Genomic DNA, 230,686 nt, shown 5'->3' with positions numbered 1-230,686 from the left:
TAAGGTAAAAGGAGAAGAACGGTCGTTGACCTTATTTGGAATCATCGACCGCGTTGATCAGCGCAATGGTGTAACCAGGATTGTCGACTATAAAACCGGAAGGGATGAAATCGGCTTCTCCTCCATTGAAGAGCTCTTTGACAGCGAAAGCAACAAACAGAACAAAGCTCTCGTGCAAACCTTGTTTTATACTTACGTTTATGAGCAGGCAAAGGGAATTACCGGAGTGGAGCCCAACCTCTATATCATTCGTAAAATGCGCGAAGAAGGGACCCTGTTCTATTTGAAGGAAAACAGGAAAAGAGTACTTTTACAGGCGGAGCAGCTGGACGAAATGAAGGGAAGCTTTAAAACCCTGCTACAGCAAAAGCTGGAAGAATTGTTCAATCCTGATGTTCCCTTTACCCACACAACAGTGGCCGATAACTGCATGTATTGCCCTTATCTGACCCTTTGCGGAAAATAAAAAAAACTGATGCCTATGTTAGTCTCTGCAGTCCCTATTCTTGCCTCGTTAAATTCAGCGGAAACCATCGCTTTTTACACCGAAAAGCTGGACTTTACTTTTCATTCCGAATGGGATGGATACCTGATTTTTAGTAAAGATGACATCGCTTTACACTTCTGGCCAACAACAGATCCGGATATTCCAAAGCATACCGGTTGTTATATCAATGTAAATAAAGTTGAGCAATTGTATCAACAATATGAGCCTCTGGGCGTGATTCACCCCAATGGAAAGTTAGCAGAAATGCCCTGGGAGATGCGTCAGTTCTCGATTTTAGACAACAATGGAAACATCATTCATTTCGGGGAATCCATAGAAAACAAAGTGTAATTAAAACACTACTTTATAATTAAGTTACAATAGTTATATTTGCCCACAGTTAATATTTGAATATACAATGAGAGAAATTCAATTTAGAGAAGCGTTACGTGAAGCCCTAAGTGAAGAAATGCGTAAAAATGAGAACGTATTCCTGATGGGTGAAGAAGTAGCGCAATACAATGGTGCTTATAAGGTAAGTCAGGGTATGTTAGACGAGTTTGGTGACAAACGCGTAATTGATACTCCAATTGCCGAATTGGGCTTTACCGGTATTGGTATTGGCGCAGCAATGAATGGATTGATTCCGGTCATAGAATTTATGACTTTCAATTTCTCGTTGGTTGCTATTGATCAGATTATTAACGGCGCAGCCAAAATGTTATCAATGAGTGGCGGACAGTTCCCTATTCCGATCGTATTTCGTGGCCCAACCGGAAATGCAGGTCAGCTAGGTGCACAACACTCTCAGAACTTTGAGAACTGGTATGCAAACTGCCCGGGTTTAAAAGTAGTGGTTCCATCTACTCCTTATGAAGCTAAAGGTCTGTTAAAACAAGCTATCCTTGATCCGGATCCGGTAATTTTCATGGAATCTGAAGTAATGTATGGCGATAAAGGAGAAGTTCCTGAAGAAGAATATTACCTGCCAATTGGTAAAGCTAATGTGGTTAAAGAAGGTACTGATGTAACTATCGTTACTTTCGGTAAAATGTTAACCCGTGTAGTAAACCCGGCTGTAGAAGAGTTGACTAAAGAAGGAATCAGTGTTGAAGTAATCGATTTACGTACCGTACGTCCTATCGATTATCCAACCATCATTGAGTCTGTGAAGAAAACAAACCGTTTAGTAATCGTTGAAGAGGCATGGCCATTGGCTTCTATCTCTTCTGAGATTGCATTTAATGTTCAAAAGAATGCTTTTGATTATTTAGATGCTCCGGTATTGCGCATCACTTGTGCTGATGTTCCACTTCCGTATGCACCAACACTGATTGCAGCTAGCTTACCTAATGCTGAAAAAGTGATTAAAGCAGTTAAAGAAGTTATGTACGTAGCAAAATAAGCTATTTAATATAAGCTATTATATGATCCCGTTGGCAAAAAACCAGCGGGATTTTTTTTATTTATCCTAACCGGGGCGCAACAATTCATTAACATTTTATTTATTTGAGGATGTCGATTGTTAGAATTAATTTTGGCCCCAATTGTACGTTAGAATACCAAAAGATCTTTAAATGAGTCACCATTCTAAAATAATTGCTGCCGAGCTTGCGGTAGCTGAAAAGCAGGTTATTGCGACTATCGAATTGTTGGATGAAGGAGCAACAGTTCCTTTTATCTCGCGTTACCGTAAAGAAATGACGGGTAGCCTGGATGAAGTACAGGTGGCGGCAGTCCGCGACAGGTTTCAGCAGCTTCGTGAACTGGATAAACGCAGGGAGGCAATCCTGAAAGCCTTAGCGGCACTGGACAAGCTGACGCCTGAACTGGAGGCTCAGATTAATGAGGCTACAAACATCGCGACAATCGAAGATATTTACCTGCCTTATAAGCCTAAACGTAAAACGAGAGCTTCTGAAGCCAGAAAGAAAGGCCTGGAGCCTTTGGCATTGCTGATCCTGGAACAAGGAAAAGTTGATCCTGATTCAGCAGCCGAAGCTTTCCTAAATGCAGAGTTGGGTGTAAATTCTACCGAAGAAGCTTTATCCGGTGCGAGAGACATCATTGCAGAGATTGTAAATGAGAGTGTAGAAGTAAGAACTTCGATGAGGAAGTATTTCCAGCAGAAAGCATCTTTCAAATCTTCTGTGCTGAAAGGTAAAGAGGAAGAAGGAATCAAGTATAAAGATTACTTTGAGTGGGAAGAACCACTGAAAGCAGCACCCTCACACCGTGTACTCGCAATGAGAAGGGGAGAGAACGAATCTATCCTGAAATTGGAGACCATGCCGGAAGAAGAAGGCGCGATTACAATTTTGGAAGAGCAGTTTGTGAAAGGAAATTCAGCAGGTAGTAAACAGGTGAAGCTGGCGATACAGGACTGTTATAAAAGATTGTTAGGTCCGGCAATGGAAACCGAAATCCGCTCTTTCTCTAAAGACAAAGCAGATGAAGAGGCCATTCGTGTATTTGCTGAAAATGCCAGACAACTCTTGCTTGCCGCACCAATGGGACAAAAAAATGTCCTTGCCATTGATCCCGGATTCCGTACCGGATGTAAGGTGGTGTGTTTGGACAGGCAAGGAAAATTATTAGAGAATACAGCGATCTATCCACATACCGGACAGGGAAATGTGAAGAACGCCGCAGATAAAATTATTGAGCTTTGTAAAAAGCACGAAGTAGAAGCCATTGCCATTGGTAACGGTACCGCAGGTAGAGAGACAGAAGTGTTTATCCGCGGACTTCAATTGCCGGAAATCACAGTGGTGATGGTGAATGAAAACGGAGCCTCTATCTATTCAGCCTCAGATGTGGCAAGAGAAGAGTTCCCAACTCAGGACATTACCGTTCGTGGAGCAGTTTCCATCGGCAGAAGGCTAATGGACCCATTGGCAGAACTGGTAAAGATCGACCCAAAATCTATTGGTGTCGGACAATACCAGCACGATGTAGACCAGAGTAAATTACAGCAATCTCTGGACGATACGGTCATGAGTTGTGTAAATGCGGTAGGAGTGGAGTTAAATACCGCTTCGAAACAAGTATTGGCTTACGTTTCCGGTCTTGGCCCTCAATTGGCGCAAAACATCGTAACCTATAGAAACGAAAATGGGGCATTTAAAAACAGGGAAAGCCTGAAAAAAGTTCCCCGTTTGGGCGATAAAGCATTTGAGCAAGCTGCGGGATTCCTTAGGATCAGAAATGCAGAGCATGTGCTGGATGCAAGTGGTGTTCACCCGGAGCGGTATGCTTTGGTGAATAAAATGGCCAGAGATTTAAATTGTACGGTTGCCCAGTTGGTGAAAGATACAGAGTTGAGAAAGCAGATCAAATTGCAGCAATATGTGAGTGAAGAGATCGGTTTGCCTACACTGAATGACATCATGAGCGAATTGGCAAAACCAGGAAGAGATCCCCGTGAGCAATTCGAAGCATTTAGCTTCACTGATGGTGTAAATGAGGTTTCAGATCTGAAGATCGGCATGAAACTTCCTGGAATTGTAACGAACATTACCAATTTCGGCGCTTTTGTAGATATAGGTGTTCATCAGGATGGATTGGTGCATACGAGTCAGATGTCTGACCGTTTTATCGCCAACCCTAACGATGTGGTTAAAGTGCACCAAAAGGTGGAAGTAACGGTGATGGAAGTCGATGTGGCACGTAAACGCATTTCCTTATCCATGAAGACGGGAGAAGCGAGACCTAAAGCCAAAAATAACGGGAAACCGGCAGAAAAGGCAAAAACGTTCAGTAAACCATCAACGGCTAAACCGAAACCGGCACATAAACCGGAGCGAAAAGAAAAAGCGCAACCGGAAGGCGATCTGCAGCTGAAACTGGAAGCATTGAAAAATAAGTTTAAATAACAGACGATAAACAAAAAAGGTTCGAAACTCACATTTCGAACCTTTTTTGTTTAATCCTCCCGGCTTCCATCATCGGCCATACGGACGATTTTCGGACTGAACCTGGCCACCACATCCACGAGCTCTTTTTGAGCGTCCATGACAAGGTTGATGTCTTTATAGGCCATTGGCGCTTCATCTAATCCCGCACCGATCAAGGTAACTTTATGTTCCTTCAAAATTGCCCTCATTTGATCTCTGGAGATGTTTTTAATGGCTTTTGTTCGGCTCATTAATCGCCCTGCTCCATGAGAGGCAGAGTTAATGGCGGCAGTTTCTCCTTTTCCGCGGACCAGGAAACCCGGAGCGGTCATAGAGCCCGGAATAATTCCCATCACACCTTTACCGGCCGGTGTAGCTCCCTTACGGTGCACAATCACTTCTTCTCCGTTCCAGACCTCTTTCCAGGCAAAGTTATGGTGATTTTCTACCGTAGCCAGCACTTCTGCACCAATGGCCTTAGTCAGCTTTTTATGGATCACCTCATGACAGGCAGAGGCATAATCCCCGGCAAGGTTCATCGCCAGCCAGTATTCTTGTCCGGCTTCAGAATTCATATCCAGATAAGCGAGGTTTGCCGCTTCCTGTGGAAGTTTACACAACTCCTTAGCCAGTTTGGTATAATATCCGGCTACCGTTGCACCAAATCCGCGTGAACCTGAATGCGTCAGCAAGGCGAGGTATTTTCCCTTTGGGATCGTTAAGATCTCGTCGTCTTTCTCAAACTCGATGATTCCCCATTCCACAAAATGATTTCCACCACCGGAGCTTCCCAATTGAGAATAGGCTTTGTCGTGCAGGTTTTTGATCATTGGCGTAAGGTTAAACGTTTCGCGATCCAGGACCTCATGGTCTGCTTTATATCGTCCATGAAAACCATGTCCTGCCCCAAATTTGGTATGGGCAATCAGTTCTCTTTTAAACTGTGCTTCATGTGCATGGAAATGGCTTTCTGAAATATCGAATACAGACAAGGCCATTCTACAACCGATGTCAACACCCACTCCATAAGGTATAATTGCATTACGCGTCGCTAAAACACCCCCTATCGGCAAACCATATCCCTGATGTGCATCCGGCATTAATGCTCCGGCAACACTCACCGGTAGCCTCATCGCAATATTCATTTGTTTTCTTGCGCCTTCTTCTATTTGATCACTACCATAAACCGTATAAGCTGCCGCTTCCTCTGACAATGCAATCGTATCATCTTCCGGTACAGCATCTGCTTCAATAATGGCTGTAGCCAGTTCTCCAAGAATTTTATGATCCAGGAAGTCTTCTGCTTTCGTCTTTACTTCAACCAACAGGCTGATCAGCGCTTCTTTGCTTAGTTCTTCAAATTTATTTTCTGTCAGACTTAATGCAAGTCCGAGTATTTTTCCGGGAGTATAACCTCTTTTAATCAGGTCATCTCCATTTAATATGTTGTTCATTGTTTAATTTCTAATGGTATAACTCCGTTCTCATGGCGATGAGCACTTTTTCCAGTGCCTCAGCGTCCGGAGCTTCCGGTAAATCACTTTTTTTGCAGGCGAGATCTATCTGTACAATCAGGTCCTCTGCCATCTTTTGCAGTTCATCATAGGAATGATGACCAGACTTTATCGAGAGCAATTCCGCTCTGTTGGGCCGCTTTATCCTGAGTTCAGCTGTACGCAGGATCTCCTCCGCTACCTGCAGCAAACGGATGGTATGCATCATGTTTTTTGCATCATAATCCTTGCCATGCTCCAGGTTGTTGAGGTAGCGCTCCTCATTCCTTTTAGCTACCCAATCCCAGTATTCCCGGTATTCCTTGCAGTAACTGGAGTAGCTATCCTGGTTAAATTGGAGGTAGGCTACTTCTTTTTCTTCTTTAGGAACGGAGGATAAGGAAAGCTCATTTGCCAGCACATTTGTTGCGATTCCTTTATAGCCCAGGTTTCCTTCCTGATCATAAAACAAAGCAAATAAGCCTCTGGAATGCGGGATGTTGATCAACCCGCATTGTTCCTGACTGTATCCTTGCGTTTTTAACCAGTCCCGGAGGCTTAGGGCATTATAGCCTTCTAATATAAAACAGAAGTCTAACACCGTTGACCTTTCTTTAGGAAGCGGATTGACGATTTTCTTCTTCAATCCCTTCGCTTTCCGGATTTGAGTGATCGCATAACCGGCAAAAGTATCCTTGCATAATTTAGATAAAAACATGGCCGTATTCAACTTGTCCATGACCGGATGTTTGTACAGGATCATTTCTTCCGTAGAGGCCAGCATCTCCAGCATATTAGGATTGTTTTTGATCAGTAATTCTACATATCTGCCCAATTCATAATACACTTCATCGTTGCTTTCATTGCTGATCTGCGGGGTATAAGTCAACCCATAAAATTCGGATTTTGGCAGGTAATAAACGCCTTTAAGATCCCTGTCAGACGTTGCGGTGGCTAATCCATAGGACCGGCTTCCGCTAACGCATTCAAAAAGCAACAGGCCTTTATCCTTTAGGTCTTGTATCGTCATATTCGTTTATTATTTTTATAAAGAAGTGATTCAGTCCTTCCAGGTCAAATTGATTTTTAGAAAGTTCTTTAGCCGCTTCGCTACAATTTATAAATTCCTCATCTATATAACTCTTTAACGGGGCAGGTATTTTTATCATAGTTGCCTCTTTTCCGGTAGCCTTAAATGCGATCAAACCGTTTACCAATGTCTGTAAATCTTTTGGAAGCAGGCCCATTAAAGGTCCTATTTCCATTGGGGCGATTTGATTCTTTTCTAAACACCATTTTGCAGAAAGCAGCGGACGAAGTACATAAAACAGTTTCTTTATTTTTATCTCATCCTCATTCACGACAGTATCCATTGCACCTTTGGCGATGCCCAGATAATGGTGTGCATTTATCCGCTGACTGAAATAACCCTGGCATAAATCCCATAACAGGGCTTTGAAATTCCCTTCTTCGCTGTAAACAACCGGAGATTGAAGCCATTCAAAAGGAGTGGTATTGGATTTTCTTAACAGCTGCAAAACTTTTCGAAGGTCCCATCCATAGATGTCCAGCTCATCGTTTATAGGGAAGCTCAGGTGATCTGCTCTTTCCGCTATCGACAGGTAGTAATGAACAGGTTTTACATAGATAAACCGCACATCAAAATCACTGTCCATCGACGGAAATTGCCATCCCCGACTGCCTGATTCGCAAGAGAAAAGTATTTTTATATCATGCGCTTTCTCTATTGCACTAAGTTTATTTACTATTGTTGTTTTCATTGGTATAAATTTTTTAGTAGTTATGGAGCCATTACAAGCATCGTTATTTAACGAAGATTTGTTTCAATTGATCGATCATTTGTCCGCTTCCGGATAAGCTGATCGTATTGATCTTTTCGGCAATCTTCTCTACATATTCCATTTCTTTCAGTTTATATAACATGGCGTTGTCTTCCATCAGTTTTGCTGTATTTAACAAGCTTCTGGTAGAGGCCGTTTCTTCTCTTCTCGTGATCAGGTTGGCCTGTGCTCTTTTTTCAGCAATCAGCACCTGGTTCATGATTTCTTTGATATCACCTGGTAATACAATGTCCTTCAAGCCACAGTTGATCAGTTCAACACCCAGAAGCGCTGCGTTCGCTGCGGAACTGGTTAATACATGCTGAGCGATCTTTTCCTTGCTTTCCATCAATTCATCAAAGGTTAGCCTTCCGATGAATTCTCTCAGGGCCAGCTGGATCAATACGTAAAGTTGTTTCTCAAATTCTTTGTTTTCCAACAAAGCTTTGATGGCATCTGATACCTTGTATTGAACACTGAAGTTGATTCTCAACTGTGCTTTATCCCTGGTTAAAATCTCCTGTCCGGCGATTTCCATGTTGAGTTGTCTCAGGTCAGTTTTTAATACCTGGATCAGCGTGCTGTTGTTCCACCAGATGTAGTTACCTACGTCCAATACGCGTTCAAACTTTCCGTCAACCATCATTAAAGCCGCTTCGTAACTCTCAATTCTGAATGATCTGACATAAGGCTGCATCAACGACTTTAATAAAGTGCTTTTATCAATGTCCTCCGTGATCTCATATTTATTCAGGTCTGCATTCAGGAACGTATACTTGTTTAATCCGATCCAAAATGCATATCTTCCTGCGGTCAGCACCTGCTTGAAGTTTCCGTTTTGGTATACTAAAACCAAAGTATTGTCTTTAACTTCCACCAGGTGTACCAGGTTGGCAAAATCTTTATTTTGTAACAGGACATCCAGCTCGGTAGAAGCGATAAAAGTTTTAGACTGATCGTAAACTTCTATGGTTTCTCCAAATCCTAACCAGTAGTTTCCTGCGATTAATATTCTTTTAAATTCTCTGTTTTTGTAAACCAACCCCACAGAGTTGGTGTTAATGGTTACTCTTTTCATCTATTTTAAATTTTGGTTGGTTTAATATTTATTTATTTATTTATTCCTGACATGAGGAAGAATGGTGCGCTCTTTGACCATTCTTCCGGCAGCTTTTTCTCTTCTTTTTTAACAGGCATTTTTGAAAAACATTCATCCAAAGGGTACGGAAGTTCCGTTTGGCAGGAATATTTTGATCTTTAACTATGCGCTACACGATTCGAACCGTCTTTTTCAGATGCGGTTCGCAAGGTCTGGCATATTTGACAATCAACATTCTTCTTTACCGCTGCGGACTTTCAAAGTCTCTTTTAGATTGCTTTATTTCTGATCTCCTGATGATCAGGTTTTAAGCGGAATGTTTTTCTCCAATGCTTAATGAGGAGGATTTGTGAAGTTCCTCTTCTTCTAACTGGATTCTAAGTCCATTGCATTACCGTTTTGCTATTCCAATTTTGGTCGGAAGCAGGATTCGAACCTGCAATTTGTATTACTCTACCCCTGAGCTATCCCGGAAAACCGGGAGTGGGATTCGAACCCACGACACATACACAGATATTGACAACCTAACCCTCTTTGATCGCCAGGATATGAAAGCTAATTGCTCCATACTTTGGGGCTATACAGAAACCCGCAACTGCGGACGTCATTGAGGTAGTATCGCCATTCCCTTCCGGGAATATTTTTAAGCACTTACGTACTGATATGATTCAAAGAACTTGTCGTTGTAATCGACATTACAAAGATGCATGGGGTAGAACGCAGCACAATTGCGCAGTTATTTTTATTTCAATGCTTTGTTTTATCTTGTTGAAATTCAGTATTATAATTTTGTCTTACACTCAAAATGAAGCTGCGGTACGTTAAAATGCGCAGCTCTATTGCGTAGTCGATTGCTTTTCTTACTTTTATAAAAACGAAATTTCAGATGTCAATCAATAAACTTGCCCTCATACGTTACAAAACCATTGATGAATGTTTAAAAAACAGGTTTAGAAAATGGAGCCTGGACGACCTGATAGAAAAGGTGGCTGCAGTACTATTCGAATACGAAGGAATCAGTTCGGGAGTAAGCAAGCGTACCGTTCAGTCTGATATCCAAACTATGAGGAGCGATAAGCTGGGTTATAAAGCACCTATCGTTGTTACAGACCGGAAGTATTATGCTTACAGCGATCCTAACTACAGCATTACAAAGGCACCGATCAATAACAACGACATTGAAAAGATGAAGGAGATCGTTGGAGTGCTGAAGCAATTTAACGGTTTTAGTTATTTTGATGAGATGAGCGATATGATCGCTAAGCTGGAAAATAACCTGTATAAATCTACCAATCAAAGCAGGAATTGTATCCAGTTCGAAAGCAACAAACAGTTGCGTGGCCTGAAGTTCATCACTCCTTTGTATAGTGCCATTCTGAATAAGGTACCCTTACTGATCGAATACAAATCCTTTAAGGCGTTAAAGGCGCAGCAGATGATTTATTTTCCTTATCTGTTAAAAGAATACCGGAACCGATGGTTCCTGATTGTAAAACCAAAGAAGGGCAGGATCCTGATTACACTGGCGCTTGACCGGATCCTGGAATTTCAGGAATTGACAAAAGAGCCTTTTATAGAATATACAGGCGTTGATTTTGACCGTTATTTCGAGGATTTGCTGGGAGTGACCAAATCAGAAAAAGACAGGCCACATAAAGTAATTCTAAAGATAAATAAAAAGAATGCACCTTATGTGCTGACTAAGCCGCTGCATCATAGTCAGGTCTTGCTCAAAGAAGATCATGAGGGGATTGTCATCAGGATCGATGTGGTGTTGAACTTCGAGCTGGAGCGGGAGATATTGGGTTTTGGGGAATGTATGAAAGTCCTGGGACCAAGGAATCTGGCTTCCAGAATCAGCAAGAGACTGGAAGATTCTGCAAAGCAGTATAACACAGCGATATAGCTATTTTAATTCTGTTCATTATGGTTTAGGTTATTTTTATTAGTTAATAAATATTTTTTATGTCTTATTAATTATTTCTTGGTAAAATTTATACCATTTGTAAAATATAGGGTATATTCCGTTTAGGATAATTGTTGAACGATAACGCCTGATCTTCAACATAAATAACTAAGCCAAATATTAACCTTCTTGCCTAATGGAAAACAAACTGATTACAGAGATCAATATTGAGGATAAACAGATTTCTCATTTTGCCTCTTTTACTTTGGAACAGCAATTCAATACGCACCACTACTTCGAGTTAAAGTTCAATCACGACGAGAATGGTGCGCCGGGAATGGTGACCCTGGAAAAAAGCCGAGACTTTATCGGTAAAAGCCTTTCTGCCTCTTTCGGTTATGCTATCGATAAACTACAAACTTTTACGGGGATCGTAACTAAGGTTGAACTTGCTCAGACCCACGGTTATCACGGGATTTTAGTGGTTAGTGGATATAGTCCGGGAATCCTGATAGACCGGGGACCTGATTTAGGATCTTACCTTGGAAAAAACCTAAACGCGATAGTGACCCTCGCAACGAAAGATACGCCTGCAAATGATTTGAAGATTGTTGTCAATGCCGCCCGAAAATCTCCAATTGATTATGTGATCCAATACAGAGAGAGTGATTTTGAATTTCTGAACCGCCTGTCTGCCGAATATCACGAATGGTTTTTTTATGATGGAGAAAATCTCAATTTTGGAAAACCTGATGAGCAGGAAGAAATATCGCTCTTTTATGGACGCAACCTTCATACTTTACAGTATGCAATGGAAGTCGCTCCCATAAAGAACAACAGGTTTGCCTATAACCCCCGCAAAAATGAGATGTTGCAGAGTGAAAGTAAAGGCGCTGCAGATCAGGGCTCTGATGATTTAATTCATGCAGTGAATGCTTCTAATGCAGTCTATAGCAAGACCTTTAACCAACCTAGTTTAATCCGGGTAGACAGCAATTCAGAGTTAAAAGATCATGTGGAAAACGAAGAAAAGGCTAGTATCAGCAATTTATTACGCATTTCAGCAGCTGGAGATAATCCGGAAGTTGGGATTGGTAAAATTGCCGAAATTACCATGAGTATACGTGAAGTGCTGGATTTCGTTACGGATAGTCTTGGCAAGTTCTTAATCACACGTGTTGTCCATACTATTGACGGCACAGGACGCTATAAAAACAATTTTGAAGGAGTGGTTTCCACTACCGAACGCCTGCCTGTAAAACATTATGTGAAACCAAGTCCCGATATGCAGCTGGCAGATGTTCAGGATAATGCAGATCCACAGGGACAGGGAAGAGTGAAGGTGAAGTTCAAATGGAAATGCCTGACTAACGATACGACAGAATGGTTGCGTGTGGTCACACCTGATGCAGGAAGTAGTGATGCGGTAAGTAAAAACCGGGGTTTTGTATTTATTCCGGAAAAAGGAGATCAGGTATTGGTGGCTTTTGAAGAAGGAAATGTGGCCAGGCCGATTGTCATAGGAAGCGTATACCATCAGAATAATGCCGATAGTAATCCACAGGTTGATAACCACCTAAAAAGTATTTTCACAAAATCAGGTCACCATATTGAATTTAACGACCAGGATGGAGGAACAAGCCTTACCGTTAAGGATCCTTCAGGGAATACAATTTTACTGGATACCAAAGAAAGCAGTATTCTGATCACCGCTCCGGAAACGATAACGCTAAGGAGTAAAAATATAGTCATGGAGGCCTCTGAAACCATTACGGCTACTGCCGGTACGAATATTACTTATCATGCTAAGGAGGGATTTTTCAAGCAGACCGCTAAAACAGATATTGAGCTTAGGGCTGAAAACATTAGAGAAGTGGCTACCAATGCGTATGAGTCTTATGCGAAGAATGTATCCGTTTCTGCTGATGTAGAATTTAGTGCAACAGCTGGATCAACTGCTGTAGTTAAAAGCCCGCTGACAGAAATAGAAGGAAGTCAGAATAAATTGCAATTGCCTTAATGGTCAGGAATGAATTTCAATCGCTTATAAATAGGAGAACGAGGCAGGGATGCTGGCTTGGCATAAAAATGATCTTTTGCATGGTTTTGTTCTTTTGTTTTATGGCCTGTAGCGGGCAGAGCGGCAAAAGAAAGACAAACAAAATCAGGGACCAGAAAGAACTGCAAAAGCTTTGGACACAAGAAAAACATCGCCTGGAGATTGATTATTGCAAGTTGTACTACAATGGAAAACAGATTATGTTACATGATTCGATTTCTAATTTAAAACGAATAATAGGGGCTAATTATAAAGACAATGATATGGGAGGGTTGTTCTATCAGGATGTACCGGTGTTTGTAATGCTTAGGAAAAGATTTAAAGGAGGGGTTAGCACTGCAGAGGCGGAAGCTACAAACGCGAGCTATACTACTGTTCCTGTTAGCATACAGATTATGATGGGAGGGGGTAAAAAAGAAGCCTCTGAAAAAACAACTACAGGTTCAAATTCATATGCTGGATCAATTCCAAAAGCAAAATACATCAAAATAAATGGAGCTATTATCAGTAGTGATATGATGCCTGATAAAATAAATGAGCTAATGGAAAGCAATCGCAAACCCGTATTTGGTGCCAGAAGAACCTGGGCGTACGCGAAGGTGTATTCTTCTACTGGTAACCCTCGGATGGAGCAATGTCAACCTGATCCACGTTTAAAACAGGAGGATTGGACAGATATTGAAATTAGATACCAAACGAAGCCGGATGATGAAAGTGAGCCTTCTTACATGACGAGCATTACCTATCAATATTCTAATCGTTACGCAGAAATTAAACCTTGAATTTTGATGAAGAGCTATGTCTTATTAGAAGATATGCAGTGTAGAACTAAATAAATGTTGTTTTTCTGGCTTAAGCTTTGAGCATAGGTTACGAAATAAATTAGAAGTAAATAAACGTGTTTGATCGGGATCTTTGATCTTATATAGAATGATGAAATGAAACTAAACCTTAGGAAATAAAAAATGAATCTGCTAAAAATGAAAAATGTCAAGATATTCTCTTTTTGCTTACTCTTCTTTTGCTTTACGGCCTGCAGTGGGCAAAGTAAAAAGGAGGAAAAAGGTAAAAAGGAAGGGATCACTAAAAGACCAGATCAGGCTGAACTTCAAAAGCTTTGGGCAAAAGGGAAACACCGCCTGGAAATTGATTATTGCAAATTGTATTATAATGGGAAGCAGATTCTTTTACATGATTCGATTTCTAATTTAAAACGAATATTAGGATCAAATTATAAGGAACGTAAGGGACGGTTATATTATCAGGATGTGCCAGTTTTCGTATTGGCTGTCAGAAGATATAAAGGAGGAGTCAGTATCGCAGAAGCAGAAGCTACAAATGCGAGCTATACAACTGTTCCTACCACTATACAGATTATGATGGGAGATGTGACGAAAGAAGAGCATGAACAAAAAAAAGACAATCCAGATTCTTATGGATTTTCAATACCTGGTGCGAAGTATGTTCGGATAAATGGAGTCATTATAAGTGATGATATGATGCCAGATGAAATTAATAAATTAATGAGAGAGAACCACAAGCCTGTGTTTAATGCAAGAAGAAGTTGGGCATATGCAAAAGTATATTCTACTGTCGGTAATCCCCGAATGGAAGCTTGCCAGCCAGATCCACGATTGAAGCAGGAAAACTTAACGAATATTGAGATCAAATACCAAAGAGAGCCCGATGGTGAAAGAAAGCCATCATTTATGACAAGTATTGTGTATGAATATACGGATGATCATGCGGAAATAAAACCCTAAATTATGTCTAAAATAGTCGCGATTTTAACAGACCCAACTACGGATGGTTTGATTGTAAAAGTCCCATGTAATTTAGCCACCCTGAATGGTAAGCCAATAGCTACAATGGGTTCTCAAATACTTAAAAATCAAGGGGGCATGGATGCCCCTGCTGAATTTGTACCGGGCATTCGACTGAACAACAAACCACTTACTTTTGTGCAGGCAAAAACAGCTGGGGGCGCAGTCATTCAAAGCACAGGATGTGTTACTGCATGTATTTTGGAACCTAGTGGCGGAAGTAAAAAGAGGCCGGAAGAAGTCGTTGAGGCCGAGGATATAAGCATTGAGAGTGATTATGCTTATAAACAGGTGGAAAGGTTAGCGGAAGAGGTCGCTCAATCAACTTTTAGCATGTTATTAGAAGTCTTTTTTGACAAGGACATTCCTTTGAAAGCATATGAGCAGCTTTATAAGGATTTTAGCGAGAAGAAGAAAGATAAGCTTAATCCTAAATTAAGACTCGTAAATGCCAATGGATTTATTGCTGCATATGTTTGGAAAGATCGGGTCATAGAGATTAATAAGTCGACGGTAATTAAGGCAAAAAAAGGAGATAAAGTAGCAAATTCATATTTATTGCAGGGGCTTCTTGAAGAATATGGTCATTTTTTGGATGATATTCTTCGCAATGAATATTCCAGTCAAAAGGGGGATGCGGTTCATGATGAAGGCCAGGTTTTTGCCTACTACTTTACCAATTTTAATGTTCTTGAAGACAAAGATATTGAATATGCTATAGCCAAGGTGAATGGTGATAGCGGAGCCTTGAAGCTTGATCTCTCTGATTTGAATGAAGAGATTAGTAAGGTAATGGGACGTTTTGAAAAAGACTATAAAAGCAATGAAAGAGAATATTTCAAGGCTGGAAAAGTAAACGCGAAAATGAAGGAGTATGGCCATTTTGATCTGGAAAAACAAGTTTTTTCTCCTGAAGATAAAAGACAAGAAGCTATCCTGAATGAAAAACAGCTTAGTTTCCTGTATCTCGGAAACTATATGCGCGACATGAGTCAATGTATCACGCCTTCAACTGCCATGTACCCTCCCGATATTCTGAGCAAAATAGAAAACTTTAGAGGCCTTAAATTTTTAGATCCTGTAAAACCAAATAGAGAAAGCTGGACATTGATCATTGAGGTGCTGGCTGCCCATCATACAATTCAGGAATTAATTGGCGATATGCCAGAGCCAATGGGAGGACCGGGTCAAGGTTTAACTGATCCCGCTAAGCCTGCAAAAAATCCCATTACCGAAAAACTGGAAAAAATAGCAGTTAGTATGGGGCTGAAGGCGGCCCAATTGGCAGCGGATTATGTTTTATTTGTTAAGAACTTTGGTGGTTTTACCAAAGAAGAATTGGGGGTGTATGCACCTGAGCAGCATATTGATAATCCATTGTATGCCCGGGCCTTTGATGAAATTAATAACGATATTTTTTGCTGCCCCAGCCCAGGACAAAAGCCTGAGGATGTTGATGTTCCTTTGGGAGAGAAGATGGGATTGCAGGGAATTATAAGAAATACTGAAGGAGATCAGGAAACGGATTTTTGCCCGATATCCAATTCTCTGGGAACCGGTAAATATGCTAAGAAAGGAGTCGGTGTTCCCACTGCCCTATCCTATATAGAAAAAGAGCTAAATAAGGGCGTTGCCAAGTATAAATCCGGAACTAGCGAATATGAAAAAAACAGAGGCTTAATTAATATCGGTAATGCTTTCCATGTACTCGAAGATTATTTTGCGCATACAAACTTTGCTGAAATCAGCCTGATTAAGTTAGGGATATCGGTATATCCATGGGTGGAGCCTACAAATTTCAAGCAGAAAGGATATAAGGTCGAAAAAGTTGAAAAACGTCAGGATCTGGGTAATTTTATCAGTGACTTTCCAGCTAAAAAATCTACAGAGGCTGATATTTGGCCTGATGTAGCAGATTTTTTTGAAGGAAAAGGGGAGTTGGTGAGATTAGAACACCTGAGGGTTAGCTATCGGGGGATGTTTGTGTTTAAAAGCACGAGCACTGATCCTGAGTTTAATAAAAAGTATCCGACTCAAAAACGAATCTACAATGCTTATTTCCGTAATACTACGACAATTGGGATTAGAGTCGCTACAGACCTCGGGCTTACGCTGAATGGAGAGGCTTATATTAGTGCTTTGCCAGTCGTTTCAGGTTTCTTTTCCAGTGCGGATACGGTCCATAGTCTGGCTGATGCGGCAAAAAAACTCTTTGAGCAAAAGGAGATCAGTCTTAAGAATTTAATGATGGAGAGCGGGCTTAACGATTATGCCAAGGCGGCATTGACATTAGTGGATATGCTAATCATTGCATGGCTGACAGATATTAAGCTTAATCAGAAAGAAATGGATAAGCAAGGCGCGGAAACAGGTAAAGCAAAAACGGAAATCCTGGAGTACTATAAGACTTTTATAGAAGTTCGAAGCATTGCAATTACGATACTGATTGAGATCAAGAAGAAGAGCCCTTTATTAGGCCTGGTTATTCTGTTTGTCCAAAAAATCATAGATAGTCTTTATAATGCATTGATGAATGTGATAAAGAAAGTAATTGTAAGTTGTTTGGAGGTAATGGAGAAGGGAATAGTCGTTGGTCAAAATATTCAGAGTTATAAGGTTCTGAGTTCAAACCCTTCCCACTCTCAATTGGCTAAAGATGATCCTGGGCACCCCCTTCATAGTTTAGCCGCTGCGCTGGCTATTGAGGCGCTGAGTATGCAAAAGGATAATATGGAGAACTTGATATCTGGAACGGTCACTGCTAATGATTTTATTGCTAAAATGAAAGAAGCCATGGTTCATCCCGGTTTAGGTACCTGGATGGATGCAACAGTCCTTCAATGGGTAAACAGCAACGTCCATAAAATTGAAGACCTCAACAAAGAAGCGGGTTTTAAAAAGCGCACAGAAGATACTGTGGATGCAATTAACCGGGCTATTGACGAGTTTGAAAAAAGAAAGGAACAGGTGATAGAGAGCTATATGGAGTTGAAAGCCGATATCCGGAGATATATTGAAAAATTAAGAAAGTCCATCGAAGATTTGAAAGCAGCGATCGCACGTTTTGAAAAAATGTCAACCAGAAAGCTTAAAAAGCTTCAGGGAGAGATGGAGCAGGCCGTAAGGGACTTTTCAAATCAAATGAACGAATCTGTGGAAGAGCTTGGCAGGCGTTACGACCGTTTTCAGGGTTTTATGAAGGAGAAGACGGAAGAAGTGGATAAAGCAATGGAGGAAGCCTGGGAAGAGTTTCAGAAGCTGTTCTCGGTCAACTCCGATGATCGTTTTCGACAATATATGGCAGGCATACATCAGGAGCACAAATTATCTGAACCTGAAACTAATGAATACGAGCACCGCTTATACGCTTATCTGACAGAAACTAAGGACCCGGTGTATAAACAGGACGGAGAAGCGATTAATGAATATCTGGCACTGATGGATGGATTGGATAAATACAACGAAAAATACATGTTCGAAGATTCAAAAACCATGCTTGCAAGAATTAAAAACAGCGAAAATCAGAATAGTTTTAGCACACTGGCTTAAAAAAAAGACCGTATACAATTTCATGTATACGGTCCAAAGTATTAATCTCTGTTCATCCGGACGATCTTAGGAAAGAACTTTCCATGTACTTCGACCAGGTCCTTCTGGGCGTGCATCACTCTTTCGATGTCTTTATAGGCCGATGGATTCTCCTCAACGCTTCCCCCAATTAAAGTCACACCCGCGGTTGCCAGCATTTTCTTCAAAGCGGACGCAGTCGTGTTGTTCTTCGCTTTTTGCCTGCTCATGGCCCTTCCGGCACCATGTGCGGCAGAATGTAAAGCATTTTCAACCCCTTTGCCCATCACGAGATAAGCTGCGGTAGCCATGCTGCCGGGAATAATCCCCAGTTCTCCCTGGTGGGCAGGAGTGGCACCTTTGCGGTGTACTATGACCTCCTTTCCATCAGCTAACTTGTCTTTCCAGGCGAAGTTGTGGTGGTTTTCCACCTTTGCCAAAGCCTGTAAGCCTAAGGATTTTAAGAGACTGGAATGAATCACATCATGACAAGCCCTTGCGTAATCACCTGCAAGGTTCATACTTAACCAGTATTCCTGACCCGCCTCTGTATTCATATCCAGCCAGGCCAGACTTTTCGCCTCTTTAGGTAACCTGCAGGTATCCATGGCAATTTTGGTATAATGCATCGCTACATTTGCACCTAAACCACGACTTCCTGAATGCGTCAGCAAAGCCATGTACTTCTTTGCCGGTAAGCCTAATGTATTGTTGTCATACAGCTCTATTTCGCCAAATTCTACAAAGTGATTGCCGCTTCCAGAGCTGCCCAGTTGCCTGAAAGCTTTGCCATGAAGTTTCTTGAGTAGTTCTGTTTCTTTAAAAACAGGACTGTCCAGGATGTCGTGTTCTGGCTGGATGTCTAATGAGCCCTCCATTCCAAAATGAGTGAGTTCTTTTAGTGCCACTTTCATCTGGTGACTATAACGTTTAAAAAAACTATCACCTTCATCTATAATGCTCAGTGCCATTCTGCAGCCAATATCTACACCAACAGCATAAGGAATAACCGCATTATCCGTAGCCAGGACCCCTCCAATGGGTAATCCATAACCGCTATGTGCATCCGGCATTAAAGCACCCTGAGTAACAACAGGAAGGGACATCGCCAGCTCCATTTGTTTCTTTGCGCCATGTTCAATCTCCTTGCTGCCATAGGTCTTTAGCATTCCGCTTTCCTGTAACAGCTGATAAGATTGGAAATGAACTTCCTTTATCTTATCCATAAATGTTTCGGCAATTTTGCCCAAATGTTCGTCTTCTACATAATTTTCAGGAGTGTTTTTAATATTTAATAATAATTCTATGATCTGGTTTTTTGAATGATGCTTGAAGTTTTTAGAGATCGTATTGATCACTAAACTTCTTGCTTTATCATTTGTATAACCTATTTTACTTAGTTCTTTTGTTTTTAAAATGCTCATCGCGTTTAATATTGTTCATCATTGGCACATTCCTCCAAAAGGGCGGGTAATGTGCGGTTTTGCATTTGAAATCGATAGCGGGGTTTTACTTCCTCTCCCCAGCCGTAGGGGCAGTATCCGCGGCCGGTTAACTTGTTCATTCTGCGCTTCAAATAATGGTTTGTAATATAATTATCCAGCAGTTGGATTTCCTGTTCCAGGAGCCCGTCTACCATTTTCACTTCAGTGATGATATGCGGCTTTACTTGCAACACATAGCGCCAGGGCTCATTAAACCGGTAAACAAGACATTTTGATTTTCCATCTTTGCTGGTCTTTTCGTATAAATGAAAATGCGCTTTCTCCAGTTCCGTCAGCTTTAGGCTGTGGTGGTTCCAGTGCCATTCCGAAAACTCCTGCAAAAACTGTCTTCTAACCTCAGGTCCCTTGCTTCTTTTGCGGGAGCCTCTTCTTCTCTTCTTTATCTTGAAAGATTTGTCCGGATGGTATTGCACCGTATTGATCTTTTCTAAAAGTGTACTGAAAAAGCCGGCCGAAGGAGATCTTTTGATGTCATCCCTTACCACGAAATAACGTTTCCATCCTTTCTGATATGGATTTTCAAGCGGGACCATGGGTAAATCACGTCTTTCTTGCCAAAGAATCCTTTCCTTTTTAATGATTTGAATTAATTGCTTATCGAAATCTTTTTTTTGTAATCGTTTCTTCCTCCTCGCAGATTTTAATCTGTACTGCAAGACATCGAACGATTGTTCATAATTGTCCATTGGACTGTACTCAAAAAAATATAATAGTAGTTGAATTGAATCAATTCATCCTCAGATGGAGGATATACCCTTATTGAGTTCGCAACGGGACCTTGAAAATATGGCAGACGAAATAGCAATCCCGGCCTAAATAGCCAGACAGCTGATTACACGATACTAAGAAGTAAATGTGATGACGTCCGCCTGGATCAGGCAGCGTTCGAAAGGGGCGATATGTTGAAACGTTCAGTCATGATTCCTTGGTTTTAAAACAATGAATAGTAAGGAATTACTGCAAAGGTATCATTTAATTTAAATAGAAAGCAAATCTTTATAGAAAAACAGATTGAATTACAATTCAATCTGTCTTCTGATGCTTTCTTCCAATGAAATCAGGGTTTCTGTACGCTGAATCCCTTCAACAGCCTGGATTTCCTCATTCAGGACATGTCTTAAATGATTGGTGTCTCTACAGATGATTTTGGCAAACATACTATAGGCACCGGTGGTATAATGGAGTTCTACTACTTCTTTAATTTTACTCAGCTGTGCTACCGCATCTTTGTACTGAATTCCTTTTTCCAGGTAGATCCCTAAGAAGGCGCAGATGTCATAACCTGCTTTTTGCGCATCAATGATCAAATGAGAACCCTTAATAATGCCCATTTCCTGAAGTTTTTTCATCCTTACGTGGATCGTTCCACCCGAAACGATCAGATCTTTAGCGATTTCAGTATAGGGTTTCGTAGCATCCTGCATCAACTGTTTTAAAATGTCAATATCCAGGTTATCAATTTCTAAATTTTGGCTTTCTTTTTTAAGCATGATTTTGATATTTGTTAACGATATTCAAATATAATTATAAATATGGTAAAAATAAAATAATATGATTAAAATATTTGCAACGTATTTGGGTTGTTATTACATTTGTATCAAGCAAGTAACAAAAAAAACGTTCTTTTAACATTTGCTTATACTCTGTAGGGTGGTGAAACTGGCAGACGCACCTCCTTGTCTCGGTGGTGGAGAATATGGAAAACCCGTAAGGGCTAACTACTCCTTGAAGGTTCGACTCCTTCCCCTACAGCAATGAGTTTTTGAGTGATAAGTTATTCAGCTCTAAGTTAAGGTGCATTTAGAAATAAACGACTTAACGCTTAAAACTCAGACGTAGTACTTTCACATAATGTTGGGTGGTGAAATTGGCAGACACACCTCCTTGTCTCGGTGGCGGGGATAAATGGATAAACGTAGTTTATGGGTTGACCACAAATTGATTTTTTGAACTATAGCTAACTACCCCTTGAAGGTTCGACTCCTTCCCCAACAGCCAGTTTTTTTATGAATAATAAGTTAGTTAAAAAAGAGTGACCTTGGATGAGGTCACTCTCTTTTTAACGCCTTTTGCAAAAAAAAACAGAATTTTTTAACCTTTCTGCAACCTAAAACAAAAGCCGCTAATCAATTGATTAGCGGCTTTTAAATGATGTAACGGATAGTAGTTTCCTGGGGCCTGATGAATTAGAATCCGTAACGAAGCCCGATTTGTCCCTGGTAAGGATTGCCACTGGCAACAACAGCCCCCGTTTTAAGATTTGGCGTATAGAGATATTGGTTCTTCACTACATCAAACTTCGGAGATCCCGAATTGTATAAACTTTGAACGCCCATACTCTCATTTACACCCCATTTTTTATTCAGCAAGTTGGCCACATTGAATAAATCTCCTGATAACTCAATATTGTGATTTTTGTAAATCCTGAATTTTTTAGTGATCCTCAAATCAAAAATACCGTAGAACTTGTTGATTCCACCATTTCTTTCAGCCATTTTTCCTTCATACTTCAAGATGTAATCTTTAGTGCTCTGACTGGTTGCAGGATTATCAAGGATGGCCTGCAGGCCTGTACGAACATTTTGAGGAACATCAGGATTATTCCTGTCAAATACAAAAGCCAGGTCATTCGTCGGAACAAAATCACCATTTGTATTAATGCCGGATAACATGCTGTAGCGGGTACCGCCGATTCCTGAATAACGAACACCTACACTAATTCCGTAAAAGGTTGGCAGGGAGCCGTAAAACACGATCTTATGACGGAACTGGTTGTCTGAATAAGACATTCTGCTCAAGTCTCTTGGATCGTCTATAACGGGTAAAGATAAAGTGGCACTGTTGGCCACGTTGCCGTTATAAGAAGTATTGTCGCGCGCATCATTAAGGGTATAGCTAAATGAGATTTCCCCGTCTTTTAAATAACGGTAAGAAGCATCAATCACCATCGCAAACTGGTTTACCTTTCCTTTACTGTTTAACTCCAGTACACGTCCTAATTTATCGCTGATTCTTCCGTTTAGCCAGTTTGGAGTCGCATCTGATGTCATTGGTGGAACATAAACACCACGGTTCCCCTCATTAGCCAATCGGAAATAAGGATCTTTTACCATGTTCCTGTCTGTGTACATATAATTGTGACGCCCTAAAGTCATATATCCGGAGATACCTACTTTTAATCGTTCTGTGATAAAGTGGTTATAGGAGATGTTTGCTTTATAAACGACCGGTACGCGGGCATCAGGAGCGTTGGTGTTGATGGTGATCAATCTGTTCGCCGGATTGGCCAAAAGGTCCATTCCAGGAGCACTGGATGGATTTGCACGATAAGCAGGGAAATTCGGCGTAGGTACATTTGCTCCTGTTACATCGATTGAAGCCAGGTGCTTTCCATCAAATACGGCGTTATTAATCGTCATGTAATTGTTGATGTCTGAACCAAAAATACCTGCTCCCAAACGAATGAAATCTTTGTGATTTTCGTTTACATCCCAGTTAAACTGTACTCTTGGCTGGATTTGAAAAGTAGACAGAGAATGATCCGTACGCATGCCGAGCTCATCAAATACCAGCTGATTGAAAGCAACGGTAGGATAAGAGGTATAGTCACCCCGGATACCCGCAATCATATCCAGTCCGGGAGCAAGTTTTGCCTGTGCCTGTGCATACAATGCCGCACTGAAAATGCCCTGGGTAACACTTGGATCTGCAACGAGTGGAACCTCTCTGGTATAACGGTAGGGTTTTTGATTCTCAAAATTCTGAAGCGCTGTAATGCCTACATTTTTTGTAAACCAAAAACGTCCGTTTAGCTCACTGCCATAAGTTGAGTGGGCACGGGTATACATCAGGTCTGCTCCGAAGGTATATTTTACCTTTTCAGTATTGTAATAGATGTTGTCTACCAACTGAAAGACATTGTTTTCAAATCCTTCCTGAGCAAATCGATGGCCACCAATCTGAACTGTGGTATTTAAATCACCATCTATCACGTTTTCCACTACAGCTCTGGGAATATTAGCAGAAGGAAGCTGATTTCCCGGACTGCTCAACTGGTAAGTATAAAGGTGCTGCGCCTTTAACTCGTTGGTTAAACGCGGACTTATAGAAGTCCTTAAAGTAGCCAGTAAGCTATTGTCTACATTTTTATCATTCCCATAAGACTCATATAGAGGAACCTTGATGTTATCCATTAAACCAAGAGGGTTTCTGTCATTGGTGTAATTGTCTCTGATGGTCAATAAATTCTTTTCATTAATCTGCCAGTCTAAACGTGCAAAACCTGCGTCAGTGCCCCGTTTTTTATTGAAGGAACCGGATTGAGGAGTATTGGCAACACCATAAACACGACGGGCGATTTCCGTAAATTTGTCCAGTGTTGGTTGATTAATCCCCCATCTCGTAATATCTGACTCTGATTGAATATTAACGATATTAAGTGGGCGTGAGTCTTTTTGGTGATCCCATGTCACAAAGAAATGCAGCTTATCTTTAATAATTGGGCCGCCTAAAGAGAATCCGTATTGGTAAGTGGAGAAGTCTGAAGTCCGTTTTTTGCCATCAATTTCATTGGGACTAACCAGCCAGTCTGCACGGCCGTAAGTGAATGCGCTTCCACTTAAGGTATTCGTGCCTGATTTAGTAACTGCACTGATCGTTCCGCCGCCACTGCGGCCTTGCGTAACATCGTATTGATTGGTAACTACTTTAAACTCACGTACAGCCTCTATAGAGATCGAATAAGGCGCGCCGCTGCGGCTTGTAGTTGCTCCTGCCGAAGTAGGGTTCTTTGCAGTCATCCCATCAATAGTGAAATTGGTGGAAGAGCCCAGTTGTCCGGAGATATTTCCTCCTCTTCCGGCTAAAGGAGAAAGGTCTGAAAGGTTGCTGAAATTACGTCCGTTAACGGGAAGCCTGGTGATGTCTCTTGCCGATATGGTCGTGGCTGCCCCTAATGTCTCGGTCTTATTTTTTAATCCGGAACCCACAATCTCGACTACAGAAAGGCTTTCTACCGCATCTGTCATCGCGATATTCAGTTTAACGGCATCTCCCTGATTTAGAGAATACCCGGTTCTTTGCTGTTGTCCAAATCCTACATAACTCGCGGTGATGGTATAGGGTGATCCTAATGGAAGCTCCTTAAAGGTATAACTTCCCTGGGTATTGGTTGTGGTATTGGTCGTGAAACCGGTAGACTCATTCCTTACCTTAACAGATACGCCGGGAATGGGTTTGTTTTGGTTGTCCGTAATGACCCCGGAGATGGAGGCTAGTGTTGTTTGGGCTGCTAATTCGTTTTTAAACAAAGAACAGCAGAAAAATAACAGGACGGTGCACAGTAGATGTCTCATCATTAAATAAGTTTTTAGGTAAATTTTTCGAGACGAAAGTAAAGCTGGGATGTTAGGTGATAACTATGCCTGTATTAAGAAATGATACGAAAATGCCTGTGCATGAGTACTTTTTCAGCGCATTTGGATTCCATTGAAAAGGACACTTGATTTGAATATACAATTGATTAATTAATAATTTCTTAATACTGTAATCAATTTATTTAAAATAGCTAGCTGTAGATTGCAGTATAATTAAGTAATGAATTGTATATTTTTTATTGATTTTAATTAATACGGTTAATTACATGTATTTGCGCACTTGTTAATTTAATTGATGTGTCGAAGTTTTTTTTGCTGGTTGCAGGCTGCATTTTATGTTTTTTTTCCTGCAAAAAGAGTGGTTTAAAGGACCCTAAGGAATTGCCTTTGGCAGAAAAAGAACATCGGGAAGTATTGGATTCCATCTTTTTATATGCGAGGCAGATTTATTTATGGAATGACCAGCTCCCTTCCGAAAAGATTTTTAATGCAGGGAAATATGGAATGGGAGGAATGGATGTCTATAGAAAAGAGATTGCAGACATTGCTCAGTTTGCCTTGAACCCACAAACAGGCAGATCTTTTGAATACAATTTGCTTAATCCCTCTTCCGCGAAATTTTCAACGATCATAAAAAAGAGCGGATCGGAATCCGGAAAAATTTCCACTCAAATTAATCTTAATGATATTGGATATGATTACGGAATTACTTTTCTGGCCCTCAATCAGGACGAAATTTATATCGAATATATCATCCCGAATTCTCCGGCAGGCTTGGCAGGTTTAAAAAGAGGGATGAAGCTCGAAAAATTAAATGGAAGAAGGGCGGAAACATCTACAGGCTTTTATGATGAGATGCAAAAAGCATTTAAAAATGCAGCTTTGGAGCTGAGCTTGAGTAATCCGGGCCTGGCTGATCCTTCTCAGAATTATGCGCTTAGAAAAACGGCCTATCAGGCAGAACCCCTGAATAAGGCGGTTGTTCTGAATGTCAAAAAACGCAAAATTGGTTACATCTCCTATCTCAAATTTACCAGCCCTAAGGGGCTAAATCAAAGTCTCGATCAGGTATTCAGGGATTTTAAAGAAGAGGGGGTGGAGGAGCTGATCGTCGACCTGAGGTATAATGGTGGCGGAGACATCAGCTCATGTGAACATTTTGCAAATCTTGTTGCCCCCTTTGCTGCCAATGGAAAGGTCATGAGAAAGGAGAAATATAACTCCTTAATGCAGGCCGGAAAGGCTTCTATTTTGTCCGCACAGCTTTTATTGAACGATGATGGCATCCCCGCCTTTTACATCAATGGAAGACCCGCCACCCTTGCAGATGGAGATTATAGTCTCGAAGGAAATACGGAGCTCTTTCAGAAAACAGCAGGACTACCGCAGCTGCAGCGTGTTTATTTTATCGTGAGCAATCAAACGGCCTCTGCGAGCGAACTGCTGATCAATTGTCTGCGGCCATATATGAATGTTAAACTGGTTGGTGTCAGAACCAATGAAAATGCCGCTGAACCAGTAAAGACTTTTGGTAAACCCATTGGCTTTTTCAGCATAAGATTGAAATCCTATCTTTTGTATTTGTCATTGTTTCAGAACCTTAATGCATTGGGAGAGGGGGATTATTTCAATGGCATTTCTGTGGATATGACGGTGACTGATGATGTCAGTGTAGATTTTGGGGACATTAAAGACCCTGGGATACAGACTGCTTTAACCGATATGGGCTATGTGTCTGTCGGAAATGCACAGCGCTTAAGTAACACTCCCCCAAACCTGAAAAGGATGGACCACTCCTTCCTGCGCAGAGAAATCAATCCCCTTACCGGACCTCATGACCTCATTAAATCCAGGATCAAAATGAAAAGGCCATAACGCAGCTATTCAAAATCTAAAACCCTTTAATTATTTAACATAAAAATCCCTAAAAACAATGAAAAACAATTCAAAAGGCCTGCTAATCACAGCGCTGATGCTCTCCGCCCTGGTTGCATGTAAGAAAAATGATGTCGAAAAAGGCATCCCATCTGACGAAAAAATCGTCAATTCCTACGGTAGTCTGAAGAAATTTTCTGACACCATTTTCACCATTGACGGGAAGCCCGGTTCCCTGAAAAACCTGATCAATAATGATAAGAAGAGTTATACTGAACTGATTAAAGACAGTATCTGGGCTAACAATGCAGGACATAGCCTGATCATAGAATCGGATGAACAGGTGGCTTTATCAAATTATGCCAGGTATATTTATCCGGGATCTTTATTGCAGGGAAATTCCATCAGTGATTTGACCTATAAACCACTTTCCCAGTATCAAAGCAAGATCAAGCCAATTACAGTATCTGTTTCTGCACATGCAGCCAATGTTTCCGGTACGATCAATAAACCGAGTCTTTCTGCAACGCGTAATTTTCTGGAGTCTATTTACTCTGATGCTTTCTCAGGTAAAGAAATTGCCAGTTTCAGTTTCGATATGAATCAGTTTACTTATTACGATGAATTTAAACTTGCTTTTGGTGCGAACATCAAAGTTGGAGGAATTTTTAACGCAAGTGGTTCTGTGGATAAAACCAAAATCAGTAAGAAAACCGGCTTGTTAGCTAAATTCGTACAACGCAACTTTACACTGGATATGGACTTGCCTGATAATGGCAGACTATTAGACGATACCGTAGACCCGGCTACATTGGGCCCATACTCTCCGGTATATGTCAGCTCCATTACTTACGGAAGAATGGGCATCATGAAAATCGAATCTGATTTCAGTTATTCTTCCCTGACCAGAGCTTTTAAAGCTGCATTTAGTGCAGGTATCGTTAGCGGAGGCGCATCTATTGCAGATTCTTTAAAACACATTATTGACAATTCAAGCATCGAGGTTTATGATGTTGGTGGTGAAGGACAGGCGATTGCAACAGCGATCAACAGTTATGATGATTTTAGAAAATACATCATCTCAGGAGGTAATTACACGCCGCAAACCCCTGGCTTTCCTTTGTATTATACCCTGAGTTACCTGAGCGATAATTCGATCTATAAAACCAGGTTTAACGTCAACTTCCCTAAAAATTAATTGGTCTTCCCCGTTCCCGGCATCTTAAATGCCGGGAATCATTTTTACCTTCTCATCCCTGTTGTATGAAAAAATTATGCGCTCTTTTAAGTGTATTGGTTGTATTGGCTGCTTGTCGCAAAAGCGAAATTAAACCGGCTGACCTTCCGGTTGGTAACGGCAAGTTTAGCAATCCTGTTATTAATATAAACGTTCATGATCTTAGTCCAAGATCTCCGGCTTCATTAAAAGAGGCCATCAATTCAGGTAAGCAAAGCTCTTCAGAAATCTATAGGGACAGTGCCTGGGCATCCGGCTTTGGAAAGACCTTATTTATTGAAACAGATGAAATTGCCTTAATGAAAAACTCTTCTTATGAAAAATTTATTTATGGAGGTTCCCTGTTAAAGGGCAATACAATTGCCGATATGAATTTTAAGCCGATCTCTGAATTTCAATCCTCAGTTAAGCCGATTACCGTCTCTGTGTCCTTTCAGGCAAAAAGAGTAAGCGGAGTCATCAATAATGTCTCACTATCCGGAACAAGAAATTTTATCAATGATTTACTGATTCAGAATGACATTAGTGACCAGATTGCCGGTTTTAGCTATAATCTGGAGCAATTTTCTGCGTATGACGAACTTAAACTCGCCTTCGGATCGAATGTTAAAACCAGCTCTTTGTTTTCCAGCAGTTCAGGTTCTACCAGCGAGACCTCTGTTAAAATCTCCAAAAGAACAGGGATTTATGCCAAGTTCGTACAGAAGAATTTTACAATGGATCTGGATATCCCTGCCGGTGGCCGCTTAATGAACGAATCTGTGGACATGAATGTGATCAATCAGCAGTTTCCAACTTATGTCAGCTCGGTAACCTACGGGAGAATGGGGGTAATGGCTATTGAGTCAGATTACAATTATGAGGAGACGAATAATGCCTACAATACGGCATTTAAAGCGCTTTTTGTTAAAGGAAGCAGGTCGACTACCGAATATGAGAAAAAGGTTATCGGAGAATCCACTATGAAAATCTACATCATCGGTGCGGATGGAAATGGTGCTGTTCAAACTGTAAACGGTTATGATGCATTTGTTCAGTTTGTAGCGAGTAGCGGTAAATTTTCTGCCACTGAACCAGGTACGCCGATTTATTTTAGTTTAAGTCACCTGGCCGATCATTCTGTCGTAAAAACAAGGTTTCGTGTAAACCTGGAGACCGATCCCATTTATGCAAGGGTGGAATATGAAAACCTGCGACAAGAAAATCCAAAGTACGACGTGGGATATGACATCAATACCAGGGCCGATGTTTACCTGAGGTTCTATTCCGATATGACAGGAACTCATCCAACGATTCCTCCTCCATTTGTTAAATTCCAGCATCAAAAGCTCGCTTCTTATTCCAATTATGACGATGACGGATCTGGCGGTGCAAATTCCTATAATCATGAAACCCGCGACAGTGCTGTGGTGGTCAATTCTTTTAAGGATACAAAAATACTTATCGGAAAAGATGTGTACCTGAAAACCTATTCCTACAGGCAGTATTCTTATACAGAATCCGGGGGAATCGTCCACTATAGCACGAGTACCCAGGATGCCGCAATTGATTACAGCTTAAAAAACGGGAATTATTATAAAGTTCTGGCCACTAAAACCAGGTAACCCCACCCGGAGATGCAATCAGCAAAAAAGGCTTCCCTAAACAGGAAGCCTTTTTTGTTCTCGGTTAAGAAACAACAACGTTATTGCTTCTGTGCATTGTATTTGTCACTGAATTTCTTGTCCAGTTGCTTGTGTAAATTGTCCAGATTGATGTCTCTTCCCTGGATAAATGCTTTTTCAACATGATTTGACCTCATGTCTAAAGCATCTCCGGAGGAGATAAAGAAGGTCGCATCTTTACCCATTTCCAAACTGCCTGTAGTCTTGTCAATACCCAGCACTTTAGCGGTATTTAACGTAATCGTTTGTAGCGCTTTTTCAGGATCAAGGCCCCATGCCGCAACTGTTCCCGCCATAAAAGGAAGGTTTCTTTGCTGCCAGTAACCATCAATACTGATCACCACATTCAATCCTGCATTCACCAGTACTGCGGCATTTTTGTAAGGCATATTCACATCGTCGTCTGTGGCATTGGGAAGTGCATGAGGCTGCTTAACCACCACAGAAACATTGTTTTGTTTTAGAAAATCAATCGTCAGATAGGCTTCATCTCCGCCTACGATTACCGGAGTAATCTGGTATTTCTTAGCGAAATTGACCGCCGCAATAATGTCCTTCTGGCCATCCACACTAATAAACAACTTCTGACTGCCATTAAACAGATTCTTCATCGCTGCAAGACGCGCATTGGTAACTGCTGGTTTGGCGGTTTCCGCATAGGCTTTAGCTTCAGAAAATAGCTGGTCCAGCTCATTAATTGAATTTTGAGTTCTTTCTTTTAGCAATTCAGGAGAAACTGCAGGAGTACGGTTTCCAAAACCAGGTCTTATCTTTGGCGTTACCGGCCAGCTCATGTGCATGGCGTCATCTTTTTTGATCGCCGCATCTTCCCAGTTCCAGGCATCGAGCTGTACTACTGATGAGCTTCCCGAAACTGTACCGCCTTGTGGGGTAATCTGGGCCATCAGGATCCCATTACTCCTCAACGTGGCCGGAACCTTGGAGTCTGTATTGTAAGCGATGATAGAGCGGATATGAGGGTTCAGGTTGCCGATCTCAGAAAAATCGAGCGATGCTTTTACCGATTCAAACTCTGCCAGGCCTAAATTCGTTACCGGCGCAATAATACCAGGATAAACATGTTTGCCATTGGCCTGGATCAATTCGCCTTTTGACATATCCAGGCGGACCACCGTCGCATCTCCAATCCCTGTGATCTTACCTTTATCAAAGATCAGATATCCGTTTTCAATAACGGTACCATTGCCCAGGTGGAGCTTGGCACCCAATACATAGGTCAGCTTACTTTGTGCCGGGGCGGGAGAGATGTTGGCCTGTGCAAAACCAGAAACGGCTGTTGCAGCGGCAAGGAACAAGGTTAAAAAATATTTATTCATGAGTATGTGTCCTTTCTGATTCGTTTAGTTGCATAGAATAGTCTTCTACGGTTTCGCAATGGTACATGCGTGGGCTTTCTGCAACGGGACGTTGTGTTTTGCCACCTTTACTTTTGCTGTCCTGCATTTTTTTGATGAGCCTTTCGCGTTCTGTATTTTGTGCTTTCCTTACCTGTTCATCACGGTTGATGTCCCAGTAAGAAATGCCATCTACAAATGTTTGCTCTGCTTTGGCATAAATAGACAAAGGATGTGCCGACCAGATTACCACATCTGCATCTTTACCTGCTTTGATACTGCCCACTTTATTGTCGATGTGCAGCATCTTGGCCGGGTTTAAGGTCACGAATTTCAGGGCATCTTCTTCAGGGACACCGCCATATAATACCGCTTTTCCTGCTTCCTGGTTTAGCCTGCGGGCCATTTCCGCATCATCTGAATTGAAAGCGGTAGTGATCCCAACGTTGTGCATGATCTTCCCATTGTAAGGAATGGCCTCTGCAACCTCCATTTTATAAGCCCACCAGTCGGAGAAGGTAGAAGCATTGATGCCGCGTGCTTTCATTTTATCCGCCACTTTATAGCCCTCCAGAATATGGGTAAAAGTGTTGATTTTAAAACCAAGGCTATCGGCCACATTCATCAGCATATTGATTTCCGACTGCACATAAGAGTGACAGGTGATGAAACGTTTGTTGTCCAGGATCTCTACAATCGCATCCAGTTCCAGATCGCGGCGTACCGTACTTCCTTTGACAGCCATTGCCGCTTTATATTCTTTTGCACGGGTAAACTGATCTACAAAGGATTGTTCCACGCCCATTCTCGTTACCGGAAAGCGTGCCCCGGAACCAAAATTACTTTGCTTCACGTTTTCACCAAGCGCGAATTTGATAAAGCCATCAGAACCGGCAAATTTTAGTTCCTCAGGAAGCTTGCCCCAGCGGAGTTTGATGAGTTGTGCTTGCCCGCCTACAGGGTTCGCAGAGCCGTGAAGGATCTGTGAAGTGGTTACCCCACCTGCCAGCTGACGGTAAATATTAACGTCTTCAGAATTGATGATGTCTGCAATCCGCACTTCTGCAGAGGAAGATTGGGAACCTTCATTGATCCCGCCCGTTCCGGCGATATGGGAATGCTCGTCGATCAGGCCCGGAGTGATGTGCTTTCCGGTCGCATCAATTACTTTTGCATTACCGGCGCTTAGGTTTTTACCTACCGATTTGATCTTGCCGTTTTCGAGTAAAACATCTGCGTTCTGCAAAATGCCTTCTTTTTCATTGGTCCAAACGGTCGCATTTTTCAGTAACACCGTTTCCTGTTTTAAAGGACTGGCATTGCCGAAGGCCGTGAATGGATAAATCAGCGTGCCCGTAGCCAGTTTCTGTACCGGCTCTTCCTTTTTAGGAGCAGCTTTTGATGCTGTATCTTTTTCGTCTTTTTGATAAGTAATGAAGCGTTTTCCCTGAACCCAGTTTTCCAGAACAAGGTTGCTCTTTTTGAATAAACTGTCGGAGGTAATGATGAAGTTGGCGAGTTTGCCTTTTTCAATCGTACCCACCTTGTCGGAAATCCCAATCATTGCTGCAGGAACCTCCGTAACGGAGAGTAAAGCTTGTTTCTGACTTAATCCATTGTCTATTGCCGAACGGATATTGGTCCAGAAATCAGCTGGTTTATCCAGGCCATGGGCCGTTAGTGAAAACCTGATCCCTGCTCTTTCCAGCACCCCGGGATTGGAAGGTGCCATTTCCCAGCCTTTCATTTGGGCAAGCGTCACTTCTCTTGCATCTGCAGGATCTGCTACATCGTAAGCTTTTATAAAGTTGATGGGGATGATCAGACTGGCTCCGGTGCCTTTTACCGCATCAATTCTCTGATATTCATCTCCATTTGATTTGATGATGTATTGTTTGCCGAACTCCTTTGCAATTTTGTCGGCGCGCAGGATATTTTGCCAGCCATCGGCCTCAAAGATCTGTGGCAGGTCTTGTTGTTTGTTAAACTCTTCCAGAGAAATGTTGTATTCTTCTTTCTGTTTGCCATACCACTGGGCATCGTAATAGGTCTGACGCAAAAGTGCGATAGCACCCATCAGCGAGGTCGGGTAATCGTTTTGAGAAGTTCCTTTATTGAAGGAATAATTTGCCGAAGCTTCCGGTTTGAGGATGATGCTGTTTTCCCTTTCGTCACTTAAAGTCAATGCCGAAGAGGTTCCGCGGGAGATCCCATCTCTGTTGATCGCATTCACACTACCAAAACCCGCCTTACGCAGCTCGTCTGCTTTTTTAGTGTCTATGGCAAATATCGTGTTGACATGTGTTTCCGGACGAATAGCTTCATTCCATCCGTAAGCCCCTTTTTTGGTAGAAATAAAAATCGATTGGCGTGGGCCTCCTGTTCCCTGACGGCTCCCTTCCGCTACCCCATAAGCGCTAAATGCATCCACTAATGAGGGATATATGTATTTGCCTTTCAGGTCAATCACGACATAACCTTTCGGTATGGCTGTTCCTGTGCCGACAGACTGGATGGTCTGTCCTTTAATTAATAAGGTTCCGTTAGAGATGGTCTGGTTGGCGTTAACCACAATATTTGCATTGGTGAAAGCATACATGCCCTGTCTGATGTCGTAAGAACCATTTACAGGATAGGTTTGCTGTGCAAATAAAAAAGTACCAGAAAAGACCAACGCAAGCGAGAGTAGAATTTTCTTCATAAAAATTTAGATTAGTTCCCTAAATCTATCATAAAAAAACAATTACGGGGCTTTATAACATGTTTTTTACTGAAAACAAGGCGCTTGTGCCATTTAGAATGGTTTTAAATAAACATTACTATTTTCTCTTTTTTATAATCAAGTAATTTATTAGTTAAGTTTGAAAGAAAAACACAGTTATGAATTTCTATCAGATTTTGAGAAGTGCGCATTCAGGATGGCGTTACTTGGTTTTAATTTTATTGGTATTGGCAATCGTTCAGGCCTTGGCAGGATGGTTGGGTAAAAAACCATATACAGAAGGAAACAGGAAATTGAATGTTTTTACATTGATCTTTACCCATGTCCAAATTTTATTTGGCTTGATATTATACTTCATGAGCCCTTTAGTAGAAGCGGGAATTAGATATTGGAAAATGGAGCACATCTCGATGATGATTTTTGCAGCCATTTTAATCACGGTTGGAAACGCAAGATCGAAGCGAATAGTGGAGCCAGCAGGCAAACACCGCACTATTGCCCTTTATTTTGGTCTTGGATTAATCATGATTGTTGCTGCAATTATTGCAATGATCAAGGCTGATCCGGCAAGGACCTTCTGGGGAGTATCATAAAATTTCACAATTTAATTTGGTGTTGTAAGATTTATTTATATTTTTGTTGCTCATGATTAACAATATACATACTTGGCAATGGCGCAGTAATTCTGAAAAGAGTTTCGTCGTAGCTTCGTGTACCTTATAGTTTATCAACCTAAACCAAACCACACTTTAACCCGACGTAACCACACGTCGGGTTTTTTGTTGTATAATTTTTTTTGAAGAGGAAATGAAAATACCCTGAGCGCAGGGTTTACAAAACTTGATAAACAGGCTTATGATCGTTTCATAGCCCTTAAAGAACAAATAGATACAGATGAAAAATCAAAAGCATCTCTGGCCTGGCGCCTGAAAATGAAACAAAAAAGCTTGCTGAAAAAAGCAAGCCTAACAATGACCGAAGAAATGAATATATATTGAGCGCTCCCGGAAAAAGGGAAGCAATGCAAATGAAAACCAAGAATTAAGATGAAGAACTATATAATTAATACCACTTACAAGAAGCGCCTTGCCGATACCACAACTCCGGTGAGCATCTATCTGAGGTTAAGAGATGTCTTCCCGAATACCATTTTACTGGAAAGTTCCGACTACCACAGCCGGGAGAACTCTGTCAGCTATGTCTGCGCAGAACCTGTTGCAGGAATTACCCTGAACAAAGGCATCTTATCTTCCTACTTTCCTGATGGAAAGAAAAGTGAAAAAGAGAATTTTGTGCTGACCGATGAAATTGATGCGTTCAAACAACAGTTTCAACCCGGAGTAGTGGAAGATACCCGCTATATCTCCAACGGTCTGTTCGGATATTTTACCTGGAATGCCATCCCTAATTTTGAAGACATTACTTTCAAATCGGAATGCCCGAAGGAGGAAGAAATTCCGGTGATGCAATACCATATTTACCGTTACATCATCGCCATTGACCACTTTAAAAACGAAGTAACCCTCTTCAAAAATACCTTTAACGGAGATGAAGATGAAGACCTGACCAAAATGGAATACCTGGTTCAGAATAAAAATTTTCCGGAATACAGCTTTAAAACTACAGGTGAAGAACATTCAAACCTCACAGATCAGGGTTTTATGGATATTGTCGACAAAATGAAGACGCATATCCTGAGAGGGGATGTCTTTCAAATTGTACCATCCAGAGCATTTAAACAAGGTTTCTTAGGGGATGAGTTTAATGTATACCGCTGCCTGCGTTCCATCAACCCTTCTCCATACCTGTTCTATTTCGATTACGGAAGCTTTAAGCTCTTCGGCTCTTCGCCGGAAGCACAGATCACCATAAAAAATAATGTAGCCAATATTTTCCCGATTGCCGGAACTTTCAAAAGAACCGGAAACGACGAAGAGGATGCAGAACTGGCCAGAAAACTGGAGCAGGACCCTAAGGAAAGTGCAGAACATGTGATGCTGGTAGACCTGGCAAGAAATGACCTGAGCAGACATTGCAGCGGAGTGGAAGTAAAGTCCTTCAAAGAAGTACAATACTATTCACATCTGATCCACCTGGTTTCCAAAGTAAGCGGAAACCTTCAGGAAAACACTTCTGCCTTTAAGGTCGTGGCAGATACCTATCCTGCAGGAACATTGAGCGGTGCACCTAAATACCGGGCAATGCAGCTCATCGATGAGTACGAAGGACTGGGACGTAACTTCTATGCCGGAGCCATTGGCTATATGGGCTTTGACGACAAGTTCAACCATGCCATCATGATCCGGACTTTCATGAGTAAAAATAACGAGCTACATTACAGGGCAGGTGCGGGTATCGTGGCAGATTCCATCCCTGAAAATGAGATGAATGAAGTAAATAATAAAATTGCAGCCCTTCGCAGGGCAATAGAAATGGCTACAGGAATATAACATGACAAATCAAACGAACATGCAGAAGAAAGTACTGGTAATCGACAATTACGATTCATTCACCTATAATTTAGTGCATTTGATCAATGAACTGGGCAGAGATGTGGAAGTGTGGCGTAACGATAAGTTCGACCTGGCAGATGTAGATCAATACGATCAGATTATCCTTTCTCCGGGCCCCGGAATTCCGGAAGAAGCAGGATTGCTATTGGACGTGATCAAAAAATATGCGGCCACTAAAAGTATTTTTGGGGTTTGCTTAGGTCAACAGGCAATTGCAGAAGCTTTTGGCGGAACTTTACTAAATTTAGGTCGCCCGATGCATGGAATTGCAACACCCATCAGCGTTCTGGATAAAGAAGAAGTGATGTTTATAGATTGCCCGGAAACAATTAACGTAGGACGTTACCATTCCTGGGTAGTGAGCAATAAAGAATTGCCGGAATGCCTTACCGTAACTGCTACGGATAAAGACAACGAAATCATGGCACTGAGACATAAGGAGTTCAACGTCAGAGGTGTTCAGTTCCACCCGGAAAGCGTTCTTACGGAACATGGTAAACAAATGATGAAAAACTGGTTAGCCCATTAATTATGAATATTTTAGATAAAATCGTACTGCGCAAAAGAGAAGAAGTGGAACTCGCCAAAGCGAATGTTTCTATCAAACAACTGGAAGCAGCCTTGCATTTCAACCGCGTTCCTTATTCTTTTGAAGACTTTTTACTGGACGATCAGCGCAGTGGCATCATCGCGGAATTTAAACGCCGTTCTCCTTCAAAAGGCATCATTAATGACAAAGTGACTGTTGAAGAGGTAACTACGGCATATGCAGCTGCCGGTGCCTCCGCTTTATCTGTACTGACGGATGTAGATTTTTTTGGTGGACATACCAATGACCTCCTGGCCGCAAGGGCAGTCAATCAGATTCCCATCTTAAGAAAAGATTTCATGATTGATGAGTACCAGATCCTGGAAGCCAAAGCTCTGGGTGCAGACATCATCCTGCTCATTGCAGCAATCCTGACTCCGGATGAGATTGAAGACCTGGCCGTATTCGCTAAAAGTCTAGGTTTAAACGTGTTATTGGAGGTGCATAACCTGGAAGAACTGCAAAGAAGTGTCATTCCGGAACTGGATGCCATTGGGGTGAACAACCGTAACCTTGCCGATTTCTCGGTGAACATTCAAACCTCTTTTGACCTGGTAGATGAGATTCCTGACGACTTCCTGAAGATCTCTGAAAGTGCCATCAGCAATCCACAAACGATTAATGAATTGCGCGCTGCGGGATTCGATGGTTTCCTGATCGGAGAGAACTTTATGAAAACCGAAAACCCGGGGGCATCCATGACCGACTTTGTCAGTCAGCTGATCTCGGTATAACTTTTGTATCTTTGTACTTTACATGGGAAAACAGAAATATTATGATACCGCGCTTAAACCTGAACGTGCTGTTCTGGTTGGCGTAATTAGACCAGGAGAAACCCAGGAAGAAACCAAAGAGTTTTTGGATGAACTGGCATTCCTGGTAGATACTGCTGGTGGTGTGGTAGACCGTTCGTTTACGCAGAAAATGCTGAAACCAGACCGTGCTACCTTCGTAGGTACAGGGAAATTAGAAGAAATAGCGGCTTATGTAAAGTCGGAAGAGATAGATATGGTTGTTTTTGATGATGAATTGTCACCATCACAACTTAGAAACGTAGAGCGCGAACTTCAGGTAAAAGTCCTGGACAGGAGTAACCTGATCCTTGATATTTTTGCCGGAAGGGCACAAACTGCACAGGCAAAAACACAGGTGGAGCTGGCTCAGCTGCAATACCTGCTGCCACGGTTAACCCGTTTATGGACTCACCTTGAGCGCCAAAAAGGGGGGATCGGGATGAGAGGCCCCGGAGAAACTCAGATTGAGAGTGACAGAAGGATGATCCTCGAAAAAATCTCTCTACTGAAGAGCCGCCTGAAACTGATCGATAAGCAGAACGAAACACAGCGTAAAAATCGTGCAGAACTGATCCGCGTGGCATTGGTGGGATATACCAACGTAGGTAAGTCGACGATCATGAACATGCTGTCGAAATCTGAAGTGTTTGCAGAGAACAAACTTTTTGCAACCCTGGATACCACAGTGCGTAAAGTCGTGATCGAAAACCTGCCTTTTCTTTTGTCAGATACCGTAGGGTTTATCAGAAAGCTGCCTCACCATCTGGTGGAATGCTTTAAATCTACCCTGGATGAAGTGCGTGAAGCAGACATCCTGCTCCATGTAGTGGACGTTTCACATGCCAATTTCGAAGATCAGATCAACGTAGTGAACGAAACCCTGAAAGATCTTGGTGCCAGAGATAAGCCTACGATTATGGTGTTCAATAAGATTGATGCTTATGTGAGCCCGGAAGTAGATACTGAAAATGAGGAGAAAACTACACTGACACTCGAAGAGTTTGAGCGCAGCTGGATGGCCAACGACAATGCGCCGGCCTTATTCATCTCGGCAATACACAAAGAGAATTTAGAAGAATTTAAGCAATTATTGTACGATAAAGTTGTCGCTTTACATACCGAGCGCTATCCTTATGATAAGCTGTTATATTAATATTTAAGATTGGAATAATTATGGAAAGTAAACGTCAGCAGAAATTTGCCGGAGTCCTGCAAGAGGAATTAGCAGCTATATTTCAACGTGAAGGAGCAGCATATTTACCAAATACCCTTGTCACCATTACCAAAGTCCGTGTTTCTCCGGATTTGGCGGTAGCAAAGGTTTATTTAAGCTTTTTAAACACCAACAATACCACTTTATCTGTGGCAGAAGTAAATTCTCATGCCAGTGAGATCAGGTATAAACTGGGTGCAAGAATCCGCCATCAGGCGAGGGTGGTACCTACCTTAACCTTCTTCGTGGATGATACCAATGAATATGTAGAACACATGGATAAGCTGTTCGACAAAATTTCAAAGGAACGTAAAGAGACAGACGAAGAAGCAGAATAACCTTTTATACGATGCAGGTAGCAGGACAAACGGAAACACAGTTAAATCTGGAAGGCATCGCAATTGGAAAAGTGGTAGACTTTGATCCTCAGTCGGATCAGCTCTATACCTTTGACCTGACTGCGAATAATACGGCCATCACACCGGAAATCCTGGAAGATACCGCTACATTTAGTGCCTGGGTAACAGATGAGCTTAGTGCTCATCATGCCCGCTATGGAATAGGTGGCTATGATGAACACCGGACAATCTATGCCCGGAGTCATCATTTTGATACTGCCGAAGAGCCCCGTCGCTTACACCTCGGGATCGACATCTGGGGGCCTGCGGGAACCCCGGTGTACAATTTCCACGAGGCGGTAGTCCATAGCTTTAAGTTCAATGACCAGTATGGGGATTATGGCGCAACCATTATCCTGAAATATAACCTCAACGGGCAGGTTTTTCATGCGCTATACGGGCACCTGAGCCTGGATTCCCTGACCGGACTGCAGGAGGGACAAACCATTCCTATGGGCAAGGCTTTTGCCCGTTTTGGCATCCCGGAAGAGAATGGCTTCTGGCCGCCACACCTTCATTTTCAACTGATTTTTAACATGTATGCCTTCAAAGGCGATTATCCGGGAGTCTGTCAATATTCAAAAAAAGCAGCCTTTCTGGGCAATTCCCCGGATCCTGCCCCAATATTAAAACACACTTTTAAATCTGCATTGATTTAAAAATGCGTAAATTAGTGCATGGGCAGAATTCTTTTAGCACTATTTCTTCTGGTTGGATTTACCGTTCAGGCGCAGCCTCAGTTAAAAGGCGGGCTGGAGGCATTTGTTACGGCGAATAAGGTCTATCCTCCGTATTCCCTGCAAAATTGCATTGAAGGGCTCGTAAACATCGGATTTAAGCTCAATAAAAAAGGAGAGGTCTACTATTCTGTAATCCGTAAAGGAATCGGGACTGACCTCGACGATGAAGCTTTGCGGTTAATTCGGCTGAGCAGCGGTAAATGGGAAGTTCCTGCAGGGCACGATTCGACCCTGGTCCTGATTGCACCGATGGTTTTTAACTTGTCTGGTTATGGATGTGACCTCAAGACCAGGGAAGACATTCAGCGCGCCATTGCCAATTATAAATCCAGTGAAGGGATGACCAATGCCGTCCTGAATTTCTATAAAAACAAAGATTCCGTGAAATATAAACCGGAAGAAGAGGCGAGGATCCTGCGCCTGAAAGCTGAACTCGGTTATGATGAGGCGTATCTAAAGGAGCGGATCAATGATGGTCAGCGCAAATTGAAACAAAAAGACCAGCAAGGTGCCTGCGAAGACTTCCTGTTTGTAAAGCACATGGGCTCAAATCTCGCAGATGAGCTGATCGCACAATATTGCCGCTAAACAATTACCGTAATTGCGGCTGGAAGAATACTGGCCTCTACACGGTTCACCTTTCCCATATATTCTCCGTCTACCTGAAAATGAACCTTACGCTTTGTTTTGATCTTTAAATCCCTGGTAGAAAAGGTTTCAATTTTCTCCGGATTAAAAGGAAGATCGGTAAACCTGATTTTTAAAATTTCCATCACCGAATATTCTTTCACCAGGATCACCTCAAAAAGGTCATCTGTCAGGTTTCCATCAGGGTTGATTTTGACTCCCGTGCCATACATCGTAGCATTGGCAATTACAACCATTGCCGCCTGGGTCCGGATGGTTTTATCTTTTATTTTGATCTCTACCTCCATCTTACTGTGGTTCCAAAGGGCTTTCCAGGCCGCTTTGGTATAACCCCACATGCCCCGTTGAGGGAGGTCATCGAACTTCTTTACAATATATGCGTTAAAACCTATGTCGGCGAGGTGGATGCAAAGCTCCCCGTTTACTTTTACAGCGTGGATCTTTTTGGGATGGCCATTTACAACCAGCTCCAGGGCAGCATCAACTTCCAATGGGATGCCGAGCTCTTTGGCCATCCCGTTGGCAGATCCTGCAGGGATAATGCCAATAGCGGTATCTGTCCCTTCCAGGCATTCTGCTACCAGCTTTAAGGTCCCGTCTCCGCCAACGGCCACCACACGGTCGGCCTTTGCTTGTGTAATCACAGACCTTAATTTATCTATGCTGCAGCCTTTTACCAGCTCATAGATCTCAAAGTCTGTTTTTTTTGATTCAAAATAGGTGCGTATTGCTTCGGCAAAATCTATTTCGTTATTTCCAGAGCCCGGGTTTACAATAAATAATAGTTTCGGGCTTGAACTGCGCTTTCCCATGTATAATCTTTAATATCACAAACAACTTTCCCCTTACTCTGTTTTAAAGAACAATGAATAATTCCACCAGTGTTAAGGTATATCATGGTTATGGGCATACGCACAATCTGGTGCTCTACGGCCATGTGTTTGACTTCAAAGCAAAGACAACACAGGTGTACAGCGATAATCTGTTTGTCAACATCGTTCATCTGTTAAAGTTGTTCCGGGTCAGGCCGGCGGCCCATGTGAAAGTCCGCCTGAACTTTAAGGGACAGGTTGTTCATCAAAAAACAGCTTATGATGGCTTCTTTAAATTTGAATGGAAAGCGCTTGAAAATGTGGCTGCAGGATGGCATGGGGTAAGGGTGGAAGCTTTAGGAGAAGATGATGCAGTGCTGGCTGTGGCAGAAGGAAAGGTCTATGTACCTCATATTACCCAATATGCCTTCATCTCAGACATCGACGATACCGTGATGATCTCTTATTCTGCAAAAATCGGAAGAAGGCTCAGAGAGCTCTTTATTAAGAACCCAAGAACAAGGAAAACTTTTATCGATACGAGGAAACATTATGGACTACTCGCCTTATCACATACCGATGCGGAGCAGCCAAACCCTTTCTTCTATGTTTCGAGCAGTGAGTGGAACCTGTACGACTACCTGGTAGAAACCTTTAGGTTTAATGGGCTGCCGGAAGGGGCATTCCTGCTCAACCAGATAAAGAGCTGGACCGGCCTGCTGAAGACGGGTAAAACCGGACATGAAGGAAAACTGCTGCGTGTGAGAAGGATCCTGGATGTCTTTCCCAATCAGAAATTTGTCTTTTTCGGAGATAATTCTCAGAAAGATCCCGGTATCTATGCTACAATTGCGGAAAAATACCCTCAGAATATCGAAGCGGTGTACATCCGTAATATCCGTAAATCAAGGACAGCCTCTACCCTGGAGATCCTGGCTAAAATTGAAGCAAAGGGAATTAAGACTTGTCTGTTTAGCCATAGCAAAGAAGCGATTGCACATTCAAAAAAGATCGGATTGATTGGCTTTTAACTAATGGATTTCCCAAAAGGCGTAAAAGCGAGGTTCATCAGTTTAAAATGCTGCCTGCCAAAAGGGATGCCGATAATGGTAATACAGAAAAGCAGGCCGAGGAAAAAGTGTGTCAATGCAATCCAGAATCCGCCGAAGACAATCCAGATGATGTTCATGATCGTAGAAAGGCATCCGGTATTGGAAGAAGTATCCGTAATTTTTACTCCAAAAGGGGCGAGGCCAACAATTGCAAATTTAAAACACTGCAGCCCAAAAGGAATGCCTATGATCGTTAAGCATAAAATCAGACCTCCGATAATATATTCGAAAAAGATGAATATACCCCCAAAAACGATCCAGATGATGTTGCCTATTAAATTCATATTGTAATTTTAATTAAGATGACCTAAAGAAGGATTAGTTACATTAAAGGTATTGTTTTATTATTGCATATGGTTTTTAGACTAGATGAAAAGGAGATCAGTTTTCCTGATCCGGCATTGGCGGATGAGGATGGATTACTGGCTGTAGGAGGTGATTTGAGCATCAACAGATTACTTTTGGCCTATCATCATGGCATCTTTCCCTGGTTTAGTGAAGACGATCCCATTTGCTGGTATTCTCCTCATGAGCGTTGTGTCATCTATCCTGATCAGGTAAAGATCAGCAAGAGTATGACAAAGGTGTTGAAAGACCAGGTTTTCAAAGTCACCTGGAACCAGGCTTTTCCGGAGGTGATCCGAAATTGTGCGATGGTGGGCAGGAAAGATCAGCCCGGAACCTGGATTACTGCTGAAATGCAGGAAGCCTATATTGCTTTACACGAATATGGTTATGCGCAGAGTGTGGAAGTCTGGAAGGATGGCGAATTGTGCGGCGGACTATATGGCGTTCAGGTTGGCGAAGTCTTTTGCGGGGAAAGCATGTTCAGTCTGGTCAGCAATGCTTCGAAAACAGCATTGATCTGGCTTTGCCAGACCAATGAATTTAAGTTGATCGACTGTCAGCTGCCCAATGATCATTTGATGAGCCTGGGTGCCGTAATGATCAGTCGTGATGAATATTATACCTTACTGACTTCCTAGTTCAGGATTTCCCGGATATCTTCTTTGCTGAGCGATTTAAAGAAGCTTTCTTCTGTTGTAATCAACGAACTGGCCAGTCTTTTCTTGCGGTTCTGTAAAGCAAGGATTTTCTCTTCCACCGTATCTTTTGCGATGAATTTATAAATGAAAACTTTCTTTTCCTGTCCGATTCTATGGGTCCGGTCAATGGCTTGTTGTTCTACCGCAGGGTTCCACCATGGGTCAAGGATAAATACATAGTCGGCCTGGGTCAGGTTCAAACCAACACCACCCGCCTTGATGGAAATCAGGAAGACTTTCAGTTCGGTATTTTCCTGAAACTCTGCCACAATCTCCCCACGGTTTTTTGTCGCCCCGTCTAAGTAAGAAAAAGGAATGGACTCCTGGTCAAAATACTGTTTAAAGATGTTCAGGTGTTTCACAAACTGAGAGAATATGAGCACCTTATGGCCACCTTTTAACACATTGTCCAGGGTGTGGATCACGTTTTCAAACTTTCCGGAATCAGAAGTATAGTCCTCATCAATCATGACCGGATGGTTGGCCAGCTGCCGTAATGCGGTTAATCCCTGTAAAAGCTGGACTTGCTTTTTTGCATAAGTACCGTCATCCATACTGCTCAGCAGGTCATTCCGGTAAGCGGACTTTGTTTTTTCATAATAAGCCGCCTGGTCTTCACTCATGTCACAATAGAAGATTTGTTCTGTTTTTGCAGGAAGTTCCGAAGCCACCTGCTCCTTGGTTCTCCGCAATACAAAAGGCTTTATGATGGCTTGCAGCTTTCGCGCCTTCTCTTCATCTTTCCGTTTCTCTATGGCTTGTACATATTCTTCATTGAAGAAGGCTTGTGTACCCAGCAGGCCCGGATTTAAAAAGGTGAGCTGTGTCCACAGGTCACTTACCGAGTTTTCTACCGGCGTACCGCTCAGTACGAGTTTATGTCTGGACTTAAGGGCCCTTACTGCCTTAAATGATTTGGACGAAGGGTTCTTAATGTTCTGACTTTCATCCAGAATGATGTAATTGAAATAGTATTCTTTAAGCAGGTCAATATCTACCCTGGTAATGCCATAAGTAGTAATGATGATGTCGTATTTCGCAAACTGACTGATGTCCTTATTCCTGGAGCTTCCGGTATGTGCGTGAATCTTCAGTTTCGGGGTGAATTTCTTTGCCTCATTTAGCCAGTTATAGATTAAGGAGGTCGGCATTACGATCAGGGAAGTGCTTTTTGTGGAATTCTGCTCATCTTCTTCCTTGATTTTCTGAAGCATGGCCAGGGTCTGAATGGTTTTACCCAAACCCATGTCGTCTGCCAGGCATCCGCCAAAGTTGTACTCTCTGAGGAAACTGAACCAATTGTAACCCGCTTTCTGATAACTGCGGAGGTCTCCTTTAAAATGTACCGGCATTTGGGTGTCGGCAATGTTTTCAAAATCATTGAGCCTTTCGAGCTTACGACTTAAAGTGACATTGGCAATGCCATCTTCTGCCAGCTCATTGATCAGTCCGATATGGTGTTTCTTAAGCTTTAAAGCTTTACCACCGTCGGAGAGGCTGAATAAACTGCCGTATTGGGTAAACCATTTTTCCGGAATGATGGCAATAGCTCCATCCGGCAAAGTGAATTCCCTTTTTTTGTGGAGGATATGTTGTTTTAAAGCGATAAAAGGAATGGGGTATGTCCCAAAATAAACAATGGCATTGATGTCAAACCAGTCGTTATCTTCTTTGATCTCAAAATCTATCTTATTGCTGGCGAAAAGGAATTTCTTAGTACCCTGATGCTGCTCAATCTCAAACCCATTTTCTTTTAACTGCTCAATATGCTCATTCACCCAATTGATGATGGCATAAGATTGATCTTCATCCCGGTTTGGCGGAACTTCCAGGTTATGGAATATCGGACTAACTTTCTTTAAGCCAAGGCTCGTTAATACGTTAAACTTTTGTTTCTCCCATGCCGCATCTCTTTTGATTCTGGTGAAGATGTAATTGTCATCTTCCTTTTCTAAATGAACGGTTATTTTCTTCTCATTCCCCATGGCAAAGGCATGGGTATCGTATTTGAAATACAACTGAAGTTGTGAAACACCTGAATCCACATAAATCACCTTAATTACCGGGCTGGGTTCATGTTTTTCTGTCTTAATCTCAAAACCTTCTGCGTAGACATGGTATTTTTCGATTAGGGGGGCTACAAATTTTTCGAAATAAGCCCCTTCAGTTGCTTTTGGAATGGTGATGTATCGCTTATTGAGGAAAGGCATTAACTTTTTGCCTTCGATGTCCTGTTCAAAGAAATAGAGCATGTCATTTAGCAGGAGCCATGCCGGTTGGTTGCTCACCACCTGTGCTTCCTTAAACATGAAGTCTATTCTCATTCCCTGGTATTTTATCGTTGGAAAGTACCGGGTTTCGATGGCATTTCGCCTGAAATGAAATAAAACAGTCGCGGCTTCTGCGGCAATTTCAATTTTGCGCTCCGCAGGCCAGCCGTCGCTGTCCATGAGGTACAGTTCACCATCAACTTTGATTAGCTCTAATACTTCGGAAAGTTTCTTCTCAATTTTCGGACGTACACTTTCGTAAAACTTCTCATTGAAAAATTTACTAAAGAACTCTACAGGGCGGATTGGTTTTTTATGGTATTTCTTAATGATGAAGTCCTGTTCGGTTTCATCGAGGATCTTAATAAGCTTCAGGTCTTTCTCGGTCAGATGTCTGGCGAATTCAGTTGCAGTATGCGAAAATATCCGCTGGTAGGTCAGTGAAAAATCACCCTGTGGGTTCAATTGAACGATATGGGGTTCTATCAAATAGCCGAAAAACTCATGCTTACATAAAGAGTATACAATTTTGCAGGGTTTAGAACTATCTACTCGTAACATTAGCTAAAGGTTAAAACAAAGGGAGGGTAAGCATTTAAAAATCTTTAAACATACAGCAAATTGATCTTCTTTCAAATAAAATCGCAGAATTAACCGATTTTTTTTCTGCCTGTTCGTCGAAAAAAAACACCGTTTGGTCGGGTATTCAAACATTATGGTCTAAAACGCTGAAAATGAGTGAAACGTTTCTGAAATGGATACGTCTTATCTACAAAACCTTAAGAAATCATTTAAAAACAAAATATTATGAAAACCTCCTTCAAATCACTACTCGCACTAACATTAACAGCCTTGGTTTTATCTACTTCTGCATTTACCAGCCTTGCGGTTGCAGCAGAGAAAAACCCTTCAGGAATCCTGGCCCCGCTGACTGCATTTAACAAAATTGTAGTTACAGGAAATGTAAAACTGACCCTGGTTCAGAAATCAAAACAAGACATTGCTGTAGACAGCGAATTTGATCAAAGCAAGACTTCCTTTAAACAAAAAGGGTATACCTTGTTTATCAACTCTACCGCTTCAGAAACATTATATGTAACCGTTGCTGTAACTGACTTGCAAAGAATCGATGCTTCTCAGGGAGCCAGAGTATCAACAGTAGGAAATTTTAACCTGGAAGTATTGCAGGTGTTCTTACAGGACAATGCAACAGCAAGTGTAAAAGGGACCATCAACAGCTTGTATACCGTAACCAAAGACAATTCAGATTTGAAACTGGCCGGTACTGCAAATCAACATATCATTGTTAAAAATAGAAACTCAATCCTGGACACAGAGAAATTTGCTGCTCTGAAAACAGAAATGACCTCTTTGGAGGGCGGAATTGCTGCAAACACGAAAATGGCATTGGTGAAATAGAAAAGAAGAATTGCAGTTCTGTAAAAAGCGGCGGGGTTAATCCTGCCGCTTTTTTTTGGATGGTATTATTCTAAAAGCTTAGTGATCGTTTTCTCAAACTCCTGCTTATATTCCGTGTGGTATGTTCCTGTTCCGGGTCCATAAAAGGAGGTGTTGATCTTGCTGACCCGGCCCTTTTTATCTAAGAAAATGGTGGTAGGAAAAACTTTAATCTGTGTCAGCTGGGGCAATGTCTTTTCTGTTCGCTGCGGATCGCCCACGGTTACTCCGGTAATCAGCATCGGATATTCTACTTTAAATTGCTCCTGGAACTTCTTCAGGCTTTTTCTCGAGCGGGCCTCATCTGTACTCAGTTCGTAAGCCAGTGCGATGATCTCGATGCCCCTGTTTTTATTTTTACGGTAGTAGGCACTTAGAAAGGCCATTTCGTCCATACAGTTGGGGCACCATGAGCCCATCAGCTGCAGAATAACGACCTTATCTTTAAACCTTGCGTCTTTCAGGGATACCGTATTTCCTTCCAGATCTTTAAAACTGAAATCCAACAGTCCGCTGGCACCCTCTTTCAGGGTCGTAACCGGAGGATCTAAGGTCACATTTGCATCTTTCACTGCTACAAAAGGTTCAGGCAAGGATGCGCTGCTGTAATAATTGCCTTTAAGCGCTCCGGGAGTAATTTTGGCAGCGAAGAAAAGCGCATGCACACCATCAAATGTAGAAAGGAACATTGAATCCGCTGCAAGGGTTCCGACAAGGTAGCGGTAATCTCCGGCAGGAGTCAGCACAGAACCTTTGATCAGTTGGCCTTGCTGCCTGAACTCTCCGATGGCGGGTCTTTTTGTCTGGTCGGCCCTAGTAAATTCCATTTTCCATTTCCCCGCGATCTGCTGCAGGTTTCCGGGAGCTTTTTTAGGGAAACGGCTCTTTCCGCTTACTGCATAAAAAGGCATCACGAGATCTTTGGCTGATCCGCCTTTAATCCAGACCCCATTTATACTGTCTTTGCTGATTATTTTTACCCTGAAATAAGATTCAAACACCGGCATTTTAATCAAAATAGAATCTTTAGACATGACAATGTCTTCGGTTTTCATGCGCTCGGTGTCATTGATGATATAGAAAACAGGTTTCCTGCCTTGTTTTTCGATTTCCAGTTCAAAGGGAATGTGATGTCCATCCTGCCGTTGTAAAGTTCCCTTCCATTTCCCGGGCTGCAGGTTAAGCTGAGCATTGCAGAAGAGAGAAAAGGCCATAAATAAACCAAAAAATCCGTATTTCTTTACCATGTCTGTTTTTATTGATCAAGGTAAAGTTAACAGAATCAGCGCTTTTCTTTGAACTACAAATGTCATTTTTGAGGCCTGAAATCCAGGAATCCGCTGACAACCTCTTTCGGAGTAGTAACCCGAAGATCTAAGGTAAGCCCTTATGATGGGGCAGCTTTCGCTAGGGCAAGCTTCCAACTGCTGCTATTTTGCTTCTTTTTTGAAGGTAGGTTGCCAGGGCCCTGTAGGGTCTCGAGCCCCGTCAAGCCCGATTATTGTCTGTTGAAATTAAAGATCAGTCCAGAAGTAATTGGAACTAAGATCTACGCTTGATATTGACTTTAATAAAACTTATTGCTTATATTGGTGTTGTTGATATTTGAAATATTAACTTTTGTTATTTATCGATTAATCTATTCAATATAGCAAAAGCACCAAATGGTCCTTTAGGGGCCTTAAACGGAAAATTACACAACCTGGTTTTTTATATGCTGAACGGACAGCCTGTTGTTCGTACCATCGGCGATCCGGGGAAACCCAGCTGATCATTCCTCAAAATATAACTCCTTATTGTCATATTTGATTTTTGCCGGTTGAATTTCAACTCAGCAGCAGGATGCTCGTGTCAGGAAAATCTTCATTGGTTGAGTCTGGCGCGCCCATGCCTTAAAGCAGCGGCTGCCGGTAACAATAAATTGTGAATTTGTTAATAAAAATTGTACACTGATAAATCTAATTTTTGCGTAAATTGGTATAGGTAAAAATTTAAATCCCATTTGATAAAAAAGTCCTGTGAGCGGGCGATCCGTGTAGGGCAGGCACACCATAAGTTTGCTTATAAACAAAAAGTCCTGGCTTAGCCAGGACTTTTTGTTTTGACTATATTTTGTCGTTTACAGATCAAACTTAATTCCCTGCGCTAAAGGTAGGGTGTTTGCGTAATTAATGGTATTGGTTTGTCTGCGCATATAACCTTTCCAGGCATCAGAACCACTTTCTCTGCCACCACCGGTTTCTTTCTCGCCACCAAAGGCACCACCAATTTCGGCACCTGAAGTTCCGATATTAACATTGGCAATTCCGCAATCAGATCCTGCTGCTGATAAGAACTGTTCTGCTTCTCTCAGGTTCAGTGTCATGATGGCTGAGGAGAGCCCCTGAGGAACGCCGTTTTGCAAAGCAATCGCTTCGTCAAGCGTTTTATACTTGATCAGGTATAAAATCGGAGCGAAGGTTTCCTCCTGTACAATGTCAAAGTGATTTTCTACTTCGGCAACACAAGGTTTCACATAACAGCCTGAACTGTATTGATCGCCGCTAAGTACGCCACCTTCTACCACAAACCGGGCACCTTCTTTTTTACCTTTTTCGATGGCATCAGTATACATATCTGCTGCATAAACGTCAATTAGCGGGCCTACATGATTGTGCTGATCCAAAGGATCACCGATCCTTAACTGGCCATATGCTTTTACCAGTTTATTTTTAAAATCTTCGTAAATATCTTCATGGATGATCAGACGACGGGTAGAAGTACAACGTTGTCCGGCTGTTCCTACTGCGCCAAATACCGCTCCGATAATAGACATGTCTAAATCTGCATCTTTGGAGATAATGATGGCGTTGTTTCCACCCAGTTCCAGAATGCTTCTTCCGAACCTGCCGGCAACTGCTGTAGATACCATACGGCCAATTCTGGTGGATCCGGTGAAGGAAACCAAAGGAATCCGTTTGTCGTTATTCATCATATCGCCAACCGCATTTCCAATCAATAAACTGCTGATTCCTTCAGGCAGGTCATTGGCCTTTAATACTTTTGCAATGATATGCTGACAGGCAACTGCACAGAGCGGTGTTTTTGAAGATGGTTTCCAAACACACACGTTTCCGCATACCCATGCCAAAGCTGTATTCCATGCCCAAACAGCCACAGGGAAGTTGAATGCAGAGATGATGCCCACAATACCCATTGGGTGCCATTGCTCATACATGCGGTGGTTTGGTCTTTCAGAATGCATCGTTAAACCGTAAAGCTGACGGGAAAGTCCTACTGCGAAATCGCAGATGTCGATCATTTCCTGTACTTCACCGAAGCCTTCCTGTAAACTTTTACCCATTTCATAAGATACCAGGGTCCCCAGGTCTTCCTTGCTTTCTCTTAAAGCATCGCCAAACTGACGCACAATATCGCCACGCTTTGGTGCCGGTAAGCCGCGCCAGAAAACAAATGCCTCTTCCGCTTTTTTCATTACGGTTTCATAGTCATCTGCAGTAGCGACCTGTACACTGGCGATCTTTTTTCCGTCAACCGGAGAATAGCTGTCTATAGTTTTTGCATTTGATGAAGCAGCCCAGTGATTACCTGTGCTGTACGCAGGATTTAATTCCTGAATCCCTAAGTTTTTTAGAACGGAACTGATGTTTGTTTTCATTAATATTTGGTTTTTTAATGATAATAAAGCCAGCAAGAGCTGTCATGTAATATTACAAATCAACAAAAAAATAATGGAAGGAATGTCACCTTAAGCTCCGCAATTTTCTTTTCTGCGGGTATCTATAATGTAAATCACTTTCCAGCCAGTTGGGCCCTTGAAAAGCTGGAAGGAATTTACGCCGCAGTGGCTAAACTGATCATCTATATAAAACTTATAGTCCGTCCATACGCTGGCAAGAGGGCCATCAATCAGGATTTTGGTAAATACAATGCGCTCATCAAAGCGTTCTTTATGTGGACTTCCGATAAATTTAAGGAAATCATTAAGACTGCTGGTCTTTACCCTCGGGGCTTCATTTTTAGGCGTTGCAATGGTTTGCATGATACATTGATCGGAAAACGAAGCATGTGTAAGGCTGCTGTCTCCCTTTTTCATTCCTTCAAAGAGTTGATTTATGCTTTGTTTAATAAGTGCTTCTTCAACCTTGTTTTCCTGCGCAGCGGCACTGAAAAAGGCGATCAATAGGAAGAAAGTCAGATGGCTATATTTTTTCATGACTTGAATTTTACCGGTTTTCAATTAAAGTTATGTTATTTTGCATTATAATTCAGATCATTATCTCTATGCAAAAAAATAAGTCAGCTAATTTCTCCCGACGCTTTTGCTAAAATTAATACTATCAGTCATTTAGGGGCGCGGGTGTGTGTATGTTGAAAATTATTTCGTTTATGCTATTCATAAATGTTGTAAACTTATATTGTGTTTTAAAAATATGGGATCTGTTCTTTAATTATTCGCGACATGGAAGAGGAGTTTTTATTTGATTTTAGTGATGATGCGCAACGTTCGGTAGAACGTTACGAGGAGATGATACGTAACGAGGATCAGTACTTTTTTGATGCCCAGGCTTTTGAAAATATTATTGATTATTACATTGAGAAGAGTGATCCTGTCAAGGCGCTTCAGGTAATTGAGTACGCCCTAAACCAACACCCTTATGCGGCAGTCTTTCTGGTAAAACAGGCACAGTTGTTCTTTGTGACCGACCAGACAGAAAGGGCATTTCTTGCTTTGCAAAAGGCCGAAATGCTGGAAGCCTCAGAAGCAGAGATCTATATTTTACGCGGAAATATTTATAACAGCCTGGAACGTTATTCGGAAGCCCTGGATAATTTTCAGATTGCTTTGGGTTTCGCGGAAACGACAGATGAGATTCTGTTACAGATTGCCTATGTATACCAGAATATGCTGGATTATGAACAGGCCATTGTTTACATCAAGCAAAGTCTGGAACAGAATATGGAAAACAAAGACGGCTTATATGAGCTGGCATTTTGTTATGATATCTTAGACAAACAGGAGGAAAGTATTCAGTTTTATCAGGAATACATTGACAACGACCCTTATTCTTATGCCGCATGGTATAACCTGGCTAATTCTTACCATAAGCTCGATCTCTTTGAAAAAGCGATTGATGCCTACGATTATGCCATTCTGATTAAGGACAACTTTGCTTCCGCTTATTACAATAAAGGAAATGCATTGGTTCAGCTGGACCGTTATGCGGAAGCCATCGAGGTCTATAAACAGACTTTTGAGTATGAACCACCTAATGCCGATACCTATTGCGCAATAGGGGAGTGCTATGAAAAGCTGGAACATATGGACGAAGCCCGTGCTTATTATAAGAAGTCGGTGAAGATGGACCATAAGATGGCAGATGCCTGGTTTGGGATCGGTGTGACCCTGAATTTTGAAGAACGCTATTTTGAATCGCTTCATTTCTACCGTAAAGCTTTAGAACTGGACGGGGAAAATCCCGATTTCTGGTTCGCTATGGCGGATGCTTATTATAAACTCGGACAGATAGAACAATCTATTGAAGCTTATTATAAAGTGCTGGAATTTAATCCGGTAGATATAGAAGCCTGGCTGGATTTTTCTACCGTATTGTATGAACAGGGAAGGTTACTGGAAGCTTCAGAGACCATTTTAGATGGAATCAAGAACAATCCGGATGCAGCAGAGCTGTATTACCGGATGGTTGCTTACCTGTTTGCTTTGGGAGAAAAAAACGATGCGCTTGCCTATCTGGAGACCGCTTTGGTGACCGATCCGGATAAGCATTACATTTTATTTGAATATTTGCCACAATTGCAGGACAACGGCTCAATAATAGAAGTAATTAACCGTTATGTTAAATAATTGTACCATTTTTTATTAGAAATACCTGATAAAAACTGTCCGTTTTTTTTCCACCTTTGTGAGCAATATGAACTACCCATTAAATAATATACCCGAAAGATCAGTAAAGCCAAGAAGTAAAGGCATTACAATGGTCATGGATAAAGGACTAAGCTTAAGGCAAACCGAAGATTTTATAGAGGTTGCCGGAGTACATACTGATATCGTAAAACTTGGCTGGGCAACCTCATTTGTTACCCCTAATCTAAAAGAAAAGCTGGCGATTTACAGAGAAGCAGGAATTCCTACCTATTTTGGAGGGACATTATTCGAAGCATTTGCCATCCGTAATCAGTTTGATGATTACCGGAGGGTGCTGGATCAGTTCAATATGGAGTATGCCGAAGTTTCTGATGGCTCTATTACCATTGAACACGACCTGAAATGTGAATTCATCAGGAAATTATCCACGCAGGTGACGGTAATTTCGGAAGTTGGATCTAAAGATGCAGCCAAGATTTTCGCTCCTTACAAATGGATCAAATTGATGAATGCGGAAATTGAAGCCGGTTCATGGAAAGTAATTGCCGAAGCCCGTGAAGGCGGAAATGTAGGTATTTACAGGGGTTCAGGAGAAGTGAGAGAGGGATTGGTAGACGAGATTTTAACACAAATTCCTGAAGAAACCATCATCTGGGAAGCACCTCAAAAGGAACAACAGGTTTGGTTCATCAAGCTTTTAGGCGCAAATGTAAACCTTGGAAATATCGCTCCTGCGGAAACAATTCCTTTGGAAACCATCCGTCTGGGTTTAAGAGGTGATACTTTTGATCATTTTTTAAATTTGGATAAATTGTAATCGTACATTTATACAAATGAAGAAATACGGCTTAATTGGTTACCCTTTATCACATTCCTTTTCAAAGAAACACTTTACAGAGAAATTCGTACAGGAGCATATTGACAATTGTGAATATGAGCTGTATCCGATAGACCATATTGAACTTTTTCCTGAGCTGATCTCTTCTGATGAGGAGATCTGCGGGATAAACGTCACTATTCCCTATAAAGTAAGTGTGTTGGCTTATGTAAAAGACCTCGATGATGCTGCGGCAAAAATCGGAGCAGTCAATTGCATTGACATCCGCAGAGAAAACGGAAAAGCAATATTCAAAGGATACAATACCGATGCTTATGGATTCGAAGAATCTTTGAAGCCTTTCCTGAAAGAACACCATACCAAAGCCCTGATATTCGGGGACGGAGGTGCTGCGAAAGCCATCAAATATGTGTTGAATAAGCTGGGGATTTCTTTTTTGATCGTGACGAGGAAGCCTTCAGACAGCAGTATTTTGTATGAAGAGGTAACCGAAGAAATCCTGAAGGAACATACCCTGTTGGTGAATACAACCCCATTGGGCATGTCGCCAAATTCAGATACTTATCCGGAAATTCCTTATGAGTTTGTGTCGGAACGGCACCTTGCCTATGATCTGGTATACAATCCTGAAGTGACAAAATTTCTGGCCCTGGCCAGTGCCCGTGGTGCAGCCATTAAAAATGGATTAGAAATGTTATATCTTCAGGCAGAACGTTCCTGGTATATTTGGAATTCTTAAATATGAAAAAATACCTTCCAGTCTGCCTTTTTGCCGTATTACTGGCCTTCTCTGCTTGTAATAACAATAACTATGCACCAAAGCCAAGAGGGTATTTTCACATTGACTTTCCAAAAAAAGCCTATCAGCATTACGATGGGGGATGTGCATTTTCTTTCGATTATCCGGTCTATGCGAATTTAAATCCAGACAGCAGCAAAGACACTCAGCCTTGCTGGAATAACCTTTCCTTCCCTCAGTTTAACGCGCGGCTGCACCTGACCTATTACGATGTCTCCTCAAAAAAGGAGTATGAAGGGCTGGTGGAAGATGCGAGAACCTTTGCCTTTAAACATACGGTGAAGGCCAATGCGATTGATCAGAAACTGATCAATTACCCGGAGAAGAAAGTATATGGGATCTATTATGCCATAGAAGGGAATACAGCTTCCTCGGTACAGTTTTTTTTGACAGATAGTGTGAAGCATTATTTTCGTGGTGCTTTGTATTTTAATGAACGGCCGCAATACGATTCGATTCAGCCGGTGGTCACTTTTATAAAGAAGGACATTGACCGAATGATCAATACCTTCAAATGGAAAAATTAATACCTTTTAATATTTAAATTTTATGATCAGTATTCAGCAGTTTGCCTTTAATCCATACCGTGAAAATACCTATGTGTTATTCGATGAAACATTGGAATGTGTGATTATAGACCCTGGAATGTACGATGCTGAGGAGCAAAATGAATTGGTTCGCTTCATCAAAGAAAACAAGCTGAAGCCGGTGTTGCTTTTAAATACCCATTGTCATATTGACCATGTGCTGGGCAATAAGTTTGTTTTTGACAACTGGAGCCTGAAACCTCAGTTTCATCCCGGCGAGCTGCAAATTCTGCAAGCTGTTCCCGGATATGCACCTCAGATGGGTTTCCATTATGAGCTTTCTCCGGAGCCGGAAGTCTTCCTGGGAGAGAGTGGGACGGTTAAATTCGGTCATAGTCAGCTGGAACTGATCTTTGCACCTGGTCATTCCCCCGCCCATTTGTGTTTCTATGCTGCGGCAGATAATTTTCTGATCGGTGGAGATGTGCTTTTCTATACCAGTATCGGGCGTACAGACCTTCCTGGCGGAAATCATTCACAATTGATCAATAGCATAAGGAATAACTTGTTTATATTGCCTGATGATTGCACAGTTTATCCGGGACATGGTCAGTCTACGACCATCGGTTTCGAAAAACAACACAATCCTTTTTTACAGTCTTAATTACCTGAATAGATTTGAATACAGCCTTTTACATAGCCCGCAGGTATCTTTTTGCAAAGAAATCTACCAATGCGATTAACATCATCTCCGCAATTTCTGTGGTAGGGGTGTTTGTGGGAAGTGCTGCATTGATCATTATATTATCTGCATTTAACGGCCTGGAAGACCTGGTTTTGAAAATGTTCAATACCATGACCCCACAACTGGTGATTACGCCGGTAAAGGGAAAAACCTTTGAGCCCAATACGGTTTATTTTAACCAGTTGAAAAAGACGGAGGGCATTTATTCTTATGTAGAGGTCCTTTCTGAAAATGCATTGCTCCGGTACAACGATAAGCAGTCTGTAGGCTTGATCAAAGGGGTAAGCCCTGATTATTTAAAAAATAAAAGCCTGGACAGCACCATTATTGACGGTCATTTTGTATTGGATAAATCCGGCAACCATTTTGCGGTAATCGGTTCTGCCATTCAGAATTTTCTGATGGTCAATACCACAGATCCTTTTCTTCCTTTGCAGGTCTATTCTCCAAAAAAGGGGAGGTCAACCAGCTCCTTAAATCCGGGCGATGATTTTACCGTGCTCTCCATTCCTGTTTCAGGCGTTTTTGAAGTACAGCAGGATTTTGATAACGTGGCGATTGTACCCCTGGCATTTGCAAGGAAGTTATTGGAAGAGCCACAGAAAGTATCCTCCATAGAAATCCTTTTAAATAAGGATGTTGATGCGGATAAATTTAAATCCCGCATAGAAAAAGAAATCGGGGAGGGCTTCCGGGTGAAAGACCGGATTGAGCAAAATACCGCATTACACAACATCCTGGGGTCCGAAAAATGGGCCGTTTATATCATCCTGACTTTTGTTTTAATTATTGCTATCTTTAATATCATCGGTTCATTGACGATGCTGGTGATTGATAAATTGAAAGATATTGCCGTTCTGAGTAGTCTTGGGGCAGGTAAAAGCCTGATCAAAAGGATCTTTTTGCTGGAAGGGATGATGATCACCATGACAGGCTGTGTGTTGGGCCTGATCGTTGGACTGGTTTTCTGTCTGCTTCAACAGGAATTCGGCTTTGTCAAAATGGCACAAGACAATCCGATTCTAACCAATGGCTATCCAATTGGCTTAAAATGGATGGATTTTTTATTAGTATTTTTAACAGTAACGGTATTTTCTTTTATGGCATCAGCTTTGTCGTCTAATCTGAGCGTGAAGAAAATAGACCATTTAAATCAAGATCTCTAACATCATGAATATATCTATAAAACCATTGCCCCTGTTGATTTTACTGGCTGTTGTCATCGTAGCCTGTAATACCAAACCTGTATCTGTTGAAAAACGTACAAGCCGGGTAATTAAGGGGCTATATACCTATGGTCCTGAGATGAAATCTTTTACCGATTGCGAAGAGGGGAACGAATACTGGGTGGCCGATAGTGCCAAGACCCTGGAACTCGCTTACAGCAATTTCAATTTTGAAAAACCTTACGAGCCGGTATATATCGAAGTAGAATGCCATGTGATCAAGTCCGACAGCCTGATGGTGTCTGCCGATTTTGATTCTACCCTGGTGGTGACGAAATTATTGAAGATCACTAAAGAAATTCCTGACGGGCCTTGTAATTAAGGCCTTTAAGGGATCAGATAGAGGTCTTTTTGGATCGGCTGGATCAGTCCTTTCTCCTGCGCCATTGTAAACAACACATCGATTGCTTTCCTGCCTTCCGGGCCCAGGTCAATGGAATATTTGTTGACATAGAGCTCAATGTGCTTATACATGACCTCTTCGCTCATTTCCTGGGAATGTTGTTTGATGAACTCAATTCCTGATTTCGGATTGGCAAAAGCATATTCCACCGACTTACGCAAGATCCTGTTCACTTTTTCTTTCGTTTCCTGGTCCAGGTTCCTGTTGATCACAATCCCGCCCAGAGGGATGGCACATCCGGTAAGTTGTTCCCAATAATTGCCAAGGTCCATCACCTTGTGCAGTCCTTTGTCCATATAGGTAAAGCGGTTTTCATGGATGATCAGGCCAAGGTCAATCCGGTTGTCTAATACCGCCTGTTCAATCTCTGAGAAAACCATTTCCTGCTTTTCTGTTAAATGGGGGAAGGCAATCCCCAGCAGAAAGTTCGCAGTCGTATATTTTCCCGGGATCCCAACCCTTAAATCTTTATTCAGGTTGTCCGGGTGATTGGCCAGGTATTCGTTTTTGGAAATTAATAAAGGTCCGACACCGAAGCCTAATGCACTCCCGGCATCCAGCAATGCATATTGTTCATATACGTAAGCAAAAGCATGGAAGCTTAATTTGGTAATGTCGAGTTCTCCTTTGATGGCCTTTTGATTGAGGGTTTCCACATCGTCAAATGATACATTGAAATCTAATCCTTCGGTATCGATTTTATGATGAATAAGGGCATCAAAGATAAAGGTATCATTCGGGCAGGGGGAAAATCCAAGGCTTAAGGTCATTTTTCTCTATTTTGTCGGTTTCAAATGTACGGACTATCCAAAATGACTTGGTTAGCTGTTTGTCAAAAATCCAATGGCCCATTCATTTAGATTTTTAATGGCCAGGCCAATTTTCCAGCTGTCTTTATTCCGCGGTTCTACATAGTTCGAGATGCTGCGGATCTGCAGACATGGAATTCCTTCTTTTTCACAGCTGTAAAGTACGGCCGCGCCTTCCATGCTTTCGGTAATGGGGTTAAGTCTTTTTTTGATCTCGTTAATGCTTTGCAAGGTTCCGTGAACGGTATTTACAGTGATGCCTTTTACTTTCCTCAATTCGGACAAAGCGGAGTGCAGCAGGTTGTTGTGCGCCTGATGGCTGCTCTTTCCAAAACCCAGCTCTTCGATGGTCAGAAATGCACCTTTATTTTCAGCACCAAGTTCAGAAAGCTCGTCTGTGGTCACGTTCAGGACCGTGCCAAGGGGAATACCGGGGTCAAAGCTACCTGCAATCCCCAGGTTCAGGACAAGATTGTAGCGGTCGGACAGGTGTTTGCCCAGGGCAAAGGCCGTTGCGGTCATTCCTACCCCGGTAACGAGGATGTCGAACTTTTCTGTTTGCATGAATTCGGCTTCCGCCAATTGAAAATGTTCCGTTAATATGGATATTTCTGCACTTGTTGCCGCTACTAAAAGTATCTTCATAAAGTCTAAGTTAGATATTAAACCTTTCTACTTTAAGCTTTCTGCGTATATTTGTCAACAATATAACAGAGAATGATATACATAACCAGAAAAGCATCATTTAACGCTGCGCATAAATTGTCAAGACCTGATTGGTCTGAAGATAAAAACACAGAAGTTTACGGAAAATGTGCCAATCCAAATTGGCATGGACACAACTATCAGTTGTATGTGACTGTAAAAGGGGAAATCAACCCTGAAACAGGATTTCTTGTAGACCTGAAGTGGTTGAAAGACGTGACCAATACTTATGTAGTAGATAAAATTGACCACAGAAACCTGAATCTTGATGTTGACTTCATGAAAGGTAAACTGGCCTCAACAGAAAATTTAGCGATTGCCATATGGGATGAATTGCTGCCCTTTATCGAAGAGTCGGGTGCAAAACTTCATTGCATAAAAATTTACGAAACTGAAAACAACTTTGTTGAGTACTTCGGTTAATAACCTTTAGACATGAATAATAATCATACAGATCATCTAGATGAAACAGAGAACGGCTACATCAAAATAGACCGTTATAACGAAGGTAAGATTGCTTCCGTAGCCAATCATTATTCTGATATCTTAACTCAGCTGGGTGAAGATCCTTCCCGTGAGGGTTTGATCAAAACGCCTGAGCGCGTGGCTAAGGCATTACAATACCTTACCCATGGTTACGATCTTGATCCGGCAGCGATCCTTAAAGGAGCGATGTTTAAAGAAGATTACAGCCAAATGGTTGTGGTGAAGGATATCGAGGTTTTCTCGATGTGCGAGCACCATATGCTGCCATTTTTTGGCAAGGCACATGTGGCCTATATTCCAAACGGTCATATCGTTGGACTGAGCAAAATCCCGAGAATTGTAGATGCCTTCGCCCGTCGTTTGCAGGTACAGGAACGTTTAACAAATGAAATCAGAGATTGTATCCAGGAAACTTTAAACCCTGCAGGAGTAGCCGTTGTGATTGAGTGTAAGCACTTATGCATGGCCATGCGCGGAATTCAGAAGCAAAATTCGGTAACGACGACCTCTGCTTTTACGGGAGAATTTGCGAAAGATAAAACTAGGGCAGAGTTTTTGAGGTTAATCACTGCCAACTTACACTAACCAATTACACTAAGCATAAAAATGAAAGCATATATATTTCCAGGACAAGGCGCTCAGTTTTCGGGCATGGGTAAAGAATTGTACGAAAATGAAGTCGCTAAAGAACTGTTTGAAAAAGCAAATGAGATCATTGGTTTCCGCATCAGTGACATCATGTTCTCCGGAACTGATGAGGAGCTGAAAGAAACCAAGGTAACTCAACCGGCTATTTTTCTTCATTCAGTGATCCTGGCCAAAACATTAGGTGATAACTTTAAGCCGGATATGGTGGCAGGTCACTCTTTGGGAGAATTCTCTGCATTGGTAGCAACATCGGCTTTATCTTTCGAGGATGGTTTAAGACTGGTGATTGCCAGAGCGAATGCCATGCAGAAAGCCTGCGAATTGCAGCCCTCTACAATGGCGGCCATTTTAGGCCTGGCGGATGAGGTGGTAGAACAAATTTGTGCAGAGATTGACGAAGTTGTTGTGGCGGCTAACTATAACTGTCCGGGACAAATTGTGATCTCCGGAAGCATTGAAGGAGTAGACATCGCTTGTCAGAAATTAACAGAGGCCGGAGCAAAACGCGCCTTGAAGCTAAATGTAGGTGGCGCTTTCCATTCTCCGTTAATGGAGCCTGCAAGAGTAGAACTACAGGAAGCGATTGAAAATGTAACGGTTCTTTCTCCGGTATGCCCGATCTATCAGAATGTAGATCCGACTCCGAATACAGAGCCGGCCAAAATAAAAGCCAACCTGATTACACAGTTAACAGGAGCGGTGAAATGGACACAAACGATAGAACGCATGATTGCTGATGGTGCTGCTGAGTTTGTTGAAGTTGGTCCCGGAAATGTCTTACAAGGCCTTGTAAAAAAGGTGAACAGGGCAATTCCAACCAGTTCTGCAACTACTTCCGCAACTACTCCAGCTTAATATTAACGTGAGCATCGCGGGTAAAATCAGATTTTTATTATTGATACTGGGGGCCTGCTGTATTGGTACGGCCCTATCTTTAAAAAACACGATCAGTAAGAAAGACTTACTTACCCACGAAGCCGCTGAACTTCAGGAGAACCTGCACCAAAAGGAAGACATCGTTTATGATTTTCTTTCAGATCCACAGCGGATTGAGCAGGCCAAACAGTTCCACCTGAACGAAAAATACGGACTTGATTTTATCAATTTCTACCGGAACATCGGGATTAACCTGCTGACCTATGAGAACTCCGAACTAAAGTTCTGGAGTTCTTTTACGGCATTCCCCACCGGCCTGGATGGGATTAAAGAAGGTTCTTCTTTTTTGCAACTCCCCAATGGCTGGTATGAGGTGATCCGGAAAACAAAGGGGAATTATGCACTGGTATTTCTGATAGAGGTCAAAAGCCAATACGGGATTCAGAACCAGTTTCTCAGCAATGACATTTCTCCATACCTGTTGCCTTCCAACTCTTTATCCCTTGCTTCTTTTACCGATACAGAGGTCTATGGCATTAATAAGTTTGACGGAAGCTTATTGTTTGAGGTAAAGCTGAAACAGGGTTACTCTAAAAGTATTTATGCCGCGATTGAGGTTTGGCTTTGGGCGATAGGGATCTTTAGTTTTTGTTTATTCTTCAATTCTTTCTGCGTATGGCTGGCGAAAAGGGGGAGCCTGATTCCGGCGACCTTCCTTCTGGCGCTGTTTTTTGTCACCATCAGGGTAACCGATCTGGAGTACGGCTGGTTTAACCATCAGTTTAACCTGTTGATTTTCAGTCCGACCATTTACGGGGAGAGTTTTCTTTTACCCTCCCTGGGCGATTTCCTGCTCAATGTGATTGCGCTGACCTGGCTGATTTATTTTGTCTATAAACATAGGGATCAGTACGAGTTGCCTTCCTGGCTGATCAGGAGTAAACCGGCGGGATTGCTGCTTTATCTTGTTTTGCTGGTCATCTTTGGCTTAATGGCTTTTGTGAGCGATCAGATCTTTCTGGGGCTCATTATCAACTCTAAGATCAATTTTGACATTACCAATATCATCAATCTGGGCTGGATCAGCTGGATCAGTATTGTGATCCTGTGCCTGGTCTGGTTTAACATCTACCTGATCATCATTATCTTTCTGGAGCAAACCAGGCCATTGAATGTGACCAATAAAGAGCGTTTGATCCTGTTTTTAATGGTTTTTGCTGGTTACCTGATCTACAGGCTGGCCACGACATTCAACGTTTTTTTTATCGTATATGCCTTCTTTATTTTTATCGTCGGATGGAATGTATACGTAAAGAACAACCGGTTTTCCATCGGGGTATTTACGGCGATCTTCTTTTGTCTGGCTTTTATGTCTTCCCTGAAATACCTGAAATTTATCGATTCGAAGGAGAAAATTAAGCGGTATACCATTGCTCAGAAGCTGGAATCTACAGATGATCCGAAAATCATCAGTTCTATTGAAAGCCTTGAAGTTGGCATTTATACGGATAGTTTTGTGGCCGATTATTTCAAGCAACCCGCATTGAGGAGGTCTGATATTTTACAAAGGCACATCAATAAACAGTTTCTTGGAGGCTATCTCTCTAAGTTTGAATACAATCTTTACGAATACAATAACCTGGACTCTTCGATCAATGGGCAGGGGGTGCCTTTGAGCTATTATAAAAAACTCGTGCAGTCTGGCTCGGTAAAAGCTTCGGAATCTAATTTCTTTTACCGCCTGAACGATACCTTCGGGTATCAGAATTATTTTGGCATTATCCCTATTTTTCAGGACAACCACATTTTGGGCACACTGGTGATTGAGCTTAAATCCCAGCAATACAATTACAACAGTCAGCTTCCGGATATCCTTATCGACCGTAAGAATAAAAGTGAAGAGGATTACAGCAATTATTCCTTTGCTTTTTACAATTATGGCAGACTGGCCAATCAATCCGGGAAATATACCTACAAGCTTTCCGGATCAGAGTTCCGCGCAGAGCCTAAAAAGCCTCAGATCATCACAGACAGCCTCGGATATACGCATCTGGTGTATATGCCACTCGCTTCTAAAATGATCGTGGTGAGCAAGGAAAAGGTCTCTTACGTGGTCCGTTTAGCGACCCTGTCTTTCTTCTTTCTGGTTTTTATCATTTTTTCTGTCACCTTATACTCCCTGATCTGGGTGTTGAGGAATATTGATGAGAGTTGGGGAGGCTGGTTTAACATCAACCGTTCCCTGATGATCAATGCGAACAAGATTCTGTACAAAACCAGGATTCAGTTTTCCATTGTCCTTTCCGTAGTCGCAACACTATTGATTGTGGGCTGGACTACCTATTTCTACATCAGGGATGAATACCGCCGGCAGCAGGAGGACTTTATTCAGGAGAAAATAAGAAAAGTGCAGCTTTCCTATGAGAAAAGTATTTTTAATTCGGGTGTGCCAAAGATGAGTGATGAGTCTATCCGTGATTTCAATCAGTTTGCAGATATCAATGCCGCCTATTTAAACCTCTTTGACGTGCAGGGAAATCTGCTGTATACTTCTTTACCCAGGATCTATGATTTTGGGATTATAGGGCGTAAAATGGGGGCCGACGCTTACATTTACCTGAGCCAGATGCAGCGGTCGGAGTATATTGACCCTAATGAGCGCATCGGTGATTTTACGTATTCCTCTGCCTATGCACCGATCCGGAATTCAATGAATGAGACGGTTGCTTATATAGGATTGCCTTATTATGCAAATGAAGCCGATTATCAACGTAAAATAGGGCTATATATCAATACCCTGATCAACATTTATGCCCTGGTGTTTGTGGCGATCGGAATTCTGGCGGTATTCCTGGCCAATCAGATTACGAGCCCGCTTACTTTCATTCAGGACAGCATCAGAAAGACGAAACTGGGACAGAAAAACCAGCCAATTCAATGGTCAAGACATGATGAGATCGGTTCTTTGATCAAGGAGTACAATAAGATGATTGCCGCGCTGGAAGAAAGCGCGAGTAAGCTTGCCCGTTCGGAGCGGGAGATTGCCTGGCGGGAAATGGCGAAACAGGTGGCACATGAGATCAAAAATCCTTTAACCCCGTTAAAGCTTGGGGTGCAATTGCTCGAGAAGTCCTGGAAAGAACAGGACCCTAATTTTGAGAAGAAATTTGAACGTTTTAATAAGTCATTTATTGAGCAGATCGATAGCCTTGCATCCATTGCTTCTGAGTTCTCCAATTTTGCAAAGATGCCGGATACGAAACTGGAAAAGCTCATCCTGCTTCCAATTATTCAACAGGCGAGGGATGTTTTTACCAATACCCAAAATGTAGAGATTTATATCTTTAACCATACCATGCTGGAAGTGACGGTGCTTGGGGATAAAGACCAGCTGCTGCGGACCTTTAATAATCTGCTTAAGAATGCCATTGAGGCCGCGGATCCGGAATCCAGGTGCGTGATTAAGATCAACCTGATGAACGATGAGGAAAACGTATTTGTGGAGGTAGAGGATAATGGTAAGGGGATTGATCCTGATCAGCAGGATAAAATATTTGTTCCTAATTTTACCACTAAATCGTCGGGAACAGGCCTGGGGCTTGCGTTTGTGAAACAGGCTGTGGAAAATGCCGGGGGTACGGTATCCTTTAAATCTTTTGCGGAGATAGGAACTACTTTTTACCTGAGCTTCCCTTTATCTTAAGGAAATCGTGGCTCTTCCCATAGTGAAGCCATCAGCGTATAAAATAATGGAGTAAATGCCTTTAATAAAAGGGTTTGGATTTACCCAGTCCATGGTATAGGAGGTATTGTCGTCATTATAAGAGATGGAAGTAGAAGAGCTGTATTGCATCTGCTCCCCATCTGCTTCAAACATGTTCTCTCCATCGGCGATCAGGTTGCCTGCAGGATCAAACACGCGTAAATAAACCTTATGGTAATCTTTTTGTGCAAGCTGATTTGAAACGATCGTGAAGGATACGCTCAGCTTCTTAGCGGTACCGGCACGGGTCACCTCGACATTCTTGCCGCTGTTTTTAACTTTATAAGCGATCACCTGTACATTTCCGGCCTTCAGCGCAGCACCGGTTTTAACTTTTTCTTTTAATGCGGTGTTTTTTTTCTCCAGGTCCTGGGCTTTCTGATTGGCAGTGTAGGCAAATTCCTTTAAGCTGTCTCTTTCGGTCCTGAGTGAAGTGTTTTCCTTCTCCAGGCGGATGATTTCGTCACTATAGTTCTTTACAAATTCACGGAGTTCTTTGACTTCTTTTTGTGCCACCAGAAGGTCGCCCTGCGTAAGTTTTCCATTTTGAAGGGCAAGCTTCAATTCCGCAATTTTCGCTCTTGCGAGTTTTTGCTCTTCCTGAAGCTTTTCAGTTAAGGTGAGGTTTACCGCATTTACTTTATCAAGTTCTGCTTCAATTTTTTCTACTTCAAGTTTTAACCTGTCCTTTTCGGTATTCACCGTCACAAAGCGTTGACTTTGATGTCTGTCTTTAAAGTACAGGTAAGCATTTGTGCCAAGGAGTGCAAGAATAACCACAATCAGGAAATAAATCTTATTGCGGTCTCCCTTATTCACCATCTCATTCTGGTCTGACATTTCTTAAATTCTTCTCTAAATGTGTTTAAAACGCGAACATAGTATAAAAATATAGGAAATAGCAAAAAAAAAGCCCTATTTGTATGAGACCTTAAAAAAAATCGTTTACTTGCTAGGGTCTCAGCTATTAGTGTATACTGATGACCACAAATGAAACTTATTTAAATAAAGCACAAACTACATAAGATGTTTAAAACCACTATCTATGCGCTATTATCCCTAATCCTAATAACTCCTACGATCCTTTACGCTCAGAGTACATCAAAAATTGCTCCAAAAAGAGAGTTTCGCGGGGTCTGGGTAGCGACTGTAGCGAATATTGACTGGCCGTCCAAACCCGGGCTGAGTGCGGACCAGCAAAAACAGGAACTGATCGGTATTCTTGAACTGCATAAAGCAAATGGAATGAACGCCATTTTGTTACAGGTAAGGCCTGCAGCAGATGCTATTTATGCGAAATCAAGGGAGCCCTGGAGCCAATGGCTGATGGGGAGACAGGGAATATCCCCGGGACCGGGTTATGATCCTTTAGCATTTGCAATTAAAGAAGCCCATCAGCGGGGAATGGAATTACATGCCTGGTTTAACCCTTATCGTGCAACGATGAGTGTGAATACTGTGGTAAGTCCTGACCATATGACGAGAAAACGCCCCGATTGGTTTTTCACTTACGGAGGCAAGAAACAGTTTGATCCGGGAATTCCTGAAGTAAGGGAGTATATCGTTCAGGTGATTCTGGATGTAGTAAAAGGATATGATGTGGATGGAATTCATTTTGACGATTACTTCTACCCTTATAAGATCGCAGGCCAGCGGATCAATGACGATGCTACGTTCAGCAAATATTCAAATGGTTTTACCGACATCAACGACTGGAGAAGGAATAACGTCGATTTATTGATCAAACAACTGGACGATAGCATTCATCACCATAAGAAATATGTGAAATTTGGAATCAGTCCTTTTGGGATCTGGAAAAACGACAATGAGGATAGCCAGGGTTCTGCAACCAGAGGACTTTCCAATTACCATGAGCTTTTTGCAGATTCCAGAAAATGGGTAAAAGAAGGATGGGTAGATTATATCAACCCACAGATTTATTTCAGCTTTACGCGTAAGGTTGCTCCTTTTGGCACGCTGGTAGACTGGTGGGGGAACAATGCCTACGGAAGGCATCTTTACATCGGACAGGGTGCTTATCTGATGAATCAGCGGGGAGAAGCTGCATGGCGGTTGCCAAATCAGATCCCTTCACAGATCAGGTATATCCGGGAAAATAACCGGGTTCAGGGAAGTGTGTTTTTTAGTTCAAAATCATTTTCCACGGTGGCCCGCGCTGCCGGAGACTCATTGAGACACGATTTATACCGGTATCCGGCCCTTCCGCCTCAAATGCCATGGCTGGATGATGTGGTGCCCAATAAGCCACAGCAGCTCAGTGCAGAATCTAAAAATGATGGTGTTCACCTGAAATGGGAAAAGCCTTTTGTAGCCAGCGACGGGGAGACTGCATCCGGCTATGTGGTTTACCGTTTTAATGAAGGGGAAAAAATTGATATTCTGGATGCAAAGAATATTCTAAAGATCAGTTTTGAAGATTTCACTTTCTTTTTAGATACAACAACGGAGAAAGGAAAAAGATATAACTACCTCGTAACGGCATTGGACCGTTTGAAAAACGAGAGTGATCCCAGTGGCCCTGTCGGGATTCAGACGAAGGAGCTGGCAAGCCAGGAATAATACGTTGGCATCTAAATAAAAAACGGCCTGATGAGCTTACTCATCAGGCCGTTTTTGTATTAAGGAGGTCCTTTTTTATTTTTGCGGAACCAATACAAAACGAATGTAATTCTCTTCGTTCAGGTATTTTTCTGCTGTTGCTTTAGTGCTTTCTACAGTTACCTTTTCAATCATTTGTTTTTCCTGTAAAAATAAGCCCAGGTCTTCGCCGTTTTTCAGGCGGCTGCTGATGTAGTTTAACCAGTAGTCGTTGTTTCTAAGGCTCAGTTCCATCTGACGTTGTTCTTCAGATTTAAACTTTTTAATGTCATCGGCTGTTGCTCCGCTGCCTTTAATTTTCTCTACTTCATCTAAGGCTGCTGCAATCAGTTTTTCTACGTTTGCTGTTGCACAGCTGAAGGAGATGGTGAAATAATAATGTGCTTTAGGGAGTTTGTTTATACTCAGGCCAACATTTGGGCTGTAGACACCACTTTCTTTCTCACGCAGGCGTTCCAGGATTTTGATTTCCAGGGCTGCTTTAAGGGCATCCAGCTGTACATTGTTTTCCGGAGTATAATCATAATCGCCATGCAGGTATAATTCTACTGCGGCTTTATCTTCCAGTCCTTTGTATACTGTTTTGCTGATTTTTCCTACCGGAGGATTAACTCCGTTGTCTACAAAATTCTGTTTTTTATTGGCCGTAGGCAGGCTGGCGATATAGGTTTCGATGAGTGGCTTTAGCTTGTCGACTTCAAAATTACCAACGAAGACAAAGGTTTGTTCACCAAGATCAGCGAAGCGGTCTTTATAGAAAGTGAAGGCTTTGTCCAGGGAGATCTTGTCCAGATCAGCCAGGGTAGTTGGCATTCCGCGTTTATTGTAGGATGCGAGTACCGCTTGTACGGTATCGGCAAATACGCTGGAAGGGTTTGCATTTTTGTTGGCCAGGACGACTTTGTAATCGCTGATGTTTTTGTTAAAGATGTCTGCATCTTTTCTTGGGTTGGTTGCATAAGCATAAACCAATTGGAAGGCTGTTTCCAGATCTTTTGGAGCAGCACTGCCACTGAAACCCTGATACAGTTCACTTACATAAGAACCCGCACTTCCGGTATTTCCGGCAAGCAGCTTGTTGAGTTGTGAAGGATTAAATTCTCCAACGCCACTCTGGCTGATCAAACTCACCATTTCTGCAGACTGATAATCATCATTTCCGGCCAAAGAAGTACCTCCTTTAGAGAAAGAGCTGAAAATAATTTGATCATTTTTGAAATCAGTAGGCTTTAATATTACTTTTATTCCGTTGCTCAGCGTCAATTCGGTGGCGCCTATGACCTCAACTTTCTTTTCAGCAAGGATTTTACCAGCGGTAGGTTTTTTCTCTAAGAGCGGCTTATTTACAGAATTGTCTACATAAGCGGTTACGCCATTACCTGCATTTTGTAAAGCAGCGAGTAATTGCGCGTCTGTAGGAAGTGTTGCTTTGTCTTTTTCCGGAGCCTGAACCACGATGATGCGGTTTTCTTTCGTGATCAGTGTTTTTGCAAGGGCATTTACTTCCGCCAGTGTAATTTGCGATAAGGTTTTGTTCGTCAATTCATAAGCATACTCGGTAGATGCGATGCTGCTTCCCTCGAGGAAGTTGTTCAGGTATTTCTGTACGAAGCTGGAAGATGGTGTTTTATCTTTTTCTTTCAGACGTTGCTCATTACCGGCAGCGATATTTTTCTTTACGACATCCAGTTCCGATTGCAGGAATCCGAATTTACTCATGCGTTCGTTCTCCGCAAGTCCTGCGGTCAGTGCTTTTTCCAATGTCGCACCAGTGCTTGAAACCACCGTGGTCTGGAAGGCATTGATGTTAGAGACTAAACCGCCCTGATAAGGACCAAAACTAGTTTGGGCAAAGAGGAAAGGGGCATTTCCCTTTTGAAGAATTTCCTGGAACCTTGCGCTCAACATGCTGTTGATCATGGAATATGCCAGGCTTTTTCTGAAATCCGCTGTTGTTTTAGTAACCCCGCCACGTTGTTTGTAGATCACCATAGCCACATTGTAAGGTTGCTCAGGGTCAGTAATGACTTTTACCAATGGCTCCTTATTGTCGGGAAGGTCATAGGCCAGACGTGGTCTTGGATTTGCCGGATTTGTGAGTTCAGAGAAATTCTTTTTAATCAATTGTTCTACTTCATTGACATCAAAATCACCCACAGCAATGACTGCCTGAAGGTTTGGTCTGTACCAGTCTTTGTAGAAGTCCCTGATTTTGTCGTGCTTAAATGTTTTAAGCAGGTCTATTTTACCAATTGGTATGCGGTTTTCGTAGCGGGAACCTTTCAATAACAGGGGTAGCAATTGCTTGCTCATCCTTTCCTGTGCATTTTTTCCACGCTGACGGTCTTCTTCGATGATGACGCCACGTTCTTTGTCAATTTCTTCACCTTCCATGATGATTTTTCCTGCCCAGTTGGCCAGGATTTTGAATCCGGATTTGAATACCTCTGTGCTGTCCGTAGGGATAGGCAATTGGTAAACCGTCTGGTTGAAACCGGTATAGGCATTCAGGTCTGCCCCGAAACGAACCCCCGCTCTTTGCAGGTAATTGATCATTTCGTTCTTTGGAAAATCTTTGGAACCATTAAAGGCCATGTGTTCTGTGAAATGCGCCAGTCCCTGCTGGTCGTCATTCTCCATTAAGGAACCGATGCGGGTAGCCAGGTAAAGTTCCGCTCTTTTTTTAGGCTCGGTGTTTTTTCTGATGTAATAAGTCAGGCCGTTGGGAAGCTTTCCGATTTTTACGTTAGGGTCATTCGGAATGACATTGCCGTCATTTTTTTGAACGGTTGTTGTTTTTTTTGCGGCAACAGGCTTTTTTTGCGCATAACCCGGACTGTAAACAGCCAGTTGAGCAACAAGTCCTATGGCCAGAATGTGAAGATTCTTTTTCATTGGTAATTGTTTGTTTTTTTATGTTTAAGAAGCGATGGCGATTCCCTCTAATGTGGTGCACGAGCCACATCAGCAGATTGCCGCTAGGATAGGTAGCTAATAAGTTTTGCTAAATTAAGAAACTATTTACATTTTGTTTAATAATTAACGAGGACAAATATGCAAAGAATCAGCAGTTATGATCCTTAATGAAATGTTAATAAATGTTAATGAACCTTAATAATTAAGGAGTTACACTTTTATAATGATTTTCTTGATATACATCACCCAGAGAATCAAAAGCCAGAACAGGATAAAAGTAACCGCCCATGCCAGAGAGGCATTGATGGGGGAGAAGCTGGCTGTAAAACCGGAATATAACCAGGCCTGAAGATCAATCTGGCTTCCGTCAGGCTGATTTAATTTGATCATGTGCAGGATGCGCGGGATTAAGCCGGAAAGGAAAAATACGGTAATGGCATTGACGCCATAAACGACAAAGGGTTTGGTAAAGCGGTTGTATTTCTGGATGTCGATGATCCAGTAGCACAGCGCAAGAATGACAGTTGCCAGGCCACCGGTATACAATACAAATGAGCTTGTCCAGAGTTGTTTATTGATGGGGAACTGTAAGTCCCAGATGAGTCCAAGGGCAATGGCAAGGCATCCCACAGAAAATAACCAGGCTATTTTGGTCGGGGCATCGAGGTCTTTACGTTTCAGGTAAACGCCAGCAAGGACTCCAAATAAGCCCGTCGCAATTGCCGGAATGGTGCTCAGTAATCCTTCCGGGTCCCATGTTTTTGAAGATTTCCAGAGGTGTGCTTCTGTGAGCAGGCCACGGTCTATCCATGCGCCTAAATTTGTTTCTTTTTCCAGGTTTGCATAGCCCACACCAGGGACAGGGATAAAGGTCATGATGGCCCAGTACCCGGCCAGGAGAATGATCATGATCCTAAAGATGTTTTTTTCGGAGTTCTTCAGAAAGATAATGGAAGAGATCAGGAAAACAATCGCTATGCGTTGTAAGACACCCGGGATGCGAACATGCTGAAAGGCAGCTATGGGGTCGGTAAATACTTTTGGGAATAAGGAAAGGAACAGGCCTAATGCAAACAAGGTCACTGCTCTTTTTATGGCTTTAAAAATTGTCTTTTGATGTGTTGCCGGATCTGTTTTTTTGCTGCCCATGGCATAAGCGATGGAAACCCCCACGATAAAAAGGAAAAAGGGGAAGATCAGGTCGGTTGGTGTACAGCCATTCCAGTTGGCGTGTTCCAGAGGTGCATAAATATTTCCCCAGTCTCCGGGATTGTTCACCAGGATCATGGCTGCAACGGTGGCGCCTCTGAAAAAATCCAGAGACAGTAATCTGGCAGGGGCATCCTGCAGGTTTGGAGAAGAGGTCATATGAGGGGTTTTAAAACAAAAAAGCCGCTACTTTTTGAACAGTAGCGGCTATAAATATAATTTAAAACTTGTAACGAACAAAGGCTTCCATCGCCTCGTATTCAGCTAATCCCAGGTTGTCATAAGCCTGGGCAGTTTCTCTGTTTCTGTCTTCAGCCCTTTCCCAGAATTCCCTTGCATCATCACCAGGGAATACGGCGCGGTCTTTTTGCGACTGGTGTTTGAAGATCGCGAATTTCTTGCGTTCTACTTCCTGCGGACTCAATGGAACTGCCATTTCGATCTCATAGGTCTCAAACTCCAACCATGCACCACGGTATAACCACAACCAGCAATCTTTAACCCAGCTTTCTGTTTTTGCCAGTCTTTGCAAAGCAGCTAAGATGATGTTAAAACATACGATGTGTGTGCCATGCGGATCTTCAAAATCTCCTGCAGCAAATACCTGCTCCGGTTTGATTTTTTGTAAAAGCTCCATGGTCAGCTCGATATCTTTCTCCGTTACTGGATTTTTCTGATTTTTACCGCTTTCATAGAAAGGAAGTGCCATGAAGTGGATATGGTCATCTTCTAATCCGCAATACCTTGCACCTGCAATTGCTTCTCCTTTTCTGATCAGTCCTTTTACAGATTGGATCTCCGGAGTATCTACCTGGTTAGGTTGTTTCTTTTCGATGAACTTACGCATGTCCTGGTACAGGTCTTTCATTCCCTGCTGACCCATTCCCATTTTTTCAGAGAAGTCGATGTTGAATTCTACGAAACGAAGTGCATCATCATCCCAAACTGCGGTATTTCCGGAAGTTTGGTAAGCCACATGTACATCATGTTTCTGATCTACCAGGCGGATAAAAGTACCACCCATAGAAATCACATCGTCATCAGGGTGTGGAGAGAAGAGTACCACGCGTTTTTTAGCAGGTTCCGCACGCTCAGGTCTTTGAGAATCATCTGCGTTTGGTTTACCTCCCGGCCATCCGGTGATGGTATGTTGTAATTTATTGAAAATATGAATGTTGATGTTGTATACCGGTCCTTTTTCAACAGCCAGCTGAGCCATGCCATTGTTATTGAAGTCGTCTTCAGTAAGTTTAAGGATTGGTTTGCTTAGCGTGTTTGCCAGCCAGATTACTGCTTTTCTGGTCAGGACATCATCCCATATACAGTCTTTTACCAACCATGGTGTATCAAAACGGGTCAGTTGAGAAGCTGCATCCTGATCCAGAATAAATTCTACATGATCAGATAGCTGTAAGTAAGTAGCCGGAACTTCACTTGAGATTTCTCCTTCTACTGCTTTTTTAATGATGGAGGCTTTCTTCTTGTTCCATGCCATCAGGATGATTTCACGGGCTTTGAAGATGGTACCGATACCCATGGTAATTGCTTTTGTCGGAACAAAAGATTTACCACCGAAATCTCTGGCCGCATCTCTTCTGGTCAGGTCGTCCAGGGTTACTAAACGGGTTCCTGAATTTGGTGCTGATCCCGGCTCATTGAAACCAATGTGACCGGTACGACCGATACCCAGAATCTGAATGTCTAATCCGCCTACTTCAGTAATTTTCTTTTCGTAGTTCAGACAGAAAGCAGGAATATCTTCCAGTTTTAATGTTCCATCAGGGATGTTCACATTGTTTTTGTCAATATCGATATGATCAAATAAATGATCATTCATGAAAGATACATAGCTCTGTGCAGCATCTGGCTGCATAGGGTAGTACTCGTCGAGATTGAACGTGATTACGTTTTTAAAGCTCAAACCTTCTTCCTTATGCATTCTAACTAATTCCGCGTACACCGCTATTGGTGTAGCTCCGGTAGCTAGGCCTAAGACAGCCTTGGAATTGTTCTTTTGTTTTTCTTTAATAAGGTCCCCGATGCGGTGAGCAACACTTAAAGATGCTGCTTTAGGATTTTCAAAGACAGAAACGGGCAGTTTTTCAAAGCGCGTTTCTTCCAGAAGATTTAATCTTGCCATTTAATTGTTCTTAAATTTTGTACGGAGCAGTAAATATAGTGACTCTATTGACTTAATCAAAGTTTTTTAACCCGAAGCGGTTTTTTGTTTAAAATCGATAATTTGAAGAGGTATTTTTTGTGAATTTGGTAGTTTTTGTGCCGGTTTCATTTAATTTTTTACGAAATCGCTCTGCTTTCCTGTTTTTTGTTGCGGATGACCATTGATTTTCGCTATTTGCAAATAAACTTGTTTTCGGTCAGGGCCCTGGAAATCTCCTGTCAGGATTGTTTACTTTTGTGTATAGTGTTAAGCCCATCAATTGCGGATATGAATTCAAACTGGAAGAAAATATTTCAAATACTGGAAAAGCAGGAACGCCTGATCATTGGATTAATGTCGGGAACCTCATTAGACGGACTGGACATTGCGCTTTGCGCCATCCGGGGCAGCGGAGCGGAAACGAAGGTAAGGGTATTGGAATTTAGTACCATTCCGTACGAAAATGCTTTAAAAGCGGAAGTGAAATCTATTTTTTCCAGGAGGGATGCTGATTTGCAAATGGTCTGTCTAATGAATGAAAAGATTGGATTGCTTCATGCAGCGCTGATTTTGGAAGCACTGAAATCCTGGGGGAGAAAGGCTGAAGAGGTGGATGTCATTGCGAGTCATGGGCAAACGATTTTCCATGCTCCGGCCTCATTACATGGTTTTCCGGTTTATCCGAACGCAACGCTTCAAATCGGGGATGGAGATCATATTGCGGTTAAGACCGGAATCATCACCATTAGTGACTTCAGGCAAAAACACATCGCTGCGGGTGGAGAGGGAGCCCCTTTGGCCGTTTATGGTGATTATTTGTTGTTCTCCAAAAAAGGGGAAGACCGCATTATGCTAAATGTCGGGGGGATTGCCAATTTCACCTATTTGCCGGCAGATAACGATGCTTCTAAGGTCTTCTCTACCGATGTGGGGCCAGGCAATACCTTGATGGACCAGTTTATTCAAAAAAATTACGAAGGCCTGTATTTCGACGAAAATGCAGCAATAGCGAGTGCAGGGAAAGTCAATGGAGATTTGCTGGCCGCGCTGATGCAGGCTGAGTTTCTAAGGGCTGATTTTCCAAAAACAACAGGCCCTGAGCTTTTCAATCTCCCTTATCTGGAGGAAGCTCAGGAAAGATCCGGAACGAAAGCACTGCAGAATGAAGACATTCTGGCAACCTTATGCCGTTTTTCTGCAACAGTGATTGTGGCTGCGGTAGAGAAATGTTTTGGTAAAGATGAAACACCTTCGATATTCATGAGTGGTGGCGGAATGCACAATCCTTTATTGGTAGCGGCATTGAAGAAGGGCTTACCAAATGCTTCATTTTATACCACAGATGACCTCGACATAAATCCGGATGCAAAAGAGGCTGTGTTGTTCGCCGTTCTGGCAAATGAAACACTTGTGGGTGAGAAGACTAACTTCGGAAACAGGGAGGGGGTGCCTTCCATTACGATGGGGAAAATCTGTCTGCCGGAATAGTTTTTTGAGGTAACATATTTGGGTACTTGTTTAAATAAGAGGCGTAAAAGCTATATTTATATAAACTAAACCAAATTTTATGAAAAAACTTTACGTTTTTGGTTTCTCCAGAAAACTGTTGGCTTTCTGGTTACCCATTTTTCTAATCCTGTTTAGCCAGGTTGCCAATGCGCAGAACAAGCGATACATTTTAACCGGCAAAGTTACAGAAGGGCCTTCGGGTCAGGGGATTCCCGGAGTTGTGGTCAAGATCCAGAATACAAAATTCGCGGCTGCAACAAATGGAGATGGGAAATTTAGCCTGTCTGCAGATCTTCCCGCAGGAACCTATCAGGTTGGATTTTCTTCCATAGGTTACCGTTCACAACAAAAAAGCATCACCTTCGGGGAAAAAACGGAGCTTGTGGTCAATGGAGAGCTGGCTACAGACAACATTGGGCTCGACGAGGTGATTGTAACCGGAACTTCACAGGGAACGACGAGGAAGCAGATGGGAAGTTATGTCAGTACGGTGAAAGGTGATGATCTGAACAAAGCGCCCAGTGGAAATGTACTTTCTTCTTTGCAGGGGAAGACCGCAGGAGCACAGATTAGTCAGAATTCCGGAGATCCTGCAGGGGGAATGTCGGTGAGGTTGCGTGGGGTAAGTTCCATCAACTCTTCTTCAGAGCCATTGTACATCATTGATGGTGTGATTGTGAACAATTCGACGACCCGTGTGACGAATACTTCTGCAAATTACGATGGTGGTAACAATTCCGGAAGTGCTGTAGGACAAAACGGAAATTTTGTGGGCAGTATCGGTCAGAACAGGATGGTTGATATCAATCCCAATGATATTGAGCGGATTGAGGTTTTAAATGGGGCAGCGGCAGCGGCCATTTACGGCTCCAGAGCAAATTCCGGAGTGGTGCAGATTTTTACCAAGCGGGGTAAGAGTGGTACTCCGGTATTGAGTTTTTCTTCCAGCATCACCTCCAGTAAATTACGTAAACAGATAGAAGTTAATCAGTCGCCAACTAAGTTTGGTGGTTCTGTGGACGCTGCTACTCAGGATGTGATCCAATTGGTGGGTGATCCTCCGGCTTTGGCAACAGACAAAACGAATGTCACAAGGTATAACTATCAGGATTATATTTTTCAGTCTGCATTGGGTACCGATAATACGGTTTCCTTATCAGGAGGAAATGACAACACTAAGTTTTACACTTCCGCAGGCTATTTCTCTAACCAGGGGATCATAAAGAATACCAATTTTAAGCGGTATAATTTCCGGGCAAATGTAGATCAGAAGATTTCTGACTGGGCGAAATTAACGGTAGGGTTTAACTATGTGCACAGTGATGCAGACGAGAAGCCGGATGGGAATTCCTTTTTCTCTCCAATGAACTCGGTTACGATTATCGGGAACTTTCATGATCTTTTTACCAGAGATGTTTTTGGAAATCTTAAAGCTGTTGGTGAGCGGGGCAGGGTAAATCCTGTGTCTGTGATTGAAGACATCAAACAACGACAATTCACCAACCGCATTATGGCGAATACAGGATTGAAGCTGACTCCGGTAAAAAATCTGACCATTGATTATACGATGGGTGTTGACAATACCATTCAGAACGGAACGACGCTCATTCCACCTTTTGCCTATAATGTGAGTACAGGGTTTTATGGCGGAGGAGCAGCGCAGACGCCGGCATTGAATGGTTATGCCAGTGCCGCAAACGCGACCACCACGATGTTTAACAACGAATTGAACTTTACTTATGATTCCAGGATTACTGAAGGTCTATTATCTACGACGCAGCTTGGAGGATCCTTTCAATACCAAAAAGACCTGTATTCTTTACTGAATGGCCGCGGTTTGGCTCCTTTTATTGAAACAGTGAATGCAGCGAGTACTGTTCTTCCCAATGCCGACCGCAGGTCGGAATTTACCATTATGGGGGCTTATTTACAGCAAAATTTTAAATATAGAGACCATTTGTTCGTAACCGGGGCGTTGAGAGTAGATCAGTCTTCTGTATTTGGGGTAAAACATAGAACACAGGAATATCTGAAAGCGAATGTAAGTTATGTGCTTTCCTCGGCAGATTACTGGAAAGACCTTGGTGTATCAAAATGGTGGACTGCCTTTAAGGTAAGGGCTGCCTATGGAGAGTCAGGTAATCTAACCGGAATTGGTGCATATGATCGTTTTAACGAATATGCTTCCAATCCATTATTGCAGCAAGGTGCTTTTGTATCCAGCGCGACTCTGGCTAATGAAAATGTAAAACCTGAGCGCCAGCGGGAATTGGAAATTGGAACAGATATGGCTTTTTTCAATAATCGTTTAGGGTTGACCTTCAACTGGTACAACAAGAAAGTGAAAGACCTGCTGATCCCGGTGGTGATTTCGCCTACCATTGGTTATTCCAGCTTATTGGATAACAATGGGGCCTTAGAGAACAAAGGGGTAGAGCTGATGCTGACCGGTATGCCTGTTTCCGGAGAAGATTTTAAATGGAATACCACTTTTATCTTCAACAGGAATAGAAATAAGGCAGTGGGCACAGGTGGGTTGAGGCTGATTTCTACCAATCCCGGAGCGCCTGTTGCCATTATTGACGGACAACCCATCGGTGTTTTTTATGGTACTTTCTTCGCGAGGAATGCAGATGGAAGTCTGTTGACAAATGCTGCGGGGATTCCTCAGCTGGAGGCTGGAATTCAGAATTCAGCGACCAGTTATACCCCTCAGCGGGATGCCAATGGAATGCCTACAGGAACTACTTTGCGCAAAGTGATCGGTAATCCGAATCCGGATTATACATTATCGTTCGTGAATGATTTTACCTATAAAAAGCTAAGCCTTCATGTTCAGCTGGATGCTGTTCGCGGTTCCGATGTCTGGAATGCGGATTGGCGGACCCGTCAGGGAGTTGGAAGCGGTAAGGTTGCTGAGCAGGAGCAAATGGGATTATTGCCAAGGGGCTATGTTGCCGGTGTATATGCAACTGAAGAATGGCGGATAGACAATGGTTCTTTTGTTAAGTTAAGGGAAGTTGCCCTGAGTTATAATGTGGGTAAGCTGAAGTTCATTAACGACTTGACCATTAATCTGAGCGGAAGAAACCTTGTTTCCTGGGATAAATATAAAGGGTATGATCCGGAGTTAAATTCCGGAGGACAGTCGACGATCCTTCGTAACATTGACTTTGGTTCGGTACCGATCCCACGCAGTTTTACCTTAGGTGTACAGGTTAAGTTTTAATTTTAAAAAGATCAGACATGAAAAATTATATAGAAAAATTTTATTCGCTGAAAATAGCGCTCGTCCTGATGCTGTTCATGACGGTTACTTCTTGTAAGCAAGATTTTAAGGATCCGAATGGGGCATTGGCGACCGATGTGTTGAAATCGGCAAAAGGACTGACTGGAGTGGCTGTAGGTTTACAAAGGGTTTATTCCGTAGGGCGTCCGGGTGTATTTTTTAGTTCCATTACGGCAAATGGTTTTGTAACCAATGAGCTTTTTCTTTCCAATGCAGGGAATATCCCTGAATTGCAATTGTTTACCGGTGGGGCTAAAGTAGATGGAACCAATTCGATTCTGACCAATTTATGGGCGAATTCGAGTAAGATTATTTTTGATGCAGACAATGTGATCAATAATGCAGCAAACCTGGCCGACAAATCCTATGCCTCCGGCTTGATTGCTTATTCCAGTATCTTTAAAGCTTTAGCTATTGGTAACTTATCCCAATATTGGCAGCAGGTTCCCAATGGTGTGGGACAGCAGGTTACTTTTATCAGCAGGAAAGATGGTTTTATAAAAGCCATTGCGGTGATTGACAATGCATTGTCGGTGATTACAGCAAATCAGATCAGCAGCGCATTTTTAGCCAATATTCCTAAAGGGATTGACATCAAAAATACGCTTTATGCATTAAAAGCACGTTATGCGCTCTTTTCAGAAAACTATCCGCTTGCCCTGAGCGCGGCGGGCAGTGTGGACCTGAACGTGAAATCTTATTTTGGTTTTGACGGGAATGCGCCAAACCCAATTTACGACATTGCGACTTCTACGAATAATGTATTCCAACCCCTAAATGCGACTTTGGGATTGAAGGGAGCTGATGTACCTGATGCCAATGACAAGCGTGTTCCCTTTCACATTCTGTTTGGGACCAAGGCACCTTTGATCAGTTTAAATGGTTTTGGTAATGCTACAGCTGCAATTATTCCGGTATACCTGCCGGGAGAGATGATGCTGATTAAAGCAGAGGCACTCGCACGCCAGCCAGATCCGGTGAATGCTTTGATTGAATTGAATAAAGTGGTGACGAAGACTGCAGCGCTTGATGTTTTTGGACTGGGAGCCGCTTTGCCTGAATTAACCGGACCTTATTCTCAGGACGAGTTATTGGCCTTAATTTATAAACACCGCTGCATCGAGCTTTATCTTTCCGGTTTAAAAATCGAAGATATGCGGAGGTTTGCCAAACCACTCACAGATCGGAAAAGAAACTTTTTTCCTTACCCTTTTGTGGAACGAGATGGTGGAAACCTAAATGTTCCTGCTGATCCGGCATTTTAGGCCATTCATAAGGATTATTGAAGCCGCCTTCCTGTATTCAATACGGGAAGGCGGCTTTGTTTTTAGGTGTTTTTTATAAAATATGAAGGCTTTTGATCTGGTAATCATCCAGCTGAGCATCGTCTGCCGGCAATTCTGTAATGAGGTATTGGATATTCGTTATGGGCGCTACTTTGAGCCTTAATGAGATGTTTAATTTTTCAGAGATGCACAGTACGGCTGTCTTTTTTGAACAGTTGAGCATCGTTTTCTTTAATTGATTGATTTCCCAGTCCGTATCGGTAAGGCCATCCCCGGCATGAAGGGCGCTTGTTCCCAGCAGGCAGAGATCAGGGCTGATTTCCGATAACTGGTTGATCACGTGTCCGCCATAAGTAACCTGGGAGTTCTTGGAAAACAAGCCTCCGATGAGGATGACTTCCACTCTTGGGTAATTGGCCAACTCGATTGCTACAAAAGGGCTGATGGTAAAAAAGGTGGCATGCAGGTTCTCAGGGAGTTGTTTGACCATTTCAATAATGGTCGTACCTCCTCCGGTTAGAATGACCATACCGTCCTTGATCAGGGTAATGGCCTTCTTTGCGATGATAATTTTGGCTTCTTTGGCGTATACGGTGCTATCGTCAAAGGAGGATTGGTAGGATTTGGAAAGTGCGCCTCCATGGACCTTATAAAGCTGGTCGCCTTCTGCAAGTTCCTGCAGGTCGCGGCGGATGGTATCTTCTGAAACACTTAACAATTGCACTAAATCAGAGGTCAGTACACGATTGTGCAGATTGATCTGTCGCATGATGGAGTCGTGCCTTTCTTTTTTTAACATCTGGTTTTTTTTGGACTAAAGTAGTAAAAAAAAGGAAAACCATTAGTGCGGGTTTATGCGTGTTTATGCGGCATTTGTGGTAACAAAATTGTGACTAAACGCAATTAATTCTGCAAAAAATGAAAAACATTTGTGATATTTACTAATGTGCTGACTTATTTTGCGTTTAATTGCGTGTTTAATTCAGGGGGACAAACAATCAAAATTATAATTCTAACCAAATAAGCTTTTATGAAAAGAAAACTACTATTACTTTTTATGGGCCTTTCTGTCTTTGTTACGCAAACGTTTGCGCAGCAAATTACGGTTACAGGAACAGTGAAGTCTGCCGACGGGTTACCCGTTCCGGGAGTTTCTGTAAAGTCCAAAGCAACCACCGCTGTGACCCAAACCTCTGCAAACGGGGTTTTCAGCATTAAGGTCAACAGCGGAGATGTGCTTGCTTTTTCTTACATCGGCATGATCACGCAGAGCAAGATCGTTACCGGTGCAGTGATGAACATTGTTTTATTGGACGATGCAAAGTCGCTCAATGAGATTGTGGTTACGGCATTGGGGCAAAAGGCCTCGAAGCGGTCTATCGGTACTGCTCAGCAACAGGTGAGTGGTGCTGCGATTGCAGAAACACAAAGAGAGAATTTTATTAATGCGCTTCAGGGGCGCGTTGCCGGGGTAGAGGTGACAAGTTCTTCCGGTGTACCCGGGGCTTCTTCTTCGATTACCATTCGGGGGATCAGCTCTATTAGTGGAAGTAATCAGCCTTTATTTGTTGTCGACGGGTTGCCGATCGATAATAAAACCTTAAATACTTCTGCGTTTTATTCGGAAAACAGTGCGACGACTTCTTTTGCGAACAGAGGTGTAGATTTTACCAACAGAGCTGCGGACATCAATCCGGAAGATATTGAGACCCTGGTGGTGTTGAAAGGTCCTGAGGCTGCTGCTTTATATGGTATTGATGCGGCAAACGGAGCAATTGTGATCACGACAAAGAGAGGGAAGGCCGGGCTTGGTGCGATCAATTACAACAACAGTTTCCGCACAGAAAAGACTACTACCGTGCCTGAGTTGCAGAAGGAATTTGACCTGGGTTCTTTTGGGACCCCTTTCAGCGACAGGCTAAGGTATTTTGGGCCGAAATACGCAGAGGGTACCAAGTTCTATGACAATGTGGATGGATTTTTTCAGACTGCATTTACGCAAAAGCATAATTTGTCTGTTGACGGAGGTTCTGAGGCTGTTAACTACCGTGTATCTACCTCTTATACTGCTCAGCAGGGTGTTGTTCCTGGTTCAGATTATGATCGTTTTACTTTAATGGGATCAACAGGAGGAAAAGTAAATAAGTGGTTAAACGTGGATTTATCGATGAATTATTCCTATGCAACCAATAACCAGGCATTTAAAGGGGATGGAGGTCCGCTGATCGGCTTATTGGTTTGGCCACAAGACGACGATGCCAAGAATTACCTGACCGCATCCGGAACCAGAAGAAGACTGCTTAGTGGGGGCGATCAAACGCTGGAAATTGAAAACCCTTATTTCAATGTGAATAAAAATAAGTCGACCACAAAAAACAACCGGATCATTTCTAATTTGGGTTTTACCATCACTCCGGTGAATTGGTTGAACATCAAAACAAATGTTGGGATAGATGCGTATAACAATAACGCATTGGTTTTAAGTCACCCGGAAAGTAAAAGAGGTTTTCTTAAAGGAGGAATCATGGATGTTGCCAACGACAATACCCGTAATATCAACTCTCAAACGCTAATTAACTTAACCAAGCAGAACATCACCAAAGACATTACAATTGATGCTACATTTGGTAATGCAATAAAGGCATTGAGTTCTAAAATTGAAAGTCAGTATGGAGAAAACTTCCTTGACCCCAATTTTATCTCCATCAACAATACGACGACTACTTTAAGAAACGCAAAGTCGTCTGAGGCCAGGCAAAGGGTTTTTAGTTTGTTTGCGCGGACCACATTAGGCTATAAGGATTACCTATACCTTACTTTAACAGGAAGAAATGACTGGACATCTACCATTCCGGTGGGGGCGAATTCTTTCTTTTACCCATCAGTGTCCGGAAGTTTTGTATTTACAGAAGTTCCTGCGTTTAAAAACAGTTTGAGTAAAATATTTACCTCTGGTAAGTTGAGGGCTGCTTTTGCCAATGTAGGTAAAGATGCAAGACCTTATGCCTATACTCCTGCATTGGAGAGTAAAACCACAGTAGGTGGCGGATATGGATATGGTTTTACAGGACCTAATCCGGGACTTGTTCCTGAATTTGCCAGTTCTTATGAGCTGGGAACGGAGCTCGCCTTTTTCAAAGACAGATTGGGTCTTGATGTGACGGTATATCGTAAACAAACCACAGATCAGATTGTGAATGATGTAAGGGGAAGTTATGCGACCGGTTTTATTTTGTTCAACCTTAATGGTGCCAAAACCAGAAATCAGGGATTGGAAATCAGCCTGAGGGGAACACCTGTTAAGGGTAAAAATTTCACATGGGACATCATGACTAATTTTGATATGACCAGAGGAAAGGTTCTGGCATTACCGAATTCTCTTCCTGAATCTTATGTGTCGGATAGCTGGTTGTATGGGAACGTGAGGAATGGCGTAACTAAAGGGTTCTCTACGCGGACACTGACCGGGCTTTATTACCTGCGCAATAATCAGGGTGAAATCCTGATTAATCCTGCGAGTGGCTTACCGGTAAGGTCTACGACCTTTATTGAGGGAGGTTATGACCGTCAGCCTGATTTTTCTTTAGGCATCACGAATACTTTCAGGTATAAGGATTTCTCCTTATCATTCTTATTGGACATTAGAAAAGGTGGAGACATCCTGAATGCAACTCAAAGCTTGCTGACCCAATTGGGGTTGTCGCCAATGACATTGGATCGTTTGCAACCAAGAATTGTTCAGGGGGTAATGAGAGATGGCCTGGAAAACAGCGCAAATCCGACGCGTAATAACATCAGTGTTACTCCATTCTATCAGAATCTGTATTATACCGAGATGAGTGAGGAATTGTTTATTGAAAAGGACATCAACTGGATCAGACTAAAAGACGTTACGCTTCAATACAGGTTGCCTGCATCTTTCCTGAAGAAACAGGGTTTTATAAAGAATGCAAGCGTCTTTTTTACGGGAACAGATCTGTTTCTGATTACGAATTATACCGGGCTTGATCCTGTTGTGAATGGTAATACCGCCGCAGTAGGGGGCTCAGGCTCACAGGGAATTGATTATGGAAATTTCCCAATTCCGAAAGGATTTAATTTTGGTATTAAGGTTGGCTTTTAAAGGTAATTAAAGATGAAAAAAATATATATACTACTGATCATGACCGGAATGGTAACCTTTGGGGGTTGCAAAAAGTTTCTGGACGTAAATGATAATCCAAATGCACCTCAGGTGGTGGAAGCAAATTTATACCTCGCTCCAATGCTTCACTGGATGGTCACTTCACCAACTTATGATGCCCGTTTTATCGGACGTTATACTCAAAACTGGACGATCACTACAACAGCAACGACCTGGGACAGGCAGGGTTATGATCCTGCTTCGGATAATGCGGCTCAGTTGTTCCGGGATGTCTATTGGAGTCTTGGGCAAAATCTTGTAAATATGAATTCGATCGCGGAAAAAGAACAGCGCTGGGATTTGCTTGGGGTAGGACAGATTTTGAAAGCCTGGGGCTGGTTGGCACTAACCGACATCCATGGCGAAATTCCCATTAAGCAGGCATTTGAGGGAAGAACAGCGTTTGATTATGATACACAGGAATTTGCCTATCAGGAATCCTTCCGTTTACTTGACCTTGCCATCGCGAACCTGAAAAGGACGGATGGGGCGGTTGATAACAATTACCTGGCGAAAACAGACATTATTTATAAAGGGAAGACGAATATGTGGATCAAATTTGCCAATGGCTTAAAAGCAATGGCATTGAACCATTTCTCCAATAAAGCGGGTTTGTACAAACCTGATGATGTGATTGCAGCGGTAGATGCTTCAATAGGTGCAAGTGATGCGGAGCAACCCTTACTTGCATATACCGGAACGGCTAATGATGACATTAATTTTTATGCAGGGGTTAGAGATAACCTGACCAATTACCGCCAGACTAAATTTATTCTTGGTTTAGTGAATGGGACACAATATCCGGGATTGGTAGATCCGAGAATGAGCAGGATGCTTTCTCCATCACCGGATGGCCAGTACAGAGGGCTGGATATTGCCCTTGGTTTTGGTGCCTTAACAACTGCTCAGCTGCCAAATAATTTTTGGGGATATCCAACGCTTGCGCTTTCTGTAAGAACACCGGCAAGGTATATCTTTTCTACCAAGTCCAAATTGCCACTGTTTACCTATTCACAACTCCAGTTTGTAAAGGCTGAGGCTGCTTTTAAAAAGGGAGATAAGGCAACGGCTTTGGATGCCTATACCAAAGGAATTTCTGCGCATTTCGATTTTGTAAATGCAAGAAATTCAGATGACGGACAGGTGCCTACCCAGATTTCAGCTACTGAAAAAGCAACCTATATGGCTTCTCCGCTGGTGATCCCGGTTTCGTCAAATGATCTGACGCTGACCAATATTATGCTTCAGAAATATATCGCGCAGTGGGGCTACGGCCACCTCGAGCAGTGGATGGATTTGAGGAGGTATCATTACAAAGATCTTGATGCGGCAACCGGAGCTCAGGTTTTTGCAGGATTTACCCCTCCAACGAATTTATATCCAGACAATGCCGGTAAACTGGTTTACCGCATTCGTCCGCGTTACAATTCCGAATACATCTGGAACAGAGAGGCACTGGATAAAATCGGCGGACTGACAACAGACTATCATACCAAAGAAATGTGGATTACTTTACCTTAATCATATGAAAAGCAAACTTTTAATATCAGCAGTACTTCTGCTGTCGACCATCATATACTCCTGCGACAAGACCGATATCCAGACGATTGACGGGCCTGCCAATGGCGCCTCGGTGAAGTTCTTTAATTTCGCGGTAAACGGTCCTGTGGTTAATTATTACGCCAACGACATTAAGGTGACTTCGGCAGTATCTACAACAGGAGCAGAGAGTGGAACAACCGGACTGGCTTATGCTGCGGTTTATCCGGCTACCAATGCTTATGCGATATTGCCTGGGGGGACTTATGACCTGAAGGCTACTCGTCCATCCAATGCAGCGGCGGACCCTAAGCTCGTGATCAATAAGTTCAGTACAACCCTGGCGGAGGGCAAGAACTATTCCTTATACCTTTGTGGTTTCTATAATACGGTGGCAAAGACCAGTGACGCCTTTATGCTGGAGGATATACTTCCTGCGATAGATTCATCGGCGGCCTATGTCAGACTTGTGCATACTTCTCCGAATGCAAATCCTGTAAACCTGATCATTCAGGACCGGACCAGCAAAGCGGAGCTGACTATCGCCACTAATCTGCCTTATAAATCGGGCGGAACTTTTGTGAAAATACCTCAGGGAGTTTACGATCTGCTATTGCGTTACCCCAACAGCAATACCAATATATACACCAGGACAGAAGTTTCTTTTACCAAATCGAATACATATACTTTGACATTGCGTGGTGACATCACTGTTGGAGGAACTACGGCTGCGAACAGAACATTCATAGACAATACGGCAAACCGATAGTTGTTCTTTTAAAAATGAAAACGCCTCCGGACTCCGGGGGCGTTTTTATTTGGCGTCTTTATTTTAAAGCGCAAATCCTATTAGTTATTTTCCTATTTTTGCGTCAAAGTATATATTATGGCAAGTTTTACACTTACTCCTGAGACCTGGAAAAAGGTTAAAATCAAGTTTCTTAGAAAATACCGTGATTTGGCAAGCGTGGAAATTTCTTTTGTTCCCGGACAAGAGGACCAGTTGGTAGAGCAATTGATGGGTTTAGTAAAAAGAGACCGTAAGTATATTGAATTTACCATCGAGAAGGCTTTGGCTGATCCTGATGGCAACAGGCTATAAATCTTCAATAGCCTATTGAGTTACAAGGCTTTTTTGTAAATTTACCTTTCAACAGATGGGTAAAATGAAAAAATACAAACTTGCCGCAGCCTTCTCCCTTATTGCTTTTGCTTCTTTAAGCTGGTCTTTTAAGGAGGATTTGTTTCAGGTTTCCAAGAACCTGGATATCTTCGCTTCCCTGTACAAGGAGGTGAATATCAATTATGTCGAGGAAACGAATCCATCGGATCTGATGCGCACTAGCATTAATGCCATGTTGGATAACCTTGACCCTTACACAGAATATATTCCGGAGTCTGAGATTGAAGACTATAAATTAAAATATGTCAGTACTCAATATGGGGGTATAGGCGCAACCACCCTTTTTATTGAGGGCAAATTGTTCGTAAATGAGGTTTCTGAAGGTTACCCTGCAGATAAGCAGGACCTGAAGCCAGGCGATCAGGTTGTTAAAATCAACAATGTGGAGGTGAAAGGAAAAGAGCGTGCACAGGTGAGCCAGCTGTTGAGAGGACCAAAAGGTTCTACAGCTGAGTTGTTGTTGATCAGAAATGGTTCGGTGATTACCAAAAGCATCATCAGGGATGAAATTAAACAGCCTAATGTGCCTTATTCCGGAATGACTGACGATCAGATCGGTTATATCCGTCTGGATAAATTTTTGGAAAATGCAGCCCAGGAAGTAAAAGAGGCTGCGTTGAATTTAAATAAACAACAACCAAAAGGATTGATCATTGATTTAAGGTATAACGGCGGAGGGATCTTGCAGGAGGCGGTAAAGATTGTGAACCTCTTTGTGAATAAAGATGTGCTGGTCGTGACCCAGAAAGGAAGGAACCCACAGAAGACCATTACCTATAAAACTCAGGCCGAGCCTATTCTTCCCCAGATTCCATTGGTGATCCTGGTTGGTAATTCTTCGGCTTCTGCCTCGGAAATTGTTGCCGGTGCTCTACAGGACCTCGACAGGGCGATCATTGTAGGTCAGCGCAGTTATGGAAAAGGCCTCGTACAACAGACCTTTAATCTGCCTTATAACAGCCTGGTTAAAGTAACCGTGGCCAAATACTTTACTCCTTCCGGAAGATGTATCCAGGCGCTTGATTATGCCCATAAAGATGCGAATGGAAAGACGCCTAAGGTGGCGGATTCGCTAATGACGAGGTTCAGTACCAGGACGGGCAGAAATGTGTATGATGGAAATGGCGTGTTTCCTGATGTTGTTGTGGAAGCATCGAAGCTTAGTCCGATTACCATCTCTCTATTGACTAAGAGCTTATTTTTTGACTATGCGAACAGCTATAAAAAGAACAATAAAACCATTGCACCGGCTGCCAGTTTCCAACTGACGGATCAGGATTATGCTGCTTTTGTAAGTTCACTGGAGGGGAAAGACTATTCTTATACTTCCCGTACGGAACGTTTGCTGTCAGACCTGCGTACCGAAGCAGAAAAGGAAAATAAACTTCCTGCGGTAAAAGCTGATCTGGAGGACCTGAAAGCGAAGATGCTGGGTGCGAAGAAAACGGACCTGATTACGTTTAAATCAGAGATCAAAAAAGTACTGGAAACACAGATTGTGAGCCGTTATTATTATGAGAAAGGGAAAGTGATCCAGGCATTTCAATACGATAAGGAATTGACTGCGGCTAAGGCTGTTTTAAACAGCAATACCAAGATGCTGGCGATCTTGAAAGGGGAGGGCGAATATAAAACTATAGGCAGCCCAATCAAGACAATTGCGGCTGCTCCTATAGAAAATTAGTTTTTAATTGCTGCCATGAAGTTTAACCACAAGGCCATCCATTTCGTGGTTAAGCTGTAGCTGGCAGGCCAGTCTGGAATTTGGAAGCAAATCCGGAAGGGTATCGAGCATGGCATATTCGTCATCGCTCATTTCTTTTAGTTTGTCTTCACCTTCCAGGACATCTACACAGCAGGTTGCGCAAAGCGCCATTCCGCCACAAGTGGCAAGGATATCATATTCACATGCCTTTAGGTATTCCATTAAGCTGAGGCCCATATCTACAGGGGCCTCAAGTGTCGTTCTGCTACCGTCCGGATTTTCTACGTGCAGGGTAATGTTGTTTTCTTCCATGCTTAAAATTCTGATACGCCGTTAACGGTAGTATATTTCATGGTATATTTAATTCCCGGGTTCATGTACTGGTAGGCGCTATGGCTCATCAGGGCTGCTTCATGGAAACCGCAAAGGATTAGTTTTAATTTATTTGTGTAGGTATTGATGTCGCCAATAGCGTAGATACCTGGGATATTTGTAGAATAATCATCGGTATTTACTTCAATTGCACTTTTGTTGATGTTTAGGTTCCATTGTTCGATCGGGCCTAATTTAGGGCTTAAACCAAATAGGGGAATTAAATGATCTGCAGCAATATTGCTTTTTTCAAGGCTGCGGTTGTGTACCAGTTCTACATTTTCCAGTTTCCCGTTTCCGGTTACGGAGCTCAGGTTGCTGTTTAATACCAGATTGATTTTTCCGCTTTCTGCCAAAGCCATTACTTTATTTACAGAGTCCGGGGCACCACGGAAGCTTTCGCTGCGGTGAACCAGTGTTAATTCGTCAACAATATCAGCCAGGAAGATGGTCCAGTCTAAGGCAGAGTCACCACCACCTGCGATCACCATTTTCTGTCCGCGGTATTGTTCAGGGTCAAGGATCATATAGTTGACCCCTCTTCCGTTTTCAAATTGTTCTAATCCTGCTACTGCTGGTTTACGAGGTTCGAAACATCCCAGTCCGCCGGCAATAACGACCACTTTTGATTCTATGATGGTACCCATATTGGTAGTCAATACAAAATCGCCCTCTCCACGTTTCTCTAAACCTTCGATTCTTTCTCCTAAAGTGAAGCCTGGGTGGAAAGGTTTTCCCTGTTCCATCAGGTTGTCTATGAGTTCCTGAGCCAACACTGTTGGATATCCGGGAATGTCATAAATAGGTTTCTTAGGATATATTTCAGACAATTGACCACCTACCTGAGGTAAGTAATCGATCAGATGACAACGCATTTTAAGGAGTCCAGCTTCAAAAATTGCAAATAAACCAACGGGTCCGGCGCCAATAATGGCTATATCAGTAGAAATCATGTGTTTAAATTTTTGGCGAATTTACGAACTTTTGTTTTAATAACAGCGGTAGTTTAGATATATTCTAGATAATTGGTAGAACTTCTGACAAAACTTGGATAATTTTTTTACTTATCTTTGTTCATACTGATGACAAAAAACATATATTTTGCTTCTGATTTCCACCTCGGCTCTCCGAGTCATTCCGAAAGCAGGAAGCGCGAAGATCGGATCATTCGCTGGTTAAATGCTATTGAAGGTAATTGCAGCGAGCTTTTTTTGATGGGTGATATTTTTGATTTCTGGTTTGAATACCGCGAGGTTGTTCCTAAAGGCTTTGTCCGTTTGCAGGGGAAGCTGGGGATGATGAGTGATGCGGGAATAAAAATTTATTTTTTCAAGGGCAACCATGATATGTGGGTGAATGACTACTTCACAAAAGAGATGGGCATTGAGATCATCAGTGATGAATTGGTGATGGAAAGAGCAGGTAAGCGTTTTTATTTGCACCATGGAGATGGACTTGGTCCCGGAGATCAGAAATATAAGTTGCTGCGGAAGATTTTCAGGAATCCGGTATGCCAGTGGTTGTTTGCGATCGTTCCTCCGAGAATTGGATTGGGAATTGCGAACTGGTGGTCGGGCAGCAGCAGGCTGGCGAACAGTACAGAAGAGGTTTTTAATGGTGTAGAAAATGAATGGCTGGCTGTTTATGCGAAGGAACAACTGCAAAAAGCGCATTTTGACTATTTTATTTTTGGGCATCGGCACCTGCCTCTGGATATTCAGCTGAGCGACAAAAGCAGGTATATCAACATCGGGGAATGGATTAATTTTAATTCTTATGCGGTATTTGACGGCAAAGATTTAACACTGAACTATTTCGAAAAGTAATGAACGGGCGAAAAGAATCCGGCAACGAATAAATTTTTAGTATCATTAACTGAAAAAGCCGTATTTTTGCTGCCCAAATAAATCAATTGCCAGGATAGATCTCCGCAGGACGGATTTTAATTGAAAAGGCAACAAGTTTTAATTTTCTGAAAAAAGAATATGTTAGAGAAATTAGAAGCAATTAAGCTGCGCTGGGAAGATGTAGAAGAGCAGTTGAGTAATCCTGATACGATGCAGGATATGAAGCGTTTTGCGGCTTTAAATAAAGAGTATAAAGATTTAGGCAAGATTGTAGATGAATATAAGATCTACAAGAATGTGATGAGCAATATCGATGCAAACAAGGAGATTCTGTCTACAGAGAAGGATGCGGAGATGCGCGAGATGGCCAAAGAAGAACTTGACTTGCTATTGAAGCAGCAGGAAGAGCTGGAAGAAAAGGTACGTTTGATGCTGATTCCGGTAGATCCTGAGGATGCTAAAAATGCAGTGTTTGAGATCAGAGGTGGTACCGGTGGTGATGAGGCGGCTTTATTTGCCGGCGATTTATACCGTATGTACAGCCGTTTCTTTGAGCAAAAAGGCTGGAAGGTAGAAACTGTTGATGTGACTGAAGGTACTGCCGGTGGTTACAAAGAGGTGATCCTGAAAGTAAGTGGAGAAGATGTTTACGGACAATTGAAATATGAATCAGGCGTTCACCGCGTACAACGTGTACCGGATACGGAAACCCAGGGGCGTGTACATACCTCTGCAGCTTCAGTAGCCGTATTACCGGAGGCGGAAGAGATTGACCTTTATATCAACCCTGCAGATATTGACTTGCAGACTTCCCGTTCGGGTGGTGCTGGTGGTCAGAATGTGAACAAGGTGGAGACGAAAGTACAGTTGACACACAGACCTTCGGGAATTGTGGTGGTATGTCAGCAGGAGCGCTCTCAGCTGGGCAACAGGGTGATTGCGATGGAGATGCTACGTAGTAAATTATATGATATCGAATTGCAGAAGAAAAATGGAGACATTGCTGCAAGACGTAAGACTATGGTTTCTACCGGTGACCGTTCGGCAAAGATCAGAACTTACAATTATCCACAGGGTAGGGTAACGGATCACCGTATCGGATTGACACTTTATAACCTGAGTGGCGTGATGGACGGTGGTGTTCAGGAGCTGATTGATGCATTACAGTTTGCTGAAAACGCAGAGAAAATGAAAGAAGGTTCTGTAGCATAAGGACTTACGATTATTTTAAAAAATAGTTTGTGAATATAAATAAAGGCTCTATATTTGCAATCCCGAAAGGGAACAACGGACCGGTAGTTCAGCTGGTTAGAATGCCGCCCTGTCACGGCGGAGGTCGCGGGTTCGAGTCCCGTCCGGTCCGCAAAAGCACTCAGAAGAGTGCTTTTATTTTTAATAAGTAGAGGCCCTACTATAAAAGCCACCCGAGAGGGAAACACGGACCGGTAGTTCAGCTGGTTAGAATGCCGCCCTGTCACGGCGGAGGTCGCGGGTTCGAGTCCCGTCCGGTCCGCAAGATTCGACAAAATATTAAAAAACCTGTTATCGTCATGATAACAGGCTTTTTTGTTTTCCGGGCAGTCCGGAAATATTCAATTTAAAGAAGTTAAAATCGTTATGCAGACCATCCGTGACGTAAAGTTAGCCGTATGGGGGCAGGTAACGTTTGATAATACTATAATCCCGTCTAATGATGTTCCAATCGAAAGTGTAAGTAAGGTGTTAATTTATACTGATCATTTGTAAATAACTTAAGCAAGTTATGTACGCTGCCAGCAACTGAATTAAAAACATAAGAAGTGCAGCTGGTAGCAGGCCTTGACAGTAATAGACATTGGTTAGATAAAGTTATAATCATGTTATAAACGGATCACATTTATCTTGAAAAGATCTGAATAATTGATGGAAGGAATATTAATCATTTAAAAACTCGCGCTTCAAAAATGGAATAGCAAGATATTGCAAAGACAATCAGCAAAAGCCCCTCAAATCGAGGGGCTTTTTTTGTTTCAACCCTTTTTTGAAGAGTTCAAAAGATCAGTCATTTCTATAATCATCAAAATTTTCAAAGGAATTTCAGCTAAAGTCAAAAGGAATTTTCGGAATTGCAGAAGCATTATCGGATTTCCGGAGGTATGATCGGCATTATCGGAACTGCCTGATGTTTAGTTGTTTATGTTGCTGTATGTTTGTCTCGGAAATCAGTTCAGGTCTCGGTTAGCTATCGGGGCATGTATAAAGCCGATTTCCAAATGAGATGAAAGCGCGGTAGATGGTAGCCGACCTGGGAAGCAGTTATTAGCCTCCCGCAATTGATTCTCACACTTCCCAAAAATTTCAGAAGGCCTTCTGATTAACAATCGTAGCAGTCCTCGCGATAGGGTTCGCGGGGGACTACATGGTTTATCATTTCTAAATTTTTGAATTATGTTCGAATTTATATTCGCCATTTTATTGGGACTGGCATGCCCAACAAATACTACCAACAGCACTACGTCCAGCAACGATCAAACAGAGATCGATCATACAGGTGGAGATAACGGACAGTTACCACCACCAAGATAATATCCAGACTATCCAATCAAGTAAGGCGGCAAAACCGCCTTACTTTTTATATTTTGAGAGCGATCTCCCTCCGGAAAGCACTTCAGCAAGCCTGCTCCATCTATGGAACTCTTCTAACAAATGCAGGCATCATATTATCGATTCTATCTGTTACGTCTGCTTTGTTCCGCAATCGTTAAAGCCCAATGGGAAAGAAATGGTATCATTTATTTTTCATAATTTAGGCTCAAAACTTAACGACTTTGAAAGCTCTCAATTTCCTCTCTATCTTCCTTGTCTTTTTGATCTCTTGTTCCGAAAAAGAAGAAGTGACTGAAAAAAAGTCAGAAAATTTATGGTATGGTAAAGCATTCGATTTTCTGGATCGGAGAAAGCCGGATTCCGCATTTGTCTATTTTGATAAAGCAAAAGACATGTTTCAACTCGGAAAGGATAGTCTGGGAATAGGAAAATGTCTCATCAATATGGGGCTAATTTCAACTGATAGGGGTGATTATTTCAGTGGACAGGAATTTTCTCTGAATGCATTTTCTTATTTTGACAAGAATAAGAAGGCGAATTTTGCCTTTCTGGTATCTAATTGTAATAATCTGGGACTTGCCTCCTCTAACCTAAAAAACTATGCTCAGGCAATTGATTTTTATAAGCAATCTTTAGCTTATGCTCAGGATAGTGCGAGTGTATTGGTGATTAGAAATAATATTGCCAAAGCTTACCGGGATCAAAAGGAATATAAGAAGGCCCTGGTGATTTATGAAAACATTTTAAATAAAAAAATTGACAATAAGAGAGATTATGCACGGGCACTCACTAATCTTTCAATGACCAAATGGCTACAAAATCCGGGTTATAATGCTGCACCTGAACTACTGAAAGCATTGGATATTCGTGAAAAAGAAAATGACCTCTGGGGTCAAAATTCGAGTTACTCCCATCTTACCAGTTATTACCAGCATACACATCCGGATTCGGCCATATTTTTCGCCCGGAAAAGATATCATGCTGCAAAAAAGCTGAATAATGCTGACGATCAGCTGGACGGCCTTGGAAAATTGATTAAACTCAGCCCACCGCAGGAGGTAAAGCGTTATTTCGAAATCTACCAAAGTCTGGAGGATAGCGTGCAAACTGCACGTAATGCAGCCAAGAACCAGTCGGCGCTGATTCGTTATGAGAGTGAAAAGAATAAAGCGGATAATTTAGAGCTTCAAAAAGAAAATACGGAGAAAAAGTTCCAGATTGCTAAACAGCGGGTTTTAATTTTTTCTGTGTTGTTGTTACTTGTTGCTGGTTCTGCCATTGCTGTCATTTGGTTCAGGAAAAGAAAACAACGAATGGAGCTGGAGTCCCGGAATGCCATTCGTGAGCATCAGTTGAAAACGTCAAAAAAAGTACATGATGTGGTCGCAAACGGGTTGTACCGGGTGATGACTGAGATCGAAAACCGGGATGATATTGATAAGGTCCAGGTATTGGACAGGATAGAAGATCTCTATGAAAAATCACGTGATATATCTTATGAAAAACAAGAGCCTGATGCTCAGGATTTCCATCAAAAGATCTCAGCGCTCTTAATGTCATTCGCGACAGCAAATGCCAAAGTTATTATTGCCGGTAATACTTCTGCCTTATGGAAACAGGTAAGCCCGGAGGTACAGTATGAGATTGAGCATATCCTTCAGGAGCTCATGGTAAACATGAAAAAGCATAGTGGGGCCAGTAACGTAGCCGTTAGGTTTGAGGACACTGGTAGTCATATAAAGATCTATTACACTGACAATGGCATTGGCATGTCAGACGAGACGTCCTTTAAAAATGGATTGCGGAATACGGGAAACCGTATAGATGCTATTCGTGGAGAAATTACCTTTGATATCAAGGTGGAAAAAGGATTGAAGATCCAGATTTGTTTTCCACTTTCTAATTAGAGAAATGATGTTCAAAAGAGTATTAATTGCCGAAGACCACGAAAGTGCCAGTATTTCCGTACGAAAAACATTGGAAGATCTAGGGATCCCGCCTGCTGAGTATACCTTTTATTGTGATGATGCATTAATGCACATCAAGAAGAACGTTCATGCCGATCAGCCTTATGATTTGCTGATTACTGATCTTTCTTTTGAAGAAGACCACCGTCCACAAAAACTGAGCAGCGGGATGGAGCTCATCAGTGCTGTGAAGCTCATACAACCCAGTTTAAAAATATTGGTGTTTTCAGCAGAAAATAAGGCTGCTGTTGTGGATACCCTTTTTAAGGAACTGGGCATTAATGGTTATGTGCGCAAAGCGCGCCATGATGCCAAAGACCTTAAACTCGCCCTTGAGGCGATTTACAAACATAAGATCTACCTCTCAGAAGATCTGAAGCAGACGGTAAAGCAAAAGAATGCTTACGAGTTCACAGACTTCGACATCACCATCATCTCGCTGCTTTCCCGGGGGATGCTTCAGAAGGAGATTCCAGTCTATCTGCAGGAAAACAACATCAGGCCGTCTGGCCTGAGTAGTATCGAAAAAAGGCTCAACCTCATGAAAGAGGTATTGGGTTTTTCCAAAAATGAGCAGCTGGTGGCCTATTGTAAGGATTTTGGGATCATTTGAGGGGCAGTTGGCTATTTAGTTAAAGACTGTATCCATACCCACTGGCGATTGTTTTAAACCATTCATACAGGGCAATCATTGCAACTATGAATACGGCAACAAACAGATATAGCCATTTTTTATCCCTTGGGGACATTACATTTAAATCATCGGGACGGATCACAGCATAGTATAAACCAAAGATCAGCAGCATGGGACCAAGTATCATTGCTTTCTTTGAGTAAGAAATGGATGCTGAATGTTCTGCCATTTGCTGTAGTTTCTGGTAGATAAAAAAATAGCTGCAGACCAGGCCAGCTGCGATGAATATCAGGCCCAGTGCGACAGGGGATATTTTTTTCTTTGGTGTCCTTGAGGCGTGATTTACGAACTCATAATCTTCATTCTGATTTTTTTCCGGGATCTGCATGTATTGCGTTTTTAGTTAATTTTTTACCAGGGTCTGGCCAGCTCTGTCAACCCCTTTAAAGAAAATGTGGATTGTCTCTTCGCCCATAATCAGAAAGTCCTGATTTTTTTTAAAAACAGAATGGCTTAGAGGTATTTTTTTTCCGTCAAAGGCATTGGGTTCGGTGGTATTGAGCTGGTCCCAGCTACCATATGTGGGGAGGCCAGTTTTGAGCTTCTCTACAAACAGTGTGTCGCCGGAGATGTTCATATAGCGGAAATAGGTATAGTTGTAGGAAGGAGTTGGTTCGGTTACCAATACTGCGACCCGGTATAGGTCGCCTGCCTTGGGGGCAGCTATATATTCAGAGAGCAGTACTTTGTTTTCAATCTGGTTTCGTTTGTTCCCCTGCGCAAGTATATAAACTGTGCCTGCGATAACACCTATAAAAGCGGCTAATAAGAGGGGGTTGATGAAGAGCCCACGCCATAGGTTTAGTGGTGTTTTTGTTTGTTTCTTTAGTTGATAGTAGCGTTCTTCCAGCTCGTCCGTCCATTTAACATTGGGAATTTTCTGCTGGCAGCTGCCACAGTAGGCTACTCCAAATTTGCCTTCGGGCCACATGGGCATCAGAAACCAGGCATATTTTTGAAGTATGGCCAGCTCCAGTCCAGCCTTTGATCCGCACAAAGGGCAGCTGAGGTCATTGCAGGGCGTTACTTTATGCGTTAGGGTTCTGATCTGATAAATGAAAAACATTTGCTTGCTGAGGGTTAAAAGAGGAATATTCAGGCATAAATAAAGATTCTGATGTCAATAATTATTCCAATTTCATCAGAAAATTGACTATTAAGATATAAACCAGCCCGATGAAGTTTTTTCGGGAAATTAGCGGAATGATTTTAATATAAGCAGCTCCTTTTTAAAGGACGGAGGTTACTAATCCTTTTTTGCCTATTGGGGGGATTAACCTACCAGATTATTGGAGCGCATCCCGGACTAAAAACTAACATGTCAGATCAACATGGGCATATTCTTAAGCCAGGATCTGTTGTTGATATCTGCAACAAGATGTTGAGAACCTTTGAGTTTGCATTAAAAAAGAGAAAACAGACTCGTTTGTTTGATGATTATCCTCTAAAAAGTAAATTTTTAGTGTCTGTTTGTGTTTTTTCGGATTTATATGATTTCAATGAAGATCATTAAAGTAAAATGCAAAAGTCCGTAATGTCTATGTAATTGGTGGATAAAAATGCATTTGTCGAAGATATAAGGGGTTTTTGCTTTTGATAATTTCATCAAAAAAGTATTCAAAGATTGTATATTACTAAATATGCAAACGTTTGTGTTGATATAACGTCATAATTTAATATAGCAATTTAACAGGAAAATAACCTAAGTATCAGGCATGTCTCCATTGGTGAAAATTAGGTGATTGTCTGGACTGAATAATAGGTTTTTGTTTTGTTAATTGGCTGTTTGTCAGTCTTTTGTTTTGCGTTTTTTTGATTTGTTTTTACACATGAGAGTTGCTGATCCAATCTCGCCGTAGTGGGGCCGATGGGTTATAACGATGCCTTCATCTCCTTCTAAATTGCTGGCAGTTCCCGGTTTAAACGGGTATTTAGCTCAAGGTGTATGATATTGCTTTTGTTGAGAAAATAAATGTATTTTTTGGTATATAAAATAACATTTAGAATAATTTCAGGGATATCAAACGTTTGCGCTATGAATTGAAATAAAGACATGGCTGAAATGCCCTAAATTAGATTTCAGTAAGTAGAACCAATCTTGCTTGTTGACCGACCATCAGAGTAATTTATTCTGCAACAGTGAGATAACCGACCAAATAAAAACCAGGGGAGCAATCCCTTTTTAGACCATAACCGACCCAACAACCTAAACCACCAGACCATGACCAAAATCTCTACTTTTTTCCAACATCCAGATCTCAATCGTTTTATATAGCATTAGCATCAATTCTAATCTATAGAACCATTAGGTTATTCAATTAATCATTTTAGATACTACGTCTATAACTGCATTCTCTGTGGTTTAGTATTTATCTGCGCGTTTTTTAATTAAATAATCCAATCGCAACTACAGGTAGTTGTCGTCATGGGATAATTATGCCCCATCCTCAAGAGGACAGCTCCTTTCTAATTTATTGAGTAATAGAAAATTAATAAGCTAACCGTCTAATAATTAATTAATACGAATGAAAATGGTCCGAATTATTGCGAGTATGATTTCTGCCGTCTTGCTTTCTGTGCTTTGTTTGTCAAAGACGGAGGCAAAAGCGCGTTATACCGCTCCACTGAATTACAACAGTATTCTTTTCAGACAAGATACTGACGACACTTCCAAAAAAAAGCTGGATACAATTATTCTGGCTGATCGGCGGAGCCAGGTAAAGGGAATAATGGATTCTCTGAACGCAAGACTCTCCGCATTAAATCCACATGTTTCTGTTCAGCAAATGTTGAAAGGCAAGATCGCCGGGCTGTATGTGCAGGAAACCAGCGGCGAACCTGGTTCAGAGCAGAGCATGATTATCCGGGGACTTTCAGCACCTGTATTTAGTAAAAATGACATTTACAGGCTTCAGCCGATGGTTTACCTGAATGGAATTCCAATGATTCAGGAGAATGCCTATGTTTTTGATATTCAAAAATATGATTACAATAGAATCGGCCCTGCAACCAACTTACTAAGTTCAATTGATATCAGTAACATTAACTCGATAGAAGTGATTAAGGATCCGGCAGCTTTGGCTAAGCTTGGGCCTAATGCTGCTAACGGAGCCATTTGGATTACTACCAAGGCAGCAAAATCCGGTTACAGGGATTTAAGTGTGAACACCTATTTTGGTATGGTACAGGCAAGTAATATTCAGACTGTAAATGCCCAGTACGAGAACATCTTTCGGAAGCCGTTTTATCAAAAATATGCTTCACAGTCCGATTATCTAAATTATGTAGGTTATTTAAGGGATTCTACAAATCTCGATTACTATGGTCCGGCAAAATGGAGTGATTTGTATGCTAAAAACCATGCAATATATTCGGCTGATTTGGGATTAACCGGTGGCTCGGAAAAGGCTAATTTCAGGTTTTTTGGCTCAGCCACTCAGAATGCAGGAAATTCTGATGATACAAAGTTAAACCGGTATGCGGCCTCCTTCCAAATCAATATGGCTCCGTTTAGCTGGGTAACGGTATCCAGCATGGTAAATGCAAGCAGGCTGGATCGCGACAGAAACCGTAACCTGAGAGATCGTTTTGCAGAAACCAGGTATATTCCTGATTTATACAACCCGATTTCGCCCTCGAAAACTGCCTATCAATCTTTGCTCAATGAATATGACAAAGCTATTGATGACAACCGGACTACAATGGTTCAGGGCTACCTGTCATTGAAATTTGACCTTAAGCCGGTAAACTTTATCTCAACATTTAATTTTGATTACAATGAGGGGGTGAGGGATGTTTTCTATCCAACAACTTTAATGGCAGGGAACAATTACGTATCCAATTATTTCGGATACAACCAGCGGTTCATGATCAACAATGCCGTAAATTATACCAAACATTTTAATAGAGATCATCAGATTTATTTTGAAGCTGGTCAGTCTATCCAGGATGATTTGCACAAGTATGGGTATGCGAATGCTTATAATGGACCAAACGACTTTATTAAGATTAACGTTGTTGAAGGAGATAAGAAAAAGGATAAATACCTGATACCTGTTGGTTATCTGGTATATAGATATAACGACAAAATTCACAACAGGTTATTTTCAGTATACGGTTCTGCAAAATATTCCTATAAAGATTTATTTACGTTTTCTGCGTTGGTTCGTGATGATGGATCTTCCTCTTCACAGCCAGGAAGCCGGTGGTTTATCGCACCAGCTTTCAGTGCCAGCTGGAGTTTAAAAAATCAATTCTTAAAAGCAAACAATTGGGTTGATAAACTGAATATGGATGCTTCATGGTCCAGAATCGGAAAGCTTTTTAGCGATGACAGATTCGCCGCTGGCCCGCAATACCGCAGTAATTCCGGTTGGGCACTGGAGCCAACCATTCCGGGATACAATGGCATCGCAACAATATCCAGACCTTATTCTTCGGGTTGGGTTGGGTACGACATAAAATCGCCGTATACGGATCAGCTTAATGTGGGTTTTGACGGTTCATTCTTTAAAAACCGTTTGGGAGCATCTGTCACTTATTACATTAAGGATGATAAGAGAATGTTGTTAAACAGCCCTATTTCAGCAGAAACAGGATTCGCCAGTCAATTTAGCACTGGGCTTGCAGTTAGAAATACCGGAATAGATTTGGGTATTCAGGGGCATATTCTTACTGGAAGGGATTTTGGCTGGACCTCAGGGCTTGGCTTTAACTTCAATAAAAATACGTTAAAATCTCTTCCGAACGGACTTAATGAACTGATCATCGGAGATCGGAAATTAAAAGTTGGTGAAGCAATTGACCGCTTCTGGATTTATGAGAACCAGGGAATTTATAATGCTGATGCAGAAGTACCAATTAATCCGGCTACTAACCAGCGCCTGACTTTCGAGGGTACGACACTTAAAGCTGGTGATCCCAGATGGAAGGATATCAACGGAGATTTTACCATCAACAGCGATGATAAGGTATTAAAGGGAAATTCTATGCCTAAACTAACCGGCAGCTGGTCAAATGAATTCCGTTATGGCAATTTCAAATTGAACGTTGATATTATATATGCCGTTGGGCAGAAAGCCTTAAATCAGTCTGCTGCTTTACAGTATGATTTCATTAACAGGGAAGCTGCGAATGACATTAATTCCGTTAGGGAGGTTTTCTCCTGGCAAGTCAATGCGGATGTATCGAAATATCCGACATACAATCCCTGGAGCAGTGTTGTGCCTTACCGTTTAGAGCAGGATCTGTTCTTAGAGAATGCATCATATGCGAAATTGAGAACAGTCTCTCTGGGGTATGATTTATCCAAAACAGCTTTGTTTAAAAATAAAACGGCTATAAAAAGGGCTTACCTATATGTTACGGGAAACAACCTGTTGACAGTTACTTCATTTTCCGGCAGCGATCCCGAGCTGATAGAATATAACGGGCTATACACCGGATACGGACTGTCTATCCCAAAAACGTATACACTGGGAATTAAAGTTGATTTATAAAGGCATAAGGTTATAAAATTATTAGCATATGAGATCTATTTTTAAAATAAATATCCGGTTTAATAAAGGCTTACTGATCTTGCTGGTTGCAATTTCGGGCCTTCATTTCTCCTGTAAAAAGATGCTTGATATCGAATCAAGCCGTCTTTCTAATGAAGACACCCACTGGAGTTCGCTTCAGGATACCAGATCAGGATTGATGGCCAGTTATTCACTGATGAGGAGTGCGATGGCCGAGAACAATGCGCACTGGTTATGGGGCGAATTGAGAAATGGAGATTTTACGGCCTCCAGCAGGTCTGATCTTAAAGTAATCATCAATCAAAACCTGAAAGCGTCTTTCCCCCTGGTGCAAAAACTCACCTCATGGAGGGCATTTTATGCGGTGATCAATAGCGCAAGTCTGTTCATCGAAAGGGCTGCTGAAGTACGGGCAACAGATATTCGTTATACCGAACCCAATTTCAGGGCTGACCTGGCACAGGCAAGGGCTTTGAGGGCATTTGCCTATTTCTATATGGTACGCATCTGGGGCGATGTTCCTTTAATTACGGCTTCACATGACGGAACCTTTGAGGATAAGCCTAAAACTGATCAGTCAAAAGTTTTAGCCTATGCAGAAACCGAATTGATTACTGCGGCTAAAGATCTGCCTTACGTCTATGGGGCAGAGGGAGATGAGATCCTGCCGGGGTCCTATTACGGTTATGGAGTAGACCGATGGAGAGGCGCTTTGTTTACCAAAATATCTGCTTATGCTGTTCTGGCACATATTGCTGCCTGGCAATCACATTATATAGATGTTTCTGTTTATACAGACTTCATCATGACCAACTACGCAAAGGCAAACATTGCTTATTCCACAACTTCGCAATTGACTGCTTCCGATGGTATTTTTAATGGACAGTCTTATAGCCAGGTGATTTCCTTTGGTTTCAACGATGTTTACGGGGAGTCTACTGCAAATGGGCATATCGAACAATTGGTACTCGCATCTCCGCTCATTTCAAAGCAGACGCCTGATCTTTACGTATCGAAAGATTCTATCGCATCTGTATTTACTGACCTTAACGATCAGCGTTTTGGATTAGATACCATTTCAGGTCTTCCAAGAACGAACTACTTTGTGAATTTCACCGGCGAGATCCCGGTCTTCAGTAAAATTAAAGTTTTAAGAGGCGGTTCAACAAATGGAAATTTTGCCATTTACAGTTCAAACATTCTTTTTACCCGCTTAGAGGAATTGGTTTTACTTAGGGCAGAGGCCCTGGCCGTACTTGGCCAGCGGCAGGACGCCATCACCTTGCTAAACACCATTAAGAAAAACCGAGGTGTGAAAACGATCAATGACGGAACCGGCAAGGACCTGATCAGCGAAATCTTTGCGGAGCGCAGACGCGAGTTAATGGGAGAGGGCTGGCGCTGGTACGATCTGATCAGATACCATAAAATACAAAACAACAATCCGGCATTTATGAACCTGATTCAGCAAAAAGGAATATACTGGCCAATTGCAAAAGAGGTGCTTAATGCAAACAGTAAGTTGGAACAAAATAACTATTGGAGATGAAAATAACTAAAGAAGAATTAGCACCAAATACAAATCCGATGATATCAATGAGAAATAAAAAAACACCTGGTTTTTCTATACTGATGGCTATGTTGCTCTGTGTCATGTTGTTTTCCTGTAAGAAAAATGAATCCGAATATTATAATTATGAAAATGACCTGAAGGAATTTGATGGAAATGCATTTGAATACTTAAAGGCACAGCAATCGGGGGTATATGATTCCCTCTTGCTTGTTCTTAACCGGTTACCCTCATTGCAGGATTCTCTGAAAAATCAAAAGGTTACTTTTTTTGCGGTGACCAACAGGAGCTTTCAGACCTCTGTAGAGAGTTTAAATGCCGTTCGTAAAAGAATCAATAAAGCGCCCTTGTACCTCGCCAATATGGATGTAAAACAATTGGATACCATGGTGAGCAAGTACATTATCCGTGGAGAGTTCAATACCTCTTATTTCCAGGATTATGCAGATGGGCTGATTGTAAAAAGCATTGCTCATAATTACAACATGCATGTTCTTTACAAAAAGGCAGATGCATCGGGTTTTAAGGGAGGTGGCCCTGCGGTGATCACATTTACCGATCCTAAGAATTCCATTTTCGTGAGGTATTGGGAGAGCACGCCTACCAATTCAGTAAACATTAAGACAAAGAATGCCATCATAAATGTATTGTCTCCAGGACATGATTTTGGCTTTGGCGAGTTTGTAACCCGTGTTAATAATTAAGATGATGAGCATAATGAATACAAAAGATCCTTTAACATCATCAGTCGCTTTCTTCATGGTGCTGATGCTATTTATACTAAGCTCAGGCTGCAAAAAAGGCTTGCCTGAGGACCGGGAGTCTATAGGCTTAGACACCCGTTTTACACAAACCGTCTACAGCCCGGTATTGGGTCGGAATACCCTTTTTTCTGACAATCTTTTTATCGGGGCTTCTTCACAGCCACTTAACTTCAAGATCATCAATATGAGGACCAGGGATGGGTCGCCTGCTCCGGAACTGACAAAGAATACTCCGGTTCAGGTATGGAGCCAGCCTTATCTGGGTACCGAAAAATCTATTGATGAAATAGAAGCAAAGCGGAAGATGGAAAACCGTCCTCTCTTTGAGATCAGAGAGCATTCCGGCCAGTTTTTGATGTGGTCTGCAGCAACGTCAACACTTCTCAAAACGCAACCGGATTCAGGATATGTTTTCGATGTGGAAATGTCTAACACCGGCGGGCGCAGGTATTTCAGGGACCTTAAGCTCATGCCGTTAAAAGAACATCCTTTTGAGCCATCCGTCTTGGATCCTATTACAGGTCTCTCCAGGTATATTGGCGTAATCCCTAGTAGCATCAGTAATATGCGTGGCGCCAGAACAAATCAACGACTTTTTTACGATGACATTACCGTCTTGTTTAATAAGGTAAGCGGGGGAAGCAATTCTTTAAAGTTCAGATTTGTAGATTCCCTTTTTAAGCCCATAGATCCAAATGGCTTCAACCTCACTAAATGGGATCAGCTTGTCCATGGCTTCAACATGGTGAAAACCAACGAATCTGTAACGTATAATGTGGCTTATCCAATCCCTCTTGTCGCCTTTCAAACTCCATATACGAATGTGGCAGGTAACAGAGCGCATACGCTTTTCAAGTATGAAAGACAGGGTTTTGGCAACATTCGCGAGGAGGCTTCTTTAAGTCTTGATTTTTCAATCTATGAAAAGGGCAACTGGGAGATCATCATTTGGTTTACCGGAGAACGTCCAAAATTTACTAATGATTAATAATATGGAGTTTCCAATTTATATAAGACTTAATATGAGATATACAGTCGTAATATTTTCTTTGTTCGTGTTGTTTGGCTTTAACGGCCGGTTAACAGCACAGCAAACGAATATTGTAGTTAAAGGAACTGTAATTGATAGGGCAGATAAAAAACCTATCCCAGGAGTAGTCATCACTTCAGGCAAATCCCAAACCCCTCTTGGTCAAACTGATGGTAATGGGAGATACAGCCTAAGCGTAAGCCCTGGTACTGAGCTTACCTTCCGGTATCTGAGCTATAAAACAGTGTTCAGAAAAGTGTCGGGAAGTGCAACGATAGACATCAGCATGGAGGAATCTGTAAATGCGCTTAAAGAACAGGTGATCATCGGCTATGCTAAAAAGACGAAAGAGATTTCAACAGGTTCAAGTGTGATTATTACCGCTAAAGATATCCAGGATGTTCCTGTTGCCAACGTAATGGAGTTGCTTCAGGGTAAAGTTGCAGGTTTAAATATTCAGAACAATAATGGCGCGCCAGGGATGAGGGGATCAATGACTATCAGAGGGATTTCCAATCTGAATGTTTCCGGGTCAGGAGATAATGCTTTTCTAACGCCAACCTCTCCGTTATTTGTAGTAGATGGTATTCCTATTGATGACAATACCGATTATTCGTATGGGTTTGAGTCTGCGGGTCCCGGAATTAGTCCGATCTCCTTAATCCCAGTAGAGGATATTGAACGGATAGAGGTCTTAAAAGATGCACAGGCAACTTCGCTTTATGGTTCCAGAGGTGCTTATGGTGTTGTTTTGATCACTACAAAAAGAGGGAATTCAAAGGTTCCTATTGTTCAATTCACTTCAAATTTTACGGTTGATACCCCACCTGAACTAAAATCGGTAATCGGAGGAAGGGGAGAGCGTATGATGCGGATTGATCAGATATTAAAAAATGATACTAATTTTTATCATGGCTTGAATTCCATCAATAAAAATCCTTTTCTGGCAGATAGCTTAAATGCTTTTTATAACAATTCTACTAACTGGCAAAAGCTGTTTTATCGGACTACGTTTAATCAAACGCATAACTTGTCTATCTCAGGAGGAGATCAGCAGTTTAACTATAAAGTGAACGGGGGCTATTTCGATAAAAAAGGTATCGTTGAAAACACCGCTTTTACACGCTACAACCTCAATATGAATGCCCAATACCAGCCAAATGAGAAATTCAAGTTATTGGCCTCTTTAAATAACGTGATGGCCAACAGCAGTTCGGGAGGAGGAAACAGTTTAAGTCAGACTGGTTTGTCGGAATCTGGTTCATCGTCTTCTTTACTGCCGGCGCCTTCATTATTTACTGCTTCAAGTGGGTTATTAAATACATTGAATACCGACGACGACAATAAGACCATCAATGTATCCACCAATATTGACGTGGAATATGAAGTTGTAAAAGGATTACGGGCATCAAGTTCATTTAGTTTCAACTACATCACACAGGCGAAAGACCGATTTACACCGGGTGGTCAGAGTGCCGGCGTCGATTCAGTTTATAATTATTTCGATCGTAAAAACACGTTGTATAACAGAACCAGGCTTTCTTATGTAAAGCAGGTTGCGGAAAAACATAACTTTAATGCTGCAGTATTTTCAGAACTGAATTCTACAAACTTCAGGGCTGATGTTTCTCAGCAGGTAAGTACACCTAATGATCAGGTAAAAGGACCTTTGGGTTCAGATTGGTTCAATTCCAAAGGTGGTACACTGAATAACCTCAGCAATTTTAGATCTGCCTCTCTTGCCGGCTCATTCTCGTATAATTACGATCAGAAATATGTGCTGGACTTAACTTACAGGGTCGATGGTTCTTCTACAAATGGTCCTGATGCCGGGTATTCAAAAAGCCCTTCAGTTGCAGCAAGATGGAATTTTTATAAGGAGAATTGGCTTCGCTCTGCGGAAAGCTGGTTAGATTATGGATCAATTCGTGCCAGTTATGGAAAGAACATCGTTCCTACAGGGAATATTTATGATGTTTACGGAAAATATGTGGCCGGAGGTAATTACAATCAGCTGCCTACGGTAAATCTCGATCTGGGTGTGGTTCCTAATACGACATTAACGCCTACCACTACCACGCAATACAATGCTGGTTTTGAAGCAGGATTCCTGAACAATAAATTCGGATTTGTTTTTGAAACTTACTACAAGCAGGTAGACAACATGCTGCGGGAAAAAAATATCTCCAATATTAATGCATTCGGTAAGGTAAAAACCAACGAGATGAGTATGGTAAATTATGGTTACGAGCTCACTTTGAATGCCCGGCCTCTCTCTGCAAATAGCAAATTAAAATGGAACGTAAGTTTAAATGCATCGCTTAACAGAGATGTAGTGGTGCATCTGCCTGACAATGCAAGTCAGCTTTTAATAAAAGATGCTGAGACAGGCCAGAACATTCTTTACCGTGTTGGAAAAAACAGTCTAACTAACGTATTATTAAATACAAGAGGTGTTTATGCTACAGATTTGAGTGTTCCGGTTGACCCCTTAACTGGCTTAAGGTATCGTGCAGGGTCAGTAATTGACCGCCGTACCTATTTCAGAGGAGGGGATCCGATGTGGACTGACCTTAATGGTGACTATATTCTTGACGACAACGATTTGGTTGGAGCAGGAAATTCACAGCCACTAATCACGGGAGGTTTTACATCTTACATGCAATACGGCGGTTTTTCATTAAGTGTTACCGGATCTTTTACTTTAATAAGAGATGTCTTAAACAATGCCCTTTCTTCACGTTTTCAAAGTTTCGAAAATCCACTTGCTTTAAATTCTTTAGTACCATTGGAACAGTATGAGTATTGGAAAAATTCAGGAGATAAGGCAACTTATCCAAATCCTTATGATTATACCCGTTATTCAGTATACAGGCCATTCCGGTTTGACCAGACCTTGTTTCAGGAGGACGGTTCTTATGTAAAACTGCAACAGGCTACGCTTGCTTATAATTTTGACAAGAAATACGCCAGGAAGTTCGGAGCCACGTCTATTCGTGTTTACGGAACGGCATATAACATCTATACTTTTTCTAACTATTCAGGTCCGAGTCCTGAAACCGTTACTGATCTGGGTAGAGATTCCTCAAAAGGATATCCGAATCCCCGTACCTATACTTTTGGTCTTAATGTTCAATTCTAATATTAAAATGGGTTTTATGAAACGTATCTTATTTACAGCCATTATTTTAACAGCCGGATCCATCACCTTTTCCGGGTGTAAAAAATACTTAAATGTAACCCCTATAGATAACTTATCTGGGAACAATTACTGGCAAAATCAGAAAGATGTAGAGGCCTTTACTACCGGGATCTATAATCAGTTTAGAGAGAATACCCTGTCTTCTCCTTATTTTGCCACAACCGGCGACCTGCGTTGTAGTCCTGCTATTGAGACTCCTGGGCTGGGCCGCAGCTATATTACAGCGATTACCACCAATTCTCTTTCCTTCCTGATAAATAGTACCGGTTATTATCAGGATATTTTTAACTACAAAAGTTTAACGCAATGGAGTAATTGGTACAAGATGGTTCAGGCAGCCAATATTTTATATGTGCAAGCAGATAAGGTAGAAGTGCTTAGTGTAGAACAGCGGAAGAAATACCGTGCTGAAGCTGTATTTCTGCGGAACCTGGCTTACTTCTTTATGGTTCGTCAATTCGGAGATATCCCTTATTATACCAAAGCTTATAACCAGGCTGCTTTACCTAGAATGAAAATGGTGGAGGTGCTCAATAATTGTATTGCCGATATGAAAGCAGTTAAGGACGATTTACCCTGGACCTATGAAGATCCGTCAATTGTTGGGATCAGGGCCATGCGTGGAAGTGCCATCGCCTTAATGATGCACATGAATATGTGGGCTGCCGGGTTTACTGAAGGCGATAAAGCAGGTTATTATACCGCCGTTGATGAATTGGGCAAAGAAATCATGAGCACAAACAGCTACGAGTTGCTTCCTATTACCAGAACTAAAGAGATCTTTAAAGGGCGTACTAAAGAAAGCCTTTTCGAAGTGTTGCGGAGTCTGAACTATGGTGAATATTCAACAGGAAATTACCTCTACAATACTTTTACAGATATGGTATTGCACTATCCTCATAAGCCGGTAAAGTCAATTACTAAAAGTTACATCTATTATAACTCCAAGTTCATGGCGAAACTATATCCGTCAGGCACACCAGATAAACGCGGCGAGTACTGGTTTGATCCGGCAACTATTTACGCAACAGACGGTAGGTGGGAGTTGCTGAAGTTTGTGAACATATTTGCTGCTGAAGGAGAAGATGTGCTTCCTGATGATGATTTGATTGTATTCCGGTTACCAGACGCCATTTTGCTGAGAGCAGAAGCACAGGCTGAGCTGGGGAATGAGGATGGTGCTAAAGCGTCGTTGAATTTAATCCGTGCCAGAGCCGTGGCTACGCCGGTTACCGAGAGTGGTAAGGAACTGAAAGATGCCATATTTTATGAACGTTGTCGCGAACTGATGGGTGAAGGACATTACTATTATGACCTGGTACGTACCAAAAAGGTATTGGACAAGGAATATTGTTTTAACCCAATATCTGTAGAAGCTTTTAAAGCAGGCGCCTGGGCATGGCCTATAGATAAAAGTGCATTGATTGACAATCCTTATATGGTCCTGAACAGCTATTGGAAATAATATTAGAATGAAACCTGTATCAGCTTATACAGGTTCCATAACCGTTAAAAACAAATATATTTTGATGAAAAACGATATGTTAAAGATAATTAAAACAAGTGCGGCTATACTAAGTGTAATGTGCTGTATACTCCTATCCTGTTCGAAGGATAGTTATTTTGTGGATACTGGTGTTCATAACGCCAAATACAATGGTACCATCCTGCAATACCTTAAATCTAAGCCTGTACTCTTTGATAGTCTGGTAATGGCCATTGATGCAGCCGGAATGAATGAGGTGTTTGAAAAAGAGAACATCACTTTTTTTGCTCCCGCCAATTCCTGCATACACAAAGCTGTGAAATGGTTAAATGAGGATTTAAGAAGTGATGGCAGGGATACTGTATCTAAATTAACACAGATTAAACCCGAAGTATGGAAGGAAGTTTTTTCGAAGTACATCTTCAAAGGATCGTATGTCTTAAAAGATATCCCTCAGATCGATACCCTGGATTTAGCTGCTTTTAAAGGACAGGGCTATGCTTCCTATGGCGGGCGTTCAATGAATATCGGGGTGTTATATAATAATGCAAATGGAATAAAGTATGTGGGCTACCGTCAGCTGATATTGTCTTTTATTCCGGATTTTTCTAATCCCAAAATCGGGTTAATTCATACCCCGGTTGCTACTTCAGATATTCAGCCGACAAATGGAGTAATACATGTACTTCGTTATCAGGGGCATTCTCTTGATTTCGAGAGGAAACGGTTTATCACCTCAGCCAAGTCAGCCGGTATTTCGAAAGCAAATGAATAGGGTTGTTCATATCAGTTAAACAAGATTATTTTAATAAGACTTATGATTTTAATCAATATAAAATATACAAGACTCAGCCTCGTAAAACTCGCTTTATTGCTTTTTGTGGGCATTGGCAGTTCCTGTTCAAAACAGGAGGTTTTCCGGGATGACCCCTACAAAGGGGGAAAAGAAGCACTTGGTGTAAAGTTTTCTGAAGCAGATGCCGACCCGAGTGCCGGCTCACCGGGCGATGAAGTTACTTTTAAGGTTCGGGGGGTAATGAAGTTTAAAGAGAAACTGGAATTCCTTGTTAATGAAACTAAGGCCGATATTATTAATGTAACGGATACCTCCATTACCGTGAAAATCCCACAAAACGCAAGTACTGGTGGTACCACACTTTTGTTGGAAGGCCAATCTTTCTTTGGACCTAAATTTACCGTACAGGGTAAGGTGACGATAGATCCGGGCTTCAAAGCCGTGAACGGAACAAACGCAGTGATTAATGATATTGTTGCGACTTCTGCCGGGGGCTACATTTTGGTAGGCGGGTTTACGAATTTTGAAAACCAGGCTCCTTCTACGCCTATCAACAGAATCGTTGAAATCGCTAATGATGGGGCCTATAAAAGTTCCCTTTTCAGAGGAGGATCAGATGGACCTATTCAAAACATTAGCCGTCTGTCTTCCGGAAAATACATGATCTCGGGCTCATTCAGTTCATTCAATAAAACACCAGGAACTAACGGGGTAGCCAGATTAAATGCCGATGGTTCACTTGATTCTATGTCTGTTGAGCTCATCAACCCAAGACCTAATAAGCCTGATTTGAGTTTAGACACAGTTCCTGCTTTTAATGGAGGGGTGATCAGTAGCATTAATGCCGGAAATTTCTTTGGAGGTATTGCAAAGAGTTTTGTCAGGGGTGACAAGACGATCCTGCTTGGAAGTTTTGATTTTTATGTAAAATATTTCTATCCGCGTTCGACTAAAGATGCCAAGGTAATAGATATCACCAGAATGGCTCAGATTGCTCAGTTAAAAGAAAACGGAGATCTGGATTCAGCCTATAATTTCGATCCTGTTAAGAAACAAAGTTATGCAGGAACAAACGGACCAATTTACGGTGCTTATATGCAAAGCGATGGTAAAATTGTGGCAGTTGGAAGTTTTTCAACTTTCAACGGGACTGCGGCAAAAAATATTGTAAGGATTAACGTCGATGGAAGTATCGACCCGACCTTTTCTTCAGGCACGGGTGCGGATGGTGCCATATTTACCATCAATTACAATGAAACAACCAATAGAATTATACTATCCGGGAGTTTCAGGAGCTACAATGGAAAAGCCAGCAACGGCGTGGTGATGTTAAACTCAAATGGATCTGTAGACGAGAGCTTTAAGTTTGGTCAGCTGGTTGGAGGTGCTCCAAACTTTGCTGCTCAGTTGAATAATGGTAAAGTGATTGTTTCCGGTGATTTTAGCGGCTATAGCGGCGTGGTGAGACAAGGGTTTATGATCCTTGGTCAGGATGGAACTTTAGCTCCAGGCTGTAACAATACCGGAGCTTTCCAGGGGCGGATTTCAAGAATGATCCAAACCACTTCTACATTAGGTTATCCTGCCGTATTACTGGTCGGGGATTTCACAAAATTCGATAATAAACGAGTAGGAAATATAGTACGGGTAGAGATCAAACCATAAACAGAACAGACATGAACAAGATAACTACAAATATTAATCGATTTACAGCAATTGCAGCTACTGTATTGTTCATTGCCGCGATATCGGCATGTAATAAAGATTTTCCAAGCCGTTTAAAAGATGCCTCCGGTAATGATACAGTGGGTATTAGCGCTAAAACAAGAAAAGTATTGTATATCATAGTAGATGGTGCAAGAGGAAGGGCAATAAAGAGTATTAACCCTCCTAATATTGCAAGAATTACTAAAAATTCCATTTATGCATTGGATGCTTTAAATGATTACAATAAAAATACCATGACAAATGCCGGTGCCTGGGCAAGTATGATTACAGGTGTTGGTAGTGATAAACATGGGGTCATTTCTGAAGATTTTGCGGGTAATAAGCTTACAGCGTATCCAAGTGTATTTACCCGCTTAAAGCAAGCTAACGCTAAATTAAGAACGATTTCTATAGCAGCTTCAGGCGCATTTAATGCTAATTTTTCAGCAGATGCAACCGTTCGTCAGAATTTCGAAAATAATGATGTATCTGTTAAGAACGCCGTTAAGGAGGAGTTAATGAATGGGGACGCTGCTCTTGTTGTTGGTCAATTCCATAGTGCAGAATTAGCAGCAAAGGCTTCAAACTACGAAACCTATACACCGGAATATGCAAATGCCATTCTTCAGATCGACAATTACATAGGAGAGATCATGGCGGCATTAAGCAGCAGAAAGACTTTCTCAAACGAGAACTGGCTGGTGGTAATTGCTTCAAATAAGGGGGGGGTAATTACAGCAGATCCAGCCAGTACAGACCTTACTCAGTACGGAGACCAAACCAGGAACAATTTTGTGATATTCTATAACCCTCGTTTTAGTACTTTATTTATTCCTAAGCCTAACTCTGACCAGATTCCTTATGTGGGGGCAAGCGTACAATTTAATTATACGGAACGGCCTACGGCAATTGTTACAGATGTAAATGCCTATAACTTTGGTGTGAATGGAAATTATACGATAGAACTGCTAATTAAAAGTAAAGAAGGGTCATACATCTACCCTACATTTTTATCTAAACGCGCCGCCAGTTTTACTGGTGCCGGGTGGAATATGTTTTTGGAGTTCGATAAGTGGACCCTTAATTCTTCCGTTGCCAATCAGGCACAGGGAGGCGTAGTTTCCGATGGCAAATGGCATAAGCTTACCGCAGTTTTTGATGGTACCAATAAGAAGGTGCGTGTGTATACGGACGGAGTATTAAATACGGAAAGAGACATGAGTACCAATAACATGAACAATACGGCTCCATTCAAGATTGGTTATAATGCAGGAGATGGAAATACAAGTGCGAACGTGCTTGTTAATAGTTTACAGGTTTACAATGTTGCCTTAACTTCACAGGAGATCAGCAATTACAGTTGTAAGACCATTGTTGCCCCGACAAATCCACATTATGGGAATCTTATTGGATACTGGCCATTGAACGAAGGTACTGGTACCACAATAAAAGATATCAGTGGAAAAGGAAAGGATTTATTGATGGGTGGTAGTCCGGTATGGGAGAATTTTAGTGATGCAGGATCGTTATTGTGTCCGGAAATTAACGATTCTTATTTCAGATTGGTTCCCAACAATGTCGATATACCATTCGAGCTGTACCAGTGGCTGGGAATTTCTATCCCACTTTCCTGGAATCTTGATGGTAAAGCCTGGAACCCTATTTATTCAGATATTAAACCTTAACCAGATATGAAAAGTACTATTTTTTCTAATACAATACTGGCATTTGTAGGTGTACTTACTTTGGCCTCGTGCAAAAAATACCGTTACAGTTTTGATGATGGTGTTAATAAACCAAGTACTGCAGAAAGTCAGCAGACTGTAGATACCGCAATGGCCGTTGTAGACCGGTCACTTTATTCCAGAGCACGTATTTTTCCAGGTATGGTTGAAGCAACTGAACCAAGAGTAAAAGATGTCAGATTTACGCTGGACCTAAATTTTTCAGCATCCAATTCCTACCTGCTGCGGATACAGTCTGCACCATTTCCTCAGTTCAGCACAGGATTTTACGCCCCTGCCGGAGAGTTGATCAAAATTGTTGTTCCAGCAGGTGTTAACGGTTTAAGTGTACAGGTAGGGGGGCATACGGATAACCTTACCGGTCAGTTAAATTTAAAGCGGGACCCGATCATTGTGATGCACAAACAGCTGTATCCCGGAGACAATTATGTTAGAAACTTGTATGGAGGAACCATTTATATCAACGCTGCTTTCGGTATCCCGCAACCGATTGAGTTTTCCATTACAGGAGCTGTAAAATCTCCTGATTTTGTGCTGGGACAAAGCATCAATGATGCTTGGATTAAAGAAGTGAAAGCATCTACCGTTCCATGGCTGGAAATGCGTAGTAAACGTATTGTTTTTCTCATTCCAAGGGATTTTCTGATCAGAAATTTTGCTTCAGCTAAACCTTTAACCGATCCGACAGCTTTGATGACCGCATGGAACGATGTTTTTGAGCTTGATTACAATAAATGGATGGGCCTTTCTGATAATCCGGCCGATGACAGAGACAGGAGTCCTCAGGGAGCCTGGAGAGAGGTGCTGGATATTCAACCTTCGGTAGGATATGGACATAACGGCTGGCCGGTAGTTGCGACTATGGACGACGAATGGTTCAATAGCGTTGTTAGCATAGATCAGTTGTTACATGGTGCAAACTGGGGTACTTACCACGAATTTGGACACAATTGTCAGCAGATTTCTATGTGGAGCTGGAGCACGCTGGGTGAAACCACCAATAATCTTTTCAATTTCAAGGTAGCCAACAGAAATGGCGTGAATTTCGGGCTTCTGCATGGAGTGGACTGGCTGAAACCTGCTCTTGCTTTTGCTGCAACTGCCGGGACCAAGGATTTTGACGGTTCGGTAGCCGCGATAAATGATCCATTTGCCAGGATGGTCCCTTTCCTTCAGATTTTTGGAATTTATGGTTACGATGCGATGCCTTATTTGTATACGGCAGCCAGGCATGCACAGCGTTTTTCAAACACAGATCTTGACAAGCACGACTTTGTTTATGAGCGTTTTTCTGAATACTCAAAGATAGATTTAAGACCTTTCTTTGAATCCTGGGGCATCGCGCTAAGTTCACAATCTACAATCCGGATAGGAAAGATGTTCCCCTTGCTGGATAAAAAAATATGGACTTATAATCCGGTAACGAAAACCGGCGGAACGGAAAAATATGATCCAATTAAGATTACAACCAGTTCAGAGGAATTAACTGGAGAAGGTGCGACAAATGGCCGGGCTTCTGCAATGATCGATGGTAGTAATGTTACTTTCTGGCATTCCCGTTGGTCTTCAGCACCTTTTGGTACGATGCCATATACCTTGCTTTTAGACTTAGGTTCTTCTAAATCAGCTAAGGGCATGTATTTTGTCGCAAGATCAAGTAGCGGTCAGGTTCCAAAAGATATTGAAGTGTTTAAAAGTGAAAACAATACTGATTGGGTGAGCATTGGAACTTTCCAGATTGGAAGTGCAGCAGGAGCAAGGAGCAACTACAACTTCCCGGCAACGATAGCGAACAGATATTATAAAATTGTAATTAAGAACAACTGGGCAAATAATAGCAATGCAGCTCTTGCCGAGCTTAATATTATTCAACCTTAATGCATTCTAAACCATGACGAAACTAAAAAATACATTGCTATTTACGGGAGCCCTAATCATCAGTGCAACTGTTTTTAATGCCTGTAAAAGATATGAAAACCCACCCCAGGTGTTTGAAGAGTACGGGGATAATGGAACTGGGCTGGCCACAAGGAAGGTCCTGGTTATAAACATTGATGGGGCAGCAGGTGCAGATATTAAAACAATCAATCCTCCAAGTATAGCCGCGCTGATTAAAACAGGAAAATATAGCTTTACGGCGTTGAGAGATGCTGTTCCTACTGATGGTGGATCTATTGCAAGTATGCTTACCGGTGTGTCTTCGGCAAAACATAAAATCGCTGATGATACCTATATTCCGCATAATGGTGGTGATGACGACCATTCGGTGATTACCAACTATCCTTCAGTTTTCTCCAGAATGCTTGATGTAAGGCCGGAGTTTAAAACGGTTACCATCACAACAGACGCGGCGTTAAATAAATATGTGATCCACTCAGATCATCGTATTTTAAACGCTACCGATGCTTTGGTTAAAGATTCTGCGATCAACATCCTGCAGAATAACAATGCAAGAATGGTCTTTGTTGATTTTAGGGATGTAAAAGCCGCTGGCAAAGCAGGTGGATTTGCAGCGGATGCGCCCGCTTATAAAGCTGCCATTGAAAAAATAGATGGCTATGTTGGCGAGATGGTCGCTGCGCTGAAAAAGCGTAAAGATTACACTAAAGAAGATTGGCTGATTATTGTGACCACTAACCGGGGCGGTGATGAAAGTAATCCTAAGGCTGGGTTTTTGATCTGCTCGAATCCAAGCTTCAAAGAAAAAGGGGTTTCAAAAGAAGGGTTTAATACGATGCACTTCAAAGGGACCTCGACTTTTGCCACTGTAAATAATGACAACGGGTTGTATAATGCCGGAACAGACAAGGACTTTACGCTGCAGTTGCAGGTTAAATCGAATGTTGGTAATTCTTATCCTGGCTTTTTCTCAAAAAGTACCGGCGTTTCTGGTGGAACTACTACCGGCTGGACAATGATGCAGGACGGAACAAAATATTCGGTAATTTTTGGTGGCTCTGCAAATGGTGGAACCGGTAAAAATCAGATCAATGGAAATGCCGTTTTTGATGGAAAATGGCACACCATTACTGTGACCGTAAAACTTAGCGGTGGTGTGAGAACAGCTACACTTTACACGGATGGCTTACAGGTGGCTACCGGAAATATTACAGCAGCAAAAGATTTAAGCACTACTGGTCCATTAACTATCGGGCATAAAAATATCGATGGCAGCAGTAATCTGGATTTTTATGCGGCAGATATTGAATACTTCAACGTTGCCTTGGACGCGGCTACGGTTAAAGATAACATCGCACTAAAGGATGTAACTAAACATCCGAAATATGCAAATCTGATTGGCTATTGGCCTCTTGACGACGGGGGAGGTGCAGTGATCAGTAATACGGCACCGATAGGTTATAACTTTCTGATGAAGGGAAGCGGTACCTGGGATGCTTTAGGAAATGATATTCCTGTTAGCAGGAGCCCTCAGAATATTACCGATGGGACTTTGTCTGTTATCGCAACTGGAGCTGACGTGACTGCCCTTACTTTTTATTGGTTAAAAGTGCCTGTTATATCTGGCTGGGGACTGGATGGAGTTTCATGGATTTCAAATTTTGAAGTCGAGTTTATCAAATAACTGCCCATTTACAAATTTAAATGAAGATGAAAATGATTAAGATAAAAGGAGTTTATACGGGTATATTACTGATTGCCCTTTTTACCGCTTGTAAAAAGAACCCGGTAGTCCCCGCGGTTGAGGCTCCCGAGGTTTCCGTAGGGGTTCCTGAGGACCCTAATTACCAAACGGTAGCTGCCAGTATTGAGATTTTTCCGGTATTGGAAGGCGCAAAGTTTGTATGGGTAAATGCCTCGAAAAAAGCAGTTACCTTAAAATTTAAGTACACAATTGATGGCATTAACAAGGAAACACTGGTTGACAATAATGTGGCCGCAAATGGTACAGTTACGATTCCCATTTTTGAGCTGACCAACTTCTCCGTTGCCATTTCAAATACTGGAAGTAAGCTGTTGACAACAAGGTTGATGGGGGTGTTGCCAGTTCAAAAGCCAGAAGCTAAGCTAGCCAAAACGGGATGGACTGCTACAGCATCTAGTGAAATTAACAACCCCGATGAAGAGCTAAATGGGGCTATGAATATTGTGGATGCAGTTGATATAAAAAGTATCACTAACCCTTCAGCTCCTTCTTTTTGGCAGTCAGATTATAATCTTGATCCAATTTATCCTTACCCTCATTGGTTAATTGTTGACCTGAAACAGGCCATTAAGATTACTAAGGTGGGTTTAAATGCGCATAATGACGGAAATCAGGGCTTTACCCAATTTAAGATTGAAGGAAGCGTAGATGGAATTGGTTTTACCAATATAGGGGGGGGAACAGATAAGACATTTAATCCAAAAATAACCACCGAACAGGTTTTTGCTGTTAGTCCTGCAACTGCCATCCGGTATGTTAAGATTACGTTGTTATTGGGCTCTCCATATCCTTGTCTTGGCAATTTTGAAGCCTACGCAAGACAATAAACTATTGTCCATCCGCTTTATATGATTAAAAAATAAAATATATGCAGCTTTACGAATGGGTAATCTTAGTGTTAGCCATCATTGATGGTATGATCGTTCTAGGCATAAGTGCCATGAAAGACAAGGCTTAAAAACGCAAAAGGCCAATCATTGATTGGCCTTTTGCGTTTTATAATTCTACTATGTAAATAGTTCCTGAAGGTCTCTGTCTGCAGTAGGGATTTTCTTTAAAAAGTCATCGAACCCAGCTCCTTCTTGTGAACTGTACATGCCATAGGCATCTAAAATATATCCGATTTGCCCGTCTTTATCCTCTAATAAATAAAGAACAGAATTATCACCTGGATCTGAAGCTCCTTCAAAACGGTATGTTTTTATAATAGACAAATCTTCCGGATTGTAAATCTTATTGACGCCAACACCTTGCATTTTACCATGATCTGTCATCTTGATTTCGTTATCCAGGCCTTTTTGCCTTAATTTTTCTAAAATCTGGCTAAGTGTATTCATTTCTATCGGCTGTTCCATAATGATTGATGTTTTATACTTAATTAAACAACGGGATAAGAAAAAGGTTTTTTGTTTATGCAATCGGGAGCTATTTGTCATCATGATTAAAACTTAGCGCAATGGCAACCTTAAACGTTCCTCAAAATGGCCAGGCCATGAAAGGAAAAAACAGAACCCGAAAAGCAGTACCTTCAGTAGACCTGACTGCAATGGTAGATTTAGCTTTTCTCTTAATCACCTTTTTTATGCTCACTACGTCCTTGTCTAAGTCTCAGGCAATGGAGATTGCCAAGCCGGTAATTAATGTGCCCAGTCAGCCTTATCCGGCCTCACGTACAGTTACGTTACTTTTGGGAAAGGGAAATCATATCGTTTGGTATAGGGGCGAAGCAGGAAAGTCGGAACCTCAAAAAGCGACCTTTACTACGATCCATGAGGTCTTGAGCAGGAACAAGTCGGCTATTGCGAAGACACATGGTAATGACCCGTCGAAGTTTATGGTGGTGATCATTAAGCCCACTGAAAAGTCTACCTATAAAAATTTTGTAGATGCATTGGATGAAATGAAGATCAGCGACGTTAAATCTTACCTGATCGATGATGGTCATTTATTGAATGAAGACGCTGCATTACTGGCCAGATTTGGCTTGTAAATGCTGAAGTTTGCGGATAATGTTATAGCAGTGGCCGATTCTTCTTCGGGGCTGGGTTAAAAAGAAAAAGGGCTGAATAAATTTGTTTATTCAGCCCTTTTTAAATGTGATTTTAATGCTTATAGTGCAAATGCAGCTTTTACTTTATCTACGAAGTCAAGTTTTTCCCAGGTAAATAATTCTACAGTTACTGTTTTTTCTTCTCCGTTTGGCGTTCTGAAAGTTTTAGTAACGGTCTCAGATTTACGACCCATATGACCATAAGCCGCAGTTTCGCTATAGATAGGATTTCTTAATTTTAAGCGTTGCTCAATAAAGTAAGGACGCATATCAAATAAACCTTCTACAATCTTAGCGATTTCGCCATCTGTTTTGTTTACTTTTCCTGTTCCATAAGTGTTGATGTAGATTCCCATTGGTTTAGCTACACCAATGGCATAACTCACCTGTACAAGAATTTCTTCTGCAACACCTGCAGCTACCAGGTTTTTAGCGATATGACGTGTAGCATAGGCTGCACTTCTATCCACTTTACTCGGATCCTTTCCTGAGAACGCACCACCACCATGTGCACCTTTACCACCGTAAGTATCTACGATGATTTTACGGCCTGTAAGTCCGGTATCACCATGTGGTCCACCGATCACAAATTTACCGGTTGGATTAATATGGTATTCAATCGCATCATTAAATAAATGTGCGTATTGAGGATATTTAGCAATGATTCTTGGGATTAGAATAGCCACAAGATCTGTTTTGATTTTTGCCAGCATGCTTGATTCTTCATCAAAATCATCATGTTGTGTAGAAATTACAATGGCATCAATGCGGACAGGCTTGTTGTTATCATCATATTCTAAGGTTACCTGTGATTTGGCATCAGGGCGTAAATAAGTGATTTCGTTATTTTCGCGTCTTAAGGCAGCAAGTTCCTGTAGCAGTTTATGAGAAAGGTCAAGTGCTAAAGGCATATAGTCTTCAGTTTCGTTGGTTGCATAACCAAACATCATTCCCTGATCACCTGCACCTTGTTCTTCTTTACTACTTCTGTCTACACCCTGGTTGATGTCCTGAGATTGTTCATGTATTGCAGAAAGAATTCCGCAAGAGTTCGCTTCGAACATGTACTCACTTTTCGTATAACCAATTTTTCTGATTACATCACGTGCAATCTGCTGCACATCAAGATAAGTTTTGGATTTTACTTCACCAGCTAAAATAACCTGACCAGTTGTAACAAGTGTTTCACATGCAACCTTTGACTCTGCGTCAAAAGCTAGGAAATTATCAATTAATGCGTCGGAGATTTGATCTGCGATCTTATCTGGGTGACCTTCGGAAACAGATTCTGATGTAAATAAATATGACATCTTAAATAATTAATTTTGTGATAAACAATTATATAAAATGGCCTCTGATCCTGCAAAACAGGTCGTAAAATGAAGTGAATAATAGGTTAGCACTTTTTTTTACGTGGTTGCAATCCCGCTATTTTTGATGATAGCATCGCAAATCAGTCCACTTTAATGTTGCAAAATTACTATATATATTCAAATAGTCAAAAAATATCAATTATTTTGTACCGTATTTAAACCAGTATTTTGTCGAAATCGAATATTTTATTTATTATCAACCCCATCTCAGGAGGAAAGGATAAGCTGAAGATCCCGGGGCTAATCGATGCAAATTTGGATCGTTCCAAATTTAACGCGAACTATAGCTTTACGGAGTATATTGGTCATGCTTCTGAAATTGCAGAAGAAGCGGCGAGTAAAAATTTCGACATCATCGTTGCTGTTGGGGGAGATGGAACAATTAATGAAATCGGAACCAAGGTGATGCAACAAAATAAGATTCTTGGGATTCTTCCATTTGGTTCCGGGAACGGTTTATCAAGATTCCTGAAAATTCCCATGAATACCACCCAGGCCATTAAAGTGATCAATGATTGTAAAGTAAGGGTAATTGATACTGCAAGGTTTAATGACAAGTGTTTTTTTAATATGGCGGGGATGGGCTTTGATGCGCATATCAGTTCTGTTTTTGCCGGGAATAAATCAAGAGGGCTTTCAGGATACCTGAAACTTGGGTTTAAAGAAATGATCGACTATAAACCACAGACCTACCATATATATATAGATGGTAAGGAATATATCCGAAAAGCATTTGTGGTGAGCGTTGCCAATTCTTCTCAATATGGAAATAATGCACATATTGCACCTAATGCGTCGATTACTGATGGTTTATTGGATGTTTGCATCATTAAAGAGTTTCCAATATATAAAATCCCGGTATTGGCTTACCATATGCTGAATGCTTCCACTGATCAGTCCAAAATGGTCGAGATCATTCAGGGAAGGGAAATCCGCATCCAGAGAATGTCTAACGATGCCATTCATATTGATGGGGAACCTTTTTTTATGGGGAAGGAAATCAATGTTTCCATTGCACCATTGTCATTAAACATCATTACACCTGATTATGAAAGCTAAAAAGAAAATATTGAATGATTTTGGCGGGATTATGTTTTCTACAGATCCTTCCTTTATATATGAATCAGAAACCGAAGATGTAAATGAGCCGCTTCCTAACCAACAACAAGACCTAAGGGTGATGCTGGACAGAAAAAACCGGGGCGGAAAGGGAGTAACACTGGTTACTGGTTTTATCGGGACTACAGACGCATTGGAGACATTGGCTAAAATGTTAAAATCCAAATGTGGGGTAGGGGGGGCTGCAAAAGACGGCGAGATCCTGATTCAGGGCGATTTTAGGGACAAAGTTTTACTTCTTCTTCAAAAAGAAGGATATAAAGTCAAAAAATCAGGAGGCTGATAAATCGTCATTATTATTTTGTAAATAACTGATTGTCAGTAGTTTTTATGTTAGTGTACGCGGCACAATAAGTAAAATTTTTCCTGCAAAAGCACTGCTTTTCCCTTTTTATCTGTATAACTTTGCCTCACTAACTTATTTATTTATGAGCAAAGCACTTACGCTTAAGCCGGATTTGAGCTATTTGAATTTAAATTCAGATCAATCCTTATACCAGCTTGATGTAGCACAATTGGTTGAAGAGGCCTTAAAAAATGGAGAAGGAACCCTTGCCGATACCGGAGCATTGGCAATTGATACAGGTAAATTTACCGGTCGTTCTCCAAAAGACAGATTTATTGTTTGCGATGAACTAACAGAAGACTCGGTTTGGTGGGGAGATATAAATATTAAATTTAGCCCTGAAAATTTTGATGCCCTGCTTGAGAAGGTAACTACGCATCTTAATCAGCAGAAATATTATGTAAGGGATGCCTACGCCTGTGCAGATGAGAGTTATAAAACTACGATCAGGGTAGTTACAGAGACTGCTTATCAGAATTTGTTTGCAAATAACCTGTTTTTAAGATTTCAGCAGGAAGAAGTTGTGGAAACACCGGAATGGACCATCATTGCTGCGCCAACTTTTTTTGCAGACCCTGCGGTTGACGGGACACGCCAGGGAAATTTCTCTTTATTGAATTTCTCTAAGAAAATGATCCTTATCGGAGGATCAGGTTATACCGGTGAAATAAAAAAAGGAATTTTTTCAGTGCTTAATTTTATTCTTCCTGAACAAAGGAATACGTTGTCTATGCATTGTTCTGCGAATGTAGGCGAGGCGGGTGACACGGCCATCTTCTTTGGATTGTCGGGAACGGGAAAAACAACGCTTTCTGCAGATCCTGAAAGAGGACTTATCGGAGACGATGAGCATGGCTGGGGTAAAGAAACCATTTTCAACTTTGAGGGTGGTTGTTATGCCAAGTGTGTGGACCTTACCGAAGAGAAAGAACCGCAGATTTTTAAAGCAATTAAGTTTGGATCATTATTGGAAAATACCAATTATTTTCCCGGAACGCGTAACGTGGATTTCAGTAATATTGATAAAACCGAAAATACAAGGGTCGCTTATCCGATCCATTATATAGAAAGCGCAGTTGCCCCTTCTATTGCGGGAGTACCTAAAAACATATTTTTCCTTACTGCTGATGCATTTGGTGTATTGCCACCAATTTCGAAATTGAGCCCTGGACAGGCAATGTTCCACTTTATTTCAGGCTATACGGCTAAGGTTGCAGGTACCGAAGCGGGGGTTACAGAACCACAAGTGACGTTTTCCGCTTGTTTTGGTAAGGCTTTTTTACCTTTACATCCAACAAAGTATGCCTCATTGCTTGGTGAAAAGATGCGTGCACACAACGTAAATGTCTGGTTGGTGAATACCGGATGGAGCGGTGGTGCTTATGGTGTTGGAAAAAGGATGAAACTGGCTTATACCAGGGCGATGATAACGGCTGCTTTAAAAGGCGAGCTGGAGAAAGAAAGCTTTAACGCAGATCCGGTCTTTGGTTTACAAATTCCAGATGCATGTCCAGGCGTTCCATCAGAAATATTACATCCTAAAAATACCTGGGAAGACGGAAAAAAATATGACCAGAAAGCAAATGAACTTGCGTTGGCATTTGTCAACAATTTTAAGCAGTTTGAAGCTTTTGCAAGTGACGAAATGCTTGCTTCATTCCCTAAAGTTGTCGAAAACGCACCTTAAAGCATTTTTTTTGCTCAAAAATTTGCATTTCAATTTTTTTTTAGTTTTAATTGTGAAAGATTGTCTCCACACCGAGACAATCTTTTTTAATATACGCCGATACGGACAGGGGGGAGATGTCTCAAAGGGAAGGAACTAACGATTATTTAATTTGGAATTAAAATCAAAGTTATAAATTTGTTCTTACAACAATTGTTTGTAATGATCGTTGTGTGTATTACAGAATATTAATCTAAATTTAAAAAAAACACAAGTACTAAAAACTAAAAAACTAAAAAAAAATGGCAAACGCACCAAAACCAACAACAGTTAAAAAAGAAAGCTCATCTGCTTCAAATTTATTCGCTACATTAACAATTCCTATTTGTATCATTATCGGGATATGTGTCTTCAAATTCATCTTGGGTGATAGAAATAACTTCATTGATGGCGCAGATCCGGATTTGCACGAAACACTTCCAAAAGTAGGTAACTATGCAGGTATGGCTTACAAAGGTGGTGTAATCGTACCGGTACTAATGGGTATGTTTTTAATGGTTATTGTATTCTCTATTGAGCGTATGATTGTTATTGGAAAAGCAACAGGTAAAGGTAGCTTAGATGCTTTCGTTAAAAAAGTACAAGCGCTTTTAAACTCAAATAACATCGAAGGTGCTATGGCTGAGTGTGATAGACAACAAGGTTCAGTGGCTAACGTAATCAAATCTGGTTTGAAAAAATACAGAGAAATGGAAGTTGAGCCAAACATGGATACAGATCAGAAATGTTTAGCTATCCAGAAAGATATCGAAGAAGCAACTACATTAGAAATGCCAATGTTAGAGCAAAATTTAACTGTAATTGCAACATTAGTATCAGTAGGTACATTAACAGGTCTATTGGGAACAGTAACAGGTATGATCAAGGCCTTCGGTGGTTTGGCTAACTCTGGTGCTCCGGATCAGGCTGCATTAGCAACTGGTATCTCTGAGGCTTTGATTAACACAGCAACTGGTATTGGTACTTCTACTTTCGCAATTATCATGTACAACATCTTGACTTCAAAAATTGATAAATTGACTTACGCAATTGATGAAGCAGGTTTCAGCATCATCCAAACTTACGCTTCTACGCATAAATAAAAAATAATGTATTTTTTTTTACCGGCTTTTATGGAAAACCGGAAGAATTAACATCATTAGATAAATACATCAATAATTTTTAAAATTATGCCAAGAGCAAAGGTTCAAAGAAAGAGTACTGCGATAGATATGACCGCCATGTGCGACGTATCCTTCCTGTTACTTACTTTCTTTATTTTAACAGCAACAGCACGCCAGCCTGATCCTTTGGATGTTACAATCCCTTCATCGACTTATAAACTTAAAGTTCCTGATTTGGACATGGGTATATTATCGATAGGTAAAGGCAAAGTGTTTTATGAGATCGTAGGGAAAGACATTAAGATGTCGACCCTTGATAAAATGGGTGAGAAATACAGCATTAAATTCACTCCGGAAGAGAGAGAGCGTTTTGGTGTTATTGGTGCTTTCGGTGTACCTGTTCAGAATTTAAAGCAATTTATAATGATGAGCGGTGATGAGAGAACTAAATCCGGTATCGCTACTGGTATCCCTGCTGATTCAACAAACAATCAATTGGCGGAATGGATTTTACAATCCCGTACGTCCGTTGCAGAATTACATGCTACTTCAATGCGCGTGAGTATCAAAGGTGATGCTCAGGAAGAATATCCTGCAGTGAAGAAAATCGTAGATATTCTGCAGAAACAAAAAATCAACAAGTTTAGTTTAATCACATCTGCCGAAGGCGATGCTAAATAGATAAATATTATGGCAGAATTAGATACCTCCTCCGGCGGGGGGAAAAAAGGCAAAAAAGTAAGGAGTAAGAAAGCGAATACCAAAGTCGATTTAACGGCGATGGTGGATTTGGCCTTCTTGCTGATCACCTTCTTTATGTTGACCACTTCCCTGTCGAAACCAATTGCAATGGATATTGCAAAGCCTGATAAAGATGATAAGTCAACCGAAAAGAACGAATTACGTGCTTCTGAAACGATGACCATCCTATTGGGAAAAAATAATAAAGTAGCTTGGTACATGGGTGAGGCTGGGAAGTCTACTCCTAATGTGGAAAGTTTCAGCGATATTAGAAAATCAATATTAGATAATAAAAAGAAAGTTGCAGAAAAAACTGGCGGAAGACAGATCATCATGGTGATCAAGCCTACTTCAGGAGCTACTTATAAGAACTTCGTTGACATTATGGACGAATTAGCGATCACTAAGATCACTACTGCGCCTGCAATTGATGATGAGAACATTACTGATGCTGAAAAAGATTTCATGAAGGGTGCTGGAATTTTATAATAAGAGAATTAATAATATTAAATAGTAAGCTATGTTAGGTTCTAAAATAGATTTATTGAAACGGGAATGGCTTGATGTAGTATTTGCAAACAAGAACAAAAGTTACGGAGCTTATGAGCTTCGTAGTTCTAGTGCCGCAAATACCTCAAAGGCTTTACTGATTGCATCTTCAATTTTTATAGTTGCGTTTGTATCCCCTAAAATTTTTAGCTTGATCAAAGGTAGTCTTCCCGAAGACAAAGAGGTTAAGCAAGTAGAGGTAGTGGTTGCACCACCGCCGCCGGTGAATCCGGATACCCCTCCACCGCCGCCGGTAGAGCCTCCGCCACCGAAACAGGATCAGATTAAATTCCCTCCTCCGATTGTTAAACCGGATAATGAGGTAATCGATAAAGAACCTGTTCAGATCGAAGATTTGAAAAAAGCAGATCCTGGTCAGAAAACGATCGAAGGTGATCCTACAGCTGATATTGTTATTGCCGGTCCGGTTGGAGATGGTCCTAAACAAGCAGCAGTGGTAGAGGATACTAAGGTTTATGACTTTGTGAGTATTGAAACGCAGCCAGGTTTCCCTGGAGGTATGGAGAAATTTTATGCTTATTTGAAAAAAGCAGTAAGATATCCGGCAATGGCTCAGGAAAACAACATCCAGGGTAAAGTGTTCTTATCTTTCGTAGTAGAGAAAAATGGAGACTTAACCGACATCAAAGTTGAAAGAAAACTTGGTGGTGGTACAGATGAGGAAGCGATCAGAGTATTGAAAGCTAGTCCACGCTGGACTCCGGGTATTCAGAACGGAAAACCAGTACGTGTGAAGTACAATATTCCAATCAGCTTTACCTTATCACAATAGAATAAAAGAATGTTTAACTTGAAAACATTTAAACAGAAATCGCCTCAACAGCGATTTCTGTTCATTTTAGGCCTAGTGATGTTTACGTTTTATCTGATTTTGGGATTGTTACTGATCTTCTGGAAAGATATTCCGTTTGAGATCGAAAAAACCTATCGTATCTTATTTGGGCTTTTGTTAATTGCCTATGCTGCAATAAGATTTACCCGATTGATCAATCCAAAAGAGGATTAATTTCTACAATTTGGGCATCATCATTAAAATATAGCTGAAATCAAATGAAACACCTGAGTCTGATATTATTGTTATTTGTATTTGTAGCCTGCAAGCGCAAAGCAAAAAAGGAAAATGCCGTTGAAGAAACACGTACCTCCGGGAGTGTGAAAATTCTGGTTGACGAATCATTTTCGGGAGTCTTGGGAGATCAGATTGCTGTTTTTAATACAGATTACCCTAATGCGACTTTTAACATTGTTAAAGGGAATGAAAACAAAATTATTCCTACCTTTCTGAACGATAGCACAAGAGTGATTATATTGTCACGCATGCTCAGGCCAGAGGAGGACAAGATATACAGGAACAGAAGCATCGTACCTAAAACTTCCAGATTTGCGATTGATGGGATTGCCTTGATCACAAATGCAGCTAATGTTGATACCAATATTACTGTTAAAGAGGTAATAGAAATTTTAAAAGGAACTGCAACAAGTGGAAAACAATTGGTTTTTGATAATGCTTATTCCAGTACTTTGCGATATTTTAAAGACCTGGCGGGTATCAGGGAACTTCCTAAAAACGGAGTTTATACTTTGCAGAACAACAATGACGTGATAAAGTACGTTGCTGATAAAAAAGATTTTATTGGAGTGGTTGGTGTTAACTGGCTGATTTCTAATAGTAAGGAAATGTCAGAGTCGATTGCGAAAATAAAAGTAATGGGCCTGAAAAATTTACCCGGCAAAAAAGGTGACAGTACTTTTTATAAGCCTGATCAGAAAAACCTGATCAGCGGGATTTATCCCTTTTTAAGGAACATTTATATCATCAATGCGGAAGGCCGTGAAGGTTTAGGCACAGGTTTTGCAAACTGGTTAGTAAGCCAGAGAGGGCAACTGATTGTACTCAAATCAGGGCTTGGCCCACATAAGATGATGCCTAGAGAATTTAATTTTAAGAATACAAACTAAATTTTATATTTGAACCATGAAAATGACAAAGAAAGCAATAACCTTAGGTTTAGGTTTAGTAGTGATGGGTTCTGCCTCTTTTGCTCAAAGCTTAAATGATGCAAAAAAGGCAATAGATGCCGAACAGTACCAGAAAGCGACTACCATGCTTAAAGCATTGGTGAAATCACAAGCTAGTAAAGGAGAAAATTACTTTAATTTAGGTGATGTTTATCTAAGAATGGATTATGTAGATTCTGCAAGAGCAGTATTTACTCAAGGCGTAGCCGCTGATCCAAAAAACTCTTTAAACTATATTGGTTTAGGAGAGGCTGATTTATTTTCTAATAACCCAACTTCAGCAAATACCAATTTTGCTAAAGCTGTAGAAGTATCTTCTAAAAAAGATTATATCCCTCAGTTGTATATCGGTAAAGCATATATTGCTACTGATAAACCTGATTTCACTTCAGCACTGCCTTACCTTCAAAAAGCAGATGAATTGGATAAAGACGATAAAGATGCAGAGACTTTCGTAGCATTAGGCGATTATTATGCCTTGCAAAAGAAAAATTCTGAGGCTTTACAGAACTACATGAGAGCGTTGAACATAAACGGAGCACTATTAAGAGCTAAAGTTCAAATCGGAAGAATGTACACTGAATCAAGGGCATTTCCTGAGGCTGAAGCTGAATTACAATCAGCGATTGCAGCAGATGCTAATTATGGTCCTGCTTACAGAGAAATCGCTGAGCTTTACATGCAATGGGCAAACCAGGTTGCTACTGAGCAAGCGACTAAATCTCCTTTGGCATTGACAAACTATAAAAAATACCTTGATCTGACTGATCAGTCTTATGAATCAAAATTGCGTTATGCGCAGTTCTTGTTCTATGCGAAGGATTTCCAGACTTTAGAGCAGGAAACAGGCCAATTGGCTACCATGAATCCTAACGATGCAAAAAGCCTTGTGGTATCAAGATTACGTGGCTATTCGGCTTATGAAAATAAGAACTATCCAAAGAGTTTAGAATACATGAATGATTTCTTTGCGAAAGTAAAAGATACTTCACGTATTGTAGCTTCCGATTATCTATATCTTGGAAGGGCTTTGATGCAAAATGGTAACGACAGTCTTGCACTGAAAAACATCGTAAAAGCAGTAGAGAAAGATTCAACAAATGCAGAAGCTTTAGAAGAAGTAGCAATGTCTCTTTTCAAAGCGAAAAACTATGCTAAAGCTGGTGATGTATTTGCAATTGCTGTTAAATCAAACCCTAATGGCAAAAACACATTGACCAACTCTTATTACCTGGGCGTAGCTAAATATTATGACTATGCACTTAAAGACAGAGATGGTAAGCATCCTGATAGAAAGATTTTAGTTGATGCAGATTCTGCTTTCTCTTCTATAATCAAGTTTAAGAGTGATTTTGCATTGGCTTACGCTTACAGAGCTCGTATTGCAAAGTATGCAGATGATGCAAACAATCCAAAATGGTTAGCTGTTCCTTACTACGATCAATTGATCCAATTGGTTACGGTAACCAAGCCGGAACTTGCTGCTTCAGTTCCTAAAGAGCTGGTAGAGGCTTATGTTTACACAGGTTCATACTATGCGCAGACTGATAAGGAAAAAGCTAAAGATTACCTGACAAAAGCCCTTGCTATTGATCCTCAGAATGCAGGAGCACAGGAACGTTTAAAACAATTAACTGCACCAGCGCCTAAGAGCCCGGTAAAGAAAAAGTAATATTTTCGAATAAAAGAAAAAGGCAGGGTTGTTATCCTGCCTTTTTCTTTTAATTTTGTCCCAAATTTAATGTCATGGAAACTCAAAGTGTACCTGTAGATTTTTTACCTATTGTATTTCAAGTTATTGTTGCTTTAGGATTTGTTGTTGTTACGTTGATAGCAACTCATTTTTTAGGGCCTAAAAGAAAGACTGCAGATAAATTGTCGACTTTTGAGGCCGGGATTAAAGTTGTTGGAAATGCACGCCAGCCATTTTCCATCAAGTACTTCTTAGTTGCCATTCTATTCGTTCTGTTTGACGTGGAGGTGATTTTCATGTATCCATGGGCAGTTAACTTCAGAGAGCTTGGAATGACGGGTATGATCGAAATGTTCATCTTCATGGGCACCTTGTTACTTGGTTTTATCTACGTTTTGAAAAAGAAAGCTTTAGACTGGAATTAACCTATTTAGATTGTTTCTAAATGATCATAGTTTAGGCTATTTGCTTCCAAAATATTGTAAATTTGTGGTTCATTCTCTGTAAGAATGAACCTTTTTTCGTTTTGTATCATGAGTGACATCAATATAGTAGACGCGCCCCCAGGCATAGAAGGATCTGGTTTTTTTGCCACCTCTTTTGACAAAGTAATTGGTTTGGCACGTTCCCATTCATTATGGCCCCTGCCATTCGCTACATCTTGTTGCGGTATCGAATTTATGGCTACAATGGGTTCTCACTATGACTTCGGTCGTTTTGGTTCTGAGCGTTTAAGCTTTTCTCCCCGTCAGGCAGATTTATTAATGGTGATGGGAACCATCGCTAAAAAAATGAGTCCTGTATTAAAGCAAGTGTATTTACAAATGGCTGAGCCCCGTTGGGTGATTGCTGTAGGTGCCTGTGCATCAAGCGGGGGAATCTTTGATACCTATTCTGTACTTCAGGGAATTGACGAAATCATTCCGGTAGATGTTTACGTGCCAGGTTGTCCACCGAGACCAGAAGCGATCTTAGATGGCTTTGGTAAGATTCAGGAACTGGTGAGGAATGAATCCTCCAGAAGAAGGGATTCAGATCAATACAAGGAAATGTTGGCTTCATACGGAATACTATAATGGCAGAAGTTACAAATAATGAAATCGTTCAGGCGCTAACAGAAAAGTTCGGCGGACAAATCATTGGCGTGAATGAGCCTTATGGCTTACTTACTTTCGAAACTACTAAAGATGTGATCATCGAAGTGCTGAGGTTTCTGAAAGAAGACGCTAATACTAATTTTAATTTCCTGACTGATATCACTGCGGTACATTATCCGGAGAAAAAACATGGTATTGCAGTGGTTTATCACTTGCACAGCATGGTAAAGAAAATCAGGGTTAGGGTAAAAGTATTCATTGATGAACATCATCCAACCATTCCTACTGCTACAGTCCTTTGGAATTCAGCGAACTGGATGGAAAGAGAAACATATGACTTCTTCGGAGTAAGATTTGAAGGTCACCCGGACTTAAGAAGGATCTTGAACATGGACGAACTGGGTGTTCATCCGATGTTGAAGCAGTATCCTTTGGAAGATCCAAACAGAGTAGATAAAAAAGACGAATACTTTGGTAGATAAGAACATGAATCACAATCAACCGGTATATACAGATAACGATCCTCAGAATGAGTTGGTAACCCTGAATCTGGGACCTACTCACCCTGCAACCCATGGTGTTTTTCAGAACGTAATTCAATTAGATGGTGAGCGTATTGTAAGTGGTGTTTCCACCATTGGCTATATTCACCGCGCTTTTGAGAAAATTGCAGAACACCGTCCATTCTATCAGATCACCCCATTAACCGACAGGTTAAACTATTGCTCTTCGCCGATCAATAATATGGGATGGCACATGACGGTAGAGAAATTGCTAAATATCCAAATGCCTAAAAGGGTAGATTACCTAAGGGTAATCGTTATGGAGCTTTCACGTATTGCTGATCATATCATCTGTAATACGATCATTGCCCAGGATACAGGGGCGACCACTACTTTCCTATACCTTTTCCAGTTCAGAGAACACATCTATGAGATTTTTGAAGAAATCTGCGGTGCGCGTTTGACGACTAACATTGGCCGGATTGGTGGTTTTGAAAGGGATTTCAATGACATCGCTTTTGCGAAAATCAATAAGTTTTTAAAAGAGTTTCCGGTTGCTTTAAAAGAGTTTGAAAGTCTTTTAAACCGCAACAGGATCTTTATAGACCGTACTTCAGGTGTAGCTTGCGTAACTGCAGAGCAAGGATTGGATTACGGGTGGACAGGACCTTTATTGCGTTCTACAGGTGTAGATTATGACGTTCGCGTAAGCGAGCCTTATTCTTCTTATCAAGACTTCGATTTTGAAGTGCCTGTAGGTACCAGCGGTGATATTTACGACCGTTACCTGGTGCGTAATGAGGAAATGTGGCAAAGCCTTCGCCTGATTGAACAGGGGATGGAGAAATTAAAAAGCGAACAGGCAGGCATTTTCCATGCGGATGTTCCTGAATTTTATTTGCCTGGCAAAGAAGAAGTTTACAATAATATGGAAGCATTGATCTATCACTTTAAAATTGTGATGGGCGAAATTGATGCTCCTAAAGCGGAAGTTTACCATGCTGTTGAAGGTGGTAACGGGGAGCTGGGTTTCTATTTGATCAATGACGGAGGAAGAACACCTTACCGTCTGCATTTCAGAAGACCAAGTTTTATTAATTATCAAATGTTTGCGCCCATGAGTAAAGGTATGCTGTTGTCAGATGCCATTATTAACATGAGTAGTATGAATATTATTGCAGGAGAATTAGATGCTTAAAGTAGAAGAACAACAACCTGTGCAGTTCTCAGCAGCTTTAATTGAAAAGTCTGAAGAGATCGTTAAGAGATATCCGGAAGGAAAGCAAAAATCTGCTTTACTGCCAATTTTGCATGAAGTACAGGCAGAGCTGGGCTGGTTAAGTCCGAATGCTATGGATAAAATTGCGGAGTTTCTAAGTATCGAACCCATTGAAGTATATGAAGTAGCCTCGTTTTACAGCATGTACTTTTTGAAACCTCAGGGTAAATATGTTCTGGAAGTTTGCAGAACAGGACCTTGTTGTCTGGTGGGCGCAGAAAAACTGATGGATCACCTGGAGAAAAGCCTTGGTGTGAAAGAAAACGAAGTTACCCCGGACGGCCTATTCAGCTGGAGAGGGGTAGAGTGTTTAGCAGCATGTGGCTATGGCCCGGTTTTACAGATAGGTCCTGAATACACCTTCTATGAGAACCTTAACGAACAAAAGGTAGACGATTTGATACAAGACTTACGCAAAAAATAATGGCCCGTAAACTATTATTAGAACATATAAACGTACCGGACATTCATACATTTGATGTCTATCGCCAGAAAGGCGGGTACCGCGCTGTGGAAAAGGCTTTGAAAACTTTAACCCCTGATGAAGTGGTGGAAGAGGTAAAAAAGTCCGGATTACGCGGTCGTGGGGGTGCAGGATTTCCTACGGGAATGAAGTGGAGCTTTTTGGCTAAACCGGAAGGGGTAGCACGTTACCTGGTATGTAATGCCGATGAATCGGAGCCGGGAACGTTTAAAGACCGTTATCTGATGACCCATATCCCTCATGCACTGATCGAAGGAATGATTGTATCCAGCTTTGCGTTGGGCGCACATACTTCTTACATCTATGTACGTGGAGAAATGATGCCTCAGATCCGCATTCTGGAAAAAGCAATTGCTGAAGCTAAAAATGCCGGATTTTTGGGTAAAAATATTTTAGGAACAGGTTATGATCTGGAACTATACGTTCAGCCGGGTGGTGGTGCTTATATCTGTGGTGAAGAAACTGCATTATTAGAGTCACTGGAAGGTAAACGTGGTAATCCGAGGATCAAACCTCCATTTCCTGCTATTGCAGGATTGTATGGCTGCCCAACGGTAGTGAACAACGTGGAATCTATTGCTGCTACTGTTCCTATCATCAATGATGGTGGAGATGAGTATGCAAAAATCGGAATTGGCCGCAGTACAGGAACTAAACTGATCTCCGCTTCGGGGAACCTGGTAAGACCGGGAGTTTATGAGATTGAGCTGGGCTTACCTGTGGAAGAATTTATCTATTCTGATGAGTGGTGTGGTGGTATTGCCAATGGCAAAAGATTAAAGGCAACAGTTGCCGGTGGATCTTCTGTTCCGATACTTCCTGCAAACCTTAGTTTAAAGCTCGCCAATGGGGATCCCCGTTTGATGAGCTATGAATCTTTATCTGAAGGTGGTTTTGCTACCGGATCGATGATGGGTTCAGGAGGGTTCATCGCTTTTGATGAAGATCAGTGTATCGTTAGAAATACCTGGAACTTCTCCCGTTTTTATCACCACGAAAGTTGTGGCCAGTGTTCACCTTGTCGTGAGGGAACAGGATGGATGGAGAAAGTACTTCATCGCCTTGAATTTGGCCATGGTAAAATGAGTGATATTGATTTGTTGGTTGACGTTTCAAAGAAAATTGAAGGAAATACCATTTGTCCTTTGGGTGATGCGGCAGCATGGCCGGTAGCGAGTGCCATCAGACATTTCAGAGATGAGTTTGAATGGCATGTGAATGAACCGGTGAAAAGCCTGGATACAAATTATGGATTGGCAAATTATGCTGAGCCGATAGCTAAAGCAGTGAGTACAGAAAATTAACGATCAGACTGAAGTTTAAGCGGTTGTAAGACCAGGAAAGCAGAAGAATGATAAAAGAATATCTTTAACAATGAGTGATAAAGTTAAGGTAACCATAGACGGAATAACAGTAGAAGTAGCACCGGGAACCACCATCCTGAATGCTGCCAGACAAATCGGCGGCGATATTGTTCCTCCGGCGATGTGTTATTATTCCAAATTAGAAGGTAGTGGTGGTAAGTGTCGGACCTGCATCGTTAAGGTGAGCAAAGGTTCTGAAAAGGATCCCCGTCCGATGCCGAAACTGGTAGCTTCATGCCGGACCACCGTAATGGATGGAATGGAAGTGCAGAACATTACTTCTCCGGAAGTGATTGAAGCCAGAAGCGGTGTAGTCGAGATGTTGTTGATCAACCATCCGCTGGATTGCCCTGTTTGTGATCAGGCAGGTGAATGTGACCTTCAGAATCTGGGTTATGAGCATGGTTTGCAGAAAACAAGGTATGAGTTTGAAAGAAGAACTTTCGAACGCATAGATATTGGCGATAAGATCCAGTTGCATATGAACAGGTGCATTCTTTGTTATCGTTGTGTATTTACTGCAGATCAGATTACGAATAAACGTGTTCACGGAATCTTAAACCGTGGCGATCATTCAGAGATCTCTACTTATATTCAAACGGCTGTCGACAATGATTTCTCCGGAAATGTGATTGATGTTTGTCCGGTTGGAGCCTTAACAGATAAAACTTTCAGGTTTAAAAACAGGGTTTGGTTTACAAAGCCTATCGATGCGCATAGAGATTGTCCTACCTGTAGCGGAAAAGTAACGTTATGGTATAAAGGGGAAGATGTGTTGCGTGTAACGGCCCGTAAGGACATCTATGGTGAGGTAGAAGAGTTCATCTGCAATACTTGTCGCTTTGACAAAAAGAAGACTGCAGACTGGACGATTGAACATCCTACACAGATTAGCGATACTTCTGTAATTGCCTCTAATCATTATGATACTTTAAGACCTTTGCCGGTAATTCAGGATAATGCCAGATTACAGGAAGCAAACAGGATAGAACTAGAAAAAACCACTAAATTCTAATGGATATAGCTTTTGTAATAGAGAAATTTGTACTGGTAGCGATTATATTCGGTATAAGTTTAGTGATAGCCATGTATTCCACTTATGCAGAAAGGAAAGTGGCTGCGTTTTTACAGGACAGGTTAGGACCGGACAGAGCAGGTCCCTTTGGGATTCTTCAGCCTTTGGCCGATGGTTTGAAAATGTTCATGAAAGAAGAGATCATCCCTACAAATGCCAGTAAATGGTTATTTATGGTTGGTCCCGGTTTAGCAATGTTAACGGCTTGTATCGGTACCGCTGTGATTCCATGGGGTACGCCAATGACAATAGGCGATCGCGTAATTCCTTTGCAGGTAACTGACATCAACGTGGGTATCCTGTATATCTTCGGTGTGGTCTCTTTAGGAGTTTACGGTGTAATGATCGGCGGATGGGCTTCTAACAATAAATATTCGTTGTTAAGTGCGATTCGCGCAGCTTCGCAAAATATCAGCTACGAGATTGCAATGGGTTTATCCATTATTGCGCTGTTGTTGGTCACCAATTCTATGAGTATTGGCGAAATCGTAGCCAATCAGCATGGCTGGAGATGGAATGTGTTGTATCAGCCTGTAGGCTTTTTACTGTTTATGGTTTGTGCTTTTGCAGAAACGAACAGGGCACCATTCGATTTACCTGAATGTGAGACTGAGCTGATCGGCGGTTACCATACGGAATATTCATCCATGAAACTTGGTTTCTATCTGTTCGCGGAATACATCAATATGTTTGTTTCTGCAGCAGTAATGGCAAGTTTATATTTTGGAGGTTATAACTATCCGGGAATGGATTGGGTACTGGCACATACAGGTCAGGTAATCGGTCCGTTGATTGGAACGGGCGTCTTCTTTTTGAAGATCTTTGCTTTTATCTTTTTCTTCATGTGGGTACGCTGGACAATTCCCCGTTTCCGTTATGATCAACTGATGCATTTAGGCTGGAAAGTTTTAATTCCTTTAGCCATTGCGAATATCATTGTCACAAGTATTGTGATTGCTGTAATTGAAAAATTTTAACTGTCCGCATTTAGCGGTATAATAAGGAGGTTTAATGGAACCATTAACCAGTAAAAAGAAAGTATTAGAGAAAATACCCCTAACGTTTGCAGAACGCATGTATTTGCCTGCAATCACGAAAGGATTATCTATTACCATCAGCCACTTCTTTAAGAAAGAGGCAACAATCAGATATCCTGAGGTACAAAGAGAATTTTCTACCAATTTCAGAGGGATGCACTCCTTAAAAAGGGATGAAGAAGGTAAGGAGCGTTGTACCGCATGTGGTCTTTGCGCCCTGTCTTGTCCTGCTGAAGCCATCACGATGATTGCTTCGGAGCGTAAACCAGAGGAGAAAGATCTTTACCGTGAGGAGAAATATGCTTCTGTATATGAGATCAACATGTTGCGTTGTATCTTTTGTGGGCTGTGTGAAGAAGCATGTCCAAAAGAAGCGATCTATTTAGACGGACCAATTGTTCCTTCAGATTACCTGCGTAAAGATTTTATCTATGGCAAGGATAAACTGGTAGAGCAACCATTGAATAAGAAATAATTAGCATACATAACCTCAGGGTTATTAATATAAACAGTTTAAACATAAATAAATGGGTACATCGGTATTCTATTTTGTAGCAACATTAAGCGTCATCTTTTCACTGATGGTTATCTTTTCCAAGAACCCGGTGCATAGTGTGCTTTACTTAATTGTTACTTTCTTTACATTAACCGTTCATTACATCCTGCTGAATGCGCAATTCCTGGCAGTCGTGAACTTCATCGTTTACATGGGGGCCATTATGGTACTGTTCCTATTTGTACTGATGCTCCTCAACCTCAATAAAGACAATGAGCCGTTGAAATCGGGGCTGGTCAAAATCGTTGGGGTAATTGCCGGATGTTGCTTAGTGGTTACCATTATCGGTTCCCTGAAAGCTACTGCAATCTCTGATCCTGTTTTATTGAAAAATCCAAATCTGGGATTGGTAAAGAATTTAGGTAAGGAACTGTTTGGTCCTTATATGTTACCTTTTGAACTGTCTTCTATCTTGTTGTTAACCGCAATGGTAGGTGCAGTATTATTAACTAAAAAAGAAAAAGCATAGTGAATAATTTAACTCAAGGATTACAGGGTGTACCACTTAACCATTATATCTGGCTAAGTGCTATTATTTTCACCATCGGTGTGATTGGTGTATTGACCCGCAGAAATGCCATCGTCATCTTTATGTCGGTGGAATTGATGCTGAATGCAGTGAATCTATTGCTTACCGCTTTTTCGGTACATAGCAATGATCCCTCAGGACAAGTATTTGTGTTTTTTATCATGGTACTCGCCGCCGCTGAAGTTGCAGTCGGACTAAGTATTATTGTAATGGTGTACAGAAATACACAATCTATAGATATAAATGTATTGAATCGCCTTAAGTGGTAATTAATAAGAATAAAGTAATAACATGATAAATTTAGTTTGGCTGGTTCCCTTAATTCCTCTTTTAGGCTTTGTTATCAATGGCCTGGGAAGAAATACGCTTTCTAAAAACCTGATCGGTTTTATCGGAAGCAGCGTGATATTCATTTCCTTTGCCATTAGTGTAGGTATCTTCTTCGAATTGGGAGCAGATGCAAATAAGTCTCATGAGATCTTCTTGTTTGACTGGATCAGTGCTGGTAAGCTTAGTATTCCACTTTCATTCCTGGTAGATCCATTGAGCTCGATCATGCTGCTGATCATTACAGGTGTAGGTTTCCTGATCCACATTTACTCGATCGGTTACATGCACAGTGATGAGGCTTTTGGTAAGTTTTTCAGTTACCTGAACCTGTTTATCTTTTTCATGTTACTGTTGGTATTGGGTTCCAACTATATCGTCATGTTTATCGGATGGGAAGGGGTAGGTCTTTGTTCTTACCTGCTGATCGGATTCTGGTATACGAACAGCAGCTATGCTTCTGCTGCAAAGAAAGCCTTTATCATGAACCGTATCGGTGACCTTGGCTTCTTATTAGGCGTGTTCTTCATCTTTACTACCTTTGGTAGTGTAGAGTTTTCTAAAATATTCCCTCAGGCAGCAAATATGCTTCCCGGAAACGGCACCATCGCTTTAATTGCTTTGTTGTTGTTTATCGGTGCCTGCGGTAAATCGGCGCAACTGCCTTTGTTTACCTGGTTACCTGATGCGATGGCGGGGCCAACTCCTGTGTCTGCATTGATTCACGCGGCAACGATGGTAACGGCTGGTATTTATATGATTGCAAGATCAAACGTCCTGTTTGACCTGGCACCAATGATCCAGCACATTATCGCCATCATCGGTTTGGCAACTGCAATTGTTGCAGCCATCATCGCGTTGACACAAACAGACATAAAAAAAGTATTGGCTTATTCCACCGTTTCACAATTGGGTTATATGTTCCTGGGTTTAGGAGTTGGCGCTTATAATGGTGCTTTCTTCCACGTGATTACACATGCTTTCTTTAAAGCTTTATTGTTCTTATGTGCAGGTTCTGTAATTCATGCTTTACACCATGAGCAGGACATGAGACATATGGGTGGTTTGCGTAAGAAATTGCCGGTAACCTTCCTTACTATGCTTATCGGTACCATTGCCATTGCTGGTTTACCTCCATTCTCCGGTTTCTTTTCAAAAGATGAGATCCTGGCGCATGTATATATGCACGATAAAGTAATGTGGGCTATTGCGGTCTTCGGCGCTTTCTTAACTGCCTTTTATATGTTCAGAATGTTGTTCCTTACTTTTTACGGAAAGTATCGCGGAACACACCATGCTGAAGAGAAAATTCATGAATCACCGAAATCAATGACGATTCCTTTGATCGTTCTTGCGGTTCTTTCTGCCATTGGTGGAGCGATTGGCATTCCTGAGACTCTGGGTGGAAATCATTGGTTGTCGCATTGGTTGGCCCCGGTGATCAAGCATACTGCTGAAGCTCCGGATCATGCTACTGAATATGCTTTAATGGCTGTTTCTGTAGTGGGTGTACTGGTTTCAATTGCTTTTGCTTATGTGAAGTATATCAAGCAAAACCATGTTCCGGTTCCTGATGAAGGAAAAAGATCGGCACTGGCGAATTTATCATACAACAAATTCTATTTTGATGAGATCTATGATTTGCTGATCAGAAAACCTTTGGATGCACTTTCTACTTTCTTCTACAAAATTATTGACAATAAAATTGTAGATGGTATAGTTAACGGTTTAGGATGGAGTACTTCTGAAGCAAGCAAAGGCTTAAGGTTGGTTCAGTCCGGAAACGTTGGTTTTTATATCTTTATGATGGTGGTAGGAATCATCTCATTGTTATTGTATACTTATTTATCTCTATAAAAGATCGTTCAACAAAAGATAATGGAACAACTTTTACTACTTCTTATATTTCTACCATTGGTTGGCGCCGTGGTTACTGCCTTCACAGGAAGCGCAGCAAAACATGTTGCTCTGGTTTCAGCAATCCTTTCTTTGGCATTGACTTTAATCACGGTATGTAATTTCACTCCGGATGCCAGTACGCAGTTTGCAGTGAACTATCCATGGATCCAGGATTTGGGAATCAATTTCCATGCAGGAATTGATGGCATCAGTATGATCACGGTCTTATTGACCAATGTATTGGTTCCGATCATTATCCTTTCCGCTTATCAGCATGACTATAAAAACAGCAATGCTTTCTTTGCATTGATCTTATTTATGCAGTTTGGTTTGCTATTGGTATTTACCGCAATGGATGCTTTCTTATTCTATATCGGATGGGAAGCGGCATTGATCCCAATCTATTTCATCTGTGCCATCTGGGGAGGTAAAGACAGAATTAAAGTAAACATGAAATTCTTTGTATACACGATAGCGGGATCTTTATTCATGCTGTTGGGTATCATCTATCTATACTTACAGAATCCTGCTCATAATTTCGATATCCAGGCTTTCTATAATTTGAACCTTGATTCTGTTCAGCAGAGCTGGATTTTCTGGGCTTTCTTTATCGCATTTGCGATTAAGATGCCTGTTTTTCCTTTCCATACCTGGCAGCCGGATACGTATACTGAAGCGCCAACTCCTGGAACTATGTTGTTGTCAGGGATTATGTTGAAGATGGGTATTTACGGAGTGATCAGGTGGTTGTTACCTGTTGCACCGGAAGGTGTTCATCAATGGGGAAATTTAGCGATCATTCTTTCTGTTATTGGAGTGGTTTACGCTTCAATCATTGCTTTTACTCAAAAAGACGCGAAACGGTTAGTAGCCTATTCTTCTATTGCTCACGTTGGTTTGATCTCTGCCGGTATCTTTGCCTTAAATACACAGGGGATGCAGGGGGCAATGGTACAGATGTTAAGCCATGGTATCAATGTGGTTGGTTTGTTCTTTGTGCTGGACATCATTGCCCGCCGGATGAAAACCAATAAGATCGCTGAACTGGGTGGGATTGCCAAACAGGCGCCGCAACTGGCCATCGTATTTTTGATCATTGTACTGGGAACCGTAGCCCTTCCCGGAACGAATGGTTTCATTGGAGAGTTTTTATTGTTAATCGGAATATATCAATATAAAGTATGGGCTGGCGTTTTCGCTGGATTGTCCATCATCTTTGGTGCGGTATATATGTTCAGAATGTATCAGAACATTATGCTCGGAAAAACCAACGACCTTACGATAGGGTTTACAGACATTAAAGGCTCTGAGAAAGTCGTATTGTATATCATCTGTGCCCTGATCATCGTTTTGGGAGTTTATCCTAAACCAATTCTGCATTTGTCAGAAGCCTCGGTACAACAATTAATAGAACAGGTAACACAAAAATTAACATCGGTAAACTAAGCAAATGAATATCATCATAACAATTACTGTTACAGCTTTAGTGGTGCTTTATGCAGGTTTGTTTAAAGCTAAAAAAGCGTTATTACCCCTTACCTTAATTGGTTTGCTTACTTCACTGGCTTTTGTCGTTACCTCATGGAACACAAACCAAACCTATTATGGCATGATGCAAATGGATAATTTTGCATTGGCTTTTGCCGGAATCACCATTTTAGGAACACTCTTTATCTTCCTGTTGACACAAAACTACTTTGCGGAACACAGTGAGAACATTGCCGAATACTTTACCCTGATTCTCTTTGCCCTGGCGGGGATTGTCATCATGGTTTCTTATAAAAATATGTCGATGTTGTTCATCGGGGTGGAGATTATGTCTGTTGCACTTTATATTCTTGCGGGAATCCGTAAAAATAATTTTGCTTCCAATGAGGCTTCCCTGAAGTACTTCCTGATGGGTGCATTCTCTACAGGCTTCTTATTGTTCGGTATTACCTTGATTTACGGCGCTACAGGATCTTTTGATCTGGAAGTGATTAATCAGTACCTGGTGACTAATTACAAGAGCATATCGCCTTTATTCTATCCTGGTGTGATTTTATTGATGGTAGGTCTGTGCTTTAAGATTGGTGCGGCACCTTTCCACTTCTGGACACCGGATGTGTATGAAGGAGCTCCGACATTAATTACATCCTTTATGTCTACGGTAGTGAAAACTGCTGGTTTTGCAGCTTTCCTTCGTTTGTTTGCAGATACATTTGCACCTTTACACGATTTCTGGTTACCTCCATTGATGGTGATCGTATGTCTGACTTTATTCATAGGTAACGTTACGGCGCTGTTCCAAAAGAATTTCAAAAGAATGCTGGCTTATTCCAGTATTTCCCATGCAGGTTACCTGTTGTTCTCTTTAGTTGCACTAACTGCAAGTTCTGCGAATAACGTATTGGTCTATGCTGCTGCTTATACTTTTGCAAGTATCATCGCCTTCGGTGTATTGATCCTGGTGAAACAGAAAACCGGCAACGACAATTTTGAAAGTTTCAATGGTTTGGGAAAACGCAATCCTTTTGCCGCATTCGTGCTTACAGTAGCGATGTTGTCCCTGGCAGGGATTCCTTTAACTGCAGGTTTCATTGGTAAATACCTGATGTTTTTGAATGTAATGCATGACTACCAGTTCTATCTGGTTGCTTTTGCGATTTTAAACGCATTGGTAGGTTTTTACTATTATTTCAAGGTTATTGTGGCGATGTATTTCAAAGATGGAGCTGAGATTGAGCTGGAAACCCCTGTGCAATATAAGGTTGTATTGGTCCTGTCATTGATCATCACTGTTTTCCTTGGTGTATATCCTTCAGTAATTTTAAATCTGATATAATCATTTCTGTAGATAATTATATGTAGTTTTACGAATAATTGAACTATGCACGATTTCTGGAACTCATTACAGCACTTCATTGATCCCGAAAAACTACTTAAAGAAGGTGGTTTCTATGTTGTAATGTTCGTCATCTTTGCCGAGACGGGTTTGTTCTTTGGGTTCTTTTTACCCGGAGATTATCTGTTGTTCCTCGCAGGTATGTTCGTCGCTACAGGCAAATTAGACGTCAACTTATATGTGCTGATTGCCGGACTGATCGTTGCTGCTGTATCTGGAAATTTTACCGGTTATTGGTTTGGTCGAAAGACGGGGCCTGTACTGTACCATCGAAAGGACTCTTTCTTCTTTAAAAAACGCTATTTAAAGGCTGCCGAGGATTATTATAATAAACAGGGAGCCTTTGCGCTTATAATGGGGCGCTTTGTTCCGATTGTAAGAACTTTTGCACCGATTTTTGCTGGTGTAGTGAAATTAGACTTTAAAAGATTTGCATTATATAACTTTGCAGGTGCAATTATTTGGATTGCTTCCTTAACTTTGCTAGGTTATTTCCTTGGCAAGAGATTTGAAAAAGAGATTAACGACTATTTATTATACATAATTATAGGCTTCATTGTTATTACCACTATACCTCTTGTGTACACATTTGTAAAAAAGAAGGTTGTGAAGGACGACAATGACCATATATCAAACACTGAACAATAAAAATGATTAAAGACGAGCATCATCCGTGGCACTGTGTTTCTCCGGGTGCAAACCTACCAGAATCCGTAAATGCAATTATTGAAATTCCTAAAGGATCTAAAGCTAAATACGAAATTGATAAAGATTCCCACCTGATTAAATTAGACAGAGTACTTTTCTCTTCTGTGATGTATCCGGCAAATTATGGTTTTATCCCACAAACTTATTGTGATGATAATGACCCTTTAGATATCCTTGTACTATGCTCTGTAGACGTTTACCCAATGTCTATCGTAGAAGCAAAAGTAATCGGCGTAATGCATATGGTGGATAATGGTGAGCAGGATGACAAAATTATTGCGGTAGCAAAAAATGACATGTCTGTTAACTACATCAATGACTTAGCAGAATTGCCTCCTCATACGATGAAAGAGATTGTTAAATTCTTTCAGGATTACAAGGCATTAGAAGAAAAACAAGTAACTATTGAACATCTTTTGGGCGTTCGGTATGCACATAAAGTGATACAGGAAAGTATCATCCTTTATGACCAAAAGTTTAGAAATAACAATTCTTAATGGAAGGTTTTAAGATATTTTTAACATTCTTCTTAGTAGCACTGAACGGCTTTTTCGTTGCAGCAGAATTTGCAATTGTAAAAGTCAGAGCCTCTCAAATTGAAATTAAAGCAAAGTCCGGAAGCAGGGTAGCGAATATTGCAAAATATATTACCCAGCATTTGGATGGTTACCTGGCTGCAACGCAGCTGGGTATCACACTTGCTTCACTTGGACTGGGCTGGGTTGGTGAGTCTGTCATGCACAGTCTGATCCACGATTTCCTGGTAAGGTTTAATTTTTCTGAAGTATACATTACTTCCATCTCCACTGCCATCGCCTTTTTATTGATTACCGTAATGCACATTGTGTTTGGTGAGCTGGCTCCTAAATCAGTGGCGATACAGAGACCAGTAGCTACAACATTGTTTATTGCAGTACCTTTACAGGCATTCTACCTGATCTTCAGGCCATTTATATGGGTGTTGAATGGTTTTGCCAATGTGATTCTTAAATTATTTGGAATTTCGAATGTCGGTGGACACGAATCTGTTCACAGTACAGAAGAACTTCATTATCTGTTAGATCAGGGTAAGGAAAGTGGTGCGTTAGATACCAATGAGCATGAATTAATTAAAAATGTCTTTGACTTTAATGAAAGGGTTGTAAAGAACATTATGGTTCCCAGAACCAAAATATCAGGAATAGAACTTTCTGCTGCCCCGGCCGATGTGATTTCAAAAATCATTGGCGAAGGGTATTCGAGGTTACCGGTGTATGATGAGATCATTGACAAGATCATTGGTATTATTCACGCTAAGGACATTTTGCCGCTATTGGCGGATAAGAAGGACTGGGCATTGAAAGACATCATTAGAAAGCCTTATTTCGTTCCTGAGACAAAGAAAATTAACGATCTGTTGAGTGAACTTCAGCAGAAACGCATTCAGATCGCGATCGTCATCGATGAATTTGGTGGAACAGCAGGTATGGTGACGCTGGAAGATATCGTAGAAGAGATTGTTGGAGAAATCCAGGACGAGTATGATGAAGAGAAACCGACAGTAGAGAAGATCTCTGAGACGGAATTTATCATCAATGCTTATGCGACTGTTTACGATGTAAATGAGCATTTACCTCATGATCTTCCTGAAGATGAAGATTTCGATACGGTAGGAGGGTTGGTTTCTCATGCTTTTGGTAAAATACCTGAAGTAGGGGACAGCGAAGAGTGTTACGGTTATTTATTCACTATCCTAAAGAAAACCGAGCAAAACATTGAAACCATAAAGCTTGAACTGGTGATTGCGAAAAGCGATATGGTGGACAACCACTAATCCTTTGAGCAATGCATGTTTTTTATACGCCCGATATTGATTCCAGTGAGTATAGCTTAAATGAAGAAGAAAGTAAGCATTGTCTGAAAGTGCTGCGTTTGGGACTCGGTGATGTCGTCAATCTCATTGATGGCAGAGGCGGTTTTTATGAAGCTGAAATCATTGGAGAGCATAAAAGAAATGTGCAGCTTCGCATCACTGAATCCACTCAGGAGTATCAAAAAAGAAACCACCATCTTCATATCGTCGTTGCACCTACAAAAAACATCGACCGTTTGGAATGGTTTCTGGAGAAAGCAACTGAAATAGGAATCGATGAAATTACTCCTGTAATCTGCGAAAGATCGGAACGGAAAATCATAAAAGAAGACCGGTTAAACAAAGTGATCACCTCTGCTGTTAAGCAGTCTTTACAAGCTTATCATCCGGTACTAAATCCGCAGATCTCCTTAATTGACTTTCTGAAAATGGAGCCCAACTCCGTTAAAATGATTGCCCATTGTATCGATGGGGAGCCACGTCAATACATTAGCCAGGTGGTCGAACCTCATCAGCGTTACCTTATTCTTATTGGCCCGGAAGGGGATTTTAGTCCAAAGGAAATCGAACTTGCTTTGCAAAGCGGGTTTAAACCCCTAACTTTAGGTAATACACGTCTGAGAACAGAAACTGCTGCGTTAGCGGCCTGTTTTGAGGTGAATTATTTGAACCGATGAAACCATTATAAACATACCGCTTGCAAAAAGCAATGAACATGCTTATGATAGCTTCATAACCACTAAAAGAATCTGTTCCAATGAAAATTAAACTTTGCCTAATTGCCGGATTAATGGTCCTTTTGAGTGGTTTTAAGCCGCCAACCTATAAAATGGCAAAATTGAAATATAGTGGAGGAGGTGACTGGTATGCCAATAGAACCGCGCTTCCGAACCTGATTGATTTTTGTAATAAAAATCTCAATACAAATTTTGCAGCACAGGATGTCATCGTAGAAGTCGGTAGTGCAGAATTGTTTAATTATCCGTTTATTTATCTTACCGGGCATGGTAATGTTGTCTTTAGCCCTAATGAAGCTCAGAATTTACGAAAATACCTGATCGGGGGCGGGTTCCTTCATATCGATGATAATTACGGACTGGACAAATTCATTCGTAAAGAAATGAAAAAAGTTTTTCCGGAGCTCTCATTTATAGATCTGCCTGTAAATCATCCACTCTACCACCAGAAGTTTAAGTTCCCGAAGGGGCTGCCGAAAATCCATGAGCATGATGGTAAAGTACCTCAGGGACTTGCCTTAATCTGGGAAGGACGGGTGGTTTGCTATTACACATTTGAATGCGATCTGGGGAATGGATGGGAAGACTTTGGTACTTATCCCGAAGATACTCAAGATAAGCGTCTGAACGCCTTAAAAATGGGCGCAAATTTAGTTCAATATGCATTAACACAATAACTATGAAGGTCAAAGTAAATGAACAACACAATTTTGAGGTAGAAGTAGCAGAAAAAGTATTAAAAGTTAATGGGTTGGAGCTACAGGTAGATACCAGAGATCTCTCTGCAACACAGAAACACGTGATCTATCAGAATAGATCCTATAATATTGAGCTGGTAGAGCGGAACGAGGACGGAAAAGCAGTGGTCATTAAAGTAAACGGTACGCTTTACCAGGTTGGAATAGAAGACCAGTATGATGAATTGCTCAAAAAACTCGGAATGGATAGTTCCTCTGCAAATAAGGTACTTGAAATTAAAGCCCCTATGCCAGGATTGGTATTGAATGTCATTGTAACAGAAGGGCAGGAAGTAAATAAAGGAGACAGTCTGCTGGTATTAGAGGCGATGAAGATGGAAAATATCATTAAATCACCGACAGCAGGAATAGTAAAGAAGATCCTGATCCGAAAGGGTGATAAAGTAGAAAAGAACGAAATTCTATTGCAATTCGCTTAAAGCTATTGCAATTCGCATAAAAAAAGGAGCATTGCTCCTTTTTTTATGCTTTTAATTTTATTTTCCGGCCCTGAACGCTTTCGCTGCCTTAGGCTTAAACTGAGGTTTTCCGGTAGACCTGATCTCCGAAGCACCTAACATCGTCATTGCACAACGGAAACCAATATCAGCGGTAGATTCATCTTGTGCAAGGAACCTTCTGGTTGCAGGGTTCAGCCACAATGCCTGATCTTCCCATGATCCTCCTTTATACACTCTTGATTTGTCCGTTACCAGCGTAATTTCGCCGTATAAGTCATTTGCTTTATCACGGAAGCCTCTTTGGTCAGCATAGGTATTTACTGTTGGAGGAGCCGTTGCAGCCTGTTTCTCTGCCCAGGTTTGTTTCTTGTAAGAGATGGCATCTGTTAAAACAGGTTTATTGTATTTGTCTTTTTCAATTTTTCCACTCACCGGATCAGCCACTTTCTTGTCTTTATAGTAGTTTCCTCTATAAGGATTAAAGGCATCAGCTGCTTCAAACGTTTTGGAACGGTAAACATCCGCCACCCACTCGTTCACGTTTCCTGCCATATTATACAAGCCGAAATCATTTGGCATATAGGACCTTACGGCAACCGTAAGTCCACCTTTATCATTCAGTGATCCGCCTACACCCATATAATCGCCTTTGGTTCTCTTAAAGTTGGCCAGTATTAGTCCTCTTGTGCTTCTTTTTGCAGAGCTAAGGCCTAAACCATTCCATGGATAGATTTTATTCGCATTGATGTTTTCGTACTGTGTATTTCCGATCAGGCCCAGTGCTGCATATTCCCATTCTGCTTCTGTAGGCAGACGGTAAGGTTGTTTAATGATCCCATCTTCCAGCCTCACATTTCTTGTGGCTGCATTTTTACCGGTAGTTGCTCCTTTGGCGCCGGCAGCATTGGAAGGATTGAGGTCTTTCATTGCTCTTTTACCTTTATCGTCATACTGTCCGTTCAGGTAAATATCCGTGTTAAAGGGCTCTGTTGGCCTTGCCGTTGCGGTTGCATTGCCAGCTGTTTTTGAAGTTCCGCCGTTCACATCTTTAAAACTGGTCATATAACCTTTTTCACGAAGCAACAGCTCATTTACCCTGTCAGTTCTCCAGGCACAATACCTTTCGGCTTGTTCCCAGCTCACTCCTACAACAGGATAATCCTGATAAGCAGGATGTCTCAAATAATTATCTACATAAGGCTCATTATATGACAATGGTCTCCGCCATACCAGGGTATCAGGAAGTTCATTATAATAATATTCGTGATCGGTTGGGTAATTGGTGCGAATCCAGTTCAGGTACTCCAGCCAATTGGTATTGGAAACTTCAGTTTCATCCATATAGAATGAAGAAACCGTAGTCTCTCTTTTATGATTGTAATTGCTGAGCTCCTCACCCGGAACGTTGATGGCACTTCCGCTCATGACAAATACACCACCTTCAATTTCGACTAATCCCGGACCCGGACCACGCTTGAATTTTTTATTTACTTCAAAGCCTCCGAATTCTTGCTTATTATATGCCATTCCTGTCTTCTCTGAGGTTCCTGACTTTGATTTGCAGGATGCTAGAGAAGCTATAATTGCAATAGATGCAATTGAATATAAGTATGATTTTTTCATATATGAGGGATATCATAGTGCTTTAACTGTTAAAATTACATAAAAAAAGACTTACTGTACAACAAAACGAATGCTTAAAGTAAAAATAATCTTTAAAAAAGGGTGTTTTGTACCTCTCTGAGGCATATTTCAATAAATATTCTGGTGGTATTTAATGGATTATAGATGGTATCTCAAAGAGAATAGAAAGTTCATAATACTTTGATTTTATTAAACACTATGTTAACTTGCATATAATAGTGGTGTAATTATTTGGCAAATGAGTAGAAGACTGGTAAAAACTGTTTTGAGTTTATTTTCTTTATTAACAGTTTGCGCTGATTTGTATGCACAAAGCGTAGGGCCGGGGACAGAGACCAATGGAAGTCGTTCCAGCAATATTTTTACCGCGGTACCTTTTCTGCTGATCAGTCCCGATGCCAGGGCCGGTGGAATGGGAGAGGCGGGGGTAGCCGTTCAGCCAGATGCGAATGCCATGAGTATCAATCCAGCTAAACTGGCTTTTTTAGACCGTACTTACGGTTTTTCCGTTTCCTATAGCCCATGGCTAAAAAACCTCATTCCGGATGTGAACCTGACTTATCTTAGCGGCTATTATAAACTGGACAACAGGAATACAATTGGCGCTTCTTTAAGGTATTTTAGTCTAGGGGAGATTCAGCTAACAGATATCAATCAGCAGGATCTGGGCGTCTACAATCCAAATGAACTGGCCTTTGATGTTTCTTTTTCCAGAAAAATGGGAGAATCATTTTCATTAGGAACAGCGGCAAGGTATATCCGTTCCAATCTTTTTTCAGGACAGTTTTCTGCCGGTCAGCAAACTAAAGCAGGGAATTCCATAGCCGTTGATGTTTCTGCATATTTTAAAAAACCTGCCCGTTTTCTAGGCAAAGATGCCATTCTTTCCGCCGGAATGAATATTTCAAATATTGGCACAAAAATGAGCTATGTAGATGGAGATAAAGGTTCTTTTCTTCCTACAAACCTAAAAATAGGGGGAGCTTCCACTTTTATTATTGATGATTTCAATCAGTTTACCTTTGCGCTTGATTTTAATAAATTGCTGGTGCCAACACAGCCCATCTACAATGCAGATGGAAAAATAATTGCCGGTCAAAATCCGGATAAATCTGTTCCTGCAGGCATTTTTGGCTCTTTTGCTGATGCACCAGGCGGTTTTAAAGAAGAAATGCAGGAAATTAATATTGCCGCGGGGATGGAATATTGGTATAATCAGCAATTTGCCCTTCGTGCAGGTTATTTTTATGAAAGTCCAAAAAAGGGCGACAGACGTTACTTTACTCTGGGTGCCGGTCTTAAATACAACGTATTCAACATAGACTTTGCATATTTGCTGGCCAGTCCGCAAAAAAGCCCTTTGGCAAATACGCTGAGGTTCTCTTTATTGTTCAATTTTGGCGAAGCCAAATAATGGATCGGGAATACTAATAAACAAAAACATATAGAAATGAAAATTAAGGTAGGGTTTGGCTTTGATGTACATCAGCTGAAGGAGAATCATCCTTTCGTGGTGGGAGGGGTAGATTTGGAACACCATAAAGGTGCTTATGGACATTCGGATGCCGACGTGTTGTTACATGCCATTTGCGATGCACTTCTTGGTGCAGCCAATTTGAGAGATATAGGTTATCACTTTAAAAACACTGATCCACGCTGGAAAGGGATCAGCAGCATTATTCTGCTACAAGAGAGTGTGAAACTGGTTAAAGAGAAAGGCTTTGAAATTGGTAATATTGATGCCATGCTCTGCCTGGAAGCGCCAAAGATCAATCCTCATATTCCAGCCATGCAGGCGCATATTGCAACTGCCATTGGTATCGATATAGAAGACATCTCTATAAAAGCAACCACGAACGAGCAAATGGGCTTTATTGGAAGAGAGGAAGGCGTAGTGGCTTATGCCGTTTGTCTGATTCAGAAAATTTAATCAATGCTCAACATAAAAAAAGCCGGAGATAACAATCTCTGGCTTTTTATAAATTATTCCTCTAAATAACCAAATTTCCCCTGGTTATAATCCGCAATCGCCTGCTGAATTTCTTCTGGTTTATTCATCAAGAACGGTCCATATTGTGCGATTGGCTCATGTATCGGCGCTCCGCTTAAAACCAGGATAACGCTATTCTGCATTGCTTCAACCTGAATTTCTTCTCCCTCGTTCTTAAAATGAACCAGCTGATCTGTATTTGCCAGCGTCGAATCATTAACCTTGATTTCGCCTTCAATCACAACAAATGCGGTATTGTAATCTGAAGGGAAACTAAACGATGCCTTTCCGTTTTTATTCAGCCGCAGGTTATACACTTCAATCGGTGTAAAGGTACTTGCAGAGCCTTTTGTGCCCATATATTCTCCCGCAATCACTTCAATTACCCCTGCCTCGTTTTCCAGCTGATGACGGGCAATGCTGCCATGGCAGAGTGCCTGATATTTCGGTTTGCTCATTTTATCTTTTGCCGGTAAGTTTACCCACAACTGAACCATTTGGAAAGGGCCACCTTTTTTGCTGAACACTTCTTCATGGTATTCTTTATGCAGGATTCCACTTGCCGCAGTCATCCATTGTACGTCCCCGGGTTTAATAACTCCACTGTTTCCGGCGCTATCATGATGGGCAACTGCCCCATGGTAGGCTATGGTAACCGTTTCAAACCCCCGGTGTGGATGAACACCAACACCTCTTGGTTCATTACGTGCAGAAAACTCTATTTTAGAATTATAGTCCAATAGGAAAAAAGGGCTCATTTTAAGCTTATATCCCTTTGGAAAAAAGTTATGAACCCTAAAGCCGTCTCCGACCATATGAGGTGCCGGCGGATTTAAAACAGCCGACACCTGTTTAATATTTGCTTCCATTTCGTCTTTGTTTTATACTATGACCTGGATGCATGAGTTTTTATTAAGCTTGTTTTACAAACTGTAATTCGCCTAATATTTTTACTTCCTCACTCACCATTACACCACCTGTTTCCAATGCTGCGTTCCAGGTTAATCCGAAGTCTGTTCTGTTGATTTTACCATTCAAAGTAAATCCAGCCTTAGTATTTCCCCATGGATCGGTTGCGATACCGCCAAATTCTACATTCAATTTTACCGGTTTGCTGGTACCCTTAACAACCAGGTTGCCATGTAAGGTATAGTCATCGCCGTCTTTGCTCAATGAGGTAGAGTCGAACGTGATTTTAGGGAATTTTTCTGCGTCAAAGAAATCACCGCTTTTTAAGTGATTGTCTCTGTCTTTATTGCCGGTATCAATAGAATCCGTTGCTGCATCAAAGGAAACCTGAGCATTGTGAAAATCATCTGCTTCAGAAGTTAAGGATGCATTTAATGTTTTTAAGCTACCGGTTACAGTAGTGATCATTAAATGTTTTACTTTAAATTGTAGTTCACTATGAGTTGGGTCTAATGCCCATTGTGTAGTTGCCATAATATTTTTTTTAAGTTGTTTTCTTGATTAACAACACAAAATTACGGCAAGGATATCAGGTACACATTGATGTATGGTAAGAAAGGATTATATTTTAAAATGCTTATGTGCCAAGTCTTTACGGACCCTGCTGAGAGACTCCGGCGTAATGCCAAGGTAGGAGGCAATCATCCATTGAGGAACTCTTAATGTCAGGTTGGGATAGAGTTGAATAAAGTTCAGGTATCTTTCTTCGGCAGGGGCACTCAATAGCATATTGATCCTTTTCTGCATAAAGCGGATCGAGTTGTGCAGCATATTATTGTTGAAATCATACATGCAGGGTACATGTTTTGCGGCTTCATCGATAAACGCTTTTGGCATCACGATCGCTTGTGTCGGCTCTATAGCATCAATAAAAAACTCTGAAGCTTCATTGAACATCCCGTTGCGGTCGGACATCCACCATTGTTCCGGTGCGAATTGAATAATATGTGTTTTGCCTTTTGCATCTATAGAATAGCTGCGTAACAATCCATCCAATACAAAATAACCATGGGTAGAAACCTCACCTTTCATCAGGATCATTTCATTCTTGTCAAAATTCTTGACCTTGAGCTTACTGGAGACCAGATCGAACTGTTCATCTGTTATGGCTACCTTCTTTTGTAAATAGAGTTTGAACTGCTCAATCATAGGGGATATAGATGAAATCTATTTCTTATTAGGTTCGATATTGGAAAAATCTACACCGCATTTGCAATTAGAAGCGCAGCCTCCACTTTTAGGAGATAACGATCTGTATATCATCCGGCCGATATAGAATATCGCAGCCATAAAAAGAATAACGACTAAAATGGTTTGAATGTCCATATTACAAAACTAATTAAAGCCTGCATTTAGCAGGTCTGTTGAATGTAAATTTACTTTTCCATCAGGCCAACTGTTCCGCCAACCCAATCGAAATCTTTATTGTAGCGTACACCGATCATCTTTCCTCTGCTTAGGCGCGCCAGATTGATGCAGAGTACCGGTTCTTTTCCTTCCGGCCAGAGGTACATCAGCCTGATTTCTGCTTTTACTCCTCCATCGGGTGCCTGAACCACTGGCTCGTAATTTACTTTTCTTTGCAAAATCCAGTTTTCAGGGTCTGCAATAGCTTCAATATCTTCCTTTTTTACATCAATAATCACGCCCATTCCGGCAAATGAGAATAAAGGTTTCAGTACATAGTTTTCCAGGTCTGAAGGAATTGCATTCAGCTGATTCAGGAAAAACGTTTCCGGAGCAAATTGGCTCTTTAGAAAAGGCATGGTGTATTTACTGATTCTGTAGAACCAGTTCGGATGCGTGATCCATTCGATATCCAGTTCATCCCGCGGGTCAAAACTGCCCTGAAACAGATCGGTATTGTCGCCAATCTCATCAAATATCAGACGGTTATAAATTCTTTTCAACCTGATGCGTTCTCCGTTCTGCTCGTAGTACAGGCTTTTACCTTCCTTTTTAATATCGTCAAGGCTGAGGATTTTAATGCCCAGGTATTGAGCCGTCACCAGAAAGTCGATTGCAGTCTTCTGGTTGGGCGCATCAATATCCATCAATGCCACTTCATGGGCTTCATGATCTCCAAGAATGACTTCTTTGAGCAAGGCGATATATGCAACTTCATCTATCCCGTTGAAATAAGGCGTAAGCTGTTCCGAAAGGGAATACACTGCTTTATAAGTTTCTCCCAAATGGGCCTGAAATCCATAAAGAGAGGGAAATCCCTGCATTTCTATCAACTTCGGCGTTAAGTCGCCATGCTCATCTTTACAGATGCCAAAGTCGAACGTTAAAAAGTGAGGCTGCGCATTTTCTGCAGGAACCCTCCACTTTTCCGGAATCGACTTTTCGGTGAGTTCATTAAAGTCCGGTTGTTGGATCAACGCTACAATTTCAGCTCCGGCAGCGATCAGTTTTTCTTTTAATGCTGCAGGAAGAAATATCGGTGTTTCTGCAACGCGAAAGGGGATTTTGGCAAATCCTTTTTCAAGTTTTTCCAAAAATTCACCATATTTCTCTTCCGAAAAATGCTCATTAAATGATGCTCTGTAGCTGCTAATCATAGTTATGCTTCCTGTAAGGCATTTAGTGCCTCATTTAAAAAGTTGGGTAAAATCACGCTTCTGGTGAGGGTAATTCTGTTCGGATCGTCTACACTGTCCAGCATATCTAAGTATTTTTCCTCTCCATGGTTTTCAATAATTGCTTTTTTCTTGTCTTCCTGCAGGAGGTATTGTTTCATTCCAACCGGATCTGCTTCCGGATGAAACTGGGTTCCAATAATTTCTTTGGTAAACCTGACCGCCATCACACAGCGTTCCAGGTCCACATGTGGACGTTCCTTTTCCAATGCCAGTACCTGTGCAGTTGTATTCGAGAAAAAGACATCTTCGGGATTGATCACCTGCCAATCTCTGCTGTCTACCGTATAAAAAGGATTGGGAAGGCCGTTGAATACCATTTCATCTTCACCTTCTTCTGTCAGGTAAATAGGAAAGATCCCAAAGGCGGTAGAACGTCTTCTGATCACCTTTCCTACGCCAAATTTCCGACAAGCCATCTGGAAGGAGTGGCAAATTAAAAAAGCATGTTTCTTTTGATGTTCATTTGTAGTATTAAATGCCTCGATGTTATCCAGCAATGCGAAAAAATCATTTTCCCATTGTTGGCCTTCTCCATCAAAAGGACTTCCCGGACCTCCGCTAGAAATATAGATGTCGTAACCAATGCCTGGAATCTCGCCTTTTTGTCTCAGGTCAAATACATCATAAGATAACTCAACAGACATTTCTTTCTGATAACGCAACAAGACTTCCTGTATCCCACGCATCCCCTGGTTGGTTACCCCATTGTTCATATCAATTACGGCAACCCTAATCTTATTTCTATCCCTATTCATATTCTATCTCGCACCAATTAACGTTTGTGAAGTGATATAGTCTACCACCGCCTCAAAGTTACCATTTTGTTCGTAAACAGCCAATTGCCTGTCTGCGCCAGTCCCATGTTCCAGGATTTTGTGTACATAATTGATGTCATCCCTGCAGCCCAGTTCGTCTACCACATCATCTACGAAGTCGAGTAACTCAAGAACAAGATTTCTGCAGTTTACCTCCATTTCTTTTCCAAAATCAATCAGATTTCCATCGATGCCATACCTTGCAGCACGCCATTTGTTCTCATTAATCAATGCTCTGGAGTAGCTGATGAACTTCATGTTTTGCAAACGTAGTTTATATAGCTTTGCACAGAGGGCCTGGAACAGCGCAACAAATGCCATCGTTTCATCGATCAGCATCGGGCAATCGCAAATTCTAAACTCGATGGTTTCAAAGAAAGGATGCACCCTGATGTCCCACCAGATCTTTTTCGCATTGTCAATACTATTGGTTTTGATCAATAGTTTCACATAGTTATCGTAATCTTCGATGCTGTTGAAGATATCCGGAATCCCTGTTCTGGGGAATTTATCGAATATTTTAGTCCGGAATGACTTGTATCCCGTATTCCTGCTCTCCCAAAATGGAGAATTGGTAGACAGGGCAAAGACATGGGGTAAAAAATACCGGACCTGATTGGCAATATGAATGGCCAGCTCTCTGGACTGAAAGCCAACATGCACATGGAGGCCAAAGATCAGGTTAGACCTTGCAGCTTCCTGAAGTTCGTTTACGATCTCGCTATAGCGCGGATGCTCTGTAATCAGCTGCTTTTCCCAATGTGAAAATGGGTGTGTACCGGCAGCGCCGATGCGTAAACCTTGTTCTCCTGCCAGTTGAGATACCGTATATCTCAATTGAGAAATCTCTGCACGGGCCTGTTCTGTATTTTTACAGATTCCCGTACCTACCTCTACCACGGCCTGATGCATTTCTGCCTTTACCTGATCCTTGTGTATTTTTTGTGCTGCCTCCACAATCTTCTGATCGTGTGAAGTCAGTTCGCGTGTTACGGGATCGACCACCATGTACTCTTCCTCTACACCAAGCGTAAAATCGTTCATCATATTAGCTGTTGAATTGATGCCTTGTTATTTTTTTGTTGTACTTGCTTTCTTTGCTTTTGCCGGAGCTTTTTTCGCTGCTGCTTTAGGTGCTGCCGTTGTTTTTGCTGCTTCTTTAGCCTTTGCCGCCGGTTTTGCTTTTCCAATCAGTGGAACATCATTTGCAGACGTCTTGACGTATTCGCCCCAGGTCAGGTTGTCCTGCCCCTCCACATGTGCCTTTGCACGTTCTATCGCATATCTTGCCGATGTTTCTACTACCCAGTCGAAATTCTCCTGGCCCACACTGGTTACTTCCGCATCAGGTGCAGGATTACAGAAATCAATGGCATAAGGAATACCATCGCGAACCGCAAATTCTACCGTATTGAAATCATATCCCAGATATTGATTTAACAGGATTACATAGTCATGGATGGTTTGTAACAATTTCTCGCTTGAAGGCCCTTTTTCGACTACGTAACGTAGATGCGCCGGATTTCTAGGTTCGTATTGCATGATTTTCACATACTTGCCACCGATACAATAGCAGCGGAAATATTCATCAAAAACGATTTCTTCCTGCAGCATCATCACGGTTTGTTTCGTCTGACTGTGCTTATCAAAGAAATCTTCTTTATCATGCAATTTATATACTTCTTTCCATCCACCACCATCGAAAGGTTTCATATAGGCGGGGAATCCGGTATATTTAAATATTCCGTCCCAATCCATTGGGAAGGCAAGGTTGCTGAATGATTTATCAGTGGTATCATCAGGTTGATCATAAGAAGGAATCAACGCGGTTTTAGGAACCGGAACTCCAAGTTTTATGGCCAGTGCATTGTTGAAAAACTTTTCATCTGCACTCCACCAGAAAGGATTATTAATTACTGCCGTTCCGGTTATTGCTGCGTTTTTTAGTGCTGCGCGGTAAAAGGGAACGCCTTGCGAAATGCGATCTAAAATTACTGCATATCCCAATGGTTCTGCCTGAAATATTTTGTCAATATTCACAAATTCTGCCCTTATGTCTGGTCCTGCAATTTCGTTTACCCGTTTTACAAAGGCTTCCGGAAATGATCTTTCCTGCCCAAATAAGATTCCGATTTTTTTCATATAATTAGCGTAGTGTTTATAGGTCTTCCTGGTTTTTACGTTATCCGGCCCCTTTGTTGGTTTTCGGCCGACAAGGTTCCCTGGTTTTACTGATGTTTTGATTTGTTTTTCGAATCCCCTGGATTCCTTTGGTTTTGTTAATGATGAAACAACGAAAAGGCGTTAATGTTCTGATAAATATGCCCTTTATGAATTTACAACTGAGAGAGGTACTCCGGAAACATTTGTCGCCAGGTGGGCCAGTCATGATCTGCATTTTGCCGGATATCCAGCCAATGCCCGATGCCCTTCTCATTTAAGATCCCCGATAGCTTTTCATTGTCTCCTTTGCACATATCTCTGTCGGATGTTCCCAGAATAATTTTCATATTCCAGAGTTCCCGGTTCTGGTCATGCGACAGGTAGTCTACCGGATTATTGAAATAGACGTCGTCGTTGTAAAAGCCATCCAGTTGTCCGCGGATGTCAAAAGCACCACTCATGCTAAACATATGGCTCACGAGCCAGGGATGTCTGAAAGCGAAGTTCGCCGCATGGTAGCCCCCGAAACTACAGCCTGCAGTAATGATCCTGTCGTGTCCGGTCTCCTGCCTTGCCAGGGAAGAAACCTCTTCCAGTAACAATTTATCATACCAGATGTGGTTCTTTACCCGGTCTGCGGGATGGATGTCCTTATTGTACCAGCTTAGTTTATCGATACTGTCTACACAGTAGATCTTGATTTTTCCTGCTTCAATAAAGTGTTGTACAGACTCAATTAATTTGAAATCTTTGTTCTCAAAATACCGCCCCATACTGGTGGGAAAGAGCAGGATCGGATAACCACTTTGTCCGAAGGTCAACAGCTCAAAATCCGCGTTTAGATTATGGCTATACCATTTTTTATACTCTTCAACCATGTTGCGAAAATTAGCTGCTTTAAGGTATAAAAAACTATTTTTAAACCCAAAGGAATATTTGCATTTCTTTCTATCAATCTGCACATTAGCTGAAAAATATTGACAGTTATGAATATATTTTGTCAATAATAGTACCTTTGCAAACTATTTGTGAGAAAGGGGAAATTGCCGCATTATGTATACCACCATGTTACTTCCGGAAGTGATCAGAACTAAAAACGTGATAAAGTCTAACAGTTTAAAAAGAGAGGTAGAGTTGGAAATCTTTACTCCTGATAACCTGCTGGGAAACGAGACACTGAATCTGCTTATTTTAAACGATGGACAGGACACTGAAGGCCTGGATTTGGAAAATACGTTAAACACATTATACCGGACGAATAAAATAGAGCCCCTGGTGGTGGTTGCTGTTAAAGCGTCCAAAGACCGCGTTCAGGAATATGGGGTTGCCGGTGTTCCCGACTTTCTGGGAAGAGGTGCTTCTGCGGCTTCTTATACCGATTTTGTCATCAATGAACTGCTTCCTTTTATTCAGGGAGAAGTGGAGATGCCCATTAATGGGAAAAGGGCATTCGCCGGATGTTCTCTTGGAGGATTGACCGCGTTTGATATTGCCTGGAATAACGATAACTATTTCGATGCGGTAGGTGTATTTTCAGGATCTTTCTGGTGGAGAAAAAAGGACCTTAAAGACGGCTATACAGATGACGACAGGATTCTTCATCAAATGATCAGGCAGACAAATGACAAACCTGAACTTAAATTCTGGCTGATGACAGGCACAGAAGACGAAACTGCCGACAGGAACCGCAATTACATTATAGATTCTATTGATGATACCATTGATGTGATCAAGGGTTTGCTCGAAAAAGGATACGAGCGTCCCGAAGATATCGCCTATTATGAAATGGTGGGAGGGAAACATGATGTTCCTACCTGGTCTAAAGCAATGCCGGCATTTCTAACCTGGGCGTTCGCCAGAAAGACCTATTTATAAGATTTGCTGCTGATCTCTTCAATTTTATCGGAAGGATAAACAAATGTTCCGGGAGCATCTTCCAGCGATTTCTTTAACATTGCCGATGCGACCTTCTCAATTTTAATGCTCCTGTACTTTCGCAAACCGGAAATCAGAAATGGGTTTAAAATCTGCATTACAACCGTCATCAGGCCTTCGAGGTTGCGGCTTTCTTTTCTTTCGCCAACGAGCAGTGAAGGTTGATAGATATGGACGCTTTTAAATGGAATGGCTTTCAGATCTCTTTCTACTTCTCCTTTTGTTTTCGTATAAAAGATACTGGAAGAAGGATTTGCACCTAAGGCCGACACGAGGTGATATTGTTCTGTGCCATTACTTTGAGCAATAGCTGCCGCATCCAGCGGATACTGATAATCGATCTTTTTGTATTGTACCTGATCCGGAGTTTTGTTTTTTGTAGTGCCGAGGCAGCAGAAAACCACATCTCCCTGGATTTGCAAAGCATAATCACTCAGTTTATCAAAATCTACAACCAGCTGTTTCAGCTTGGGATGTTGCCGTTCCAGCTTTTTCCGGCCAACAATCAGCACCTCTTTATAATTGCTGTTGCTCAGCAGCTGTTCCAGCAAACTTTCTCCTATTAATCCACTTGCACCAAATAGAACTGCTTTCTTTTCCATCTATTTATAATTGTTGAGGCGTTTATCAATCCCTTTTCCGGATGATTTTGTACTGATTTTTACTGACAACAAAGTACGCATTAACGAATGGAACATCAATAGCCATTTCCAATAAAATGGTCATTACGTTTATATTATAAACGGTCTGTTATTTTTCAATATTTGCTCTTAACTAATTGATTGATATATCGATAATAAAACGTATCTTTGCGCCAAAATTTACACGCATTTTATGCAAAAAATAAGAAATATAGCTATCATAGCACACGTTGACCACGGTAAAACTACATTGGTTGATAAGATTTTACACTCTTGTTCAATCTTCCGCGATAACGAACAGTCGGGAGATTTAATACTTGACAATAACGATTTGGAACGCGAACGTGGTATTACCATCGTTTCCAAAAACGTATCAGTTATGTATAAAGATGTAAAAATCAACATTATTGATACCCCTGGTCACGCCGATTTTGGTGGTGAAGTAGAACGTGTATTGAAAATGGCTGATGGAGTATTGTTATTGTGTGATGCTTTTGAAGGTGCAATGCCTCAAACTCGTTTCGTTACACAAAAAGCTTTGGCTCTGGGTTTAAAACCGATCGTAGTCGTAAATAAAGTTGATAAAGAAAACTGTCGCCCTGAAGAGGTTTATGAGCAAATTTTCGAATTGTTCTTTAACCTTGAAGCTACAGAAGATCAATTGGATTTCCCTGTAATTTACGGTTCATCAAAACAAGGATGGATGAGTACTGACTGGAAAGTGCCTACTACAGACATTTTCGCGCTTTTAGACGCAGTTGTTGCTAATATCCCTCCTGCACCTACCAACGATGGTACACTTCAAATGCAAATCACCTCTTTAGATTATTCATCTTTCGTAGGCCGTATCGCTGTTGGACGTGTTCACCGTGGTTCAATTAAAGAAAACCAACCGGTTACTTTAATTAAACGTGACGGTAAGATTGTAAAATCAAGAGTAAAAGAATTATATACTTTCGAAGGTTTAGGAAAGATCCGTGCTACTGAAGTAAAATCAGGAGATATCTGCGCAGTGGTAGGTATTGAAGGTTTTGATATCGGTGATACTATCGCTGATTTTGATGCTCCGGAACAATTGCCGGTAATCAAAATTGATGAGCCAACAATGAACATGTTGTTCACCATCAATAACTCACCTTTCTTCGGTAAAGAAGGTAAATTTGTTACGTCTCAACGTATCAAAGAACGTCTTTACAAAGAGATGGAGAAAAACTTAGCACTTAAAGTGGTAGAAACTGAATCTCCTGATGCTTATTTAGTATATGGAAGGGGTATTCTCCATTTATCAGTATTGATCGAAACCATGCGTCGTGAAGGTTACGAACTTCAGGTAGGACAGCCACAGGTAATCATCAAAGAAATTGATGGTAAAAAATGTGAGCCGGTTGAAACCCTGATCGTTGACGTACCGGGTGAGGTTGCTGGTAAAGTAATTGAATTGGTAACACAACGTAAAGGTGAATTGCTGATCATGGAGCCTAAAGGAGATTTACAACATTTAGAGTTTGAAATCCCTGCACGTGGTATCATCGGATTAAGAAATAACGTATTAACTGCTACTGGTGGTGAAGCGATTATGGCACACCGTTTCAAAGCTTATGAGCCTTGGAAAGGAACGATCCCTGGAAGATTAAACGGTGTATTGGTTTCTATGGAAAAAGGTACAACTACCGCTTATTCAATTGATAAGTTACAGGATCGTGGTCGTTTCTTCGTAGATCCGGGTGTTGATGTTTATGAAGGTCAGATTATGGGTGAGCACATCCGTGACAATGACTTGGTAGTAAACATTGTTAAAGGTAAAGCTTTAACCAACATGCGTGCTTCAGGTACAGATGACAATACACGTATTGCTCCGGCAATTAAATTCTCTTTGGAAGAGTGTATGGAATATATCCAGGCTGACGAGTACATCGAAGTTACTCCGGTAAGCATGCGTTTACGTAAAATCTACTTAACTGAAGGTGAACGTAAAATAAAAGGTAAAAACTTCTAGTCCTTTCGGATCAGAAAATACGAGCCCGCAGGTCAACACCTGCGGGCTTTTTCTATTTGTAAGTAATATTCCTCAAACCCTCTTTTCCAGCCCTCTTTTTTCTTAATTTTGCCCCCTTAATACAAGATAATATGGAATCATTGAAGGGAAAAAATGCCATCATTACCGGTGCCGGAAAAGGAATCGGACGTGCAGTTGCGATTGCTTTGGCACAGGAAGGCGTGAACATAGGCTTAGTAGCAAGAACGGAGTCTGACTTACAAAAAGTGGCGGCAGAATTGACGCAATACGGAGTTAAAACGGCAATCGCTACGGCAAATGTAACCGATATTGACGCTGTGAATGTGGCCGTTGATTCGATAAAATCTTCATTGGGTGCCATCGATATCCTCATCAACAATGCCGGAATCGGTGCTTTTGGTTCTTTCATGGAACTGGAACCGGAAAAATGGGAAGAGATTGTTAAGGTGAACTTATTTGGCCCTTATCACGTGACCCGTGCGGTTCTTCCGGAGATGATCGAAAGAAAAGCAGGAGACATCATCAATGTTTCTTCTACCGCCGGTAAAAATGGTGCGGCAGTAACCAGCGCCTACAGCGCTTCTAAATTCGGCCTGATCGGAATGTCTGAATCCCTGATGCAGGAAGTGCGCAAACACAACATCCGTGTGAGCACTTTAGTGCCGAGTACCGTCTCAACAGATATGGCAAAAGACCTTAAATTAACAGATGGAAATCCTGACCGCGTGATGCAGCCGGAAGATTTTGCGGAACTTGTAGTTGCACAGTTAAAGCTGAACCGCAGGGTATTCCTGAAAGAAGCTGCATTGTGGTCTACAAACCCTTAATTCAGCGTTAAAATCCTATAAAGAATCCCCTGAATCCCTAAGGACCTCAGGGGATCATATTTATTGTTCTAGTTTATTTTCTTAAACTTCCAGAGCTGTGCCTGTGAAAGACTCAGGGTACCCATTTTTACCGCTGCATTATCAGCTGCAGAAGTATCCTGTACATCCAGGCTGATTTTCCTTGCACTTGCCGGAATCAGTCTGAAATAACCATCGGTATAAGCAGGTACAATTTGCCACAATTGATTGCTTCCTGAACCCGAAGTATATACGATCACATTCGCCCCTGCAGCAGTCGAACCTCCTTCTACATCAAGTGATTTGCCCGTATTATTTCGAGGAACAAGCTTATAGAATCCGTCTCTGACATGACTGATCTGCCAGCGTTGATTCAGTCCGTCATCATCCGTTTTGATCGTTACACTGCTGTTGTTCGCTGCTACCTGAAGATTTTTTCCTGCAGCATGTTGAGGTTCTATCTCATAAATTCCAGCCTGAATGTGTGTGCCCTGGTTGTACTTGTAATTGGTGCTCAAACGATCTCCTGCAGAGAGCTGTGTGCGTTGCATATTCCATCCTGTTCCATCTTTCCTGGTCATTACGCCTCCCGATGGATAGATCATGATAGACGTATAATCAAAAGGACCAATACCAAAAGCCGATGGTGCAGGAATGTATTGAGAATTCGTGGTATTCACATTGATAAACAAATCGCGGTCAGGACGGCGCTGCTCGTGATGCAGGCCCAGCGCATGACCAATTTCATGTGCAATTGATCCTACAGGAAAAGAATCCGTATCTACAGATATGATCTGGGCGCCCCCTTTTCTTCCAATGGAATTACTAAAAGCAGAACCATCACTGTTCTCATTCAATTCTATATAATCCGGAGTATTGGCATCAGCCAGGATAAACTCGAAATCAAGACCTGGTACGGTCCAGAAGGCCGTTGCCCTGATCCAGCGCGCTTTAAGCGTGTCGGAGATTCCCGTTGCAAACTTGTAGTAAACCTTCCTGTTGGTCCATAGCTTCCCGTCTACAGCACCTTCCGTTGATGGTTTTCCGGCAAGAGATACGTCTTCCGGATTTAAGACGATATCATTGGCAAAGAGGTATTTTCCGTTTTCGATTTCCAGCAGGTCTACGAGTTCTCCATGATAATAGGCTTTTACAGTAGTCCCGGTGGTTTTGGGCTGATAAACTTCTGCTTTAAGTGCTTTCGAAAAGCCCGGAGCAGTGACGTTCTGCTCTGAATCATTAGATTTTTTACAGGCAATAACACTGGCGCTGATAAAGACAGCAGCAATTAATTTTTTAAGATGACTTTGGTTCATAGGGATGATTTTTAGGTTGATATCAGTAATGATACCTAATCCCTGATACTTAAATATGCAGCGGCAGACTTTTGTAAGTTTCCGATACTGTTTTGTATTAAAAGTATATTTTTTAAGAGCCTAGTCCTGGGACGACAGGTGTTGGAATGCTGAAGCTGCCCTGTACCGATAGGAAGGAAGCCGGTTTTCTTTAAAAATCTTTGATTTATAGATCCATTGGTAACTCAGTAAAGCGCAGCCAGTTCCGATCAATGCACCAACAATAACATCTTGTAAAAAATGTTGGGCAAGGTAGATGCGGGAATAGCCCGTGAGTACCGCAAAGCACAGGCAATAGAGAGAAATGTTCTTTTTCTTAAAAACGAGTACCATTACCGTAGCCAGAGCAAAGGCCGAAGTGGTATGCCCTGAAGGAAATGAATTTGAGCCATGCAGGTTTATGCCATCGACAAAAAAGGGATAATTAAAACCAGTCTGTTCAAAAAAGGCAGCGGGCCGGGGCATCTGGAATGTTCTCTTCATGATTTGAGCAATCAGGCCTGAGCTTAGAAAAGCAGCCAGCAGTATAACTGCTTTTTTTCTCTTTCTCCACAAAAGCAGCACGATAACCACCATCAGGCTGAAAAGTCCGTCACCAAAGTTGGTGACCAACATAAAAAAGCGGTCCAACCACAGCGGATGATAAAGATTGAGCATCAGGAAGCCTTCAGTCTTGGAAAAACAGCAGTTAAAAACAACAGCCAGCAAAAGAAGAAGAAGGACAAGGCCGAAATAGCAGGGGAATCTGAGAATTCGTTGTAACATGGAGCGATCGATATTGCTTTAATTCAAAAGTAGGGGAGCAGTATAAATTTGGCGTTAAGGGAATGTCATTATTTTGTCATGGGTAACTGTGGCCTTCTTAGTCAAATAGAAAACGAAAGTAGGCATCGGGGTTATCCAGAAAGCTCTTTGTCAGTTGGTAATGCTCGGTGTCTTTATAGCCGATTTCTTCCAGTCCGGATGTTCCGAAATTATAAATCGTAGATTCAGGATAACAAAGGAGCATAGGAGAGTGGGTGGCGATGATGAATTGTGCCCTGCCGGATTGTTCCAGTTTATTGATGATCGACATAAAAGTCATCAGTCTGTTGGGAGAAAGGGCTGCTTCAGGCTCATCCAGAATATAAATGCCCCGGCTGAATTGATTTTGGAACAATGACAAAAACGATTCCCCATGGCTCTGCTCATGAAGGGATTTACCGCCATAGGCGTCTAATACATCCGGGTCCTCCTTAGCAATCTCATCAATGTAATCTGCAAAATTGAAAAAGCTCTCTGCCCGCATGAAAAAGCCATTGCTAATGCGCTTTGGTGTCCAGCCAAGGGTAATGGATCCGCTAAGTGGTGTATGGTAACCATTATAGTCTTCGCTGATTTCTACATTATGATTACGGTTTCCTCCACGCAGGCTAAATCCGCATTGATCTGCGATGGCCTCTAGCAGGGTGGATTTACCGGAACCGTTTTCCCCCACAAAGAAAGTCACATTGTCGCGTAACCTGAGTGTTAACCCTTCCTGAAACGCGGGGATAGAAAATGGATAATCCGCGATCCCGGTTTTGGGTAAGGTGATATGGGATAGAAAAGGCATAATTAATCATTGGTTCTGCGGTGGCGAATGTAATATTGCGCCAGGTTGATGGCAATGAAAATATGGTTGATCAGATTTGGAACCAGGCCGTAATATTTGGTAAAGATCTTGAAACGTTCTTTAAGGCTGGCGAGGTGCTTTTTCTTCGATACACCGCCAACCAGGTATTTAGCCACATAGCTATGGGTATTCACAATGCTTGAGGCATTCTTCGCCGCCCTGATGATCCAGTCGATATCAGAACTGTATTTATATTCCAGGTTGAACGGTTCTGCCAGGCTGCGTTTCACGTAAATTGCCTGGTGACTGATGCTCATGCCATATTTAAAACTCTGCCAGTCGAAATTCTCCGGCGAATGATGTCTCCTTTGTCCCAGACTTTCCCATTGCTCGTTAAACATCTCTGTTTCGCCATAATAGATGTCTGCAGCGGCTGCGGTATCAAACACTTCTGCCACCGTTACCGGCGCATAAATCTCATCTCCGGAGTTCATGAATAGAACATAATCCCCTGTGGCAAGGGAAAGACCTTTGTTCATCGCATCATAAATTCCCTTATCCGGCTCTGAAATGAACTGGGCAAGTCTGGATTTATATTTATAAATGATGTCTTTTGTGCCGTCAGCGGAAGCTCCGTCAATCAGAATGTATTCTATATTCGGATAGGTCTGATTCAACACAGAAAGCATCGTGCGCTCAATATCCTTTACATTATTATAAACGATGGTGATGACACTTAGCTTTGGTTGCATGGAGGTAAAATCTAAATCTAAAATTAACGCGGCTGTAAATTAATAAGGGACTGATACAATAATAAGTGTTTTTCTGCAATAACGTCTTCAGAGAATTGAGTTAAAATCGTTCTTCTTGCTTCTTTCTGAATATCAGGCGCATTTTCATCGTGATATAACCACTCTATTCCCGTGGCAAGATCTTCAGAAGATTTATATTCCGCGAGGTAGCCATTTTCCAGGTGCTTCACCATATCCGGAATCCCACCTGTTTTAAAGGCCACCACGGGCGTTGCACAAGCCAGGCTTTCCATAACAGTGTTGGGCAGGTTATCTTCCAGTGAAGGGGTGATAAATACGTCTGCGGCAGAATAGCACTTTGCCAGGTGTTCGTCATTGCTGATGGTTCCCAGAAAAGTGGTTTTAAAAGGAAATTCCGGCATATCGACATTGTCTTTATTGCCGAAGATGACCAGTTCAATATTTTCCTTGACGATTCCAGGTCTTGAGGCCAGATCGTTCAAAGCATCGATGAGATAAGAGGTTCCCTTATGTTTATCATTCTTGGAGGGCATAAAACCACTCATCATCACAAACTTATCGGGGTTGATTTTTAACACTTTTTTCGCTTCCGATTTTACATAAGGTTTAAAGACTTTGGTCTCAATGGTGTTTGGAATAACAGTAATGCCACGGGTTCCCAATAAGCTGCTCAATTTTACAGATTCGGCCATCCAGTTACTGGGCGCTACAATATGGCAGTTCAGTTCCGAATAAGCCTTTTTCTTGCGCAGCCAGGTTTTATGGGAAAAATCATCCTTTCCGCTGAACTTTAGCAATGGGCAGCAACCACATTCCTTGTGGTAATTTTCGCAGGAATAGCGGACATGACAACCACCGGTAAAAGCATTGCTGTCGTGAAAAGTCCAGACCACCGGTTTCTCCAGTTCATCGATCTGTGCCAGAAACTTTGGGGATAAAAAACCATGGTTAATCCAATGTAAATGGATAATATCAGCTTCTTTTACCTTGGGATGTTTGATCACAGAACGGCCAAACCATTGCAATGAAAAAGGAGTTTTTACGGCTTTTGCGAAAGCTTTGGATAAGTAACGCTCGGAAAGAATATTGAAAACCGCCAGTGCCCTCCGGAAAGGTCCCTTGCTAAAAGTATCTGTGAGCTTACTTTCCTTAAACTGAAAATACACCACCACATTCGAATCGACGTCATTCGCTTTCAGCGCATCACTTAAGCGCAGACAGGCCCTTCCGGCGCCCCCGTTCCCTTCATATGTATTTAAGTGTACTACCTTCAATTTATCAAAATTATCTATTATTGTGAACCATTGTTAAATTCTTATGTATTTTCGTTGGTTTCTATCAAAATTTAATAAAAAGATGTTGTTTTTTGCAACACTGAATTTTTTTCAGTGTCATCTGCCGTTGATAGCCCTATCCATGGGATAAAAATAGCTAAAGTACCACGAACATATTCTTTTAAAACAGCATAATAGAAAAAACATTGTTTGTATGCCGATAAAATTAATTTAAAAATCGAAAGAATCCTAAGCCATACCCCTAAACAGAACCAAATATATACAATGAAACCATCATAAGCATACCTATTACAAAAAGCAATGAACATGCTTATGATAGCTTCATTACCATTAAAAAACAATTATGTACTGATGAAAAAAGTTTTTTACGCCTTTACCGCTGCCTTACTGCTTTCTAATATGGTAGCCACGGCTCAAAATGAGCCCTATTTTACAGCATATCCTGCGTTGACGCCTGATGGTCAGACCGTGGTGTTTAGCTATGAAGGAGACCTTTGGAAGGTTCCTTCCGCAGGAGGTGCAGCTACCCGGCTTACTGCTATGCCTGGTAATGAGATCAGCCCCAAAATCTCTCCGGACGGAAAATGGCTGGCTTTTTCGGCTAACCAGTTTGGAAACAACGATGTATACCTCATGCCACTTGCCGGAGGACCGGTAACACAGCTCACTTTTCATGATGCCTCAGATGAGGTGGAGAGCTGGAGCTGGGATTCCAAATCCATTTATTTTACCTCAGGGCGGTACAATGGCTATACCGCTTATAAAGTGGGCGTTGCCGGAGGTACCGCAACCCGGCTTTTTGACCATTATTTTAACCTGATTCATAACGTAGCAGAAGCACCCAACGGGGAATTGTTTTTTAACGATACCTGGGAGAGTAAAAATGCAGCCAACCGGAAGCGTTATAAAGGTGCCTTTAACCCGGATATCCAGTCCTGGAACCCAAAAACAAAGACTTATAAACAATATACAGACTATAAAGGCAAAGACCTCTGGGCAAGTGTCGATAAAAACGGCAATGTCTTCTTCGCCTCAGATGAATGGAACGATGAATACAATCTGTATACTTTTAAAGCAGGAAAGAAAACAAGGCTGACTGATTTTAAGTCGGCGATTAAGCGACCTGTAGTGGCGGCATCAGGAAATAAAATAGTGTTCGAGAGAGATTATCAACTTTATCTATATGATGTGGCAACTCAAAAATCAGAGAAAATCAACATCAGCATTTCCAGAAATAATATTTTAGCCAAAGAGCAGGAATTTGATGTGAGGGCTGCCATTAGCGCTTTTGACCTGTCGCCGGATGGTAAAAAACTGGCATTTATCTCCAGAGGGGAGCTGTTTGTGAGTGATGCAGAAGGGAAATTTGTTAAAAAGATAGAAAGAGGAACGCCGATAGCAGAGCGCGCAATGGAAGTAAAATGGCTTTCTGATAACAGGACACTGGTTTTTAACCAAACCTACAAAGGTTATCAGAACTGGTTTACCATTGCTGCCGATGGAAAAGGAACACTGAAACAGCTCACAAAAGACAATAGAAATAACCGGGACATTGCTTTCAATAAAGAGCGGAGCCAGGCAGTTTATTTAAGCGGCAGAGATGAAGTCCGGATGCTCGATCTTAAATCGTTGGAAAGTAAGACCGTAGTTAAGGACGAGATCTGGGCGTTCTCAAATTCTTCGCCTTCTTTTTCGCCTAATGGAGAATACCTGCTGTTTACCGCTCGCCGCAATTTCGAAGAGGACATCTTCGTACACCAGATTAAAAACAATAAAACCATTAACCTGACCAATACAGGTGTTTCCGAAAGCGCTCCGGGCTGGTCGCCGGATGGAAAGTACATTTACTTTGTCAGCGCAAGAACCAAACCGTCCTATCCTTCCGGAATGCAAAACGGACATGTCTACAGAATGGCTTTGGAAGAATATGACGAGCCTTACCGCATCGATAAGTTCGATGAACTGTTCACAGAGAAAAAAAAGGATAAGCCTGAAGTAAAAAGTATGGCTAAAAAAGATACGGCAAAAGCATCGCCTTCATTGATGACCATCAATACCCAAAATATCATGGACCGGATAGAGCTTCAGGGGCCCTCCTTCGGAAGCCAGCAGGGAGTAGAGGTATTTGCAAAAGGAGATAAAACCTATATGTTCTTTTACTCTGATCATGAGTCCGGTACCGGCGGAACTTACCGGACGGTAACAGAGCCTTTTGAAAGCCCTAAAACAGAAAAAGTAACAGAAGGATACGGCAGCATGGTCGAAGCAGGTGGTAAATATTACACTCTGGTACGCGGGGTGATTAATAAATACAACCTGGAATCGAACAAATTAGACCGTTTAGACATTGGCTTTAAATTTAACAGAAACCTGAATGAAGAATTTAATCAGATGTTCTATGAGACCTGGGCTGGTGTAGAGGAAAACTTCTACAATGAAACTTTTCATGGAATCGACTGGTTAAAGACGCAGCAGGAATATGCAAACTACCTCCCATACCTGAATAACCGCAATGACCTCCGCATTCTTCTAAACGATATGCTGGGCGAATTGAACTCCTCACACCTGGGCTTTGGCTCTGCCGGTGCAGAAGAACGTAAAAGTTTCAATTATGCTACCAATGAAACCGGAATCATTTTCTCTGATACCGATCCTTTTAAAGTAGAACGGATTGTAGCGAGAAGTAATGCCAGACATCTGGGGGTTGACCTGAAAGCAGGTGATGTGATTACAAGTGTAGATGGCACCAAAGTTGACAAAGCAGCCGATCGTGATGCTTATTTTACTTCGCCTTCCCTCGGACAGGAAATGACACTTACCGTAGAACGCGCAGGGAAAACCATCCAGACCAAAGTGCATCCTCAAAGCTCCGGTACATTGCGCAATAACCTGTACGATGAGTGGATTACTAAAAACAGAGCACGCGTAAAACAGCTGGGCAACAACCGGATCGCTTATACCTATATGAAAAATATGGGAACAGCTGAACTGGAGAGTTTCCTGCTGGATATGGTGGCTCAGGAAAACAATAAAGAAGGCATTATTCTCGATCTGCGTTACAATACCGGAGGTAATGTTCATGATGAAGTTTTAAAGTTCCTGGCACAAAGGCCTTACCTTCAATGGAAATACCGTGGTGGTAAAATGGCTCCGCAAAGTAACTTTGGCCCTGCTGCCAAACCAATCGTGTTGTTGATCAATGAACAGTCCTTAAGTGATGCCGAAATGACGGCTGCGGGATTCAAAGAATTAAAATTAGGTAAGATTATTGGTACAGAAACCTATCGTTGGATTATCTTTACCTCCGCTAAAGGACTGGTCGATGGTTCATCGTACCGTCTTCCTGCATGGGGTTGTTATACCCTGGATGGAAAAAATATTGAAACTGAAGGGGTAGCTCCTGATATTTATGTGAAAAATACATTCACCGACAGACTGGAGGATAAAGACCCTCAGCTGGAACGTGCAGTATCAGAAATACTAAAAGATTTAAAAAAATAATATGGACAACCTGTTAACGGACAGACAGTTTTGGGTGAATTATTGGGAGAACAAGACCGATTTGTCGGTTAACATTCCGTCAAACTACCTTTTTCATAAGGAACTGGGAGAGATCATCAGTAAGCAAGGAGTAAAAACAGCAATTGAGTTGGGTGGTTTCCCTGGATACTATGCGGTATTCCTGAAGAAATACTTCAAACTTGATGTGACCCTGCTTGATTATTTTGTCCATCAGCCGGTAACCAATGCTTTACTCGAAGCCAACCAGTTAAAGGAAGCAGATATTCACATTATAGAGACTGATTTGTTCAATTATCAGCCGGAACAACAATTTGACCTGGTCTTGTCCTGCGGACTGATCGAGCACTTTAACGATACCGCCGACATCATCAACAGGCACATTGCATTTGTTAAACCGGGAGGTACCTTACTGATCACACTGCCCAATTTTAAGGCATTGAACGGTTGGTTTCAAAAGACTTTTGACAGGGAGAACTATGATAAGCATAATATTGAATGCATGGATCCGGACTTGCTCGCCAACATCTGCAAACAGGCAGGTCTGGAGCTGGTTCAATCCAGGTACTTCGGGCATTTTAGCCTTTGGCTGGAAAATGAAAAGCAGAAGCCCGCAGGTGTTCGCTTGTTAAAGAAAACCGTATGGCTGGCAGGTAAAGTATTTACCAAGGTTTTTCCTTTCAACTCCAGACAGTTGTCTCCTTATATCATTTTGGAAGCAAGAAAAGTATAAATACAGAATCACCCTATGGGGAAGGAATAGAACTTAGCCTAAACGTTGTTTTAGATATCTTTTAAGCCTTTCCCATAGATTTCCTTTCCTGGTCGACAGGAATTCCTTAATCGTCTCGTAGGCGGCTTTATTTTCCTTTATTTCAGCAGGGTACTCACTGATTGGCTTAGGATTGATGATCACATTGTAGATGTCATTGATTCCGGAATGAATTCCCGTTCCGTCATGCCCGATATTGTTGACCAGAGATTGTGCAGGATTCAGTGTCAATCCCCCCTTCAGAAAGATCGAAGCATACCATCGGATTGCCCAGGAATTGTTTTTCCCCTTCTTGAAGTCCTGCATTTGTTTCCAGAAATTCATTTTATGCTCAATAGAAAATGCAGCTCTCTTTTTGGCATCAAATTGTGCCATCAGCGTATCGATATTGGGCTCAAAATGTTGCCATGCCCGATCCCAGGTAGCCCATCCCCAACTGGTGGCAGCACGGTAAAAAAAGGATTCGGGAATGTTGTTTTCCTTCAGGGGATACATGTAAGCACCAATGTGCATCACCTGATCTTCCTTACGGTAGCGGTCTAAAGCCTCATTAAAATAAGTCAGCGTATACGGGGAAGTAATGAGGTCATCTTCCATCACGATCACTTGTTTATAGTCCTTTACCAGGCGGCTTACCCCGGCAATCACCGAATTGGCCAGACCCATGTTTTCTTTGCGCTCAACCACCTCAACAGATTTAAATCCATCAATATTTTTAAGCAATTCGCGTACTTCCAGCACCTTGGCTTCATCTTCCGCAGATTTAAAACCATCTGAGAAAATGAATAACCTGCTTTCTGAGGCCAGTTGATTCTGTTTAAGGAATTTTATGGTGCGCTCAGTATGCTGCGGTCTGTTATAAACGAATAATGCGATAGGTGCAAAGGTTTGCATATTTAGAAGATCTCCAGGTTTTGGGTTGACTTTTTAGTAAGAACGGTATAAGCATTTCCAAATTGTTCCCGTTTGTTTTTTCCTAAAATGGCACCCAATAAGTTCTTGATCCTGTATTCCAGCTCAATTCTTAAAGTTTTGAACAGGCTTTTCGGTGTTTTTTTCACCTGGTATTCACAGAATTTAATGGTTTCTATAGGGGTAAGAGAGGTTTTGTCTGCCTCCACGGAAAGACCTTCACTCTGTAAGAGAAAGCGGATCAGGGTAGGCGTATACATATTGATATGCCCGTAGTTCAGGAAATGCTTCATGCGTTGATCCACCCCAAAACGATAGTCTAAAGGAACTTCAATCACCAGATATTTAGCCACCCTTTTTAGTTCACGAAGCAATATCCGCTCATGTTCTACATGTTCCAGCACATGGGCAAGGATCACCAGATCAAAGCTGTCATCAGCATAAGGAATGTTATAACCGTCAAAGCTGCTGACCTCTTTTAAACGTTCCAGCTTCCGGTCTCTGATCAAAGAAACACCGCTATCTGCGATTTCAAGGGCATAAAGTGCTTCTCCGAATTTCCATTCATTGAGGTAATGTAAAATACTGCCATCTCCGGCACCCACCTCCAGGATCTTTTTTGGCTGAATGCCCTGGCAGACCTCTATCAGGTTTTTTGCTTTGGATTTTGCCCCAAGCATGCGCCATTCTACATCACTATCGGTGTAAAAATCATTATAGGAAGCAACGAGGTCTTCTGTGATTATGGCCATTTTTTTATTAGTCTTTTATACCATCAATAATCAGTGAGGAATAACCCAAAGGTTCATTAAACCTTTTGTCGAACCTCCTGGACCTGAGGATGTGACCATCTTCGCTTTTCCAGTCTACAAAGTGAAACTGACCATGTTCATTGTAATATTCTAAAAGCTGAACCCGGAACCCGGCATCTTCCAGTACCTTTGTTAACAGGTGATAATTGTATAGCAATTTATGATCCTCGGCTCCTTCACCGTGTCCTCCGGGCTTTACCATATCAATATAGTCCTGGTTCGGATGGAAACCATCAGGTACTGCGATCCGGATGCTGCCCCCTTTTTCCATAAACTCGAAACAGTTTTTTAAGGCAATTAAGGCGTTGGCATAGCTGATGTGTTCAAAGACATGCTCTGCAAGAAATTTTGTCGCTTTCTTTTCGCCGAAGAGGTTTTGAAAAGAACTTTTTTCCAACAGATTTAAGCTTTCTATATTCGTAGGCAGCCAGTTGGGATAAGCCGTTTTCTCAGAACCGATGATGATGTTCAAAGGTGCAGATGAATTTTTTATTTTGGACTTTAACTGAATAAGGTCCAACATGTTTATTGGTTTTAATACGATTGATCTTACTACCTTTCTTAAGGACATCTGTAATGGTTATGTTGTTAATTGTCAGCAAGGGCCAGAAGCCATCTGATAGGATATTTGTCATGACCCTGGGGGTTTTCTTCCACCCGGATCATCCCAATATTTAATAGTCAAAGTTAAAATGTTAAACGCAAAAAGCTAATATATCCGTATAATTATTGATGGCGATGCTAACCGGGCTAAGATTTTAGCGTCCGGGGCCTGTTTTTGATCTTTTCCACGAGGGTGATCAGGAACAACGATTTGAGCATCATGATGCCTTGGGGCCGTGTTTTTGGAACCAGCAGGATCATAAAATTGGAAGCAAAATAGGCGATTAAGGTCGCCACAGCTGCACCCGTAATCCCATACCTCGGGATCCAGTAGATGTTTAAAATAATATTGATCAACGCACCCATTCCTGTCCGGAACAGGGATAATTTCGTATAACCTTCAGCAATTAAAAACTGGCCGCTGGCCGTCCCCAGAAAGGTAAAAATGCCGGCCCAGATGTGTATTGATAAGACATGGGCAGCGCCCCGGTACTCTGGTGTATAGAATTTATAGATCAGAGGAGAAGCGAAAGTCATGATGATGGCAATGCTCATACTGATCCATACCATGAGGTCGTACATGTTTTGCATTCTTTTCTGATAACGCTCCGGATCATCCCTTTTTGCATTCATAATGGCAGGAAAAACAGCAGTTACAATTGCTACAGGGATAAAATACCAGGATTCAGACAACTGAACGACGGTCGAATAAATTCCCTGTTCTGTAGAACCCAGATAACTCTGGATCATCAGCTGATCGATTTTCATGTAAATGGTCACCAAAATTGCGGAAAAGGCCAATGGCCATGAATTTTTTAATAAAAACTTTGCAATGCTACTTTCAAATTTCCATTGGAAGAGGGATGCGCCGTTGTTCTGGTAAACATATACATAGCCGATTGCCAGCAATACTGCATCAAGCAGCAGGGCGACAATAAACCAGCTCAGGCTCATGCCAAGCAGGATCAGCACCAGCTTGAGCGCGGCAGAGAAGAGGTTCCCGAGAACCTGAATCTTCATGATGAATTTTCCCTGGGCCCTGGACTGAAAATAACTGTCTATAATGTTAAATGCCTGAAAAACTCCGGTAAAACTAACAATCAGGATATAAGAGAAAGGAGCTGAAATCGGGTTTATTCCATTCCAGATCTGGTAAGCAAGATAGATCAATGGAAGAATCAGCAACCCTCCGGTCAGTTTTAATATAAAAGCAGTGCCCAGAAGCTGGTTTTTCTTTTCCGGATGCCTCAGCAGTTCACGGGTAACAAATCCATCCAGTCCAAGCGCAGCTGCGGCAATAAAAAAGGTGGCAAATATTAGAGGATAACCATAAATACCGAATTTTTCCGGACCAAGGTAATTACTGACCATGATCCCAATCCCGATTTTTATTCCAAGACTGCCCACCCTGGCGATCATCAGCCAGCCGGCATTTTTAGCATATTTTTCTATCGCTCCCTGATCAAAACCAGGAATACTTGGGATTTTCATCAGTATGTATTTGTTTTTTTTTCGATCTTTTGATTGATTTTTAATGGTTCTTAAGAGCTCCTGAACTCGGTTTTGCAGTTATAAAGCAATCATGATCTTGAAATACATCTCTTTGTGTGACCTGTAAGATCATGATGGTTTCATTCTTGTTTGACCTTGCTTAAATTAACTTAAAGGTGCACCAACAGCAATTGCGCAGCTATGGCCCGGTTGCCCGTGTGCAGGGTTTAGTCTCACTTCCTTCTGATTGGCAGGAACTGAAGGGGCCGTTACTGCAGGAGCATTTGCCGGAGCCGCCGTAACTGGTGCCGGGCCTGTTGCAGCAGGAGCAGGCGTATTATTCTTTGCATTCAAAGGAGCGCCTACGGCAAGTGCACAATCATGATAGGGTTGTCCATGAGCAGGATTATGTGTCGGTTTTTCTCCTGTGGCCGCTACCGGAGCCGGAGCCGAAGGAAGACCTGCGGGGGTTGGCGTGATCACGGACTGCGTTTGTTTCGGACTGGAATTACAGGCAGAAAGCGCCACAACAATACAACTGATATACAGAATCCTTTTCATAATCGTATTTTTTGTTCTTTTAATACAGATAAAAGATAGACAAAGATGTGAAATTAGTTGGGTTATCTTTGATAGGATTGCTCAATCCTTCGTAATTGTTGCAAATGATGGTTCAAATGGATTCCAATAAATCTCAGCCATTGGAAAGCATTTAAATAACCAAGCTTCGGATGTAGCGTTTTAAGCGTTTTATCGGCATTTTCGATCTTTTTTAAAGCGGGATCCAGTTCCAGCAGAAATTGATCTATCAAGGCTGTGGCCTCGGCTTTGCTGATTTTCTTCAGCCTTTCTGCCAGCCTTTTGGGTGCTTTATATTTCTTTCCCGGAGGAAGACTGCCAAAGAATAGAATCACTTTCACGATAAAGGCAGTTGGTTTTCTTTCCCCTTTGCCGGATATGGTATTGGTCATTTCCATCAGAGAAAGTATGCTGGCATCAAAAATATGAAAGTAGACCTCGCTGTACGACCAGCCTCCGGTAGGGGGGCTGAGCAAAAATGTTTCTTCATTAACCTGATCCAGCCGGCTGCGGTAGCTGGCTACGATATCCTGAATTTTTTTATAGTCTTTGGCAGTACCCATCTATGAGAAATATTATTGTTTGCTGATCCATTTAATCATGTCTTCCTGTGCAAACAGGGACATCAGTGCTTTAGGTACCTTGATGTAGTTTTTATGATCGGTAACATAAGGATACGCAAAATGTGCGATATCGATCTTTTCTTCATCAAAAGGGAAGGCTTTCATTAAAACGAGCAACTGATTGGTCGTAATCATTGAATTTTTTAAAGTAGTTTTTGCCAATGCCAATTTGTTTTTCGGAAACATTTCATTGTTGATAACCGTCATCGCATCTTTAAACTCTTCGTCGGTCATTGCCTCTGTATATTCGTATCCGGTTCCGTTACTGGCATAACTCCTGTCCCAGTCGTCCAGCGCATACTGTCCACGGTCAAATATCGGTAGGGTAACTACATTGCGCAATCCTGATCTTTTGGAATAACTGACAATCATCCGGGTATTTGGAGCAACATTGATCCTTCGGCGAAACAGCTCAACACTGTCTTTCTTCACCACAAGCGTTGGAGAATTTCTATAGACATCATAAAAGCGGAAACGGCCTTTGGAAGATCCTGCAAAATCTTCATCCAGGTAAACCACATAGTTTCCACGTTCAGGAATTTCGACGAATACTTCTGAATTACCACGGTTTTGCCCAAAAGTAAGGGCGGTTTGCAGCATAACGGCAAACAGTAAAACTAATCTTTTCATAAGGTTCTTTATTTGTGTGTATTTTGGGAATGCGAATCCCATACCAAAAAATATCGTCTTTAGAAATGATTTAGTAATTCTTCCAGATGTGTGATTTGCCAAAGCACATCTTCGGGCTTTTCCTTGTTCATTGGGTTGAAGTAAATGGCTTTCATCCCATAGTCCTGAGCACCACGAATGTCGGCTTCCAGGCTATCACCAATCATAATGCTTTCTTCTTTCTGAGCCGCAGCTTTTTGTAATGCATATTCGAAAATGGCTTTGTCGGGCTTATTAACACCTACATCTTCCGAAATGATGACATTCGCGAAATAAGGATTTAAGCCTGATTTATCCATTTTGGTTAAGGTACTTTCTTTAAATCCGTTGGAAATAATATGTAAAGTGTATTTCTTTTGAAGGTAAGTCAATACTTTCTCAGAACCTTCAAATAAATTGGTCCTGGTAGGGGTAAGCCGTACATAATCGTCTTCAAATTGAGACGGAATGTGAGAAGGCTGTATGCCTAACTGGATAAAAGTTTTACTGAAACGCTCAGATCTTAACGTTTCTTTCGTTATTTTTCCTAAATGGTATTCTGCCCAGAGCAATTGATTGTTTTCTGTATAAGTATCGATAAACTCCCGGGAAGAGCGGAGCCCAAGGGATTCCAGTTGATACTGAGCATATAATTCGGTAAGGGTTTCTTCGGCATTTCTGTCAAAATCCCAAATGGTATGGTCTAAGTCGAAAAAAATATGTTTAATCATTATTCAAGGGGGTTATGCCGGATCAATACCTGGAGGTAATGAACACGAGTGCCGCAAACATAAGCACAATTAATACTTTCAGGTATCGGAGAGTTCTTGTGGCAATGGTATATTGTCTTTTGGCGTTTTCAGGGGTAATAGCGGTCAGGTAATTAAAATATTGTGGAAACAGGTTCGCTACACTGAGCAATACATACAAGGCAGTGCATACCGTCAGAAGCTGATACAGATCAGATTTAGGGCCGAATGCATTGGGTTTTCCGTTAATGCTGAAATGTGTTGGAATGGAATCCGCGAATCTGGAATAGGCCACCAATACATAGATCCATCCTGCCAGCAGGACCAGGAGCCCAAAGGCCTCAACCCCTTTGTCGAATATGGAAAGCTTAAGTTTGATGACCGGTCTTTTTGTGTTACTCATATGCTCCCTGTTATTGTTTTACGCCATACGCAAGGTCTCCGGCATCGCCCAGACCGGGAACAATATAAGATTTGCTGGTCATTTCCTCATCAATAGCACCAAGCCATAATTTAGCTTTAGGTAAATTTGCTCTGACATGGTTTACACCCTCTGTACTGGCAATGGCGGCTACAATATGGAGTTCCCTGATCTGGTAGCGGTTCAGGAGTTCTTTGCAGCATAAAACCATACTCATGCCTGTTGCAAGCATCGGATCGGCCATGATCACGACTTTATCTGTCAGATCGGGGGTAGAGATGTGTTCTACCTGAATTACAAAATTTCCGTTTTTATGATTTTTCCGGTAAGCGGTAATGAAGGTAGATTCCGACTGGTCAAATATATTTAACAATCCCTGGTGCAAAGGGATTCCGGCCCTTAATATGGTTGCCAATACCGGTTGCTGAGGTAAAAATGCCGTTTTGGCCATCCCCAGTGGTGTTTGGGTCTCTTTACGTTCAAATTCTAATGTTTTGCTGATCTCATAAGCGAAGAACTCGCCCAGGCGTTCCATATTTTTCCGGAAGCGCATGGCATCTTTCTGAATGTTCTCGTCACGGAGCTCAGCCAGGAAAACATTGGCAATGGAAGTGGTTTTATCAAGGTTAAATATCATCGTGTAAAAGTATAGGAAGGTGTAAAGATAAAAGATTAGACCAGAGCAATGGTCTTATCCTGCCAAAGGCTGTAAAAACTACCATTTACCAGTTTCACATGGTCCATCAGCTCATTCAATTGTAAAAGCAGGTCCTTATTGGTTTTTCCGGACCGCAATCCGCTATCTGTCAATGCAATTGGGTATATTTTTAGCTGAGATTGTTTCTCTATCTGGAGGTCATACCAAAAAAAAGGACTACAGGTACCCGCTCTGAAACCCGGCGTATCGGGATAATACATGCTGTAATCCTGATTGATGTTTTTTATGGTTAGCCTCAGGTAGCTTCTGGGAATCTTTAATTTTTCTTCCCAATTGCTGTTTCTTTTCGGGGCTGGAATACCCGAAAGATCTGTACACAGGAATTCCGGCCTGCTGAAAGCGCCGTTTTTATTCATCTCTGCCATCAAGCTGTGAATCCCCCTGATTTGTTGTTCATAATGTTTTCTTTGCAACTTCTCCCTGACTAAGGAATTCATGAAATGTAAAGCCTTTCTTAACTTATTGCCGGTTGTCCCGGACCTGAGTTCAGGTGAGTGGGCGGGCTGAAAACTGAAATCTTTCTTTCCAAACTTCATCGAGGGGAAGTTTTTGAGCAGAATGTTCTTTAAAATCAACGCCCACTCATCAATTACCGGAACCTGAAGCAGTCCCAGTTTATGTTGTAAGCTCAGCTGAGCACGGTAATTTGGTCCTTTGCGGTCATCAAACGGAAGGTATTCCTCATACCTCGTCAGAAAATAAAAGGAAGCAGCAAAAATATCAAAAGGCAATTGACCGGCGGTTACCGGAAAAGGAACTTTTTGATCTCCAAAAATGGTGGTACCTATCCGTTGAACGGCGATCTTTTGATCGGTCAGCAATCCGCTGCTTTTGAAGAATAAGGATCCTGCAACAGGCTGTTTTCCATAACAAAGCCTGGGGCCTTCGGCATTGATAAATTCTGATAGGTTCTGGCTGATGTCCAGATCTGCCCTTAATATATCCTTAAAGATAAAATTAAAGATATATTTTATGCGTGGAGTGATCAGGGGGGTATAAACCAGAAGCCTCATAGTATATAATTTAGTATATAAAACTTATCTTTGATAGCCATGAACAGAATGGGTCTGCCAATCCCAGCTCATAGTAAATATACATATGAAATTTCAAATTGTTTTAGCAGGGAGGATAATTTCTGTCAATTAAGCCAATATACGACGAGACTGAACTGCTGAAAGAAATTATCGGGGGGAACCGGCAAGCTTTCAGCCAATTGTTTGAAGCCAGGTATCCTGGTATTTATGCTTTTGCATTGAAGTTAACCCGGTCTCAGGTGCTGGCAGAAGAAATCATTCAGGACGTTTTTCTGAACATCTGGCTAAACAGGTCCAGCCTTGGCAAGGTCGAGAATTTTGGTGCCTATCTCAATAGAATCACAAGAAACCTTTCTTTAAATGCCTTGCGTAACATTGCCAAACATAAAGTGCTTGTCGGGGATTTTGAGGCGGAGGAAATCCCGGACCATTCCACAGAGCATGCGCTCGATTATAAAGATACCGTGGCACTGGTACAAAAAGCAATAGAAAGACTTCCTGCCCAGCAACGGGAGGTGTATAAACTCTGCCATAAAGAGGGCCTTACCTACGAACAGGCCGCCCTGCGACTAAACATCGCACCATCAACCGTCCATTCCCACATGAAAGGTGCCCTGAGGGGTATCCGGATTCATTTTAAGAAAATGGGAATCCCAATGGTGATCATTGGCCTGATCCTGCGTTAAAACCGTTTTTTGTGTATTTCTGAAAATATTTCATACCCGACTACCCCTTCCTGCTTTTTCTCGTGTCTATGTATAGGTAAACGGTCGCTAAAGGACAAGAAGAGAAGAATAAACCGTTTCCACGAAAGATATGAATCAGAAGCTTCCTTATTTGCTAAATCAGTACTTAAATGACCAATGCTCAGCAGCAGAGCTGGCCGAATTTTATGTATTGGTGGATGATCCTGCAAATAATATGGAACTGAGTAACCTGCTCGACGACGCTATAAATACATCTACCGATGAAAAACAGCTGACTGCAGACCAGGAAAACCAACTGCTTCAGTATATCTTCGATCACAAAGAAAGCCCGGTACAGACTGCTAAATCTGTTCGTGGCTGGGATTACCGCAGCTGGTCTGCCGCTGCGGTAATTTTCCTTACCCTATGCGCAGGGCTTTATTATTTTAAAACTAACAGAACGGAACAACTTCGGGAACAGGCTGCTGCGGCCATCTTGCCTGGAGGAAATCAGGCCACTTTAACCCTGGCAGATGGAAAAGTGATCTCCCTGGAAAAGGCACAAAATGGTCAGCTGGCAGAGTTATCAGGCGTAAAGATCACCAAAACCAAAAATGGTGAGCTGGTATTTAGTGTAAACCACAGCGCTCCCCTAACCGCAACTCAGAATAATACCATCAGTACGCCCAAAGGGGGACAGTATATGCTGATCCTGCCGGATGGAACTAAAGTATGGCTCAATTCCGCTTCTGCTTTAAAGTTCCCTACTGCTTTTTCCGGACTCCGGGAACGAAAGGTGGTCCTCAGCGGAGAAGCCTATTTTGAAGTGGCAAAACTTAAAACCCCTTTTGTAGTCAGTACGGACAAACAACAGGTAGAAGTTCTGGGAACACATTTTAACATCAATGCCTATCTGGATGAACAACAAACAAAAACTACCCTGCTGGAAGGATCAATAAGGGTCTCATCTTTGAAGACGGGTAATGTGGTGATGCTGAGTCCGGGTGAAGAAGCAATGCTGAAAGAGAACCAGCTGGACGTTCAAAAAGCAGATATCGAAAGAAATACAGACTGGAAGAACGGCATTTTCATGTTTAAGAACGAAAGTCTGGAAGGAATCATGCGGAAAATTGCCCGTTGGTATAATGTAGAAGTCGTCTACGAACAATACGCCCCAAGAAAAGAAACGTTCAGTGGAATTGTATCCAGGTACGACAATGTGAATAAGGTGCTGCGCAGACTGGAGCTCACCGGAGCAGTAAGCTTTAAAATCCAGGGAAGAAAAATTATTGTATCAAAATAAATCAAATATGAAGAGAAATCTACCTTAACCATCTACCTATCACAACAGGTTAATCAATAAAAAGGCCGGATCGTGCTACGAACACTATCCGGCTATACGATTGAGTTAACCCCTTCCGGTTTTAACACCGGGAGAAATAAGATCGCACCCACTCCGGGCATTAACCCAACTAAACCAAAACTATGAAATTAAAAGCTTTTAACCTAGGCATGCTATGCTCCTGGCTGCCAACCAAATTCCTATTAATTGTGAAATTAATCATAATTATATTGACCGTCAGCTTGTTACAGGTGAGTGCTGCCGGATTTGCACAGAAAATAACCTTGAGCAAAAAACAGGTAAGCCTGGAACAAATTTTTAGAGAGATCTCCAAACAGACGGGTTATCATGTTTTTTATGCGGATAAAGGTCTGAATGCGCAGAAACGCATGGACGTTAATTTTAAGAATACCACCCTGGAAGAGGTGATGAACTTATGCCTTCAAAAACAGGACTTGTCTTATGCGATAGAGGATAAAAGTATTGTTATCCGTGTCAAAGAGAAATCGATCATTGATAAAGTTGTCGCGTATATGGCGGCAATTGATGTCAGCGGGAGGGTCCTCGACGAAAGCGGACAAGGCCTTCCAAAAGCCACCATCAAAATCAAAGGAACAGAGCGTACGGTTCTGACTAACGAAAATGGGGAGTTTCAACTGAACAATATAGAAGAAAATGCCATTCTACAGGTCTTTTACATCGGTTATCAAACCAAAGAAATCAGTGCTTCGGCACTAAAATTAAAGCCTTCCATCCAGCTTGAGGTAAAAGCAGGCGAGCTGGAAGAAGTGCAGGTAATGGTCAATACCGGTTATCAGCAAATCCCTAAAGAAAGGGCTACAGGTTCCTTCACACTGATTGACAATGCGACACTGAATAAACAGGTTGGAGTGAATATCCTGGACCGTCTGGATGGAGTTACGAACAGTGTTTCTTTTGACAAGGAGCAAGACAGACCCAAATTAACGGTACGTGGGCTGAGTACCATTAACGGTTCAATGGCACCACTAATTGTACTGGATAATTTTCCTTACGAAGGGGATATCAACAATATTAATCCGAATGACATTGAAAGTGTGAGCATCCTGAAAGATGCGGCTGCTTCCTCCATCTGGGGAGCCAGGGCCGGAAATGGTGTGATTGTCATCGTGACCAAAAAAGGAAGGTACAATCAGCCATTGAAGATTCAGTTCAACTCCAATGTCACGGTTACCGGTAAACCGGATCTTTTTGATCTTAAGCAGATGAGTACGAGTGATTTTATCGACTTCGAGCAGAAAATGTTTGCAGCAGGTGCCTATAAAGTACAGGAGAACGATAAAAAGAAGCCAGGCTTGTCGGAGGTGATAGAATTACTGATCGCAGCAAGGGATAAAAAGATCACAGATGCACAAGCGAAGTCCGGAATTGATGCACTGAGGGGAATTGACGCCAGAAATCAAATTTCCAAATACATGTATAAAGCATCGGTCAACCAGCAGTATGCACTGAATTTGCAGGGGGGAGCAGAAAAAATGACTTATGCGATCTCCGGAGGGTACGATAGGAATTTGTCTGTACTTTCTGAAAAGTACGATCGCATTAACCTCCGTGCCGCAAATGCCTTCAGGCCGGTAGATAAATTACAGATCAGCACCTCGCTTTATTATACCAACAGCAATACGACATCAGGAAATTCTGCTTATAAGGTGAATAGCCTTGGCGCAAAAAAAATGTATCCTTATACCCAACTGGCAGATGAGGCGGGAAATGCAATTCCTTTTCATGTGTATCGGAAAACCTATACGGATACCGCTGGAATGGGTAAATTGATGGACTGGAAACTTTATCCGCTGGAAAATTATAAACATAATGTGACCAAAGTGAACCTTCAAAGTATCATGGCAAATGTTGGCCTGAACTATGAACTGACTAAAGACCTGAATCTGGACCTTAAATATCAATACGAAAATCAGCAAAGGAAAACAAACCTGCTCAAGGACCTGGGTAGTTTTGAAACCAGAGATTTATTGAACTCCTTTTCGAAACTGAACAGGAAGACAGGTGTGATGACCTACAACGCTCCATACGGAGCGATACTGACCCGGGATGCCCAAAGTATGGTTTCTCAGAATGGCCGTTTCCAGTTAAATTATAACAAAAAGGTTGGCGATCATCAGATGGTAGTATTAGCAGGAACTGAAGTAAGACAGATTTCCACCGCGATAAATGGCTATACTACTTATGGTTATGATGACGATAACCTGAGGTCCGGAAAGCCTGATTTCATGAATGCTTATCCGGATTTTATTTCCGGAAGTAACCAGTTTCTTCCACAAAGGCTAACAGCCGATGAATTGCTGAATAACTTCGTTTCCCTGTTCGGAAATGCGGCCTATACCTATAAAAATAAATATACCCTTTCGGGAAGTGTGCGTAAAGATATGTCCAATCTGTTTGGGGTAAAAACGAATGAAAAAGGTGTCCCTTTATGGTCTGCCGGAGCTTCCTGGAACCTTTCTGAGGAATCGTTTTACAACCTTTCGTTTTTACCTTATTTAAAATTAAGGACAACATACGGTGCCAGCGGAAACCTGGATAGCAGAAAGACGGCTGTGCTTACCTTGCAAAGTGCCGGATCTGCTTTTTATACCGGATTTCCTCAGTCTGTCATCAGCCAGTTTCCTAATAACGAGCTTCGCTGGGAAAGGGTAAATATGTTCAATATCGGTGCTGATTTCGGGCTGATCAATAATGTGCTTTCGGGAAGCATTGAATATTACCATAAAAAAGGGCGGGACCTTTTTGGAACGGATGATATGGATTATACCACTACCGGAGTTGCCAGAATCACCAGAAATGTGGCAGATATGGTTGGAAATGGAATCGACGTGGAGTTGAGGGCCAATCTTATCAACCGCACATTTAAATGGTCGCAGCAGTTGAACTTCAGCTATAATACCAATAAGGTGACTAAATATTTGTTGAGAAGTACCAGTGGAGGTGATTACGTAAATGATGGTCTGAAACTGGCCCCTCTGCCGCTGGTAGGACAACCGGTTTTTGCAATCGTATCCCATAGATGGGCGGGATTAGACCCACTTACAGGCGACCCTCAGGGTTATTTGAATGGCCAGGTCTCAAAAGACTATAAAGGATTTATAGGTGCGAACAGTAAGATTTCAGATATGGTCTTTTCCGGTTCTTCTACCCCAACGGTCTTTGGTAATTTTATGAATACGGTAAGCTGGAAGGAATTGTCACTGACGGTTAACATCAACTTTAAAATGGGACACTATTTCCGGAGACAATCGGTAAACTATACGACATTGTTGTCCAGTACAGGCAACGGAGGGCATGCAGATTATGCGCAGCGCTGGCAACAACCTGGCGACGAAAAACATACCAACGTGCCTTCATTAGTTTATCCCAATAATGCCGATAGAAGTGGTTTTTATAACATGTCGGAAATTCTGGTCAGCAAAGCCGATCATATCCGCCTTCAGTTTGTCAACCTTGCTTATAGCTTAAAGAAAAGCCACTGGTCGAAATTACCGGTAGAGCAAGTGCAATTTTTTGCCAACGGAAGTAACCTTGGGATTTTATGGAAGGCAAACAAGTTCGGGATAGACCCTGAGTATAACAATACTTTTAACCCAAGAGCGAGCTTCTCGTTTGGATTAAAGGCGGATTTTTAATCAATAATAAAGAATAAGATGAAAAATATTAATTTATATATACTGTTACTGGCCATCTTGACTACACTTGGCTCCTGTAAGAAATTTCTGGACGAAAAACCGGATAAAAAATTACTCGTGCCAAAGTCATTGGAAGATTATCAAACACTTTTAGATGGTAATTTCGAACTGAACCTATCCTCCAATATTGCTGGATTTGTTAGCTCAGACGATTATTCATTAAGCGAGGATGCTTACAACCGCCTCAGTGTGGAAGGACGTAATCTATACACCTGGCAAGACAAAAGCTTCTCGGATGTGAATGGCAACGACTGGTCTTCCAGCTATACGCAGGTGTTTATTGCCAATGTTTCTATTGAAGGAACTGAAAAGATCGGTAAGACCGGCTTTAATGAGCAAAGCTGGAACAATGTAAGAGGCTCTGCCTTATTCTTCCGTGGAAGGGCCTTTTTTGAGGTTGCCCTGAACTGGGCGAAGGCATATGACCCTGCTTCTGCAACGACTGATCCGGGGATTCCATTAACGATGACTTCCGATTTTAATGTAAAAACAACCAGGCCCAGTATTCAGGAGACCTACGACAGGATCTTAAATGACCTGAAACAGGCCGCAGATTTATTGCCTGCAAATGCAGCACACAATATCCGTCCTTCGAAGGCAGCTGCCTATGCTTATTTATCAAGGGTGTACCTGGCCATGCGCGATTATCCGAATGCCGGAAAGTATGCTGACGCTGCTTTACAGCTGAACAATCAACTGATAGATTATGCAGATTTGGATGATACTGAGTTTTATCCTTTGCCGGGAATCACCAATCCGGAAATTATCATGTTCTTCTCCATGGAAGTTCCGTTTACGCCTGTGATTGACGAGTCCTTATACGACCTCTACCCAAATAATGATTACCGGAAGACTGTTTTCTTTGAAGAAAACAGAGATGGGTCGATGGGTTTTAAAGGAAGTTACGATGGCAGTTACGCGTATTTTACAGGAGTAGCAACGGACGAAATGTACCTGAACAGGGCAGAGTCGGCTGCAAGAGCAAACAAAGTGACTGAGGCGATGGAGGACCTGAATACCTTGCTGAAAAAACGGATCAGAGGTTTTGTTTCTTTAACGGTGGCTGATCAATCAGCCGCGCTGCGCTTAATCCTTAAGGAAAGAAGAAAAGAACTGGTACTTAGGGGAACCCGATGGATGGATTTAAAACGTCTGAATAAAGAACCTGAATTTGCCCTGACTTTAAAACGCAGTGGGGGAGGTAAGGAATATGTGTTACCACCAAATGATCCGAAATATGCATTGCCTATTCCTGATCAGATCATCAGAAAATCTGGAATAGCACAAAATGTAAGGTAATTGGCCATTAAAAAAATAACGATGAAAAAAATCATGTTAACTATAGGCCTGTGTGTTCCGGCAATGTTATTTGCGCAGGATCAAGCCTTTTCCCTAAAAATAAAGGTGGATAAAGTACCTGCTGCGGCAAGGGCCTATATCAGTTATACCGCAAACGGAACCCATATCCTGGATTCAGTAAATGTTAAAAACGGGCAGTTTGAGTTCAAAGGAAAACTGTCAGAACCCGTACAGGCAAAGCTATTGCTGGATCATCAGGGGCTGGGCCAGGAGAACGTCGGGGAAAATGCAGATATGACTTCCTTGTTTCTTGAAAAGGGAGTGATTACCATGCAATCTGCCGATTCTCTAAAACATGCAGAAGTGAAAGGGTCTCCATTGAATAAAGAACATAAAAGGTATGAACAATTCCTGGATGCACCTAAACTCCTGATGTCAAAGATCAACGAAGAGTATGAACTTGCTACCGATGAAACCAAGAAAGACCCGGCCTTTATGAAGGGCCTGGAACTACGCTTTAGAAAAGCATTTGAGGACAGGAAAGTACTGCAAAAGGAATTTATAAAGGCCAACCCCAATTCTTATTTCAGCTTAATTGCGCTGGAAGAATCGGCAGGCAAAAAATTGAATGTAACAGAAGCCGAAACCTTGTACAACAGCCTTTCTGTTCCGCTTAGGGACAGCAGGCCCGGAAAAGAATTTGCCGCAAGAATACTTGCTGCAAAACAATAATACCCCCCCTAATACCCTCCTCTGGACAATCCCCGTCCAGGGGAGTTTTTATTCCCGGGGGATTTTTTCTGATTGGCTTAAAACCTTGAGTTCCTCAGCCGGGATTTCAATGTATCTGAAATAATTAAGTGGTCAAAAAGTGAAAGGGATAGCAGTGCTCCTGCGTCTCAACACTAATCCATTTACTATCTGAAAACACACTGTCTTTGAAATATTCCTCTTCTTTAAAGCCCAGGCTTTTCAGTAAAACGATCGCGGTCCTGAAGCTGTTTTTTTCTTATTCCTATAGGTACCTCACATCCTCCGTATACGCTCTATACACGCTCTTAGGTTGGAAGGGGATTGAAAGGTAGTTGAGAGGTAGTTGAAAGGCTAAATAACCTTTCAACTACCTCTCAACTACCTTCTAACTACCTCTCAACTACCTTTCAACCTAAGAGCGTGTATAGAGCGTGTATAGAGCGTATACGAAGACAATTCAAATCGCATAAGCACAGTGACGGAAACAGAATTTTGTTGTTCGTCACAAGAATGAGCTTCGTCAATAGTTTGATTACGGCATGCATTTTGGTGGTCGATCTTTTGTTTGAAGAACCGGATGGCAGAAACATAAGCTATGCAGCGAAAGGTTAATCCGCATAAATAATTCCTTATCTTTGATTCTTACGAACCGAGCGTGAGCGATAAATAGAAAATCTACAGATGAAATTTCAACTTGTATCAGACTATAAGCCAACAGGAGACCAGCCCAGTGCCATCAAACAACTGGTAGAAGGGGTAAATAACGAAGAAAATTATCAGACATTGCTGGGCGTAACAGGTTCCGGTAAAACTTTTACCATAGCCAACGTTATTCAACAAACTCAAAAACCAACCTTAATCCTGAGCCATAATAAAACATTAGCGGCACAGCTTTACGGGGAGTTTAAACAGTTTTTTCCTGAAAATGCGGTCAATTATTTCGTTTCCTATTACGATTATTATCAGCCTGAGGCATTTATGCCCAGCACGAATACCTATATAGAAAAAGACCTGAGCATCAACGAAGAAATCGAGAAGCTAAGACTGCGGACCACTTCGGCATTGATGTCCGGACGTAGAGATGTCATTGTCGTTTCCTCCATTTCCTGCATCTATGGTATGGGAAATCCGGAAGATTTCTCCAGATCGGTTTTCCGTTTTGCTGTAGGTACAAGGATCTCCAGAAATAGCTTTTTACATAGCCTGGTGGAGATTTTATACGCCCGGACGATTAATGAATTTAAGCGGGGAACATTCCGCGTTAAAGGAGATACTGTAGATATTTTTCCGGCTTACCTGGATAATGCCTACCGCATTTCTTTCTTTGGTGATGATATTGAAGAGTTAAGTGTAATCGATCCGGTAACCGGGAAGACCCTGGAAAAGCTGGAAGATATGGCCATTTATCCGGCCAACCTGTTTGTAACACCAAAAGACCGTTTTACCTCTTCCATATGGGGGATTCAGGAAGAACTGGAGATCCGCAAGAATCAATTGATTGGCGATCGCCAGGTCCTGGAAGCCAAAAGACTGGAAGAAAGGGTGAACTTTGATATTGAAATGATGAAAGAACTGGGCTATTGCTCAGGAATTGAAAATTATTCCCGCTTCTTTGATGGCCGTTCTCCAGGAATGCGCCCCTTCTGTTTGCTGGATTATTTTCCGGACGATTACCTGATGGTGATCGACGAAAGTCATGTAACGGTACCTCAAATCCGTGCCATGTACGGTGGAGACAGGTCGCGTAAAATGTCGCTGGTAGAATATGGTTTCCGACTGCCTTCCGCATTGGACAACCGGCCTTTAAATTTCGACGAATTTGAAAGCCTTGCACCGCAAACGATTTATGTAAGTGCAACTCCGGCAGATTATGAATTGCAGAAAACCGAAGGAGTGGTCATTGAGCAGGTAATCCGGCCAACAGGTTTACTGGATCCGCTGATTGAAATCAGACCTGCAGTAAATCAGGTGGATGATCTGTTGGATCAGATTGATAAAACGATTAAAATGGGCGACAGGGTCCTGGTGACTACACTGACCAAGAGAATGGCAGAGGAACTCGCAAAATACATGGACCGCCTGAATATAAAATGCCGCTACATTCACTCTGAGGTGAAAACGCTGGAAAGGGTAGAAATCCTGCGCGGACTTCGCCTTGGTGAATTTGACGTGCTGATCGGGATCAACTTATTAAGGGAAGGACTCGATTTGCCGGAAGTTTCACTCGTGGCAATCCTGGATGCAGATAAAGAAGGATTCCTTCGTTCAGACCGGGCGCTGATTCAGACCATTGGAAGGGCCGCAAGGAACGACAGGGGAAGGGTAATCATGTATGCCGACAACATCACGGACTCGATGGAGCGAACAATTTCTGAAACCAACAGACGCCGCGCACGACAAATTGAATACAATTTGGAGCATGGCATTACGCCTAAAACGGTGGGCAAAAGCAGGGAAGCGATCTTGGAACAAACTTCGGTGTTGGATTTCTCTGGTAACGCTGCAAGGGCCAAGGCTTATGTAGAGGTAGATGAAGTAAGTATGGCTGCGGATCCTATTGTGCAGTTCATGACGAAGCCTGAAATGCAGAAGTCAATTGATAAAACACGTAAAGACATGGCAAAGGCAGCAAAGGAAATGGATTTCCTAATGGCTGCAAGATTACGTGATGAAATGTTTGCCATGGAAAAAGTATTTGAAGAAAGATTTAGTAAATAAGATGGACGGAAAGAATAGAAAAGACATTTACCCGGGATTAGAAGTAGACATCATCCTGAAAAAAGACCAGAGAAGCGGAAAGTTAACAAGAGGCATTGTTGCCAATTTGCTCACTTCTTCCGCATTTCATTCCAGAGGGATTAAAGTTCGTCTGGAAGATGGTCAGGTAGGGCGTGTGGCCGAAATTGTAGAAGATTAATACGAGGTATGTAATCAAAATGCAATAATCTGAGGGGATTTGTAATAATGAAATTCCAATTCCGTCTATATTTGTAAACATTAAATTAACAATAATGGCATTTTTAAAATTTCTTTTTATCGCCTTTTTAGTCCTGTATATCCTTCGGTTGATTTTCCGTCTGGTATTTCCAATGGTACTAAAAAATATGTTTAGCAAGGTACAGCAACAAGCTGAAAACCAGGCCAGACAACGCAATAGCAGACCAGATGGAGCTATTTCTATTGATTATATGCCTCCTCAGCCTAAGGGTGGGAGAACAGATAAACTGGGCGATTTCGTAGATTATGAAGAGGTAAAATAGAGGTATTTTATTCTTATCGATAAATTTACTTCCTAATCTGTATCAATTTTATATTTTTGGGGTTAGTTTAATCTTAAACAAGCCTTAATGAATAATTGGTTAAAAGCGAATGGCATACACCTGGCCATCATTGGATTTTTTGTTATCATCTGTTTTGTCTATTTCAGTCCCGTATTGCAAGGAAAAGCTCCTGCGCAAAGTGACGTTATACAGGCAAAGGCCACTGCCAAAGAAATTATGGATTACAAGGCTAAAGATGGCAAAGGGCCACTTTGGACGAACCAGATGTTTGGAGGTATGCCCGCTTATCAGATTTGGGTACAACACCCGCTGAATGGAGCAACTTATGTGATCTCTTTCGTAAAAGCGATCTTTCCTGACCCCGTAGATGCAGTTTTATTGTACCTGGTAGGTGCTTATCTGCTCTTTTGCGTACTAAGGGTTAACCCCTGGCTCGCTGCTGCAGGAGCAATAGCTTTCGCCTTTACTTCCTATAATTTTATCATCATCGCCGCAGGGCATAGCAATAAGGCATTGGCCATCGCTTTCTGCGCGCCAATCATCGCAGGGGTAATCCTCACCCTCAGGGGTAAATACTGGTTGGGAGGAAGCTTAACGGCTTTGTTCCTGGCTTTAGAAATCAGGGCCAATCACATCCAGATGACCTATTACCTGATGATTGCGCTGTTGATCTTTATCGGTATTGAGGTATACCATGCGGTAAAAGAGAAAAAAACAGCGGCTTTCGGAAAAGCAGTGAGCTTCCTTGCCGTTGCAATGGTACTGGCCTTTATGGTCAATGCCGGAAAATTATGGACAACTTATGAATATGGTAAGGAGTCTAACCGTGGTAAATCTAACTTAACAACAGATAAGGCCGAAGAGAAAAATGGTTTGTCAAAAGAATATGCCTATGGCTGGAGTCAGGGCGTAGGAGAGAGTTTTACTTTCCTTATTCCAAATCTTTATGGCGGACCAACAAGTATCGACGAATTGGTGAAACCAGAGAGCCATACGTATAAAGCGTTACAGGGAATTACCGGGGGAGATCCAACCCAGGCCATTCAGCAATTGGCAGGTCAGGTTGGTTTGCAGCAATATTGGGGCGAGAAACCTGGTACCTCAGGTCCTTATTATTTTGGTGCAATCATCTGTTTCTTATTTGTTTTCGGTCTGTTGATCGTTAGAAGCAGAATCAAATGGTGGATCTTAAGTACAACGATCTTATTTATGCTGTTGTCGTTCGGAAGGAACTTCCCGATGATTTCAGATCTTTTCTTCGAATACTTCCCAATGTACAACAAGTTCAGGGCAGTGGAATCGATCCTTGCATTGGTTGGATTAATGGTTCCGGTTCTGGCAGTTCTTGCAATAAAAGAAGCTCAGGAAGGTACTTATGACCAAAAGACACTTGTTAAAAAATTAACCATTGCTGCAGGAATCACTGGTGGTTTCAGTTTATTGGTTGCGGTTATGCCTACGGCATTCTTTAGCTTCACGGCAGCGAATCACCCGCAAATGGTTCAGGCATTGACACAAATGCTGGAAAACAATAGCGGAATGGCACAGAGTATTGCCAGCGCATTGGTTTCCGATCGTGCAGACATCGCCCGTGCGGATGCTTTACGCTCTTTATTGTTTATCGTGATAGGTTATGGCCTGGTTTGGGCTTTCTTAAATAAGAAACTGAATGTACAAACGGCAGTGATTTTACTTGGAATTGCCATCATGGTAGACATGTGGCAGGTGGACCGCCGTTATTTAAATAACAGCAATTTTGCCAGCAAAAGCGATGTTAACAATCATTTTCAGCCACGTGATGTAGACAACTTTATCCTTGCGGATAAAGATCCGGATTATAGGGTGCTGGATTTAAGCATCTCTACTTTCCAGGATGCAAGTGCTTCTCAGTTCCACAAAACTGTGGGTGGTTACCATGCTGCCAAGCTGAAACGTTATCAGGAACTGATTGATAACCAATTCTCGAAAAGCATCAATCAGGATGTTTTGGATATGTTGAATACCAAATACCTGATCACACAGGATCCTAAAAACGGATCTTATAAAATGCAACGCAACCCGACTGCAGCAGGACATGCCTGGATCGTTCAGAATGTACAGTTTGCACAGGATGCGGATGAAGAGATGAAAGCGATCAGCAGCTTTGACCCTAAAAAAGAAGCGATCGTAGACATCAGGTATAAATCTTTAATTGATACTAAAACTGTGGGTGCAGATCCAACTGCATTCATTAAACTGGACAGTTATCACCCGGATCACCTGGTGTATTCTTACAGTGCGCCCAGAGACATCATTGCGGTGTTCTCTGAGATCTATTATGACAAAGGCTGGAACATGTATGTGGACGGGGAATTGAAGCCTTATTTCAGAGCTGATTACGTATTGCGTGCAGCGCAGCTGAAAGCTGGAAATCATAAAGTAGAGTTCAAGTTTGAGCCGGTTTCCTACTATATGGGTGAAAAAATCTCTTTAGCAGGTTCTATCCTGTTACTTGCAGGTCTGGGATTTGCATTTTATTCAGAAAATAAACAAAAGAAAAAGGCTGCTTAAGCTGATTCTTAAAAAAGGGAAAGCCTGACACATTATTGTGTCAGGCTTTTTTTATGGCCGGATACGGAGCTCAGCATAAAGAATCGCATGTTTTTTCAAAAAACAGGTTATAGGCCAAAATCGCTTAATAGTTAGGTAAAAAAAGAACCACTTAAAAAGATTTGATCATTAATTTTAGAAACAAAAACAGGACTGCATTTTTGTATGAAACTGTATAGTTCTGAAATTGACTGCCTTAAGAACAAGCCCGGGAAAAAGGACATCGCCGGAATGGCATAAGCCGAAAAAACAATAAAGTGTAGATATGAGAAAGAATATACTGTTGATAAGCCTGATTTTTCTGGCTGTCGTATTGACTTTAGGCGTACCGGTTGCTGGTTGGGCCTCCACAAAGGAGGTTAAGCCGGCGAGTCCGGATTTGATTCCTTTACCTGTCAAAGTAGAAAGCCGGTCGGGTGTTTTCAAATTGAAAAGCAGTACGATGTTGATCTCAGCCGATGCCTATAAGGATATCACGGAATTATTTGCTGCGATGATAAAAACGCCGACGGGATATTCCCTGGTCCGTTCTAACCATGGAAAGGATGGTATTTATTTTAACATCAACAGCACTTATAATAAGCTGATCGGAGAAGAAGGATATGTTCTGGATGTTAAACCTTCGGGAATTAGCATTCAGGCAAATAAGCCAGCCGGACTTTTTTACGGCATACAGACCTTAATGCAGTTGTTGCCCGGAGCAATTGAACGTTCTGTGAAAACTGACGGTAAAAGCTGGACCATCCCCTGTGTTAAAATTACTGATTATCCAAGATTTGCCTGGAGAGGGTTGATGCTGGATGTAAGTCGCCATTTCTTTCCAAAGGAGCTGGTTAAAAAGTACATTAACCAGCTGGCAAAGTATAAAATGAACGTTTTTCACTGGCATCTGACTGACGATCAGGGATGGCGTATAGAAATCAGGAGCCTGCCTAAGCTTGTTGGTGTTGGTGCATGGAGAGCGCCGAGAATGGGGCTATGGTGGACTCGGAAACCTCAGGGAGCTGGTGAAATGGCCAGCTATGGAGGATATTATACTCAGGAAGAGGTCAAAGAAATCGTGGCTTATGCAGCTGAGCGTTTTGTAACGATATTACCCGAAATTGATGTACCTGGACATAGCCTTGCTGCCCTGGCAGCCTATCCTGAATTGTCCTGTACAGGAGGTCCCTTTACCGTAAATGTTGGCAATACCTTTCCCGATAAGAAGGAAAATGCGTTGTGCCCGGGAAATGAACAGAGCTTTGAATTTATGGATAAAGTAATCGGAGAAGTCGCTGCACTCTTTCCGGGTCGGTACATCCATATCGGGGGAGATGAATGTGATAAAGGTGCTTGGAAAGACTGTGCGAAGTGCAAAAAGAGAATGGAAACCGAAAAGCTTAAAACAGTGGAAGAGCTGCAGAGTTATTTCATCAAACGCATGGAAAAGATGGTTCAGGCCAGGGGTAAAAAGCTAATGGGCTGGGATGAGATTCTGGAAGGGGGCCTGGCTCCTGAGGCCACTGTAATGTCCTGGCGGGGAATGCAGGGAGGGATTGATGCGGCTAAGATGAATCACCATGTGGTCATGACCCCTGCGGATAATTGTTACCTGGATCTTTACCAGGGAGAGCCGGCTGTTGAACCGGCTACTTATTCGATGCTTAGGCTGCGCAATTGCTATGATTTTGATCCGGTTCCAAAGGAAGTGCTGAACCCTGCATTGATTCTGGGAGGGCAAGGTAACCTTTGGACAGAGTCTGTTCCCAATTATCGCCATGCTGAGTATATGACCTGGCCCCGGGCATTTGCCCTGGCGGAAGCATTATGGTCGCCGAAAGAACAGAAAAACTGGGGCAATTTTATCCCTCGGATGGAAAGTAATATGGCTCGTTATGACTTTTCAAATACGAACTATGCAAGGAGTGTCTTCGATCCTTTGATCAGGCCAGTTAAAGACAGTGTCAATAAAACTTTTCAAATTGCGTTGGATACGGAACTGAAAAACCTGGAGCTGTATTATACTTTCGACGGTACCTACCCGGACAGATTTTCAGCTGTATATAAAGGACCTTTAAGCATTCCTACGGGAGCAGATTTGTTCAGGGTTTTAACTTACAGAAATGGAAAACCTATTGGGAGAATGATTTCTGTAAGCATTAAGGATCTGGAAAAACGCCTGGAAAAATAGTTGTTGTTATCTTAATGAAAGATACGTTTTATATGGGGATTTCGTCTGTTGATAAGAAGCAGGTTGGTCATGTGCTGATCAGGTTAGATCATGCGCGCTGATTTGTGAAAAAGGTTTGTTTATCTGATATTGTAGTTTAATTGATAAACTTAAAGATAAAAAGAACAAATGGATTGGAAATACTTTCTTGGCGGATTGGGCCTCTTCCTGGTCGCTTATTTTTTGTACAGAATAATTGGAGGACTGAAACTTTCTAACAGAACCGCTGTGAAATATTTTGTGGCAAGGAAGTCGGTTTCGATCTGGGCCTTTATCATTTTATGTGTGGTTATGGGGATCTCAGCTATTGCCAGGTCGCTCGGGATTTTAATGTAATCACGAAGGCTGATCATCATAAATAATATTTACTTAACAGCCTGTTAATCCTTGTGTTGCACCTTTGCATCATAAACTTAAACTGTTATCCCTATGCAGGAGTTGTTTCTGATGGTATGCTTAATTGTATTGGTTGCATTCTTTTTCAGTCCTTACGAACTGATGATGGAGGAAGATGATGTCTAAAAGAGAAGTGGATATCGCCGTAATTTCAGATGTTCATCTTGGAACTTATGGCTGCCACGCAAAAGAATTACTAAAATATCTGAAGAGCATCAAACCAAAGATGCTCGTGCTGAATGGCGATATCATCGACATCTGGCAGTTCAGCAAACGGTACTGGCCGGAAACCCACATGAAAGTGGTACGCAAACTCATGAAATTTGTAGTGGAAGGAGTACCGGTATATTACCTGACAGGAAATCATGATGAATTGCTGCGGAAATTTGCAGATATGCACATGGGTGCTTTTCACCTTCAAAATAAGCTGGTTATTGAACTGGACGGTAAGAAAGCCTGGTTTTTTCATGGAGATATCTTCGATGTAACGATGCAGCACTCCAAATGGCTGGCCAAATTAGGTGCCGTAGGTTATGATACCCTGATCCTGATCAACAGCTTTGTAAACTGGTTCCTGGAGCTGGTAGGCAGGGATAAAATGAGTTTTTCCAAAAAGATCAAAGCCGCATTTAAAGACGCGGTTAAGTTTATCAATAAATTCGAATCAACAGCTGCAGAACTGGCTGTGGAGAACGGTTATCAATATGTGATTTGTGGTCATATCCACCAGCCCGAAATGAGAACAGTAACGACAGAAGAAGGCTCGGTGATGTATTTAAATAGTGGAGATTGGGTGGAAAACCTTACTGCATTGGAATACAGTGATAAAGCATGGAAGATTTTCAAATACGATCATAAGGATTTTGAAAAGGATGAAGTGGAAGAAGGCGAGCTCTCCGATAGTGAAGACCTTCACAGTAAGCTCGATATCAATGCCTTGCTTCAAAAGATTAAATTAGAAATTGTCTAGCGCGTAAAAATTGTAGATATTCGGTGCGAATGAAAATACTATACGCTATTCAGGGTACAGGAAACGGACATATTAGCAGGGCAAGGGAAATCGTTCCTTTATTGCAAAAGTATGGAGAAGTTGATTTATTAGTGAGCGGTACACAAGCTGATGTTAAATTGGTTCAGGACGTGAAATACCAACTCCATGGCTTCAGCTTCATCTTCGGTAAAAAAGGCGGTGTAAATCATTATGAAACCTGGAAGACGATGAACCTTCCGCGTTTTATGAAAGACATGAAGACCATTCCGCTGAAAGATTACAATTTAATTCTGAATGATTTTGAACCGGTAACGGCCTGGGCCTGCAGAACGCAAGGTGTAGAGAGTGTGGGCTTAAGTCATCAGGCCTCTTTTCAGTCGAGAAAAGTGCCTAAGCCTAAAAGTATCGACTGGGCGCAGCTGGTGATGAAATATTATGCCCCGGCAAGTCATTATGTAGGTTTTCATTTCGAGCGTTACGATGATTTTATTTATACGCCGGTGATCCGTGCGGAGATCCGGAATATGGTGGTCAGCAACCTGGGCCATTATTCGGTTTACCTTCCGGCAATAGATGATAAATTCCTCGTTCCGATCCTGAAACAGATTCCACAGGTGAAATGGGAGGTCTTCTCTAAACATACCAAAATCAGCTATATGGATGGAAATGTAGCTGTCAGCCCGGTAAATAATGAACTGTTCAACAAAAGCCTGGCTTCCTGCGAGGGTTTGTTTACCGGAGGAGGCTTTGAAGGGCCAGCTGAAGCCTTGTTCCTTGGGAAAAAGTTGCTGGTTGCACCGATGAAATTTCAATATGAACAGCAGTGTAATGCTTTTGCGTTGAAGAAATTCGGTTTGCCGGTGATCTGGGGAAGCAACAGGAATTGGCTGCCGATCATCAAAAACTGGGTAAATAATCCTCAGGAGCATCAGTTTCATTTTCCGGACGAAACGGCTGCTGTAATTGATAAAGTAGTAAAGGATTTTGCCAGATAATTTGCTTTACTTTGCCTTAGTATACAGGCATGATCAATCAATTTAGAAATTTAAACCCTATAAACCTGCTCCTGTTATTCGCATATACTTTTTTTATGCGCATGGCAATATTTGCAGATCCTCCGGCACAGCTGAACTTTGAGTTTCTGGAACCCTATACCAAATTTTTTATCCAGATTCCGGTTCAAAACACCTTTTCTCCGATAGCGAATGCCTTTTTTGCGGCGATCATCATCTATGTTCAGGCGATTTTGTTCAATAGGGTCGTGAACAATCACGGCTTACTGAATAAACCCGGCTTCCTGCCTGCGCTGTTGTATGTTACTGCTGCCGGTTTATTTATGCCCTTCCTGGTATTAAGTCCGACGCTGATCTGTAATTTCCTGCTGATCTGGATCATGGATAAGTTCCTGAAGGTGGGTAAATCTCCCAATGCATTGATGATCATGTTTGATATCGGGATGATCATTGCGATCGGTACGCTGATCTATTTTCCATTTATAGTGATGCTGGTGATGATCTGGTTCACATTATTGCTTTACCGTTCTTTTAGCGGGAGGGAGTGGATTGCCGGTCTGGTTGGCTTTCTAACGATCTTCTTTTTTGTCTGGGTCTTTTACTACTGGAACGATAACCTTTCCATGTTTTATAAGATCTGGCTGCCACTGGCGAATAAGTTTCCTTCGGTCTTTACCATCAATTATAACGATTACCTGGTACTCGTTCCGGTACTGGTGATGATGGTGCTGGCGATGATTCAATTGAGGGAGAATTTCTTCCGGAGTTTTATCAGCACAAGAAAGGCTTTTCAGATGCTTTTTATCATGTTTCTGGTGGCCATTGTGAGCGTGTATACCAAGCCTGATTTCCGGCTTTATCACTTCCTTTTGTGTGTCCCTCCAGGCTCCGTTTTACTGGCTTATTATTTCTCAAATGCCAGAAAACGATGGTTTTACGAAAGCTTGTTCCTGATTTTAGTTTTCGCTATTCAGTACTTTTTGTTTGTTTAACTTTTTTTAACAATTTGGAACCTTATTCTTTGCTAAAGATTAATAGCTTTGTGACATGAAGTTTGTTTATGTATTAGAACACGCCCTGAGTGCATAATCTGGTAATAGATATTGGAAATACGAACCCTAAAATTGCTGTTTTTAACGACAGAATAATGGTTCATGCTCAGGTTCTGAAGCAAATTACACCGGATGCAATACTGGATTTAATTAAACAATACCAGATCACCTGCTCCACAATATCCAGTGTAGGTCCTGAATTAGAAGAAGTAATAGGTGTTTTGAAAGCAAATACAACTTACATTCCTTTTTCTACCGGGAGCAATATTGGGGTAAAAAACAAGTATAAAACACCATCCACGCTGGGATTAGACCGCTGGGCAAAAGTGATTGCGGCGCATTATTATTATCCGGCCAAAAACTGTTTTATCGTTGATGCCGGAACATGTATTGTGTACGACCTGCTGAATGCCCAAAGTGAATATTTTGGAGGAAGTATAAGTTTGGGAATAGAAATGCGTTTTAAAGCATTAAATCATTATACTGGACGTTTGCCTTTGGTAGACTGGGATAGGGAAGAAGGAGAGATCCCCGAGGGGACAGATACAATTACTGCCATTCAAAATGGTGTTTTACAAGGAGTAATTAATGAAGTTGAAGGGTTTATCACCCAACAAAATAATAAAAATAACGACCTGACGGTATTGATAACAGGGGGTAGTGCTACATTTTTGCTGAAACAATTAAAAAACAGCATCTTTGCGCCTCAAATTACTCACGATCCGTATTTGGTATTAAAAGGATTAAATGAAGTCATTGCATTTGAATATGTACAAAAAAATTAATTATATAGCAGCCGTATTGGCCTTGTTTACCGGAATTACTGCCCAGGCACAGGTTAATTCTCAATCTCCATATTCTCAGTTTGGACTTGGAAATGTCAAACCATTGGTACTTCCACAATTGCGGGCTATGGGAGGCATCTCTACAGGTGTTTACAAGCCAGGTGGTTTTAGCAATATCAACATGCAGAATCCGGCTTCTTATACCGGAATTAACATGGCTACGGTAGATATAGGAATGTCAGGAACTTTCACTACACTGAAACAGGGAAGTCTGGCAGAGAGCAGCTTTAATGCTTCATTGAGTCATATTGCACTTGCTTTTCCCATCAAAAATGGTAAATCCGGAATTAGTTTTGGTTTAATGCCATATACTCAGGTGGGTTATGAGTATACAAAAACATCCAGGGTGGATACCAGCAATTCAACGAGCATCTATACCGGAGAGGGTGGTTTATCAAAAGCTTATCTGGGTTTTGGTCAGCAAATCGGTGACCATTTCAGAATCGGTGGAAACGTGGAATACATCTTCGGAAACCTGCAGAAAAGCAGTTCTATTGAGCTGGACAGAATCGCTGCAAAATATTCCAGAGAAACAGATAAAAACAGTGTTGGTGGTGTGAGTTTCTCTTATGGTGCTCAATATGAAATTCCTTTGGGAACTAAAAAGAGAATTACGCTTGGATATTCGGGCTCTGCGTCCTCTTCTCTTAATTCTACAAGAACTTACCTTGCCAGTCAGTATATTAAGGATGCATCGGGTGCTGAAGGTGGGATCATAGATACCCTTTCGTCGATACCAGGAAAAGAAACGAAATTAAAATTGCCATTGACCCATAGCTTTGGATTTACAGTTCAGAGAGATAATAAATGGATGTTTGGTGCAGATTATAGAATGGGTGGCTGGAAAAAATTAGCCATTGATGGTGTAAATCAGGGATTACAGGATAGCTGGGGTGTTTCTGCCGGTGGTCAGTATACTCCGGACGTTACTTCTATCGGGAGTTACTTCAAACGTGTAGACTACCGTTTAGGTTTCATGTACGACAAGACTTATATCCAGACTGCAGGCCAGGACATCAAACAACAGGCGATCACTTTTGGACTTGGCTTACCTTTGGCATTCAGCAGGTATTCAGCTTACAAATTGAACTTTACCACAGAGATCGGACAAAGAGGAACGTTAACGAACAGCCTGGTTAAGGAGAATTACATCAATTTCCATATCGGCTTTACCCTGAACGATACCTGGTTTGTTAAGAACAAACTTTACTAAGGAATTCCGGGCTTAAATCCGGAAACCTGTTAAAAATATGATGATCATGAAATCCCGTGCTGCAACATTAACTGGAATCGCTGTACTTTGCTTATTCCAGCTCTGTTTGAGCTCCTGTGGAGAAGATGACCTGAAAAAGGCTGCACCGCTCTCTGCAAAGGATAAACTCATCCTGAACAGGGACCGGACTACTGATGTAAACATCACCTATAGTGATTCGGCGATGGTAAAAGCAACCGCAACAGCCCCGATCATGGATAAGATCACCCCCAAAAATGGTGCGATATATCAGGAGATGCCGGAGGGGGTAAAAATCAAATTTCTGAACGAAAAACAAGGAATTAAGGGATCAGTAACTTCCGATTATGCGATTCAGCGGGAATCGGAAAAACTGGTGATTTTCAGACGCAATGTGATCGTTATCAACGAGGAATTAACCTTCAATACTGAGGAGCTTACCTGGGACCAGAATAAGCGGATGTTTTTCTCTCCAACGGGAGTGGTGACCAAACCTGATGGTACCGTGATTAATGCAAATAACTTCAGTGCAACGGAAGATTTCAGCGTTTTTAAGTTCGAAAGGGGCTTTGGAGAGGCTTATGTTGATAAAAAATTCGGGGAATAATCCGGGGGGTTAAAAGCTTATATTTCCTTAATTTTTAAATACTTAATCAAAAACAATTTAATATTTTCTTTTTTTCGCAAAAGTTGTATCTTGCGCCCTCTTAAAAAAGATTTATAAATAAGAATATTATGGGATTAATGACATTTTTGCGGAATCGCGCAGGGTACATTTTGATCGGTGCCATCGGTTTTGCAATTGTTGCATTTTTGGTTGGTGATGCAATTAACGTAGGTAAGCCTTTCTGGGCCGAATCTCAAAAGGTTGTCGGATCAATTGATGGTGAAGAAATTAGCATTGATACTTTTGGTCCTAAAGTAGACCAGAGTTTAGCTCAGTTTAAACAGCAATATGGTGGCTCAGGAAATGCCCAGATGCAAGCCATGGCTGTAGACAACGTTTGGAACGGTGAAGTGGCCGGAGTTCTTTTAGGTAAAGAATACAGCCGCTTAGGTTTGAACGTTTCCAGTGATGAATTGTTTGACCTGATGCAAGGTCAGAATCCTAGTCCACTGATTGTTCAGTATTTCGGTAACCCTCAGACTGGTCAGTTGAACCGTGCTGATGTGATTACTTCCCTGAAACAAAGGGCTAAAAATCCACAGTTAAACCAACAGTGGGCTTTATTGGAAACTGAAATCACTAAACAGGCTTTACAACAAAAATATGCCAACCTGGTTCGTAACTCTTTATACGTAACTACGCTGGAAGCAAATGACGAATATCAGAACCGTAATAAACTGGCTAACTTCAAATATGTAAGCCTTGATTACGCTTCAATTCCTGATGCAAATGTAAAACCAACAGAATCGGACTATTCTGATTATTATAACGCCAACAAAAAACGTTTTGAGAACCCTACAGAAACCCGTTCATTCGAGTATGTAGCTTTCAGCGTTAGCCCGACAAAAGAAGATTCTGCCGCAGTGAAAACTCAGGTAGATAAACTGGCTGCTGATTTCAGAACTGCACCAAGCGATTCTTTGTTCGCTGCTTTAAATTCTGATGTTAAAGTTCCTTACACTTATTTGAGCAAAGGTAAATTAGACCCGGCTGTTGACTCTGTAGTTTTTAATCTTCCTGCAGGTAGCTATTACGGTCCTAAATTCTCTGGTAACTCTTATAAACTGGTTAAAGTAATTGATACCCGTTTTTCTCCAGACTCTGTTAAAGCAAGTCATATCCTGATTGACCCTACGAAATTGGGTGGTGTTGATAAAGCTAAGAAATTGGCTGATTCATTGAAAACACTGGTACAAGGTGGTGCGAGCTTCGCAACATTGGCTAAGCAGTATAGCGTTGACGGATCAAAAGACAAAGGCGGTGAGCTGGGTACTTTTAGCCGTGGACAAATGGTTCCTGAATTTGAGAATGCTGCTTTCGACGGTAAAGCCGGAGATCTTAAAGTAGTGACTTCACAATTCGGTGTTCACCTGATTAAAATCGAAAAACAAATCGGTTCTTCTAAAGTAGCTAAACTGGCTTACGTAGAGAAAAGCCTTGCTGCTAGTAATAAAACTAAAGATGCTGCTTACAAAAAAGCAAGCAACTTCTTAAGTGAAGTTAAAGACAATAACTTTAGCGAACTGGCACAAAAAAATAAATACACTGTAGGTGTAGCTGATAAAGTAACAGGATCGCAAGGATTTGCTCCGGGACTGGATAACCCACGTCAACTGATCCGTGATGCTTATGCAGCAGATAAAGGTGATGTGCTTAAGGAAATCTACCAAATGGAGAACTCATTTGTAGTTGCCCGTGTAACTGGTATCAACCCTAAAGGGCCATTGTCATTGGAAGCAGTGAAAAAAGACATCGAGCCAATGGTTCGCAATGCAGTGAAAGCAAAACAACTGACAGAAAAAATCAATGCCGCTTTACAAGGTGCAGGAAATATCGATCAGGTAGCTCAGAAATTAGGAAAACCTGTAGCACCAGTTCAGAACATGGTATTTGCTAATCCAATTATCCCTGGTGCAGCTCAGGAAAATAAACTGGTAGGAACTGTTTTCGGTTCTCAGCCAGGTAAACTTTCTAAACCTGTAGATGGCGAACGTGGCGTGTATGTATTTACTGTTGACGGATTCGGTAACCCGGCTCCTCTGGCAAATACTTACAAACAAAAAGAATCAATGATGCAGGCAGCTGCTCAGCGTTCTTTAGGATCGGCATTCCAGGCTTTGCAGGATAAAGCCAAGATAAAAGACAATAGGGTGAAATTCTATTAATCTTATTTTACGTAATTTTGTAACCGGAAGTATTATTGCTTCCGGTTTTTTTATTTTAATCACCATGGACATTCAGGAGAACTTCGTTAATAAAGTAGCTGCAAGTGGCTTGATCACGTTAAATCTGGAAGAATACTATCATACCGGAGAAAGGGTTGTGTATGACATCAAGGATAACCTTTTTCATGGACTGATGCTGCGGGAGAAAGATTTCCGCGAGTTTATAAAAGCACATGACTGGGCAGCTTATACAGGTAAAAATATAGCCATTATCTGTAGTGCCGATGCGATCGTACCCACATGGGCTTACATGCTGCTGGCCAATAAATTAAAACCTTATGCAAATGAGGTGGTTTTTGGTAGCTTAGAGACGCTGGAATCTGTGCTTTTTGCTAAAGCACTGGCAAAGATCGACCTGAATGCATTTGCCGGAGAAAGAGTAGTGATCAAAGGATGCGCAGATATTGAGGTGCCGGTTTCTGCTTATGTAGAAATTACAGGGCTGCTGACACCAGTCGTAAAAAGCATTATGTACGGCGAGCCATGCTCTACCGTCCCGATTTTTAAGCGAAAGGATTAAGTTTGGATTGTTTTTTGTTTTAACCCTGATATGAAGAAATCATTATTGATCATCACTATTGCATTACTAAGTTTCAGGGGAATGGCCCAGGAGCTTCCTTTTGTTAAAGAACCCGTTTTTCAGGCTGGAGAGGTGCTTAAATATAAATTAAGGTATGGCTTCATCACCGCGGCAGAAGGAACATTGAAGGTCCTGGATTCAGATCTTAAATTTGATGGAAAGCCTACTTTTAAGCTATCTGTTGATGCGGCGACTTCGGGAACATTTGACATTTTTTATAAAATCAGGGATCATTACGATTCCTATATTGATAAAGTAAACCTTAAGCCTTATTTCTATCAGGAAAACATCCGCGAAGGAAGTTACCGGAGAGAAGATAAAGCGAGGTTTTCTCAGGCAGAGCAAAAAGTGGTGGCCACAAAAGGGACTTTTAAAACGCCAAACAGTCAGACCTTTGATCTGGTATCCACTTATTATTTTGCCAGAAGTCTGGACATCTCCAAAATGAATATCGGAGATGAGGTTAAAGTGAATTATTTCCTGGGAGATGAGATCAATCAGCTGGAAATACAGTTTGTAGGCCGGGAAACGGTAAAAACAAAATTAGGAAAAATCAAATGTCTGAAATTTAGCCCTTCTATTAAGCCTGGGCGAATTTTCAAGAAAGACAGTAAATTATATCTCTGGATTACTGATGATGGCAACAGGGTGCCTGTAAAGGCTCAGGTGGAGATCTTGGTGGGTGCAGTGACGATGGAAATTAAATCAGCTGATGGATTAAAGTATCCTTTGGCAATAGTAAAATAAAAGAAATGATAGAAGTACAGAATACACTCGTGCACGAGGACCTGATTAGCGAAAGCTTTGTGTGTAACCTGAACAAGTGTAAAGGCATTTGCTGTGTGGAGGGAGATGCGGGTGCACCGCTGGATGTTGCGGAAACGGCGATCCTCAGGGATATTTATCCGAAAATTCAACACCTGCTGGAAGAGAAGGGAATCAAAGCAATTGAAGAGCAGGGTACTTCTGTGGTAGATGCGGATGGCGACCTGACTACCCCTTGCGTAGATGGGAATAAGGAATGTGCGTATGTGACATTTGAAAATGGAATCACAAAATGTGGAATTGAGAAAGGGTACGAGCTTGGACTGGTAGACTGGCAAAAGCCGATTTCCTGTCATTTGTATCCGATCAGGGTAACACAGTATCCGGAGTTTGAAGTTTTAAATTACGACAGGTGGCACATCTGTCATGATGCCTGTACTTTTGGTAGAGAATTAAAAGTACCTGTTTATCAGTTTCTGAAAGGGCCGCTTATTAGAAAGTACGGCGCAGAATGGTATGCAGAGCTGGAAAATAGTGTGTCCTTAAAAAAGGATGAACAATAGATACAAACCAAACCTTATATAAATTGAAAGGAATAATTTTAGCAGGGGGAAGCGGTACAAGATTGCACCCTTTAACCCTAGTAATGAGCAAGCAAATGATGCCTGTGTACGACAAGCCGATGATTTATTATCCGCTTTCGACTTTAATGCTGGCAGGAATCAGGGAAATTCTGATCATTTCTACCCCACATGACCTTCCGAATTTTAAGAAACTATTAGGAGATGGAAAGGCTTTAGGCTGTGAGTTTTCTTATGCAGAACAGGCAAATCCAAATGGACTGGCCCAGGCTTTTGTGATCGGTGCTGATTTTATCGGTAAGGATAAAGTAGCGCTGGTATTGGGGGATAATATTTTCTATGGAGATGGAATGGCAAAGCTGTTGCAGGCGAGTTCGGATCCGGATGGAGGTGTTGTTTTCGCTTACCGTGTTTCTGATCCTGAACGCTATGGTGTAGTGGAATTTGATGAAAATAACAAAGCGGTATCTATCGAGGAAAAACCGGTAACACCTAAGTCAGATTATGCGGTTCCAGGACTTTATTTTTATGACAACAGTGTGGTGGAGATCGCTAAAAATATTAAACCTTCCCCACGTGGAGAGTACGAGATTACGGACGTGAACAAGGTTTACCTGGAACAGGGGAAATTGAAAGTTGGCGTGTTGAGCAGGGGAACAGCCTGGTTGGATACCGGAACTTTTGCTTCATTGATGCAGGCAGGCCAGTTTGTACAGGTGATCGAGGAACGTCAGGGACTGAAAATCGGATGTATTGAAGAAGTGGCTTACCGGATGGGCTTTATTGATAAAGAGCAGCTTAAAGCAGTGGCAACGCCATTGGTGAAGAGTGGCTACGGTTCTTATCTGTTGAAGATTGTGAAGTAATTGTCGAAAGAATAACAAAAATGCCCCGGTTATGCCGGGGCATTTTTGTTTCTTAAATCTTTTTTATACTGCCTTCCAATAATTCAGTTGGTGCATAACCGAACTGTTTTTTGAAAATAAAAGAGAAGTGGGACAGGTTTTCAAAGCCGACTTCAAAGATAATCTCCGTTGGCTTTTTATGGTGTTCACTAATCATGTAATGAGCGAGTTCCAATCGCTTTTGGGTGAGCCATTTTTGAGGCGTTGTGTTATAGCTCTTCTTAAAATCCCGCTTAAAGGTGGTGATGCTTCTGCCGGTGAGGTATCCGAATTTCTCCATGGTCATGTTGAACATGTAGTTCTTTTCCATAAAGCTGGTCAGGTCAACTTTTCCCGGTTCTTCAAAATTTGCCAGGATACTGTCAATTTCAGGATCAATGGCCCTCAGGATGCTGATTGCTTCTTTAATTTTTAAAGCAGCGATGTGTTCAGGAAGTTCCTTTATGTCAAAATAAGGAATTAATGAGGTCAGGCAACTTTCGAGTAAGGGATGACTATTGAAACTTCTGATTTTTGGAATGGGGATAATTCCGGTGGTCGGGTTGATATTTGCGTAGAAATCACGAAGCGTTTTTGCGGATAGCAACATCACTACCGTTTTATGTGGTAAACCGTCTTTCGGAAAATTGATGACCGTGGCGGGCTGATTTCTTGGGATTAGAAAAATATCCCCCGTTTTAAAGTGGTGGCTTTCTTCGGCCTGGATTATTTTTGTTTCGCCGGAGATGAACCAAATCAGCATATGGTGGTCAAATATGATATCCGATTTGAAAAGCTTATCCTCATAACAGGAAAGCTTGATGTCGGGAGTGATGTATTTCGAGGTATGCTCCATATGCCTGACTGGTCTGATTGATGGTTTATCAAATTGAAAATACAACAAAAATTGCCTTTGTGGTATTCATTGTCCAAAATTGGATTTCTTTCGGGTAAACTGATGTGGAAATTGTTATTGAGTAAGGAAGCTAAGCCCTGTCATTTCTTCACTTAATGTCCATAGCCGTTTAGCATTGGCTTCATCCAGTGCATAGGGTTGTACGCCACGCAATGTGGAAGGCTCATCGTATTTGTGTTCAATAGTTCCCGTATCCAGTACAGCAATGTCTGAATCTTCACAGTATACCCCACCAATGGTGTCCAGCATCGGGCTTACCGCACACCAGACTGTTGTAGCCGCCCCTTGCGGAATTGTTTTTAATTTAGCGGCCACTTCCTGTTTGATGATGCCATCCGCATCATATGTACCCATCTTCTGGAAGAGTGCTATGGGCTCTTCCCGGCCAAGGTCGGTACCATAAACAGAACCGGGATGCAGGGAATATGCCCTGATGTTGAATTCCTGACCACGGTTGTCCAGTTCAAGGGCAAACAGGTTACCTGCTGTTTTTGATTGGCCATAGCCGAGCAGGGTGTCATATTCACGATGCTCAAAATTAGGGTCTTCAAAATTGAACGCTGACATCTGATGACCGAAAGAGGAAACATTGATTACTCTGGCCCCATTGGCCTTTTTAAGCGCCGGCCATAACTTTGCTGCCAGTTGAAACTGTCCCAGGTGGTTGGTGGCCAATTGAGATTCTATCCCACGGCTATCCCTTCTCAATGGCACCCACATGATGCCTGCATTGTTGATCAGGAGGTGTAATGGCCTGCCTGTTGCCAGAAATTTTTCTGCAAAGGCATCTATAGCATCCGGATTAATAAGGTCCATTGTTTCCAGTTCTACATTAGGGATACCCCGGAGGTTTTTCTTTGCTTTTTCCATATCCCTTGCAGGGACAATCACGGTTGCGCCTGCTGCCGCAAGGACTTTGGTGGTTTCCAGGCCTATGCCGGCGTTACCACCTGTGACGATTGCAATTTTTCCGCTGAGATTGATTCCTTTGATCACCTCAGCTGCTGTTGATGCGGCGTTAAATCCTGAACCTAGCGGTTGTTGTAATGCGCCTTGATAATTGTTCTTTTTCATGTCAATTTTGTTTTGATGACACAAAAGTAGATGGGGTTAAAGTTTTCGACTTTGTTTTAAAGACCTATTTTACTTTGTTTTAAGGACCGGTCTTTTGATTTTCTGGTGCATAATGACGAAAGATATTTACTTTTATACCCTTTCGGGTATCATACCATGAAAACAGGACATTATAAATGCTCATTGTACCTGAAGGGGTATATTTAGAGTAAGGGAGCTATGCTCTATCCCTGGCTAATACATTTTATTGGGTAACAATCTTATGCCTGCCAAAATCGCTTAATCATTTGACAAATTCAGAAAACTTTATCCCCTTCAATTTCCTTTCTTTGAATTAGCCGCTTTTAATTAAATTGAATACGTCTTAAAAAGAACCACCTAAATCCAAATAGAATTAACGATGAAACAAAAATCAGGCATCCTGCTGTTCATGCTCCTGCTTTGGAGCAGTTTTAGTTTTTCACAACATGATCCCAAAGCTTTGAAGGCCTGGCAGGATCAGAAGTATACGATGTTTATCCATTATGGCATTTATTCCGTGTTGGGTGGAGTATGGGAAGGAAAGCCGGTGGCTAAAGGCTTAAGTGAGCAAATTCAGGCCCATGCAGGAATCTATAGTGATACCTATGCTAAAGTAGCTAAAAGGTTTAATCCGGAAAAATGGAACCCCGATTCTATCGTCTCTCTGGCAAAAAAGGCAGGGATGCGCTCTATTGTGATCACTTCTAAACACCATGATGGCTTTTGTATGTTTAAAACGAATACCACTGATTTTAATGTGGTAGATGCGACGCCCTATAAAAGAGATGTCTTAAAAGAGCTTTCTGAAGCTTGTAAACGTGGGGGATTGCGCTTCGGATTGTACTTTTCGTTGATCGACTGGCATTTTCCTCAGGCTTCGCCGATTTCGAGCAGCAACTCGGATTACATTACACCGGAGCATGTGGAATACAATAAAAAACAGATCACAGAATTGTTGAGTAACTATGGTCCAATATCCGAGCTATGGTTTGATATGGGCTCTCAGAGTGCAACAGAAAGTAGAGAATTAAGAGATCTGGTTCACCGCCTTCAGCCCGATTGTATGATCGGCAGCCGGATTGGAAACGATATGGGCGACTTTAATGTGATGGGGGATAACCAGGAACCCGATTATACGATTGGCGTACCATGGCAATCTCCTGCTTCTTTCTTTGATGAAACCTGGAGCTACCGTTCCTGGCAGAATCGCGGAAGCGAGGAGGAGAAAACAAGAGAAAAGTTAACGAGCCTGATTCGTGTGGTGAGCAGGGGCGGAAACTTTTTGTTAAATATTGGCCCTAAGGGAGATGGAAGCGTGGTAGATTTTGAAAAGGATGTATTGCTGAAAATAGGAAAGTGGCTGGATAAAAATGGAGAAGCAATTTATGCTGCTGATCCGGATCCCTTTCATATCTCCTTTAAATGGGGGAGCTTAACGAGCAAAACCAACAAGATTTTTTTACACTTGCTGGAGCGTCCTGAGAACGGACAGATTACCTTACCCGGACTCCAGGGCAAGATCAAAAGCATAGCTGTTCTTGGAGAAGCAAAACAAAAAATTGCTTTCTCACAGGATCAGTCGGGCGTAAAGATCAGCGTTCCGGAAGGTCTGGACATCCAGAAGGAGTTTAAAGTAATTGCCATCACTTTTGTGAATGGATATCAGGTTCCGCCCGCAAATATCATTGCGTTAAACAAGGAAGAAATTCTCCTTAATTCCCATAATGCCTTTAAGCACTACAGTAATTCGGGAATTGATTACAATACCAGATATCAAAGTACGGTCAAAGAATCCTGGACCTTACAAGCCACAGCATCCGGAAAATACGTTCCGAGAATCTATTACTCAGATCAGGAAAAAAATAAGACCATTGACCTGGAGCTGAACGGAAAAGTTTCTGCGGTCTCTTTCTCTGATGGGAAAATAGAAGAACTTCCGAAATCAGGAGGTCTCAGCTGGGGAGCAATCTATCTTTCAGGCCCCTCGGGTGCTGGTATTGATGGTTTTCCAGGAGATATTCATGCCCTAAATTCAGGAATTGCCTGGGGGAAAAATACCGGTCAAACCTGGACAAAGAAAACGGAATGGAAGAATAATGAACAGTATACCTTGCCTGCAGAAACAGAGACTGCAATCTATCTGATGCAGGAGATCAACTCCGAAGCAGATCAGTCTTACCTTGCCGGCATAACGAGCACTGATGGTGTCATTGTAACCCTCAACGGTGAAATCCTGGCCAAGCACAACAATCCATTTAAAGAGGCGAAACTGAATGATGTGATTTTGCTGCCTTTGAAAAAAGGGAAGAACCAATTGCTGGTCAAGTTTTACAATGGTTACAAGAAAGACATCACTGTAGGAATCAGCAATAATTTAAAACAGCAGATCTATTATAAGGACCTGCCGGAACTGACTATGGAAAAGGGAAAATACTATCCTTTCAGCTGGCAGCTGCACCGTCCTTTGTCGCCGCATACTACACTGGGATTGTCAAATGTTGCCCTTAAATTGCATAGAAAGTAGCCAAAATCATTTAATGATATGATAAAATCATAAAATAAAATGTAACATAATTCGCGTCCTTTGGATAACCAAAAAATTAAACCAATGACTAAAAATAAATACCTTTTTCCATTCATCATGATCACGTCCCTGTTTTTTATGTGGGGTTTCGTGCACAATCTTGATCCAATCCTTATTCCTCACCTGAAGAAGTCGTTCAGTCTTTCTACACTGCAGGCTTCACTGGTGGATTCCGCGGTATTTATTGCTTACTTCCTGATGGCATTACCTGCAGGGTTTATCATGAAAAAGTATGGATACAAAACAGGTATCATCATAGGTTTGCTGTTGTTTGCAATAGGGTCTTTTCTATTTATTCCCGCGGCAAATACGCAGCTGTATTTTTTCTTCCTGATTGCACTTTTTATCATTGCCTGCGGACTGACCATTCTGGAAACGGCAGCAAACCCATATGCCTCTTTACTCGGGCCACCGGAAACCTCGACCTTTCGTTTGAATTTCGCGCAGTCATTTAATGGACTGGCTGCAACACTGGCACCAATTATCGGAGCGAAGATTATTCTGACAAAAGGATATTCAGATACAGAGTTGAGCGCAATGACGGAATCTGCAAAACAGGTGGCTTTAGCCTCGGAAGCTTCCAGTGTGAAGTTACCATACCTGATTCTGGGAAGCATCATTCTGGTGATTGCCATTATCTTCGCTTTCTTAAAGCTGCCGGAGATTAAAGAAACAGAACAAAAAGAAGGAGAGAAAACAGGGATCTTTCATGCCCTGGCACACCGTCACCTAAGCTGGGCTGTTGCCGCGCAGTTTTTCTACGTAGGGGCACAGGTTTGTGTATTTAGCTTCTTCATCTTATATGCCACCAAAGCGGCAGGAATAGACGAGCAACAGGCCGCAAAATATGCGGGATACGGAATGGGAATGGCTTTTATGATTGGCAGGTTTTTCGGAACCTTCCTGATGAAGTTCATCGGCGCAGGAAAACTCCTGTCTGTCTATGCTTTAATTAATGTCATTTTATGTATCGTAGCCATAACATCCAGTGGAACTATTGCGTTGTATGCGGTAATAGGAATTGCCTTTTTTATGTCGATCATGTTCCCAACCATCTTTTCTCTTGGGATTAAAGACCTTGGTAAGGATACCAAGTTTGGAAGTAGTTTAATCATTATGTCTATCGTTGGTGGTGCCATATTACCTCCGGTAATGGGTTATATCAGTGATCTGACGCACAATATTCAAGTGGGATATATTGTCCCTTTAATCTGTTTTGTAGTGGTATTCCTGTTTGGCATAAAAGGCCATAAGGTGATTGAAAATAAAAGTTATGAGTAAGCAATATTATTTAACGCTGGATTTGAAAGCGGATGATCAGCTGATCGCAGAATATGAGGAAATGCATAAGGCGGTTTGGCCGGAGATTATAGAAAGTATCAAAACCTCGGGAATTCTGAATATGGAGATCTACAGGACAGGTAACCGCCTGTTCATGATCATGGAGGTGAATGAGGACTTTAGTTTTGAGCAAAAAGCAGCCATGGATGCCGGAAATGAAAAGGTACAGGAATGGGAAACATTAATGTGGAAATATCAACAGGCAGTACCGGGAGCTAAACCCGGTGAGAAATGGATGATGATGGATAAAATATTTCAATTATAAAGGGTAATGTCAGCAAGCACTAAAAGTAGTTTTTTACAAATCCATCCGGATGATAATGTTCTGGTAGCCTTACAGGATTTACCTAAAGGACAGGTCATCGAATGGAACAATTCACAGATCATCTTACAGGATGATATCCGTGCAAAACATAAATTCTTTATCACAGACCTGAAGGTAGACGAGGAGGTGCTGATGTATGGGGTCCTGGTTGGAAAAGCCACTACTCCGATTCTTAAAGGAGGTCTGATGACCACGGAGAACATTCATCATGCTTCGCAGGATTATAGTTTCAGAGACGTAAATTATCAGTGGCAAAAACCAGATGTTTCTGCCTTTGTTAACCGTACTTTTAACGGCTATCACCGTAAAGATGGAAGAGTAGGGACAGCAAACTACTGGTTGTTTGTACCTACCGTATTCTGTGAAAACAGAAACCTGGATGTGATCAAAGAATCTTTATACCATACCCTGGGTTACGCAGTAACGGATAAATACAGGCTGTTTACGGATCAGTTGCTGAATGCTTTCAATGAAGGAGAAAGTATTGCTTCCTTTCAGCTGGATAGTCTTTCGGCGGTACAGCCCGCAAAAAACAGGGTGTTTAAAAATGTAGATGGGATTAAATTTTTGAACCATCAGGGAGGTTGTGGCGGTACGAGACAGGATTCCGCTTTGCTGAGTAACCTGCTGGCGGCTTATGCAGACCATCCCAATGTGGCCGGAATTACGGTGCTAAGTCTGGGTTGTCAGCATTTGCAGACACAGGACCTGCTGAATGATGTAAAGAAAAGAAATCCTGCATTCGATAAGAACATCTTAATTTTTGAACAGCAGCAAAGTCAGAGTGAGGAGCAACTGATTAAAGAAGCGATCCTCAAAACCTTTGTCGGCCTGACAGAAATTAACAAAATAGAACGTGCCCCGGCGCCACTCAGCGAGTTGTGTGTAGGGGTGAAATGCGGTGGAAGTGATGGTTTTAGCGGAATCTCTGCCAACCCATCGGTAGGTTATACTTCCGATCTGTTGGTGGCTTTAGGTGCTAAAGTACTGCTGGCCGAATTTCCGGAATTATGCGGTGCAGAGCAGAACATCATCGACAGATGCGTGGATAAACCTACTGCCGATAAATTTATCCGCCTGATGCAGGAATACGATGCGCAGGCACATGCAGTAGGCTCGGGCTTTCATATGAACCCTTCGCCGGGAAACATTAAAGATGGCCTGATTACGGATGCAATAAAAAGTACCGGAGCGGCAAAAAAAGCAGGAACTTCACCGGTAGTGGATGTTCTGGATTATACGGAGCCGGTAACCAAACCAGGATTAAGCCTCGTATGTACTCCGGGAAATGATGTGGAAGCGACGACAGGAAAAGCAGCAAGTGGTGCAACCCTGATCTTGTTTACTACCGGTCTGGGAACCCCAACAGGAAATCCGGTATGTCCGGTGATCAAGGTGGCTACCAATACGCAACTGGCGACAAGGATGAGTGACATCATTGACATCGATACGGGTGCGATCATCCGCGGAGAGAAAACAATTGAAGAGATGGGCATTGAAATTCTGGAATATTGCATCAAAGCTGCCAGCGGGGAAATTACTCCGAAAGCAGTATTGCTCAACCAGGATGATTTTATCCCATGGAAAAGAGGCGTTTCATTATAGCAATAAAATATGTTCAGTTTAAAAGGAAAATCAGCAATTATTACAGGTGGAGGTAGTGGAATAGGTAAAGCCATTTCCATGCTTTTTGCGAAACAGGGCGCCAAGGTGCACATCATTGAATTGAATGCGGATGCGGCACAACAAACGGTAACAGAGATCGAAGCTGCAGGTGGAGCTGCTGTGGCCTATGGTTGTGATGTGAGCAATCAGGAAGCGGTAGTCAATACTTTCGGCCAGATCGGAGAAATTGATATCTTAGTAAATAATGCAGGTATTGCCCATATCGGGAAGGCAGATACGACAAGTGAGGAAGACTTCACCAAAGTATTCAACGTGAATGTAAAAGGGGCTTATAACTGCTTATATGCCGGAATCCCGGCTTTAAAGAAAAGTGGATCAGGAGTGATCTTAAACATGGCTTCGATAGCAGCTGTGGTAGGGATTACAGACCGTTTTGCGTACTCGATGAGTAAAGGGGCCATCTTTGCAATGACGCTCTCTGTAGCGCGGGATTATATGGCTGATGGCATCCGTTGCAACAGCATTTCTCCGGCAAGGGTACATACGCCTTTCGTAGATGGCTTTATTGCTAAAAACTACGCGGGTCAGGAGGCAGAAGTCTTTGAGAAATTGTCTAAAAGTCAGCCTGTAGGACGGATGGGGAAACCTGAAGAAGTAGCCTCACTGGCGCTGTACCTGTGTTCAGAAGAAGCAGGATTTATTACCGGAAATGATTATCCCCTTGATGGAGGATTTATTAAATTAAATAATTAAAAACACAAGAATGAAATTAATCAGATGGGGAGCCGCCGATCAGGAAAAGACCGGTGTAATTATAAACGATATTTGGTACGATACTTCCGCTTTTGGCGAAGATTATAATGAGCAGTTTTTTCAGAACAACGGGCTGGAAAGATTGTCTGCTTTTGTGAAAGATAATGAAACGGAATTGCCGGTAGTACCTGCGGATACCCGCCTGGGCTCTCCGGTAGCACGTCCCTCAAAAATTGTATGTATCGGCCTTAATTATGCAGATCATGCAAAAGAAACAAATGCTCCTCTTCCACCGGAACCGGTGATCTTCATGAAGTCCACTACCGCTTTGGTTGGGCCTTTTGATGACATCATCATTCCTAAAAATTCCGTAAAAACGGATTGGGAAGTAGAACTTGCAGTGGTGATCGGTAAAAAAGCTTCCTATGTAGAAGAAGCGGATGCGCTGGATTATGTTGCGGGTTATGTGTTGCACAATGATGTATCAGAAAGAGAGTTCCAGATCGAAAGAAACGGAACCTGGGATAAAGGAAAAGGTTGTGATACCTTCGCTCCTTTAGGTCCATTTCTGGCAACTGCTGATGAATTGGCTGATGTGAACAACCTTCGCCTGTGGCTGACGGTAAATGGTCAGAAAATGCAGGATGGAAATACGTCTAACTTTATCTTTAATGTTCCTTTTGTAGTGGCTTATGTAAGTCAGTTTATGACTTTATTACCAGGTGATGTGATCTCTACAGGTACTCCGGCAGGTGTAGGCTTAGGTTTTAAACCGCCTGTTTATCTTAAAGAAGGAGATGTGGTTGAGCTTGGTATTGATGGCCTTGGAACTTCCAGACAGCAGGTAAAGAACTATGTTAAAAATTGATTCCCACCAGCACTTCTGGAACTATGATGAGGTAAGAGATGCCTGGATCACAGACGAGATGGATGTGCTCCGGGATGATTTCCTGCCTCAGCATCTGAAGCCCATTCTGGACCATTATAATTTTGATGGGTGTGTAGTGGTGCAATCAGATCAAAGTCAGAAGGAAAATGAATTCCAGCTGAAACATGCAGCAACGCATTCTTTTATTAAAGGAGTAGTAGGCTGGGTGGACCTGCAGGCGGCAGACATTGCTGATCAGCTGGCGACATTAAGCAGGCATGAAAAGCTAAAAGGCTTCAGAGAGATCCTTCAGGGAGCAGCTGATCCTGCCTTGATGTTGAAGCCGGAATTTGTAAACGGAATCAGTAAACTGAAAACATTCGGATTTACCTACGATATCCTCATCTATCCACACCAGCTTAAATATGCAACAGAACTGGCGGCAAGGTTTCCGGATCAGCCCTTTGTGCTGGACCATATCGCTAAACCCGGAATTAAAGAGGGCAGCATCGCAGACTGGGAGCAAGATATAAAAGGATTGGCGAAACATGAAAATGTAAGCTGTAAAGTATCCGGAATGGTAACAGAAGCAGATTGGAAGCGATGGAAAGCAAAGGATTTTGATCCTTATCTGGATATAGTGTTTGAAGCTTTTGGTGCCAAAAGGGTGATGTACGGTTCAGACTGGCCGGTTTGCCTGCTGGCAGGTGATTATGGAAGGGTACTGAACGTCATGGAAAATTATATTGCAAAACTCTCTGAAAATGAACAGAACCTGTTCTGGGGAGGAAACGCAACTCACTTTTATAACTTAAAATAAGCAATCAATGGATCTGCAATTAAAAGATAAAGTAGTCATCGTAACTGGTGGAGCCAAAGGTATTGGTGAAGCTATTGTAAGGTTACTGGCAAAAGAAGGAGCTACACCTGTGATCGTAGGAAGGAATGAAGCAGATAACCAACGCCTTGCTGATGATATTATCGCAGAAGGTGGAAAGGTCTTTCAGCTGGTCGCCGAATTAACGAATCCTTCTGCTAGTGAAGAGGCGATTAAAATTGTTCTGGAGAAATATGGCAGAATTGACGGACTGGTAAATAATGCAGGGGTAAATGACGGCGTAGGATTGGAAAGCGGAAACTATGAAAGCTTTCTGGAAAGCCTGCACAAGAATGTAATCCATTATTACCTGATGGCACACCATGCTTTACCGGCACTTAAAAAATCTAAAGGAGCGATTGTCAATATCGGTTCAAAGGTAGCAGATACCGGACAGGGGGGAACCTCTGCATATGCAGCATCTAATGGTGGTAGAAATGCGTTAACGAGAGAATGGGCTGTTGAACTCCTGCCTTATGGAATCCGCGTGAATTCTGTAATTGTTGCGGAGTGTTATACGCCATTGTATCAGACCTGGATCAATTCTATTCCTAATTCTGAAGAGAAACTAGCTTCCATAAAGGCGAAAATTCCTTTTGGGAACAGGATGACAACGGCTGAAGAGATTGCGAATGCAACGGTGTTTTTGCTTTCTGAGGCATCGAGTCATACGACCGGGCAGTTGGTATATGTCGATGGAGGTTATGTGCATCTCGACCGCTCTATCAGCCCGCTTTAATTTAAAAAAATCCAATGTACTTCTCCTCCTCAAATGTTTCGCTGAAGGGCAAAACATTTGGATGTCGTCTAAGCACATTGGATTTTTTTTGCAAAACGCAGAACCTGTATTCGCGGTTCTCGCAATGAGGGGGAAGGATAGAGGGAAAGGAATTTTGCTAAGCAGATTGGATAAATAATTGATGTTTACTTAGTCTGATTGAGTGATTTCTTTTGAGAATTGAAAAGAAAGTCTGATAAGGTAGTTTGGATAAATTACCGGTGATTATTTAAGCTTGCTGAGTATTTCTTTCAGAAGCGATGTAAAACTTTAACCCGGTTTCTGAGCTGAATTTCATCAGTAACTCTTTATAAAGTATTAAAAATAAAAAGGTGTATGTTGTGAGAAGGCCTTAGGAAGTTTTGTCCTTTTTCAGGACAAAAGATTCCAGCCTTCGAATAATATACACCTTTTTATGATTTAATCTCTCCGGGCAATATTCCGGAACTAAATTGCGGCAGTATATGCTTTTAACCAAGCAACCTCTTCCGTATTTAGAAGTGGGCTTAAACGTTCAAATACCAATGCATTATAGTTATTCAGCCAATCTATCTGTCCTTGTTCCAATAATTCTTTTTTCACAATAGCTGTGCTGATCGGAGCGATGGTTAAAGATTCAAAGGCATAGAATTCATTAAATTCGTTAGTAACGTCTTTAATCGTGTTTACGAGGTTTTCTATACGAACGCCGTGTTTCCCAGGACGGTATACTCCCGGTTCAATAGAAGTGATCATTCCAAGCTCTATGGCTACAGGAACAGCGGTTGGGTTGAAGGTATGAGGACCTTCATGAACATTTAGGAAATAACCAACGCCATGTCCTGTCCCGTGTCCGTAATTGATGGCATAATCCCATAATGGCCTGCGGGTGATGGCATCGATCTGATAACCACAGGTTCCTTTAGGGAAGCGCAGTTTACAGCCGTCAATCATTCCTTTTAGCACCAGCGTATAATCTGTTTTTTCTTCTTCGGTATTGTTTCCCATCGGAATGGTTCTGGTAATGTCCGTTGTACCATAAAAATACTGACCTCCGGAATCTACCAGGAACAAACCTTCTTCTTTTATTTCTACATCACTTTCTTCAGATGGGCCATAATGAGGTAAGGCACCATGCGCTTTATAAGCGCTGATGGTATTGAAGCTATCGCCCACAAAACCTTCCTGTGCAGCCCTGAACTTACGCAGTTCGGCAGCGGCAGAAAGTTCGGTAATGGTGATTTTGCCTATGTTTTCTGATAACCACTTTAAGAAACGTGTGATGGCAACGCCGTCTTTCGCCATTGCGATACGGGTATTGGCCAGTTCTGTTTCGTTCTTAACGGCTTTTAGGTTGGTGGATGGATTGGTGTCTTTGATCACTTTTACCGATGCCGGCAATAGTTTTGCATAGGCGAAGCAATTGCGTTTAGGATCAATAAAAATAGCGGTGTTTTCAGGAACGGCCGATAAGGCAGATTCGATGTCTTCATAAGGCATCACCTGAACTCCGCTCGCAGCAAGTAATTCCTTTTCAGCAGTGCTGAGTTTATCAGGATTAATGAAAATGGTGGCTTTGTCCTGACCGATTAAGGCAAAGCTAAGTACAACAGGGTTGTAACTCACATCTTTTCCACGGATGTTGAATAACCAGGCCATATCATCAAGGGAAGAAATCAGGTGGTACGCTGCATTCTTTTTCTGAAGCTCAGCCCTGACTTCCGATAGTTTAGCAGCCACAGACTGTCCGATGTGTTGTTCCTCGATCAGGAAGGCTTTTTCTGCAGGTAGGGCTGGTCTGTTTTCCCAGATAGGACTAAGGTAATCTTTATCACTAAGCCGGATGTCTTTGATGGAGAATTGTTGCACAAGGAGATCTCCTAAAAGGATAGAAAGGAGTTTCTCATTTGTTGCGACAACTGCCCCCTTGTCCAGTGTTTCTATCAGCCATTGAATGTATTCCGGAGCATGTTGTATTTTTTGTTTAACCAGCTCAAAGCCGCTGTTTTCCAATTGTTCGGTCGCCTGCTCGAAATAGCGGAAGTCTGTCCACAGACCTGCAAAATCATGGGTAATGACTAAGGTTCCTGCCGATCCTGTAAAGCCGGAAGCAAAAGGAATACACTTGTAATGGTTGGGTAAGTATTCACTGATATGTGGATCTGCTGAAGGGATAATGTAAGCCTGTATGTTGTCGGCCTTCATTTGTTTACGTATCTCGCTTAATTTTTCCTGATATGTCATGGTTTAATTTTTATTAGCTCATCGCGTTAATGCAAATCTATGGAATTTAATTCCTGTATATAGCTTATTTTTTGCCCCTGAATAAAGAAATCTGGTGTTAAAAAAGGATTTATGTTATCCACAAGTTGTGTTGATAACCATGTGTGTAATGGTGTTAAGTTGCCTGTATTCATTTGTTTATGGATTTAATTGATTGTGGATAACCATCCGGAAAATTAAGGGTGATCAGGGTTGGGCAATGAATGCAGGGATGGCTTCATTACCGCTTCTTCCGGATGCTGAGACTGGTTACCCCTAAATAAAACAAGGGAGGAATTCTGATTGAATCCTCCCTTGCTAAAATGTGTTTTCCTAAAAAACAGTGTTTTCTATCTGCCTAAACTCAGTCTCAGGTTAAGTTCAAAACTGCCGTTGGTGTATCCGCTCAAAGCAGATGTTTGTGTGGTATACATTCCGCTCACGAGGTATTTTTTTCTGAAGTCCATGCCCAGACCGAAAGTGGCACTTTCTGTACTGTGGTATAGTCCCATAATGAATACCTGCTTATTGGCGATCTCCAGTTGTGCACCAGCATCCCAGATGTTGTCAAAACCTTTAACACCTCTGTAAGCTACTTTAGGCTCCAGGTCCAGACCGTTCAATCCTTCACTGATATTCATTTTATAGCTTGCTGCGGCATAAAAGGTCGTTACATCCGCAAGTTTGATCACATCCTTTTTAAGCACGCTTTTCAGGTTTGGAATGGAAGCTTGCAGGTTAAGTTTACCGGAAGTGTAAGCGATTCCAAAATCACCATCCAGATAGGTCTTTCTGTCGTTGTACTGACCTACCATAGGATCATTTGGATTACCATAGATATCGGTGGTTTCCAGGCGCTGGTTCATAAAACCCAGGGATACTCCGAAATGTAACTGGTCATTTTTTTCATTGAGCTTCAGGTGATAGGCATAACTTCCCACCACTCTGATCTGTCTTTGCAGACCTGCACTTTCATGATAAACGTTTAGTCCTACACCAACTTTATTGAAACCATAGTCGCCGGTGATGCTTTGGGTAAGCGGTGATCCGGGAACATTGCTCCATAATTTACGGTAGGCGGCATTGATTTTCATCCCTTCAGTGCTGCCGGCGAAGGCCGGGTTGATGAGGTACTGGTTGCTGTAATATTGCGCTGCCAGTGGGTTTAACTGTGCCTGGCTTTTAGTACTTATGGTAAAAACCATAAGTACTGCTGCTAAGAATTTATATTTCGTTTTCATCTTTATGATGTTTTTATTTTAAATAAGGGGTTAATCTTAATTCTCTCTGATCACGGTGATAAAGCCTTTGAATTTCGGGCGGCTGGTACCGAAGTCTATCACGTAATAATAGGTGCCTTCTGCCAGTGCGGTTCCGTTAAGGGTTCCGTCCCAGTTGTTGTCATACCCTTTTTTACTAAAGATCGGTCTTCCTGCCTTATCAAATATTTTCACTTCATTGTTCGGATAGAAATCGATATTGTCAATCACCCATTTGTCATTGTATCCATCTCCGTTAGGGGATAAAATATTGGTGGCTTTTACTTTTGCATAGTCTTCCACCACTGTTACCGTAAAGGTTTTGGAATCTGTACATCCGCTGGCATTGGTTGCCGTTACCGTGTAGGTAGTGGTTTCTCTAGGCCTTACGGTCAGTGTTGCGGTGTTTTGCCCGCTGATGATGCTGCTGTGTGCAGACCATACGTAAGAAACGCCACCTGTAGCAGTCAGTCTCAGACTTTCACCTTTGCTGACCTCTGTACCTGCTGGACCATTGTTATTGCCGTTGTCAGCAGTAATTGCGATTACCGGTAAAGGATTTACTGTGATGACAAAGGTTCTGCTGTAGGTATCTACCCCTCCGTTGTCTGTTCCACCATTGTCTTTTACGGTCACTGTAATGGTTGCAGTTCCTGAAGCACCACTTCTCACGCGGTAGCTGATGTTTCCATTGCTGCCGGTTTGTGTTGCAGTGATGGTTTGAATCAGGTTGTTATTGCTGCTGATTGCTGTAACAGTAGTGGTTTGTGCAGATTCAGGACCTGCAGTGATACCGGTTAAGGCTACATTCTGAGCTGCAGTGGTATAGCAGATGGTCTGACTTGCAATGGCATCCAGTGTTGGTACTTCATTGACATCGCTGATGCTGACGTTGAAGGCTTTCTCCAGGCTGAAACCATATTGTGTGGTGCTTTTCACCCTGATGCTGTAGCTGGGCTTGTTTTCAAAGTTCAGGCTTGCTGCGGTCAGCAGGTTGTTTCCTGAGATGCTGAATAAAGCATTGTCGGTATCACCCGTTCCTGAGACAAGGGTATAGCCGAATGTTGCAGCCGGATCATCAGAAGTACTGCTGATGGTTCCTGCCGGAGTTCCAGCCGGACTGTTTTCATAAATGGTAGTTCCCGCCAGCAGGATGTTTGTTGGTGCACCTGGTCTGATGGTTAATGTTCCGTTTACAAAACTGATCTGGTAGTTACCGGAAGTAGCTGCGGAAGGAACGATGCTGTAAGTTCCGATCGGGCTGTTCGTGGTTGCTGTTGTGCTGATCACTACCTGGCTGGTCAGTGCTGCAGGTGTTTCTGCATTGACAAAACCATCGTATTTAACGGTAAGTTGCGGATTCGCTGTTCCGGCGAATTTCACTTTATCCTCAGCAGTAATGATGAGCGGAGCTTTGTTAATGGTGAGGTTGGCACCAGTATAGTTCAACACATAATTAGTGCTTAGTGCCAGGGTATTTTTGTTGATGGCATAGACTCCTGTGTTTTCACCAGGGATCCTGTTGAGACTTCCGGTAAAGGTGTCTGTTCCGATCAGTGCCGGGATGAAGGTATAAGTTAATGCAGGATCTGCAGCACCATAGGTTTTGGCTGAAGTAGTTGCAGTTACACTGATGGTTTTTGTACCGATGCTTAAGTTGGCAGGGGTATAGGTGATCAGGTAATTCGGACCGGCAGTTACTGTTCCCTGAGTGATGGCATAGCTACCGATATTTTCACCTGTCACGCGGTCCAGGTTACCTGTAAAGGTATCTGTTCCGATTAATGCCGGGCTGAAAGTGTAGGTCAGTGCCGGATCAGTATCCCCATAGGTTTTGTTTTTGGCAACCGCAGTAACCGCAAGTGCTTTGGTGGTAATGCTCAGGTTAGCCGGGTTATAAGTAATCAGGTAATTCGGACCAGCAGTTACTGTTCCCTGGATGATGGCATAGCTGCCGATATTTTCACCAGGAGCACGGTCCAGGTTACCTGTAAAGGTATCTGTTCCGATCAATGCCGGGCTGAAGGTATAAGTTAATGCAGGGTCTGCTGTTCCGTATACTTTGGTTTTAGCGACTGCAGTTAAGGTTACCGGTTTGGTGGTAATGTTGAGGTCTGCAGAAGTAAAGGCAAGGGTGTAATTGCTGTTTAACGCTAATGTTCCCTGACCGATGGCATAGTTACCAACGTTCTCGCCGGTGGTGCGGTTCAGGTTACCAGTAAATACATCGGTACCGATAAGTGCCGGGCTGAAAGTATAAGTGAATGCAGGATCTGCTGTTCCATATACTTTAGTTTTAGCCACTGCCGATACGTTTACTGTTTTCTTAGTGATGCTGAAATCAGCTGAAGTAAAGGCAAGGGTATAATTGTTGTTTAAAGCAAGGGTTCCTTGTCCGATGGCATAGTTTCCGATGTTTTCACCTGCAGCACGGTCAGGCGTTCCGGTGAAAGTATCTGTTCCGATTAATGCCGGACTGAAAGTATAAGCAAATACCGGATCTGTTGTTCCGTATTCCTTATTACCGGCAGTGGCCGTTACGTTTACTGTTTTCTTAGTGATGCTTAAATTAGCAGGAGTATAATTCAGGGCGTAGTTGCTGCTTAAAGCAAGGCTTCCTTGTCCAATGGCATAATTGCCGATATTTTCGCCCGCTGTGCGGTCCAGGTTACCGGTAAAGGTATCTGTTCCGTTTAATGCCGGACTAAACGTATAAGTCAACGCCGGATCTGCATCGCCATAAACTTTGGTTTTAGCAGTTGCAGTTACGGTAATGGCTTGAGAAGTAATGGTCAGATTGGCCGGTACATAAGTAATCTGGTAGTTTGTACCCAGGCTTAGGTTACCTTGTCCGATGGCATAAGTACCAACATCTTCACCCGGGGCACGGTCCAGGTTTCCGGTAAAGGTATCGGTGCCGATCAGTGCAGGACTTACCGTATAGGTGAATGCCGGATCAGCGGCGGTAAAGATTTTGGTTTTGGCAGCAGCGGTTACAGTTACCGGTTTAGCGGTAATGTTCAGGTCTGCAGAAGTAAAGGCAAGAGTGTAGTTGCTGTTTAAAGCTAATGTTCCCTGACCGATGGCATAGTTGCCAATGTTCTCGCCAGTGGCACGGTCCAGGTTACCGGTAAAGGTATCTGTTCCGATGAGTGCCGGGCTGAACGTATAAGTGAGCGCCGGATCAGCTGCACCATAGATTTTGGTTTTAGCCACTGCGGCTACGTTCACTGTTTTTTTAGTGATGCTGAAATCAGCTGAAGTAAAGGCAAGGGTGTAATTGTTGCTTAAAGCAAGAGTTCCCTGACCGATGGCATAGTTTCCGATGTTCTCGCCAATGGCACGGTCCAGGTTACCGGTAAAGGTATCTGTTCCGATTAGTGCCGGACTGAAAGTATAAGCAAATACCGGATCTGTTGTACCGTATTCCTTATTACCTGCAGTAGCCGTTACGTTTATTGTTTTCTTCGTGATGCTGAAATCAGCAGCCGTATAATTCAGGGTGTAATTGTTGTTTAAGGCTAATGTTCCTTGTCCGATGACATAGTTACCAATGTTTTCACCAGCTGCGCGGTCCGGGTTCCCGGTAAAGGTATCTGTTCCGTTTAGTGCCGGACTGAAAGTATAAGTCAGTGCCGGATCAGTATCGCCATAAACTTTGGTTTTAGCCGTTGCAGTTACGGTAATGGTTTTGGAAGTAATGGTCAGATTTGCCGGTACATAAGTAATCTGGTAATTCGTACCCAAACTCAGGTTCCCTTGTCCGATAGCATAAGTACCAACATCTTCACCGGCAGCACGGTCCAGGTTACCTGTAAAGGTGTCTGTTCCGATCAGGGCAGGACTTACCGTATAGGTAAATGCCGGATCAGCGGCGGTAAAGATTTTAGTTTTAGCAGCAGCGGTTACAGTTACCGGTTTAGCGGTAATGTTCAGGTCAGCTGAAGTAAAGGCAAGGGTATAATTACTGTTTAAAGCTAATGTTCCCTGTCCGATGGCATAATTGCCGATGTTTTCTCCCGTTGCGCGGTCCAGGGCACCTGTAAAGGTATCTGTTCCGATGAGTGCCGGACTGAACGTATAAGTGAATACCGGATCAGCGGCACCATACACTTTGGTGTTGGCGACTGCGGTTACATTCACTGTTTTTTTAGTGATGCTGAAATCAGCTGAAGTAAAGGCAAGGGTGTAATTGTTGCTTAAAGCAAGAGTTCCCTGACCGATGGCATAGTTTCCTATGTTCTCGCCGATGGCACGGTCCAGGTTCCCGGTAAAGGTATCTGTTCCGATTAGTGCCGGACTGAAAGTATAAGCAAATACCGGATCTGTTGTGCCGTATTCCTTATTACCTGCAGTAGCCGTTACGTTTATTGTTTTCTTCGTGATGCTGAAATCAGCAGCCGTATAATTCAGGGTGTAATTGTTGTTTAAGGCTAATGTTCCTTGTCCGATGACATAGTTACCAATGTTTTCACCAGCTGCGCGGTCCGGGTTCCCGGTAAAGGTATCTGTTCCGTTTAGTGCCGGACTGAAAGTATAAGTCAGTGCCGGATCAGTATCGCCATAAACTTTGGTTTTAGCGGTTGCAGTTACGGTAATGGTTTTGGAAGTAATGGTCAGATTTGCCGGTACATAAGTAATCTGGTAATTCGTACCCAAACTCAGGTTCCCTTGTCCGATGGCATAAGTACCTACATCTTCACCTGCTGCGCGGTCCAGATTACCGGTAAAGGTATCCGTACCGATTAGTGCGGGACTGAAAGTATAAGTGAATGCCGGATCAGCTGCAGTAAAGATTTTGGTTTGAGCAGCAGCGGTTACAGTTACCGGTTTAGCAGTAATGCTCAGGTCTGCAGAGGTAAAGGTAAGGGTGTAGTTAGCGTTTAAAGCAAGTGTTCCTTGTCCAATGGCATAGTTGCCAATGTTTTCTCCCGTTGCGCGGTCCAGGACACCTGTAAAGGTATCAAGGCCGACAAGAGCCGGACTGAACGTGTAAGTCAATGCCGGATCAGCGGCACCATATACCTTGGTTTGAACAACCGCGGCAACTGCGATATCCTTTTTGTCTACAACCAGGTCCTGAGTTACCGGAGTGGCTGCAAGGAAGGCAGAGTTTCCTGCTTGTGAAGCGGTGATGGTCGTTGTTCCTGCTGACAGGATGGTTACTGTGCTTCCCGATACGGTGGCTACAGCAGTATTGCTGGAGGTATAGGTTACCGGCAATGCTGAGCTGCTCGTAGCAGTCATGGTAATCGGCGTGGCTCCATAAACTGAAGCGGCAAGCGGATTAAAAGTAATGGTTTGAGCTCCTTTAGGTACAGAAGTAATATTTCCCGATCTGGCACCTTCATTTCCTGTTAAATCTGCAGCAGAGATGCGGTAGAAATAGCCGATGCCATTGGTTAATCCGGTATGGGTATAGGTTAAAGTACCAGCCGGAATGGTTTGAATGGCTGTAGTTGGGTTAATGGTTGTTCCTGCATACAGGATGTATTTATCAAGATCCGGAGCCGGGCTTGCATTCCAGGTAATGGTGTTCTGTGTATTCCCTGCAGTAGCTGCCAGGCCTGTAGGGGCGGCAGGAGCAGTTCTGTCGACAGTCACACTGCTGCTGTTGGTAGTTGCCGTTACCGGGGTTCCTGCATTTCCTGCAACATCTGAAAAAGCAATGTTAAAGGCAAGGACTCCCTCAGGAGTGAGTCCTGATACGGTTTGGGTTGCTGTCCAGTTATTTCCTCCGCTGTTGGTCGGGGTTACCGCAGTTCCGCCCATGGTCACCGTTGGTGTGGTAACGGTTTCTGAAGCGGTAAAATTCAGGGTGATGACATCTCCTGCTTTTGCTAAGCTCGTGGTCAGGTTGTTTGAAGCAATGGTTACTGCAGTGAGTGTTGGAATTGTTTTATCGTAAGTGACACTACTGCTGTTGGTGGTTGCAGTTACAGCTGTTCCTGCATTTCCTGCAAGGTCTGTAAAGGCGATGTTAAATGAAATAGCACCTTCTGTTTCTGTTCCGGTTAAGGTATAGGCAGTAGTGAAGCTGTTTCCACCTGCAGAAACAGGGACTACCGGGTTTCCTGCAATGGTTACTACAGGAAGGGCAACGGCTTCGGAAGCAGTAAAGCTTAAGGAAATGATATTTCCTGTTTTGGCCGTTTGGTTTGAAGCATTGTTAGATACAATGGCTACCGTAGTTAAGGTTGGAACGGTTTTGTCGTAGGTCACACTGCTGGCATTGGTGGTTGCCGTTACTGCAGTTCCGACATTTCCGGCAACATCAGCAAAGGCGATGTTAAAGGGAATGACACCATTGGCATCTGTGGCTAGTGTGGTATAAGTTGCTGTCCAGTCGTTTGCAGTAGTATTGGTAACCGTAGCGGTATTTCCAAAAATGCTCACCACTGGTGTGCCGATGGCCTCAGATGCGGTGAAGCTCAGGGTAACCACGTCTCCTGTCTTTGCTTTTGTAGTATTGGCATTATTGGAAGCAATGGTTACAGTGGTTAGGGTTGGAATGGCTTTGTCGATGGTATATACCTCTCCGGCAGTATATCCTCCCTGGATTTCGTTTCCAATGGTATTGATGATTCCTGTTCCGGTAGTTTTAAGGTCCAGTCTTAAGGTTCCCGAGCCTGTTCCGGTACTTACGGTGATTGTTCTGGTATTGTTACTTCCCGAGACGAAAGTAACCGCAGGAGCCGTAATTCCGGTAGAGGTAATGCTGAAATCCGGGGTATTGACACCGGTTACATTTTCAGAGAAAGTCACTAAAAACTGTGCTGAAGTGCCATTGATCGTAGCATTGCCTACTCTGGTGATGCTGGTTATGGTTGGTGTTGTGGTGTTGATGACGATATCTTTGTTTGCGCCCAAAGATCCTGCGCCTCCCGGAGCGGCCAGGGTTAGGGTGGCATTGTTGCCAGCTGCATCTTTAATCGTTCCGCCTGCAAGTGCAAGCGCCGTTGTGCTGGCCTGATCCAGGTCGGCGATGCTTTGGTTAAGGGCTACCGTGTAGTTAAATACCAAGGCTGAGCTTCCTGATCCACTAACATAACTTGCTGTTCCACCAGAATTGAGTCCCAGTGTTGGTGTTCCTGTTACGGTTACCACTTCAGAGAAATTGATCGTTACCGGGATAACATCATTGATTTTATAGGTTCCGTTTGGCAGGCTGGAGTTAACCGAGCTGACTAGCGGAGCGGTGTTGTCGATGACAATATTTTTGTTTGCGCCTAAAGAGTTCGCAGCTCCGGGTGCAGCTAGTGTCAGGGTTGCTGAGTTTCCGGCAGCATCTTTGATGGTCCCGCCA

189 protein-coding genes and 5 tRNA genes (2 of these 194 running past the window's edge) are annotated in these 230,686 nt (G+C 42.0%); 132 read left to right on the top strand and 62 right to left on the bottom strand.

What is annotated here, in order from left to right; translation table 11 throughout:
• The 4 genes from DBR43_RS24880 to DBR43_RS24865 form a co-directional block, all read left to right on the top strand.
• On the top strand, positions 1-466 hold the end of the coding sequence (locus DBR43_RS24880; RefSeq protein WP_124585901.1) for a PD-(D/E)XK nuclease family protein. It extends 2,447 nt beyond the left edge of the window; the window shows 466 of its 2,913 coding nt (coding positions 2,448-2,913); the start codon falls outside the window, past its left edge; the stop codon is at positions 464-466.
• A 15-nt stretch (positions 467-481) separates the two neighbouring features.
• A complete protein-coding gene (locus DBR43_RS24875) occupies positions 482-838 on the top strand; it encodes a bleomycin resistance protein (protein WP_124585899.1) in 357 nt (118 codons plus the stop codon).
• A gap of 67 nt (positions 839-905) precedes the next feature.
• Entirely contained in the window at positions 906-1,892 is a 987-nt protein-coding gene (locus DBR43_RS24870) for a pyruvate dehydrogenase complex E1 component subunit beta (protein ID WP_074611285.1), read from the top strand.
• 172 nt (positions 1,893-2,064) lie between these two features.
• On the top strand, positions 2,065-4,362 hold the full coding sequence (locus DBR43_RS24865; RefSeq protein ID WP_124585898.1) for a Tex family protein: 2,298 nt from the start codon (positions 2,065-2,067) through the stop codon (positions 4,360-4,362).
• A 50-nt stretch (positions 4,363-4,412) separates the two neighbouring features.
• Here DBR43_RS24865 and DBR43_RS24860 read toward each other — a convergent pair whose 3' ends face one another.
• The 5 genes from DBR43_RS24860 to DBR43_RS33045 all read right to left on the bottom strand — a co-directional run bounded on the left by DBR43_RS24860 (position 4,413) and on the right by DBR43_RS33045 (position 9,288).
• A complete protein-coding gene (locus DBR43_RS24860) occupies positions 4,413-5,837 on the bottom strand; it encodes an RtcB family protein (protein ID WP_124585896.1) in 1,425 nt (474 codons plus the stop codon).
• Between the two features lie 10 nt (positions 5,838-5,847).
• Complete coding sequence (locus DBR43_RS24855) at positions 5,848-6,906, bottom strand: DNA polymerase beta superfamily protein (RefSeq protein WP_124585894.1); 1,059 nt, start codon at positions 6,904-6,906, stop codon at positions 5,848-5,850.
• On the bottom strand, positions 6,881-7,657 hold the full coding sequence (locus DBR43_RS24850) for a DNA polymerase beta superfamily protein (RefSeq protein ID WP_124585892.1): 777 nt from the start codon (positions 7,655-7,657) through the stop codon (positions 6,881-6,883). Before DBR43_RS24850 ends, DBR43_RS24855 begins: the two co-directional genes overlap by 26 nt.
• 43 nt (positions 7,658-7,700) lie before the next feature.
• Complete coding sequence (locus tag DBR43_RS24845; RefSeq protein WP_124585890.1) at positions 7,701-8,795, bottom strand: slipin family protein; 1,095 nt, start codon at positions 8,793-8,795, stop codon at positions 7,701-7,703.
• Positions 8,796-9,230: 435 nt separating this feature from the next.
• A tRNA-OTHER gene (locus DBR43_RS33045) sits at positions 9,231-9,288 on the bottom strand.
• Positions 9,289-9,702: 414 nt separating this feature from the next.
• Here DBR43_RS33045 and DBR43_RS24840 point away from each other — a divergent pair.
• From DBR43_RS24840 to DBR43_RS24820, 5 genes are all read left to right on the top strand, one after another.
• A complete protein-coding gene (locus tag DBR43_RS24840) occupies positions 9,703-10,722 on the top strand; it encodes a helix-turn-helix transcriptional regulator (protein WP_124585889.1) in 1,020 nt (339 codons plus the stop codon).
• A gap of 196 nt (positions 10,723-10,918) precedes the next feature.
• Positions 10,919-12,742 (top strand): type VI secretion system Vgr family protein, encoded by a 1,824-nt coding sequence (locus DBR43_RS24835; protein ID WP_124585887.1) that lies wholly within the window; start codon positions 10,919-10,921, stop codon positions 12,740-12,742.
• Between the two features lie 80 nt (positions 12,743-12,822).
• Entirely contained in the window at positions 12,823-13,563 is a 741-nt protein-coding gene (locus tag DBR43_RS24830; protein WP_124585885.1) for a hypothetical protein, read from the top strand.
• A gap of 183 nt (positions 13,564-13,746) precedes the next feature.
• Positions 13,747-14,544, top strand: coding sequence for a hypothetical protein (locus DBR43_RS24825; RefSeq protein ID WP_124585883.1), 798 nt, complete (start codon positions 13,747-13,749; stop codon positions 14,542-14,544).
• Positions 14,545-14,547: 3 nt separating this feature from the next.
• Positions 14,548-18,153: an HET-C-related protein gene (locus DBR43_RS24820; RefSeq protein WP_124585881.1), complete on the top strand. Its 3,606-nt coding sequence runs from the start codon at positions 14,548-14,550 to the stop codon at positions 18,151-18,153.
• Between the two features lie 41 nt (positions 18,154-18,194).
• Here DBR43_RS24820 and DBR43_RS24815 read toward each other — a convergent pair whose 3' ends face one another.
• From DBR43_RS24815 to DBR43_RS24805, 3 genes are all read right to left on the bottom strand, one after another.
• Positions 18,195-19,595, bottom strand: a complete 1,401-nt coding sequence (locus DBR43_RS24815) for an RtcB family protein (RefSeq protein WP_124585879.1) — start codon at positions 19,593-19,595, stop codon at positions 18,195-18,197.
• Between the two features lie 5 nt (positions 19,596-19,600).
• The gene (locus DBR43_RS24810; protein WP_124585877.1) at positions 19,601-20,362 is read right to left on the bottom strand and encodes a hypothetical protein; all 762 of its coding nucleotides are present in this window, start codon (positions 20,360-20,362) and stop codon (positions 19,601-19,603) included.
• 330 nt (positions 20,363-20,692) lie between these two features.
• Positions 20,693-21,166: an Lrp/AsnC ligand binding domain-containing protein gene (locus DBR43_RS24805; RefSeq protein ID WP_069378440.1), complete on the bottom strand. Its 474-nt coding sequence runs from the start codon at positions 21,164-21,166 to the stop codon at positions 20,693-20,695.
• Between the two features lie 154 nt (positions 21,167-21,320).
• Between DBR43_RS24805 and DBR43_RS33040 the strand changes: the two genes are divergently transcribed.
• A tRNA-Asp gene (locus tag DBR43_RS33040) sits at positions 21,321-21,428 on the top strand.
• Between the two features lie 100 nt (positions 21,429-21,528).
• Positions 21,529-21,674, top strand: a tRNA-Asp gene (locus DBR43_RS33035).
• A 188-nt stretch (positions 21,675-21,862) separates the two neighbouring features.
• Here the strand turns inward: DBR43_RS33035 and DBR43_RS24800 are convergent.
• Positions 21,863-25,033, bottom strand: coding sequence for a TonB-dependent receptor (locus tag DBR43_RS24800; protein ID WP_233603197.1), 3,171 nt, complete (start codon positions 25,031-25,033; stop codon positions 21,863-21,865).
• Positions 25,034-25,348: 315 nt separating this feature from the next.
• On the opposite strand from DBR43_RS24800, the gene DBR43_RS24795 reads away from it, so the two are divergent.
• The 3 genes from DBR43_RS24795 (at position 25,349) to DBR43_RS24785 (ending at position 29,767) form a co-directional block, all read left to right on the top strand.
• Positions 25,349-26,926: a S41 family peptidase gene (locus DBR43_RS24795; RefSeq protein ID WP_124585874.1), complete on the top strand. Its 1,578-nt coding sequence runs from the start codon at positions 25,349-25,351 to the stop codon at positions 26,924-26,926.
• Between the two features lie 58 nt (positions 26,927-26,984).
• A complete protein-coding gene (locus DBR43_RS24790) occupies positions 26,985-28,124 on the top strand; it encodes a thiol-activated cytolysin family protein (protein ID WP_124585872.1) in 1,140 nt (379 codons plus the stop codon).
• A gap of 65 nt (positions 28,125-28,189) precedes the next feature.
• On the top strand, positions 28,190-29,767 hold the full coding sequence (locus DBR43_RS24785; RefSeq protein ID WP_124585870.1) for a thiol-activated cytolysin family protein: 1,578 nt from the start codon (positions 28,190-28,192) through the stop codon (positions 29,765-29,767).
• 80 nt (positions 29,768-29,847) lie between these two features.
• Here the strand turns inward: DBR43_RS24785 and DBR43_RS24780 are convergent, their stop codons facing one another.
• The gene (locus DBR43_RS24780; RefSeq protein WP_124585868.1) at positions 29,848-31,164 is read right to left on the bottom strand and encodes an amidohydrolase family protein; all 1,317 of its coding nucleotides are present in this window, start codon (positions 31,162-31,164) and stop codon (positions 29,848-29,850) included.
• Positions 31,157-33,883, bottom strand: coding sequence for an amidohydrolase family protein (locus DBR43_RS24775; protein WP_124585866.1), 2,727 nt, complete (start codon positions 33,881-33,883; stop codon positions 31,157-31,159). Before DBR43_RS24775 ends, DBR43_RS24780 begins: the two co-directional genes overlap by 8 nt.
• A gap of 179 nt (positions 33,884-34,062) precedes the next feature.
• Here DBR43_RS24775 and DBR43_RS24770 point away from each other — a divergent pair, with 179 nt between their 5' ends.
• The 8 genes from DBR43_RS24770 to DBR43_RS24735 all read left to right on the top strand — a co-directional run bounded on the left by DBR43_RS24770 (position 34,063) and on the right by DBR43_RS24735 (position 40,739).
• The gene (locus DBR43_RS24770; RefSeq protein WP_124585864.1) at positions 34,063-34,497 is read left to right on the top strand and encodes a cytochrome B; all 435 of its coding nucleotides are present in this window, start codon (positions 34,063-34,065) and stop codon (positions 34,495-34,497) included.
• A gap of 453 nt (positions 34,498-34,950) precedes the next feature.
• Positions 34,951-36,354 (top strand): anthranilate synthase component I family protein, encoded by a 1,404-nt coding sequence (locus DBR43_RS24765; protein WP_124585862.1) that lies wholly within the window; start codon positions 34,951-34,953, stop codon positions 36,352-36,354.
• Between the two features lie 19 nt (positions 36,355-36,373).
• A complete protein-coding gene (locus DBR43_RS24760; protein WP_124585860.1) occupies positions 36,374-36,946 on the top strand; it encodes an anthranilate synthase component II in 573 nt (190 codons plus the stop codon).
• 2 nt (positions 36,947-36,948) lie between these two features.
• Entirely contained in the window at positions 36,949-37,740 is a 792-nt protein-coding gene (gene trpC, locus DBR43_RS24755; RefSeq protein ID WP_124585857.1) for an indole-3-glycerol phosphate synthase TrpC, read from the top strand.
• Positions 37,741-37,762: 22 nt separating this feature from the next.
• Entirely contained in the window at positions 37,763-38,953 is a 1,191-nt protein-coding gene (gene hflX, locus DBR43_RS24750) for a GTPase HflX (RefSeq protein WP_124585855.1), read from the top strand.
• Between the two features lie 20 nt (positions 38,954-38,973).
• Entirely contained in the window at positions 38,974-39,351 is a 378-nt protein-coding gene (gene rbfA, locus DBR43_RS24745; protein WP_199757127.1) for a 30S ribosome-binding factor RbfA, read from the top strand.
• 11 nt (positions 39,352-39,362) lie between these two features.
• Positions 39,363-40,070 carry a peptidoglycan DD-metalloendopeptidase family protein gene (locus DBR43_RS24740; protein WP_124585851.1) on the top strand — a complete coding sequence of 236 codons (708 nt, stop codon included), beginning with the start codon at positions 39,363-39,365 and terminating at the stop codon, positions 40,068-40,070.
• 18 nt (positions 40,071-40,088) lie between these two features.
• Positions 40,089-40,739, top strand: coding sequence for an energy transducer TonB (locus DBR43_RS24735; protein WP_124585849.1), 651 nt, complete (start codon positions 40,089-40,091; stop codon positions 40,737-40,739).
• Here DBR43_RS24735 and DBR43_RS24730 read toward each other — a convergent pair.
• Complete coding sequence (locus DBR43_RS24730) at positions 40,736-41,611, bottom strand: diacylglycerol/lipid kinase family protein (RefSeq protein ID WP_124585847.1); 876 nt, start codon at positions 41,609-41,611, stop codon at positions 40,736-40,738. The two genes, DBR43_RS24735 and DBR43_RS24730, sit on opposite strands and share 4 nt — an antisense overlap.
• 53 nt (positions 41,612-41,664) lie before the next feature.
• Between DBR43_RS24730 and DBR43_RS24725 the strand changes: the two genes are divergently transcribed.
• Complete coding sequence (locus DBR43_RS24725) at positions 41,665-42,642, top strand: App1 family protein (RefSeq protein WP_124585845.1); 978 nt, start codon at positions 41,665-41,667, stop codon at positions 42,640-42,642.
• On the opposite strand, the gene DBR43_RS24720 is transcribed toward DBR43_RS24725, so the two are convergent.
• On the bottom strand, positions 42,639-43,007 hold the full coding sequence (locus DBR43_RS24720; RefSeq protein WP_074611260.1) for a YccF domain-containing protein: 369 nt from the start codon (positions 43,005-43,007) through the stop codon (positions 42,639-42,641). The two genes, DBR43_RS24725 and DBR43_RS24720, sit on opposite strands and share 4 nt — an antisense overlap.
• Before the next feature lie 69 nt (positions 43,008-43,076).
• Here DBR43_RS24720 and aat point away from each other — a divergent pair, with 69 nt between their 5' ends.
• A complete protein-coding gene (gene aat, locus DBR43_RS24715) occupies positions 43,077-43,709 on the top strand; it encodes a leucyl/phenylalanyl-tRNA--protein transferase (protein WP_124585843.1) in 633 nt (210 codons plus the stop codon).
• On the opposite strand, the gene DBR43_RS24710 is transcribed toward aat, so the two are convergent.
• Positions 43,706-46,600: a DEAD/DEAH box helicase gene (locus DBR43_RS24710; protein ID WP_124585841.1), complete on the bottom strand. Its 2,895-nt coding sequence runs from the start codon at positions 46,598-46,600 to the stop codon at positions 43,706-43,708. The genes aat and DBR43_RS24710 overlap by 4 nt on opposite strands.
• Positions 46,601-46,846: 246 nt before the next feature.
• On the opposite strand from DBR43_RS24710, the gene DBR43_RS24705 reads away from it, so the two are divergent.
• Positions 46,847-47,458, top strand: coding sequence for a GIN domain-containing protein (locus DBR43_RS24705; protein ID WP_124585839.1), 612 nt, complete (start codon positions 46,847-46,849; stop codon positions 47,456-47,458).
• A 65-nt stretch (positions 47,459-47,523) separates the two neighbouring features.
• Here DBR43_RS24705 and DBR43_RS24700 read toward each other — a convergent pair whose 3' ends face one another.
• From DBR43_RS24700 to DBR43_RS24690, 3 genes are all read right to left on the bottom strand, one after another.
• Positions 47,524-48,744 (bottom strand): peroxiredoxin family protein, encoded by a 1,221-nt coding sequence (locus tag DBR43_RS24700; RefSeq protein WP_199757126.1) that lies wholly within the window; start codon positions 48,742-48,744, stop codon positions 47,524-47,526.
• Between the two features lie 872 nt (positions 48,745-49,616).
• Complete coding sequence (locus tag DBR43_RS24695) at positions 49,617-51,155, bottom strand: aldehyde dehydrogenase family protein (protein ID WP_074613040.1); 1,539 nt, start codon at positions 51,153-51,155, stop codon at positions 49,617-49,619.
• Positions 51,156-51,245: 90 nt separating this feature from the next.
• Positions 51,246-51,713, bottom strand: a complete 468-nt coding sequence (locus DBR43_RS24690) for a hypothetical protein (RefSeq protein WP_124585837.1) — start codon at positions 51,711-51,713, stop codon at positions 51,246-51,248.
• 246 nt (positions 51,714-51,959) lie between these two features.
• Here DBR43_RS24690 and DBR43_RS24685 point away from each other — a divergent pair, with 246 nt between their 5' ends.
• From DBR43_RS24685 to DBR43_RS24655, 7 genes are all read left to right on the top strand, one after another.
• Complete coding sequence (locus DBR43_RS24685) at positions 51,960-53,363, top strand: tetratricopeptide repeat protein (protein ID WP_124585835.1); 1,404 nt, start codon at positions 51,960-51,962, stop codon at positions 53,361-53,363.
• 67 nt (positions 53,364-53,430) lie between these two features.
• On the top strand, positions 53,431-54,201 hold the full coding sequence (locus DBR43_RS24680; protein ID WP_124585833.1) for a phosphosulfolactate synthase: 771 nt from the start codon (positions 53,431-53,433) through the stop codon (positions 54,199-54,201).
• 16 nt (positions 54,202-54,217) lie between these two features.
• Positions 54,218-54,961 carry a shikimate dehydrogenase family protein gene (locus DBR43_RS24675; RefSeq protein ID WP_124585831.1) on the top strand — a complete coding sequence of 248 codons (744 nt, stop codon included), beginning with the start codon at positions 54,218-54,220 and terminating at the stop codon, positions 54,959-54,961.
• A 2-nt stretch (positions 54,962-54,963) separates the two neighbouring features.
• On the top strand, positions 54,964-55,548 hold the full coding sequence (gene gldD / locus DBR43_RS24670; protein WP_124585828.1) for a gliding motility lipoprotein GldD: 585 nt from the start codon (positions 54,964-54,966) through the stop codon (positions 55,546-55,548).
• A 22-nt stretch (positions 55,549-55,570) separates the two neighbouring features.
• Complete coding sequence (locus DBR43_RS24665; RefSeq protein ID WP_124585827.1) at positions 55,571-56,212, top strand: MBL fold metallo-hydrolase; 642 nt, start codon at positions 55,571-55,573, stop codon at positions 56,210-56,212.
• A gap of 14 nt (positions 56,213-56,226) precedes the next feature.
• Positions 56,227-57,459, top strand: coding sequence for an ABC transporter permease (locus DBR43_RS24660; RefSeq protein WP_124585825.1), 1,233 nt, complete (start codon positions 56,227-56,229; stop codon positions 57,457-57,459).
• A gap of 4 nt (positions 57,460-57,463) precedes the next feature.
• Complete coding sequence (locus DBR43_RS24655; RefSeq protein ID WP_074613033.1) at positions 57,464-57,841, top strand: hypothetical protein; 378 nt, start codon at positions 57,464-57,466, stop codon at positions 57,839-57,841.
• 5 nt (positions 57,842-57,846) lie between these two features.
• Here DBR43_RS24655 and DBR43_RS24650 read toward each other — a convergent pair whose 3' ends face one another.
• Together DBR43_RS24650 and mqnB are read right to left on the bottom strand one after the other, a co-directional pair.
• The gene (locus DBR43_RS24650) at positions 57,847-58,692 is read right to left on the bottom strand and encodes a menaquinone biosynthesis family protein (RefSeq protein WP_124585823.1); all 846 of its coding nucleotides are present in this window, start codon (positions 58,690-58,692) and stop codon (positions 57,847-57,849) included.
• A gap of 51 nt (positions 58,693-58,743) precedes the next feature.
• Positions 58,744-59,376 carry a futalosine hydrolase gene (gene mqnB / locus DBR43_RS24645; RefSeq protein ID WP_124585821.1) on the bottom strand — a complete coding sequence of 211 codons (633 nt, stop codon included), beginning with the start codon at positions 59,374-59,376 and terminating at the stop codon, positions 58,744-58,746.
• Positions 59,377-59,448: 72 nt separating this feature from the next.
• Here mqnB and DBR43_RS24640 point away from each other — a divergent pair, with 72 nt between their 5' ends.
• Genes DBR43_RS24640 through DBR43_RS24625 form a run of 4 tightly spaced genes read left to right on the top strand, consistent with a single transcriptional unit; the run spans position 59,449 to position 65,149 of the window.
• Positions 59,449-59,859, top strand: coding sequence for a 6-pyruvoyl trahydropterin synthase family protein (locus DBR43_RS24640; protein ID WP_074613030.1), 411 nt, complete (start codon positions 59,449-59,451; stop codon positions 59,857-59,859).
• Positions 59,860-59,871: 12 nt separating this feature from the next.
• Positions 59,872-60,507 (top strand): GTP cyclohydrolase I FolE, encoded by a 636-nt coding sequence (gene folE / locus DBR43_RS24635; RefSeq protein WP_124585819.1) that lies wholly within the window; start codon positions 59,872-59,874, stop codon positions 60,505-60,507.
• A gap of 21 nt (positions 60,508-60,528) precedes the next feature.
• A complete protein-coding gene (gene fabD / locus DBR43_RS24630; RefSeq protein WP_124585817.1) occupies positions 60,529-61,425 on the top strand; it encodes an ACP S-malonyltransferase in 897 nt (298 codons plus the stop codon).
• 7 nt (positions 61,426-61,432) lie between these two features.
• Positions 61,433-65,149 (top strand): sensor histidine kinase, encoded by a 3,717-nt coding sequence (locus tag DBR43_RS24625; RefSeq protein ID WP_233603195.1) that lies wholly within the window; start codon positions 61,433-61,435, stop codon positions 65,147-65,149.
• On the opposite strand, the gene DBR43_RS24620 is transcribed toward DBR43_RS24625, so the two are convergent.
• Positions 65,141-66,049, bottom strand: a complete 909-nt coding sequence (locus DBR43_RS24620; protein ID WP_124585815.1) for a hypothetical protein — start codon at positions 66,047-66,049, stop codon at positions 65,141-65,143. The two genes, DBR43_RS24625 and DBR43_RS24620, sit on opposite strands and share 9 nt — an antisense overlap.
• 186 nt (positions 66,050-66,235) lie before the next feature.
• On the opposite strand from DBR43_RS24620, the gene DBR43_RS24615 reads away from it, so the two are divergent.
• On the top strand, positions 66,236-67,789 hold the full coding sequence (locus DBR43_RS24615) for a glycoside hydrolase family 10 protein (protein WP_124585813.1): 1,554 nt from the start codon (positions 66,236-66,238) through the stop codon (positions 67,787-67,789).
• A 75-nt stretch (positions 67,790-67,864) separates the two neighbouring features.
• Here the strand turns inward: DBR43_RS24615 and DBR43_RS24610 are convergent, their stop codons facing one another.
• The 3 genes from DBR43_RS24610 to nagB form a co-directional block, all read right to left on the bottom strand.
• Positions 67,865-70,723, bottom strand: coding sequence for a M16 family metallopeptidase (locus DBR43_RS24610; protein ID WP_124585811.1), 2,859 nt, complete (start codon positions 70,721-70,723; stop codon positions 67,865-67,867).
• Between the two features lie 231 nt (positions 70,724-70,954).
• Complete coding sequence (locus tag DBR43_RS24605) at positions 70,955-72,112, bottom strand: acyltransferase family protein (protein WP_124585809.1); 1,158 nt, start codon at positions 72,110-72,112, stop codon at positions 70,955-70,957.
• A gap of 61 nt (positions 72,113-72,173) precedes the next feature.
• Positions 72,174-74,093, bottom strand: a complete 1,920-nt coding sequence (gene nagB, locus DBR43_RS24600) for a glucosamine-6-phosphate deaminase (protein ID WP_124585807.1) — start codon at positions 74,091-74,093, stop codon at positions 72,174-72,176.
• 309 nt (positions 74,094-74,402) lie between these two features.
• Between nagB and DBR43_RS24595 the strand changes: the two genes are divergently transcribed.
• The 3 genes from DBR43_RS24595 to DBR43_RS24585 all read left to right on the top strand — a co-directional run bounded on the left by DBR43_RS24595 (position 74,403) and on the right by DBR43_RS24585 (position 80,177).
• Complete coding sequence (locus DBR43_RS24595) at positions 74,403-75,602, top strand: anhydro-N-acetylmuramic acid kinase (RefSeq protein WP_124585805.1); 1,200 nt, start codon at positions 74,403-74,405, stop codon at positions 75,600-75,602.
• 79 nt (positions 75,603-75,681) lie between these two features.
• Positions 75,682-78,852: a SusC/RagA family TonB-linked outer membrane protein gene (locus DBR43_RS24590; protein WP_124585803.1), complete on the top strand. Its 3,171-nt coding sequence runs from the start codon at positions 75,682-75,684 to the stop codon at positions 78,850-78,852.
• A 17-nt stretch (positions 78,853-78,869) separates the two neighbouring features.
• Positions 78,870-80,177 carry a RagB/SusD family nutrient uptake outer membrane protein gene (locus tag DBR43_RS24585; protein ID WP_124585801.1) on the top strand — a complete coding sequence of 436 codons (1,308 nt, stop codon included), beginning with the start codon at positions 78,870-78,872 and terminating at the stop codon, positions 80,175-80,177.
• Between the two features lie 73 nt (positions 80,178-80,250).
• Here DBR43_RS24585 and DBR43_RS24580 read toward each other — a convergent pair whose 3' ends face one another.
• On the bottom strand, positions 80,251-80,997 hold the full coding sequence (locus DBR43_RS24580) for a DeoR/GlpR family DNA-binding transcription regulator (RefSeq protein WP_124585799.1): 747 nt from the start codon (positions 80,995-80,997) through the stop codon (positions 80,251-80,253).
• Between the two features lie 231 nt (positions 80,998-81,228).
• On the opposite strand from DBR43_RS24580, the gene DBR43_RS24575 reads away from it, so the two are divergent.
• The 5 genes from DBR43_RS24575 to DBR43_RS24555 all read left to right on the top strand — a co-directional run bounded on the left by DBR43_RS24575 (position 81,229) and on the right by DBR43_RS24555 (position 88,787).
• Entirely contained in the window at positions 81,229-84,321 is a 3,093-nt protein-coding gene (locus tag DBR43_RS24575) for a SusC/RagA family TonB-linked outer membrane protein (protein WP_199757125.1), read from the top strand.
• Positions 84,322-84,333: 12 nt separating this feature from the next.
• Positions 84,334-85,902, top strand: a complete 1,569-nt coding sequence (locus tag DBR43_RS24570) for a SusD/RagB family nutrient-binding outer membrane lipoprotein (RefSeq protein ID WP_124585797.1) — start codon at positions 84,334-84,336, stop codon at positions 85,900-85,902.
• 4 nt (positions 85,903-85,906) lie between these two features.
• The gene (locus tag DBR43_RS24565; protein ID WP_124585795.1) at positions 85,907-86,689 is read left to right on the top strand and encodes a DUF4397 domain-containing protein; all 783 of its coding nucleotides are present in this window, start codon (positions 85,907-85,909) and stop codon (positions 86,687-86,689) included.
• A 117-nt stretch (positions 86,690-86,806) separates the two neighbouring features.
• A complete protein-coding gene (locus DBR43_RS24560; protein WP_124585794.1) occupies positions 86,807-87,022 on the top strand; it encodes a hypothetical protein in 216 nt (71 codons plus the stop codon).
• A 64-nt stretch (positions 87,023-87,086) separates the two neighbouring features.
• Positions 87,087-88,787, top strand: coding sequence for a S41 family peptidase (locus tag DBR43_RS24555; RefSeq protein ID WP_124585792.1), 1,701 nt, complete (start codon positions 87,087-87,089; stop codon positions 88,785-88,787).
• Positions 88,788-88,790: 3 nt separating this feature from the next.
• On the opposite strand, the gene DBR43_RS24550 is transcribed toward DBR43_RS24555, so the two are convergent.
• Both DBR43_RS24550 and DBR43_RS24545 read right to left on the bottom strand, forming a co-directional pair.
• Entirely contained in the window at positions 88,791-89,120 is a 330-nt protein-coding gene (locus DBR43_RS24550) for a 2Fe-2S iron-sulfur cluster-binding protein (RefSeq protein WP_124585790.1), read from the bottom strand.
• 2 nt (positions 89,121-89,122) lie between these two features.
• On the bottom strand, positions 89,123-90,133 hold the full coding sequence (locus DBR43_RS24545; RefSeq protein WP_074613014.1) for an NAD(P)/FAD-dependent oxidoreductase: 1,011 nt from the start codon (positions 90,131-90,133) through the stop codon (positions 89,123-89,125).
• Positions 90,134-90,262: 129 nt separating this feature from the next.
• Here DBR43_RS24545 and DBR43_RS24540 point away from each other — a divergent pair, with 129 nt between their 5' ends.
• The 7 genes from DBR43_RS24540 to DBR43_RS24515 all read left to right on the top strand — a co-directional run bounded on the left by DBR43_RS24540 (position 90,263) and on the right by DBR43_RS24515 (position 96,193).
• Positions 90,263-91,006: a UDP-2,3-diacylglucosamine diphosphatase gene (locus DBR43_RS24540; protein WP_124585788.1), complete on the top strand. Its 744-nt coding sequence runs from the start codon at positions 90,263-90,265 to the stop codon at positions 91,004-91,006.
• Between the two features lie 159 nt (positions 91,007-91,165).
• The gene (prfA, locus tag DBR43_RS24535) at positions 91,166-92,239 is read left to right on the top strand and encodes a peptide chain release factor 1 (protein ID WP_124585786.1); all 1,074 of its coding nucleotides are present in this window, start codon (positions 91,166-91,168) and stop codon (positions 92,237-92,239) included.
• 77 nt (positions 92,240-92,316) lie between these two features.
• A tRNA-Asp gene (locus tag DBR43_RS24530) sits at positions 92,317-92,390 on the top strand.
• 76 nt (positions 92,391-92,466) lie between these two features.
• Positions 92,467-92,540: transfer RNA gene (locus tag DBR43_RS24525), tRNA-Asp, on the top strand.
• Positions 92,541-93,454: 914 nt separating this feature from the next.
• The gene (locus DBR43_RS33030) at positions 93,455-93,592 is read left to right on the top strand and encodes a hypothetical protein (RefSeq protein ID WP_158622593.1); all 138 of its coding nucleotides are present in this window, start codon (positions 93,455-93,457) and stop codon (positions 93,590-93,592) included.
• Between the two features lie 242 nt (positions 93,593-93,834).
• On the top strand, positions 93,835-95,520 hold the full coding sequence (locus DBR43_RS24520; protein WP_233603193.1) for a tetratricopeptide repeat-containing sensor histidine kinase: 1,686 nt from the start codon (positions 93,835-93,837) through the stop codon (positions 95,518-95,520).
• A 4-nt stretch (positions 95,521-95,524) separates the two neighbouring features.
• Entirely contained in the window at positions 95,525-96,193 is a 669-nt protein-coding gene (locus DBR43_RS24515) for a response regulator (protein ID WP_317126007.1), read from the top strand.
• A 19-nt stretch (positions 96,194-96,212) separates the two neighbouring features.
• On the opposite strand, the gene DBR43_RS24510 is transcribed toward DBR43_RS24515, so the two are convergent.
• Both DBR43_RS24510 and DBR43_RS24505 read right to left on the bottom strand, forming a co-directional pair.
• Complete coding sequence (locus DBR43_RS24510) at positions 96,213-96,602, bottom strand: hypothetical protein (protein WP_124585784.1); 390 nt, start codon at positions 96,600-96,602, stop codon at positions 96,213-96,215.
• Between the two features lie 15 nt (positions 96,603-96,617).
• Entirely contained in the window at positions 96,618-97,340 is a 723-nt protein-coding gene (locus DBR43_RS24505; protein WP_124585782.1) for a hypothetical protein, read from the bottom strand.
• Positions 97,341-98,805: 1,465 nt separating this feature from the next.
• Here DBR43_RS24505 and DBR43_RS24500 point away from each other — a divergent pair.
• The 12 genes from DBR43_RS24500 to DBR43_RS24445 all read left to right on the top strand — a co-directional run bounded on the left by DBR43_RS24500 (position 98,806) and on the right by DBR43_RS24445 (position 118,584).
• Positions 98,806-101,772, top strand: coding sequence for a SusC/RagA family TonB-linked outer membrane protein (locus tag DBR43_RS24500; protein ID WP_158622592.1), 2,967 nt, complete (start codon positions 98,806-98,808; stop codon positions 101,770-101,772).
• 28 nt (positions 101,773-101,800) lie between these two features.
• Positions 101,801-103,342 (top strand): RagB/SusD family nutrient uptake outer membrane protein, encoded by a 1,542-nt coding sequence (locus DBR43_RS24495; RefSeq protein ID WP_124585778.1) that lies wholly within the window; start codon positions 101,801-101,803, stop codon positions 103,340-103,342.
• 47 nt (positions 103,343-103,389) lie between these two features.
• Entirely contained in the window at positions 103,390-104,067 is a 678-nt protein-coding gene (locus DBR43_RS24490; RefSeq protein ID WP_124585776.1) for a hypothetical protein, read from the top strand.
• Positions 104,068-104,080: 13 nt separating this feature from the next.
• Positions 104,081-105,115, top strand: coding sequence for a DUF5007 domain-containing protein (locus tag DBR43_RS24485; RefSeq protein ID WP_233603192.1), 1,035 nt, complete (start codon positions 104,081-104,083; stop codon positions 105,113-105,115).
• 34 nt (positions 105,116-105,149) lie between these two features.
• Positions 105,150-108,299: a SusC/RagA family TonB-linked outer membrane protein gene (locus DBR43_RS24480; protein ID WP_124585774.1), complete on the top strand. Its 3,150-nt coding sequence runs from the start codon at positions 105,150-105,152 to the stop codon at positions 108,297-108,299.
• A gap of 16 nt (positions 108,300-108,315) precedes the next feature.
• Positions 108,316-109,824 (top strand): RagB/SusD family nutrient uptake outer membrane protein, encoded by a 1,509-nt coding sequence (locus DBR43_RS24475; protein WP_124585772.1) that lies wholly within the window; start codon positions 108,316-108,318, stop codon positions 109,822-109,824.
• A 76-nt stretch (positions 109,825-109,900) separates the two neighbouring features.
• Complete coding sequence (locus tag DBR43_RS24470) at positions 109,901-110,620, top strand: fasciclin domain-containing protein (protein ID WP_158622591.1); 720 nt, start codon at positions 109,901-109,903, stop codon at positions 110,618-110,620.
• Between the two features lie 42 nt (positions 110,621-110,662).
• Complete coding sequence (locus DBR43_RS24465; protein ID WP_124585768.1) at positions 110,663-112,306, top strand: DUF5008 domain-containing protein; 1,644 nt, start codon at positions 110,663-110,665, stop codon at positions 112,304-112,306.
• 11 nt (positions 112,307-112,317) lie between these two features.
• Positions 112,318-114,033, top strand: coding sequence for a LamG-like jellyroll fold domain-containing protein (locus DBR43_RS24460; protein WP_124585766.1), 1,716 nt, complete (start codon positions 112,318-112,320; stop codon positions 114,031-114,033).
• A 6-nt stretch (positions 114,034-114,039) separates the two neighbouring features.
• Positions 114,040-115,971 (top strand): M60 family metallopeptidase, encoded by a 1,932-nt coding sequence (locus DBR43_RS24455; RefSeq protein WP_124585764.1) that lies wholly within the window; start codon positions 114,040-114,042, stop codon positions 115,969-115,971.
• Positions 115,972-115,984: 13 nt separating this feature from the next.
• On the top strand, positions 115,985-117,676 hold the full coding sequence (locus DBR43_RS24450) for a LamG-like jellyroll fold domain-containing protein (RefSeq protein ID WP_124585762.1): 1,692 nt from the start codon (positions 115,985-115,987) through the stop codon (positions 117,674-117,676).
• Between the two features lie 32 nt (positions 117,677-117,708).
• Positions 117,709-118,584 (top strand): discoidin domain-containing protein, encoded by an 876-nt coding sequence (locus DBR43_RS24445; protein WP_158622590.1) that lies wholly within the window; start codon positions 117,709-117,711, stop codon positions 118,582-118,584.
• Positions 118,585-118,764: 180 nt separating this feature from the next.
• Here DBR43_RS24445 and DBR43_RS24440 read toward each other — a convergent pair whose 3' ends face one another.
• On the bottom strand, positions 118,765-119,112 hold the full coding sequence (locus tag DBR43_RS24440) for a hypothetical protein (protein WP_124585758.1): 348 nt from the start codon (positions 119,110-119,112) through the stop codon (positions 118,765-118,767).
• A 101-nt stretch (positions 119,113-119,213) separates the two neighbouring features.
• Between DBR43_RS24440 and DBR43_RS24435 the strand changes: the two genes are divergently transcribed.
• Positions 119,214-119,747, top strand: a complete 534-nt coding sequence (locus DBR43_RS24435) for an ExbD/TolR family protein (RefSeq protein ID WP_124585756.1) — start codon at positions 119,214-119,216, stop codon at positions 119,745-119,747.
• Positions 119,748-119,866: 119 nt separating this feature from the next.
• On the opposite strand, the gene metK is transcribed toward DBR43_RS24435, so the two are convergent.
• Positions 119,867-121,117: a methionine adenosyltransferase gene (gene metK, locus DBR43_RS24430; protein WP_124585754.1), complete on the bottom strand. Its 1,251-nt coding sequence runs from the start codon at positions 121,115-121,117 to the stop codon at positions 119,867-119,869.
• Between the two features lie 231 nt (positions 121,118-121,348).
• On the opposite strand from metK, the gene DBR43_RS24425 reads away from it, so the two are divergent.
• The 29 genes from DBR43_RS24425 (at position 121,349) to DBR43_RS24280 (ending at position 148,005) form a co-directional block, all read left to right on the top strand.
• Positions 121,349-122,239 carry a diacylglycerol/lipid kinase family protein gene (locus DBR43_RS24425; RefSeq protein ID WP_124585752.1) on the top strand — a complete coding sequence of 297 codons (891 nt, stop codon included), beginning with the start codon at positions 121,349-121,351 and terminating at the stop codon, positions 122,237-122,239.
• The gene (locus tag DBR43_RS24420; RefSeq protein ID WP_124585750.1) at positions 122,229-122,582 is read left to right on the top strand and encodes a translation initiation factor; all 354 of its coding nucleotides are present in this window, start codon (positions 122,229-122,231) and stop codon (positions 122,580-122,582) included. Before DBR43_RS24425 ends, DBR43_RS24420 begins: the two co-directional genes overlap by 11 nt.
• 145 nt (positions 122,583-122,727) lie before the next feature.
• Complete coding sequence (gene pckA, locus DBR43_RS24415; protein ID WP_124585748.1) at positions 122,728-124,332, top strand: phosphoenolpyruvate carboxykinase (ATP); 1,605 nt, start codon at positions 122,728-122,730, stop codon at positions 124,330-124,332.
• 281 nt (positions 124,333-124,613) lie between these two features.
• The gene (locus tag DBR43_RS24410) at positions 124,614-125,453 is read left to right on the top strand and encodes a MotA/TolQ/ExbB proton channel family protein (protein WP_124585746.1); all 840 of its coding nucleotides are present in this window, start codon (positions 124,614-124,616) and stop codon (positions 125,451-125,453) included.
• A gap of 87 nt (positions 125,454-125,540) precedes the next feature.
• Complete coding sequence (locus DBR43_RS24405; RefSeq protein ID WP_124585744.1) at positions 125,541-126,155, top strand: ExbD/TolR family protein; 615 nt, start codon at positions 125,541-125,543, stop codon at positions 126,153-126,155.
• Between the two features lie 9 nt (positions 126,156-126,164).
• Positions 126,165-126,704 (top strand): ExbD/TolR family protein, encoded by a 540-nt coding sequence (locus tag DBR43_RS24400; RefSeq protein ID WP_124585742.1) that lies wholly within the window; start codon positions 126,165-126,167, stop codon positions 126,702-126,704.
• A 31-nt stretch (positions 126,705-126,735) separates the two neighbouring features.
• Entirely contained in the window at positions 126,736-127,557 is an 822-nt protein-coding gene (locus DBR43_RS24395) for an energy transducer TonB (RefSeq protein ID WP_124585740.1), read from the top strand.
• A 278-nt stretch (positions 127,558-127,835) separates the two neighbouring features.
• Positions 127,836-128,744 carry a PstS family phosphate ABC transporter substrate-binding protein gene (locus DBR43_RS24385; RefSeq protein ID WP_124585738.1) on the top strand — a complete coding sequence of 303 codons (909 nt, stop codon included), beginning with the start codon at positions 127,836-127,838 and terminating at the stop codon, positions 128,742-128,744.
• Positions 128,745-128,760: 16 nt separating this feature from the next.
• A complete protein-coding gene (locus DBR43_RS24380; protein ID WP_124585736.1) occupies positions 128,761-130,476 on the top strand; it encodes a tetratricopeptide repeat protein in 1,716 nt (571 codons plus the stop codon).
• 74 nt (positions 130,477-130,550) lie between these two features.
• Complete coding sequence (locus tag DBR43_RS24375; RefSeq protein WP_124585734.1) at positions 130,551-130,922, top strand: NADH-quinone oxidoreductase subunit A; 372 nt, start codon at positions 130,551-130,553, stop codon at positions 130,920-130,922.
• A 108-nt stretch (positions 130,923-131,030) separates the two neighbouring features.
• A complete protein-coding gene (locus DBR43_RS24370; protein ID WP_074608033.1) occupies positions 131,031-131,573 on the top strand; it encodes an NADH-quinone oxidoreductase subunit B in 543 nt (180 codons plus the stop codon).
• On the top strand, positions 131,573-132,076 hold the full coding sequence (locus DBR43_RS24365) for an NADH-quinone oxidoreductase subunit C (RefSeq protein ID WP_124585732.1): 504 nt from the start codon (positions 131,573-131,575) through the stop codon (positions 132,074-132,076). Before DBR43_RS24370 ends, DBR43_RS24365 begins: the two co-directional genes overlap by 1 nt.
• A 4-nt stretch (positions 132,077-132,080) precedes the next feature.
• Complete coding sequence (locus DBR43_RS24360) at positions 132,081-133,295, top strand: NADH-quinone oxidoreductase subunit D (protein ID WP_124585730.1); 1,215 nt, start codon at positions 132,081-132,083, stop codon at positions 133,293-133,295.
• On the top strand, positions 133,288-133,800 hold the full coding sequence (gene nuoE, locus DBR43_RS24355; protein ID WP_124585728.1) for a complex I 24 kDa subunit family protein: 513 nt from the start codon (positions 133,288-133,290) through the stop codon (positions 133,798-133,800). The genes DBR43_RS24360 and nuoE overlap by 8 nt, the downstream gene beginning before the upstream one ends.
• Positions 133,800-135,164 carry an NADH-quinone oxidoreductase subunit NuoF gene (gene nuoF, locus DBR43_RS24350; RefSeq protein ID WP_124585726.1) on the top strand — a complete coding sequence of 455 codons (1,365 nt, stop codon included), beginning with the start codon at positions 133,800-133,802 and terminating at the stop codon, positions 135,162-135,164. The genes nuoE and nuoF overlap by 1 nt, the downstream gene beginning before the upstream one ends.
• A 70-nt stretch (positions 135,165-135,234) precedes the next feature.
• Positions 135,235-136,239 (top strand): 2Fe-2S iron-sulfur cluster-binding protein, encoded by a 1,005-nt coding sequence (locus DBR43_RS24345; protein ID WP_124585724.1) that lies wholly within the window; start codon positions 135,235-135,237, stop codon positions 136,237-136,239.
• On the top strand, positions 136,239-137,276 hold the full coding sequence (gene nuoH / locus DBR43_RS24340) for an NADH-quinone oxidoreductase subunit NuoH (protein ID WP_124585723.1): 1,038 nt from the start codon (positions 136,239-136,241) through the stop codon (positions 137,274-137,276). The genes DBR43_RS24345 and nuoH overlap by 1 nt, the downstream gene beginning before the upstream one ends.
• Before the next feature lie 34 nt (positions 137,277-137,310).
• Positions 137,311-137,811: a NuoI/complex I 23 kDa subunit family protein gene (locus tag DBR43_RS24335; RefSeq protein ID WP_073238657.1), complete on the top strand. Its 501-nt coding sequence runs from the start codon at positions 137,311-137,313 to the stop codon at positions 137,809-137,811.
• A 52-nt stretch (positions 137,812-137,863) separates the two neighbouring features.
• The gene (locus DBR43_RS24330; RefSeq protein WP_069378518.1) at positions 137,864-138,361 is read left to right on the top strand and encodes an NADH-quinone oxidoreductase subunit J; all 498 of its coding nucleotides are present in this window, start codon (positions 137,864-137,866) and stop codon (positions 138,359-138,361) included.
• Complete coding sequence (nuoK, locus tag DBR43_RS24325) at positions 138,361-138,690, top strand: NADH-quinone oxidoreductase subunit NuoK (protein ID WP_074608051.1); 330 nt, start codon at positions 138,361-138,363, stop codon at positions 138,688-138,690. The genes DBR43_RS24330 and nuoK overlap by 1 nt, the downstream gene beginning before the upstream one ends.
• Before the next feature lie 22 nt (positions 138,691-138,712).
• Positions 138,713-140,605, top strand: coding sequence for an NADH-quinone oxidoreductase subunit L (gene nuoL, locus DBR43_RS24320; RefSeq protein WP_124585721.1), 1,893 nt, complete (start codon positions 138,713-138,715; stop codon positions 140,603-140,605).
• 21 nt (positions 140,606-140,626) lie between these two features.
• Positions 140,627-142,093 carry a NuoM family protein gene (locus tag DBR43_RS24315; protein ID WP_124585719.1) on the top strand — a complete coding sequence of 489 codons (1,467 nt, stop codon included), beginning with the start codon at positions 140,627-140,629 and terminating at the stop codon, positions 142,091-142,093.
• Positions 142,094-142,097: 4 nt separating this feature from the next.
• A complete protein-coding gene (locus DBR43_RS24310) occupies positions 142,098-143,471 on the top strand; it encodes an NADH-quinone oxidoreductase subunit N (protein WP_124585717.1) in 1,374 nt (457 codons plus the stop codon).
• 45 nt (positions 143,472-143,516) lie between these two features.
• On the top strand, positions 143,517-144,179 hold the full coding sequence (locus DBR43_RS24305; RefSeq protein ID WP_124585715.1) for a DedA family protein: 663 nt from the start codon (positions 143,517-143,519) through the stop codon (positions 144,177-144,179).
• A 2-nt stretch (positions 144,180-144,181) separates the two neighbouring features.
• Positions 144,182-144,736 (top strand): inorganic diphosphatase, encoded by a 555-nt coding sequence (locus DBR43_RS24300; RefSeq protein WP_069378524.1) that lies wholly within the window; start codon positions 144,182-144,184, stop codon positions 144,734-144,736.
• Positions 144,736-146,052 carry a hemolysin family protein gene (locus tag DBR43_RS24295; RefSeq protein ID WP_073238675.1) on the top strand — a complete coding sequence of 439 codons (1,317 nt, stop codon included), beginning with the start codon at positions 144,736-144,738 and terminating at the stop codon, positions 146,050-146,052. Before DBR43_RS24300 ends, DBR43_RS24295 begins: the two co-directional genes overlap by 1 nt.
• Positions 146,053-146,063: 11 nt before the next feature.
• Positions 146,064-146,768 (top strand): 16S rRNA (uracil(1498)-N(3))-methyltransferase, encoded by a 705-nt coding sequence (locus DBR43_RS24290; protein WP_124585713.1) that lies wholly within the window; start codon positions 146,064-146,066, stop codon positions 146,766-146,768.
• Between the two features lie 80 nt (positions 146,769-146,848).
• Complete coding sequence (locus DBR43_RS24285) at positions 146,849-147,505, top strand: DUF4159 domain-containing protein (RefSeq protein WP_124585711.1); 657 nt, start codon at positions 146,849-146,851, stop codon at positions 147,503-147,505.
• Positions 147,506-147,507: 2 nt separating this feature from the next.
• Positions 147,508-148,005, top strand: a complete 498-nt coding sequence (locus DBR43_RS24280; RefSeq protein WP_124585709.1) for a biotin/lipoyl-containing protein — start codon at positions 147,508-147,510, stop codon at positions 148,003-148,005.
• 57 nt (positions 148,006-148,062) lie between these two features.
• On the opposite strand, the gene DBR43_RS24275 is transcribed toward DBR43_RS24280, so the two are convergent.
• Entirely contained in the window at positions 148,063-149,649 is a 1,587-nt protein-coding gene (locus DBR43_RS24275; RefSeq protein WP_124585707.1) for an SUMF1/EgtB/PvdO family nonheme iron enzyme, read from the bottom strand.
• A 259-nt stretch (positions 149,650-149,908) separates the two neighbouring features.
• On the opposite strand from DBR43_RS24275, the gene porV reads away from it, so the two are divergent.
• Positions 149,909-151,084, top strand: coding sequence for a type IX secretion system outer membrane channel protein PorV (gene porV, locus DBR43_RS24270; RefSeq protein WP_124585705.1), 1,176 nt, complete (start codon positions 149,909-149,911; stop codon positions 151,082-151,084).
• 36 nt (positions 151,085-151,120) lie between these two features.
• Entirely contained in the window at positions 151,121-151,600 is a 480-nt protein-coding gene (gene ispF, locus DBR43_RS24265; RefSeq protein ID WP_124585703.1) for a 2-C-methyl-D-erythritol 2,4-cyclodiphosphate synthase, read from the top strand.
• A 53-nt stretch (positions 151,601-151,653) separates the two neighbouring features.
• On the opposite strand, the gene DBR43_RS24260 is transcribed toward ispF, so the two are convergent.
• From DBR43_RS24260 to DBR43_RS24220, 9 genes are all read right to left on the bottom strand, one after another.
• On the bottom strand, positions 151,654-152,529 hold the full coding sequence (locus tag DBR43_RS24260; protein WP_124585701.1) for a pirin family protein: 876 nt from the start codon (positions 152,527-152,529) through the stop codon (positions 151,654-151,656).
• Between the two features lie 43 nt (positions 152,530-152,572).
• On the bottom strand, positions 152,573-153,103 hold the full coding sequence (locus DBR43_RS24255) for a YceI family protein (RefSeq protein ID WP_124585699.1): 531 nt from the start codon (positions 153,101-153,103) through the stop codon (positions 152,573-152,575).
• Between the two features lie 87 nt (positions 153,104-153,190).
• Positions 153,191-153,778 (bottom strand): Crp/Fnr family transcriptional regulator, encoded by a 588-nt coding sequence (locus DBR43_RS24250; RefSeq protein ID WP_124585697.1) that lies wholly within the window; start codon positions 153,776-153,778, stop codon positions 153,191-153,193.
• 18 nt (positions 153,779-153,796) lie between these two features.
• A complete protein-coding gene (locus DBR43_RS24245) occupies positions 153,797-153,955 on the bottom strand; it encodes a FeoB-associated Cys-rich membrane protein (protein ID WP_124585695.1) in 159 nt (52 codons plus the stop codon).
• Positions 153,956-154,005: 50 nt separating this feature from the next.
• Positions 154,006-155,193 (bottom strand): hypothetical protein, encoded by a 1,188-nt coding sequence (locus tag DBR43_RS24240; protein WP_124585693.1) that lies wholly within the window; start codon positions 155,191-155,193, stop codon positions 154,006-154,008.
• Between the two features lie 2 nt (positions 155,194-155,195).
• A complete protein-coding gene (locus tag DBR43_RS24235; RefSeq protein WP_124585691.1) occupies positions 155,196-156,029 on the bottom strand; it encodes a type 1 glutamine amidotransferase in 834 nt (277 codons plus the stop codon).
• Between the two features lie 3 nt (positions 156,030-156,032).
• A complete protein-coding gene (locus DBR43_RS24230) occupies positions 156,033-157,136 on the bottom strand; it encodes a carboxylate-amine ligase (protein ID WP_124585689.1) in 1,104 nt (367 codons plus the stop codon).
• A 24-nt stretch (positions 157,137-157,160) separates the two neighbouring features.
• Positions 157,161-158,231 (bottom strand): RimK family alpha-L-glutamate ligase, encoded by a 1,071-nt coding sequence (locus DBR43_RS24225; RefSeq protein ID WP_124585687.1) that lies wholly within the window; start codon positions 158,229-158,231, stop codon positions 157,161-157,163.
• Between the two features lie 194 nt (positions 158,232-158,425).
• On the bottom strand, positions 158,426-159,130 hold the full coding sequence (locus DBR43_RS24220) for an esterase family protein (RefSeq protein ID WP_124585685.1): 705 nt from the start codon (positions 159,128-159,130) through the stop codon (positions 158,426-158,428).
• A 175-nt stretch (positions 159,131-159,305) separates the two neighbouring features.
• On the opposite strand from DBR43_RS24220, the gene DBR43_RS24215 reads away from it, so the two are divergent.
• Entirely contained in the window at positions 159,306-160,127 is an 822-nt protein-coding gene (locus tag DBR43_RS24215; RefSeq protein ID WP_124585683.1) for an alpha/beta hydrolase, read from the top strand.
• Here the strand turns inward: DBR43_RS24215 and DBR43_RS24210 are convergent.
• Positions 160,118-160,789, bottom strand: a complete 672-nt coding sequence (locus tag DBR43_RS24210) for an NAD(P)H-binding protein (protein WP_124585681.1) — start codon at positions 160,787-160,789, stop codon at positions 160,118-160,120. The genes DBR43_RS24215 and DBR43_RS24210 overlap by 10 nt on opposite strands.
• 232 nt (positions 160,790-161,021) lie before the next feature.
• Between DBR43_RS24210 and typA the strand changes: the two genes are divergently transcribed.
• Together typA and DBR43_RS24200 are read left to right on the top strand one after the other, a co-directional pair.
• A complete protein-coding gene (gene typA, locus DBR43_RS24205) occupies positions 161,022-162,824 on the top strand; it encodes a translational GTPase TypA (RefSeq protein ID WP_073238721.1) in 1,803 nt (600 codons plus the stop codon).
• Between the two features lie 131 nt (positions 162,825-162,955).
• Positions 162,956-163,672, top strand: a complete 717-nt coding sequence (locus DBR43_RS24200; protein ID WP_124585679.1) for a 3-ketoacyl-ACP reductase — start codon at positions 162,956-162,958, stop codon at positions 163,670-163,672.
• A gap of 68 nt (positions 163,673-163,740) precedes the next feature.
• Here the strand turns inward: DBR43_RS24200 and DBR43_RS24195 are convergent, their stop codons facing one another.
• Complete coding sequence (locus tag DBR43_RS24195) at positions 163,741-165,006, bottom strand: RICIN domain-containing protein (RefSeq protein ID WP_124585677.1); 1,266 nt, start codon at positions 165,004-165,006, stop codon at positions 163,741-163,743.
• Between the two features lie 120 nt (positions 165,007-165,126).
• On the bottom strand, positions 165,127-165,660 hold the full coding sequence (locus DBR43_RS24190) for a phosphatase PAP2 family protein (protein WP_158622589.1): 534 nt from the start codon (positions 165,658-165,660) through the stop codon (positions 165,127-165,129).
• Between the two features lie 24 nt (positions 165,661-165,684).
• Here DBR43_RS24190 and DBR43_RS33460 point away from each other — a divergent pair, with 24 nt between their 5' ends.
• Positions 165,685-165,807 carry a hypothetical protein gene (locus DBR43_RS33460; RefSeq protein ID WP_255420978.1) on the top strand — a complete coding sequence of 41 codons (123 nt, stop codon included), beginning with the start codon at positions 165,685-165,687 and terminating at the stop codon, positions 165,805-165,807.
• Between the two features lie 100 nt (positions 165,808-165,907).
• Here the strand turns inward: DBR43_RS33460 and DBR43_RS24185 are convergent, their stop codons facing one another.
• Genes DBR43_RS24185 through DBR43_RS24175 form a run of 3 tightly spaced genes read right to left on the bottom strand, consistent with a single transcriptional unit; the run spans position 165,908 to position 168,686 of the window.
• Complete coding sequence (locus DBR43_RS24185) at positions 165,908-166,639, bottom strand: AAA family ATPase (protein ID WP_124585673.1); 732 nt, start codon at positions 166,637-166,639, stop codon at positions 165,908-165,910.
• A gap of 2 nt (positions 166,640-166,641) precedes the next feature.
• Complete coding sequence (locus DBR43_RS24180; RefSeq protein WP_124585671.1) at positions 166,642-167,391, bottom strand: glycosyltransferase family 2 protein; 750 nt, start codon at positions 167,389-167,391, stop codon at positions 166,642-166,644.
• A 23-nt stretch (positions 167,392-167,414) separates the two neighbouring features.
• Positions 167,415-168,686, bottom strand: coding sequence for a glycosyltransferase family 4 protein (locus DBR43_RS24175; protein ID WP_124585669.1), 1,272 nt, complete (start codon positions 168,684-168,686; stop codon positions 167,415-167,417).
• A gap of 372 nt (positions 168,687-169,058) precedes the next feature.
• Between DBR43_RS24175 and DBR43_RS24170 the strand changes: the two genes are divergently transcribed.
• On the top strand, positions 169,059-172,208 hold the full coding sequence (locus tag DBR43_RS24170; RefSeq protein ID WP_124585667.1) for an LpqB family beta-propeller domain-containing protein: 3,150 nt from the start codon (positions 169,059-169,061) through the stop codon (positions 172,206-172,208).
• A gap of 1 nt (position 172,209) precedes the next feature.
• A complete protein-coding gene (locus tag DBR43_RS24165) occupies positions 172,210-172,959 on the top strand; it encodes a class I SAM-dependent methyltransferase (RefSeq protein ID WP_124585665.1) in 750 nt (249 codons plus the stop codon).
• A 33-nt stretch (positions 172,960-172,992) separates the two neighbouring features.
• Here DBR43_RS24165 and DBR43_RS24160 read toward each other — a convergent pair whose 3' ends face one another.
• From DBR43_RS24160 to DBR43_RS24110, 11 genes are all read right to left on the bottom strand, one after another.
• Entirely contained in the window at positions 172,993-173,892 is a 900-nt protein-coding gene (locus DBR43_RS24160; protein WP_124585663.1) for a glycosyltransferase, read from the bottom strand.
• Positions 173,893-173,894: 2 nt separating this feature from the next.
• Positions 173,895-174,662 (bottom strand): class I SAM-dependent methyltransferase, encoded by a 768-nt coding sequence (locus DBR43_RS24155; RefSeq protein WP_233603191.1) that lies wholly within the window; start codon positions 174,660-174,662, stop codon positions 173,895-173,897.
• 7 nt (positions 174,663-174,669) lie between these two features.
• The gene (locus DBR43_RS24150; protein ID WP_233603190.1) at positions 174,670-175,245 is read right to left on the bottom strand and encodes a hypothetical protein; all 576 of its coding nucleotides are present in this window, start codon (positions 175,243-175,245) and stop codon (positions 174,670-174,672) included.
• A 227-nt stretch (positions 175,246-175,472) separates the two neighbouring features.
• The gene (locus DBR43_RS24145; RefSeq protein WP_124585659.1) at positions 175,473-176,816 is read right to left on the bottom strand and encodes a flippase; all 1,344 of its coding nucleotides are present in this window, start codon (positions 176,814-176,816) and stop codon (positions 175,473-175,475) included.
• A 165-nt stretch (positions 176,817-176,981) separates the two neighbouring features.
• Positions 176,982-177,377, bottom strand: coding sequence for a hypothetical protein (locus DBR43_RS24140; protein ID WP_124585657.1), 396 nt, complete (start codon positions 177,375-177,377; stop codon positions 176,982-176,984).
• A gap of 62 nt (positions 177,378-177,439) precedes the next feature.
• Positions 177,440-177,958, bottom strand: coding sequence for a DinB family protein (locus DBR43_RS24135; RefSeq protein WP_124585655.1), 519 nt, complete (start codon positions 177,956-177,958; stop codon positions 177,440-177,442).
• 12 nt (positions 177,959-177,970) lie between these two features.
• Positions 177,971-178,648: a DUF4476 domain-containing protein gene (locus DBR43_RS24130; RefSeq protein ID WP_158622588.1), complete on the bottom strand. Its 678-nt coding sequence runs from the start codon at positions 178,646-178,648 to the stop codon at positions 177,971-177,973.
• Between the two features lie 59 nt (positions 178,649-178,707).
• Positions 178,708-179,397 (bottom strand): YjjG family noncanonical pyrimidine nucleotidase, encoded by a 690-nt coding sequence (locus tag DBR43_RS24125; RefSeq protein WP_124585652.1) that lies wholly within the window; start codon positions 179,395-179,397, stop codon positions 178,708-178,710.
• A gap of 22 nt (positions 179,398-179,419) precedes the next feature.
• The gene (locus DBR43_RS24120; protein ID WP_124585650.1) at positions 179,420-179,818 is read right to left on the bottom strand and encodes a DUF1648 domain-containing protein; all 399 of its coding nucleotides are present in this window, start codon (positions 179,816-179,818) and stop codon (positions 179,420-179,422) included.
• Between the two features lie 10 nt (positions 179,819-179,828).
• The gene (upp, locus tag DBR43_RS24115; RefSeq protein ID WP_124585648.1) at positions 179,829-180,473 is read right to left on the bottom strand and encodes a uracil phosphoribosyltransferase; all 645 of its coding nucleotides are present in this window, start codon (positions 180,471-180,473) and stop codon (positions 179,829-179,831) included.
• 35 nt (positions 180,474-180,508) lie between these two features.
• Positions 180,509-181,567, bottom strand: a complete 1,059-nt coding sequence (locus tag DBR43_RS24110; RefSeq protein ID WP_124585646.1) for a DUF7033 domain-containing protein — start codon at positions 181,565-181,567, stop codon at positions 180,509-180,511.
• 122 nt (positions 181,568-181,689) lie between these two features.
• Between DBR43_RS24110 and DBR43_RS24105 the strand changes: the two genes are divergently transcribed.
• The 22 genes from DBR43_RS24105 (at position 181,690) to rfbA (ending at position 208,699) form a co-directional block, all read left to right on the top strand.
• Positions 181,690-182,274 carry an RNA polymerase sigma factor gene (locus DBR43_RS24105; RefSeq protein WP_124585644.1) on the top strand — a complete coding sequence of 195 codons (585 nt, stop codon included), beginning with the start codon at positions 181,690-181,692 and terminating at the stop codon, positions 182,272-182,274.
• 130 nt (positions 182,275-182,404) lie between these two features.
• Positions 182,405-183,577, top strand: a complete 1,173-nt coding sequence (locus DBR43_RS24100; RefSeq protein WP_124585642.1) for a FecR family protein — start codon at positions 182,405-182,407, stop codon at positions 183,575-183,577.
• Positions 183,578-183,825: 248 nt separating this feature from the next.
• Positions 183,826-187,293 carry a SusC/RagA family TonB-linked outer membrane protein gene (locus DBR43_RS24095; RefSeq protein WP_158622586.1) on the top strand — a complete coding sequence of 1,156 codons (3,468 nt, stop codon included), beginning with the start codon at positions 183,826-183,828 and terminating at the stop codon, positions 187,291-187,293.
• Between the two features lie 18 nt (positions 187,294-187,311).
• Positions 187,312-188,652 (top strand): RagB/SusD family nutrient uptake outer membrane protein, encoded by a 1,341-nt coding sequence (locus DBR43_RS24090; protein WP_124585638.1) that lies wholly within the window; start codon positions 187,312-187,314, stop codon positions 188,650-188,652.
• A gap of 21 nt (positions 188,653-188,673) precedes the next feature.
• Positions 188,674-189,384 carry a DUF4369 domain-containing protein gene (locus DBR43_RS24085; protein ID WP_124585636.1) on the top strand — a complete coding sequence of 237 codons (711 nt, stop codon included), beginning with the start codon at positions 188,674-188,676 and terminating at the stop codon, positions 189,382-189,384.
• Between the two features lie 702 nt (positions 189,385-190,086).
• The gene (gene uvrB, locus DBR43_RS24080; protein WP_124585634.1) at positions 190,087-192,123 is read left to right on the top strand and encodes an excinuclease ABC subunit UvrB; all 2,037 of its coding nucleotides are present in this window, start codon (positions 190,087-190,089) and stop codon (positions 192,121-192,123) included.
• 1 nt (position 192,124) lies between these two features.
• Positions 192,125-192,322 (top strand): YwbE family protein, encoded by a 198-nt coding sequence (locus tag DBR43_RS24075; protein WP_074608155.1) that lies wholly within the window; start codon positions 192,125-192,127, stop codon positions 192,320-192,322.
• Between the two features lie 94 nt (positions 192,323-192,416).
• Positions 192,417-192,665: a DUF4834 family protein gene (locus DBR43_RS24070; RefSeq protein ID WP_074608157.1), complete on the top strand. Its 249-nt coding sequence runs from the start codon at positions 192,417-192,419 to the stop codon at positions 192,663-192,665.
• An 87-nt stretch (positions 192,666-192,752) separates the two neighbouring features.
• Complete coding sequence (locus tag DBR43_RS24065) at positions 192,753-195,236, top strand: hypothetical protein (protein ID WP_124585632.1); 2,484 nt, start codon at positions 192,753-192,755, stop codon at positions 195,234-195,236.
• Positions 195,237-195,540: 304 nt separating this feature from the next.
• Positions 195,541-197,448 (top strand): beta-N-acetylhexosaminidase, encoded by a 1,908-nt coding sequence (locus tag DBR43_RS24060; protein ID WP_199757124.1) that lies wholly within the window; start codon positions 195,541-195,543, stop codon positions 197,446-197,448.
• A 168-nt stretch (positions 197,449-197,616) separates the two neighbouring features.
• Complete coding sequence (locus tag DBR43_RS24055) at positions 197,617-197,823, top strand: hypothetical protein (protein ID WP_124585630.1); 207 nt, start codon at positions 197,617-197,619, stop codon at positions 197,821-197,823.
• A 178-nt stretch (positions 197,824-198,001) separates the two neighbouring features.
• Complete coding sequence (locus DBR43_RS24050) at positions 198,002-198,853, top strand: UDP-2,3-diacylglucosamine diphosphatase (RefSeq protein ID WP_124586298.1); 852 nt, start codon at positions 198,002-198,004, stop codon at positions 198,851-198,853.
• A 29-nt stretch (positions 198,854-198,882) separates the two neighbouring features.
• Positions 198,883-199,869: a glycosyltransferase family protein gene (locus DBR43_RS24045; protein WP_124585628.1), complete on the top strand. Its 987-nt coding sequence runs from the start codon at positions 198,883-198,885 to the stop codon at positions 199,867-199,869.
• A 101-nt stretch (positions 199,870-199,970) separates the two neighbouring features.
• Positions 199,971-200,879 carry a DUF6427 family protein gene (locus DBR43_RS24040; RefSeq protein ID WP_233603189.1) on the top strand — a complete coding sequence of 303 codons (909 nt, stop codon included), beginning with the start codon at positions 199,971-199,973 and terminating at the stop codon, positions 200,877-200,879.
• An 89-nt stretch (positions 200,880-200,968) separates the two neighbouring features.
• Complete coding sequence (locus DBR43_RS24035; protein ID WP_124585624.1) at positions 200,969-201,724, top strand: type III pantothenate kinase; 756 nt, start codon at positions 200,969-200,971, stop codon at positions 201,722-201,724.
• Complete coding sequence (locus DBR43_RS24030) at positions 201,687-202,997, top strand: hypothetical protein (protein WP_233603185.1); 1,311 nt, start codon at positions 201,687-201,689, stop codon at positions 202,995-202,997. The genes DBR43_RS24035 and DBR43_RS24030 overlap by 38 nt, the downstream gene beginning before the upstream one ends.
• Positions 202,998-203,034: 37 nt before the next feature.
• Positions 203,035-203,622 (top strand): LPS export ABC transporter periplasmic protein LptC, encoded by a 588-nt coding sequence (gene lptC / locus DBR43_RS24025; RefSeq protein ID WP_233603183.1) that lies wholly within the window; start codon positions 203,035-203,037, stop codon positions 203,620-203,622.
• 128 nt (positions 203,623-203,750) lie between these two features.
• Complete coding sequence (locus tag DBR43_RS24020) at positions 203,751-205,847, top strand: peptidylprolyl isomerase (protein ID WP_124585622.1); 2,097 nt, start codon at positions 203,751-203,753, stop codon at positions 205,845-205,847.
• Between the two features lie 64 nt (positions 205,848-205,911).
• Positions 205,912-206,427, top strand: coding sequence for a DUF2480 family protein (locus DBR43_RS24015; protein WP_124585619.1), 516 nt, complete (start codon positions 205,912-205,914; stop codon positions 206,425-206,427).
• A 30-nt stretch (positions 206,428-206,457) separates the two neighbouring features.
• On the top strand, positions 206,458-207,234 hold the full coding sequence (locus tag DBR43_RS24010; RefSeq protein ID WP_124585617.1) for a DUF3108 domain-containing protein: 777 nt from the start codon (positions 206,458-206,460) through the stop codon (positions 207,232-207,234).
• Between the two features lie 5 nt (positions 207,235-207,239).
• Positions 207,240-207,815, top strand: coding sequence for a DUF3109 family protein (locus DBR43_RS24005; protein WP_124585615.1), 576 nt, complete (start codon positions 207,240-207,242; stop codon positions 207,813-207,815).
• A 23-nt stretch (positions 207,816-207,838) separates the two neighbouring features.
• Complete coding sequence (gene rfbA, locus DBR43_RS24000; RefSeq protein ID WP_124585613.1) at positions 207,839-208,699, top strand: glucose-1-phosphate thymidylyltransferase RfbA; 861 nt, start codon at positions 207,839-207,841, stop codon at positions 208,697-208,699.
• Positions 208,700-208,751: 52 nt separating this feature from the next.
• On the opposite strand, the gene DBR43_RS23995 is transcribed toward rfbA, so the two are convergent.
• A complete protein-coding gene (locus DBR43_RS23995; RefSeq protein WP_124585611.1) occupies positions 208,752-209,573 on the bottom strand; it encodes a helix-turn-helix domain-containing protein in 822 nt (273 codons plus the stop codon).
• A gap of 114 nt (positions 209,574-209,687) precedes the next feature.
• Positions 209,688-210,707 carry an SDR family NAD(P)-dependent oxidoreductase gene (locus tag DBR43_RS23990; protein ID WP_124585609.1) on the bottom strand — a complete coding sequence of 340 codons (1,020 nt, stop codon included), beginning with the start codon at positions 210,705-210,707 and terminating at the stop codon, positions 209,688-209,690.
• A gap of 400 nt (positions 210,708-211,107) precedes the next feature.
• Here DBR43_RS23990 and DBR43_RS23985 point away from each other — a divergent pair, with 400 nt between their 5' ends.
• The 8 genes from DBR43_RS23985 to DBR43_RS23950 all read left to right on the top strand — a co-directional run bounded on the left by DBR43_RS23985 (position 211,108) and on the right by DBR43_RS23950 (position 219,841).
• Entirely contained in the window at positions 211,108-213,252 is a 2,145-nt protein-coding gene (locus DBR43_RS23985) for an alpha-L-fucosidase (protein WP_124585608.1), read from the top strand.
• Positions 213,253-213,336: 84 nt separating this feature from the next.
• Positions 213,337-214,593: an L-fucose:H+ symporter permease gene (gene fucP / locus DBR43_RS23980; protein WP_124585606.1), complete on the top strand. Its 1,257-nt coding sequence runs from the start codon at positions 213,337-213,339 to the stop codon at positions 214,591-214,593.
• On the top strand, positions 214,586-214,918 hold the full coding sequence (locus DBR43_RS23975) for an L-rhamnose mutarotase (RefSeq protein ID WP_124585604.1): 333 nt from the start codon (positions 214,586-214,588) through the stop codon (positions 214,916-214,918). Before fucP ends, DBR43_RS23975 begins: the two co-directional genes overlap by 8 nt.
• Before the next feature lie 6 nt (positions 214,919-214,924).
• Positions 214,925-216,583 (top strand): UxaA family hydrolase, encoded by a 1,659-nt coding sequence (locus DBR43_RS23970; protein WP_124585602.1) that lies wholly within the window; start codon positions 214,925-214,927, stop codon positions 216,581-216,583.
• A 9-nt stretch (positions 216,584-216,592) separates the two neighbouring features.
• Positions 216,593-217,357, top strand: a complete 765-nt coding sequence (locus tag DBR43_RS23965; RefSeq protein ID WP_124585600.1) for an SDR family NAD(P)-dependent oxidoreductase — start codon at positions 216,593-216,595, stop codon at positions 217,355-217,357.
• Between the two features lie 10 nt (positions 217,358-217,367).
• Positions 217,368-218,225, top strand: a complete 858-nt coding sequence (locus DBR43_RS23960) for a fumarylacetoacetate hydrolase family protein (protein WP_124585598.1) — start codon at positions 217,368-217,370, stop codon at positions 218,223-218,225.
• Complete coding sequence (locus DBR43_RS23955; protein ID WP_124585596.1) at positions 218,212-219,045, top strand: amidohydrolase family protein; 834 nt, start codon at positions 218,212-218,214, stop codon at positions 219,043-219,045. The genes DBR43_RS23960 and DBR43_RS23955 overlap by 14 nt, the downstream gene beginning before the upstream one ends.
• 7 nt (positions 219,046-219,052) lie before the next feature.
• Complete coding sequence (locus DBR43_RS23950; RefSeq protein ID WP_124585594.1) at positions 219,053-219,841, top strand: SDR family oxidoreductase; 789 nt, start codon at positions 219,053-219,055, stop codon at positions 219,839-219,841.
• Positions 219,842-220,327: 486 nt separating this feature from the next.
• Here the strand turns inward: DBR43_RS23950 and DBR43_RS23945 are convergent, their stop codons facing one another.
• From DBR43_RS23945 to DBR43_RS23935, 3 genes are all read right to left on the bottom strand, one after another.
• Positions 220,328-222,103 carry an aminopeptidase P family protein gene (locus tag DBR43_RS23945; protein ID WP_124585592.1) on the bottom strand — a complete coding sequence of 592 codons (1,776 nt, stop codon included), beginning with the start codon at positions 222,101-222,103 and terminating at the stop codon, positions 220,328-220,330.
• A 368-nt stretch (positions 222,104-222,471) separates the two neighbouring features.
• Positions 222,472-223,362 carry a PorP/SprF family type IX secretion system membrane protein gene (locus DBR43_RS23940; protein WP_124585590.1) on the bottom strand — a complete coding sequence of 297 codons (891 nt, stop codon included), beginning with the start codon at positions 223,360-223,362 and terminating at the stop codon, positions 222,472-222,474.
• 36 nt (positions 223,363-223,398) lie between these two features.
• Positions 223,399-230,686 carry the 3' portion of an MBG domain-containing protein gene (locus DBR43_RS23935; RefSeq protein WP_124585587.1) on the bottom strand. Its footprint extends 1,406 nt past the window's final position, so the window shows 7,288 of its 8,694 coding nt (coding positions 1,407-8,694); the start codon falls outside the window, past its right edge; the stop codon is at positions 223,399-223,401.

Source organism: Pedobacter sp. KBW06 (assembly GCF_003852525.1).
Lineage (GTDB): Bacteria > Bacteroidota > Bacteroidia > Sphingobacteriales > Sphingobacteriaceae > Pedobacter.
Note: the sequence above shows the minus strand (reverse complement) of the source record. Positions and strands in the feature narration are given on the sequence as shown.

What these genes read in the sequence shown, in the direction of transcription:
- DBR43_RS24410 (WP_124585746.1), top strand. Translation starts at nt 124,614, where the DNA reads ATGGCAAACGCACCAAAACCAACAACAGTTAAAAAAGAAAGCTCATCT.
- DBR43_RS24015 (WP_124585619.1), top strand. Translation starts at nt 205,912, where the DNA reads ATGGACATTCAGGAGAACTTCGTTAATAAAGTAGCTGCAAGTGGCTTG.
- DBR43_RS24370 (WP_074608033.1), top strand. Translation starts at nt 131,031, where the DNA reads ATGAGTGACATCAATATAGTAGACGCGCCCCCAGGCATAGAAGGATCT.
- DBR43_RS24865 (WP_124585898.1), top strand. Translation starts at nt 2,065, where the DNA reads ATGAGTCACCATTCTAAAATAATTGCTGCCGAGCTTGCGGTAGCTGAA.
- DBR43_RS24560 (WP_124585794.1), top strand. Translation starts at nt 86,807, where the DNA reads ATGGCAAGTTTTACACTTACTCCTGAGACCTGGAAAAAGGTTAAAATC.
- DBR43_RS24780 (WP_124585868.1), bottom strand. Translation starts at nt 31,164, where the DNA reads ATGAATAAATATTTTTTAACCTTGTTCCTTGCCGCTGCAACAGCCGTT.
- DBR43_RS24580 (WP_124585799.1), bottom strand. Translation starts at nt 80,997, where the DNA reads ATGTTAAAAAAAGAAAGGCACGACTCCATCATGCGACAGATCAATCTG.
- DBR43_RS24100 (WP_124585642.1), top strand. Translation starts at nt 182,405, where the DNA reads ATGAATCAGAAGCTTCCTTATTTGCTAAATCAGTACTTAAATGACCAA.
- folE (WP_124585819.1), top strand. Translation starts at nt 59,872, where the DNA reads ATGAATAATAATCATACAGATCATCTAGATGAAACAGAGAACGGCTAC.
- DBR43_RS23990 (WP_124585609.1), bottom strand. Translation starts at nt 210,707, where the DNA reads ATGAAAAAGAACAATTATCAAGGCGCATTACAACAACCGCTAGGTTCA.
- DBR43_RS24230 (WP_124585689.1), bottom strand. Translation starts at nt 157,136, where the DNA reads ATGATGAACGATTTTACGCTTGGTGTAGAGGAAGAGTACATGGTGGTC.
- DBR43_RS24110 (WP_124585646.1), bottom strand. Translation starts at nt 181,567, where the DNA reads ATGAGGCTTCTGGTTTATACCCCCCTGATCACTCCACGCATAAAATAT.
- DBR43_RS24400 (WP_124585742.1), top strand. Translation starts at nt 126,165, where the DNA reads ATGGCAGAATTAGATACCTCCTCCGGCGGGGGGAAAAAAGGCAAAAAA.
- DBR43_RS24280 (WP_124585709.1), top strand. Translation starts at nt 147,508, where the DNA reads ATGAAGGTCAAAGTAAATGAACAACACAATTTTGAGGTAGAAGTAGCA.
- DBR43_RS24420 (WP_124585750.1), top strand. Translation starts at nt 122,229, where the DNA reads ATGAAAGCTAAAAAGAAAATATTGAATGATTTTGGCGGGATTATGTTT.
- DBR43_RS24595 (WP_124585805.1), top strand. Translation starts at nt 74,403, where the DNA reads ATGAATTCAAACTGGAAGAAAATATTTCAAATACTGGAAAAGCAGGAA.
- DBR43_RS24440 (WP_124585758.1), bottom strand. Translation starts at nt 119,112, where the DNA reads ATGGAACAGCCGATAGAAATGAATACACTTAGCCAGATTTTAGAAAAA.
- DBR43_RS24540 (WP_124585788.1), top strand. Translation starts at nt 90,263, where the DNA reads ATGACAAAAAACATATATTTTGCTTCTGATTTCCACCTCGGCTCTCCG.
- DBR43_RS24330 (WP_069378518.1), top strand. Translation starts at nt 137,864, where the DNA reads ATGGGTACATCGGTATTCTATTTTGTAGCAACATTAAGCGTCATCTTT.
- DBR43_RS24385 (WP_124585738.1), top strand. Translation starts at nt 127,836, where the DNA reads ATGAAACACCTGAGTCTGATATTATTGTTATTTGTATTTGTAGCCTGC.
- DBR43_RS24070 (WP_074608157.1), top strand. Translation starts at nt 192,417, where the DNA reads ATGGCATTTTTAAAATTTCTTTTTATCGCCTTTTTAGTCCTGTATATC.
- DBR43_RS24655 (WP_074613033.1), top strand. Translation starts at nt 57,464, where the DNA reads ATGAATATATCTATAAAACCATTGCCCCTGTTGATTTTACTGGCTGTT.
- DBR43_RS24255 (WP_124585699.1), bottom strand. Translation starts at nt 153,103, where the DNA reads ATGGCAACTACACAATGGGCATTAGACCCAACTCATAGTGAACTACAA.
- DBR43_RS24855 (WP_124585894.1), bottom strand. Translation starts at nt 6,906, where the DNA reads ATGACGATACAAGACCTAAAGGATAAAGGCCTGTTGCTTTTTGAATGC.
- DBR43_RS23995 (WP_124585611.1), bottom strand. Translation starts at nt 209,573, where the DNA reads ATGGAGCATACCTCGAAATACATCACTCCCGACATCAAGCTTTCCTGT.
- DBR43_RS24570 (WP_124585797.1), top strand. Translation starts at nt 84,334, where the DNA reads ATGAAAAAAATATATATACTACTGATCATGACCGGAATGGTAACCTTT.
- DBR43_RS24065 (WP_124585632.1), top strand. Translation starts at nt 192,753, where the DNA reads ATGAATAATTGGTTAAAAGCGAATGGCATACACCTGGCCATCATTGGA.
- DBR43_RS24045 (WP_124585628.1), top strand. Translation starts at nt 198,883, where the DNA reads ATGAAAATACTATACGCTATTCAGGGTACAGGAAACGGACATATTAGC.
- DBR43_RS24620 (WP_124585815.1), bottom strand. Translation starts at nt 66,049, where the DNA reads ATGTCAGACCAGAATGAGATGGTGAATAAGGGAGACCGCAATAAGATT.
- DBR43_RS24815 (WP_124585879.1), bottom strand. Translation starts at nt 19,595, where the DNA reads ATGAGCATTTTAAAAACAAAAGAACTAAGTAAAATAGGTTATACAAAT.
- nuoF (WP_124585726.1), top strand. Translation starts at nt 133,800, where the DNA reads ATGGCCCGTAAACTATTATTAGAACATATAAACGTACCGGACATTCAT.
- DBR43_RS24225 (WP_124585687.1), bottom strand. Translation starts at nt 158,231, where the DNA reads ATGAAAAAAATCGGAATCTTATTTGGGCAGGAAAGATCATTTCCGGAA.
- DBR43_RS23975 (WP_124585604.1), top strand. Translation starts at nt 214,586, where the DNA reads ATGAGTAAGCAATATTATTTAACGCTGGATTTGAAAGCGGATGATCAG.
- DBR43_RS24810 (WP_124585877.1), bottom strand. Translation starts at nt 20,362, where the DNA reads ATGGACAATTATGAACAATCGTTCGATGTCTTGCAGTACAGATTAAAA.
- prfA (WP_124585786.1), top strand. Translation starts at nt 91,166, where the DNA reads ATGTTAGAGAAATTAGAAGCAATTAAGCTGCGCTGGGAAGATGTAGAA.
- DBR43_RS24405 (WP_124585744.1), top strand. Translation starts at nt 125,541, where the DNA reads ATGCCAAGAGCAAAGGTTCAAAGAAAGAGTACTGCGATAGATATGACC.
- DBR43_RS24010 (WP_124585617.1), top strand. Translation starts at nt 206,458, where the DNA reads ATGAAGAAATCATTATTGATCATCACTATTGCATTACTAAGTTTCAGG.
- DBR43_RS24800 (WP_233603197.1), bottom strand. Translation starts at nt 25,033, where the DNA reads ATGATGAGACATCTACTGTGCACCGTCCTGTTATTTTTCTGCTGTTCT.
- DBR43_RS24500 (WP_158622592.1), top strand. Translation starts at nt 98,806, where the DNA reads ATGGTCCGAATTATTGCGAGTATGATTTCTGCCGTCTTGCTTTCTGTG.
- DBR43_RS24455 (WP_124585764.1), top strand. Translation starts at nt 114,040, where the DNA reads ATGAAAAGTACTATTTTTTCTAATACAATACTGGCATTTGTAGGTGTA.
- DBR43_RS24465 (WP_124585768.1), top strand. Translation starts at nt 110,663, where the DNA reads ATGATTTTAATCAATATAAAATATACAAGACTCAGCCTCGTAAAACTC.
- rbfA (WP_199757127.1), top strand. Translation starts at nt 38,974, where the DNA reads ATGGAAAGTAAACGTCAGCAGAAATTTGCCGGAGTCCTGCAAGAGGAA.
- DBR43_RS24245 (WP_124585695.1), bottom strand. Translation starts at nt 153,955, where the DNA reads ATGGACATTCAAACCATTTTAGTCGTTATTCTTTTTATGGCTGCGATA.
- DBR43_RS24220 (WP_124585685.1), bottom strand. Translation starts at nt 159,130, where the DNA reads ATGGTTGAAGAGTATAAAAAATGGTATAGCCATAATCTAAACGCGGAT.
- DBR43_RS24665 (WP_124585827.1), top strand. Translation starts at nt 55,571, where the DNA reads ATGATCAGTATTCAGCAGTTTGCCTTTAATCCATACCGTGAAAATACC.
- DBR43_RS24125 (WP_124585652.1), bottom strand. Translation starts at nt 179,397, where the DNA reads ATGATTAAACATATTTTTTTCGACTTAGACCATACCATTTGGGATTTT.
- DBR43_RS24485 (WP_233603192.1), top strand. Translation starts at nt 104,081, where the DNA reads ATGAATACAAAAGATCCTTTAACATCATCAGTCGCTTTCTTCATGGTG.
- DBR43_RS24740 (WP_124585851.1), top strand. Translation starts at nt 39,363, where the DNA reads ATGCAGGTAGCAGGACAAACGGAAACACAGTTAAATCTGGAAGGCATC.
- DBR43_RS24145 (WP_124585659.1), bottom strand. Translation starts at nt 176,816, where the DNA reads ATGAAAATCCCAAGTATTCCTGGTTTTGATCAGGGAGCGATAGAAAAA.
- DBR43_RS24450 (WP_124585762.1), top strand. Translation starts at nt 115,985, where the DNA reads ATGACGAAACTAAAAAATACATTGCTATTTACGGGAGCCCTAATCATC.
- DBR43_RS24700 (WP_199757126.1), bottom strand. Translation starts at nt 48,744, where the DNA reads ATGGTAAAGAAATACGGATTTTTTGGTTTATTTATGGCCTTTTCTCTC.
- DBR43_RS24195 (WP_124585677.1), bottom strand. Translation starts at nt 165,006, where the DNA reads ATGAACCAAAGTCATCTTAAAAAATTAATTGCTGCTGTCTTTATCAGC.
- DBR43_RS24215 (WP_124585683.1), top strand. Translation starts at nt 159,306, where the DNA reads ATGTATACCACCATGTTACTTCCGGAAGTGATCAGAACTAAAAACGTG.
- DBR43_RS24575 (WP_199757125.1), top strand. Translation starts at nt 81,229, where the DNA reads ATGAAAAGAAAACTACTATTACTTTTTATGGGCCTTTCTGTCTTTGTT.
- porV (WP_124585705.1), top strand. Translation starts at nt 149,909, where the DNA reads ATGAGTAGAAGACTGGTAAAAACTGTTTTGAGTTTATTTTCTTTATTA.
- DBR43_RS24830 (WP_124585885.1), top strand. Translation starts at nt 12,823, where the DNA reads ATGGTTTTGTTCTTTTGTTTTATGGCCTGTAGCGGGCAGAGCGGCAAA.
- DBR43_RS23970 (WP_124585602.1), top strand. Translation starts at nt 214,925, where the DNA reads ATGTCAGCAAGCACTAAAAGTAGTTTTTTACAAATCCATCCGGATGAT.
- trpC (WP_124585857.1), top strand. Translation starts at nt 36,949, where the DNA reads ATGAATATTTTAGATAAAATCGTACTGCGCAAAAGAGAAGAAGTGGAA.
- uvrB (WP_124585634.1), top strand. Translation starts at nt 190,087, where the DNA reads ATGAAATTTCAACTTGTATCAGACTATAAGCCAACAGGAGACCAGCCC.
- DBR43_RS24460 (WP_124585766.1), top strand. Translation starts at nt 112,318, where the DNA reads ATGAACAAGATAACTACAAATATTAATCGATTTACAGCAATTGCAGCT.
- DBR43_RS24140 (WP_124585657.1), bottom strand. Translation starts at nt 177,377, where the DNA reads ATGAAAAGGATTCTGTATATCAGTTGTATTGTTGTGGCGCTTTCTGCC.
- DBR43_RS24435 (WP_124585756.1), top strand. Translation starts at nt 119,214, where the DNA reads ATGGCAACCTTAAACGTTCCTCAAAATGGCCAGGCCATGAAAGGAAAA.
- nuoL (WP_124585721.1), top strand. Translation starts at nt 138,713, where the DNA reads ATGATAAATTTAGTTTGGCTGGTTCCCTTAATTCCTCTTTTAGGCTTT.
- DBR43_RS24365 (WP_124585732.1), top strand. Translation starts at nt 131,573, where the DNA reads ATGGCAGAAGTTACAAATAATGAAATCGTTCAGGCGCTAACAGAAAAG.
- DBR43_RS24295 (WP_073238675.1), top strand. Translation starts at nt 144,736, where the DNA reads ATGGAAGGTTTTAAGATATTTTTAACATTCTTCTTAGTAGCACTGAAC.
- DBR43_RS23950 (WP_124585594.1), top strand. Translation starts at nt 219,053, where the DNA reads ATGGATCTGCAATTAAAAGATAAAGTAGTCATCGTAACTGGTGGAGCC.
- DBR43_RS24845 (WP_124585890.1), bottom strand. Translation starts at nt 8,795, where the DNA reads ATGAAAAGAGTAACCATTAACACCAACTCTGTGGGGTTGGTTTACAAA.
- DBR43_RS24210 (WP_124585681.1), bottom strand. Translation starts at nt 160,789, where the DNA reads ATGGAAAAGAAAGCAGTTCTATTTGGTGCAAGTGGATTAATAGGAGAA.
- fabD (WP_124585817.1), top strand. Translation starts at nt 60,529, where the DNA reads ATGAAAGCATATATATTTCCAGGACAAGGCGCTCAGTTTTCGGGCATG.
- DBR43_RS24585 (WP_124585801.1), top strand. Translation starts at nt 78,870, where the DNA reads ATGAAAAATTATATAGAAAAATTTTATTCGCTGAAAATAGCGCTCGTC.
- DBR43_RS24860 (WP_124585896.1), bottom strand. Translation starts at nt 5,837, where the DNA reads ATGAACAACATATTAAATGGAGATGACCTGATTAAAAGAGGTTATACT.
- DBR43_RS24785 (WP_124585870.1), top strand. Translation starts at nt 28,190, where the DNA reads ATGAAAAAATTATGCGCTCTTTTAAGTGTATTGGTTGTATTGGCTGCT.
- DBR43_RS24505 (WP_124585782.1), bottom strand. Translation starts at nt 97,340, where the DNA reads ATGTTTTTCATTTATCAGATCAGAACCCTAACGCATAAAGTAACGCCC.
- DBR43_RS24850 (WP_124585892.1), bottom strand. Translation starts at nt 7,657, where the DNA reads ATGAAAACAACAATAGTAAATAAACTTAGTGCAATAGAGAAAGCGCAT.
- DBR43_RS24675 (WP_124585831.1), top strand. Translation starts at nt 54,218, where the DNA reads ATGAAGAAATACGGCTTAATTGGTTACCCTTTATCACATTCCTTTTCA.
- DBR43_RS23940 (WP_124585590.1), bottom strand. Translation starts at nt 223,362, where the DNA reads ATGAAAACGAAATATAAATTCTTAGCAGCAGTACTTATGGTTTTTACC.
- DBR43_RS24775 (WP_124585866.1), bottom strand. Translation starts at nt 33,883, where the DNA reads ATGAAGAAAATTCTACTCTCGCTTGCGTTGGTCTTTTCTGGTACTTTT.
- DBR43_RS24720 (WP_074611260.1), bottom strand. Translation starts at nt 43,007, where the DNA reads ATGAATTTAATAGGCAACATCATCTGGATCGTTTTTGGGGGTATATTC.
- DBR43_RS24770 (WP_124585864.1), top strand. Translation starts at nt 34,063, where the DNA reads ATGAATTTCTATCAGATTTTGAGAAGTGCGCATTCAGGATGGCGTTAC.
- DBR43_RS24605 (WP_124585809.1), bottom strand. Translation starts at nt 72,112, where the DNA reads ATGACCTCTTCTCCAAACCTGCAGGATGCCCCTGCCAGATTACTGTCT.
- DBR43_RS24290 (WP_124585713.1), top strand. Translation starts at nt 146,064, where the DNA reads ATGCATGTTTTTTATACGCCCGATATTGATTCCAGTGAGTATAGCTTA.
- DBR43_RS24060 (WP_199757124.1), top strand. Translation starts at nt 195,541, where the DNA reads ATGAGAAAGAATATACTGTTGATAAGCCTGATTTTTCTGGCTGTCGTA.
- DBR43_RS24695 (WP_074613040.1), bottom strand. Translation starts at nt 51,155, where the DNA reads ATGAAAACAAACATCAGTTCCGTTCTAAAAAACTTAGGGATTCAGGAA.
- DBR43_RS24075 (WP_074608155.1), top strand. Translation starts at nt 192,125, where the DNA reads ATGGACGGAAAGAATAGAAAAGACATTTACCCGGGATTAGAAGTAGAC.
- DBR43_RS24445 (WP_158622590.1), top strand. Translation starts at nt 117,709, where the DNA reads ATGATTAAGATAAAAGGAGTTTATACGGGTATATTACTGATTGCCCTT.
- DBR43_RS24235 (WP_124585691.1), bottom strand. Translation starts at nt 156,029, where the DNA reads ATGAATAGGGATAGAAATAAGATTAGGGTTGCCGTAATTGATATGAAC.
- DBR43_RS33030 (WP_158622593.1), top strand. Translation starts at nt 93,455, where the DNA reads ATGTTCGAATTTATATTCGCCATTTTATTGGGACTGGCATGCCCAACA.
- DBR43_RS24155 (WP_233603191.1), bottom strand. Translation starts at nt 174,662, where the DNA reads ATGGCCATAATCACAGAAGACCTCGTTGCTTCCTATAATGATTTTTAC.
- DBR43_RS24190 (WP_158622589.1), bottom strand. Translation starts at nt 165,660, where the DNA reads ATGTTGGTCACCAACTTTGGTGACGGACTTTTCAGCCTGATGGTGGTT.
- DBR43_RS24050 (WP_124586298.1), top strand. Translation starts at nt 198,002, where the DNA reads ATGTCTAAAAGAGAAGTGGATATCGCCGTAATTTCAGATGTTCATCTT.
- nuoE (WP_124585728.1), top strand. Translation starts at nt 133,288, where the DNA reads ATGCTTAAAGTAGAAGAACAACAACCTGTGCAGTTCTCAGCAGCTTTA.
- upp (WP_124585648.1), bottom strand. Translation starts at nt 180,473, where the DNA reads ATGATATTTAACCTTGATAAAACCACTTCCATTGCCAATGTTTTCCTG.
- DBR43_RS24680 (WP_124585833.1), top strand. Translation starts at nt 53,431, where the DNA reads ATGAACTACCCATTAAATAATATACCCGAAAGATCAGTAAAGCCAAGA.
- DBR43_RS24840 (WP_124585889.1), top strand. Translation starts at nt 9,703, where the DNA reads ATGTCAATCAATAAACTTGCCCTCATACGTTACAAAACCATTGATGAA.
- DBR43_RS24170 (WP_124585667.1), top strand. Translation starts at nt 169,059, where the DNA reads ATGAAAAAAGTTTTTTACGCCTTTACCGCTGCCTTACTGCTTTCTAAT.
- DBR43_RS24690 (WP_124585837.1), bottom strand. Translation starts at nt 51,713, where the DNA reads ATGAAAAAATATAGCCATCTGACTTTCTTCCTATTGATCGCCTTTTTC.
- aat (WP_124585843.1), top strand. Translation starts at nt 43,077, where the DNA reads ATGGTTTTTAGACTAGATGAAAAGGAGATCAGTTTTCCTGATCCGGCA.
- DBR43_RS24510 (WP_124585784.1), bottom strand. Translation starts at nt 96,602, where the DNA reads ATGCAGATCCCGGAAAAAAATCAGAATGAAGATTATGAGTTCGTAAAT.
- DBR43_RS24375 (WP_124585734.1), top strand. Translation starts at nt 130,551, where the DNA reads ATGGAAACTCAAAGTGTACCTGTAGATTTTTTACCTATTGTATTTCAA.
- DBR43_RS24735 (WP_124585849.1), top strand. Translation starts at nt 40,089, where the DNA reads ATGGGCAGAATTCTTTTAGCACTATTTCTTCTGGTTGGATTTACCGTT.
- DBR43_RS23960 (WP_124585598.1), top strand. Translation starts at nt 217,368, where the DNA reads ATGAAATTAATCAGATGGGGAGCCGCCGATCAGGAAAAGACCGGTGTA.
- DBR43_RS24870 (WP_074611285.1), top strand. Translation starts at nt 906, where the DNA reads ATGAGAGAAATTCAATTTAGAGAAGCGTTACGTGAAGCCCTAAGTGAA.
- DBR43_RS24555 (WP_124585792.1), top strand. Translation starts at nt 87,087, where the DNA reads ATGAAAAAATACAAACTTGCCGCAGCCTTCTCCCTTATTGCTTTTGCT.
- DBR43_RS24040 (WP_233603189.1), top strand. Translation starts at nt 199,971, where the DNA reads ATGGCAATATTTGCAGATCCTCCGGCACAGCTGAACTTTGAGTTTCTG.
- DBR43_RS24360 (WP_124585730.1), top strand. Translation starts at nt 132,081, where the DNA reads ATGAATCACAATCAACCGGTATATACAGATAACGATCCTCAGAATGAG.
- DBR43_RS24685 (WP_124585835.1), top strand. Translation starts at nt 51,960, where the DNA reads ATGGAAGAGGAGTTTTTATTTGATTTTAGTGATGATGCGCAACGTTCG.
- nuoH (WP_124585723.1), top strand. Translation starts at nt 136,239, where the DNA reads ATGGATATAGCTTTTGTAATAGAGAAATTTGTACTGGTAGCGATTATA.
- DBR43_RS24180 (WP_124585671.1), bottom strand. Translation starts at nt 167,391, where the DNA reads ATGCAACCAAAGCTAAGTGTCATCACCATCGTTTATAATAATGTAAAG.
- hflX (WP_124585855.1), top strand. Translation starts at nt 37,763, where the DNA reads ATGGGAAAACAGAAATATTATGATACCGCGCTTAAACCTGAACGTGCT.
- DBR43_RS24765 (WP_124585862.1), top strand. Translation starts at nt 34,951, where the DNA reads ATGAAGAACTATATAATTAATACCACTTACAAGAAGCGCCTTGCCGAT.
- DBR43_RS24240 (WP_124585693.1), bottom strand. Translation starts at nt 155,193, where the DNA reads ATGATTAGCAGCTACAGAGCATCATTTAATGAGCATTTTTCGGAAGAG.
- DBR43_RS33460 (WP_255420978.1), top strand. Translation starts at nt 165,685, where the DNA reads ATGATAAAGATTGAGCATCAGGAAGCCTTCAGTCTTGGAAAAACAGCA.
- typA (WP_073238721.1), top strand. Translation starts at nt 161,022, where the DNA reads ATGCAAAAAATAAGAAATATAGCTATCATAGCACACGTTGACCACGGT.
- metK (WP_124585754.1), bottom strand. Translation starts at nt 121,117, where the DNA reads ATGTCATATTTATTTACATCAGAATCTGTTTCCGAAGGTCACCCAGAT.
- DBR43_RS24055 (WP_124585630.1), top strand. Translation starts at nt 197,617, where the DNA reads ATGGATTGGAAATACTTTCTTGGCGGATTGGGCCTCTTCCTGGTCGCT.
- DBR43_RS24590 (WP_124585803.1), top strand. Translation starts at nt 75,682, where the DNA reads ATGAAAAAACTTTACGTTTTTGGTTTCTCCAGAAAACTGTTGGCTTTC.
- DBR43_RS24300 (WP_069378524.1), top strand. Translation starts at nt 144,182, where the DNA reads ATGATTAAAGACGAGCATCATCCGTGGCACTGTGTTTCTCCGGGTGCA.
- DBR43_RS24380 (WP_124585736.1), top strand. Translation starts at nt 128,761, where the DNA reads ATGAAAATGACAAAGAAAGCAATAACCTTAGGTTTAGGTTTAGTAGTG.
- DBR43_RS24640 (WP_074613030.1), top strand. Translation starts at nt 59,449, where the DNA reads ATGATATACATAACCAGAAAAGCATCATTTAACGCTGCGCATAAATTG.
- fucP (WP_124585606.1), top strand. Translation starts at nt 213,337, where the DNA reads ATGACTAAAAATAAATACCTTTTTCCATTCATCATGATCACGTCCCTG.
- DBR43_RS24825 (WP_124585883.1), top strand. Translation starts at nt 13,747, where the DNA reads ATGAATCTGCTAAAAATGAAAAATGTCAAGATATTCTCTTTTTGCTTA.
- DBR43_RS24310 (WP_124585717.1), top strand. Translation starts at nt 142,098, where the DNA reads ATGAATATCATCATAACAATTACTGTTACAGCTTTAGTGGTGCTTTAT.
- DBR43_RS24200 (WP_124585679.1), top strand. Translation starts at nt 162,956, where the DNA reads ATGGAATCATTGAAGGGAAAAAATGCCATCATTACCGGTGCCGGAAAA.
- DBR43_RS24020 (WP_124585622.1), top strand. Translation starts at nt 203,751, where the DNA reads ATGGGATTAATGACATTTTTGCGGAATCGCGCAGGGTACATTTTGATC.
- DBR43_RS23945 (WP_124585592.1), bottom strand. Translation starts at nt 222,103, where the DNA reads ATGACATATCAGGAAAAATTAAGCGAGATACGTAAACAAATGAAGGCC.
- DBR43_RS24480 (WP_124585774.1), top strand. Translation starts at nt 105,150, where the DNA reads ATGAGATATACAGTCGTAATATTTTCTTTGTTCGTGTTGTTTGGCTTT.
- DBR43_RS24470 (WP_158622591.1), top strand. Translation starts at nt 109,901, where the DNA reads ATGTTAAAGATAATTAAAACAAGTGCGGCTATACTAAGTGTAATGTGC.
- DBR43_RS24515 (WP_317126007.1), top strand. Translation starts at nt 95,525, where the DNA reads ATGATGTTCAAAAGAGTATTAATTGCCGAAGACCACGAAAGTGCCAGT.
- DBR43_RS24730 (WP_124585847.1), bottom strand. Translation starts at nt 41,611, where the DNA reads ATGGGAAAGCGCAGTTCAAGCCCGAAACTATTATTTATTGTAAACCCG.
- DBR43_RS24610 (WP_124585811.1), bottom strand. Translation starts at nt 70,723, where the DNA reads ATGAAAAAGAATCTTCACATTCTGGCCATAGGACTTGTTGCTCAACTG.
- DBR43_RS24790 (WP_124585872.1), top strand. Translation starts at nt 26,985, where the DNA reads ATGAAAAACAATTCAAAAGGCCTGCTAATCACAGCGCTGATGCTCTCC.
- DBR43_RS24475 (WP_124585772.1), top strand. Translation starts at nt 108,316, where the DNA reads ATGAAACGTATCTTATTTACAGCCATTATTTTAACAGCCGGATCCATC.
- DBR43_RS24565 (WP_124585795.1), top strand. Translation starts at nt 85,907, where the DNA reads ATGAAAAGCAAACTTTTAATATCAGCAGTACTTCTGCTGTCGACCATC.
- gldD (WP_124585828.1), top strand. Translation starts at nt 54,964, where the DNA reads ATGAAAAAATACCTTCCAGTCTGCCTTTTTGCCGTATTACTGGCCTTC.
- DBR43_RS24285 (WP_124585711.1), top strand. Translation starts at nt 146,849, where the DNA reads ATGAAAATTAAACTTTGCCTAATTGCCGGATTAATGGTCCTTTTGAGT.
- DBR43_RS24085 (WP_124585636.1), top strand. Translation starts at nt 188,674, where the DNA reads ATGAAAAAAATCATGTTAACTATAGGCCTGTGTGTTCCGGCAATGTTA.
- DBR43_RS24550 (WP_124585790.1), bottom strand. Translation starts at nt 89,120, where the DNA reads ATGGAAGAAAACAACATTACCCTGCACGTAGAAAATCCGGACGGTAGC.
- DBR43_RS24725 (WP_124585845.1), top strand. Translation starts at nt 41,665, where the DNA reads ATGAATAATTCCACCAGTGTTAAGGTATATCATGGTTATGGGCATACG.
- DBR43_RS24315 (WP_124585719.1), top strand. Translation starts at nt 140,627, where the DNA reads ATGGAACAACTTTTACTACTTCTTATATTTCTACCATTGGTTGGCGCC.
- DBR43_RS24090 (WP_124585638.1), top strand. Translation starts at nt 187,312, where the DNA reads ATGAAAAATATTAATTTATATATACTGTTACTGGCCATCTTGACTACA.
- DBR43_RS24835 (WP_124585887.1), top strand. Translation starts at nt 10,919, where the DNA reads ATGGAAAACAAACTGATTACAGAGATCAATATTGAGGATAAACAGATT.
- DBR43_RS24160 (WP_124585663.1), bottom strand. Translation starts at nt 173,892, where the DNA reads ATGCAAACCTTTGCACCTATCGCATTATTCGTTTATAACAGACCGCAG.
- DBR43_RS24250 (WP_124585697.1), bottom strand. Translation starts at nt 153,778, where the DNA reads ATGATTGAGCAGTTCAAACTCTATTTACAAAAGAAGGTAGCCATAACA.
- DBR43_RS24165 (WP_124585665.1), top strand. Translation starts at nt 172,210, where the DNA reads ATGGACAACCTGTTAACGGACAGACAGTTTTGGGTGAATTATTGGGAG.
- DBR43_RS24260 (WP_124585701.1), bottom strand. Translation starts at nt 152,529, where the DNA reads ATGGAAGCAAATATTAAACAGGTGTCGGCTGTTTTAAATCCGCCGGCA.
- DBR43_RS24150 (WP_233603190.1), bottom strand. Translation starts at nt 175,245, where the DNA reads ATGTTGGACCTTATTCAGTTAAAGTCCAAAATAAAAAATTCATCTGCA.
- nagB (WP_124585807.1), bottom strand. Translation starts at nt 74,093, where the DNA reads ATGGCAAGATTAAATCTTCTGGAAGAAACGCGCTTTGAAAAACTGCCC.
- DBR43_RS24305 (WP_124585715.1), top strand. Translation starts at nt 143,517, where the DNA reads ATGCACGATTTCTGGAACTCATTACAGCACTTCATTGATCCCGAAAAA.
- DBR43_RS24030 (WP_233603185.1), top strand. Translation starts at nt 201,687, where the DNA reads ATGAAGTCATTGCATTTGAATATGTACAAAAAAATTAATTATATAGCA.
- DBR43_RS24005 (WP_124585615.1), top strand. Translation starts at nt 207,240, where the DNA reads ATGATAGAAGTACAGAATACACTCGTGCACGAGGACCTGATTAGCGAA.
- DBR43_RS24650 (WP_124585823.1), bottom strand. Translation starts at nt 58,692, where the DNA reads ATGACCTTAAGCCTTGGATTTTCCCCCTGCCCGAATGATACCTTTATC.
- DBR43_RS24615 (WP_124585813.1), top strand. Translation starts at nt 66,236, where the DNA reads ATGTTTAAAACCACTATCTATGCGCTATTATCCCTAATCCTAATAACT.
- DBR43_RS24705 (WP_124585839.1), top strand. Translation starts at nt 46,847, where the DNA reads ATGAAAACCTCCTTCAAATCACTACTCGCACTAACATTAACAGCCTTG.
- DBR43_RS24545 (WP_074613014.1), bottom strand. Translation starts at nt 90,133, where the DNA reads ATGATTTCTACTGATATAGCCATTATTGGCGCCGGACCCGTTGGTTTA.
- DBR43_RS24495 (WP_124585778.1), top strand. Translation starts at nt 101,801, where the DNA reads ATGAGATCTATTTTTAAAATAAATATCCGGTTTAATAAAGGCTTACTG.
- DBR43_RS24120 (WP_124585650.1), bottom strand. Translation starts at nt 179,818, where the DNA reads ATGAGTAACACAAAAAGACCGGTCATCAAACTTAAGCTTTCCATATTC.
- DBR43_RS24185 (WP_124585673.1), bottom strand. Translation starts at nt 166,639, where the DNA reads ATGCCTTTTCTATCCCATATCACCTTACCCAAAACCGGGATCGCGGAT.
- DBR43_RS24335 (WP_073238657.1), top strand. Translation starts at nt 137,311, where the DNA reads ATGGAACCATTAACCAGTAAAAAGAAAGTATTAGAGAAAATACCCCTA.
- DBR43_RS24130 (WP_158622588.1), bottom strand. Translation starts at nt 178,648, where the DNA reads ATGAAAAGATTAGTTTTACTGTTTGCCGTTATGCTGCAAACCGCCCTT.
- DBR43_RS24805 (WP_069378440.1), bottom strand. Translation starts at nt 21,166, where the DNA reads ATGCTTAAAAAAGAAAGCCAAAATTTAGAAATTGATAACCTGGATATT.
- DBR43_RS24135 (WP_124585655.1), bottom strand. Translation starts at nt 177,958, where the DNA reads ATGGGTACTGCCAAAGACTATAAAAAAATTCAGGATATCGTAGCCAGC.
- lptC (WP_233603183.1), top strand. Translation starts at nt 203,035, where the DNA reads ATGATGATCATGAAATCCCGTGCTGCAACATTAACTGGAATCGCTGTA.
- DBR43_RS24760 (WP_124585860.1), top strand. Translation starts at nt 36,374, where the DNA reads ATGCAGAAGAAAGTACTGGTAATCGACAATTACGATTCATTCACCTAT.
- DBR43_RS23965 (WP_124585600.1), top strand. Translation starts at nt 216,593, where the DNA reads ATGTTCAGTTTAAAAGGAAAATCAGCAATTATTACAGGTGGAGGTAGT.
- mqnB (WP_124585821.1), bottom strand. Translation starts at nt 59,376, where the DNA reads ATGAAGATACTTTTAGTAGCGGCAACAAGTGCAGAAATATCCATATTA.
- DBR43_RS24490 (WP_124585776.1), top strand. Translation starts at nt 103,390, where the DNA reads ATGAGAAATAAAAAAACACCTGGTTTTTCTATACTGATGGCTATGTTG.
- DBR43_RS24275 (WP_124585707.1), bottom strand. Translation starts at nt 149,649, where the DNA reads ATGAAAAAATCATACTTATATTCAATTGCATCTATTGCAATTATAGCT.
- ispF (WP_124585703.1), top strand. Translation starts at nt 151,121, where the DNA reads ATGAAAATTAAGGTAGGGTTTGGCTTTGATGTACATCAGCTGAAGGAG.
- DBR43_RS24395 (WP_124585740.1), top strand. Translation starts at nt 126,736, where the DNA reads ATGTTAGGTTCTAAAATAGATTTATTGAAACGGGAATGGCTTGATGTA.
- DBR43_RS23955 (WP_124585596.1), top strand. Translation starts at nt 218,212, where the DNA reads ATGTTAAAAATTGATTCCCACCAGCACTTCTGGAACTATGATGAGGTA.
- pckA (WP_124585748.1), top strand. Translation starts at nt 122,728, where the DNA reads ATGAGCAAAGCACTTACGCTTAAGCCGGATTTGAGCTATTTGAATTTA.
- DBR43_RS24345 (WP_124585724.1), top strand. Translation starts at nt 135,235, where the DNA reads ATGAGTGATAAAGTTAAGGTAACCATAGACGGAATAACAGTAGAAGTA.
- DBR43_RS24710 (WP_124585841.1), bottom strand. Translation starts at nt 46,600, where the DNA reads ATGTTACGAGTAGATAGTTCTAAACCCTGCAAAATTGTATACTCTTTA.
- DBR43_RS23985 (WP_124585608.1), top strand. Translation starts at nt 211,108, where the DNA reads ATGAAACAAAAATCAGGCATCCTGCTGTTCATGCTCCTGCTTTGGAGC.
- DBR43_RS24875 (WP_124585899.1), top strand. Translation starts at nt 482, where the DNA reads ATGTTAGTCTCTGCAGTCCCTATTCTTGCCTCGTTAAATTCAGCGGAA.
- DBR43_RS24820 (WP_124585881.1), top strand. Translation starts at nt 14,548, where the DNA reads ATGTCTAAAATAGTCGCGATTTTAACAGACCCAACTACGGATGGTTTG.